Origin of the sequence: Gardnerella sp. 2492, assembly GCF_050320365.1 — a bacterium.
In the GTDB taxonomy this organism is placed as follows: domain Bacteria; phylum Actinomycetota; class Actinomycetes; order Actinomycetales; family Bifidobacteriaceae; genus Bifidobacterium.
This window is the reverse complement of record NZ_CP186952.1, coordinates 173014-403699: the sequence shown is the minus strand read 5'-3', so window position 1 is coordinate 403699 and position 230686 is coordinate 173014. Positions and strand designations below refer to the sequence as shown.

The following is a 230686-nucleotide window of genomic DNA, read 5'->3' as shown; positions in this document are numbered from 1 at the left end:
AGATACAGTTAAAGATGAATGTCCAACATTGCGTGACGTTTATGTTATTACGCAAGGCGCTCTTGATGCTTTTATTGAATTTGGAAAGTCAGTAACAGATGCTGAATTCTATGAGAGAGAGCACGCAATTCACGGTGATGATTTAGCAACTATCGTCTACACTTCTGGGTCTACCGGAGAGCCTAAAGGTATTGAACTTTCCCACGGAAATTTTGTGTTTATAGCAAAATCTGGAATTATTTCCATGCCAGATATTGCTATGAGAGAAAACGCAAGATTACTTCTTTTCCTACCTCTTGCGCATGTTTTTGCTAGATTCATGCAGTTCTTCTGTTTTGCTGGTAATGTAACGCTTGGTTTGACAAGCAATTTGAAAACAATTCTTAGCGATTTTCAAACTTTTAAACCAACATTTATTCTTGCTGTTCCTCGTATTTTTGAGAAAATTTACAATGCTGCTTCCCAAAAAGCGGGTAAGGGTTTGAAAGGTTTTATTTTCGCTCGTTCTGTTAAGGTTGCGCGAGAATGGTCAAAAGCTCAGCAGTCTGGTGGCATGATTTCGCCAATGCTTGCTATTAGCCATGCTTTCTACAAGAAGCTTGTTTACAATTCTCTTATGCATGTTTTTGGCGGTTCTGTAGAATATGCTGTCTCTGGTGGTGCTCCTTTAGATTTGTCGATTGCGCACTTCTTTAATGGCGTAGGTTTGCCTCTTCTTGAAGGTTACGGCATGACTGAAACTTGCGCTCCGTCTATGGTGAATCCTACTAAAGGATACAAGATTGGCACAGTTGGTTTGCCTGTTCAAGGTGTTTCTGTTGCTATAGACGATGAGGGTGAGCTTTGTATTAAAAGCCCTGCTGTGTGTAAAGGCTACCATAATCATCCTGAGATTACTGAAAAGCAAATCGTAAACGGCTGGCTGCATACTGGAGATTACGGTTCCCTTGATGATGACGGTTTTGTGCGCATTACTGGTCGTAAAAAAGATCTTATTATTACAGCAGGCGGTAAGAATCTTTCACCAAGCATACTCGAAGCTTCTATGATGACTTCTCCTGTAATATCTCAGTGCGTTGTTATAGGAGATAGGAAGCCGTTTATTGCTGCAATTATTGCCTTAGACTTGCATGATATTAACTCTTGGCTTATAGCTCAAGGTGCGCGTCCTGTGCGCTCGCTTGAAGAAGCTTCTAAGAATTCTATTGTTCGTGCGGAAGTTGAAAGGGCTGTTACTAAAGCCAATTCACTTGTGTCTAGAGCCGAATCTATTCGTAAATTTGAGATTGTTCCTGACGAATTTACTCAAGATAATGGTCTTATTACGCCTAGTATGAAGGCGCGTAGGCAAAATGTTGTTGAGCGTTATCATGATCTTATTGAGCATGTTATTTACGCTCCTAGAAAGCGCAAATAATTAAATAAATATTAATAAGTATTTGAAAGTAATTTAAGTAAGTTAATTAATTTAAGTAATTTAAATGTAGAACTAAAAATTAAGCTTCTTAACATTAAGCTAAATATTATGCTTAGCGTTAAGAAGCTTAAATTTATTTATTTAGTTTATTTATTTAGTTTAATTACTTTTTATAGACCAGCGTCTGCCATTGATATGAAACCAGGGTCTATAAGCAGAGCCTTCAAATTAGTTGCGCTAACTGCCATAATCGGCTCAACAATTGTAGGAATTTTCTTGCCCTTTGTAGTGTTCGAAGGAGTATCGATTGTTTTTATACTAGAGCTTAATTTGCGAGTTTTATTCAACGATGCGCAAGTAGTTGCAATATCTTTAGCAATTGATTGATAATCTTCTATAGTTGTCATCCACTGCTTTCCGTTTACAATATTTGGCATAGTTTCCTTATAAGCTCCGTAACCAGTCATAACAGGCCAGCGTTTTGCTTGTTCTGGATCATTCTGTTGATGCACACTACTTTTTTCGTCACTATTTTGTGACTTTTCAGAATTGTTTGCATCTTTTTTAGGAGCTGGAACTGGACGTTTTACTATATCTTTTTTACCAATAAAGTTGCCGATTACATCTGGAAGCGTTATTGAAGGATTAATATCTGCAGCGCTTCCCTGATATCCTAAGTTCTCCAAAGCTGAAGTAGCTTGCATTGCTACTTGATCGTTAAGAGTAATTAATCCATCAATATGCTTAGGTAAATTATTAGAGTTACGAGCGTGATTCTTAAGACGTTTTGTAAGCTCATCTTTTACTGCGTTAGGATTATCAGCGTCGAAAGCTACTTTAGCCCAATCTTCTTCTTCTGTTTGAGAATCTAAATATCCTGAAGGTGAAAGAAGAGTTCCAGAAGCAAAATAAGGTCTTAATACCTTCCAAATTCCTTTGAATGCTTCTTTTGCAAACTCATCGTTAAAATCATTATTAGACGAGTAATCGTCATCATCATAATCACTATTGCTTGTATCACTGTTTTTATTAGAAGAATTATTAGGCTTATGGCGATTATGGCAAGGGAGCAAAACTTCTATGTACTTAGGATCGTCTGAAGTTGCTCTATCTAAAGCAAGTTTTTGTACTAAAGTTTTTGCCTGAAGTTCACCAATTCTGCTAGCAGTAGATAAGTTAAAAATAACATCTGGGTCGAAACCATTAATTGATTTCGATAGCATAACAACATGCATTCCAGATTCGCGAGCTAGACGCAATGCTGAAGCAAAACGCGTTTCCGCAGTAGTTTCTTTAGAATTATTGTTATAAGAATTATCCTCTGCTTCCGGACGCGTTGCGAAGTCGCCGTAATCGTTGCTTCCTTTTTTATTAGTCCAAGGAGCCACGAGTAAAGTAGTGTGTGAAATTTTCTTTTTTATATCTTGTAAAGTTTTACTAGAGTTTTTACCCGACTGTTTCTTTTGAAGAGGAGCAATCTGGTTTACTACATAATCTTGTATTGCTTGACTTTGCTCCGAAAGACTTGAGGAAGATTTTTGAGTAATAGTATTATCTTGGAAACCCTTTGATTTTAAGGATTTTATTATTTCTGGAACTAGTATGTTCCATGTACTTAATGGTGTTTTTCTAGTTAAATCAATACCGTCATCTGGAGTAAAAATAGCAACAGTTCCTATGCTCATTTGAGCTTTTGATGGTGAAGATGATTGAGATGTGCCTGAACATCCACTCATAAGTATCAGTATGCTACTTGCGGCTGCGCATGCAGTAAATAGTTTGCTTTTTGCACGCTTGCACAAACGAATCATAGTAGTGACCTCTCGTTTCGTGGTCTATCTGTTGCTTTTAGTATGTGTTCTACTCGTAACTATCTTTTAACATTGTATATAGTTGTGTGCTAAATACTTAAGTTACGTTTTTAATAAGCTAAATTTTAGTAATCTAAATTATTAAATTATCTTAGAAGACTTTCGCACATGTTACGGTATTCGCTCACATAGCCTCCACCAAAGAATACGCAATGTCCTGCAATAGGGTAGAGCTGCCATAAAGTTAGACGATCTTCAAAACCGGATTTTAGCGGGTGTACAGACTGATATCCGTCAATAATCTGGCTGTAGTAGCTTATACCAAATAGTTGAAGCATTGCTAAATCTTCTTCACGGTGTCCGCCGTGCGCTGCAGGATCAATTAGCACAGCTTCAGTGTGATCTCCGTCATCACTTTTAGTCCATAATACGTTTCCGCTCCATAAGTCTCCGTGAACTAGCGCAGGCTTATCTTCTGCGGACTTTCCTAACAAATCAGGAAGTGCTGCAATAACGTGGTTTGTGAGAGCTAAATCGTTTTTAGTAAGTTCTCCACGAGCTATACCAAGTTCTACCATTGGGCGCAATCGTCCCTCTGAAAGGTAATCGATAACGTTATTCCATGTGCCGGTTGGCATTTCAACAGGGTCACTTAAAGGACCAAAATAGCATGTGCCATCGTAGTCAGCTGGAGCTTCTCCAAAATATTTTGCTCCATAATCGTGCATATGAGCGAGTGCTGCACCAAATTCAAAAGCTGCTAATGGTGTTGGTGAAGTTGTGCTAATTTTTTCAATATTTAAATAATCTTTACCCCAGTCGAAAACTTTTACTACTCTAGGCCCACCGTATTTTCTAGCTTCGCTCATCCATTGCAAGCCTTTTCCTTCACACTCGAAAAAACGGTTAGGTGCGTATGATCTACTTTTTTTATACACGTTATTATTCATAGCAGCCTTCTTAGCGTAGTAGAATGTGCGTCTTATGCGTTAAATATTTAATAAAATATTTCACGAATAAGCTAGATTACTTCTAATCTCACCATTTTACTGAAGTATTAGCACAATCAGATACGTTGTGTTTAAGCGTGTGACAGAATGTTTTTTACAAACTGATATCCAAAAAGTAATCCTGCTAAAAATAGTGCGGCACCTAAACCGGTGTAGAACACTGCAATAAAGCGTTCTGGAGCTACATTAGTTGCGCGTAAAGCGATTCCGCCAGTCATCATAAAAGCCATGATTATGAAAGATTTTATGTCAAAGAATTTGAGGAAGAACTGTTTTTCTTTACCATAGCTGTTAATTCTTTTAGTATGTTTTTTAACAAGTTTGCCAAAAATAAAGAATTGGAATATGAGGAAAACAAGCAGAGACAAAGCGTAGTTTACAGGTTGTAAGTATTTTTGGTATACAGACAAACCAATATTAAGAATATTAAAACCTGCAGCGCCCCAAACTAAGAAAGCAATTAATAGTAGAGTATTTTTTGATACTTTCAATTCCTAACCTCTTCAATATTTATAGTTTTGCTGAATTTTATCTAATTTTCTAATCTTTTCTTACTAAAAAACTTTATTTCCTATTGTAGTGTTTTGTTTTTAAAAATAAGCGCAATAGTCCAATTTTGTGCACGTAATAGGAAAACTTACGTTAAAAGCGGATATTTACTTAATAAAATCTATATAAAACTTGTAAAAAGTGTTGCGTAATGACGATGTGAGACGCTATAGTCCTAGGGTATGAACGACAACGATCAACAGTATGCAACAGCTGACAATAAAGCTACTATTGCTGAGCCAGCTTTTCGTTATAATGCGCAGCTAGCGCAAGATATTGAGCAGCGCTGGCAAAAAACCTGGGACGAGCAGGGCACGTTCTGGGCTGCTAATGTTAAGGGCGATTTGAAGGATGGCGAAGGCAGGAATGCTGACGGTCGTCCTTCTTTCTTTGCAATGGATATGTTCCCTTATCCTTCTGGCAAGGGCTTGCACGTTGGACATCCTCTTGGATATTTGGCAACGGATGTTGTAAGCCGCTACCATCGCATGAAGGGCGAGAATGTTCTTCACGCAATGGGCTACGATGCTTTTGGACTTCCTGCAGAACAGTATGCTGTTCAAACTGGTCAGCATCCTCGTATAACTACTGAGGCAAATATTGCTAACATGCGCAGGCAGTTGCACCGCATGGGCTTGAGTTTTGATGATCGTAGATCTTTTGCGACGATTGATACGAATTATGTGCGTTGGACTCAATGGATTTTCTCAAAGCTTTATGATGCTTGGTACGACCCTGATTTTGTGAGAAAAGATGGCGGTAAAGGTTCTGCTCGACCAATTTGCGAGCTTGTTGATGAGTTTAAGAGTGCTAAGCGCGAAATTCCTGGTTTTGCTGGCAAAAAGTGGGAAGAGCTTAATAAAGTAGAGCAGGCGGATGTATTAAACGACTTCCGAATTGCTTACATTTCTAAATCTCCTGTGAATTGGTGCCCAGGCTTGGGAACTGTGCTTGCAAATGAGGAAGTTACTGCAGAAGGTAAGTCTGAACGAGGAAACTTCCCAGTGTTCCAGCGCAATCTTCGTCAATGGTCAATGCGAATTACTGCTTACGCACACCGTTTGGTTGAAGATTTGAATACTATTGATTGGCCAGAAAAAGTTAAGCTTATGCAGCGAAACTGGATTGGCGAATCTCACGGCGCTTCCGTGCATTTTGAAGTGCCATGTGCAGATGGTGAAACACGCGATTTGGAAGTGTACACGACTCGTCCAGACACGCTTTTTGGTACTACTTTTGCGGTTGTTTCTGTGGATCATCCAATTCTTGAGCATGTTCCAGAAGCTTGGGGTGCTAACGTTCCAGAAAGCTGGAAGGGCGGTTACGCAAATCTTAAAGAAGGTTTAGCAGAGTACCAGGCTCAAGCTCGCGCGAAGACTGCAAAAGATCGCACGGAAGATGCTGGAGCAAAAACCGGCCTGTTTACGGGTCTTTACGCAATTAATCCTGTAACTGGAGCTAAACTTCCGCTGTTTACTGCTGACTACGTGCTTATGGGCTACGGTACGGGCGCAATTATGGCAGTTCCTGGCGGCGATCAGCGTGATTACGATTTCGCTAAAGCATTCGGTTTGCCAGTAATTTATACTGCTCAGCCACTTGCAGATTCTGAAGAAAAGTTGGCAGATTATGAGGGTAAAGCTCCATTCGTTTCTCACGACGGAGTTGTTATTAACTCTTCTGTAGAGCATACTCATAAGCTTGGCGATGCTTTATCTATTAACGGTTTGCGCGTGGATGAAGCTGTTAAAAAGATGACGACTTGGCTTGAAGCAGCAGGAGTAGGTAAAGGTAGAGTTTCTTACCGACTTCGCGACTGGCTGTTCTCTAGGCAGCGCTACTGGGGTGAGCCTTTCCCAATCGTTTACGACGAGGATGGTGTTGCTCACTTAGTTCCAGATTCTGAGCTTCCTATTGCTTTGCCTGATGTTCCGGACTATCAGCCGAAAACTTACGCTCCGGACGACGCAAATTCTGAGCCAGAAGCTCCTTTGAGTCGAAACGAGGATTGGGTAAAAGTTCAGCTCGATCTTGGCGACGGCGTAAAAACCTACTATCGTGACACCAACACTATGCCAAACTGGGCTGGTTCCTGCTGGTATTACATGCGTTACTTGGATCCAAACGATGCCGAGAATATGGTAGATACCGACGAATACGACTACTGGATGGGTACAAATCGTCCTGGTAAAGAACACGTTTCTGGAGGCGTTGACCTTTATGTTGGTGGCGTAGAGCATGCAGTTTTGCACTTGCTTTACTCGCGCTTCTGGCATAAGGCGCTTTACGATTTGGGTTATGTGGATTCTGCTGAGCCATTCCATCGCCTGTTTAACCAGGGCATGATTCAGGCTTACGCATACACGGATGAGCGCGGACAGTACGTTCCTGCCGACGAGGTTGAAGAAGGCGCTTCAAACGGCGCTGGCGAACCAACATTTACGTGGCATGGCGAAAATGTGAACCGTGAGTTCGGTAAAATGGGCAAGAGCTTGAAGAATATTGTGACACCAGACTATATGTACGAAAACTATGGTGCAGATACATTCCGCTTGTACGAAATGAGCATGGGTCCACTTTCTGAGTCTCGTCCGTGGAATACTCGCAATGTTGTTGGTGGCATGAGATTCTTGCAGCGCTTGTGGCGTAACGTTGTTAACGAGGAAACTGGCGCTTGTGTTGTAACAGACGACGCACTCGATGAAAAGACGCTTAAGATTCTTAACAACACAATTGCAGAAGTGACTGTGGAAATGGAAGCAATGCGTCCAAATACTGCAATTGCTAAGCTGATTGTGTTGAATAATCACTTAACTTCTCTTCCTCACGTGCCGCGCGCAGCAGTTGAACCGCTTGTTCTTATGCTGGCTCCAATTGCGCCGCATATTTGCGAAGAAATGTGGAGCAAGCTTGGGCATAACAAGTCTATTGCTCACGCAGATTGGCCTGTTGCGGATTCTCGCTACGTTGGTGCAGATACTGTTACTGCCGTTGTGCAAATCAAGGGCAAGGTTCGAGCAAAGCTTGAAGTTGATCCAAATATTGACGCTTCTGAGCTTGAAAAGCTCGCTTTGGAAGCTGTAGCTGATCGCTTGGGTGGTAAGGCTCCGCGCAAGGTGATTGTAAAGGCTCCTAAGATAGTGTCAATTGTTCCTGACGAAAGCTGAACGATTTATAAGTTTTGCTAGTAATCTGATACGGCTTTTATAAATATCAAATAGGCTGTATCCACAATTGAAAATTTATCTTGCAAAGCACCTGCTTTCTACGAATAGTAGAAGGTAGGTGCTTTTTGTTTGTAAACATGCGTAAGTGTGCATAAGTTGTAAGGGGGAAATTTTGGGAGAATTTAAGCAAAATTATGAAAAATTTACGAATAATAGATTTAGTAAAGTTGGTTTCGAAAATAAGAAAGCTGAGTCTCTTTCTCAACTATCTAGAGGAGTGCTTTCTATACGCAATCCGCAAACTAAAGCTTACTTTGGAGAAAATTCTGTTGATAATACGCAAACTAAAGCGTTTTTGCCAAAGCATGCAATCGTAGAAAATAATGATAATTTGTATGCAAAAAAATCTCGTTTTAGTGTAAAACCAGCTCATATGCTTGCTATCATGCTTATTTTGATTACTGCGCTAAGCGCGAGTCTTACCATGCTTTTTAGTCAGGCAGTAACTTATAACAAAATAATTTATGCGCAAAATGATTCGAATAACTATAAAAGCAAGGGTTTTAGTAAATCTAATAAATTTTATGAAGAGAAGACTGAAGAAAAGACTGAAGAGAAGACTGAAGAGAAGACTGAAGAGAAGACTGAAGAAAAGACTGAAGAAAAGACTGAAGATAGTGCAAAAACAGAGAGAAAAAAGAGTATAGAAAGCGAAAATAGCGCGAAAAATAGCAGTGTAGAAAATCAATCTGCAAAATCATCTACAGAATCATCATTAGATGAGTCTGGGAGAGTAAATATAAACAGCGCAACTTTAGAAGAATTGCAAACGATTAAAGGTATAGGTCCGGCAATGGCAAAACGCATTATAAGTCAGAGAAATTCGGTTGGTAAATTTAGAAGAATTGAAGATCTGCTAAAAATTCGCGGAATAGGTCCTAAAATTTTGAAAAAAATTCGCAGTATGGCTTTTGTTGGCTAAAAATTTCGTTAATAGCGTATTAGGGGGAGATATGCTAAATGAAGAAAATGGTAACAAGGATTTTCGTATGTTTCCTGTTGCTTTAGCAATGTGGGTGGGTTGCTTGCTGGGAAAATATTTTGCAAAAAATCAGCAGAATTGCGTTTATTCAGTAGTTTTGTATATTTCATTATCTTTATTGCTGGTTTTTGTTCTTAGTGTTTTAGACGTAAAATTCTTCGAAGTTTTTAAGTTTATAAAACGGTATAATCTGCTTATAATACTAACTTCGTACGCTATGATTGCGGCTATTTTATTGGGTTTTGTGCATCAAATTATGTTACAAAATGATCCTGTATTTCGTTACGCTAACAAAAATTCGAATAAGATTGCGTTAGTAGAAGCGAGTGTTGTAACTCCGATTCGTTCAGCTGCGCCATTTTTAGGTGATTGTAAGGCGAAAGTAGAAGTACGATATTTAAAAAATGTAGGTAAAGATAACGCAATTGACAGTAGTCAGATTTTAAAAAGTGGTATTAGTGCGCAACTTTACGCGTATAAGCCTGTGTGCAATAAGATCTTGTATGGTTCCACAATTAAAGGATTAGCTCGCCTTAAAATTTCTCGTTTTAATAGCGATATTCCGGAAATAACTCTTTTAAAAACGGGTAGTAAGTTTAATATTTCTAAAAATGCAGATTTTGTTCATTATTTTGCAAACTATATGTGGAATGCGTTTTACAAAGTGACTCAAGAATTAGATGAGCAAGGTAGGATGCTTGTGCCTGGAATTACAGTTGGAATGTTAGGCCAAGAGTTTGTTCAAACTGATGCAGATTTTAATTCACAAGACGAATCTGAAAAATCTGAAAATGCTATTGATAAAACTTATGCAGAAATCACAAAACAGCATTTTCAGCACGTGGGAATTATGCATATTATGGCTGTTTCAGGAGGGCATTTTCTGCTGCTAGCTTTAATTGTGCGTCGCGTTTGCGCGTATTTTCTTGTTCCTAGATTTTTTACTGCTTTTGTGCAACTTATTTCGCAATTACTTTTAGCTATTCTGGTTTATCCTTCTGCTTCTGTGCTTAGAGCAGCTTTTATGGGAGCAGTTTCGGCAGTAGCGTTCGCTGCGAAGAGACCGTATCAATCAGCAAGCGCACTTAGTTGGACTGTGATATTAGTTTTACTTGTTAAACCAAATTATTCCTGGGATTATGCTTTTGCTTTTTCCTGTGCTGCAACTTTCGGAATTATTACAGTTGGCGCGAGAATAAGAAAAACTTTTGTTGTTTTTATGCCAGATTGGCTTGCTTCGATTCTGTCGATGACTTTTTCTGCGCAAATATTTACTTTGCCAATTCAAATGATGATTCAGCCTGAAGTTTCTCTTATGTCTGTTCCTGCAAATATTGTTGCTTCTCCTCTTATGGATATTGCTACTTTATGTGGGCTTATTTCTTTAATTTTAGCTTGTTTTTCGGGAGGAATTTCGCTTATTTTTGCGCATTTTGCGGCATCTGCAACTTCGATTATAGAAAAGTGTGCTAGTTATTTAGATGATTCTTCCGTCGGCGTTTTTGCGTGGAGTAAGGGAGTAAGTGGAGCGTTTTTAATGATTATTACGGAACTCACTTTAGCAGTAATTTTTATTGTTATTATGCGTTTTCTTAGTAAATCTTATTTATTTAATAATATTCAGTATGCTAGTCGAATTATGGCAGGCTCTTTCAAACGAAAGTATAGTGAAGCGCTGGAAATATTTGATTATGATAAGAAGTAAATTTCGCATAAAAAGATACTATTAATATGAAGTCTTTAAAAAGTCTTTAAGAGTTGCAGCAAAATTAGTAAGGAGCAACATGGTTGCCAATAGCAGAAGCTCAGCAAAAGTAGCGTCCGTAACGCTAGTTGTTGGCGGTGACGCATACTTAAATGAGCTTAATTCTCGAGACGTGCGAGAAAAAATATTAAGTAGCTATCCTGAAGCTGATGTTGTTTATCTTGATGCTGCTAACAGCGATCAGTACGAATTTAATGAAGCAGTAGGTCCATCGCTTTTTTCGCAAGGAAATATCGTAGTAATTTCGGATTTGCAGAATTCTGAAGAAAGTTTTGTTGCTGCAGTAGAAAATTTTTGTAAAGAATCTTCTGGAAATGCTGGAAATGCTGGAAATTCTGATTTAGAAACGAACGCAAGTTGGGTAATCGCAAGGCATGAAGGCGGCGTAAAAGGAAAATCAATAATCACGCGCTTACAAAAAGCTGGAGCGCAGATTATTACGGTTCCTGATCTTAAAAAAGATGATGCGAAATTGAATTTCGTACTAAGCATGTTTGAAAGACGAAACCGCACAATAGAGCCTCAAGCAGCGCAAAAAATAGTTGCAGTATTAGGTGGCAAAACCGAAGAGCTATCTGCATTGTGTTCGCAGCTTTGTTTCGATTATGATGACAGCACAATTACCCTTTCGCTAGTAGACCGCTATCTTCTTGCAGATCCGCAAGTAACTGGCTTTTTTGTAGCAGATAAAGCTGCAGTGGGGAATTACGGAGAAGCTCTTCTTGCTGCTAGAACGGCAGTATCTCAAGGAATTGATCATATAGCTTTAATTGGTGCTCTTGCAGCTAAAATAAGGCTTTTAGCTAAAGCAATTGCGGTTCGTGACGGAAGTATTTCACAGGCTGAATCTAAAGCAAATCCTTGGGCTATTAAAATGGCAATGCGCCAGCTTGCAGGGTGGAATAATGCTGGTATAGCCGAATGTATTAAATGTTTAGCTTGGGCAGATGAGCAGTGTAAAAGTGGAAAAAGTGACGCTGATTATGCACTTGAGTATGCTATTATGCTGGTTGCTTCTAGAGGACATAAGAAAGAATAAATTATGATAAGTGAGCAAAAATCGAGCGACATGACTTTGCGTAAAGTTATTGCCACTTGTGAGGATATGAAAGAACTTGGTTGCGCTGTTGCAAAAGTTGTAAAAGAAGGAGATGTGATTTTACTTTCAGGTCCTCTTGGGGCTGGTAAAACCACGTTTGCTCAAGGTTTTGGCGCAGGTCTTTCAATTAGCGAGCCGATTGTGTCTCCAACTTTTACTATTGCGCGCGAATTGCGAGGCGCTTTTGCGGATGGCAAGCCGGCTACGCTAATTCACGTTGATGCTTACCGTTTGGGTGGTGAGAATTTTGCTCCAGGGCAAGATACTGTTTCGCGTTTGCTTGACGAGCTTGAATCTTTGGGACTTGACGAAGCTTTGGAAGAGCCAGGAGATGGCACTGTCGTGCTTATGGAGTGGGGCGAGCAAATGGCTGGAGTGCTTGCGTCTGAGCGCTTAGAGGTTCATATTGAAAGACCTGTTGACTCTTCGCAAGTAGATGATTTTACTAGCGACGGTGAGCGAATCGTAACTTTGAAAGCTGTTGGTAATGATTGGCTTAATCGAATTGCAAAATTGTAATTAGAAATACGTGAGTAAATATCGCAAGTAAATATCGCAAGTAAATATCGCAATAAATAAAGCAAGTTGTGGTAAGCGAGTAAGCTAGTTGGGTACGTGACTTTGAGGAATTAACATGAGTAATACGCTGATTATTGATACTTCATTTGGTTCTACTGTTGGAATTGTGGGTTATGAGCCGATTGTTGAAACAGATTCTCGCACTCACGTGGAGCGCTTGCAGGTAAATATTGCGAAAGTTGTGGAGTCTGCTGGACTTAAGCCTTCCGATATTGATCGTGTGGTTGTGGGAGTAGGGCCTGCTCCTTTTACGGGACTTCGCGCGGGATTGGTTGCTGCGAAAGCAATCGCGTTCGCTAATAATGCTCAAATTTTGGGGTGCGATAGTCTTCTTCCTCAAAGTTTGATGATGCGTTCTGGTGCCTTTGAAGAAGCGCGCAAAAATGGCGTTATTTGCAAGGATTTATTGCTAAATATTCCGGATTCTGCTGATTCTTGCGATTCTACAGTTCATCATTATGTGCTTTCGTTAAACGATGCTCGTCGTCGCCAAGTGTACATGTCTTTGTACGATGATGAAGGAAATGCGCTAGTCAATATGGATATTGACTATCCGCAGAACGTAGTTGCGCGTGTGAACGAGTATTTAGCAAGCAAAAACGATGAAAATTATTGCGTAGATGTGCTCGGACACGGTGCTAAAAAGTACGTTGAAGATTGGCGAAATATTGCGCATATTGGCGTTATTGCTGAAGTTTGCGCACTTGACTTGGGTGTACAAGGCTTGCAAATTTTCGAACAGTGCTCTTTGGAATGTGCAAATAAAGATGAGCATGTAAAAGCTGTTGAACCGCTGTATTTGCGCCGTCCTGACGTGTCTGTACCAAATCCGCTTAAGCATGTGCTTGGATCTGGCGAGGCAACTAGAGCTAAAGAAAAATAGAAGCGTTTTAACGATTTGAGTAATTATGATTGTTGATATAACGCGTTCTAAATTTCCGGCAGTAGACGAGAGCTGCAATATAGTGCAGAAATGCGATTTTACGTGCGATGAGTTAGCGCAAAAAATAGCGCCTATTGAAGCCGACTTATTTGGTAAAGGCTCATGGAATAAGAGCATGATTTCGCAGGAATTGCAAGCTCCTATGCGCGCGTATTATGCAGAAATTGACGAAAATACGCATACGTTATGTGGGTATGCCGGATACTGGTTTGACGGCGACGATGCGCAAATAATGACAATCGGCGTTGCAAAACAATATCAACGAAAAGGCATAGCTTCTAAACTTTTATCAACCATGATTAAAACCGCAAAACAGATTGGTGCTAAACGCATGCTGTTAGAAGTGCGAGTCGATAATGTTCCTGCGCTCGCTCTGTATGAACGTTTTGGTTTTACGAAAATGGGTTTGCGAAAACGTTACTATCAGCCAGAAGGCGTGGATGCGTACACGATGTGCGCTGATCTAATCGAAAAAAATAACGCAAACGAGGAATAACGAGAAATAACGAGGAATAACGAGGAATAGCAATGAGCGAAGCAATCGTATTGGGAATTGAATCAACTTGTGACGAAACTGCCGCAGCAATTGTGCGCGGACGTACGCTGGTGTCAAATGTGGTGGCATCTTCAATGCAAGAGCACGCGCGTTACGGTGGCGTAATTCCAGAAATTGCTTCTCGTGCGCACGCTGAAGCTTTTGTGCCGGTTGTTTCTAAAGCTTTAGCAGATGCAAATATGGATTTAAGCGATATTGACGCGATTGCAGTAAGCGCAGGTCCTGGTCTTGCAGGCTGCTTAGCTGTGGGAGTTTCGGGAGCTAAAGCGCTGGCTTGGGCTGCAAATAAGCCAATTTATGGTATTAATCACGTAATTGGGCATATTGCAGTAACGCAATTGCAATTCGGCGACGTGCCGGAAGATGTGCTTGCTTTGATTGTTTCCGGCGGTCACACTTCGCTACTTCACGTAAACGATATTGCTAGAAGCATTGACGTTGTTGGTACAACTTTGGACGATGCTGCAGGCGAGTGCTTCGACAAAGTTGCGCGCCTTCTTGGATTCCCATACCCGGGTGGCCCTCATATTGATAGGCATGGCAGGCTTGGAAATCCGGATACTTTGAAAGTGCCGCAAGGCTTAACGCAAGGTCGTTCTGGCAAGGAGCATCCTTACGATTTCAGCTTCTCGGGTGTAAAAACTGCTGTTGCGCGCTGGGTGGAGGCACGTGAGGCTCAGGGTCTTGAAATTCCAGTCGACGACGTGTGTGCTTCTTTGGCTAATTCTGTGGCGGAAGTGCTTTCGCGCAAAGCTATGATGGGCTGCGAGCAGTACGGTTCTAAAACGCTTATGATTGGCGGCGGATTCTCTGCTAACTCGCAGCTTCGTGAACATTTGTTGGCTTGCGGCAAGGAGCATGGAATTGAAGTACGTTTGCCAGAGCTTAAGCTTTGCACAGATAACGGCGCTATGGTTGCAATGCTAGGCGTGAATTTGGTGGAAGCTGGGGTTCGTCCTTCTGCTCCAGATTTTGCAATAGATTCTGCTATGCCGCTTACGACGGTGAGTTTATAATAGTAGAAATAATAAAATTTGCGCTAAAAAGTAGTGATAAAAGAGTAGCTATAAAAAGTTTTTCGAAAAATAAGTGAGGTGTTTTGTGCAGTCAGTTAATTCGCGTAGTGGAATGTTGCGAGTAGGTGAGAAGATTCAGTTCACTGATCGTAAAGGTAAGCGAATTACTGCACAACTTGTTGTGGGCGGTGTTACGCAAACTGAGCACGGTCTTATACGTCACGACGATGTGATTGGCCAAAGTGAAGGCATTGTAATTACTACCGTTAGCGCGAAACGTGAAGCTCAGCAAACTATTGTTGATCCTTCTAAATCTTCCAATAAGCCTTGGAAGGCAGCACGCGCTATTGGTGGCTGGGATTATGTAGTTATGCGACCTCGCATGGTTGACTACGTGCTTTCTATGCCTAGAGGTGCGCAAATTATGTATCCGAAAGATATTGCGCAAGTAATTTCTCTTGGCGATATTCGTTCCGGTATGTGCGTTTTAGAGTCAGGTGCTGGCTCTGGAGCTATGAGCTTAAGTCTTTTAGATGCAGTTGGGGAGAGTGGAAATCTTACTACGATTGAGCTTCGCCCGGATTTTGCGCGCATTGCTGAATCTAACGCAACTTTGTACTACGGTAAGCGCCCAGAATGGTGGAATCTGCTTACTGGCGATTTTGATTCCGTTGCAAAAACCCTAGAAGCTCATAGTGTTGATCGCATTATGCTAGACATGCTTGACCCTTGGAATCGTCTTGAACAAGCGCATCGCGTTATTGTGCCGGGAGGCGTGCTTGTTGCGTACGTGACGACTACTACGCAAATGTCTAGAATGGCTGAAGCTTTGCGAGAAAGCGGCATGTGGACAGAGCCGGAAATTCAAGAAACCTTGGAGCGCACTTGGAAAGCGCAAGGTTTAGCGGTTCGCCCAGATCACGCGATGATTGGCCACACTGGATTTTTGATTGTTTCGCGCGCAATGGCAGAAGGTTTTAGCGCTTTGAAGAAGCGTGAGCATGGAACTAAAGATACTGTTAGCGATATTGACGATATGACAGAAGAAGAGCGCGCTGAACAGTTGGAAGACTTGTCTTTGCGCGATATTTCGGATCGTAAACTTCGTAAAGTATTGCGCGATTTAGATATACAGCTTGCGCAATTGCCGCAAAGTTCGCAGCCGCGAGAGTCGCAATCGCAAGAGTCGCAATCTGCGCAACAATCTGCGCAACAGTCAGCGCATAATCAAGCTAAGTAGGAGATCATTATGGCATCACCAATGAAAAAGCTTATGAAAAAAGCACATCATAGTAAGTACGTTTTGTTGCTGATGCGTCATGCGAAGGCTGAAGCTCCTGAAATGGGCGACGACTGGGGTCGTAACCTTACTGAAAAGGGCTTAAAGCAGGCGAAAATTATGGCAAAAGGCTTGGAATCTTTAAAACTTGTGCCAGATTATATTGTGTGTTCTAGCGCGAATCGCACTGAGCAAACTTTGAAGCGTATGCTTAAGCGTTTCGGTGATACTCCTGTGGTTGAGTCTCGCAAAAGTCTTTACGACGGCGGAATGCAGTCTGTTATGGACGAGTTGCATGATATTCGAAACGATGTTCATACGACGATGATTGTGGGCCATGAGCCAACGATGTCTATGGCTGCGCAATGGCTTTCTTCACCCGATTCAGACCCTGATGTGCTTGGAACAATGCGCTTAGGACTTTCTAACGCCTCTGTTGTGGTTCTTGTGTCGGACCGCCCATTTTCCACTTGCGGCTTGCGTGGCGCAACGGCGCTCGCAGTACTCACACCTAAATCCTTTGAGTAGTGTTTACATATGTATTCACATGTTGAATGAGTCGTGAGCAATGGGAATTGCTTGGTCGAGCAATATAAAAGCGGAGCGATAGTAATAATCTTGCTGATGAATACTATTTTTGAAAGAAAGTAACTAAAAACTAAACTTAACTATGCAACCGCTAAGTCCAAATAAGGTATAAGAGCGTAGCGCTGCGAGACAAGCAATTCACATTGCTCACATTTCTCCAAGTAAACGAAACATATACGCAATTGAGCATATAAATTTAATTTATAACGACACCCAAAGTTCGTGAATGACCATTTTAAGCGAATTTTTGCTAAGCTAAAGCGAGTCACGAAGAATATTTTGGAGGATCGTATGTCTGTTTTAACTTCCGTATCTGGTTTCCCTCGTATTGGTGCTAATCGCGAGTTGAAAAAAATTATTGAACGCTACTGGAAGTCTGACGCAATCCTTGACGATGTTCGCGAAGAAGCGAAAGTTTTGAGAGCAAGGCATTGGCGTTTGCAAGCAGAAAACGGTATAGATCTTATACCTAGCAATGATTTCAGCTACTACGATCAGATGTTAGATACTGCGATACTTCTTGGTGCTGTTCCTGAGCGTTATACTGCTCTTAATTTTGAAAATAAAGAAGATACTCTTTTTGCATTGGCTCGCGGCTACCAGGGCGAACGCGGTGATGTTACAGCATTACCAATGAAGAAGTGGTTTACAACAAACTATCATTACATTGTGCCGGAAGTTGAGAATGCGCAAAACTTGCATTTGGCTGGCACTAAGCCTTTTGATGAGTTTTTGGAGGCTCGTGCTCAAGGTTTGGAAACAAAACCTGTGCTCATTGGCCCATACACTTTTTTGAAGCTTGCTAGAACCCCAGAAGCGCAAGAGTTGAAGGTAACAGAGTCTGTGATTTCGGCGTTAAGTAACGCTTACGCGAATATTGTGAAGCGTTTCGGTGAGCTTAACGCGTCATGGATTCAGTTTGATGAACCGTATTTGACTTTAGATAAAGAAGATGGCGATTTAGAGCTTTTCGAGTCTCTTTATAAGCCGGCTCTTGAAGCGCGTTCCGATGAAGTTAAAATTTTGCTCAATACTTACTTTGGTCATATTGCTGATGCTTACGAAACAGTAAATAATCTCGGTTTTGATGGTATTGGCGTTGATTTGGTTGAAGGTAAGGAAGAAAATCTTGCCGCTATTGAGCGTTACGGCGTAAACGAAAAAACTACGCTTTTTGCAGGCGTTGTAAATGGTCGTAACATTTGGCGTAATGATTATGCTGTAAGTCTTGGTTTAGTTGATGCGATTCGTGAGAAGGTTACGAGTCGTGTGGCTGTTTCTACTGCTTGCTCACTTCTTCATGTGCCTTTTAGTACAGTTGGTGAGGACGCTTTGGGTGCGGAAGTATTGCAACATTTTGCTTTTGCTGCGGAAAAATTGCAGGAAATTCAAGATATTGCAAAACTTGCAGAATCTAGTGAAGAAGAGCGCAAAAACAGTGCTGTACTTGCTAAGAATCAGGCTTTATTTGATGGTTCTCGAGTGCAAACAGACGCGGATGTGGCAAATCGTTTAGCTAATCTTAAAGAATCTGATTTTGTAAGAGAGCCTGCACGAGCGGAGCGTCAACGTTTGCAGAAAGAAGCGCTTGGTTTGCCGGATCTGCCAACAACAACTATCGGCTCTTTCCCGCAAACTAAAGATATTCGTAACACTAGAGCCGCTCTTCGAAAAGGCGATATTACGCGCGAAGCTTATGACGAGTTTATGCGAGAGCGTATTGCTCAGTGCATTGAACATCAGGAACAAGTTGGTTTGGATGTGCTTGTTCACGGCGAGTTTGAGCGCAACGACATGGTTGAATATTTCGGCCAGCATTTGCGTGGCTTTAAGTTTACGAAGAACGCTTGGGTGCAGTCTTATGGTACTCGCTGCGTGAAGCCTCCAATCGTGTGGTCGGATGTGTCTCGCGAGTCTGCGATTACTGTTGAATGGAGTGCTTATGCTCAAAGCTGCACGAAGCATATTGTTAAGGGCATGCTTACTGGCCCTGTGACGATTCTTAACTGGTCTTGGCCTCGCGAGGATATTACTCACGAGCAGCAGACTCAGCAGTTGGCTCTTGCTATTCGCGATGAAGTGTTGGATTTGGAGCGCGCTGGTATTCGCGTGATTCAGATTGATGAGGCTGCTTTGCGCGAGAAGTTGCCGCTTCGTCGCTCTGATTGGCATAAGAAGTATTTGGATTGGGCTATTCCAGCTTTCCGCTTAGTACATTCTGCTGTGGCTGCTACTACGCAGATTCACACGCATATGTGCTATTCGGAGTTTAATGACATTATTCGCGATATTGACGCTATGGATGCGGACGTGATTTCTTTCGAAGCTTCTCGTGGCGACTTGGTTGTGCTCGATGCTATTCATGACGCGCATTTTGAGACGGAAGCTGGCCCTGGAGTTTACGACATTCATTCTCCGCGCGTGCCTGGCGAGGCGGAGCTTGTTGAGCGTATTCACGAGATTTTGCGTAAGATGCCTGCCGAGAAGCTGTGGATTAACCCGGATTGCGGTCTTAAAACTCGAGGCGACGCTGAAACTTGGCCGAGCTTGGAAAATCTTGTTGCTGCTGCTAAAGAAGTGCGTGCACAATTGCAAGCTAACAAGCTAAGCAATCAGCCGAGCAAGGGGTGAGTGATGCCTTATAAACCAAAGTTTTCGCTGGAAGTTTTTCCACCTAAGCGCACATCTCCTATTGGTACGATTTACGATACTTTAGATGGTTTGCAAGGCCTCGACCCGGATTTTATTTCGGTTACTTACGGCACTGGAAAGCTGCAGGATCGTACTGCTACTGCGCGAATAGCGAACACAATTCGTTCAGAGTATGGTATTAAGGCTGTGGCTCATTTGACGGCTCGCTACCTTGACTATGATGCTGTTGACGAAGCTTTAGAAATGTTTAGTAACGCTGGTGTTTCTGGAGTTTTGGCTTTGCGCGGTGATGTGATTGCAGGTCAAGAGGCTGCCGGCGTTTTTGAGCACGCTAGCGATTTGGTGTCGTATATTCGTTCCAAGCGCCCGGATTTGCCTATTCTTGGCGCTTGCTATCCGGAGAAGCATCCAGAAGCGGAAACTTTGCAAGCGGATATTGAGAATCTTAAACGCAAAGTTGATGCCGGTGTTACGCATTTAATTTCGCAACTGTTTTACGATAACGAAGATTTTTTGCGTTTCCGTGATTTAGTTCGCGCTGCCGGCATTGACGTGCCGATTGAGGCTGGTGTGATGCCTGTGGCGAATGCTTCGCAAGTGCAGCGCATGACGAGTCTTTGCTCTTCGCGTATTACTTCACAGGTTTCCGCAATGATGAGCCGTTGGGGTAGTAACTCTGAGTGCTTGCGCGAGGCTGGCAGTATTTTTGCGTCACAGCAGATTAACGATTTAATTGCTGAAGGCGTGGATGGTATTCACTTGTATACCATGAATCATCCGGGAATTGCGCGCAGGATTTGGGCGAATGTGAAGCCACTTTTTACGAAAATCGGGTAGGTGAGTGTCTACTAGCGCTTGCTTTTCTTATTTTCGTGAGCGTCGCTTGCGTGAGTGTTGTTTGCGTGAGCGACGTTTCTTCTTTCATCGTTTTTTGGTAGAAAAACGTTCGGGAATTTTTTAAGCAAAGCGCGGTGAACCGGTGAAATTTTGCCAATAATCATTCCTACGCAAATTGAGAAAATCATAATCCAAGACAGAAGCTGCATTCTGCAAAGGAAGGCTATAATAATCATTGCAAAACTCAGTACGCTAAGTGCTTGTTGAGTGACGTTTTGCTGTTTTGTCATTGCTTTAACTTGTAGTGGTATTCCTGCGAAGTATATGCCGATTGCTATGCAAATAAGTATGGCAAGTATTGATATTATGCTGCTGCTGGTACTGTTAAACACTTCTTGCCTTCCTTCTTAATTCTTTTTATTTTATTTTTATATTTTTTTATTTTCTATTTTTCGTGAAATCTTTAGTGCGCTTGAATGTGCGTTTCGTTGTTTTTATGCGCGTTCGTTGCGTTTTCTTTTATACTATAATATTTTTCTACTATAGTATAAAAATTTGATTTTGCGACGTGCGAATGTATAAAATTTAAAGAAATGTATAAAATAAATACATAAGCTGGTAATGATTTTTTAAGACAAATATGTGTGTAAAGTGTATTAATTTGGGTTGATTGTTCTAAACTTATGCTTATTCTTAATTAAGAAACTATGATTATGATCACACAATTGTGAAATTTTAAAAAATAAAAAAAGTGCGCGAAAACGTTGGAATAATGTGGCTCGGGGGGGGGGTAATGGCTATTAGTTGTTATAGAGAATCTTTCTTAAAATGCGTTTAACTGCTAGGATGAATCCTAGTTCTACATTATGAAAGATAATACGTTATAACGAAAGGAGTTATAAGTGAATTGTATATATTCATTATTTAATTTCTTAGTTTGTTTTGATCGTATTTAGTTTATTCAATTCTTTCATAATTTTTCAAAAAATTTTAACAGAGATATAGAGACTTAAAACACATAAACATATAAAAGGAAAAACGGAAGGATATATCATATGGCTAATTCAAATTCCGGAAAGCACGCTCGCAAGGTAACTCTGGATGCTGCAGTAAGTAATGCAATTGAAAAGGCTGTTGACGCTCGCAAGGTGGCGGCGTTTACGGTTGGTGCTGCAGGCGTGCTGGCTGGTGCGGCATTTGCTTTTGGTGCAACTCCTGCAATGGCGGCGGAGGCTGGTGCTGCGGCTGATACTAATACTGCTCCTGTGACTGCTGGTGAGAAGGTTGGTAAGAAGGCTGATGCTGGCAAGGCTGCGGATGGTAAGGCGGATGTTAAGTCTGAAGTTAAGGAAGATGAAGCTAAGGAAGCTGATAAGGAGAATCAGACTGGCGAGAAGGATCAGACTGACACTAATAAAGAGGCTGGGGATAAGGCTGAGAATACCAATAAGCAGACTGAGAAGAAATCCGAGAATACTGTAAATACTGATGGTACTGAAGATAAATCGACTGTTGTAAGGAGTCGTGGTAAGCGCTCGCTAGGAAGTAATCAGACTGAGCCTACTAAGGATGCTAAGGCTGAAAATCAGGATCGCGCTTCTAGTGGTACAACAAATCAAGATCCTAATAAAATTAAGCCAGCTGCTCAAGCAGATGGAAGTACCAAGATTGATATTAACGAGAATAACGCTGACACTGTACCAAATGCGTATGCTTGGGGAAGCTCAGACAATACGTATAGCAAAGCTGGCGAAACACACACCGTAACCTTCCACTTTGATAAGCCAAAAGATGGTAGCAAGATTACCAGTATTGCTATTTTCCCTTCTAAGACAAATGGTTTCAATAATGACAAAAGTGAGAGAGGTATTGATTTTTACTCGAAAAATTCAGGCAAACACCAAGCTTATTCTGGCGAATATACATTTACTCCTAATGCCGATGGATCTGCTGATCTTAAGATGACAACTCTTTTCAGGGATGGTAACCTTAATGGCGGTGCTGAGAAGTATACAGCCAGTCGCTCTATTTTCGTGTACGTAACTAAAGATGATAAAGAAGATATTGCTTATAAAACAAACGTATTCCGTGCTGTAACGCTTGTGCCGCCAAAAACTTCCGGATCAGTGGTGCTTAAGTATAACCAAGAGCTTACTCCTGAAAAGGTTCAAGCAGCAATTACTGAAGCTGGCAATGTTGAAACCGCGCGTAGTGATAAAAAGTCGGTAAATGATCAGCTTTCTGGAGCGTTTACGCAAAATATTAACGTAAAGTCTTCGGATGCTTACGACAAGACTATGTTTGCTGCCATTAATGCTAAAAAAGCTGGCGATGATAATACTTACGTAGTTGGCGCGAAGACTCTTAACACTTATATGGTTACGGATTTGGGCTTTAAGTCCGGGGCTATTCCGCTTACAGTTGCGCGCTACGATGATCGCATCGATAAGCCGATTGTTGAAGATCCAGATAGCGTGTCCGATGATGTAAAAACCGAGATTAAGAAGAAGCTTGCGCGCCTTAATAACGTAAGCCTAGATCAGGTGACCATTAACGACCAGGGTGAATTCACTATCAACTTTGCTGGCGTGGATCCAAAGGACGCTCCTAAGATTAAGCTCAGCGACCTTGTGTTGAAGCAGCTTGAAGAAAAGGACGTTACCGTTCCAAGCGATGCTGAAAACTCAACGGTTAAGGCTGTAATTGTTGTTAATCCTCTGGGCTATTCGAACGCCGAGTTGAAGCAAATCAAGAAGGCTATTTACGAAGCTAATAAAGATAATCCAGAACTTGGTTTAAGCGCTACCGACTACGAGAAGCAGATTACGCTTTCGTATCTTACTGGCAATCTTACTGCGACTGGTCATGCTAATCAGGGCATCTCGAATGGTCAGGCGGAAAACACGATTACCGTTAAGATCAAGACCGATAAGGCTGTTGCCGAGTTTACTTCTGACGTAAAGGCGCACAAGCTCACGCGTTTGGCGGATATTCGCAAGGACTACACCGTTTCGTGGACTAAAGACAAGATTGATAAGCGCGACACCGACGAAGGTTTCTCATGGAGCGAAGATAAGAAGACTATTATCTACCGCTACGATTCAACGGCCGCGAAGGAGTTTGATACAAATAAGATTCTTGATTTGTTGAGAGCTACGGCAAAGGATAAGAATTCTGGTTTGCGTGACCTCACGGGCAACGAGAAGCTCGACCACGAAGGCGTGGATGGTAAAGACACGAAGTCGCATGTAGGCTACGTGATTGACAAGAACGGCCAGCCTACAACTGAGTTGTCGCTTGGCAACATGAGCGGTGCTTATTGGCAATATAGTCAGAAGGTTGATAATTCTGGTGTGGACCTCGGCGATAATTTATCGGAAGCTGGTTCGTATTCCTGGGATGAAGACGCTAAGCCGGTATTTGTTGCTGCCAAAAAAGGCAAGGTATATAAGGCGCGCCTGTTTGTTTTGCCGTATGGATTGACGATGTATAGAAATGTTTACATGGAAAACCGCAATCAACCTTGGAACACGCCTAAGGCAATTAACGTTATCTTTGTGCCGCAGACGAATCACAAGACGAGTGATTTGAAGAAGTCGGTTCTCGAGCACAAGACCACTAATATTGAAGGCAATGAAGTTCCTACTGATTCTGCGTACTACAACGCGTCTGACAAAGTGAAGAAAGACTACGAAGATGCATTGAAGGTTGCTCAGGATACGCTTAAAAAAGTTGGAACTACCACAGATGATAAGTTATCTGAACAGCTTAAAGCTGAGGTTGATAATGCAACCATTAAGTTGGATAAAGCTCGCAAAGCTCTTGATGGTGCTAAGACCGATAAAAACGGACTGAACGCCTCAATTGAAGCTGATGGTAAAGCTGCGGAGGGTGCTAATCCTGCGTCTGGTACGCAAGCAACGAATCAGTTCAAGAACGTAAGCGATCCTGACTTTAAGACAGACGATGGCAAGCCTGATACTACCAAGAACGAGAAAGCTAAGGCTGCTAAAAAAGCTTATGATGAAGCTCTCAAGCACGCTAAAGAACTAAATGACGACGAAAACGCCACGCAAAAGGCTGTTGACGACGCCAAGGCGAAACTCGACGCTGCACGCGCAAAGCTTAACGACTTCACCACCAACAAGGATGAGTTGAATAATGCCATCGCTCAGCATGGTCATGTGAACACGGGCGATGCAAAGCTAACTGACCCAAATAAGAAATTAGCTTCCGCCGACCCAACCTACCAAAACTCTACTCCTGAGCAGCGCGACGCTTACGACAAGGCCGTTGCTGAAGCTCAAAAAGTAGTTGCTGATCCAAACGCTTCCCAGAAGGAAGTAAATGCTGCGATTGAAGCACTTAAGAAAGCTAAAGAGGCTCTTGACGCTAAAGCAACAGATAAGTCGCAACTGATAGCTGCCGAAAAGCTCAGCTTCGATAATCCTGTTACTAATGACCCAAGCAAGCAGAGCACCTTCTATAAGAATGCTAAGGCCAAGGCTGAAAGCACTGATACAAGTGTTACTGCAGAGCAGAAGGCAGCTGCTAAGAAAGCATACGAGGCCTATGACACTGCGTTATATAATGCGCGTAAGGTTATTGCAAATAAGGATGCAACGCAAGCACAGGTTAATGCTGCTAAAGAAGCGTTAACTAATGCCGAAAAAGTATTGCATGAAAAATATGCAAGTAACGCTGATGAACTTACGAAAGTTCTTGCGGATAACTTTAGCGGTTACCTGATGCCTGCGTACTTCAATGCTTTTGATAAGGCGCATGCTGGCGATAAGGATGCTGCTGCTGCATTCAAGAATTACAACGATGCCTATCAAAAAGCTAAGGAGCTTAAGAAAAATCTAGAAGATGCTAAGACTGCTGGAACTGCTCCAAATCAAAAATTGATTGATGAAGCTAAGACAGCTCTTGAAAACGCACGTAAAGTCATCGACAAGTATGCAACTAATACCAGCAGACTTTCGGCAGCTGTGTTTAATCACCTTGCCATAAAAAACAGCCCAGCGTATACGAACGTATCTGAAACTGATGCAAGTGCAGAGGCAAAGGCTGCTAAGGATAGGTATGACAAAGCCGTAGAGAAATTAGACCAGGCGCTTAATAAACAGATGCCTAAGGATAAGCAAGGTGATACAGAAATCCCAACTTCTAATCCTCCTGATGCGAATATTGATGTTAATAATGCGAATGCATTGGATAATATTCAGGCACATGCAAACGGTGAGCCACTGGATAGGGATATTACCTCAATCCTTAAGGAAATGAACGATGCTATTGCTGAGTTGAACAAGTTTGCAACCAAGACTGACGAGCTTCTTAAGTCTGTTAACGAGCATGACAATACTCAGCAGACGCCTGCGTATAAGAATGCTTCGCACCCTGATTACAAGAATGAGGACGGAACTAAGAATACTGATAAGAACGGTAAAGCTTCTAAGGCTGTAGACGATTATGGCAAAGCTCTTAATGAAGCTAAGGAATTGCTCAAGAATCCTGCTGCAACTCAGAAGGAAGTCAATGATGCTAAGGATAAGCTTGACAATGCCCGCAAAGAGCTTGACAAGTACAACACCGACATCACCAAGCTCGAAAAGAGTGTTGCTGCACACGGTACTGAGACTGTTGAGGGCACAAAGGATTCCGACGCATACCGCAACGCCTCCGACCCTCACTTTGTAGATGGAAACGGTAATCCTGACGAATATAAGAACCAGCAAGCAAGAGATGCAAAAACCGCCTATGATAAGGCGCTCGCTGAGGCCCAGGCCTTGCTTGCAAAGCATAACGACGATAAAACGCCGCAAGATGCAAAGCCAACGCAAGCCGAAATTGATGCTGCTTTAGCAAAACTCGATGATGCTCGTAAGACGCTGGTTGGTGACGACTCTGCTCTAGATAAGCCAGGTTTCGGCACAAAGACTACTGATTTGGACGTGGAGATAGTTAAGTCTTCAGCTGCTGATGCAACCACTCCAACCCCTGGCACCGTTGAAGATACCACCGCATACAAGAACGCGTTAGCTAAGAAGGGCGAAAAAGGTGAAGAGAATCCTGATATAACAAGATATAAGGAAGCTCTTAATAAAGCGCGCGAGCTCGCTAAAAAGCAAGAGTCTAATAAAGCCAGCGAGCGTCCGTTGCAAAAGGATGTTGACGAAGCATACCGTGCACTTTTGGATGCCAAGAAGATTATTGCTGATGGCTACAAGACCGATGCAACAGCCCTTCAAGACGAAGCAGCGCTTGGTGCAAATGACGGTAACTTTACCAAGAGCCCGGAGTACAAGAACGCCGAAGCTAAGAAAGCTGAAGACGGCGGTGACAATGCTGAGCTTAAGGCGTACAAGGCTGCTCTTGATGAAGTTAAGACCATGCTCAACAACTTTGGTAAAGATGGCAAGCCGAGTGCGGGAGTAGACGACAAAGACCTACCAACGCAAGCTCAAGTTGACGCGGCGCTTAAGAAGCTCAGTGACGCTCGCAAGGCAGTGGAAGCAACGTACAATACTAAGGCCGACAAGCTTGAGAACGAAGTAGGCGATAAGGACGAAACCGGCCAGGATGTAATACCTCCGTTTGAAGCGTCTGTGCCATACAAGAACGCGCTTGAAAAGGCAAATGCTGAATCTGAAGAGGATGCCAAGAAGGATACTTCCGCAACTAAGAAGCTCAAGGACTACGCCGACAATCTCAAAGCTGCGCAGGATCTTATAAACAAGGTAAATAACCCAGATCCAAACGCAAAGCCAGAAGATCGTCCAACTCAAGATGACGTTGACAAGGCTCTTGCAGCTTTGAAGCAAGCCAAGAAGGACATCGACGACAACTTCAAGACCAAAGTTGACGACCTCCAGAAGGAAGTTGACGATAAGGATGAGACTGGGAAGGAGCATGATCCGAAGTTTGAGAACACAACCGAGTTTGCAAATCTCAAGGCAAAGATTGATGGAGATAAGAAGCCTGATGACCTTGTAGCGTATGAGCAAGCTTTGGCAAAGGCTAGGGAACTCATCAAGAAGAACACGGGCAAGATGACCGATCCTCAGGATCCGAATAAGGAAGTTGACGTTCCAAAGGATCAGCTCCCATCTCAAAAGGAAGTTGACGAAGCTCTTAAGAATCTGAAGGAAATTAAGGAAAAGATTAAGAAGAACTACGTTACTAGCCCGCACGACTTGCAAGATGAGGTAGATAAGTCTAAGGACGGAGATAAAGACAAGCGTGATGACGTGTTCGAGAACACTCCTGCGTTCAAGAACGCGACTGCTAAGGGTGATGACGCTGCCAAGCAAGCTCTCAAGGATTACAACGACAAGCTTGCTGCTGCAAAGACTCTCCTTGACAAGTTCGACCGCACTACTGGCAAGCCAAAGACTAATCTAAAACCAGGCGAAAAGGCTCCAACCCAAAAAGAGCTCGACGACGCTCTAAAGGCCTTGCAAGAAGCCAAGAAGAAAATCGAAGACGACTACAGCACAATCAAGTATGATTTGCGCCAGGAAGCTGGTAAGGATTCCGATTTCACTAATTCTCCTGAGTATCAGAATGCTCAAGCTAAGGGTGACGACGCGTCTAAGCAGGCTCTTGAAGACTATAAGAAGGCGCTTGACGAAGCTAATTCTGTGCTTGCAGATCCTAACGCAACGCAGTCTGAGGTTGACGCGGCTTTGAAGAAGCTTAAGGCTGCTAAGGATAAGCTTAGGGATGAGAATGGCACGGATAAGTCTAAGCTTAAGACTGAGGCTGATGATGATGCTAACTTCCGTAAGTCTGTGTACTTCATCATTGGCAACAAGGATGATATTGAGGCTTACAACACTGCTTTAGCTGAGGCTAACAGTGTGCTTAAGGATCCTAATGCTACTCAGGCTCAGGTTGATGAGGCTTTGAGGAAGCTTAAGGCTGCTAAGTATAAGCTTAATCACCCGTTTGGTACTGGCAGTGGTAGTGGAATCGGTAGCGGCTATGACCCTAATGCTGGTGATGGTTTTGCTGTTGAGGCTAATGATTCTCAGAGTGCTTTGGTTGATAAGTCTGCTTTGCAAGTCGAAGTTAACAATGCTGTAGACACTAATGTAAACACTGCGGCAGCTAGAGCCTATAGGCAGGCTTTGGCTGAGGCTCGTCGTGTGCTTGCAGATTCTAATGCTACTCAGGCTCAGGTTGATGAGGCTTTGAGGAATCTTAAGGCTGCTAAGGCTGCGTTGCTTAATAGTTTGCGTGGTGCTTCTGGTGCTTCTGGTTTGAAGCTTGCTAAGACTGGTGCTGAGACTTCAATGTTTGCAAGTATTGCCGCGGCTTTCGCTGGTCTTGGTGTTGCAGGCGTAGCTTCTCGCCGTCGCAAGCACTCTAACGAGTAGTTTCGCTCATAACTAAGCAAATTCCCTCGCAGGTTATCCTTCGATAATCCGCGAGGGTTTTTTATATATACCAGGCATTAGTGAGGTGTGCGTGTTGCTTGTCTCGCAGCGCTGCGCTCTTATACTTTACTTGAACTTAACGGTTGCATAGTTAAGTTTAGTTTCTTACTTACTTTCCCTGCAAAAACAGTTATTAATCAGCGAGACTATTAATATCGCTCCGCTTTTATATTGCTCGACCAAGCAACACCCACTCCTCACACTCAACAGCCAAATCTACTCACAGTAGACTAATTGGTTTTAATCATAGGAATATTAGTGTGGTAGAGATTTGAGATTTTTCGCACTGAATGAGATGAACCTCAGCATCTTTGATGGTGATTCATCGAATGAAGAAGAAAAATATTAAATCTCTGTGATAAACCCGGTTGTTAACGAATTAGCACGCAGAAGTTTGGGGGGATTTCTCTACGAGCACTAAAAGAGGACTGAGCGAACGTAAGTACAACATAAGCAAAGTTACTTTACGTTAAAAGTGTTTTGCATGAATATGTAGCGAAGGCCGGGACGTGCGAGGAGAGAAATCCCCCCAAACTCGCGCCACGCCAAAAATCAACTCATCAACTACGCACATCGTTACGCGCGCAGAACGCACACTGCAGGAGAAACGAAAAAGAGGCAATGTTCGTTACGCGCGCAGAACGCGTACTGCAAGAAGAACGAAAAATCGTAATTATACGTTACGCGCGCAGAACGCGTACTGCAAGAAGAACGAAAAATCGTAATTATACGTTACGCGCGCAGAACGCGTACTGCGCTAGTAACACGGAGTCATACTATGCAGCCTTGTACAGCACCACAATGTAAAGTTGCGGTATGGAAAGTGCGAATAAAATGGATGATGCAGCTGCTGAAACTAATTTTAACGAAAGCAGTGCAAGCAAGTTCGCGCTTACATCAAACGCGCTTACATCAAACGCGCTCACATCAAGAAGTCTTATTAAATCAGGCTTTGCTCGACCAGATGCTGCACGTTGCGCAATGATAGCAATACGCAAAAACTGCAATAAAGTATCGTTTGAAACATTGCTAAAAAGCGCGCTTACTGTTGAAGACCCAGATTCTGCGGTACTTTCATTGCAAGATTTAAGTGAAGCATATACGGAAGTAATAAATAATATTTCAGATTCAAATTCGCAAGTATCAGACGCGTTAACAAGTTTAATGCAAGTGTTGGGAGCGTCTAACGCGTTGGCGATGCTTATGCGCACAAGACCTAATCTTATAAAAGCTGCTGCAAACGACCCTGAACATTTGTTTATAATGACTCGAGAAGAGCGCATAAAAGATTTACTTGATTCTATACAAGCGTATACTGCAACAGTTGTTTCTTCCGAAAGTAGTGATTCCAATTCGATTTACTTAACATCCCTTGGTTTTGTGCAAGCAGTTTCTGCGCTTCGTGCGCGCTACCGTGAGCATGTTGCTGTAATTATGGCGGCTGATTTAGCTAGCGCTGACCCTGTTGAAGTGCAGCCGGATATTAGCCGTAAGCTTTCTGATGCGGCGGATGCTGTTTTGGAGGCGGCTTTGACTATTGCGCGCGGCCAGGTTACTGGTTCTTCCGCGTGCAGGTTTGCGATTATTGCTATGGGTAAGCTTGGTGCGCAAGAAATTAACTACGTTTCCGACATTGATTTGATTTATGTTGTGGAACCGGCGGATTCTAGTAATAAGCAGAATCAGGATGCGGCTTTGCGTGTTGGTGCGTCTATTGCGATGGTTTTGCAAAAAGTGTGTCAGTCGGTTGTTATTGGCTCTGATGAGCCTCCGCTTTGGCAGATTGATACTGCGCTCAGGCCGGAAGGTAAGGATGGGCCTCTTGTTCGAAGCCTTGAATCTCACCGTGAATATTACGAAAAGTGGGCGAGCAGCTGGGAGTTTCAGGCGCTTTTGAAGTCGCGTCCTGCTGCGGGGGATGCGGATCTTGGAAAAGCCTACCGCGATATGGTTGAGCCTCTTATTTGGAAGGCTTCTGGCCGTGAGCATTTTGTGGCGGACTGTCAGCATATGCGTCAACGTGTTGAGTTGCTTATTCCTGCTTCGCAGCGCGATCTTGACATGAAGCTTGGCCGCGGTGGTTTGCGTGACGTTGAGTTTACTGTGCAAATGCTGCAACTTGTGCACGGAAGTGAGGATGAGTCGCTTCGAGTAAGGGATACTATTTCTGCTTTGCAGGCTTTGGCTCAAGGCGGTTACGTTTCTAGGTCTCAGGCGGCGATTTTGGCGGAACACTACCGTTTTGAGCGTGTGCTTGAGCATCGTCAGCAAATGTGGAGTATGCATCGCACGCATTTGTTCCCAGATTTGGGTGCGCAAGGAAACGGCGGTTTGGATCGTGCGCGCACAATTTCTACCGAGCAGCTTAATAATAATGAGCAGATTCGTCGTCTTTCTCGTGCTGTGCGGCTGCGCCCGGAAGAGTTGGTTGAGCGTTTTGATAAAGCTCGCCGTGAGATCCGCAATTTGCATAAGGATATTTACTATCGTCCTATGCTTCCGATTAATGCACAAACTGATGCGGATCCTATTGTACTTTCGCCGGAAGCTGCTCGCGCGCGTTTTGCTTCTATTGGTTTTGCGGATGCTGCCGCCGCGCAATTGCATGTTGAAGCGCTTACGGAAGGGCTTTCTAGGGCTGCTAAGATTCACAGGATTCTTCTTCCAGCTGTGTTGAAGTGGCTTGGCGACGGCCAGAATCCAGATATGGGTTTGCTTGCTTGGCGTCGTCTTGCGGAGCGTTTTGGCGGCAAGAACACGTATCTTGGTTTTTTGCGTGATTCTCCTTCTGCAGCTCAGCGTCTTTGCCACGTTTTGGCGGATTCGCGCTATCTTGGCGACGCTATGATGCAGTCAATGCAGTCTATTACTTGGCTTGGTGACGATGATGCGTTGGCTGCTCGCGATAGAGCAAGTCTTGATATGCAAACTAGCGCAATGGTTGCTCGTTACGCTAGTAATATTGCGGATTTTGCGCAGTCTTTGCGTGCGCTTCGCCGGCAGGAAATTGAGCGCGTAGCTTTATCTTGGATGTGTGGTCTTATTGACGACGATACTTCTATGCGCGCTATGAGTGACGTTTTTGACGCTGTTTTAGACGCGGCTTTATGCTGGTCTATGCGCGAGTCTGCTTTGCGCATGAGTTTTAGCTCTCCTCAAGCCGAAATTGCGATTATTGCGCTTGGACGTTACGGTGGTAGGGAAGTAAACTTCTGCTCGGACGCGGACATTATGGTAGTTTATAAGCCGGTTGGTGAAGATTGCGATTTAGATGCGGCTCACCGTTTTGCTCAAACAACTGTAGAGATTTTGCGCAATATTTTGCAAGGGTCTCTTACTCTTGAGCCGAAAATTATGGTTGATTTGGATTTGCGTCCGGAAGGGAAAGACGGCCCTCTTGTGCGCAGCTTGGAGTCTTGCGAAAAGTATTATCGTCAATGGGCGAGTACTTGGGAGCATCAGGCGTTGCTTCGAGCGCGTTTTGCTGCAGGTTCAAAAGAGTTGGCGGATGCTCTACTTGATGGCGTTGTGAACGATTTGCGTTACGCTGCAAATCCGCTTAGTGAGTCGCAGCTTGCTGAAATTCGTAAGCTTAAAGCGCGTATGGAAGCGGAGCGTTTGCCTAGGGGAGTTAGTAGGGATAGGCATTTGAAGCTTGGTCGCGGCGGTTTAAGTGACGTTGAGTGGACTGTTCAACTTTTGCAATTGCAATACGCTGGCACTTACGAATCTTTGCGCGTTGTTGGCACAATGCAAGCTTTGAAAGCCTTGCAATCTGAGCATTTAATTGAGAATGAGGATGCGCAAATTTTGGAGCGCTGCTGGCATATGTGTTCAGCGGTGCGCAACGCGAACTTCTTGTGGTCTGGATCAATGTCCCGCGCGGATGTGATTCCAACCGACTCGTATTCGCTCGGCGGAATCGCAACTTATCTTGGCTACGAGCCGAATCAGGGTCGCGTTTTTGAAAACGATCTTTTAGCAACCATGCGCCAGTGCCGTGAAACCATGTCTCGTCTTTTCTACGGTCGCTAATTTTGCTGTAGTTAATGCTAGTATGCCGCCACTCCGGGTGGGGGATTCGTCAAAGCTAATCAGTAATATTGCGTAGGTCGCGTGTGGTTGCGACCGTCTTGCCAACTGACGAAAGGTAAGCGATATTTATTATGACGAACGCAATGAACGCTTCTAATTCTTCTGTTTCTTCAGATCAAATTTTTTCTCGCAACACAATTGCAAATTCACTAGCAGGTAAAAGTGTTGTTACATTAGACGATATTTCAACGGCGCAAATACGAATGCTTTTAGACAAAGCGCGATACATTGATTCGCACCGTAAAGAAGTGGCTCACACTTGCGATGGCAGAGTGTTGGCCACTCTTTTTTATGAGCCGAGCACGCGCACACGCTTAAGCTTCGAAACGGCAATGTTGCGTTTAGGTGGCAAGGTAATCGGCTTTGCAGGCGCGCAACTTTCCAGCGCAAGCAAAGGTGAGACTGTAAACGACACTTTGAAAGTTGTGTCTAATTATGTTGATGTTGTTGCAATGCGTCACCCAAAGGAGGGTGCGGCTTTCGTTGCTACGCAAGCTGTGAACACACCTATTATTAACGCAGGTGACGGCGGTCACATGCATCCAACTCAAACTCTTGCAGATTTAGCAACGATTCTTGCACGTTTTGGCAGACTGAATAATTTAACTGTTGGCTTGTGTGGCGACTTAACTTACGGCCGTACAGTTCACTCGCTTATTGAAACTTTGTGCCGCTTTGGAAACGTTCATTTTGTGCTAATTAGCCCAGATGAGCTGAAAACTCCGCAGTACGTAATCGACCGAATTAACGACACTCCTTCCTGCACTTACGAGGAAACTCGCGACTTGATGGAAGTTATTGGCAATCTTGACGTGCTTTATATGACTCGCGTGCAAGAAGAGCGTTTTACGGATCGCGAACAATACTTGCGACTTCGCGACACGTACATTTTGACGGAAGAAAAGTTGCAGAAAGCAAAGTCGCATATGCCTGTGTTGCATCCTCTTCCGCGTATTAACGAGATTGCGGTTGATGTTGACGACGACCCTCGTGCAGCATACTTTGAGCAGGTTAAAAACGGTATGCTTATGCGCATGGCTTTGGAAAGTTCCGTTCTTGGCGACGAGCTTTGCGGCTACGAGCCGACAGATTTTGTGAACGTTCCAGAAGACGAATTGCAAGCGGTTGACGCACACGGAATTTCCTTAGCAGATCCTCGCGTACACACAACTGACGAGAATGCGCCTGAAAATCTTACATGCCCGAATCCTCGTTGCATAACAAACAGTGAGTTAACTCTTAAACGTAAGTTCTACAAAGCTGATTCCGTAAGGCACGAGTATCGCTGCATGTATTGCGACGAAGAAGCAGAAGCCAAGTAAAAAATCCGTAAAAGTCTTAATATAACTATAAAAATTACGCAAAACTAGGAGTGATATGAATAACGCAAACACCTTAACTTTGCGCAATATCTCCGTGTGGGATACTGGCGAACGAATCGATCTTATTGTTGATGGAGTTCGACAAGATGCCCTAATAGAGCCACATGCGCGTGTTGCTGGAGATATTGACGCAAGCGATTGGACTGTTGCTCCTGGTTTTGCAGACCCGCACGTACACTTTAGGGATCCTGGTCAAACAGACAAAGAAACCATGCTTACCGGAAGTGAAGCCGCTGCAGCAGGTGGATACACTCGTGTTCTTATTATGCCGAATACTATTCCTGCAGTAGACGGAGAGCCATGGGGAGCATCACCATTTGATGCAGAAAACGTTATAGATTACTTGCAGCGTTACGGTTGCTTTTATGGAGTAAAACTTCCAGTGCGATACGATTTAAGCGTGTGTGCTTCTCTTAGAAGAGCCGGCTTAAAACCAAGTCGTATAGAAAATTGGCGAAAATACGTTCCTGGAATTGACGACGACGAAAAAACTTCGCCAATGAAAAAGCATCCAGTGACGGCAATAAGTGACGACGGTGCTGCAGTTCCAGAACCGATTTTGCACGACGTGCTAGCTATGGCAAAACAAACTGGTTTGCCTTTTGTGGAACATTGCGAGCATCACGATACTGGAGCAGTAAACGACGGACCTGTAGCAAAAATTATGGGAGTTGGCGGAATACCAGCATCTACAGAACTAGCTATTGTGCAAAGAGATATTGACGCAGTGCGCGAAACTGGGGTACATGTACACTTCCAGCATGTGAGCACGGCCGCAGCTTTCAAAGCGATTCGCAAAGCAAAAAAAGAAGGTTTACCAATTACTTGCGAAACTGCTCCACACTACGTGGCTCTTTGCGATGAGGATGTTCTGCGATACGGATCAATGGCAAAAATGAATCCGCCTCTTCGTTCAAAAGCAGACAGGCAAGCAACGTTAGCTGCTATTGCCGACGGCACAATCGACATGATAGCAACAGATCATGCTCCTCACACAATGAAAGAAAAATCAGGCGATTTTGCGAGCACACCAAACGGAATTATTGGACTTGAGTGCGCGTACGGAGTGTGCAGAAAAGTACTGGTTGACGCAGGATACACAGACGACAAGCATTTAATAGAATTAATGGCAGTAAACCCGATGCAATTAATGAGTAAAAGACCAACTGATATTGCAGCTTTACTGAATGTTTCGTCGAGATGCGCAAATAAGAGAACGCTACGATTAAGCATTACAGAGCATCCAGAAAATGTTGATCTAGTGCTGATTAATATGCGTGAAAAATGGACGGTTGACGCAAATTTGTTCCATTCAAAAGCAAGAAATACGCCATTTAACGGCTGGCAGCTTACAGGCAGGCCGGTTGCTACGATTATTGGCTCCGAACTAGCATTCTCTAGAATGTAATTACAGTTAAGTGTGGGGAAATTATGGACGAACTGATAGAAGCAATAGATTCTAAACAAAATCCTAGTGTTGTAGGGCTTGATCCTAAACCTGAAATAGTTCCTGCTGAAATTATTAGCGCTCTTGCTGACGAAGTTTTACAAGAGGTTACAGGCGAAGAAGCGCTAGAAACTCTTCTTTCTACAGCATATTTTGAATTTAATCGCGCAATTATTGATGCGGTTGCTGACATTGTGCCGGCAGTAAAGCCACAAATCGCAATGTACGAGGCTTTGGGGCCTGCTGGAATGGACACGTATGCGATGACTTGCGATTACGCAAAATCGCGTGGGCTAATCGTAATAGGAGATGCTAAGCGAGGAGATATTGGCTCTACTGCAGGACAGTATGCAGCACACTTATCTGGTTTCGCTAACTTAAGCTCATACTTAAGTGAGGATACGAAAAAACTTCTTCAACCTTCTTTAGTAAATCTTCTTTCAGAATATACAAATAAAAACGTGTGGCATGAAGATTCTCTTACAGTAAACCCTTATATGGGTTCGGATGGTGTGGAACCTTTTATCTCGCAAGCAGAAGCGCATAATAAAAGCATTTTTGTGCTACTTCGCACATCAAATCCGTCTAGTAAAGAGCTTCAAGAGCTTATTTTGCAGGATGGAAAACCTGTGTATGAGCATATGGCTGATTTGATTGAAAACTGGGGCGCTGCACACGTTGGAAAGCATGGTTACTCCAGAGTTGGTGCTGTAGTTGGAGCCACACATCCGGAGGAGGGGAAGCGTTTGCGTGAGTTTATGCCGCATACTTTCTTCCTAGTTCCAGGCTACGGTGCTCAAGGAGGAACAGCTAAAGATGTTGCTGGAATGTTTGATAAAAACGCTGAAGGCGCTATAGTGAACTCTTCGCGAGGAATTATTGGAGCGTGGAGAAAGTCAGAAAATTACGCTAAAAATCAAGGAAATATGTCTCTTGATGATGTTCTTGATATTGTGCGTGATTCTGCTTATGATGCTGCTCGAAATATGCGAGATGACTTGCGCAATGCGGTATACCGATAAAATTTATAACTAAACTAAAAATATAATTAAAAATAAGACTAAAACTAAAACTAAAAATAAAAGTAAAAATAAAACGCAACGGTACAAAACACATACAAGGGTAGGGGAAACCACATGAGTGATGGCATGTTTATTCCAACGCGAAAAGCTTCGGGAAACGCCATAATTACGTTACGTGAAGACGCTTTTGACTCTTCAGGTTCAAGCGCATTAGATGAAAGTAACAGTGCAAAATATTCGCGTCTTTTAGGGCGCAGAACTATAGAAGTGCTTAATAACGAGAAGCTTGATGAAGGCGTTTACCGTTTGACTTTGCGAGATTGCGAAATTGCTAAACATGCCACTCCTGCGCAGTTTGTTAATTTGTATTCGCCGGATCCGACTGCAATGCTTCCACGTCCTTTTGGTGTGGCAAGTGTAAAAGACGACACTTTTACGCTGATTTTTGCTGTAATTGGCAAAGGTACAGCTGAGTTTTCTAAGCTTAAGCCAGGAGATAGTGTTGATGCTCTTGGACCTTTAGGATTAGGTTTTGATATTTCTAAATCTGCGCATTATTTGCTAGTAAGTGGCGGCTTAGGTGTGCCTCCTATTATGTGTGCGGCTCAAGCTTTAAGCGAGCGCAAGGATTCTAGCGTAACAGCAGTTCTCGGATATAGAGAGAAGCGTTTTGCAGACGATTTGATGAAAGAGTATATTGCAGACGTACAAAGTATTACAAACGCTGAAGGAACAGTTATTACGCTACTTGACGAGCTTGAGCAAAATGGTCATTTTAATTTCGTTGACGATTTGCCAACTGTGATTTTGTCTTGTGGACCTTTGCCAATGATGAAAGCTGTAGCTCACTGGGCGAATGAAAGAAATATTGAGTGCCAGCTTAGTTTAGAAGCGAGAATGGGCTGTGGGTACGGAACTTGCGTTGCTTGCGTAGTAGATACTCTAGAAGGACGATTGAAAGTTTGCAACGAAGGTCCTGTTTTTGATGCTAAGCGATTGGGTTGGGAGTAAGAAGTAAATATGAACGCTGCAAATAACGATACAAATAACGCTGCAAATTCTGCTGCAACTTTAGGTTTTGACACAAGCCACGTGTGGAAGCATCCAACTAAAGTTGCAGGAGTTGAATGGAAAAACATGGTTGGAACTGCTTCTGGAACCTTCCAGCTTGCAGCTTGCCGACGCTTTTACGACGTAAGTCAGCTTGGAGTAATCTGCACAAAAGGCGTTTCACCAGTTCCGTGGGAAGGAAATCCTGCTCCTAGAACTGCAGAATCTCCTTCCGGAATGGTGAATGCTGTAGGCTTGCAAAATCCTGGTGTTGACCATTATCTTATTGACGAGCTGCCAAAATTAAAGAAAATGGGAGCGCTTGTTATTACTAATGTTGCTGGTCACAGTGACGACGATTATGCTCAAGTTGTTGAAAAGCTTGCTGATTCTGCGGCCGACATGCTCGAAATTAACGTAAGCTGCCCAAACGTGACTCACGGCGGAATGAGCGTAGGCACGGATCCGGTGGCATTACACCGCTTAATTAAGCGTCTTCGCGCAATGACAAATAAGCCGATGATTGTAAAAATGACGCCAAACGTTACGGATATAGTCTCGATTTGCAAAGCTGCAGTTGATGCTGGTGCGGACGCTTTAAGCATGATTAATACGCTGGTTGGTTTGCGAATTGATATTAGAACCGGCGAGCCGATTATTGCAAACCGCACGGGCGGTGTTTCCGGTCCTGCTATTTTCCCGATTGGTCTTGGCTTCGTGTGGAGAGTGCGTCAAGCTATGCCAGATATTCCAATTATTGGTATTGGTGGCATTGATTCTGGTGAAAAAGCTTTGGAATACTTGTACGCTGGTGCGAATGCTGTAGAAGTTGGTGCTGCCGCTTTGGTAGATCCTACTGCTCCGATTCGTATTGCGCGCGAGCTTGACGATTTGCTTGATTCTCGTCCAAAGCTTGCGTCCTTGCTTGCTGAAGGAAAAACTTGGCGCTGAAATTAAGAAAGTAAGCGTATTTAGAAAGTATTTAAAAATATTTTAGGAAAGAGAGCTAATTATGGCAGAATTAGACGAACGTTTTACAAAGTTTTTGCTCGATTCAGGCGCGCTTAAATTTGGTGACTTTACGCTGAAATCTGGACGCAAATCACCTTATTTTATTAACGCTGGAGCTTTTGACGACGGCATGAAAATAGCGAGCTTAGGCGCATATTACGCTCAGCGAGTTGTTGCAGCAATCAAAGATGGCAAACTTCCGCAAGATATCGATACTGTTTTCGGTCCTGCTTATAAGGGTATTCCGTTGGCTGTTTCTACAGCTATGTCTTTGACGAATAATCATAATATGCCAGTCGGTTTTACTTTCGATCGCAAAGAACGAAAGGATCACGGCGACGGTGGAATTATGGTTGGAAAGCCGTTAAAAGACGGTATGAAAGTGCTGTTAGTTGACGACGTGATGACAGCTGGAACTGCAGTTCGTGAAACTTTGCCGAAGCTTAAAGCGGAAGCAAATGTTGAAGTTGTTGGCTTGATTTTGGCAGTAGATAGAATGGAACGCACGAAAGACAGTGAGCTTTCTGCAGTAAAGGCGGTAGAGCAGGAGTTTGGCTTCCCAGTACTTCCAATTGCTAACGTGCGTGAAATTTTCGCTGCAGCGCAAAAACTCACTAATAGTGACGGAAAGCCAGTTATGGATGAGAATTTAGCTGCGCGTGCTGAAAATTATTTGCGAGAATATGGTGCGTAAGTATTTTCTATAATTTTTAAATACAAACGGTTGCGATAACATTTTTGCACTTCGTTGTATGAAAAGTTTGTTGTAATACTGTTGTAGAATCAGCACGATTCGTTAATTTATTACTGCTAGTTAATTTACTTTAGTTTTGGGGGGAATGAATATGTTCTGTGCACAATGTGGCAGTAAAAATGCGGAAAATAGTAAATTCTGTGATACTTGCGGTGCTCCGTTAGAAAACCTGCAAGAAGAATCTGCTGCTGAACAAATTGAATCGCAAGCGGATTCAGCTCAGGCAATTGAATCGCAAAATGATTCGACTCAGGCATTTTCTTACGAGCAGCCAACTGAAGCAATGCCGCCATATAATGCAAATATTGCAGAACAGCCTAATTCTTATGCTGGATCTTACCCAAATTCTTATTCGACAGATCAGCCTTATTCAAATGACGCGTTTTACCCTCAAGCTGATTTTGCAAATCGCAATGCAAATGCGAATAAAAATAAGAAGCAAGTTATTATTACTGTAACTATTGCTATTGTCGTTTGTGTTTTAGCAATATGCGGTGGCGTATGGTGGTACGTATCTAATGGGAAATCTAATAAAGCGCATAATCAAACTAAAATAGAGCAAGTCAAAAATAAAAAAGATAAAAAGCAAGTTAAAAAAGATGATGGCATTGATGTAGACAACAAGGACGACGAGGACGACAAGAGTTACAACAGCAAAAATAAAAAAGATAATAAAAATGCTGTTTCCGAAAATAAAAAACTGAATATACAAAAAATTGATAATTTAATAAAAGATTTTTCACAAAATCATGTCGCGTCTGTTGCTATTGCAGACAAAAATAAGATTTTGTATGAGACTAGTAATTCGCACACTAAACTCCCGGCTGTTGGTTTTTATTTCCCTGTAATCTTGCACGCTGAGGAAGTGTCAGATTATAACTATGAGCAACAATACGAAAACGTTATTAAAACGATGAGTAATGAGTCCGCTAATGAGCTTATAGATGCTCAGGGTGGATTAGATGGATTAAATAGTTGGTTGTCTAATAACGGATATTCAGACACTTCGTTTGCTCGTAAATTTGGTGATGTTAATGCGTCGAAAGCCGGCAATGAGAATTACACTTCTTCGCATGATGCTGCACTTATGCTTTCAAAAGCAATGGGAAATTCGTTTATTACTAATCCAACAGGTTATAATGTCGCTGATGATGGCGTTAGAATCCCAAACGGTATAACAATTATGGCGCATCGAGGTCAGGGAATTCAGAACGCATATAACTATTTCATGATTATTAAGAGCGGCGATAAGATGCTTGGTATGTCGGTTTTGACAAGTTCTGCAGATAAATCTGAGGTTGCTGGATTAGTTTCAAATCTGTTGGATTTGTTGAAGAATAATCTATAAATCCATAATCTAAGTAGTAGGGCTGAAAATTATTTGCGAGAATATGGTGCGTAAATAGTTTAAATGATAGAATTTATAAAATTCATATTTTATAAGTAGATTTTAAACTAGCGTCTAATTCTGTCTGCTAATTAAAGTCTATTTTAGTTACTTTTTAGATGGTGGAATGACTGATTATGAGAGAGCAAAATAGTTCTGTTTCTAAGAATAGCAAAGTTGTTATTGCTGTAGTTGCTGTTTCGATTATAGTAGTTGCAATCGTAGTCGCAGCAGTATTCTTCTTAACTACCAATAAAAACAAGCCGAAAAGTAGTGTTTCTGCTCCTTCTAAAACTTGTATTCAAATGCGAGAAAAAGCAGTTAATGCTCAAAAAAATCTTATAAAATCTCTTTCAGATGATGACGTTATTCGCGCTATTGATATTAAAAAAGTTGAATTCAATTCGTATTCAGATGAAGCTAAAAGTGCGTTTGAAGATTTTGAATCATCATTAAATCACGCGAAATCTGATTCTAAAGAGAAAATACCTAACTGTCCTGCTGGAACTGATTCTGATAATTCTTCATCTGTTGAAAATAAGCTTTCAGATAAAGTCAACTCTTTTAATAAAAACGGAGACGCTCTTGTAAAATCTGCTAAAACAGCTTTAGAAACAGGTAGAAAAGAAATTTCTAATAAGCTATTAGAATTAGTTAAGCAAGGTCAAGAGCTTATAGATAAAACTAAGAATGTTCCTATTTTTGGTGCAGCTCAAGCCGATTTAGAAAAAGTTGTTGATACTGCAAGAAAAGCTCTTGCTAAAAGCAGTAACAACAGCGATGAATTAAATCAGTGTATTACAGATTTGCAAAATGCTCTTAAAGATTATTTGGCGAAAATTAAGAAGATAAGCGCAGATTTTACAAATCTTGATGGCAATGGGTATCCGTTAAATGCTCCACATCCTAAGGATGATCAAGGCGGTTATATTCCAATGGGTCGCAGCAATAATCCGGAATCTTCAAATCAAAGTGATAAACAATAATCAACTAATTGCGCTAGGAAAGTGTTGTTATTTTAATTAGTTGAGGCGTTGTGGCATAATTAGCAAGGTTTATTACATGGCCGCGTTAAACGGCCTACGTCGAAAGAACGGATAACTCGTGGCACAGACTACCAATGATATTAAAAATGGATCGGTTTTGAACCTTGAAGGTCAGCTTTGGACCGTCATCAAGTTCCAGCATGTGAAGCCAGGTAAAGGTCCTGCATTCGTGCGTACCACCATTAAGAACGTGCTCTCGGGCAAGATTGTCGACAAGACTTTTAACGCCGGCATGAAGATGGAGTTCGAGACCGTTGATAATCGTACTTTGCAATACTCTTATGAAGATGGAGATAACTTCGTTTTCATGGATATGAACACCTACGATCAGGTTTACATTCCTAAGGATTTAGTTGGTGAGCAGAGCAAGTACTTGCTTGAAGGCACTGACTGCATCGTGAGCTTCCACGACGGCACTCCTTTGAGCGTTGAATTGCCAGCTTCGGTGATTTTGACCATTACTCACACTGAGCCAGGCTTGCAGGGTAACCGCTCGAACGCTGGTACTAAGCCTGCAACCGTTGAAACCGGTGCCGAAATCCAGGTTCCACTCTTCGTGGGCGAGGGTGAAAAGGTGAAGGTCGATACTCGTGACGGCTCTTACCTTGGTCGCGAAAACTAAAGAATTAGCTAGTTAAATAATTAATTAAATAACTAACTAGTTTCAAAATAATTTTTATAGAGTGACCCGGTGGCGATTATTCGTTGCTGGGTCGCGTAATTTTTGATACAAAATTTATTAAGTAATTTTATTTTTACACAGAATTTTTACACAGAAGGGCGTTACAATGGCACGTTCCACAGCTCGAAAAAGAGCATTGAATACGCTTTATGAAGCTGACGAGAAGAATCAAAATATTCTTTCCCTACTTGAGGAACGCTTGAAAGAGCCTGGAGCGCAAACGCCGCTTCCTGATTATGCTGTTGAAATCGTTCGTGGAGTAGGAGAGCGACGAAACAGAATAGATAAAACTTTGAACCGCTATTCAACCGGCTGGAAAGTTGGCAGAATGGCTGTTATAGATCGCAATATTTTGCGAATGGCCGTTTGGGAAATATTACTCAATGATGAGATTCCAGATAAAGTTGCAATAGATGAAGCAATTGCTTTGGCAAAAATGTATAGCGAGGATGATGCTATTAGTTTCGTGCACGGTTTGTTGAGTGCGATAGTGTCCGATAAAGATGCTTGCTTGGCTAAGTTTAATGGCGAGGCTGCTGCGGAAGAATCTGCGGAAGAATCTACTGAGGAAGAAGCTGCGGAAGAAGCTGCTAGCGATACTGCAGAATCTTCCGAAGCTACGGAATAATTTTAAAAGCTTACAATTTGACTATTTTTGATACGTCAATAGATTTGTAACGATTATCCGCTTACTGCACGCAGTGGGCGGATTTTTTATATGCTGATTTTGTCGTTTTTACCAAATCAGCCGATGTTTTCGACAAAATTCAGGGTAATTCTGTCGAAAATACCAAATCATTTGGTGAAATAAACAGAATGTAGGCTGAAATTGTCGAAAATACCAAATCATTTGGTGAAATAAACAAAATGTAGGCTGAAACTGTCGAAAACACCAAATTTCCCGATGTTATCGACATTTCTTCGTTCTAAGGCTTGTACGCATCAATCACAAAGCAAAAACTGCAGTAACTTAATATCCGGCGCGTCGCCGTCCTACAATCTGAGTAGACTTACCACGAATAACCTAAAGCCATAAGGGGGTTAAGGTGGACTACAACGACACCTTTGCCGGATTCGGCAGTGACGATGCAGTATTGGTATTAGAGGACGGTCAGGTTTACGTCGGTAAGCCTTTTGGCGCTGAAGGTTCTACTTGCGCCGAAATTGTGTTCTCAACAGGTATGACCGGTTATCAAGAAACGTTAACCGATCCAAGTTATGATCGACAAATCGTGGTTCAAACATTCCCACATATAGGTAATACGGGAGTTAACGATGAAGATCCGGAATCTCAACAAATTTGGGTTGCAGGATACGTGGTTAAAGTCCCAAGTCCTATAGCAAGCAATTGGCGATCCAAAGGTTCCTTGGAGGATGATTTAAGAAAACAAGGTATCGTTGGTATTAGTGGTATTGATACTCGAAAGCTGGTACGACATTTGCGCTCGGTTGGCGTTATGCGTGCCGGCATTTTTTGTAATAAGGCTCTTATTGATGAGTCCACGGGTGCTTTGCGCACTGTTGCGTCCTTCGTTGACGAAATCAAGCGCACTCCACAAATGCAAGGCTTACGCTTAACAGATGAAGTAAGCACTGAAAAAACTTATACTATTGATCCTTGTGGTGAATTTGAAGGCAAAGACCCACTTTACAATGTTGTGGCAGTCGACTTTGGTATTAAATCCATGACTCCGCATCGTTTAGCAGAGCGTGGCTGCCGTGTTCACGTAGTAAGCTCCTCAATCAGTTTTGAATCATTAGAAGCTTTGAACGCTGACGGCGTGTTCTTCTCAAATGGTCCTGGAGACCCTGCTCAAGCAAACCGCGAAGTTGAGCTTTTGCGAAAAGTTTTGGACGCAGGATATCCGTTCTTCGGAATCTGCTTCGGAAACCAGCTTCTTGGACGCGCACTCGGCTTTGGTACATACAAACTGAAGTTTGGTCACCGCGGTATTAATCAGCCTGTAAAAGACGTAACAACAGGAAAAGTGGAAGTAACAGCTCACAATCACGGCTTCGCAGTGGACGCACCTCTTGACGGGCCGGTTCAATCTCCTTACGAAAACGGTCACTTTGGTCGCGTTCTAGTTTCTCACATTGATTTGAACGATAACGTCGTGGAAGGTTTGAAATGCCTTGATATTCCAGCCTTCTCTGTGCAGTATCATCCAGAAGCTGCAGCAGGACCTCACGATGCTTCGTATCTTTTTGACCGTTTTGTTGAATCTATGCATAATTCTTCACGCAAGAATTTAAAGGCTCAGAAGTAGGAACAGGAAAGAGAAGATTTACTATGCCAAAACGTACTGATATTAAGTCGGTTATGGTAATTGGTTCTGGCCCGATTGTTATCGGTCAGGCTGCAGAATTTGATTATTCGGGAACGCAGGCTTGCCGAGTGCTTCACGAAGAAGGAATTCGCGTAATTCTTGTGAACTCCAATCCTGCTACGATTATGACCGACCCGGAGCTTGCAGACGCAACATATATTGAGCCAATTGACACTTCGATTTTGGAGAGAATTATTGCTAAAGAGCGTCCAGATGCGCTGCTTCCAACACTCGGCGGCCAAACTGCTCTTAACGCGGCAATGGATTTAGGTCGTGCAGGAATACTCGAAAAATATAACGTTGAGCTTATTGGTGCTTCTTTGGAAGCAATCGACCGCGGTGAAGACCGTGAGCTTTTCAAAAAAGTCGTAGAAAAAGCCGGCGCTGAGTCAGCAAAATCTTTTATTGCTCACTCAATCGAAGAAGTAGACAAAATTGTTGAAACTTTAGGCTACCCGGTTGTTGTACGCCCAAGCTTTACTATGGGCGGCCTCGGCTCTGGTATTGCTCATAACGAAGAAGAGCTTCACCGCATTGCAGGAGCTGGCATTCACTATTCTCCAACAAACGAAGTGCTTATTGAAGAAGGCATTGAAGGCTGGAAGGAATTTGAGCTTGAGCTTATGCGCGACGCAAAAGACAACGTCGTAGTAGTTTGCCCAATCGAAAATGTTGACCCTGTAGGCGTGCACACTGGTGACTCTATTACAGTTGCTCCTTGCTTTACGCTTACAGACCGCGAGTATCAGAAGATGCGCGATATTGGTATCGCGATTATTCGAGGCGTTGGAGTTGACACCGGCGGATGCAATATTCAGTTTGCAATCAACCCTCAAACCGGCCGCATTATCGTAATCGAAATGAACCCGCGAGTTTCTCGCTCCTCAGCGCTCGCATCTAAAGCAACCGGCTTCCCAATCGCAAAAATCGCAACGAAACTTGCTCTCGGCTACACTTTGGACGAAATTCAAAACGATATTACTCGTTCAACTCCTGCAAGCTTCGAGCCAACAATCGACTACGTTGTAACGAAGATTCCGCGCTTTGCTTTCGAAAAGTTCCCAGGAGCAGACACTACGCTTACAACTTCTATGAAGTCAGTTGGTGAAGCAATGGCTTTGGCTGGAAACTTCCAGGAGTCCCTTGGAAAAGCAATGCGCTCAATCGATAAGCGTCACGCATGCTTTAGCTGGGATGGAGAGCGTCCAAGCAAGGAAGAAGTGATCAAGCTTCTTGAAGAAATGCATACTCCAACAGAGCACCGCTACTTGCAAATTCAGCGTGCGTTGTGGGGTGGAGCAACGCCAGAGCAGATTTTTGCAGCAACAAAAATCGACCCATGGTTTGTGGAACAGCTAGCGCAAATTAACGAAACGGCGCTCGCAGTTCGTGAAGCTGAAACCTTAACTCCTAAAGTTTTGAAGCGCGCTAAGCTTGCTGGCCTTTCAGACGTTCAAATTGCGCATTTGCGTAATCTTGGCGACGAAGGTGAAAACATGGTTCGTGAGCTTCGTTGGGCTTACGGTTTGCGTCCTGTTTACAAGACGGTTGACACTTGCGCAGCCGAGTTCGACGCAGCAACTCCGTATTACTATTCTTGCTACGCTGACGAAAGCGAGTTGAAGAAGCGCGATCGCGAAGCTGTGATTATCTTGGGTTCTGGTCCTAACAGAATTGGCCAGGGTATTGAGTTTGATTACACTTGCGTTCACGCTGTTCAGGAATTGGGTAAGGATTACGACACCATTATGGTTAATTGCAATCCTGAAACAGTTTCTACAGATTATGACATGTCTGACCGCCTTTACTTTGAGCCTCTTACTTTCGAAGATGTTCTTGAAATTTACGAAGCAGAAAAGAAGCTTGGTCCAGTTAAGGGCGTAATTGTGCAGCTTGGCGGTCAAACGCCACTTTCGCTTGCTGCTCGTCTTAAAGCTGCTGGAGTTCCAATTTTGGGAACTACTCCGGAGGCTATTGATTTGGCTGAAAACCGTGAGCTTTTCGGCGAGGTTCTTCGTCAAGAAGGCATGAATGCTCCTCGATACGGAACGGCTTTAAGTCTTGAGGAAGCAAAAGATGCAGCTCACGCAATCGGCTACCCGGTTCTTGTGCGCCCAAGTTACGTTCTCGGTGGTCGTGGCATGGAAATCGTGTACGATGACGCTCAGCTTGCAAAGTATGTTGATCGCGCTTTGGAAGAAGCTAGAGCAGACACGGTTGTTTCTGGCCGATTGCCTTCGCCGCTTTTGATCGATAAGTTCCTTCAGGATGCTATTGAAATCGACGTTGACGCGCTTTACGACGGCAACGAGCTTTATATTGGTGGCATTATGGAGCATGTCGAGGAAGCTGGCGTGCACTCGGGTGACGCTGCTTGTACTCTTCCTCCAAGCACTCTTTCGGACGATCAGATTCGTCGTCTTCGTGAAGGCACTCTTTCTATCGCCCGTGGCTGCTCGGTTCGCGGTCTTATTAACGTGCAGTACGCTTTTATGGCAAACACTTTGTACGTAATCGAGGCAAATCCTCGAGCATCTCGTACAGTTCCATTTGCTTCTAAAGCTACTGGAGTTGCTCTTGCTAAAGCTGCTGCAAGAATTATGGCCGGTGAAACAATCGCCCAGCAGAGAAAGCGCGGACTTCTTCTCCCACAAGGCGATGGTGGTGATATTCACCCAGGTCAGCAGGTTGCTATTAAAGCTTCTGTGCTTCCGTTCAAGCGTTTCCGCACTCCTGTTGGCCGTACGGTTGATATTTTGCTTGGACCAGAGATGCGCTCTACTGGCGAAGTTATGGGCTTCGACCGTGATTTCCCTCACGCTTTTGCTAAGAGCCAGCTTGCAGCATACAAGGGTGGCTTGCCTACCAGCGGAAACGTTTTTGTTTCCGTAAGTGATGCTGATAAGAGGCAATTGCCGCTTCTTGCAGTTCGTTTAGTAGAGCTTGGTTTTACTATTTGGGCTACTGAAGGTACTGCTTCTGTACTTCGGCGCTACGGCATTGATTCTGTGATTGTCGACAAGATTTCCAGCAAAGGCGACACTGCTAAAGATGTGCGTAGTACTGATGGCGGAGAAAGAATTGGTAAAAACGTCGTAGAGCTCATTGAGAATGGTAAGATTGATATGGTGCTTAACACACCAAACTCAAGAGGGTCTCGTACGGATGGTTACGCTATTCGTGCAGCTGCAGTAGCAGCAGATCTTCCGCAGTTCACCACCATTACTGAGTTTGCTCCAGTTTTGATGGCAATTGAAGCTGTAAAAAATAATGATTACCAGGTGATGAGCATTCAGGAGCATGCAAAGCAACTGTTTGCAATCGAACGGGCAGAAAGCCAAGAAAGTCGGGCGTGACACATGAGCGAGAGCATACGTGAACAGGAGTTGCAGGCACAACGTTCCGATTTTGGTTTGCGTTTGAAAAACGCTATGGCCAAATACGGTCCTCTTTGCGTTGGCATTGATCCTCATAGAAAAATGCTTCTTAATTGGGGATATAAGATGGATGCGTTGGGAGCTGAATTGTTCTCTATGCGTATGCTTCAAGCCATGAACGGCAGAGCTGCCGCAGTAAAGTTTCAATCAAGCATGTTCGAGCGCTACGGCTCTAAAGGTTTCGCAGCGCTCGAGCGTGTGCTTTATGCGGCTCGTCAAATGGATGTTATTACCATTGTTGACTGCGGTCACGGTGGTTTATCTACTACGATTTCTGCATTAGCTGACGCTTATTTTAAGCCGGGAGCTCCACTGCTTACCGATGCTATTACGCTTTTACCATACTATGGTGCTAGATCTATGGGCGGCCTTATTAACGATGCTTTAAATAATGGTAAAGGTGTATTTATAGCTTCCTTAACTTCAAATCTTGAAGGCGCTAGCTTGCAAACTGCTATCCGTCAAAGTGGAGACTATCGCGGAACTACTGTTGCTCACGGTATAGCACAGACTGCTCAAAAGTTTAATAATAAAACTAAGGGCATGGGGTCAGTCGGTTTGATTGTTGGTGCTACTGTTGGAGATTGGATGAATGGTGGCGGTATTGATTTAACAAGTTTTACCGGCCCTATTCTTTCTCCAGGTTACGGTTGGCAGGGTGCTGAAGCTAACGATTTGAAACGTGTTTTTGCTGGAACGCATGGTAACGTGCTTGTGACAGTTTCGCGCTCAATAGCATCGCACGGTCCAAATATTGGAGATCTTTCAGCTGCTACTGAACGTATCGCTTGGGACATACGTCAGGCGCTTATGGATTAAAATTTAGTCAAGAGCAGAAAGTTAATAATCATGAAAAAGCATACTGTTGGAGCAGAAACTACCACTTCAATGCCGGCAATTTCTGCTACCGAGCCTATTGACGGTAAAAAACGTCGACTCATAGTATTAACTGGTCCTACAGCGGCTGGTAAAGGTACTGTAGAAGGTATGCTACGCGAGAAACATCCTCGAATATGGCTTTCTGTTTCGGCTACAACTCGCGCGCCTCGTCCTGGAGAATTTAACGGAATCCACTACTGGTTCCTTGACGAAGAAGAGTTTGAGCGTCGCAAAAGAAACGGTGAGTTTTTAGAAACTGCTTTAGTGCATGGAATGGCACACTACGGTACTCTTTTGCAACCTGTTCTTGATCATCTTGCCCAAGACGTACCAACTTTACTTGAGATTGATCTTCAAGGCGCTAGAAGAGTAAAGCAGGAAGCGGCTCGTCTAGGTTTAGAAGTTGTATACGTTTTTATAGCACCTCCTAGCTTTGAAGAGCTGGAAAGAAGACTTATTAAACGTGGTACAGAAACTCCTGAACAGCAGACGAAACGTTTAGAAACTGCTAAAGTTGAGATGGATGCTGCTAATGAGTTCGACGTTGTTATTGTTAACGATAATGTTGAGCGCGCAGCTGACGAATTGTGGAATATTATTGCGAAAGAATACGATTTGTAAATTATCTGTCACGTAAATATCCAATATGTGGCATATAATAAGCTTTTCGGAACTATTGTGGCACCATAGAATATGGAGAACATTATGGCATTGGGCACTCAGCCAACACCTACGGGACTTGCGAATCCGCCAATTGATGATTTAATGCAGCATGCGGACTCCAAGTATGCGCTTGCCTTGTTTGCCGCAAAACGAGCACGGCAGATTAATTCTTATTTCACTCAACTTAATGAGGGAATGCTTCAAAACGTTGGTCCTCTTGTTGAGTACAAGAATCAAGAGAAGCCTCTTTCTATTGCTTTCCGCGAAATTAACGAAGGATTGCTAGAAGAGACTCTCGGCGAAGACGATATGAGCGAAGGAAATTAATTCCAGCTTAACTTGTCTTAAAATTTCATTCAGTCACACTTCTGCTTTAGGAGTGTGACTGTTTTTTTATTTTCCGATATTTAATCTTCCGATACTTGATTTTGTGCATAATCCAAGTATTTTGTAAAACAGTTTCGTGTTTGTTGCATAGTCGATAGTAGTATGTCAGTTACAACTGTTTTATTTACTTTTGAATATTACTTTAATTATTTTTGCAAATGGGGCAAGCATGGCGGAATGTGTGAAAAGTGAGATAAACGAAAATAGCGTAGAAACTGCAGCAGAGCATAATCGTATTGAGCCGAGACTGATTTCTGCAGAATCTGTTACAGAAGGTCATCCGGATAAGCTTTGTGATCAAATTGCGGACGCTATTTTAGACGATATGCTTCGTCAAGATTCACATTCTCATGTTGCTGTTGAAGTTTGCGCTTGCGTTGGCCAATTTGTTGTTTTTGGTGAGGTTCGAGGCGAAGTTTACACTGATATTCCAGGCATAGTTAGAAAAGTTGTTAACGAAGTTGGTTACAACAGTTCATCTGTAGGCCTTGACGCTAACTCTTGCGGAGTAATGGTATCTCTTACTGAGCAGAGTGCTGAGATTAATCAAGGTGTTTCAAGATTAGATGAGTCGCATGAAAGTGCTGCTTCTAGGCAAGAGCGTTACGCTTCGCAAGGTGCTGGAGATCAAGGTGTTATGTTCGGCTACGCTTGTAACGAAACTGACGCGTACATGCCTCTTCCAATTTACTTAGCTCACCGTTTAGCGCAGCAGCTTTCTTTAGTGCGTAAAAACGGTACAGTTTCGCACTTGCGTCCGGATGGCAAAACTCAAGTAACTATTGAATACGACGAGAATGGAAAACCTAAGCGATTAGATACTGTTCTTATTTCAACTCAGCATGATCCTCAAGTTAATCACGATTGGCTAGAAGATCAGCTTGTAAATAATGTTGTTGAGCCGGTATTGAAAGAAGTTTTAGGAGAGTCTGTAAAGCACAATAATTACAGGATGCTTGTAAACCCAACTGGTTCTTTTGTTTTAGGAGGTCCTGCAGCTGATTCTGGTCTTACTGGTAGGAAAATTATTGTTGATACTTACGGTGGTGCTGCTCATCATGGCGGCGGCGCTTTTTCTGGAAAAGATCCTAGCAAGGTTGACCGTTCTGCTGCTTATGCTGCACGTTGGGTTGCAAAAAACATTGTTGCAGCAGGATTAGCTAGTAAAGCTGAAGTGCAGGTTGCGTATGCTATTGGTGTTGCTGATCCTGTAAGCGTAAACGTTGAAACGTTTGGTACTGAGGCCTCTGGAGTTACTCGTTCAGATATTGCTGCGGTTGTTCGTAAAGTTTTTGATTTACGTCCTGCAGCTATTATTGACGAGCTTGATTTATTGCGACCAATATACGCAAAAACTGCAGCTTACGGTCATTTTGGTCGAAAGGATATTGAGTTTCCGTGGGAAAAGCTTAATCGAGTAGAAGAAGTAAAAGAAGCTTTAAAAAATTTGCATTCTAATTTGCGAAAATAGTTTATTGAAATAATTTTCTGAAATTATTTTCGTAAGTTTTGCGTAAGAATTGTTTGCTAGTAAGGATGTGTTAATGCTTGAGCAACCATCATTAGACGGTTTAGAAAGAAAAGCTAAACGCAGCAGAAAAACTGTGCAAACTTCTATTGCTGCTTCTAATCCTATTGCGCATATAATGCTTGACGTTCAAGCTTTACACTTGGGAAAAACTTTCGACTATCTAGTATCGCAATCGCAAGATGAGATTGCGCAACCTGGAAGTTTAGTTCGCGTAAAATTTGGTGCGAGTAGAGTTAACGGAATTATTTGGGGAAGATCTGATAAAACGAGTACTCCAAAATCTGCTCTAAAATTTATAGATCGCGTGCTTCCAGGCGGCTCAATTGTGTCTAATTCAATGCGTAATGATATTTGCGCTATTGCTGAAGCGTACGGTGGCACTCCTGCAAATATTATTCGCCTAGCAATACCGCCTAGAGTAGCTAGCGTAGATAAAGAGCAAATTTTAGATTCGATTCATGCTTTAAGAAGCAAATCATCGTTATCTTTGCTATCTAAAAAACTCAGAGAGTACAATTCAGAAACAGTTTTCGACGGCTCTGAAAAAGTTAAGTTCACAACCGACGCTCGAATGGAAGCATCATATAGTAACGTTAATGCGCTTAAAGAAGCGTTACAGAAAGTTTCTTATGAAAATAGAATAGGATCGTCGGAAAGTTTTCTGCAAAACGCGAGTACTTACGCAAAATCATTTGTAGTAGATGCTCTTCCTGGATCTTTTAGATGGGCTCAAGATTTAGCTTGGATTATTACAACAGCCATTAGTTCTGGGCGAAAAGCTTGCGTAGTTTTACCAACATTGCGCGAAGTAAATGATCTTATGCGTGCGCTTATGGAATTTGGTTTAAAACCGTATAAAAAGTCTCCTACTCAAGGAGTTTTCTCAGGAGATGTTGCGCGTCTTTGCGCAGCAGATTCTCCAGCAGACAGGTATAGATCTTGGAAAGCAGTTGCGCAAGGTCTAGTTTCCTGCGTTCTTGGTACTAGAGCAGCTATGTATGCTCCTGTAGAAGGCAACGCGCTATTCGTTATTGTTGAAGATTGCGCATACCAGTATGCGGATGGGATGGTTCCTTACGCTCAAGCTCGCGGTGTTATGAAGCTTAGAGCAAAAACACACAATGGTGTTTTTGTGTCAATGTCTTATATGAGAAGCGCTGTAAGTCAGTGGGAAATTCAAAGCGAGTTTTCGCCTTCTAAATTTAGTCAAGTAAGCGGTAAAAGTACTCTTATTGCTCCACTTAGTAGCATAAGAAAGCAATCTTCTTCTTGGGTTCGTGTACTTAATCGTGAGGCTCTTATAAGACTTGCAGACTCTAGCATTGGGTCTAGGGTTCCGCATACTGCTGTGCGGGTTATACGTAAATCTTTAGATGAAGGGTATCCTGTTCTTCTTTCCATACCGGCTGATGGAGTAACTCAGGCAGCATCTTGCGAACACTGTCACGCGCAGGCTCGCTGTAAACGCTGCACGGGGCCTTTGGATATAAGCGAAATTAATTCTCCACGATGCAAATGGTGTGGAGCTAGTGCATTAGATTGGACTTGTGCTAATTGCGGTTCTAATCGCATACGTGCGCTTAGAGTTGGTGCTGCTGGAACTGCCCAAGAATTAAGAGGATTATTTAGAAACGTTCCAGTTTTGCTATCTTCGCCTCACCAGCCAGGCGGTATTATCGAAGTTATTGAAGAAAAGCCGGTAATAGTTGTTGCAACTCCTGGAGCAGAGCCGAGAGTTAAATCTACAAATCAGAAAAATAGCGCTTCAAAAAGTTCATCTTCTGCAGAATCATATTGCTTTACCGGAGAATATAAAACTGTTGCAATACTAGACGCTTGGAATAGTCTTTATTCTACAGGACTCGATGCAAGAATAGATACTCTTAACGCTTGGATGCGCGCAGCAGCATTGTGTGCTCCAAAATCTCGTGACGGAAGTGTACTTCTTATCGGAGAAACATATTCGTCGTGTGCACAAACTCTTTCTACATGGAATCCTTCTTTACTTGCCTCTCGTGAAATTAATGAACGAGGTCAGGCAGGTCTTCCTCCTAGCGTTTGTGCTGCATGCGTGTGGGGAGCGCGTGACGCTGTAATGAAAGCACTACACAATATTGGTGCAATTCCTAGCGCAAAGGAAAATTCACATGGAAACGAAAATAAAAGCGTGAAAAGCAATGAAGAAGTGTCCTCGCAATTTTCAGCAATTTTGCCGATGATTTCTATAGACATTAGTGCTGATGATTCTGAGTCTTCCGTAAAAAATTCTCGCGCAGAATCAATTGTTATACCACCACTTTTAGGTGTTGTTCCTATGCATCCGCCTGTTACGGATAATTATCAGCATTTTGATGAACTTGACGATCGCGTAAAAGCAGTAGTAAGAGTTCCGCTTTCGTGGAGGCAGGAATTAGTGGATCGTTTGCTAAAAGAAGTAGCTCATCACATAGCAACACGAGCTGCTGGAGAATTACGTTTTTGTGTTGATCCAAAAGACTTACTAGCGTACTGAGGAGTGATTATGTCAAAAATATACAATTGCGCAGTTTTAGGAGATCCGATTGCGCATTCGTTGTCTCCCGTATTGCACAACGCGGCTTATAAAGCTCTAGGACTTACAAATTGGCAATATTGCAAGAAAAAAGTAAGCGAAACTGAGTTAGATAATTTTATTCGTAACTTAGATGAATCTTGGAAAGGCTTAAGTCTTACTATGCCGCTTAAAAAAACGGTAATGGAACTCGGAACATCTTGCGATTACTGGTCAAGCGCGCTTAACGTGGCAAATACGGCAGTTTTTATAAGCAACCCAGAAACTGCTTTAAAATCGCAAATCGAACTGTATAACACAGACGTAAGAGGCATAGTAGAAACGTTTAGGAGAGCATTACAGAAAAGCGTATGTGAAGTAAAAAAAGCTGTTATTATTGGCAGCGGAAATACTGCATCTTCTGCTATGGCAGCTTTGATTGAGATTGCGCAAATCTCAAAACTTGAAAAGGTGCAAGTTGTTGCGAGAGTAGCGAATAGTGGGACTATAAAAGGCGTTGAAATAAAAGGCGTTGAACGTTTTAATAATCTTGCTCAAAAATATTGCGATGATTTTCCCAATAAAAGACGCATAGAAAAACCGGTAAGCGGTATCGAATTTCCTACAATAAGCGAAGAAGTATTTTCAAAATTCGCTGAGCGCAGTGCAGAAAAATTATCAGAATGTGATAAATCTCTCATTTTGAAATCTCTAAGCTCAACAGACGCAATTTGCGCAATAGCAGAAGCGGATATAGTAATTAGCACTGTTCCAGCGCACGTAGCAGATGGGTTAGCAGTAGCGCTAAAAGCATACTGCCAAAATCAGGGATTAAAAAAATTAGGAACATTGCTTGACGTAGTTTACGATCCGCGTCCAAGTGCTTTGCTTAACGTATGGAGACAGTACGGATGCGGAATTGGCGGAGAAGAAATGCTTTTGTATCAAGCTTTAGAACAAGTAAAGCTTATGACGTTTGATTACAGGCATTCTGAAGATAATTCTGAAGATAATTCTGAAGATGATTCTGACAAGGCTACAGATTACGATTGCTTAAGTAGTTGCATGCGAAAGGCATTACAGGAGGCATTATGAACGCTAGTAAGCAGCATGATGTTAGCAAAAAGCCAAGTGAAAAATTAAAAGCAACTTTGAAAACAAACAAGACGAACGCAACAAGCGTAACAAATGCTGATTCAAGTAATTTAAGTAACTTAAAAGACTTAAATGACTTAAATCAAACAAGCGATTTCGAAGTAATGCTAATCACTGGAATGAGCGGAGCTGGGCGCTCGCATGCTGCCAACGCGTTAGAAGATATGGGCTGGTATGTAATTGATAATCTACCTCCAAAACTTCTTATTCCTCTTGTAGACATGATGACTTCTTCAGGCTCTAAAGTACATAAGTTAGCTGCCGTTATAGATGTGCGCTCAAGAGGATATTTTGATGATTTATTCGCAGTTTTAGGGCATATTGATGATCTTGGTGTGAAGACTCGCATACTTTTCTTAGATGCATCTGATTCTGTGCTCATAAAACGTTACGAGTCTGTTCGTAGGCCGCATCCATTGCAACGCGGTGGTAGACTTATCGACGGAATTCGAGAAGAGCGAGAGCTTCTTGGACATTTGAAAGATTGCGCAGATATTATCATAGATACTTCATCTCTTAGTATTCACCAGCTTTCAACTAAACTTTATGAGGCTCTTCTTGGGAAAGGATCATCAACAGTTTCAGTACACATTTTCAGTTTCGGATTCAAATATGGAATGCCAATTGATGCTGATTTTGTAGCTGATATGAGATTTTTGCCAAATCCGTACTGGGTTCCAGAGCTTAGAGAATTAACGGGAAGAGATAAAGCTGTAAGTGATTACGTGCTATCAAATCCTTCAGCTAAAGCTTTTCTTGACTCGTACGAAAAGGCTTTACTAACTGCTATAGATGGATTTGCAAAAGAAGATAAACATTATGTGACCATTGCTGTAGGATGTACAGGAGGTCAACATCGTTCTGTAGCGGCTAGTATAGAACTTGCAAGGCGGCTTAGATTACACGGTTTGCAAGTTACAGTATCCGCACGTGAACTACAATATAGGTCGTAAAAGTTTTGATAGCTATGTAAAATGTCCAGCGCATTCGGTATCACAGAAAGCCGAGCATGTCGATGTTTTGCGCATCAACTACGAATCCAACACGCATACTTGAAGAAGAACAAAAGTAGGAGGTTGTCCCTTGGCTCTTCTTGACGACGTCAAAAACGAACTCGTTTCGAACGATAATGAGCTCCCGACTGTCATTATGGCTCAAGCGGCAGCGATGATGCGTTTTGGAGGCGGTTTGCGTCCAGTAAATAATCAGGCCGTTATCCGCGCACAATTTGACTCACAGTCTGCTGCGGACTGGCTTGTTGCTGTTATACGCTCACACTTCCAGCGCGAAGCTACAGTATCTCAAATCTCGCGTCAAACGCCTACAGGAACTGTAGTTAGATATGATGTTCTAGTTGATAGAGGTGCAGCTGCTCTTGCGCTTCAAGCCGGCCTTCTTGACCGCAGAATGCGTATTGTTGCAGGACTCGCTCCTGAGATTGTCGGCGGAAGTATTGCGCAAGTTAAAGCCGCATGGCGTGGAGCATTTTTGGCACACGGTGCTATTTCCGATCCAGGCAAAGCTAGTTATTTGGAAGTCGTTTGCCCAACTCATGAAGCAGCTAACGCTTTGCAAGCTATGGCAGCGCGATTGGGTATTACTGCCAAAGTTCGACAGGTTAGAAGCTCTGAGCGAGTTACTTTGCGAGATTCAGATGCCATCGAGCGCATGCTTAATTTGATTGGTGCTCCTCGCTCTGCTCGTGAATGGACTGGTAAGCGTTCTGATGGAGAAGCTCGCGGAAAAGCTAATCGTCTAGCAAACTTTGATGATGCTAATATGCGTCGTAGTGCGAAGGCTGCTGCTGAAGCTTGCGAAAAAGTACGTCACGCTTTCGAAATTTTGGGTGATGACATTCCAGATAATCTGCTTATGGCAGGTCGTTTGCGTTTGGAACACAGTGACGCAAGCTTAGAGGAGCTTGGTCACTTAGCAGATCCTCCTATTACGAAGGATGCTATTGCCGGTCGAATTCGTAGACTTCTTCAGCTTTCTGCAAAAGTTGAAAAATCGCGAATGTAATTGCGGAAGTAGTTGCGAGCGTAATTACGGAAGTAGTTGCAAAAGTAATATAAATCTTTTATAAATCTTTTATAAATCTTTGGCGTTGAAGTGCTGACTTTTCTCAGCTTTCAGCGCCATTTTTAAAATTTATGAGATGTTATAGTTATGCGATACAATTGCGCGTGGCATGTATTGACATTCTAGGCTTGATTTAGCGATGTATGTCTAAAATTAGCCAGCATGTTTTGGAAAGGATACCAATGAAGACACTTAAAGATTTGGGAGATTTGAGCGGCAAGCGCGTTTTAGTTCGTGCAGATTTTAACGTTCCTCTTAAGGGAACGACTATCACTGATGATGGTCGTATTCGTGCTGCTTTACCAACCATTAAGGCTTTGCGTGAGCAAGGTGCTAAGGTGATTTTAATGGCTCATCTTGGTCGTCCAAAGGGTCAGGTTGTTCCAGAGCTTTCCTTAGCTCCAGTTGCTGCTCGTTTGGGTGAACTTCTTGGCGTTAATGTTGCTTTAGCTGCAGACACTTATGGAGAGGATGCTCAAGCTAAGGTTGCTGCCATGAACAATGGTGATGTTGTTTTGCTTGAAAACGTTCGTTTCAACGCTGAAGAAACCAGCAAGAATGAGGCTGAGCGTGCTGAATATGCCAAGAAGATTGCTTCTCTTGGTGACGTGTTTGTTTCCGACGGCTTCGGCGTTGTGCACCGCGCTCAGGGTTCAAATTACGATGTTGCTGCCGATCTTCCAGCTGCTGCAGGTTTGCTTGTTGAGAAGGAAGTTAAGGCACTTTCTCGCGCAACTGAAAACCCAGAGCGTCCTTTGACTGTCGTGCTTGGCGGTTCAAAGGTTTCCGACAAGCTCGGCGTTATCGAAAACTTGCTTTCTAAGGCTGATCGTCTTGTTATTGGCGGCGGTATGGTGTTCACATTCCTCAAGGCTTTGGGTCACGAAGTTGGTACTTCTTTGCTCGAGGAAGATCAGCTCGAGAAAGTTAAGGGATACATTGAAACCGCTAAGAAGAATGGCGTTGAGCTTGTTCTTCCAACTGATATTGTTGTGAACGCTGGCTTCCCAGCAGGAGACACTCCAGTTGCTCCAGAAGTAGTTCCAGCAGACGCTATTCCTGCAGACAAGATGGGCTTGGATATTGGCCCTGATTCTCAGAAGATTTTCCACGACAAGATTGTTGATTCTAAGACTGTTGTTTGGAATGGTCCTATGGGTGTGTTCGAGGTTCCAGAGTTTGCAGCTGGTACTCGCGCTGTAGCACAAGGCTTAGTTGATGCCACTAAGAACGGCACTTTCACTATCGTTGGCGGTGGTGATTCTGCTTCTGCAGTTCGCAACCTTGGCTTCTCAGAAGATGGTTTCTCGCACATTTCCACTGGCGGTGGCGCTTCCCTCGAATTCTTGGAGGGTAAGACTCTTCCAGGCTTGAGCGTACTTGAGTAAGTAGCAATTAGGCGAGTAGTCTAAATCTAAAAATTAGTTAATTAGTTAGTTAATTAAATTAATTAATATAATTTGCTATTTAAGATTGTGCCGGCTTATGGAGATTTGCGTAATGCTTATCGAAATGAGTCGGCACAATTTAAATTAAGCGCGCTGAAAGTAGCTCAAAGAAGTAGCTTAAAGAAATAGTATAAGTAAATATCATAAGGTAGAAGTTACGTACTTAGTTTAGTTTGAAGTAAGAAGGATGATCATGAGATCCAATCGAACTGCTTTAGTGGTCGGTAATTGGAAAATGAATTTCGACCATCGTGAAGCTACTTATTTTGTACAAAAATTCGCTTGGAAACTTCGCGAATCGCATTTCAACTATTCTAATTGTGACGTAGCTATTATGCCGCCTTTTACTTCAATTCGTAGCGTACAAGTCTTAATTGAATCAGATAAGCTTAGTATAAAATACGGTGCACAAACTGTTTCTGTAACAGCGCAGGGAGCTTTTACTGGAGACGTGTCTGCAGATATGCTTGCAAGTCTGGGCTGCTCAATGGTTATTGTTGGTCATTCTGAGCGCAGAAAATATCATCCTGAAGATGACGCAAATATTGTAGATGAGGTTCGTGCTGTGCTCGCAGCTGGAATGCAGCCTATTCTTTGTGTTGGTGAAAGCCTTAAGGAGCGTCAGCAGGGAATTGCTTTAGATTTTGCCGTAGGTCAAGTTCATGACGTAACGCGCGATTTAGACGCAAAGCAAGCAGAGCGTTTGATTATTGCATACGAGCCTGTTTGGGCTATCGGTACGGGTATGGTTGCAACTGCTCAATCCGCTCAAGAGGCAGCGTCAGCTATTCGTGAAGATTTACGTGATACTTTTGGAAATGCAGTATCAGATAAAATTCGTATTCTTTACGGTGGATCTGTTACTTCATCTAATGCAGCCAGCTTAATTGTTGAGCCTGATGTTGACGGATTTTTGGTCGGCGGTGCTTCACTTGATGCTGATGAGTTTGCTAATATTGTGCGTCTTGCTGCAGCCGCTCAGTAAATTAATGTTGATATGTGTCGGTAGTCAAAGGCTTTTACTAAGCTACTTAAAGTACTGTAAAACAGGAGGTTGGTTGTGTCCACTGTAAAAATTATTTTGCAGGTGCTGCTTGTGCTTACTAGCATTTTGCTCACTTTGTTGATTTTGATGCACAAGGGCAAGGGCGGCGGCCTTTCCGACATGTTCGGTGGCGGTTTAACCAAGAATGCCGGTAGCTCTGGTGTTGCAGAAAAGAATTTGAATCGATGGACTGTGATTATTGCACTCATCTGGGTTGCTGTGATTGTGGCTCTGAATTTGATGACTAAGTTCTCATTGATTTAAGATTGTTTTTAAATAGTGCGGTTTCGGCCGCGCTTTTTTGTAAAAAGTGGTGCGCTAATGTTGATGTTCAGTCCGTCTCTTATAGTAGCGGATTTGGATGGCACGATGCTGCATGATGCAGACGCTTTCGAGAATAGGTTTTTAACTCAGCAAACTATTGATGCTGTTTCTGAAGTTAAAAGAAAAACTCGAGTTCCTTTTGCTATTATTACTGCTCGTCCAGTTTGTGCTGCTCTTAACATAATAAAGTCTCTTAATGCTGACGTTTGCGCTTATTTGAATGGTGCGCTAATAGATTTTGATGCTAACAATTCAAGCGAATCTGTTTTGGCTTCTCAAAATCAGTCTGATTCAGTAGTTCGATTTGGTTTTTCTTCAAAGCGCGCTTGTGAAGTTTGCTTGAGTCTACTTTGCGCAATACCTACGTTACGCATAGGTATTGTTATGAATGATATTCGATACACTAATTTCGATTTACATACATTGTGGAAGTCAAGTAATTTTATTCGCACTGATTTTCGCGATATTCCAGATGGTATTGCAGACAAAATAATTATTGTTCCGCGAGATAGTGAAAAATTGCGTTTGCAGAGTGCTCTTCCAGACGATTTTTCCTTGCATATTAGCGAAGATGTTTTGTGGATGCTTACAAATCCTCTTGCAAACAAGGGACACGCGTTGAATGTTATTTGTGAGCGTTTGAGCGTAAAGCCTAGTAGAACTGTTGTTTTTGGCGACGATATTATCGATATTGACATGTTCCGTGCCGGAGGATACGGGGTAGCAGTGGTGAATAGTAATCCACGGCTTCTTGCTATTGCGGACGATGTTTGCGCTTCTAACAACGACGATGGCGTTGCTAGCTGGCTTCAAAACGAATTACTCTAGCGGTTTATTGAAATTATCAAAATCGTACGGATCTTTTTCACACGCTGTTACTGGGTGAAAGCAGGTTGTCGTGTGCGCTTACTCAGTTGATAGAAACTGTCGAAAACATCGGTCGATTTGGTGTTTTCGACAGTTTGGGCTTGCTTTTTGTTTATTTCATCAGATGATTTGGTGTTTTTGACAGTTTAGGCTTGCTTTTTGTTTATTTCACCAAATGGTTTGGTGTTTTCGACAATTTTAAGCAAGCGACAAAGAAATTGCGTTAGGCACGTTCTCATACTTCCGCATCTACAAAAGACAAACTGTGCCAGCAATGAATAAACTGCATCGAGTGTTATTTGTGCAGAAATCGTACTGCGCGCGTGTCTGTTTCTTTAGTTTTTAAGGCAAGTGCGCTATAGCTGTTACGGAGCTATTGGAGTATATTTGTAAGTGTTGAGAGAAAATTTTGCTTTGTGATGTTTTTAAATATTGCGAAATATTGCAAGGTAGCGTTAAGTAGTGTGAAGTGGCACCACTTAGCGTTAAGTAGTGATAAGGAGTGTGAAGGTGAAACGTAAGTATAGGATTGTTTCTAGCTGTTTGACTGTATTGCTCAGTTGCATGTGTGGTTTGAGCGCGTGTGGTGAGCCTTCTGCTAGTGATATGCCTGCTAACGGTGGTTTTGAATCTACTAATGCTTCGGATCCTGCAAGTGGCTCTTCCGTTTCTAATGACGCTGGTAGTAAGAATTCACCAGAAACTATATCTCTTAAAGAAGTAGCTAAAAAATGCAACTTTAAGCAATTGAACTCTGATGAAAATGACTATCTCTTTGATGCAGTTCTTATAGATGGAGACCAAGATGCTTCTGGAGAGAAATTTAAGAAAGATTATGCCTGTGCTATAAAAAATGTTAATCCTGGAGACCCAGTTGCAGAAAAATTTAGCGATAAACTAGAATCTTTAGATATCAGAACTCTTTCTGTTAATTTTGAAAACTATGACAAATATATGCCACCATATTTGGGTAACACTTATTACGTATATCCTACTTACGAGGGTATAAAAATAGTAAAACTTAAATAAGCATTTTTTTTATTAGCAAATCATCCGTTTGATGTCAGAAATATTATTGAGTTAGTTCGTATTTCATAATATCGGCATCAGACATTGATTATTAGATTTTATATGTATAAATAATGGAGTTGTTAGCAGTTATGAGTAGAGCAAAAAAATTTATATATTTTGCAGTATCTTTATCAATAGCCTTAACAGGTTTATCTGGCTGCGGTGAGAATAAGGATAAAATAAATTCTTCGAGTACGTCGGGGGATCCTATTAAGTCGTTAGCTGCAGAGTGTGGATTAAAGGTTGTAAAAGACCCTGTATTTTCTAAATATGACATGGCGATTATTAATGGTTTTAAAACGATTAATGATTTTAATAAAACTAAGTTGTGCTTGCTAAAATCTAATATTTCTACTGCAAATCAAGATAATATGTACACAACAGGGGCAGGTTCTTTTAGATATTTAAATTCGGATGTTGTTGCAATTGATCAATACAATGATGATCCTGAAGAGTACTACTACTGGTCATCTCCTTTAGTGAAGTGCAGTGGCAATTCCGATGAGGCACATTGTTATAATTATATTTTTATTATGAATAAAGAAGATTTTAACAAGTTAAATCTTGATCGATTGAATAGTCTGAAATAAATATTGAGAAATATTTTGAAATATTGCAAGGTAGCGTTAAGTAGTGCGAAGTGGCATCACTTAGCGTTAAGTAGTGCGAAGTGGCATCACTTAGCGTTAAGTAGTGCGAAGTGGCATCACTTAGCGTTAAGTAGTGATAAGGAGTATGAAGTGAAACGTAAGTATAGGATTGTTTCTAGCTGTTTGACTGTATTGCTCAGTTGCATGTGTGGTTTGAGTGCGTGTGGAGAGTCTGCTCAAACTGGTGGAACTGCTATGGGTTCTGTTAACAATGGCGCTAACCATTCTAAAAATGTAACTATTAGGGAGGCAGCTATTGCATGCAATATCCCTGAATGGCAAGTCTTACCTGGATATTTGGGACATTTTACACTTTCTACCCAAGAACATGTAGATGATACTAGTTACTCTGAATATTTGGAACATACTGCACTTCCTTCTACCAAAGAATACGTAGATGATCCTAGTTCATCTGAATATGGTGGTGAGTATACGTATTCTAGAGAAAATAGTAGTCGTATATTGCATTCTTTGACTAAAGTTATTCCTTGTGTTATTCGAGAATTAAATCCGGATGATCCTAAAGCTTTCGAATTAGCTTCTAAAGTAGAGAAAACATTCAGTAATTACAGTCCTGATAATCTTAATGAATACTTTAAGGAAAATGACATCTCGTTCATTAATTATGTTGGACGTTCGTATGTAATAATGACACATCCTTATAAAGGAATTAAGTTAAACGCTATTAGTGTTAACATGTTTAACATTTTATCTTCTAAGAGGAGTCTCTTATAAGAGGTAACTAGAAGTTGATTTTTATTTGTTGTAAAAGGAGTTATTTTAGCATGTTTAAGAGAATAGTTGCATCTGTTTCTGCAGTTGCTGCTGTAATGTGTTTGTGCAGCTGTGGCTCAGACAGTAATAGTGTTAAGAACAATGTAGCTAATAATATTAGTTTAGTTGCTAATAATTGTGGTATAACCGAGCTTTCTAAGGAGCCTTTATATAATAAGGAAGATATTTATATAAAGAATAATTTCTCGTCTTTTGATGACTTTGCTAATAAAGTAAGCTGTTTAGCTAATTCTATTGATCCGAATGATCCTGCTTTAAAAGATCAGTTAAAAGTATCTAAAGATTTTTATGATAAGAAGAAGGAATACGCAGGTTATTATTTTCATGGAGACTACGGAATATTCATGAGATATAGCCCTTCTGATAAGTGCGGTTGGGTATATAATCCAGGTGTGTTTGCAAACGTTAGTTCTAAAATCGATGGATCTAAATATTGTCGCGTTATACTTTTGATTAGCAGGGATAGCGTTAACGATATGATTCAATATGGTAACTCTCAAAAAAAGAATTAATTAAACATTACTAGGCTGTAGAGTGGCACTTATTTTTCGGACATTCGTGCCGTAAGTGTACTGCGCGAATGTCCGAAAATGGGTAAAATCAGATACTCGCGCAGTAACTGTACTGCGTGCGTGTCCGAAAAGTGCAAATCGGACGTAAATATCAGTAAATCGGATGCGTTCTACAAAATACGGACGTGTTCGCAAAATTTACGGACGTTTTCTTGTTTTTTTTTTGGACGCAAACCGCACAATAAGAACTGCACAATAACAAAAGCCGCACATGTGTGAATTAATCCACGAACATGTGCGGCTTCTGTTATTTATTTAATGATTTAATCAAATCAGGCGTTTACGCGATCGATGCCGGACTGCACGTCAGCAATCACGGAATCCCAAGACTTGATGAAGGCGGCAACACCGTCAGCCTCAAGCTTGTCGGTAACGTCCTTGATGTTGATGCCAAGCTCAGCAAGCTTGTTCATAACAGCGTGGCTCTCTTCGTAAGTACCCTTAACGGAAGGAGCACCGTTGCCGTGATCAGCAAGAGCGTTCAAAGTCTTCTCTGGCATGGTGTTAACAACATGCTCAGCAACCAACTCGTCAACATACTTGCAATCGGAGTAAGTTGCGTTCTTGGTGCCGGTAGAAGCCCAAAGAGGACGCTGCTTCTTTGCGCCCTTAGCTTCAAGAGCAGCCCAACGTGGGTCAGATGCGAACTTCTTCTCGAAGAGTTCGTAAGCCAAGCGAGCGTTAGCAACAGCAGCCTTGCCTTCAAGAGCCTTAGCTTCATCGGAGCCGTTAGCTTCGAGGAGCTTGTCAACAGCGCTATCAACGCGGGAGACGAAGAAGGAAGCTACGGAACCAATGTGCTTCAAGTCGTGGCCGTTAGCATCTGCCTGAGCGATACCTTCGATGAAGGCGTCAATAACCTGCTCGTAGCGCTCGAGGGAGAAGATCAAGGTTACATTCACGGAAATACCCTTAGCGAGGGTAGCGGTGATAGCTGGAAGACCTTCCAAAGTTGCAGGAATCTTGATCATAACGTTTGGACGATCAACCTTTGCCCAAAGCTCTTCAGCCTGCTTCTCAGTGTTAGCAGTATCGTGAGCCAAGCGTGGATCAACTTCGATGGAAACGCGGCCGTCAACGAAATCAGTCTTTTCAGCAATCTCGCGGAAGATATCGGTTGCGTTACGAACATCGGTGGTGGTCAACTCGCGGATAGCGGTTTCGACATCAACCTTGCCGAGTTCCTTAAGCTGTGCATCGTATGGGCCAACCTGGCTCAAAGCCTTCTGGAAGATGGATGGGTTGGTGGTAACGCCAACAACATTCTTATTAGCAATCAAATCCTGCAAAGAACCGGATTCAATGCGGGTACGGGACAAATCGTCCAACCAAATAGAAACGCCGGAATCGCTGGTGCGCTGCGTTGCTTCAGTCATGTTATCTCCTTAACACTGTGCTCCACCAATTGGGGCACGTCGGTATTTTGGCGTTTTTACAAGAAACAGCGGTTGATGCAGAACCAACGGTAGCTCGGCATCAACACGCCATCGCTGTTTCCTGTGAAGTAGCTAAATTAGCACTTCTAGTTTTGCGATGAATCAATTTTATTTTGATACATCAAGCTTTATTTTGCTTACTTTCTATCTTAAGCGCGAGCTTCTTCGATAGAAGCCTTAGCAGCTTCTACTACGTGCTCAGCAGTAATGCCCAAGTCGATCATGTTCTGACCGCCGTCACCCTGCAAGCCGTACTGTTCGATAGAAACAGCCTTGCCGCAATCGCCAAGATACTTGTACCAAGGCAATGCCAAGCCAGCTTCGATGGAAACGCGAGCCTTGACGGACTTTGGCAAGATTGCTTCCTTGTACTCTTCGTCCTGCTCTTCGAACCACTCGAGAGATGGCATGGAAAGAACGCGAGCCTTAACGCCTTCTGCAGCCAAAGTCTTGGCGCCGGCAACAGCCCACTGAACTTCGGAACCGGTTGCCATGATGATTACGTCTGGAGTGCCTTCGCAATCAACCAAAACGTAAGCGCCGTGCTTCACGCCTTCGCGAGCCTTTTCAGCAGTCTCAGCGAGAGTTGGAACACCCTGGCGAGTCAAAATCATGGCAGTTGGGTAGCTGTTCTTCTTCTCGAAGAAGTAGCGGTAAGCTTCAGCAGTCTCATACTCATCTGCAGGGCGCACAACCTCAAGCTGAGGAATAGCGCGGAAAGCAGCCAAGTGTTCGATTGGCTGGTGAGTTGGACCATCTTCGCCCAAGGCTACGGAATCGTGGGTCCAAACGTAGAGGTTTGGAATCTCCATCAAAGCAGCCAAGCGAACTGCTGGGCGCTCGTAGTCAGAGAACTGGAAGAAGGTGCCGTTGAATGGGCGAGTGTCAGAACCAAGCAAAATACCGTTGGTAATAGCACCCATTGCGAACTCACGCACACCGAAGTGAAGCTGACGACCGTACTCGGAAACGTTTGGCCAAGTGCGAGTTGCATCCTCGGATGGGCCGAAGGAGTCAGCACCCTTAATGTTGGTGTTGTTGGAGCCGCCCAAATCAGCGGAACCACCCCAAAGTTCTGGCATAACAGCAGCAATTGCGTTAAGAACTGCGCCGGAAGCCTTACGGGTAGCAACCTTAGAGCCAACTTCGAAGCCAGCAACCAAGTCGTCAATAGCCTTGTCGAAGCCTTCAGGAAGCTTGCCAGCCTTAATGCGCTCGTAGAGAGCAGCCTTATCTGGGTTGGCAGCAGCCCACTTTGCAAGAGCTTCATCCCAAGCCTTGTGAGCAGCCAATCCGCGCTCTGCAACCTTGCGAGCATGAGCCAAAGCTTCTTCGTCGATTGGGAAGGAAACTTCTGGGTCGAAACCGCAAAGTTCCTTCAAGCCCTTAACAGCTTCTTCACCAAGCTTAGAGCCGTGGGAAGCTTCGTTGTTGGTCTTGCCTGGGGTTGGCCAAGCAATCAAAGTATTAACCTTAATGAAGTGAGGCTTATCGGTAACTTCCTGAGCCTTTTCGATAGCAGCAGCCAAAGCCTGAACGTCTTCCTTGTAGGAGCCGTCTGGCTGGATGAAGCTAACTTCATCGGTGTACCAACCGTATGCACGGTAACGAGCAAGAATATCTTCAGAGAAGGTGAGCTTAGTGTCGCCTTCAATCTGAATGTGGTTTGCATCGAAGATTACGGTTAAATTGCCGAGCTTCTGGTTTCCAGCCAAGGAAGCAGCTTCAGAAGAAACACCTTCCTCAACGTCGCCTTCGCCGCAGATAACCCAAACCTTGTGATCGAATGGGGAAGTACCAGCTGGAGCTTCTGGGTCAAGAAGACCGCGCTCAAAACGCTGGCCGTAAGCGAAACCAACAGCAGAAGCAAGACCCTGGCCAAGAGGACCAGTTGTTATTTCGATGCCTGGGGTTAAGCCATACTCTGGATGGCCTGGAGTACGCGTGTCAGCGCCGCCACGGAAATACTTGAGATCGTCAAGAGTCAAGCCGTAACCAGAGAAGAACAACTGCACGTATTGCGTAAGCGAAGCGTGACCGCCAGAAAGAATAAAACGATCGCGGCCAGCCCACTTTGGGTCAGCAGGATCGTGCTTAATGAAGTGCTGGTACAGGGTGTACGCAATTGGTGCCAATGAAACAGGGGAGCCAGGATGTCCGTGTCCTGCTCGCTCAACAGCATCAGCCGAGAGAACCTTCGCCATTTTTACGGCGCGCTCGTCTAATGCAGACCAGTTGAAATCGGTCATGTGATCTACTTTCCTTCCAATAATCCGGGTTTTAAGCACAGCTTACGCTGGCTTTTTACCCTCTCATTGCCCTTCAATCCTATCTTTCATATGCGACGAATATGTTACAAAGTGTGTCAAAAGTTTGCGTTTATGTGCTGTTGAGTGATTGTGAAAAAGACTACAATAGAAAATGTTGTGTAACATGTAAGAAGCTTGTTTTTCTAAGCTCTACCGTACACGGAATTACATGAGAGGTGAATTGATGCAGTCAAGACGCATGATGGTACTCCGTGCAGTTGTTGAAGATTATATAAAATCTAAGGAGCCTGTAGGTTCTGCTTCGTTAGCAAAAAATCATAATCTTGGTGTAAGTTCTGCAACTATTCGTAATGACATGTCTGCTTTGGAAGAAGAAGGTTACTTAGTTCAACCTCACACTTCAGCCGGTAGGATTCCTACAGAAAAAGGTTACCGTTATTTTGTTGATGGTTTAGCTGCGGTTATTCCTCTTTCTGAAGCTCAAAGGCGTGCAATACGTAGTTTTTTGAGCGGTTCTGTTAGTTTACAAGATACATTACAGCGTTCTGCAAAACTTCTTGCAAGTATTACAGGACAGGTTGCGCTGGTTGCTTCTCCTGCTCTTTCTCGTGCAACTGTTCGGCATATTGAGATTGTACAAGTTTCTACTACTACGCTTCTTGTTGTTGTGATTACTGATACTGGCGGCGTTGCACAGCATATGTTGCAAGTTGGTTCTATTTGTGCAGAAGATCTTTATAAGGTTATTGCTCTTGTTAATGAGGTTTCCGTGGGTTGTTCCTTAAAGATTGCCGCCCGTAAGATTCGCGCTCTTTCTGCTACAGTTCATTCTGACTCATCTAAATATTGTGAATCATATTCTCTTTCTTACGTAAAGTCTTCTTGTGCTCCGTCTTCTTGCGTAACTAATTACGCTACTGCTGATTATGTTTCTAACCGTACTGTTGATGCGCTTATTTGTGGTTTGGCAGATGCGCTTGATGATATGCATAATGGTGAGCATGCGCACGACTTGTACGTTGCTGGTGCTTCTCAGCTTGCTCATAGGCAGACTATGACTGATTTTGCTTCGCTTTTTGATGCTCTTGAAGAGCAGGCTGTGATTATGCGCCTCATGACTTCTTTAAGTGAGGAGGCTAGTGATTGCGCAAATGGAGTAAGTGTTGCTATCGGTTCAGAAACGCATACTCCTGGCTTGCTTAACGCTTCGATTGTAACTAGCGGATATGGGTATGGTTCAGATATAAGCGGTTCAGATATAAGTGGTTCTGATGGTAATTCTGAAGTTAGTGAGATTAATGCGACTTGTGATGTGATTTCTGACTCGCATGCGTCTTCTCCAGTTGCTTTTATCGGTTCGATTGGTCCGCAGCATATGGATTATGTTGCTACAATGGGTGCTGTAAAAGCGGTTGCTAAGTATTTGAATGCTTTTATATCTAAGACTCGCTAGTTTTTGTATATTTATAAATACTTAAACTAGCGGCATTCTACTGACTGTGCCTTATGGCACAATAGTTGGAGTTTATTAATAAAATACAGGTTTTATGAGGGAATATTAAGTGACTGATTATTATAAGATTCTTGGTGTTGATCATGACGCAAGCGAAGATGATATTCGCAAGGCGTATCGAAAGATGAGTCGCAAGTATCATCCTGATATTGCAGGTCCTGAATTTGAAGATAAATTTAAAGAAGTGAATGCTGCGTACGATGTTCTTTCAAATCCAGAAAAGCGTCGTATGGTAGATATGGGTGTAGATCCTAATAATCCGTCTGCAGGTGCTGGAGCTGGTTCTAGTACGTTTTCGAACATGGGAATGGGTGATATTTTCAGCCAGTTCTTCGGTGGTTCGTTTGGCGAATCTCAAGGTCCTGTTTCTCGCGTACAGCCGGGTGCAGATGCGCTTACTGAGACTAATATAGATTTAAAAACCGCTATTTTTGGCGGAAATGCTCGCGTGCGTGTAACTACTTTTGGTGTGTGCAAGGATTGTAATGGTTCTGGTTCTTCCGACGGTAGTAAGCCTGTAACATGTAAGCAATGTAATGGTTCTGGTTTTTGCCAGAAAGTGGTTCGAACTATGCTCGGCCAAATGGTTTCGTCAATGCCTTGCGAACGTTGCGAAGGTCATGGCGATGTTATTGAGCATGTTTGCCAAAATTGCATGGGTCACGGCCGTGTGCGTACTGTACGCGAAGTTGGTGTTAATATTCCTGCTGGAATCCATGATGATTCAAGATTGCGTTTAGCTTCCCAGGGCGCTGTTGGAGAATGTGGTGGCCCAGCTGGCGACTTGTATGTGGATATTCATATTCGTAAAGATAAGCAGTTTACTCGAGAAGGCGATGATTTGCATTGTTGGATCGATGTGCCAATGACTTGGGCTGTTCTTGGTCATGAAACTGAGATTGATACTTTCGATGGTGTTAAAAAGATTATTATTCCTGCAGGTTGCCAAAGTGAGGATACTGTTACTATTAGTAATCTTGGCGTAACGAAATTGCGTTCTGATTCGCGAGGAAATATTGTTGCGCATATTATTGTGGAAACTCCTACGAAACTTAATGAAAATGAGCGTTCTCTTATGGAACAGTTTGCTAAATTACATGACGCTTCTGTTAAAGCTCCTAAACAGCGTCCTGTTCCTAAGCAGAGTGAAGATCGTAAGGGATTCTTCGGAAAATTGAAGGATGCTTTTTCTAATTAGTTGTGATCTTCTAATTAGTTGCGCTGAGTGATTAGTTGAGCTGAGTGATTAGTTGAGCTGAGTGACTGTTTCAATCTTTAAGATAGTTTATATGTGTAATTGGGGTAGTAAGTATGGTTTTGTCGTTACTTTTTGCTGGAACTCCTGAAGTTGCAGTGCCGTCTCTTAGAGCTTTGGCTGAAGATCATGAGCACTTCGATGTTAAAGCTGTACTTACTCGACCTGATGCTCCAACTGGTCGTGGTAGGAAGCTAATGCCGAGTGCTGTAAAGAAAGCTGCTCTTGAGCTGGGTTTGCCTGTACTTGAGTGCAATCCTAGTGATGAGGATTCTTGTATAGCATCTCTTAAAGCGACTGGTGCTGAAGCTGCCGCTGTTGTGGCTTATGGCAAGATTCTGCGCCAGAATGTTTTAGATGCTTTGCCGCTTGGCTGGTATAATCTTCATTTTTCGCTTCTTCCGCAGTGGCGTGGTGCTGCTCCTGTGCAGCGCGCAATTTGGGCAGGAGATGATATTACGGGCGCTACTGTTTTTCGCATAACGCGCGGCATGGATTGCGGTCCTATTCTTTCTCAAATGACTACGAGCATTGGTGAGCATGAAACTTCTGGTGATTTACTTACTAGACTTTCTCACGACGGTGCTTCTCTGCTAGCTGCTTCGCTTCAAGGAATGTACTCGGGTAGCATTGTTCCTGTTGAGCAGGATCAGTCTGCATTCGAGCTTGCTGATAAAATCACTGTTGAAGATGCGCATATTCGTTTTGATGCTCCTGCTTTTGCGGTTGACCGCCAGATTCGTGCTTGTACTCCTAATCCGGGTGCTTGGTGCATTATGCGCGAAGATTCTAAAAATGAGGAGAATTCCACTACTTTACATGTGTTGAAGTCTGCGATTGCTGATTCCAATAATGTTAATACTCCAAAATCTGGCCAGTTGTCGCCTGGTGAGCTTTTTGTTGGAAAACATAATGTTTGGGTTGGTACTGCAACTGAGGCTTTGGAGCTTATTGAGGTTAAAGCTCAAGGTAAAAAAGCTATGAAGGCGGCTGATTGGGCGCGTGGAGCTAGACTTTCTGCAGCAGCTTACTGCGCATAAAATTATGAGTATGAACTTTTCTTCGATGTTGCCAACTTTGTCTAAACCAGGGCTTTTGGTTATGGACGTTGATGCCACGCTTATTGAGGAAGAAGTTATCGATTTGCTCGGTGCAGAAGCTGGATGCGGCGATGAGCTTTCTGCGATTACAGCGCGCGCAATGCGTGGGGAAATTACTTTCGACACTTCCTTGCGTTTGCGAGTTAGTATGCTTAGAGATTTAAATATTGACGAGTGTAAAAAGCGTATTATTTCTAAAATTCACGTAACTAAAGGCGCGAATGTTTTAATTGACACTCTTCATGCGCACGGTTGGAAAGTTGGTGCAGTTTCTGGAGGTTTTCACGAGATATTGGATGACTTACTGCCGAATCTGAATATCGATTTTTGGGTTGCTCACCATTTAGAAACTTTAGAAGGAAAGTTAACTGGCAATGTTCTTGGAAATATTGTGAACGAATCCGCAAAAGTTGAGGCGCTAAAAACGTGGGCAAATCAGCTTGAAATTGCGCAATATCAAACTGTTGCAGTTGGTGATGGAGCAAACGATATTTCCATGATTAAATATGCTGGACTGGGCGTAGCTTTTTGCGCAAAACCGGCGGTAGAAGCTGCAACAGCCTACCATATTTGCACTCGCGATTTAAGTGCAGTACTGCGCTTTTTAAATGCTAAGTGATCTTAATTAAACGATTAAAATATAGTAAAGATTTTCGAAAAAGTATTAAATAAACTATAATATACCAGTAGAGATTTTACGGTAGAAGGTATGGGGTGTATGACTGAAGTGAATTTGCGTGAGGTTGCTCTTGAGGTTGCGCGCATTCTTGAGGATGTTGGTAAGCATGCTTATCAAGATCAGCTTAGTCCGCGCGATATGACTCGCTTGGCGTTGGGAGATCTTACTAAGTCTAATTCTGATTTAGGAGATAAGCTCGTTCGATTTATACAGAATCGTATAACTTACATTAATACTTTTCAGGGTTTTTGGCGCAATCGTCCAGAAAATTGTAATCCTGGAGACCGCTTCTGGTGTGTAGGAACTGTTGATGGTGCGATTAATTTCAATCGCGATATGGCAGAGTGGACTCTTACTGTTTCGCTTTTTGAATTCAATCATGAGGGTTCAGCTAGGCCAGTTCTTGGAGTGGTTCACGCTCCAGCATTAGGGGTTACATATTTGGCTGCAAAAGGTCAGGGTGCGATTCGTATTCGTAGAACTCCGCAAGGAGAGAAACGCGAGAAAATTACTCCTTCTACGACTTCAACTTTGCAAGGATCTGTGGTTTGCTACGGAATGTCTTACATACCGGGTGAATCAAAGCGCGCGCTTGACGTGGTTTCTTCAATTGAAGAGGTATGTCCTGCGGATATTAAGCGCATTGGGCCTGCGTCTCTTGACTTGTGCAAAGTGGCTGACGGTACTTATGATGCGTACTTTGAGCCGCATTTGCATCAGTGGGATATTCCGGCAGTTTCGGCTGGAGCTGTAGTGGTTGAAGAGGCACAGGGTCAAGTGTGTCAGTGGGATGGAAGTCCTATTCACTGGCGTAGAGAGAATGATGTTGTGGCTTCTAACGGTTTGCTTATTAAAGAGTTAAAACCGTATTTGAAGTAGCAAATAATCTACTTGTGTTTCGTGTTGTATTTGTGTGTTGTATTATATTTTTTTAACGAATATTATGACGTTATAACATACGATTTATGCGGAATTTATACGGTGTTTATGCGGAATTTATACGGTAATGAAATATAAATCACAAGAAATACAGCATAAAACTGCTTGAAATGTATGAATATTTGAGTAATATTCAACCTGTGTCACTGTCAGTTTGCAAATTATGTACGCTGAAACGTATTAAGAGAGTGTGAAGCGTTCTATAAATATCAAATTGATGTGAAAGAAGCGAATGCTAATTTATTGGCTGCCGCATGATTGCATATTACAAATTATGCATAAGCAGAAGTATAAAGAAGACAGATTGTTGAGGTGAGGAATAATGACGAAGAAGATCGTTAGTGCAAAACATCTTTCTGATTTGCAAAAATCTATGCAAAAATCTATGCAAAAATCTGGTAACAACGTTATTTATGCGCCACTATCCAAGAGCGTGTGCGCTGCGATGCTTGCAGGATCAATGTTGCTTGGGGGGGGGTATTCGTTTCTCCTGCGCCTGCTTATGCTGATGGGTATGTAGCACCTGACGGAAACATTTACTACGGTTATAAGTCAGACGCAAACTACAGTAAACAGCGAATTAAAATTGAAGTTCATTACTACAGCAGCAAAGAAGATGCTGATAAAGATGAGAACCGAGATCCTCTTGGCCAGTTTGTACGCGTAAAGTACGTTGCAAATCTTAATTCTGAAGATAATTCATTTGATAAGTGGGCATTCCGTCCAATGTGGTGGTATGGTGTTCCAGCAGGTTTAACTAACGTACACAATGTTATTTACAGCCGCTTTGAGAAGTATACGAAGGAAGGAAAACCTGATACTGTTCCAGGTACTACTAATCCAGGTCTTAAAAAAGATAGTGAAAATACAACTAAGCATTACAGAGACGCAAAGGATTGGAAGAGTATTTCCAGATTCTATATTACCGATCCAAGCACGCTTACTTCTAAGAACGGCTTGGCTATGCTACTTGGTGTCGATGGTGGTAAAAACAAGGGTTACGATCCTAACGGCACTAATGCAGGCAATTGGAAAGACTTCTATGATGCTTCTAAGGGCATGCAGGGAATGTTTATTGATTGGGAGTCTGCAGGTAAGCGCTTCTATGAGATGACTTACGTTGCAGAGTTGACGGATGACGCGTGGAAGAACCGTGACGAGCATCCACTTCGTTTTGCTGCTGGCGTTTACCGTTTTGCTGGTAACTGGCATATTGCTACTGGTCAGATTCACCGCGCTCCAAAGATTGCAGACAGCTTGAAGGTTCAGTATCCAGCTTTGACGCCTGTTGCTAAAGCCGATGGTCTTACGCCTGACGAGAAGACAAAGGTTACAGCTGCAATTAAGAAGGCTAATGAAAACACAAAGCATTTCACAGACCTTCTTGATAAGATTGAAGTTGATAAAGACGGTACTGCAACTCTTACTTTCCATGACAATACAACAATTAAAATGCCTGGAAAGTTGCTTGTAGTTGAAGATAAAAAAGATAACGTTAAGTTCCCACCTGTCTACCCTGCACCGATGGGCGTTGTCAATCCGCAGAAGTTAAGCACTGATGATCAAAACGCGATTATTGCTGCGTTTAAGAAAGAAAATGCAGGCAAAGACTTCCTTAATAAAGTTAAGGAACAAGACGCTGAGGCTTATACGTTTGATAACAATAAGCAGGAATTGACTATTAATTACAAGGACAATTCCAAGCTTACAATTCCTTATTCCTCTTTGGTATATCAGGGTGCAACAATCGCCGATTGGGCGCCGTACGTTGTGCCTGCTCCAATTGAGGTTACAGATCCTTCAAAATTAGATGCAGATGAACAAAAGAAGGTAACCGATGCCTTTGATACAGCAAACGCTGACTTGGATGTTTATACTGCAGCTAAGAAGAATGGTGCAACTCCTGTAAGCTTCGATAAGGACTTCAAGAACGCTATTATTACTTGGGCAGATGGCTCAACAACAGAGATTCCTTCTTGGCAATTCTTAAAGAAGAAGGCTGCTGGGCAAACTCCTACTCCAAAGCCGCCAACTCCAAAGCCAGCTGAAGAAAAGAAGACGTTCACGGTTGATTTGCCTGCTGATCCTACCCAAGTAGCATTTGATCCATTTGATAAGAATGCTAATGTTGCTACAGATTCAATTACATCACTTCAAAAGCAGTTAATGAAGCGTACTGCAAAAGATGCAAACGATCCTAGTAAGTCTGTGACTATAACATCTGCAACGATTAGTATTGCGGATGGTACCGTAACTTTCAAGGCTGAGGGCTATGAGGACAAGGTTTATCCAATCGGAATCTTCTATAAGAAGAGGGTAAATGGAGCCGGCACTCAGAATCCTGCGCAGCAGACGCCTACAAGCAAGACTGATACTGTCCCAGGGAATGAAAAGGATAAGTTTATATATAACGTTAGAAAAATTGAAACTGATAAAGATAATCCAACTGTTCAAGATGCCATTAAAGCATTAAAGCAGTTTGTAAGAGACAATTACGATAATGTATCTGAAGCTGATTTACCCGTTAGTGACAGCGTTACTGTTAATACGAAATGGACTCCAAAAGCTGGTACTAAGAATATGGGCGCCTATGGTGCTAAAGCACCTAATGATGGCCCGATGACTTCATTTAGTATAGATCCTACTAACGGTTTTGCTATTACAGTTCATGGTCACCCTTGGGATCCTGATGCTGACAATGGTGCCGATTGGAATGCTGAGTCGGAAATGCCGTTGTTTACCATCAATGCCAGCGATTTGTATGTTAAAAAGGGTACTCAGCAGACTCCTAAGGACAACACCATTGAAAAATTGAAAGAGCTTGCTAAGCAGCTTCGTGACCAGCGAAAGAAAGCAGGAGAGTTAACAGATGATGTTATAAATACTCTCGGAGCTACTGACGATAAAATTAATAGCATGAATGATGAGCAAAAACTTCGTGATCTTATCAAGAAGATTGCTGATTATCAGAAGCCAAAGCCAGTTGAGTATAAGTACAACTTTGAGAAGTTGACATTGACTCATGAGGGTGAGCCAAACGATGATGATTACAAGAAGATTGTTGTAGATCAGTTCTTGAAGAAGAACTATACGACGAATGATTGGTCAAAGCTTGAGAATGCTTATTCTAAGAGTGCTACTGTTCTTTCTGTCAACAATGCGAACACGTATGGCTTAACTCCTGCTACAAGTGGAACATCCGGCTTGAATATTTACACTGGGGATAGGCAAGCAGGTGGTGTGACGAGTGTAGTTGTTGATTCAAATACCGGAGATTTGGTTGTTCGTGGCTGGAAAGCAGGTACTACCAGCACTAATGCGGAAGAATTGATTCGTATTAAGAAAGCTGATTTGTATACTCCAAAGTCTAAGGAACAAAACCCAGCTCTAACTCCTGAGCAACTCCAGCAGATGAAGGAGGATGCGAAGAAGATTATCGACCGTAATCCAAATCTGACTCCTGAGCAGAAGAAGAAGTTCAAGGGTGATATTGATAATGCTAACGATCAGAAGGGTATTCAAGATGTCCTTGATCAGGCTAATACTCAGGCGAATAAGAACAAGACTGATCCTAACGTTCAGCAAACCATTAACGATAACAAGAATGGTGAAAAGGAAAAGAAGGATCAGGAGCTTAAAGCTGCTAAAGAAGCTGCTAAGAACGCAATCGAGAACCTTCCTAATTTGACTGAACAAGAGAAGAATACTCTTAAGGAGAAGGTTAGTAATGCAACTAGCATTGATGGCGAGAACGGCGTAAATAGCGTTCTTGACGAAGCCAAGAAACGCAATGAACTTGAGGGTGTTAAGAAAGAAGCTAAAGAGGAAGCTAAACAGCTTTACTTCCTTGACCACGGTACTGGTGCTGATGTAAATACTGCAGATACTCACGATGAGGACGCTGCTCTTAACAGCGTGCTGGGCTCTACTCCTGAAGAAGATTCTACTCTCAAAGCACTTGATGGTAAGTTGCAAGACTCTAATGCCACTGCAGATGATATTCGCAAAGCTTTAGAAGAAGCAAAGAAAGCTAATGTGAAAAACACGCAGAAAGCAAAAGATGCTGCAACAAAGAAACTTGAAGAGAAGAAAGATGCGCTTAAAAATGCTTATGACGCATTGACTCCTGAACAGCAAAATACTGCTAAAACTGCATATGAAGCTGCTATTCAAGCAATTGATAATGCTGAATCTTCTGTTAAGAAAGCAACTAAGCCTTCTCAAATCAAGACTGCTCTTGAAAGCGTGAAAGACGAAACCATAAACGCTGCAAATCAAGCAATCGAAGCTGCTAAGCCAAAGCGCGATGCTTCTGGTAACACAGATAACGATGCAGCTGCTCTCCAAGCAGAGAAAGATGCGCAAATTAAGCGAATCAGTGAAAGTGACTTGCCTGCAGATAAGAAGCAAGAAGCTATTGGCAAAATCCACAAGGCTGATAAGCTTGGTGACCCAACGGGTATTGCTAATCGTTATTTGAAAGCTAAGAAGATTGAAGCTGCTAAGCAAGCTATTGACAACTTCGAGCATTTAAACAATGCTCAGAAGGAAGCTTTTAAGGCAATTCTTAAAGACACTGATGCTTCTGATCACGAGAACGCTGACGGAACAACTTCTGACGACATTGACGATGTGCTCGCTAACGCTGCAAACACAGATAATGCTATGGCTCGTCTTGAAGAGTTGGAGAAGAAAGCTAACGACTTTAAGAATGAGAAATATGGCAAGTACTCTCAGCTCACTGGTTCTGAAGAAGATCAGAATAAGAAGAAAGCATTCGATGATTATCTCTCGGATGCAACAACTCTAACTAAAGCTGACAAGGGCGCTGATAAGAGCGCTGATGAAGTCAATACTTTGTATGACGATCTTCTTAAAGCAATGTGCGATATTGATCCTAATGCAAAGAGCGCTGGTCTTAAGACTGATGCTCTTAAAGCTGAGATTGACTCCGATAATACCTACAAGCCAGCTACTCCTGCAGATCCTGCAAAGCCGGGCAATCCTGTTTACAACACTTCTTCTAAAGAAAAGAAGGATGCGTTTGACAAGGCTTTGGGTGAAGCTCAAACAGTTTTGAAGGAAGCTGATACTGCTGATATTTCTACTGCAGATAAAGAATCGGCAGAGCAGAAGGAGATTGACGCTGCTCTTGAAAAGCTTGTTAAAGCTCGCTTAGCTCTTGACGGCGTTGACACAACTGATTTGCAAAATGAGATTGGTCAAGAATCTACAACTACTTCTTCCGATGCGTATAAGTATGATTCTCAAGAAAAGCAGAACGCTTATAATAACGCTCTTAATACTGCTAAGGAACTCATCAAACAGTTGACTAGCGATAATCATCAACAAGATCCATCTCAAGGCGGCACGCAGAAGCCAAAGACTCAAGCTGAAAAGCAAAAAGCTGTTAATGAAGCTCTTGCAAATCTTAAGGCAGCTGAAGAGGCTCTTAAAGGCAAGAAACCAATCGAGCCAACTCCAACTCCAACGCCTTCTGTTGATAAGTCTCACTTGCAGCAGGGCATTAACGATGGTAGCGATGTTCATAATTCGGATGAGTACAATAATGCTCCTTCGGATAAGAAGCAGGCTTATGATCACGCTTTGTATCATGCTAACGAAGTTAATAATGATCCAAATGCAACTCAAGATCAGGTGAATCAGGCTGCTGAGGATTTGAAGAAGGCTGAGAATGATTTGAAGCCAACTCCAACTCCGCTTCCAAGCCCAGTCCCTGGTGGCGCTGGCTTTGGTGTGAATGATAATGCGCCTACTACTGTGGATAAGGGCGAGTTGAACATTCAGATTGATAGTGCTGAAGCTGATTCTCAGCCTGGTAATGCCGGAGCTGGCAACAACAACGCTGGTAACACAAACGCTGGTAATGCTGCAAACTCTGGCGCAAACGCTGGTAATGCCGGTAACGCTGGTAATACTGCTAACAACAACGCTGGCTCCAACGCCAATGCTGCTAATGGCGCAAATTCTGCTGCTGTGGATGTTGCTGTTGAGAGTAACCAGGCTGTGAAGCAGGCGGATGCTCAAGTTGCTAAAGCTCAGGCGGCTTTGGACGCTGCTTTGGCTGAAGCTAAGAAGGTTGCTGCTGATCCTAATGCAACTCAGGCTCAGGTTGATGCTGCGGCTCAGAAGCTTTCTGCTGCTCGTAAGGCTTTGGCTGATGCTAAGGCTCATGCGGATGAGGTTCGTGCTTCTGTTCGTGCTTCTGTTCGCGCTCAGGTTTTGAAGCGTTCTAAGGGCATGAAGTTAAGCAAGACTGGTAGTAATGTGTCTGCATTTGGCGTGTTTGCTGCTGGTGTTGCTGCTGCTGGTGTTGCGCTCTTCGTTTCTAAGCGTCGTGGTATTTCTCGTCACAGCAGCAAGTAGTAAGTTATATTTAATTTAATTCGATTAAATTAAATAAACGGTTGAATAATTAAATAGTTGAATAACAATGAGCCTCACTTGCGATTGATTTCACAAGTGAGGCTTTTTGTTATTAATTAACTGAGAAAACAACGGTCACGCGTTACTGGTGCAGTACGTAATCTGCGCGCATAACGTATAACTCCGATTTTTCGTTACTGGTGCAGTGTGTGTTCTGCATGAGTAACGCACACTATAGCTTTTTCGTTCTTCTCGCAGTTGGCGCTCGCGCGGGTTACGCGCTCGCTTACGAAACTCGCGTTGGAAGTCCACTGGACTTCCAACGCGAGCGAGTTTCCGCTCCGAGTTGCCTTCGCGCGCTAAATCGCATCGCTCAGGCAGGTCGTCGCGCTGCACTAGTAACGCATATTGCCGATTTTTCGTTACTGGTGCAGTATGCGTTCTGCGCGCGTAACGTTTGACAATTTATTGTTCAATATTCAGCTAATAGATTCTTATAACGCCACCGCACATAAGTAAATAACCCACATTCGATATAGCATTGAACCTTACTGTCGTAAGGGTTATGAGCTTACTTTTCACACACTTTTTGTCCTAGTGGCGAATGTCAGAAAAGTATTCGATCACAACAAAACGTTTGTATTACTTACGCAAGTTTTGCGTCACAAAACTTCAATAGACATGATTCCAACTGGTTCGAGTGGAGCATCAGATCGGTCGGTTGCGAATGCATCGAGCTTATCTACCACAGCTTTTGAATCATCATCAGCTACTTCGCCAAAAATAGTGTGATGGCCATCCAACCAAGGAGTAGGAACTGTAGTAATAAAGAACTGTGAGCCGTTAGTACCATGCAAACGACCGTCGCGTCCACGACGCTTACCAGCATTCGCCATAGCAAGCAAATAAGGCTTATCGAACTTCAGTGACGGATCAATCTCATCATCGAACTCATATCCAGGACCGCCAGTTCCTGTACCAAGTGGGCAGCCACCCTGAATCATAAAATCTTTAATAATGCGGTGGAAAGTTAAACCATTATAGAAAGGTTCATGAGAGGATTCACCAGTGAACGGATCTTTCCATTCCTTCTCGCCAGTGGCAAGACCAATGAAATTCTTCACTGTTTCTGGAGTTTTACTGTCGAATAAATTGATTTTAATATCACCTTCAGAGGTGTGCATAATAACTGTAGTCATGAGTACAATTTTCACATAAGTTGAAGACTGCAAATTGTAATTGTGTTAAAAAGAATTATTAAGAAAATTATTAAAAACAAGAGAATTATTCATAATAAAAGCGGGCTCATAGTTAAGCAGTAAGCTCAACCACAAGCCCGCGTATTTGTTGTAACCTTCTTCTATTTATACATTACAAGATTTAATTATTTGCGAAAACTTGTAAGTATTTGTGTTTATCCACTTGCACTTACAAATTTTCGCAAATCAAATTTTCGCAAATCACACGCTTATGAAATCACAAGCGCTGGTACAAAGAAGATCCAGATTCTTGGAATTTCTTACTCATCTCTTTCATACCATCGCTAATTGCTTGGGTACGTGCTTCTTCGACAAGCTGTTCCTGTTGAGCAGCTCCGCCAAAACGCTTACGAATATTCTGCGAAATAGCCATTGAGCAGAACTTTGGTCCGCACATTGAGCAGAAGTGAGCCATTTTTGCTGGCTCTGCAGGAAGAGTATCGTCGTGGAAAGCAATAGCAGTATCTGGATCGTAGCTTAAATTGAACTGATCCAACCAGCGGAACTCAAAACGAGCCTTACTGATTGCGTTGTCGCGATCCATAGCATGCGGATGATGCTTAGCAAGATCTGCCGCATGGCAAGCAATCTTATACGCAATTACGCCCTGCTTTACATCGTCTTTGTTAGGCAATCCCAAATGCTCTTTAGGAGTCACATAGCAAAGCATTGCAGTACCGTAGCGTGCAATCTCTACGCCACCAATAGCGGAAGTAATGTGATCGTAGCCTGGGGCAGTATCAGTAGTCAAAGGACCAAGCGTATAGAATGGAGCATTCTGGCAAATCGCTTTCTCCATCTCAATATTCATACGCACAGTGTCGAATGGTACGTGGCCTGGGCCTTCAATCATAACTTGCACATCATGCTGCCAAGCAATCTTAGTAAGCTCACCAAGAGTCATAAGTTCGGAAAGCTGAGCCGCATCGTTCGCATCAGCCAAGCTACCTGGACGCAAGCCGTCACCCAAAGAGAACGCAACATCGTACTTCGCGAAAATCTCACACAATTCTTCAAAATGAGTGTAAAGGAAGCTTTCCTGATGATGCTGCAAGCACCACTCGGCCATAATGGAGCCGCCGCGGGAAACAATGCCGGTTACGCGGTTTGCAGTAAGTGGCACGTAGCGAAGGAGCACGCCTGCGTGAATTGTCATGTAGTCAACGCCCTGCTCGCACTGCTCAATAACAGTGTCGCGGAAAAGCTCCCAGCTTAGCTTAGAAGCATCATCCTCAACCTTTTCCAAAGCCTGATACATTGGCACAGTACCAATCGGAACAGGGGAGTTGCGCAAAATCCATTCGCGAGTCGTGTGAATATCGTTACCTGTGGAAAGATCCATAACGGTATCCGCGCCCCACTTAGTAGCCCACGTAAGTTTTTCTACTTCTTCGTCAATAGAAGACGTAACAGCAGAATTACCCATGTTTGCGTTGAGCTTAGTTAAGAAGCGAGAACCAATAATCATAGGTTCGGCTTCAGGATGGTTGATATTGCAAGGAATTACAGCACGTCCTGCTGCAAGTTCGGAGCGAACAAGTTCCACATCACAGTTTTCGCGAGTAGCAACATACTGCATTTCTGGAGTAGTAATTCCGTGACGTGCATACCACATTTGAGTAATAGGATGATCTACAGCCTTCATAGGCTTATGCATGCGTCCGCGCCATTCCTTTGAGGCTTTACCGCGCTTAATAGCACGCTTACCATCATCCTGGAGATTACGCCTACGACCCTCATACTCTTCTACGTCACCACGGTCTCGAATCCAATCGAGACGAAGAGGAGCTAAACCTTCCTTAGGATCGCACTTAGGACCTTCAGTATTGTAATCGTGGAAAGGAGGGTTAGGACCTACTCCAGGCGTGTCTGAAAGCTTAATTTCAGTGTAAGGAACTTCCAAATCGTAAGAACCATACTCGTATTCAAAATGAACTGGCGTAGTCTTACGGATATGAGCTTTGTCCCTCTGAGTGCATCCGCGTGCGGCAATATCAACACGCTGTTGCTTTTGAAGTTTTGCAGCTTCCTTCGCTTCCTTAGCGTTAATAAAAGCTGGTTTCTTTTCTTCAGTTTTTTCCTCAGATTTTTCGGAAACTTTTACTCGCTTAGCGTAACCGTGTTTTGCATCACCGCGTACCTTATTCCAATGCTCAACAAATTCGTGCATTGTAGATTCTGGCGTTTCTGAATCGTACAAAACTTGCGAAATAAAGAAGCCAGCAGCTTTAGTGCTAGCAATCATATCTACATCGTCAAGCTGAGTTTTTCCGCCAACAAGAACAGGGAAATCACTTGCTTTGCAAATCGTATTAATTTTTTCTTCATCAAGCGTTGTGTGATTAGCTTCTAAATCGTAAGCTGCAGTAGTGTTTTCGCAGCCTTCTTCAGGATTGTGCATTGCAGTTACGCAAATGTAATCAATGCAGCCATCTGGAAGCTCATTTATAACTTTTACTAAGCTTTCAGTTTCAACAGACAAACCAATTACGGCATCTTCGCCAAGCAGTGCGCGTGCTTCTCTAGGTTCCATATCGCTTTGAGCTAAGTGCACGCCGTCAACTTTAATGCTTTGATTACGAGCTTGCCAAGCAACATCAACACGCTCGTCAATAACAAACGTTACCGAATCGCACTTGTTGTTATCTTCGATTATTTGCGCGATATCACGAGCTATTGTTGTTATTTCTTTAGCATTTTCATTGTTGCAATGAAGACGTATAAAAGTTGCGCCAGCGCGTAATGCATCATCAACAACATCAGTAAGCGGTCGATTAGAGCAAACTTGCGGATCTGCTATAAAACAAGCGCTGAGATTAAATTGATCACGCATTGATGCGTATGGATAATTCGAGGTCATGCTATTTTTCATTGCTCCCTACGTTGTATTAACTAACAGGTTCGAAGGGTCAGGCTTGTTGGCCTATCTCAGCTTTCTTGCGGAAAGCACCCCTGCAAAAATGTCGAATTATTAGCCAGTTTACATGATTACGTGGCCTTTGTTTGACGGGTATGTTGCGAAAGTGTTGATTTTTATACAAAAACCCGCTCAGCTCCTTATGCTGGGCGGGTATAACGAACGGCACGCACACTTTAAAAGTGGTATGGCTTCATCTACCTAACTTCTTTCTCGCTCTCGCAATTATTCCCCTTCGCGAGTAACACGGTACAAATATATTGCAGAGATTCTTATTTTTCTACGGTTACATTATTTATATTACTTATAACGCGTTGAAAAAAGCTGCAAAAACAGGGTTAAAGGTTATAATGTTATAAAGAATTATTACAAATTTATGACGAATCTGCGTGTCGAGTACAAAAGATTCAACCAAAACACTTTTAAATATCTAGTTGCAGACCGTAGATTACACTGTTACGTATGACTTCATTGCGATTAGCTTTAGCGCAGATTGATACTTGCGTAGGAAATATAGAAAGTAACAGCAATAAAATAGTGCAATACTCGCGCAGGGCAGCGCAAGATGGCGCAAAAATAGTAGTTTTTCCAGAAATGACACTTACTGGATATCCTATTGAAGATTTAGCGTTACGAGCAACATTTAGAACAGCCGCTTCGAAAGCAGCAGAAGAATTAGCAGAAAATCTTAAAAAAGAAAACTTAGGTAACTTATACGTAGTAGTCGGAACTGTAGGAGTAGACGAAAATTCCGGAAAACCAAGAAACAGGCTTCTTGTACTTCACGACGGAGAAATAAAACTCAACTACGATAAGCATTTCTTACCAAATTACGGCGTATTTGACGAATTTCGTATTTTCTCTTCCGGCAACGAGTGCACGGTTATGAACGTTGACGGAAATCGCATAGGTTTTGCTATTTGTGAAGACATTTGGCAAGACGGAGGACCGGTTGAAAAACTAGCCAATATTGGCATCGATCTTCTTGTTACAATGAACGGATCTCCATATGAAGAGGGAAAAACTCACGTACGCTATCAGATTGCTGCAAAAAGAGCAAAACAAGTAAAAGCGCCAGTAGTATACGTAAATCAGGTTGGAGGACAGGATGATCTCGTATTCGACGGAGCAAGTTTTGTCGTAGACTCAGATGGTAGTTTACTTGAACGTTCGCCACTTTTTGATGAAGATTTATCATACTTTGATTTCGATAGAAATTTGTCTAAACAAAAAGAATCAACAATCGCAAAAAGCTTAAATTCTGATGAAGAAGTTTATTGTGCATGTGTTTTAGGCCTTAAAGATTACATGCGTAAGAACGGTTTTAAAGGAGTTTGTTTAGGACTTTCTGGAGGAATTGACTCGGCATTAGTAGCAACCATGGCAGCAGATGCTTGCGGCGGAGAAAACGTTTGGGGTATTTCAATGCCAAGTATGTATTCTTCCGATGGTTCTAAAGATGATGCTAAAGATTTAGCTACAAGACTTGGAGCACACTACGAAGTGCAGCCAATAGAGCCATTGTTTAAATCTTTCCAAACGCAACTTGAAGTGCAAGGAGTTGCTGCCGAAAACCTGCAGGCTAGAATTCGTGGCGTAATAGTAATGGCGTACTCTAATTCAAAAGGTCTTCTTGCGCTCGCAACCGGAAATAAATCTGAGCTTGCTTGTGGATATTCTACTATTTACGGCGATGCTGTTGGAGGATATGCTCCTATTAAAGATTTGTTTAAAACACGAGTTTGGGCTCTTGCTCGTTGGAGGAATAAAGCTGCGCAAAACGGAGTTGGTTTGGGAATGCTTCCAATAGTTGCAAGTACAGGTAACGTAAGTAAAGTTCCTGAAGATGGTGTGATTATTCCTGTTAATTCCATAATTAAGCCACCTAGCGCTGAGCTACGACCTGGGCAGAAAGATTCAGATTCACTTCCGGAATATGAGCTGCTTGATAGCGTTCTTGCGGCGCATATTGAGCATGCGCATGGACGTAGAGATCTTCTTGCAGACGGTTTTGACGCGAATACTGTAGATATTGTTATGAGATTGGTCGACCGAGCAGAGTGGAAGAGACGGCAATATCCGTTAGGGCCTAAAGTAAGTGGATTGGCTTTCGGAAGAGATAGAAGAATGCCAGTTACTACTGCTTTTAGAGAGTGAAAATGTGATGTAAGTCACTGCAAAATCTTTCGTTTATCGCGTGTAGCACTTTTTCATGCTCTAACATTTAAGTAAGACAGCGTGAAGGTGCGCTGCGGATACGAAAGGAGTCACATAATATGACCGCAACAGATGCATCCGTTCTCACCGATGAGGATCTTCGTACAAAAGCGTGGAATGGTTTTACGGGCGAAAATTGGAAGAAAGATATTGACGTTCGCGATTTCATTTTGAAGAACTATACGCCGTATGAAGGTGATGAGAGCTTCCTTGCAAATGCTACAGAAAAAACAAAGCATATGTGGAAGTACCTCGATGATAATTATTTGGCTGTTGAGCGTGAGCGTCGCGTATACGATGTTGAAACCCATATTCCAGCAGGCATTGATGCAATGCCAGCAGGCTACATTGAAAGCCCTGAAGTAGATAATGTTATCGTAGGTTTGCAAACTGATGAGCCTTGCAAGCGCGCTATGATGCCAAACGGTGGTTGGCGTATGGTTGAGCAGGCTATTAAAGAAGCTGGCAAGGAAGTAGACCCTCAAATTAAGAAAATCTTTACTGTCTACCGCAAGACTCACAACGATGGCGTGTTTGGTGTTTATACCAAGAATATTAAGATTGCTCGCCACAACAAGATTTTAACCGGTTTGCCAGATGCTTACGGCCGTGGTCGTATTATTGGCGATTATCGTCGAGTGGCTCTTTACGGCGTGAATATGCTTATTGAGTTCAAGAAGCGTGACAAGGATTCGATTCCATACCGCAACGACTTTACTGAGACTGAGATTGAGCATTGGATTCGCTTCCGCGAAGAGCATGATGAGCAGATTAAGGCTTTGAAGCAGCTTATTAACTTGGGCAACGAGTACGGTTTGGATTTGAGCCGCCCAGCTCAGACTGCTAAGGAAGCTGTTCAGTGGACTTATATGGGTTATCTTGCGTCTGTTAAAAGCCAGGATGGCGCTGCAATGAGCTTCGGTCGTGTTTCTGCATTCTTCGATTGCTACTTTGAGCGCGATTTGAAGGCTGGTTTAATTAACGAAACCGACGCTCAGGAGATCATTGACGCTCTTGTTATGAAGCTTCGTATTGTGCGCTTCTTGCGTACTAAGGATTATGACGCAATCTTCTCAGGTGATCCTTACTGGGCAACCTGGTCCGATGCAGGCTTCAGCGAGGATGGTCGTACTTTCGTAACCAAGACTTCGTTCCGTTTGCTCAACACTTTAACTCTTGAGCATTTGGGACCTGGTCCTGAGCCAAATATCACTATTTTCTGGGATCCAAAGCTTCCAGAAGCCTACAAGCGTTTCTGCGCACGAATCTCTATCGACACTTCTGCAATTCAGTACGAGTCTGATAAAGATATTCGTGAGCATTGGGGTGATGACGCTGCTATTGCTTGCTGCGTTTCACCAATGCGCGTCGGTAAGCAAATGCAGTTCTTTGCTGCTCGTGTGAACTCTGCTAAGGCTTTGCTTTACGCTATTAACGGCGGTCGTGATGAGATGACCGGCATGCAGGTTATCGATAAGGGTGTTGTTGAGCCAATTCGTCCAGAAGCTGACGGCACTCTCGACTATGAGAAAGTTAAGGCCAACTACGAGAAGGCTTTGGAATGGCTTTCGGAGACTTATATTGAGGCTTTGAATATCATTCACTACATGCACGATAAGTACGCTTACGAGTCCATTGAGATGGCTTTGCATGATAGGGAAGTCTATCGTACGCTTGGTTGCGGTATGTCCGGTTTGTCTATTGCTGCAGATTCTTTGGCTGCTTTGAAGTATGCGAAGGTTTACCCAATTTACAACAAGGATGCTAAGACTACTGAAGGCCACGAGTACGAGTACATCGAGGGCGGTGACGACGATTTAATCGTTGGTTACAAGACTGTTGGTGAGTTCCCTGTTTACGGTAATGATGACGATCGCGCAGACGACTTGGCTAAGTGGGTTGTAAGCACTGTTATGGGTCAGGTAAAGCGTTTGCCTGTTTATCGTAATGCTGTTCCAACTCAGTCTATTTTGACTATTACTTCTAACGTTGAGTATGGCAAGAATACTGGTTCCTTCCCATCCGGACATAAGAAGGGCACTCCGTACGCTCCGGGCGCAAACCCAGAGAACGGTATGGATTCGCACGGTATGCTTCCATCTATGTTCTCCGTTGGCAAGATTGATTACGATGATGCTCTCGATGGCATTTCGCTTACGAACACGATTACTCCTGACGGTTTGGGTCGTGACGAAGATGAGCGCATTAACAATCTTGTTGGTATTTTGGATGCCGGCAACGGTCACGGCTTGTACCACGCAAACATCAACGTTTTGCGTAAGGAACAGCTTGAGGATGCTGTTGAGCACCCAGAAAAGTATCCGCATTTGACGGTTCGAGTTTCTGGCTACGCAGTGAACTTCGTAAAGCTCACTAAGGAGCAGCAGCTTGACGTTATTTCTCGTACTTTCCACCAGGGTTCAGTTACTGACTGATTTGGTTAATTGTTGAACACTGCCGGGAGTGAGGTTGTTTCGCTCCCGGCTTTTGTTCATTGTTCATACATAGTTTGGAGGGCAGTTAGATGGCTGAAAATGCAGCATTCCGTACTACAACTCAACATATGTTGAAGGAGTCAAAAGAGTATGCTCGCCAAACTTTAATGGGTGGTCTTTCCGGCTTTGAATCTCCAATTGGGTTAGATCGTAAAGATCGCCTTGTTGCTCTTAAAACAGGCGATATTGGGTTCGTACACTCTTGGGATATTAACACTTCTGTTGATGGTCCTGGCACTCGTATGACTGTTTTTATGAGCGGTTGTCCGCTTCGCTGCCAGTACTGCCAAAATCCTGATACTTGGAAAATGCGCGACGGAAAGCCAGTCTACTTAGATGCGATGATTAAAAAAGTAGATCGTTATCAAAGTCTTTTTAAAGCAACGGGCGGCGGAATTACTTTTTCTGGCGGAGAATCAATGATGCAGCCGGCTTTTGTATCTAGAGTTTTTCGTGCTGCAAAAGAAATGGGCGTGCATACTTGCTTAGATACTTCGGGCTTTTTGAATCGCAATTACACTGACGAAATGATTGAAGACATTGATCTTTGCCTTCTTGACGTTAAATCAGGCACTGAAGAAACGTATAAAAAAGTTACCGGCGGCTTGCTTCAGCCAACTATTGACTTTGGTCAACGCTTAGCAAAAGCTGGTAAGAAGATTTGGGTGCGTTTTGTGCTCGTTCCAGGTTTGACATCCAGCGAAGAAAATGTTGAAAAAGTTGCCGAAATTTGCGATTCGTTTGGTGATGCTGTTGAGCATATTGACGTGCTTGGATTCCATCAACTAGGCCGCCCAAAGTGGCATGAGCTTCGAATTCCATACCCACTTGAGAATCAAAAAGGACCTTCTAGAGCACTTAAAGAGCGAGTTGTAAACCAGTTCAAAGACCACGGTTTTGTAGTGTATTAGACTGCGTTTAAATTGCGTCAAAAATGTAACTATAATTTAGGTAATTTTTGCGTATTGTATTGTTTTTTTTTTAAAAGGATTTTGTATAATTACACAAATACCCTTTTTAGAGAAAGGATACGCAATGAAGCGCAGAATAGGTTGTTGGATTGCATTAGCTTTTACGTTGGCACTGGCTATTTTTGTGCATTGTAACGATCGTTATGGATTCGATACAATGGTCATGATTATTTTTATTTTGCCAACGATTTTATTGATAGTAAATATTGTTGCTTCTTTTGACAAGAAGTTGCTTATTGAAGTGCCAATACTATCGATTGCGATAGTTGTTATTACAGAAATTGTTACTTTTTCAAAAACACACTTTTCGTTAGGTTTATATATTGGATACTGCATGCCAACATTTATAGTATCTGTAGTTGTGTTTTCTCTTACTCGATACCTTAAGACTAATCTTGTTACGCACTTAACTTACGAATTAGAAAACAATAAAACAGATTGATTATTTATTTTTTGATTAGTCGTAGTTGTGTGCGAAAGTTGAAGCCGTGTTAAAGCTTAAAAGCTTCTAACGCGGCTTAAATATTTTCTACAGAATATTCTGCAGAAAACTGTAGAATAATATGCAATAATTTGGCTAAAGCGTACAATCAGGAGGCATTCTTGAACGAGGAACCAAAGCTCTTAAAAGAGCCACGAGAAGGAGTTCCAGAAGTTATTGATACGCTTGAAGCATATAAAGATTATTGTAGTCTGTTGGCAGCCGGCTCCGGGCCTTTGGCTGCAGACGCTGAGAGAGCATCCGGTTTTAGATATGGTCACGAAGATTGGCTTATTCAATTCAAACGCAAAGGTGCAGGAATTGGATTGCTAGATCCAATAGCATTAGGAAAACTTGGCGTTGATTGGCATGAATTTAACGAAGCTGTAGGGGGTGCTCCTTGGATTATTCACGACTCTATACAAGATTTGCCAGGATTTTTCGATATTGGTTTACAGCCAAAAGCTTTATTTGATACTGAGATTGCAGCTAAATTACTTGGCAGAAAGCGCTTCGGTTTAAGTTCAGTAACAGAATATTATTTAGGATTGACTCTTGCAAAAGAACATTCTGCAGCAGACTGGTCTTACCGACCACTTCCTAGAGATTGGCGAAATTACGCTGCTTTAGACGTTGAATTGCTAATTGAATTAGAAGAAGCGATGCGTGCAGAATTACGCGCACAAGGAAAACTTTTATGGGCCGAAGAAGAATTTGCTCACTTATTGAAACAAGGAGCACAAAAGAAAGCTCCACACCCGCGACCATGGCTTAGAATATCGCATATTAGCGTACTTATGCACGATAGAGTTGGGTTAGTGATTGCAAAATCATTGTGGGAAGAAAGAGACAAATTAGCAAAAAAGTACGATATTGCGCCAACACTTTTGCTTTCAGATGCTGCAATTATAGAAGCAGGAAAACGTAAGCCTGGTAATGCAAAATCTTTCAGATCTATACGAATATTAAACGAAAGAGTACGCGTACATACAGGTGGGGAACAAGATAAAATGTTCGAACGTTACGCTCCAATTCAGCGCAAAATTCGACCGACAACTTGGAAACGTGTTATTGAAGATGCTATAGCAAAAGCAAAAAAAGGCGAAAATGCTATGGTAATCAAAGAAGATAACAGTTCAGACGAAGATAGTGATATTTCTCATACGTATTTTCATGATCAAAATGGCTATGAGCAAATTAGCTCTGACCAGAGTAATCAAGATCAAGATGTTTTAGATAAGCAGAGTGCTCCTAGATCTATGAAATATTGGAAAGAGCATCACCCTAAACGTTACGAATGCTTACAGAGAGTAAAAGACACACTAAATCAGATTTCTGAAGACACTCATACTCCTGCAGAAATCATCATAAAACCGCAGATTATTCGTAATCTTTGCTGGCATGATGATGTGCAACATATTGATGTTCAAACATTCTTAAGTGAGCAAGGCGCTCGCGAATGGCAAACTCGATTGATAACTGAGTCCGTAACTCGCGCTATCATGTAACGGTTGTGCCATATGGCAGAAGCTAGAAAACGTAATTTCAGGAGCATGAAGCGTGAAAATCAGCGTCAGGAATCTTGAGCCAACTAAAGTTAAGCTCACCATTACCGCAGATCTCGAAGATTTTGAGCCATTCTTAGACGAGGCTCGTAAAGAGATTGCGAAGCAGATTAATGTCCCAGGTTTCCGTAAGGGACATGTGCCAGCAAAAGTTGTAGATAGGCGAGTTGGCTTCGGTGCTGTTGCCGGAGAAGCTTTGAATTCTGCTGTACCAGAGCTTTATTCTAAGGCTTTGGAAGAGAAGAAGATTCGCCCAATGGATCAGCCAGAATTTGATGTTCAGGAAGTTCCAGAATCTGCAGAAGATGAAATTAAGCTCAAGTTTGTTGCAACTGTTGAGCGTCGTCCAGAGTTTAAGCTCAACAAGTTCAAGGGCGTTGAGATTGAGGTTGAGAAGCCAGAAGTAACCGATGCTGATGTTGATGCCAGACTTGAAGCTTTGCGTCAGCGTTTCAGCACGCTTGTTGGTGTTGATCGTCCTGCTAAGAATGGCGATTTTGCCAATATTGATTTGGAAGCTCGCATCGATGATGAAGTTGTCGACTCCCAGGAAGGTGTGAGCTACGAGCTTGGCTCTAACACCATGCTTGACGGTTTGGATGAGGCTTTGGATGGTCTTTCTGCCGGCGAAGAAACAACTTTCGAAGGAACTTTGGAAGCTGGAAAGCATAAGGGTGAGAAGGCTCAGGTTAAGGTAAAGGTTAATTCCGTAAAGGCTAAGGAATTGCCAGAGCTTAATGATGACTTCGCTCAGGAAGCTTCTGAGTTTGATACTTTGGATGAGCTTAAGGCTGATGTTCGTAAGATTTGCGAACAGTCCAATGAAGGTCGTCAGGCTACTATTGCTCGCGATGCTTTTATTGCAAAGATTCAGGAAGAAGTTGAAATTCCTGTACCAAAGGGCGTTATGGAGAAGGCTGTTGCCGAACACTTGAAGGGCATGACTCCAGATCCAGAAAAGGCCACTGACGAGCAGAAGGAAGAGGCTGCAAAAGCTGCTGAAAAGGAAATTCGTGACCAGATGGTTCTCGATGCTTTAGCTGAGCAGTTGGATGTTGAAGTGTCTCATTCCGACGTTTCTAACTTCCTTGTTTCTGTAGCACAGCAGTACGGCATGGATCCAAGCCAGTTTATTAACGCAATTGTGAACAATGGACAGCTTGGTTCTGCAGTTCAGGAAGTAGCTCGTTCTAAGGGCTTAATCGCTGGTATGCGTGCAGTAAAGTTTGTTGCTGGCGGCGAAACCATCGACTTGAGCGCTTTCTTAACTGAAGAAGATGATTCTGAAGAAGAAAGCGTAAAGGCTGCTACTAAGGCTGCTGAAGTCGCAGACGAACTTTCAAAGTAAGATAAGTTTTAATACTTTCTAATATTTGTTTGTAAGAAACCCAGGGCTTATGCTCTGGGTTTCTTGCGTTTTATTGTTATGCTTTAAGTAGAAATATAAAAGCAAATACAATAAGGAAGGCTGCTGCTAATGAAAAAGCACAATTTGCAAGTAGTAAGCGGTAAACAACCTAGTAAGTGTTTGTATTATTCTGTGCAATGTTTGCGATTAGGTTTTCTTGCTTTTCTTTCTGCAGTTGTCGCTGGTTTTTGTGCAGTAATATTAACGTTATTGCTGCATTTTATACAGAGTGTAGCTTTTGGAACTTATGAATCTGCTTCGAAGCCTTCGCCAGTTGGATTATCAATATTTCACTATGTCTCTATTCCACTAATAGCTATGATTATTGCTGCTAGTATATGGATGTGGTTATGGGGAAAATCTTCGAATCGTATTGTTGATATAGCTCATGCTGTTCGTGGTCGAATAATGTCATGGCATACAACAATTATCCATGTATTCTTGCAAATTCTTATTGTTTCTTCTGGGGCAAGTTTAGGTAGGGAAGTTGCTCCTCGCGAATTAGCAGCAATGCTTACTCAGAAATTGCTTCGTGTGTTTCGTATTAATGAATTTCAATCTTGCATTTTGGTAGCAAGTGCCGCTGGAGCTGGTTTAGCAGGAGTTTATCGCTCGCCAATTGCAGGTGCGATTATGGCATTAGGCTTGGTTCAAATTCCACGCTTTGCACATGAGTCACAATCATCATTGAAACGTTCGAAATGGTATTGGCTTATACAAAAATTTGGTATTTTTGTTATTGCATTATTTATGAGTGAAATTGCTTCCTTCACTAGCGTTTTGGCTCTTGGAAATGAATCATACTATTGTCTTCCATGTCTTGATGATATTGACGTTATAAATATGCCGGTAATGTTTCTTGCAATTATTGTTGGTTTTATTTGTGGCATTGTAGGAACTTTTTTTAATAAGTTAATTCGTTGGGCGCGTTCCAATAGTGCGCATAATTACAAAATTTTGTATCTTTTGCCAATAGTTGGTTTTATAACAGGATTAATAGCGGCGTGGAATTCAGCAATTATGGGTAACGGTCGCGCTTTAGCACAGTACGCTTATAATGCTGCGAGAAATAATATTTCGATTGACAAGAGTGTGCTTATAACTTTGACGCTGCTTGCTTTTGTAAAAATTCTTTTAACAAGTTGTACTCTACGAGCTGGAGCAAGTGGTGGTGTGCTTCAGCCTAGTATGTCATCGGGTGCTAGTTTTGGTTTGATTGTGGGCGTTTTTAGTATGAAATTTCCGATGATCGGTAGCATATTATCAAGTCAGCCTAAAATATTGGTAATTGCTGCTATTTTTGGTGCCGCTAGTTTACTGACTGCAAGTCGAAAATCTTTATGGTTTGCTCTTTTTTTGGTAGCGCAATTAGTGAATGTTCCGCTTATTATGATTATTCCGATGACTGTTTCTTGTGCTGTTTCGCGAAGTGTAACGATGCTGTCCACAATTTTTAGTCGCAAATAATATTTTCTTTAGTATAGAAATTTAGTAGAGAAATTTATCTGCTAATAATAATGCGCCTCTGCTTTGTTTTGAGTAAGCAAAGGCGCATTTACTATATGTTAGTCTGATCGTTAATTAATAGTGAAATCTTTACTTGCGATAATAGAACCATCATCGTTCATGAATGTGAAGTTTAAGTGTACTGGAGCAATTATTTTACTCTTAACGTCACTAACTGATGATTCTGACATGAAACCTAAGGAATTTGTACTTGCTTCTTGAAGTCCTATTCTCATTGCTGAAACTTGCATGTCAGATATGTGCTCTTTGAATTTTGCGTTTACATTGAGCTGATCACCTTTGGCATCAAATGTTACAATGAACGGTGTGTTGCTATTTTCTAGTCCATTTTTGAATTTTTCAATTTTTGCTGGGTGGCAATGCATGTACTCTTCAATGTTTGCACTTTTTTCTGCAGAGCAATTGTAATGTGGTGTAGAAGGTGTGGAATGATTAGTCATTACTTTGTAACCGCCGAAGGCCGCTACTGCAACAACTACCACCACTGAAATAATAATCCAAATATTTCTAGTAGTGTTAGTGACTACATTTGCAGCATTTGAAAAAGCGTTTGTAGGCTGCTGAGTATTCTGATATGAGCTTGGCTGGTATGAGCTTGGTTGATAACTGTTTGGCTGATAGGTATTGGCTGGCTGGTAACCGTTGTTTTGGTAACCGTTGCTAGGCTGATAGTTGTTGGTTGGCTGGTAACCGTTATTTTGATAGTTGGTTGGCTGATAGCCGCCATTGGTTGGCTGGTAGCTGTTATTTGGTTGATACCCGTTGTTTTGATACCCGTTGTTTTGGTAACCGTTGCCAGACTGATAGTTGTTGGTTGGCTGGTAATTGTTGTTTTGGTAGTCGTTTGTTGGTTGATAGTTATTGACTGGCTGATAGCCGTCATTTTGATAGTTGGTTGGCTGATAGCTTCCGTTGTTCTGTTGATATCCGTTATCTTGTTGATATCCGTTATCCTGCTGGTACCCATTGTTTTGGTAGCCGTTGCTAGGTTGGTAGTTATTGTCTGGCTGGTACCCATTATTTTGCGCATCGTCAGGCGAGTAATTGTTGTTTGGCAATTGATTAGAGTCCATGACCACTCCTCTACATGAATTTACATTCACTAAAAATATACTAAACATTGAATACTAGTGCAAAATATTAAGTAACAAAATATATGTGATTAAAATAAATCAGAATGTAGAAATTTGTTGTAAAACATTGCGCTTATTTAATACTTACGATATTTTCTATACAGTCACGCGCACACGATAGTCTTATAAATACTTGAGTTTATGGTAAGGAGATAATGTGACCGAACTGTTTACAGCTTCTCCTGTTATGCAACAGGATGAGGTAGCATCCCCGACGGATCCGATTTTTCACCAGCTGTTGAAGAGCCGAATCATATGGTTGGGTTCTGAGGTTAGAGATGAGAATGCAAATATTATTTGCGCTCAAATGCTAAAACTTGCTGCAGAAGATCCTAAGAAGGATATTTGGCTTTATATTAATTCGCCAGGTGGCTCTATTACTGCAGGAATGGCAATTTACGACACTATGCAGCTTATTGAGCCTGATGTTGCAACTATTGCTGTAGGTATGGCTGCTTCTATGGGTCAGTTCCTTCTTAGTTCTGGAACGCCAGGAAAGCGTTTTATTACTTCACATGCTCGCGTGCTTATGCATCAGCCTTCAGGTGGTGTTGGTGGAACTGCTACAGATGTTCGCATTAACGCCGAGTTGATCATGGACATGAAAAAGACTTTGGCAGAGCTTACTGCACAGCAAACTGGGCATACTGTGGAAGAGATTTACCGTGATAATGAATACGATCACTGGTTTACAGCTAAGCAGGCTTTGGAATATGGTTTTGTAGATAAAATCGTAACAACCCCTGCTTCTATGCGCGGCGAGGAGTGAGATTTATGGCAAGTGAAGAAGCAAAGTTTGTTAATCGTGCTGAGCGTCTCGCTGGTTTTGGTGGGGTTAGTGCAGCTCAGCGTATTACTAATCGTTACGTTTTGCCACAGTTTGGTGAACAAACTCCGTATGGTATGAAAACGCAAGATCCTTATACCAAACTTTTTGAAGATCGTATTATTTTCATGGGCGTGCAAGTTGACGACACTTCCGCTGATGACATTATGGCTCAGTTGCTTGTGTTAGAAAGCATGGATCCTAGCAGAGATGTAATGATGTACATTAATTCTCCTGGTGGTTCCATGACTGCTATGACTGCAATTTACGACACAATGCAGTATATTAAGCCTGATGTTCAAACCGTATGTCTTGGTCAAGCTGCTTCAGCTGCTGCAATTTTGTTGGCATCTGGTGCTGCTGGTAAGCGTATGATTCTTCCAAACGCTCGTGTTCTAATACATCAACCTGCTATGGGTCAAGATTTTGGTAAAGCAACAGAAATTGAGCTTCAAGCAAAAGAAATGCTTCGTTTGCGCGAATGGTTAGAAGCAACTCTTGCAAAGCACACAGGTCAAGATATTGAACGTATTCGTAAAGATATTGAAGTAGATACTATTTTGACTGCTACTCAAGCAAAAGATTACGGAATGGTAGATGAAGTTCTTGAGCATCGCTCATAGAAGTAATCAACTTTATTACAAAATATTTTTGTAAAATGCGTTAATATTAAGCAAACCCCGGTCGACACGCCGGGGTTTGTGTTTTACTTGATATGGTTGTATATTAGTCAAGTTGCCGAAAACAAGGACAAGTTCCTTGGAGTCGGAAAACATGCGCCAGTAGCCCAACGGATTAGAGCATCTGACTACGGATCAGAAGGTTGCAGGTTCGAATCCTGTCTGGCGCACAAATTAATCGCGGTGCGTTTGTGCCGCGATTTTTTTATTCTCATATTCCTAACTCGCTCAGTTTATACCTCTCAGCTATACTAAAAATATAAAGTTAGTTTTTCCAGGGTAGAGGGGAATAATTTCGAAATGATAAAACGCGGTTGGAGTATTGCGCGAAAAATTGCTAATAATGAGCGTGTATCTGGCCTTATAATGTTAGGTTTCGCGTTAACTGGTTTACTTCTCGCGAATATTCCTTTAACTGCGCCAATTTTCGAAGCAGTATCTCATACTCAACTAGGTATTCCTTGGACTAATATCCACATGTCGATTGGTCATTGGGTTCAAGATGGTGTTTTAACTGTTTTCTTCCTTTCAGTTGGCTTGGACTTAAAGCATGAGCTTATTGCTGGTTCTCTTTCCGATCCTCGCGCTGCTGCAATGCCAATGATTTGCGCAGTTGGTGGAATGATTGTTCCTCCTATTCTTTTTATTGCCACTGTTACCGTGTTTTCTGAGCTTCACGCAGGACAGGAGATTATGCGTCTTACTTCAGGAGCTCTTCCATCCTTAAGCATGGTTCGTGACGGTTGGGCTGTTCCTACAGCAACAGATATTGCTTTCTCTCTCGCTGTGCTTGCTTTGTTTGCTAAAACTTTGCCGCACGCTTTGCGAGCATTTTTGATGACTCTTGCTACCGTCGATGATTTGCTTGGAATTGCTCTTATAGCTGTTCTTTTCTCGTCACTAAACGCATGGTATTGGTTTGCTGGAGTAATTATTTGCGGACTTGTTTGGACTACTTTAGTTCGTTTGAAAAAAGTTCCGTGGTTGCTTGTTGCTTTAGTCGGAATTATGGCTTGGGTGATGATGTATGAGGCTGGTTTGCATCCGACTTTAGCTGGAGTGATGGTAGGTCTTCTTACGCCTGCTCATTTAGTGCATGGTGAGAAGAGTTTGCGCGCTGAACGATATCGTGAGAAAATTCAGCCTATTTCTGCTTTAGTGGCACTACCTATTTTTGCGTTATTTGCTACAGGAGTACATTTCGAAACGTTGACTTGGGAATTATTCCTGTCTCCAATTTTGATCGCAATTACAATAGCTTTAGTTATAGGTAAACCGCTTGGAATTATGATTACAGCATGGTTTTCTAAACGTATTCTTGGGCTTAAAGTTCCTGACGATCTGAGAGTTAGAGATCTTCTGCCAACTGCGTGCGCTTGCGGAATCGGCTTTACTGTATCTTTGCTAATCGCATCTCTTGCATATAGTGACGCGGATCTGTCTGCTGAAGCTCGTTTTGGAGTATTGGTAGCATCTATTGTTGCTGCTGGAGTTTCAGGTTTTATGCTTGCTCGTCAATCTCGACACATGGAAGAAGAGCTTGACGATGATGAGGATTAATAATACCTTGTAACTATTTTAGGTGAGGAAAATAATGTGCGAAAAAAGTAAACCGGAAGAATTTAATGAAGATTTTGTTAATAAATACGATGTTCTAAATTCTTCACAAATAAACGACGCATATTATACGAATGTTTATTATCAGGGGCCTGTAATGATGAGAGGCTCTATGATACCTAAGAAAAGTACTACAGAAAATCTACTTTCGCATGGTAAACACGATTTAGAAGATACTTCAGATAATCATTCTAAAGCATGTAATTGTGATGCGTGGCGCAGTTCTGACGCGTGGAGAACATTGCGTATTCAAGCAGAATTTGTTGACGGTTTTGATGCTCTTGCAAAATTAGGACCAGCAGTTAGCGTGTTTGGATCTGCGAGAATTAAAAGCGAAGATAAAGAGTATTCTGATGCACGAATTATGGGTTCAGAACTTGTTAAGCGTGGTTTTGCTGTTATTACAGGCGGAGGGCCTGGAATTATGGAAGCTGCTAACCGTGGTGCTGCTGAGTCTGGTGGAACTTCAGTTGGTCTTGGTATTGAGCTTCCTAAAGAGCAGGGATTAAATAAGTGGGTTAATCTCGGAATGCAGTTCCGCTATTTCTTCGTAAGAAAAACAATGTTCATGAAGTATTCTTGTGGAATTATTGTATGCCCAGGCGGTTTTGGAACAATGGACGAAATGTTTGAAGCGCTAACGCTTGTACAAACTCATAAAGTTTCGCGCATTCCTGTTGTTCTTTTCGGCACTGAATACTGGAAGGGTCTTGTTGATTGGTTGCAAAATACTGTAACTGTGCGAGGAATGATTTCTTCAATCGATCCTAATTTGTTTGCTATAACTGACGATCCTATAGAAGCAGTACGGATTGTGTCCGGAAGTTGAGTAGAGCATATTAATTTCTGCTTTTACGCTCGTTTATAAGCGTTGTGAGCTGCCAAATTTCCTCTCCAATGTCTATTCCTCGAGGACACTGTCTCGAACATGCTCTTACAGACTGGCAGGCACTAATGCCATCGCTGCTGTCTATTAAATCTAATCTATGATTTGTTGCAGTGTCGCGAGAGTCGTAAATAAAACGAGCAGCGTTAATCAAAGCAGCAGGACCAATAAAGGCTTCTCCGCCAGCGTAAATTGGACAAATAGCTTCACACGCTCCGCACATTATGCAGTTGCTTAAAAGCTCAAATTTTTGAAGCTGTTCAGGATTTTGCAAAAACTCAAGTAAAGTGAGTTTTCCATCAGAGTTTCGTGTAGTAATTTCAGCAGCTTTTAAGTACGGCTCTAAGCGTTTTATTTGCGAGATCATAGGAGAAATATCACATATAAGATCTCGCTGAACAACAAACCCAGAAAGTGGAGAAATTTCAATAATACCAAGATTATTGCCATCGTCTGAACAATCTTGCGAATCTTGCGAATCTTGCGAAATTTGCGAATTTACGTTCTGTAAAATTTTTCTTTCAGATAACGGCATTGAGCCAGTTTTTCTAAATCCTCTAGATTTAATACCAGACTCACTTTTGTGTCTTGCGTTCGCTCCAACAGTAGCACTACAAAGTAAAGTTGGCATTCCGTTAACATTAGCCGCATCTGAACCGCATACTCCGTGACCGCAAGAGTGTCGGAAAGCTAGAGTAGGATCGACTGTTCGTTTAATAGTAAGTAAGCAGTCTAAAATTGTGTCAGTTGTTTTAACAGAGATAGTGTAATCTTGTACCCAATGCTTTCCAGGCATTTTTTGGATTTTAAAATTAGAAGTGTCTGCTGTGTCAGTAGCTTGTGAATTTTTTTCGTTTTCCTCACTACTTTCTTCGCAACTATCCTCGTTTTTCTTATCTAACTTACCAAAAGGATTACTGCGAGATTTTCTGTCTCTAAAAGGGGAGGAAGATTTTTTAGCAAAAGGACTAGTGTGAGTACGTCTAATAAGCCCAGTGGTTGACTCTTCAGAATTGCAACTACTTGTGTTGTCTGTAGCGTCTGAAGTAGGAATATCTAAACTGTCTACGGGAGAAAATCGAGATATGCGCAATGTGACGATAGTATCCGCATCACTATTTTGATGCGAATTGCTGCCGTCTAAATTAAAACTCATACCATTATTCCTTCCGTATACACTTTTATAGTTTGCCACAAGAGTTGCACAGAGAGCTAATAAGCTTATTGGCGGCTCCTCAGGTTAGTCTAAATACTATGACTGATGCTTTATTCCTACTGAATACTGACTGTGATAATGCTCCAGTGCTTGCTGAAGGGATTGAAGAGGGTTGGACTTTAACTCTTCCACCTCATGTTAAGCGTCACGCTATTGGCGCGATGAGATTGCAAGAAGGCGACACTTTACAGCTTTCAGACGGAAATGGTTTGCGTATTCACGCAACTGTAACAGATACAGAAAATGGTTTAGTAAAAGTAGATGCTTTTACTCGACAAGCTCGCACAAAAACTAGAATTGCTTTAGTACAAGCTTTAGCAAAAACAGGTCACGACGAGCAAGCTATAGACATGGCTACGCAAATCGGTGTTGACGAAGTAATCCCATGGTGTGCAGACAGGTCAATAGCAAAGTGGAAAGCAGGTCGTACAGATAAACGTTGGAAGCAGGTTTTACATGCTGCTACGGAACAGTCTCGCCGAGCTTTTGTGCCAGAGCTACAAGATTGCATGTCTAGTAAGCAGATTGTTGCTATATGCAGAAGAGCATGCGTTTATGGAAATCTTGTTGTAGTTCTTCATCAAGATGCTACAGACACTTGGAATAGTATTGAGGAATCAGTAAATGCGCTTACTGAGCGTTGTCTTGATGACGGCAAAGAGCGTACAGTGTACGTTTTAGTTGGCCCTGAAGGAGGCATAAGCGAGGATGAAGTTTCTATGTTCTTAGACGCTGGTGCGCACAGTTGTGTACTTGGAAGTAATATTTTACGAGCCTCAACAGCAGGTCCTGTAGCTATTTCACTACTTTCTAGAGCGTTAGGACGTTACGAATAAAAGACGCAGTTTTGTGTAAAATAGTACAGGAAGTGCGATTTGTGTTAAACGAAGAGCATTTAAGTATGAACCGTGTTATAAGGGGAGAAAATGAGTAATACAACATACCATACGGAAGCTGATTGCATTTTTTGTAAGATTATCGCGGGCGAAATCCCAAGCAGCCGCGTGTATGAAGACGATACTGTAGTTGCGTTTAATGATATTAATCCTCAAGCTAAAGTGCATGTTCTTATCGTTCCAAGAAATCACTATAAGAACGTTGCAGAACTTGCTAGTAAAGCTCCTGAAACTTTGGCTCATATTACTCAAGTTGCGCAGCATATTGCTGACGATGCTTTTAACGGAGATTACCGCCTAGTTTTTAATACCGGTTTAGGAGCAGGTCAAACCGTTTTCCACGTTCATGCGCATGTTCTTACCGGTGAAAAACTCGTAGAAGGTAGTTTGTAAATCGTGACAAATAGTACAACGCGAATTGTTCAAATTCCTGATGAACTAAGCTCAGTTGCTGTACTTGGTGCTGCAGACGCTGGTTTGAGAGAAGTAGAACATGCTTTTCCAGAAGTAGACATAACTGTTCGCGGTAAAAGCGTAAAAATAGTGTCACGTTCAGCAAAAATCGAGGAAGATGCTGCAAAAGCAGAGCATGCAATACGTCGTATGGTTGATGCCGCATATGATAAACCTATGGACGCTTACGAAGTGAAAAGAATGATTGAGCGGGATGTGCTTCACAATTCTGAACACAACGTTAGAGCCGCAAGTATAGGTCACGGCGGTGGAATTTTCGACAGTTCGTTTGCATACAGTGAAAGTAATGAATTTTCTTACGCAAGTAAAGACGTGCTAGCTTCAGACGAAGAAACTAATAGAAAAGTACTTAATCGCAAAGCGCGCATGAGTAAAGGTGTTATTACTTTTGCTGGAGGCATGCCAGTAAAGCCAAAAACAGCTGGTCAAACTGAGTACGTTCACGAAATCGACTCTCATGTAGTGACTTTCGCAATAGGTCCTGCAGGCACTGGAAAAACATATTTAGCAGTGGCAAAAGCAGTAAGAGCATTGGAAGATGGAAGAGTTCGTAGAATAGTGCTCACTCGTCCTGCTGTAGAGGCGGGAGAAAACTTAGGATTCTTGCCAGGAACTTTAAACGATAAAGTAGATCCGTATTTGCGCCCACTTTATGATGCACTTTCTGACATGTTAGGATCGTCTCAGCTTAAGAGATATTTAGATGAAAACGTTGTTGAAGTTGCTCCGCTTGCATACATGCGAGGCAGAACGCTAAATGATGCTTTTGTGATTTTAGATGAAGCTCAGAATGCTACAGTTCAACAGTTAAAAATGTTTCTTACTCGACTAGGTTTTAACACAACGATGGTTATTACAGGAGACAGTACGCAGGTTGATTTAGCTGTGCCTCGTTCCGGTTTAGTTTCTATCGAAAAAATTCTTGGCGATGTAAAAGATATTGCTTTCGTGCATTTGCAAGCTCAAGATGTTGTTCGTCACGCTTTGGTTGGAAGAATTGTAGAAGCATATGAGCGTTACGATGCTTTGATCGAAAGCAAAAAAATTGAAAGAAAAAAGCAAGCAAAAGCAGAAAATACTTTTCTCGCTCAAAATATTTCTAAAGAAAGCGCTAATGAAGAAACTTCTTACGAGAGGAATAATGAATAATCATGAGCGTTGAAGTCATGAACGAAACCGTTTGGAACATAGACCCTAAAATCTTCTCAGATTTAAGCATGTGGGTTATGCAACAGATGAAGGTCAGTACTCAATCTGATTTGTCTATAACTTTCGTAGATCCAGAGCCTATAGCCTGCTTGCATGAGCGCTGGATGAATTTGGAAGGCCCAACAGACGTAATGAGTTTTCCAATGGACGAACTTAGTCCTGGAAGTGATGAAAAAGTTTCAGAAGGAATGCTTGGTGATTTAGTAATTTGCCCGTGGGTTGCTGAACAGCAGGCGCTCGCAGCTGGACACAGCACTATTGAAGAAATGATGCTGCTCACTATTCATGGCATATTGCATTTGCTTGGATATGATCACACTTCTCAAGATGAGGAAAAGCAAATGTTTGGTTTGCAAAGACAGTTGTTGCTCACTTTCTTTGCTGCAAGATCTGGCGAATTGTGTGACGCAACTCTTCCGCAAGATGCTGTTAACGAGCTTGAAAGATACGATGCTGAGCATAAGGATGAATCGTATAAGTCAGATAAATCAACTGGCAAAAACAAGTAAGTAAATATTGGAAGTAAAAATCTTAAGTAAAAATCTTAAGTAGAAATCTTAAGTAGAAATCTTAAGTAGAAATTTTAAGTAAAGGCAACACTGAAGAAGGCAAAATTACGGTGAATATGAATACTATGAGTGCGGCAATTGGATTAAATTTTCCAACATTATCTGCTCATGTATGGGTTGGATTAGCTTTTCTTGCTGTGATTGCTGTTCTACTAGTGTGGCTTTCGCTAGCAATGGCAGCTGCTGAAGGTGCAATACCTAGAGTTACTAGAGCTAGTCTTAATAATTTAATGATTGAAGCGCAAACTAACGAGGCTGAAAGTAGCGCAATTGTTAGAATGCGAAAAATCGCAAGAATTCACAGAGTAAAAAAATTAATATCAGATCGTTACGTAACTTACGGTGCGTGCGCTTTCGTAAGAATAGTGTGCAATGTACTTGATGGTGTTGCTGTTGCTGCTATTGCTGCAACTCTTGAATCACCATTGTGGTTAACTTTACTTGTTGGACTTTTAGTTTCTGTACTAGTAGCAGTTATATCCGTATGCGTGCGTCCACGTTCCGTAGGTGCAGCGCAGCCTGTTGCAAAACTTATGAGACTTTCTAGAATAGTAGTTTTTGCAATAAGAATTTGTCCGTTTGCGCGCATAGGAAGCAGTTTGGATGATTCAACGAAGCGTAAGCGTACTGAACCTTCAGACGATGAAGCTTTGGAAGATATTCAGTTAGATCAAGCAAAAGCTAGTATTGATCGTTTGGTTGAAGCGAACGATTTTGATCCTGAAGTTTCGGAAATGATGCGTAATGTGCTTACGCTTTCAGATACTTTGACGCGAGAAATAATGGTTCCTCGAACCGATATGATTTGCGTAAAAAGTGACGAAACGCTGGAAAACTTCCTGAAATTGTGTTCTCGCTCAGGATTTTCTCGAGTACCTGTAATAGGAGATTCTGTTGATGATCTTAAAGGCGTAGCTTATCTTAAAGATGCTGTTCGTGCTACAGTATTTAATCCTGCAGCTTCCAGCAGAGCAGTTTCTACTATTATTCGAGATCCAATGTTGGTTCCTGAGTCTAAGCCTGTAGATGATCTATTCCACGAAATGCAGCGAATTCGTCAGCATGTGGCTGTGGTTGTTGACGAATATGGTGGCATTGCAGGTTTGGTTACGATTGAGGATGCTATTGAGCAGATTGTAGGCGAGTTGGAAGATGAGCATGATCGAACTCAACATGCAGATCCTGAAGAGGTAAGTGATGGCGTGTGGAAGATGCCAGCTCGAACTCCTATTGCAGAGTTGGAAAATATTTTTGAAGTTCATATTGACGAGGACGATGTTGATACCGTTTTCGGCTTATTAACTAAGCTATTAGGAAATGTGCCAATAGTAGGATCTAGTGCGGTTACTAGAGGACTTAAACTTACTGCTGTTGATTCTGCTGGAAGACGCAAGAAAGTCTCAACAATTCTCGTTGAAAGAGACGAAGAAGTTAAGGGTTTGAAAGAAAAATCTGCTGAGACTTCTGCAATCAGTAGCGAGAAGTAGACTTAGTAGAAGAGCTACTTGAATGCTGCGTTTGTTGTAAACGCTTAAGTATTGATGTGAAAATTTACTACAGATTGGTAATAAAACTACAGTTATGAACGATAAAACTACAGATAATATCACGGATAACACTACAGATATGGATAATAATATGCCTAACGAGTTGGAAGATTCTGAAAATAATATTAGTGAAGACGATGCTTTTGAAGACGATGCTTTTGAAGGTTTGGATTCTTCGACTCGAGTTAAACTTGATACTCCTGATTTTCACGGATACCGTTCTGGTTTCGTAGCTGTAGTTGGTAGGCCGAACGTTGGTAAATCAACGCTTATGAATGCTCTTATTGGCACGCAGATTGCTATTGCGTCTTCTCGTCCGGAAACTACGCGTAAGGCAATTCGCGGAATTGTTACTACCGATAATGCGCAAATGGTGTTGGTTGATACGCCTGGTATTCACCGTCCGCGTACGCTTCTTGGCCAGCGTTTGAACGATATTGTTGACGAGTCGCTTGCAGATGTTGACGCGATTGCATTCTTGCTTCCAGCAGACCAGGAGATAGGACCTGGAGATAGGCGAATACTAAGCCGTCTTCGCGCCGATTTTGCTAAAAAAGACGAGAAGGGCAATTGGACTTGGAAAGTTCCGCTTATTGGTATTGTTACGAAAATCGATACGCTTAGCCGTAGTGAATTAGTTGAGCATTTGCTTCAAATTCAACAGTTTGCTGATTTTACGGATATTGTGCCGGTTAGTGCGTTGGAACGCGACAATGTTGACGAAGTTAAGAATGTTTTGATTCAAAACTTGCCTGAAGGTCCGCAAATGTATCCGGCGGATCAGCTTAGCGAGGAAAGCCCCGAAAGCATGATTTCGGAGCTTATTCGCGGCGCGTTTTTGGAAGAATTGGACGACGAGTTGCCTCATTCTTTAGCTGTTGTAGTTGACGATATTGTGTATCCTGGCGGTGGCGAGGATACTCAATATGAGGACAACAAAGCGCATGTGCTTGTGTCTGTTTATGTTGAGCGAGATTCGCAAAAGCCGATTATTATTGGTCATCGTGCGGAGCATTTAGTGCGCGTAAAGAAGCGTTTGCGCACGGCTGTAAATCGCATTACTGGCACGAAAGCCGTGCTTGAATTGCATGTGAAGGTTGCTAAGGGCTGGCAGAGCGACCCTAAGAAGCTTGAGCGTTTGGGGTTCTAGACTATTCGCTGTTAGATTGCAACTAGGATTCGTGCGGGCGAATATTGTTGTGCAGCGTATTTATGCTTTGGCTTGGATTTGTTATATATGTATCAGAGGTGAGGCATTTGTAACGCTTTTTGACCTAATTTCGTTATATATGTCTCACTCATGAGGCATTTGTAACGTTTTTTGGGTCAAATCCGTTAGATTTGCATTATTGATGAGACAAATATAACGTTCGTCGTAAGTCAGCTCAGTCTAGTCTCATTCTGTCTCAAATAGCCTTTATCCACATTGATCGAAATCTATTGCGCATTCATTGCTTATCTCATAATCTCAGGCTTATGAAAAAGTCTAATGTTAAAAGCATGCTCGAAAAAGCTGAGTTTGAGCATCGTTGTTTTCATCCAATCAGCAATTCGCAAAGGCAGTGTGCGTATAGGTACGCTAGGTCAGGATCGCTTGTGAGAGTATTTTCAGGTCTTTATGCAAGAACAGAGTATTGGCAAAATTTGTATACAGCTGAGCAAATTCGCCATATAGCGTTTTCTTTGATGGATATTCATCCAGACTGGAAATTTACAGGTGTTACTGCTGCTGCGATAATCGGATACGATGTTGTGAATGATTATGATCACATAACATATGATTATAAAACTGATAAAAATCGTGATTGCGCCAAAATGTTGCAGTCTCAATCAACTCCAATTTACGTTCGCACTATGACCAGAAAGTCTGCAAATGATAATCCGTTGCTACGTAGAATTAATGCAACAGGCAGAGAGATGGATGGCACTAGTGATGATGTTCGAATTGTGCGTGGAAGAGAGGGAAGTGGCGGTCGCTTAGTTGCCCTTCCGCATTTAAGCGACAATATAGATTACGAAGTTCGAAGTCATATTGTAGATAAGAGCACAATGCTTTTCGATGTTGCAAATAGCGTTAATTTTAGATTAGCATTGTCGATTTTTGATTCTGCGGCTCGCGATAATGTTGATTTTGCTAAAGTCATTTCTATTTGTGAAAGTCGATATTCGACTTTGGATGTTAATAATTATAAAAGTGTTGCTGCAACAACAACCTCTGATTTATTTGAAAGCACATTTTTTGGAAGGTGCTGTGAAACTAGAGTAGATAAGTTTCTTTCGCTTAGACGTCTCTGCTATTTTGCAAGTGGATTAAGCGAAAATGGCGGGGAATCGTTCGCGCGAGGAACGATGATTTCGCTCGGATTTATGGTGCCAGAATTGCAACGCGAGTTTATATTACCGCACTCAGGTGGCAAGTATAGGTGTGATTTTTTGTGGCGGCTTCCCAATTCTGAGTTGATTGTTGGCGAGCTTGATGGGCATTCAAAGTATTACGTTGATTCGGATAATTTTATGCATACTAACGTCGATTTTAATTCGTCTTTCGATAATCGAATGTTGCGTAAATCGTACAATCCTAGTGTTATTAATCGCAATATTGACAGGCAGGCTGAGCGTGAAGCGTTGCTTATGAAGGAGTGTGGAGTAAGCAGGATTGTGCGTTTTACCATTTCGGATATAGTTAATCCTAAAAGGATTGAGAGTAAGTTGATTAATGCAGGAATTCCTAGGATTATTAAGATTCTGTGATTTATGCGAGTGATAGTGGCTGTGCGCTGACCCTGTGGTGTTGGATTTGTCTCGCGCGCTGTAACGCGTTAACGACATTTTCTGTTTGCCTCAGATTTGTTATATATGTATCAGAGGTGAGGCATTTGTAACGCTTTTTGACCTAATTTCGTTAGATTTGCATCATTGATGAGACATTTGTAACGTTTTTTGGCTGATTTTCGTTAGATTTGTCTCAGAGGTGAGACAAATATAACGCATGAGCATGGGGTCGAGGTAAAACGCGGGAGTGTGGGGTAGATATAAAAAACCGCGGCAGACTAGTGAATCACAAAGTCAAGCCGCGGTTATCTATATTAGTTTTATTTAGTTCTATATAGTTAGTATTACTTCTTACGAATTGTATACATCTGCGTGTTTAGCAATGCAGAATACTTCTTAATAACGCGAGGACGAATAATCTTCATAGATGCCGTCATTAAGCCATTTTCTTGCGTAAACTCTTCAGGAAGAATAATGAACTTTCTTACAGACTCAGCTCGAGAAACACCCTCGTTAGCAAGATCTACAAACTTCTGAACTTCTGCACGCACTACAGCGTTATTAGTAGCTTCTTCCAAGCTCATAGAAGCATCGAGACCCTTAACTTTAAGCCAATTGCGCAAAGTCTCCTCGTCTAAAGTAATAAGAGCAGAAATAAACGGACGCTTATCTCCAAGAACTAAAGCTTGAGAAACGATTTCGCAACGTTTAATAATTTCCTCAATAGGACTTGGAGCAACGTTCTTGCCGCCTGCTGTAATAATCAAATCCTTCTTACGTCCAGTAATATAAAGGAAACCATTATTGTCAATGCGGCCAAGATCGCCTGTTGCATACCATCCATCTTTTGTAAACGATGTCTCGGTTGCTTCCTCATTCTTGTGATATTTCTTGAACACGCATGGGCCGTTAACCTGAACTTCTCCATCTGAAGCAATTCTCAAAGAGAAAGCTGGGAAAGCAATACCAACTGAACCTTCGCGGAACGGTACTCCAAGAGGAGTAAATGCACAAGGTGCTGTAGTTTCGGTAAGTCCATAGCCTTCAAAAACAGGTACTCCAGCTCCACGGAAGAATGATAGAAGCTCAGGGTCAAGAGGAGCGCCTCCAGCTACAACCCAGCGAGCGCGTCCGCCGAGAGCCTGTCGCAAAGGACGATACACAATAGGATCGTATGCTGCGCGACGAGTCTTAGTAAGTATCTTAGCTTCGCCGTACTTGCTTACTTCTTTCATATACTGTTGAGCTGTAACAACAGCACCTTGGAAAGCTAAGCCCTTAGCGCCATGTCCAGCTTTTTGGGAAGCAGCATTATAAACTTTCTCAAGAACTCGAGGAACTACAATCATCACAGTAGGTTTTGCAACCTGCAAATCAGAAATTAAAGTAGAAATTCCTTGAGCTATATAAATTCGCAAGGTGCTTGCTACAACAATATAGTTAATTGCGCGTGCGAAAGAGTGAGCTTGAGGAAGGAAAAGCAGTACGGAACCATCAGGATCAGATAGTAAGTCTGGCATATATTTCGGCAGATTAAGAGCGGTAGTGCAGTAATGCTCATGTGTCATTTCTACACCTTTAGGAGCAGCAGTAGATCCAGAAGTGTAAACGATAGAGCACAAATCTGTTTTCTTTACCGAATCGATTCGATTATTAAGCTCTTCATCACTAATTGAGTATCCGAAAGCTTGAAGTTCATCTAATCCGCCGGTTTCGATGCACATAATGCGTTCCAAAGTTGGGCAGTCTTCAATAGCGCCATCCGCTTTATCTCGCATTTCTGTTGTTTCTACAATTAAGAATCGTGCATCAGAGTTATTTACAATATTGCGAATCTGCTCAGCTGAGTCAGTATCGTAAATTGTAGCTAATACGCCTCCGCAAGCCATAACAGCAGCATCAATAACATCCCATTCGTATGAGGTTTTGCACATAAACGCTACGCCGTCGCCTTTATTTAAGCCGTAGTGCATAAAGCCTTTTGCTGCTGCGCGAACGTCTTCAAGGAACTCGTTTGCAGTTTTTGTTACCCATTTGTCTGCACTTCTGTAAGTGTAAAGTGGTTCGTCACCCATTCTTGCTGCACGATCTGCGTACAAATCGTAAATACTTGTACCCTCGTCTATTTGTGCGCTTCCTGGAGTGCTGGTAGTAAGAAGTCCAGTTTCTGGATCTAATAGAGTTGTAGTTGGAGTTGTGCCCCATTCAACAACGTGTGGAAGCAGTGGATTTACATTAGAATCCTGCGTTGGATTCGGGCTTGAATAATCTGGTTCCCCTGCTTGGTCGTCGCTGACTGGATGAGCAAAATTACTTCCGATACTCAACGCTTTTCTAGCAATGTTGAATGCTTGCTGTTGAAGTCTGTTAATTACGGACACGTCTGCTCCTTCATTGTGCCGAAAGGCTTGTTGTTTGCGTACAGTATCTGCACGTTATTTCTTTTGTTATCTATGATAATCGTTCCTGCTTAACAATTCATCTTCTGTGTCATATTTGTGCTTTAATATACTGATTTTTTATTTTGAAATTTCTATTTTGCTATTTATTTTTAGGTTTTGATTTAGTCGTCGCACTCTCGTATACTTAAGAGGTTGCTTTGGCGAGGGAATAACACTAGTGTGTAAGTTCCGTTATCGACTGGGCTGATAGCCACTTATGGTTTTCGGCGCGTCGGTGCGCCTGAAGCTGGAGTTAATACAAAATAATCCAGATAATAAGGAGACCGATATGGCTACTAAGATTGCTCTTGAAGGCAATGTTCGCAATGAGTTCGGTAAGGGCGTTGCTCGTCGTTTGCGTGTTGCTCAATTGATTCCTGCAAGCATTTATGCTGGCGGTGCTGAGCCTGTGCACGTTACGCTTCCAATGAAGGAAACTACTTTGGCATTGCGTCACGCTAACGCTTTGTTCACTATTAAGTTCGGCAATGAATCTCGTATTGCTGTTGTTAAGGATGTTCAGCGTAACCCTGTGAAGCGCATTGTTGAGCACATTGATTTCTATGAAGTTAAGGCTGGAGAAAAGATTGATGTTGAAGTTCCAGTCTTCGTTGAAGGTACTCCAAAGGGTGCTGCTGTTGCATTCGTTGACGTTCAGGAGCTTAAGGTTCGTGCTGACGTTGCTAACTTGCCAGAGCGTTTGGTTGTGAATGTTGATGGCCTTACCGACGGTACTAAGGTGTTTGCTAAGGATGTAAAGCTTCCTGAGGGTGCTGAGCTTGATATGGACGGCGAAGAATCTGTTGTAAGCGTTACTGTTCCTGAAGATGCTGCTGAAGCTCCTGCCGCTGAAGCTGCTCCTGCTGCTGAAGCTGCTCCTGCAGAAGAGAAGTAAGTTCAGTTAAGTATCAGTAAATTTTGATTTATTTAAGCCGCGTAAGCTTTTGCTTGTGCGGCTTTTTTATATTTAATTTTCCGATTATTAAATTTGCTTTGTTAATAAGTTGTTAATAAGTTTCGTTTTCGGCAATGCGAAATTCTGCTTGTAATAGTATTACCTGTAAGTTTTGCTAAAAACAAAAATCGTATTAATCTATACGATTAATTGCATAAAATGCAAGCAAAAATAATAAACACAGAAAAGAGATACAATGGCTGGTTTAGAAGTAGCTCCAGAGTTTAAGGATGCTTATGAATCCGACGATCATAGCGATCCTACTCTGTTAAACAAATTAGCTGATAACTTCACTGTTTTGCCAAACGATAATCCAGTTTCGGATGCAAAGCGCAATGAACTTATTGACAAGCCTGCTTTCGGTCAGATTTTCTCCGATAACATGGTTCATATGACATGGACTAAAGGTGAGGGATGGTCAGATCGTCGTGTTGAGCCTTATGGTCCATTAAAGATGGATCCAGGCGCATCCGTTTTGCATTATGCACAGGAATGCTTTGAAGGTTTAAAGGCATACAAGCGTACTGATGGTTCTATTTGGCTGTTCCGACCAGATATTAACGCTGCTCGTTTCCAAAATTCTGCTAAGCGCTTGTATTTGCCAGACCTTTCAATTGACGATTTTATTGGTTCTGTTGCGGCTTTAGTTAAGCGCGATAAGCAGTGGGTTCCAAGCCGTCGTGAGTACACTCTTTACATGCGTCCGTTCATGTTTGCTTCTGAACCGTTCCTTGGTGTGCGCGAAGCTCATGAGGTTGAGTATTGCGTGATTGCTTCTCCATCTGGCCCATACTTCAAGGGTGGTTTGAAGCCTGTTAGCATTTGGGTTGAAGATCAGTGGTTCCGCACTGGCCCTGGTGGTACCGGTTTTGCTAAGTGCGGTGGAAATTATGCTGCTTCTTTGCTTGGCGAGTACAAGGGCATTGAGCATGGTTGCGAGCAGGTTTGTTTCGTTGATGCTGCAACTAAGACTTATTTGGAAGAGCTTGGTGGCATGAACATGTTCGCGCTCCACAAGGATGGCCACTTGGAGACTCCATCTCTTACTGGCAGCATTCTTCCTGGCGTTACACGTCGTTCTTTGATTCAGCTTGCTGAGGAAGCAGGACATAAGGTTGTTGAAACCATGATTCCACTTCAAGGACTGCTCGACGACATTCGTTCTGGCGAGGTTACGGAAGTCTTCGCTTGCGGTACTGCTGCAATCATCACGCCAATTGGTCGCTTTAAGTCTGATGACTTCGATCTTAAGGTTTCCGATGGTGGTGTTGGTGAGTTGACTCAGGCTTTGCGCGACGAGTTGCTTGGCATTCAGCTTGGTGATGTTGAAGACAAGCACAACTGGATGTGGAAAGTCTGCGACTAATTTAAGCCGTAAGTAAGTCTTAAGCGATTGCTTTAAATAAGCGTGCCGTATATGTGAATTTATTTTGCTTTATGCGGCACGTTTTTATATACAAAAATCCCCAGCGCCGATTGGTACTGGGGATTTTTATATCACTTAAAGTGATGTGCAGTTATCTGCAAAACCTTACAGAGCGTTAATCGCTACAGCAAGACCGGACTTACGGTTTGCAGCCTGATTCTTGTGAATCACGCCACGACCTGCAGCCTTGTCAAGCTTGCGAGAGGCGACTGCGAAAGCAGCTTCTGCTGCAGTCTTATCGCCCGCGGCGATAGCTTCGCGAGTAGCACGGATAGCGGTTTTAAGAGCCGACTTAACGGACACGTTACGCTTATGCGCCTTCTCGTTGGTAAGTACGCGCTTTTTCTGCGACTTGATGTTTGCCACTGTTACTCCAAACGATGTTTGCTATATAAGGACATACAAATGAAAACTATACCAGGATTATTGGATAAAATGAGTTATTTTTATGTTTATATTACAGTTTATTTATTATTTAGTAATCACAAATAAACGCAAGTAATCACAAATAATCACATTTTAAAAGTAAACTATTTTATCTACTATAATCTTATTTTGATCTTGTTGTGAAAAATACCAATATCACAGTAGGTACCAATATTACAGTAGGGTAGTCGAGTTGGTAATATTATTTACTTGCAATGCTTTTCGCATATTTGATTGCTCGTTAGTCTTAAAAGGAGATATTTGCTTTGATTACACCGCATAACCAGCCAGGATTTACGGATCAATCGTTGATACGCAATTTCTGCATTATTGCGCATATAGATCATGGCAAGTCCACTGTGGCAGACCGTATTTTGCAGCTTTCAGGAATTGTGCCAGAGCGTGAAATGCGAGACCGTTTCTTGGATCGCATGGATATCGAGCAGGAACGCGGCATTACTATTAAATCTCAGGCTGTTCGTGTTCCTTGGACTTTTGAAGGCAAAGAGTATTCTCTCGGCATGATTGATACTCCTGGTCACGTCGATTTTACTTATGAAGTTTCGCGCGCGCTAGCAGCATGCGAGGGTGCTGTGCTGTTGGTAGATGCTACTCAAGGAATTGAAGCGCAAACTCTTTCTAATCTTTATATGGCAATTGACCACGATTTAACAATTATTCCTGTTCTTAACAAGATTGATTTGCCAAGTGCTGAACCAGATAAGCATGCTGAAGAAATAGCTGGTTTAATTGGCTGCAAGCCGGAGGACGTGTTGCGTGTTTCTGGTAAAACCGGCGAAGGTGTAAAAGATCTTCTTGACCAAATCGTATTGGAAGTTCCAGCTCCAACAGGAAACCCTGATTCTCCTGCTCGTGCTCTTATTTTTGATTCAGTATACGATTCGTATCGCGGAATCGTCACATATATTCGTATGGTTGACGGTGAGCTTAAGTCGCGTGAAAAATTGCATATGATGGGCATTGGTATGACGCACGATCCTATTGAAATCGGTGTTATTAGCCCAGATATGACTCCGACTAAGGCTCTTGGAGCTGGAGAAGTAGGATACGTAATTACAGGCGCAAAAGACGTGAGCCAATCTAAAGTTGGTGACACTATTACTAGCGCTGCGAACCCCGCATCTGAGCCTTTGGAAGGATATAGAGATCCGAAGCCTATGGTTTACGCAGGTCTTTTCCCAATTGATAACGCGCAATTCCCAGATCTTCGAGATGCTCTCGACAAGCTAAAACTTAACGATGCGGCTCTTATTTACGAACCAGAAACGTCTGTTGCGTTGGGATTTGGTTTCCGTTGCGGATTCTTAGGTCTTCTTCATATGGAGATTGTTTCCGAGCGCTTAAGCCGCGAGTTTGGTTTGGATCTTATTTCCACTGCTCCTAACGTAACTTACGACGTTACTAGCGAAGATGGTAAAGAGCATCACGTAACAAATCCTAGCGAGTTTCCAGAAGGTAAGATTAAGCGCATTATTGAGCCAATGGTTGCTGCCGATATTATTGCGCCAAAAGAGTTTATTGGTTCTGTAATGGATTTGTGCCAGGATCATCGCGGAGAAATGGGCACAATGGAGTACATTAGTGCCGACCGCGTGGAAATGCATTACAGAATTCCTCTTGCAGAAATTGTTTTTGACTTCTTCGATCAGCTTAAAAGTCGCACAAAAGGTTACGCTTCTCTCGACTACCACGAGGATGGTGAGCAGTCTGCAGATTTAGTGAAAGTTGATATTCTTATTCAGGGAGAAAAGGTTGACGCTTTTAGTGCAATCGTGCATCGCGATAAGGCTTATTCTTACGGCGTTATGATGACTAAGAAGCTTCGTGGACTTATTCCTCGTCAACAGTTTGAAATTCCAATTCAGGCTGCAATCGGCTCTAGAATTATTGCTCGCGAAACTATTAGTGCTCTTCGAAAAGACGTGCTCGCTAAATGCTACGGCGGCGATATTACGCGTAAACGCAAGCTTCTTGAAAAACAGAAGGCTGGTAAGAAGCGCATGAAGATGCTAGGCCATGTTGAAGTACCTCAAGAGGCATTCGTTGCGGCTTTGGCTACAGATGAGAGCGCAAACGACAGAGACACTAAAGATAAGATTCGTGCAGCGCAAAAGTCTGAAGGCTGAGGCTTATATTGAATTTTGAATCGAACAAGACCAGTGAAGATTCGCGTTCAATCATTCCTTTTGAAGTGTACGTTCACGTGCCATTTTGCTTGCGACGTTGCGGATATTGCGATTTTAATACGTATACTGCGCTCGATTTAGGAGAAGGCGCTAGTCGTGAAGGCTATGCTGATGTTGCGATTCGTGAAATGCAACTTGTAAAAAAATGGCAGGAATATCACGGGATTTTCGAGCCTAAAGCGCAATCTGTTTTCTTCGGCGGCGGAACTCCAACAGTTCTTAAAGCGAAAGATCTAGTGCGAATTTTGCAAGAAATACGTAACTTGTGGGGATTTAAAACTGGGGCGGAAATAACTACTGAAGCAAATCCAGACACTGCAGACGAAAAGTATATTGAGACGCTTGCAGAAGGCGGATTTACAAGAATATCTTTTGGAATGCAATCTGCTGTTACGCATGTTCTTAAAACTCTTGACCGTACTCATACTCCAGAAAACGTAACTCGCGGAGTAAATGCTGCGAATGCTTGCGGATTGCATTCAAGTGTTGACTTGATTTATGGCGCTCCAGGGGAGAGTTTAGACGATTGGCGAAAGTCAGTAGAAATGGCTTTAAGTCTGGGCGTTAACCATATTTCCGCGTACGCGCTAACGGTAGAGCCGCGTACAAAAATGGGTCGTCAAATCGCTAAAGGAATTATTAAATCTCCAGACGATGATGATGAAGCTCAAAAATACGAGATAGCAGACGAACTTTTTAATTCCGCTGGCTTAGAATGGTACGAAATTTCTAATTGGGCGCGCCAGGGTTTTGAGTCTCGTCATAATCTTGGATACTGGCAAAATATTGATTGGGCCGGAATTGGTCCTGGAGCGCATTCTCACTACAATGCTGTAAATCACATTAGTAAACAAAGTATGGAGATGGACGCTTCTTTAGCTAATCCAAACGAGTTTTATAATCTTCGATCATGGGATATTTTGCATCCAAAACATTGGGCTCATGCGATTAATTCTGGGAATGTTCCTTGGCAAAACTACGAGTGCATAAACGCAAAAGATGCTCTCATAGAAGAAGTAATGCTCGGGCTTCGTATTAAAGAAGGCCTTAATATTTCGCAATTGTGCGGAAAGATGCGCGGAACTAATAAGTTGTTCGATGATTTGCATTTGCAAAAAGTGTTACGTGAAGTATGTAAGGAAGATTTGGCAATGTTGCACGAAAATCGCATTATCGCAACGCGCAAGGGTAGGTTGCTCAACGATTTATTAATAGAAAAAATCGTAGACGCGTGTGAAGACGGTCTGACTGTGCGCTAAAATAGTGCTTATTGTGTCGTAAAAGCGTAATATTTGAAATTCAATGTGGAAAGGAATGATCATGGCAAATCGTAAAGAGCGTAGAGCAAAAGCCAGGCAAAATCGTAGGGGAATTCCTTCACAATACGATGATACAAAAGGTCGCGCTCGCGGCGGAATGATTGATGAATACGCTTTACAAGAGCGTTCGCGCAAGCTTGTTGAAAGAAAAAATGGTGAGTGGAAACCTTCATCTAGCGTAACTGAAGAAGAAGAAAGAGTTGCTACGAATACGCGTCGTACTGAATCTGGCGATGAAACCATGAATAAAGTGCGCAAAGTTATTGGCGTGTGCTCTTGGGCTGTGCTTTTACTTTCTGCGCTTGCATTCTTAGTGATTATGTGGTTGCCTAGCCAGCCGATTGCGCTTGTTATTACTGTTTCTGTTCTGTTTGCTTTGGGCGTATTTGGATTGTTCTTTAGCTTTAGCAATTCTAAAAGGAATCCGCGTCTCGACGAACATGGAACTGCGATTTAGTGCTTCGCTATCTATAAAACAGTAGCGTATAAAAGCGTATAAAGTAGTAGCGTATAAAACAGTATATAATGACGCGCGTTCTGTAATTGCTGTTATTGTAACGCTACTCGCAGTTCGTCCTCTATTTCACTATGTTTTATTGGACGATTCTGTTCATCCAGATTATTTCTGTCGATATCCCACTGTTTTTCTATAGCACCATTTTTAACCATAAGTATGCGATCTGAAAGTCGTACTGCTTCAGCAATATCGTGCGTAACCATTACGACTGTCCAATTGTGTTTGCTGCGAAGATCTGCGAGCATATTTTGCATATCTAATCTTGTTAAAGCATCGAGTGCGCCGAAAGGTTCGTCTAAAAGAAGTAGTTTGGGATTATGTACAAGAGCGCGAGCTAATGAAACTCGTTGAGCTTGTCCGCCAGAAAGTTGCGACGGCCATTTGCGCTCATAGCCGTCAAGCTGGACTATTGATAGTGCGTGAGAAGCGAGATCCTTAAGTTCTCGTTTTTTGCCGCTCATTCCCCAAATTACGTTGTTTCCAACTCTCATCCAGGGAATGAGTCTAGCATCTTGAAAACCGATTGCCTGCTGTGCTGTGGCTTTTATGCTACCGCTAGTAGGCGTAAGTAAGCCAGATATAATTTTGAGTAAAGTTGTTTTGCCGCAGCCAGAACGACCAATAAGGCTCACAAATTCACCCTTGTTTATTGTGAAATTAATGTTATGCAAAATCTGATTAGTGTTGTCAAAAACTACGCTAATATTTTTGAGATCCACAAGACAATCATCATCTAAAGAATTAAATTTAGATGGTTCTTGCTGTTTTTCTAATGATTTACGCTCTAACACTTCTATCTCGCTTACTTCTTACTTAAACTTTTAATTTATTTGCTGCAATCCATAACCGAATCAGCAAGATTCTTAGGAGCAGCTTTAATCAGACCGTACTTAACGTACTCTTTAGCCTGAGTTTGCATCATTTCTAAGCCTTTTGCGTCAATTGGTTTAATAGTTGGGTTATCAAACTTTTCGATTTGTTTAATAATTGCTTCTGATGCACCAAGTTTCTTATAAGCGTTGCCTATAACATTCTTTTCTTTATGAGATTTTTCTGCTTCTTTTACTAAAGCTTTGTACATCTTCTTAACTAGATCTGGATGCTGTTTTGCGAACTTACGAGAAACGATATGTATAGTTACGTTCATATTGCCATATTTTTTAGCATTAACAAGCAACTTTGAACCTGGTGTTGTCATTGCAGCAGCGAGATTTTGGTCGAATGAAGAAATAGCGTCGATTTGGCCGGAAGTAAAAGCAGCTTGGAAGTTTCGAGGATTCATTTCAACTTTTTGAACTTTAGAAACGTCAAGTCCACTCTTATCGAAAGCACGATGAAGCATGTAATCGCCGGTATCTCCGTTGTGAATAATAGCAACTTTCTTACCGTACAAGTCTTTCAGAGTTTTTACTCCGCTCTTTGGAGAAGCAACAATTCCTTGAGAATCTCCATTATAATATTCGAGTGCAAAAGCAACCCAAGGCTGACCTTCTGCAATAAGATCAATAAAACGACCAGTTCCGGTTGTTGTTGCGTCTGCACTTCCTCCCATAACAGCAGTTAAACCGTCAACAGGAGTGTAAGGGCCTGTATACACTACCTTATCTTTGCCGAATATTTCGTTTAAGAATTTCTCATCCTTAAGAGTTGTTAAATAGTTTGCTGTAGAAAGATACGCTACTCGCATAGTTCCAGCTCCACCTTTTGCAGAAGATGAAGATTTTTGCGAAGATCCGCAAGATGCTAGTGCTACTGTAGTTGCTAGTGCACACAGTGCTGCAGCTACTCTTCTTATAGTAAAAGTCTTAGTGAGCTTATTCATCTCATTACTCCTTCGTGTTTAATGTTCTGCTTGAGATTTTGCGACTATTCCTGCGATTTGGTATAAGAATATATTCGAAAATATTTGCTGTTATTTCGGAAGCTAAGCCAGCAAAAGCGTACAGAATTATGCAAGCCATCATTTGATCTGGTCTGAAGAATTCTTGAGCTCTCGAAAGAATATATCCAATTCCTATTGAGGAATTTACAGTTTCGCAAGTAGCTAAAGCAACCCACGCAACCGATATGCCAAAACGTAAGCCAGTCATAAAATTAGGAAGAGTACCTCGTAAAAGAATAGTTGTAAAAACTTTTAAACGTTTTACGTGATAGGCTTCAGCTAATTCAAGAAGACGAGGATCAATATTTCTAACCCCATCTCTTATATTTACGTACATAGGGCCAAATACGCCTATTGCTATAAGTACTATTTTCATAAGCTCATCTACTCCTAAAAAGATTATTAGGAGAGGTGCTAATGCTGGAAATGGTACTGAACGTATCATATGACTTGGTTTATTAAGAATAGTGTTGCCTAATTTTGTTCCGCCAGAAAGTATTCCAGCTGGAACGGCAATAACAATACCAAGTAACAAGCCTTCTGCGACTCTAGCAATGCTTATTGCTAACGATGGCAATAGTATGCCTTCGTTGTATAAATCTTGGAATGCTTGTATAACTTCCATTGGTGATGGCAATGCGCGATCATCTTTAGGAGTAAGGGTTATAACATACCAAGCAAAGATAATTGCAACTGTTGAAAGCCACGCTTTTACGCTAGCTAAGTGCTTAAAAATACAATGCTTATGCATGAGACATTCCCTTCGATAGTATTAGCTATATCAGGTTCGACGGGTATATTCTCAGCGCGTAACAGCGGTGAGAAAATTGTGTAGTTTTAATTGAAACTTTATTTATTCATCACAGTGTTAAGCGCACCCCGTGCCATGCTGTTATTATTGCCTTTGGGCGTGGACAAAATACTATATTTGGTAAATTTTGTTAATTTTTATATTTCATATTCAAAGTTAATGTATTAAAAAGCTCAGTGTGTGGAACGTCCATAAAACGCATTAATCTTAATACTGTTATCACAACCAATAAGCAATAAGGAGTAGTTGTGGCAGCTATTGAAAGCGTATATGCACGCGAAATTTTGGATTCCCGTGGAAATCCTACTGTTCAGGTTTATTTGGAGACTGAAGATGGCGCTCAGGGCATTGGTTTAGTGCCTTCTGGTGCTTCGACTGGTGAGGCTGAGGCTTGGGAGCGTCGTGATGGTGACAAGTCCCGCTATCAAGGCAAGGGCACCTTGGAAGCTGTAAAAGCAGTAAATGAAGTTATTGCTCCTAAGGTTATTGGCATGGATGCCACCGATCAGCGCGCTCTTGATGAGACCATGATTGAGCTTGATGGCACACCAAATAAGGGTAAGCTTGGCGCAAATGCTATTCTCGGTGTTTCCCTTGCTGCTCTCTACGCGGCTGCTGAGTCTGCTCAGCTTCCTTTGTACCGTTACATTGGCGGTACTAACGGTCATATTCTTCCAGTACCAAACATGAACATCATGAACGGTGGTGCTCACGCTGACTTCGCAACCGATATTCAGGAGTACATGATTTCTCCTTACGGTTTCGCAACTTACAGTGATGCTCTTCGCGCTGGCGTTGAGGTTTATCACACCTTGAAGAATGTTTTGAAGAAGGAAGGCTTGGCTACTGGTCTTGGTGATGAAGGTGGCTTCGCACCAAAGATGAAGTCCAACGAGGATTCTTTGAAGTACATCATGGATGCAATCGAAGCTGCAGGCTACGAGCCAGGCAAGCAGATTGGTATTTCTCTTGACGTTGCTTCTTCTGAGTTCTACAACAAGGAAACTGGTAAGTATCGTTTCGATGGCGAAGAGCGCGAATCTGCTTACATGCTTGATTACTACGAGAAGCTCATCAACGAGTATCCAATCGTTTCCATCGAAGACCCATTCCAGGAAGAAGGCTGGGATGATTGGGCAGAGATTACCAAGCGTCTTGGTGATCGTTTGCAGTTCGTTGGTGATGACTTGCTCGTCACCAATCCAAAGCGTTTGGCTAAGGGTATTGAGCTTGGAGCAGCTAACTCCTTGCTCGTGAAGTTGAACCAGATTGGTTCCGTTACTGAAACCCTCGACGCTATTGAGCTTGCAACCAAGAATGGCTTCACTTCCATGGTTTCTCACCGTTCTGGTGAAACCCCAGATACCACCATTTCTGATCTTGCTGTTGCTAAGAACACCGGCCAGATTAAGACTGGTGCTCCTGCTCGTGGCGAGCGTATTGCTAAGTACAACCGCTTGCTTGAGATTGAGGAAGAGCTTGGTTCTACCGCTCAGTATGCTGGTTACAGCGCATTCAAGGCTTGCAAGAAGTATATGAAGTAACTTTATACTTTTAGCTAGTTCTATTTAACGGTCAGTCGCGTTCGTGGCTGACCGTTTTTGTTTGTAATTATGTTTTGTGTTGAATGTCGTGTTATTCCGAGTTATGACGATTATGAGGTTGTAAATCAAAAAGCGTATAAGAGACACGCGCGTATTGGAAAAATATTTTTTGCTTTCAATAGCAGATATCAGTGGAATATTTACGCGTGTTTTAGCTAGTTTTATGCGAAAAGTTTAAGAAGTTTTCAAGAAAATTTTCGAAATTCAGTAAAAATTTTTGTGATTTTACTTTTATTCTCAGCTCTTTAGTGCTAATTTTGTGAAAAACCAAAACTAAGGAGAGTTTAATATGAGAAAAGTCGCAGTTATTGGTATGGGTAATGTTGGTGCTGCTGTAGCTCATCAGCTTATAATCGGCGGTCACGTTGATGATTTGTATCTTTACGACAATAACGAAGCTAAAGTTAAGGCTGATGCTATTGATTTTGAAGACTCAATGGATAATCTTCCTTTCAATGTGAACATTACTGTAAACGACTATGCAGCATTGAAGGATGTTGAAGTTATAGTCAGTGCGTTAGGTCATATTAAGCTCTTGGATGTTCCTCACCCAGACCGTTTTGCTGAACTTAAATATAATCGTAACGAAGTGGCTGAAGTTGGTGCAAAGATCAAGGAATCTGGATTCCATGGCGTTCTGATCGATATCACTAATCCTTGCGACGCTATTTGCCAGCTCTACAAGGAAGCTACTGGTCTTCCTTACGAAAGAGTTATTGGTACTGGCACTCTTCTTGATTCTGCTCGTTTGCATCGTGCTGTAGGAAAGTTCTTCGGAGTTCATCCTAAGGCTGTTAAGGGTTATAGCTTGGGCGAGCACGGTGATTCACAGTTCGTTGCATGGTCCACAGTGAAAGTGTTAGAGCAGCCAATTACTGAGCTTGCTAAAGAAAAGAACATCGACTTGGATGCTGTTGATGATGAAACTCGCGAAGGCGGTTTCACCGTGTTCTACGGAAAGAAATACACCAACTACGGTATTGCTGCTGCGGCAGTTCGCCTGGTTAATGCTGTTATGACTGATTCAAAGGAACAGATGCCAGTTTCTAACTATCGCGAGGAATATCATTCTTATCTTTCTTATCCTGCAATCGTTGGTCGTGAAGGTATTGTTGAACGCTGCCAGCTTGATCTCAATGAGGAAGAATTACAAAAATTGCAGCATTCAGCGGATACTATTTTGAGTAAAGCTAAATCGATGGCTAACTGATTGCAATTTTTAATTTTTAAATAATTTAATAGCAAAAGCCACTGTTTTCTAATTCGTTTAATTAAGCGAGTTAACAGACAGTGGCTTTTCGTATTTTTGTAACTTCTACTTATTTCTGTTTATTTGCTCGTGCGAGTCTATAATAAGCCTGATATATACTGTTTAACTACGTGAAAAAATTTCTACGATTGGGGGATAAATGAAAACTAGAGCATACATAAGCGCTGGAGGAAATATTGGGGATAGGCTTCTCAACTTGCAGAAAGCAGTAGCATTATTGCGAGAAAATGCTCATATTAGTAACATCGTAGTTTCGTCAGTTTATGAAACTGAACCAGTTGGTGGTGTTGTTCAAGACAGTTTTTACAACATAGGATTGCATTTAGATACTGATTTAACAGCTTTTGAATTATTAGATTTAATACACGACATTGAACAGCGTTTGCACAGAAAAAGAATAGTTCGATGGGGGCCTAGAACTATCGACCTAGATATTATTGATTTTGGTGGGCAGAATATTAGAAGCGAAAATCTTACTATTCCACATAAAGAAAGAGATAATCGCCGATTTGTGTTACTTCCTTTACTTGAAATTAGCGAAGACGATTCTACGTATCATGAGCTTATACAGAAAAAACTAGAAGAGACTAGCGATACCAATTGGGTTAAACCAGTTTATGGTAGCGAAGTATTTTGCGAGTAACAGAACTTAAGTAATTTTGAAACCGTTTAAATAAACATCGCTAATAAATCAAAAATAAGCAAAATAAGCAAAATAAACAAATTTTAAAAAGAAAGACAAGATAATGAAAATAACAGCTTGCAATCATATTGAGCGAAATTGTGGAAATATTTCAGAACTTGTTTTGCAGCAAAAGCTCGTTCAAGAGCAAGAATTGTTGTGCGAATGGGAAAATATTGCAGAAAGTGATATGCAAAAAGTTACTGATTTTCTTGATCATTTCGATACTTCAGTAGAGAAAAACGAGAAATCTGTAAAATTTATACTACCATTAATCGCTCTTAAAACTTTTATGAAAGAGTGTGAGAAAGAATGGCATGAAGATAATGAACTAATAGAGAGCGTAGGTGAGATAGTAAAACAAAATGCAATAGTGTGGAAAGCTGGTCGCTTCTGCTTTGATACTCTTGACAAGCCGATAGTTTATGCGATTTTAAATATCACGCCAGACTCATTCTATGACGGTGGAAAATATCAGACTGAAGAAGAAGTAAAAAATCATATCGAAGAAATAGTTGAAGCTGGAGCAGACGTTATTGAAGTAGGCGGGCAGACTACGAAACCTGGCGGTTATGTAGAAATTACTCCAGAAGAAGAAATTCAGCGCGTTATACCTGCTATTCGATACATTCACGAAAATTATCCTCAAGTTGCAGTAGCAGTAGATACTTATAAGCTGCCTGTGATGAAAGCTGCTATTGAAGCTGGAGTTGATATAGTAAACGATGTTCGTGCATTCGATAATCCAGAAAAAGTAAAACTCATGGCAGAATCTAAAGTTGGATTAGTAACAATGCACAGTAATAGAGAAACTGAATACGACAATCTTACGAAAGTAATGTGCAAATTCTTTGACGAAAATCTGCGCATGCTTACAGAAGGTGGAGTTGAGATTGACAGAATTATTCTCGACCAAGGAATCGGATATGCAAAAGTTGCGGATGGTAAGCAAGATTACACTATGATGCGTAATCTAAACCAGTTGCATCGTTTTAGAAGGCCAATACTTGTTGCTATATCTAGAAAAGGTTTTGGCAAAATATTATTTAATCTAAATAAAGAAGATCGTCTTCCGGTAACACTTGTAGCAGAAACAGCAATGTTTATGCGCGGAGGTCGTATTATTCGCGCACACGATATTGCAGAAACAAAGCAATTAGTTGAAATGGTTGATGTTATTAACCGAAGCTACTGGTTTAAATAATGAGCATAAGGCGTGATGTAAGCAAATCTTAGTTTGCATCACGTCGAATACACAAAGTAGGTTATAAGGTATGAGTTTAAGAAAGCGTCGTGTCGCACAAGCATCAGATGAAGATGATTCGCAGTCGCAGCGACGCCGATTTCTTTCTGGACCGATTATCTTGCTAGTAACAATAATTATTTTAGCTGCAGGATCTATAGAGATTGTTGCTACGATTCGCAACTATGCATTAAGCTTAGCTGAACTTCACGCATTGCAGAGAGATGAGCAAAGCTTAAAAGACAGAAAGAATTCACTACTAAATGATGTAGGTAGGTGGAAAGATAAAGCTTACGTTACTACGCAAGCGCGCGACCGTTTAGGTTTTGTTTTTCCAGACGAATTAGCTGTAAGAGTAGAACATCCTGAAGCTGTTACTGGAGTAGCTCCAAATAAGTATGCTCAAGGGAATGTGGAAGTCACTAATCACAAACCTTTACCTTGGTATAGTGATCTGATGTATAAAATGCACAAGATTGATAAGCCTAGCGATAATAGCTCTTCAGCTGCTGCTTTAGAAGAATCTATTATAGAAAGTCAAAATGCGTCACTATCTAATGTGTACAGTACGAAAAAACATTAAGTGCTTCAAAATAATTAGCCTATTGCAGCTAGATTAACTGTTCTTAAAATTTGTAGCCGAGTTCAAAAAGCGTAAGTCAGGAGTAGTAATGTTAGAAAATCGCAATGACGCAACTAAACAAAATTATGAGATCTCTAATTTTTCGCCTGAAGATATTGTAAAACGCATACTAAATGCTCCGGCTACTAAAGAAGAACGCGATATCGTAGAAAAACAATTAGGAAGATTTCCGCGCGGAATGGTAGCAGTTGGAGCAAGATGCGTATGCGGTAGGCCATTAGCCGTAATAACTCGCCCATGTTTAGAAGATGGAACACCATTTCCAACAACATGCTATTTAACAAGTCCTGAAGCAGTAAAAGCTATATCTCATATAGAAGCCGAAGGTCTTATGCGCAAGTATAACGAAATGCTAAAAAATGATGAGAGTTTAGCGAAACAGTATGAAAAAGCTCATCAATATTATTTATCTTTCAGACACGCGCTCGCAGTAGCTTTGGGAGATAGTGAAGAGCATATTAGTACTATGAGTGCCGGCGGTATGCCTGTTAGGGTTAAATGTTTGCACGCTTTGCTAGCTCAAACACTTGTTATGGGTAAAGGTATTAATCCTATTGGAGATCTTGCGTTAGAGTGTATAAGTGATGAGTTTGATCCTAAAGTTTGTCGCTGCTCAACACCGTGGAGTGACGATGCTGGTATGGAAAATTTGCATTTTAATAAAACTGAGAAGGTGCATGCTATGAAATCGGCTTGCGTTGCTGCAATCGATTGTGGAACAAATTCTATAAGACTAAAAGTAGCTTTAGTAGACGAGAATGGTATGAAAGATATTGTTCCTCGTATGCTAAGAGTTGTGAGATTGGGTCAAGGAATTGACGAAACTCACCGTTTTGCTGATGAAGCTTTGCAGAGAGTGAAGGCAGCTGCAAAGGAGTTTGCGAAAGTTTTGCGAGAAAATCCTGTCGATGCTATCAGATTTGTAGCAACTTCAGCAACGCGTGATGCAGAAAATCGTGAGATTTTTGAAGACATGATGCTTAAAGAGCTTGGAGTGAAACCTGAAGTTATAAGCGGCAATGAAGAAGCTGCTTTGAGTTTCTTAGGTGCTACAAGTGTTGTATCTCGTTGCGAGCTTCAAGCGCCTTACCTTGTTGTTGATTTAGGTGGTGGTTCCACTGAGATGGTTCTTGGTGGAGATGGCAAAAATGCTAGCGTTGATGAGGTGACTGCCGCTTACTCTATGAATATTGGTTCTGTTCGAATGACAGAGCGTCATTTGCACACTGATCCTCCTACACAGGAAGAAATAGATGAAGCTGTATCTGATGTAGATAAGAATATTGATGAAGCTTTGAAGGTTGTTCCTGTAGGTCGTGCTCGTACAATTATTGGAGTATCTGGAACAGTTACAACCATGGCTGCTTTAACAATGGGGTTGAAGCATTATGATCATAGCGCTGTAGATGGTGTAAAAATCGGCTTAGAACAAGCATATATGGTAAATGATCGTTTCTTGCGCATGCCTCGCGATTTGCGTAGAACTTACGCAACTATACATCCAGGACGAGTGGATGTTGTTGGTGGAGGCGCAATTGTGTGGAGTAGAGTACTTGAGCGCGTAGCAAAAGCTGCATACGAGGATCATGGTGGAGTAATTGATACTTTCGTTGCAAGCGAGCATGGTTTGCTTGATGGTATAACGCTTGATTTAGGTCGTAAAGTTCTCGCCACACGCTGAGGTTGTTCTTTAGTGAAATATATGGCATAATAAGTGTCTGTTGCCCCCGTGGCGGAATTGGCATACGCATCAGACTTAAAATCTGACGCCCTTACGGGCTTGTGGGTCCGAGTCCCACCGGAGGCACAAATAAAACGCTACACAGTTAAATAGCTGTGTGGCGTTTTTGTTTATTCGTATTTCTTGCGCACTTGCCGGGTTATAGGCCAAAAAGTGTGTAAAGCTAAGCTGATGAATATTCTGTGGGTATAATCCACAGCCTCAACACTGTTAAAAACTCAGTTAACGAACTGAGAAAGTAACGGTAAAACGCAAAATACTGTTAAAAATTCAGTTAACGAACTGAGAAAGTAACGGTAAAACGCAAAACACCGTTAAAAATTCAGTTAACGAACTGAGAAAGTAACGGTAAAACGCAAAATACTGTTAAAAATTCAGTTAACGAACTGAGAAAGTAACGGTAAAACGCAAAATACTGTTAAAAATTCAGTTAACGAACTGAGAAAGTAACACTCAAGCAGAATTGTTTTAAATATTCATACATTCTTGCTTCGATGCACAAGAGCCTAAAGAAATAGTCAACATTCGATATACTATTAGCCCTACTGTCGTAAGGGCTATGAGCTTATTACTTACACACTTTTTGGCCTATAACCCCATATATTCACAATGGAATGTTACTAATGTAGCATTCCCATTATGTTTCTTTACAATAAGTAAATTATTTACGCGTTATTTATGCGTTATCTACGCGCTACAATCACGCGCGTTTTGCGACTTACCAAAATGTGTGCGCTCAGCAGGGTCGAGCCACATCTCGTCGCCTTCTTTAACATCGAACGCATCGTAGAACAAATCCACATTTCTAGCAATGTCGTTAGTGCGGCATTCTTGTGATTAAGCTCATGCTATGTTATAGATATTTATTACGCGAAAATCTATAGATATTTATTTTATTTATATAAATAATTGATTATGATTTTATATATGGAAGGCAATATTTCTTATGCTATCGGCATTGACGTCGGTTTAAATTCAGTAGGTCTTGCTGCAATTCGCTTGGATGGTTACGGGGAACCTATAAGAATACTTAAAGCTATGAGTGTTATTCATGATGCTGGTATTGATCCAAATGGGGCAAAAGAATCTGATACTCGTAAAGCAATTTCTGGTGTTGCTCGGCGTGTGCGCAGATTATATCGTCAGCGCAGACGTCGTTTGCGGAAACTTGATTTTCTATTGCATTCATTGGGTTGGCCTGTTGTTGAAAACAAGGATTTAGATTTTTCTGATTCGTTTATTCCATGGATTTTTCGTGCAAAACTTGCTGATGAATATATTGCGGATGAAGAACAACGTAAACAAATGTTAAGTGTTGCAATTCGTCATATTGCTCGACATCGTGGTTGGCGCAATCCTTATCAGTCAATAAAGTCAATGATGCAAGAGACTGAGTATTCTGAATTTTACGATGAGTTGCTAAAAAATATTGAAAAGTTTGCGCCAGGAGTAGGTTGTGAAGGTTGTACCCCTGCGCAATTAGTACGCGATTATCTTTTATCACAACAAGGTAAACCCTCACGTCGTTTACGTATAACTACAGACGATAAAAAGGAAGATCATCCAAACTCATTAGATCCTGTTTTACCACGTAAGCTAATGCAAAGTGACAGCATGCTTGAGATTCTTAATATTTTCAATGTGCAACATATTGATGACAAGTATGTTAGAGAGCAGATTATTAATGCTGTTTTTTATGCGAAATCTCCGCGTGGTTCTGCAGAAAATCGTGTTGGCAAGGATGCTATAACAGGAAAGGGTAAGCGTGCACTAAAGGCATCGTTAGCGTTTCAGAAATATCGAATCATATCTACTATTTCTAATCTTCGCATAAGAGAAAATTCAAAAGAACGTTGTTTAACAATAGAAGAAAAGCAAAGTGTTTATAAATTATTAACAACTTCGACTTATGAGTCTTCAAAAGAGAAAGGCTCTGAAGCGCCATTATATACTTGGATTGATGTAGCTGATTGCCTAGGAATTGAACGCTATAAGTTGCGTGGAGTAGGATCACAAATAGGAGATGGAGAATCTGTTGGTAATCGTCCGCCAATGTTGAATAGTGAGTTATCTATTATTTATGCGAAGGATGAATCTTTAAAGAAATGGTGGTTATCTGCTAATCGTACGCAAGAAGATAAAGAAGCTCTTATTGAGATATTGAGCAACACTGTAGACATAGAATCAATTCATGATAATCCTGAATATCAAGATAAATACGGTTCAGCAATAGCGTTTATTGATTCAATGGATGAAACAGAAATTGCGGCATTGGAAAATATTTCATTACCTGATGGTCGTGCTGCTTATAGTTTGGAAACATTAGATAAGCTCAATAAACAAATGCTTGAAACTGATGATGATTTATTTGAAGCGCGTAAAAAGTTATTTAATTTACCAAATAATTGGCATCCAGCTGAAGCTCCTATTGCAGAACCAACAGGTAATCCTTCAGTTGATCGAGTATTGAAAATTGTGCATCGATTCCTTATAAGTGCTAAAAATCGTTGGGGTAATCCTGAACGTATTAATATTGAACATGTTCGTTCTGGATTCAAATCTAAAAAAATGGCGAATTCATATAAGGAATTATTAGATAAACGAACCAAAGGTAAAGAAAATCTTAAAGCAATGATGCGGAATTCTTTGCATTTGGGCACGAATGATTCCATTTCAGATGCAGATATACGCCGTTATGAGGCTGTTCAACGTCAGAATGGTCAATGTTTGTATTGTGGCTCGGAGATTACTTATCATACTTGTGAGCTAGACCATATTGTTCCGCGTAAGGGGCCAGGTTCTACGAATACTCGTGAGAATTTAGTTGCTACTTGCTCATCGTGTAACGCGCAAAAGTGTAATACTCCTTTTGCAACTTGGTGCGAGCAATCTACATATTGTAAGAATCATGATATTAGTGTAGATTCTGCTATTAATAGGGTTCGTGCTTTTATTTTCCCTCCTAACTCATACGACAAACGCGGTGCTAGCCAATTCAAAAAAGAAGTTATAGCTCGATTGAAGCAAAAGGTTGGTGATGAAGCGTTCGATAATCGTTCTATTGAATCGGTTGCATGGATGGCAAACGAATTGCATCGTAGAATTGATTGGTATTATAATTCGCAGAATTATCAAACAAACAATGGTATTTCCGATATAAGTAATAAAGCTCAAACAAATGTTGGAGTTTATGCTGGGTCTCTTACTGCTATAGCAAGAAAAATGTCTGGAATTGACGGAAAACTGGAGTTCTTTGATGGTAGAAGAAAAACTCGTTTTGATAGACGCCACCATGCAGTTGATGCATCAGTAATTGCAATGATGACTCCAGGAATAGCTCAAATACTTGCAATTAAATGCAATCTGCGTGAAACACAGTTATTGCAAGGCAATAAAGTGGTTCCTGGTGGTATTGATTGGAGAGAATATCCAACGGCTAATGATCAAGGATATCAGCAATATGCTAATTGGTCTGTTCATATGAATGTGTTATTGGAACTTCTTAATGAAGAAATGAGAGCTGATCGTATTGCTGTGGTTAATTCTATTCGTTTGAGATACAGTAATTCTTCTGTTCACCAATATGAGGTAAATGCATTATTGAAGTTGCATGTCGGTGATGAAATCGACAGTGAAACAATCCGACGTGCTTCTACTCCTGCACTTTATTGTGCTTTGACAAGGAATCCTGATTATGATGTAAAAAATGGTCTTCCTAAAAATCCAAATAGAACTATCCTGTTGCATAATAAGAAGCTAAATGCTGATGATTCGATTACTTTTTTCAAAGCACAAGCAGTGCAGCTTTTCGTACGAGAAGGTTCTGCAAAGATTGGTAATTCTACCCACCATCTACGTATTTATGAATGCTCTGAAAAGTTGAAAAGTGGGAAAATTAAAAAATCTTATGGAATGATTCGTGTATTTCAAAATGATTTGCACAGACATATTCATGAAGATTTATTCTCGTGTGATTTGCCTGAGCAATCTATCTCAATGAGATATGCTGATACGAAAGTCGCTCATGCTGTGCAAACAGATAATGCTAATTATCTCGGATATCTTGTGCCTGGCGATGAGATTATCGTTGATTTTAGTCATGCTAAATTATCAGAAAATATAGGTACATTTGTAGAATTCCTAAACAAGATAGGAGCAAATTGTGCAGCATATAACCATTGGGTGGTTGTGGGTACGGACGATAAAACAACTTTGATACTTAAACCATCGATGATTTCTTCTGAAGGAATTGACAAGTTGTATTCGAATTGCAAGCGCAATAACTTTGATTATTCTTCTTATGAAAAATCTATTAATGAGATTCTAGTTGGTAAAGGTTGGCGTGTTTCGGTTAATGTGTTGGCCAAGTATAACACAGCAACTATTCGACGTAATGCGTTAGGTGAAGTGCGTTGGACATCGCATTCGCATTTACCTATTTCTTGGCGTTGGGATACTGGAGAAAATAGAGAATAGAGAATAGAGGAATTATGCAGAATGCTTGGCGTGTGATTGATTGCACTAATTTACAAGGTGAATTACGGTATATTCGCGGTAGGATTTTAGTGTGTGATCACGCATTAGAGCAGAAAGTTGAAATTCCGCTAGCAGAAACGGCAATATTACTTATTGGTCTGCATTGTAATTGTTCTGCAGGTCTACTTCATCAGTGTGCTGAATATGGTACTTGCGTAATGACCTGTGATTGGCGGTGTGTTCCTATCAGTGCTATGCATTCGTGGACCAATGTTCCTACGAGAATTACAGTTCGTCAATTGTCTCAGGCAACAATGAGTGTTCCTCGAAGAAAAGCAGCGTGGGCTCAGATTGTTCGCGCGAAAATACGTGGACAAGCAGCTTGCCTCGATTTATTAAATAAAGAGGGAGGTGGATTATTACGAGGACTATCTAATACTGTTCGTTCTGGAGATATAACGAATAGGGAAGGCCAAGCTGCTCGTGAATATTGGAAACGTATTTTTCCAAAGGAAGAAGATTTTCATCGTAAACCAGGGTCTGGCCAAGATAGGAATGCTTTACTTGACTATGCTTACATGGTGTTGCGTGGTTTCTCCATTCGTGCAGTTCTATCTGCTGGCCTTAATCCAACAATGGGTATGAATCATCATAATGGTACCAATTATTTCTGCTTAGCAGATGACATAATTGAACCATTTAGACCAGCTGTTGATTATGCTGTTTCAAAATTATCGTTCTCAGATACTCCAAATGATAAAGCAGTTAAAAAGTATTTAATCGACAGTGTTAATCAACAGTTTAATGGTTCTGGACATACGATTCCTAGTGCCTTATCTGATTTAGCTCAATCATATGGTATTTATGTGGAAAAAGACGTGGAAGAATTTCAAGTACCACAATTCGTAAGGAGTGAATTATGAAAGTCGATGAGGACAGTGGTGGCATGTGGTGTTTAGTAATGTTTGATTTACCAGTGAAAACAAAAGTAGAGCGTCATGCTGCAACTGTATTTCGCAATATGCTGCTTGATATGGGATATGCAATGGTGCAATTTTCTGTATATGTTCGTTATAGTCCCACTCAAACAGGAAATAGAACTTCAGTAAAAATAATTAAGGATAATCTTCCGCCGCGTGGATCTATACGCATTTTACATGTCAGTGATCATCAATGGTCATCTGCGCAACGTTATTACAATGCCAGGCAAGAAAAGAAAGAAGAAACCCCAGATATCGCTATGCTTTTTTAATCGTAAAAAGTTTTATAATAGTTGAAATTCTACCATTCTTGACGATATACCAATTATATCAAGAATGGTAGAAGCTAATTTTCAACATAGGTTTCGCGTAACATACTGTTTAGACAATTATATCAAGAATGGTAGAAGCTAATTTTCAACATAGATAACTGTATTAAAGATAGTAAAACAATTATATCAAGAATGGTAGAAGCTAATTTTCAACATATCGTCGCAGTTATTTCGTAGCACCTCAATTATATCAAGAATGGTAGAAGCTAATTTTCAACAACGCGTACATTGGTGTACGATACCGTGCCAATTATATCAAGAATGGTAGAAGCTAATTTTCAACTTTCTTTTCTTCTAAAGCCTGCTTGTAACAATTATATCAAGAATGGTAGAAGCTAATTTTCAACAGGCGTGCGTGGATCCCAACGTATGCAACAATTATATCAAGAATGGTAGAAGCTAATTTTCAACTACGTCGACCATTAATGTTTCCGGGAATCAATTATATCAAGAATGGTAGAAGCTAATTTTCAACGTACTTGACTGATGCGCGCATGCATTATCAATTATATCAAGAATGGTAGAAGCTAATTTTCAACGCCTTTCTTAGCTCTAAAATCGTAGTCACAATTATATCAAGAATGGTAGAAGCTAATTTTCAACTCGATGGGTATAAGAAAAGGGACGGCGTCAATTATATCAAGAATGGTAGAAGCTAATTTTCAACAAAATGAGCAGTGAACTCACTATTAGCGCCAATTATATCAAGAATGGTAGAAGCTAATTTTCAACAGACTTACGCCTCTTAGGCAGCGTAAATCAATTATATCAAGAATGGTAGAAGCTAATTTTCAACAGACTTACGCCTCTTAGGCAGCGTAAATCAATTATATCAAGAATGGTAGAAGCTAATTTTCAACGCATCGTACTATTTGGGTGCCAGCGACACAATTATATCAAGAATGGTAGAAGCTAATTTTCAACGATGGCACAAGCTCACACAGAGCGAACACAATTATATCAAGAATGGTAGAAGCTAATTTTTTGTCTATAACCCTAATTTTCAACGAATAAATAAAAACGGGGAAGCTAGAAAGCTTCCCCTGCAGTGATAATCATCAAAACTGCTGAGCAATCAAACTGGATAACAAGTCCAGTCTTATTGAAAATTAGCACTTTTAATATATCATTTTTAAGAAATAAAAAACAAGTGAACTTTTTTAAGTTTTGCTAAAAAATTTAAAAAGTAACCTATTGATATAATCAATAGATAGTGTAGTTGAAAATATTTTTACTTTCCTCATGTGTGCGTTTTCTAAAAAGTGTCTTTTGCGAATGTATGTAGGGTTATAGGCCAAAAAGTGTGTAAAGCTAAGCTGATGAATATTCTGTGGGTATAATCCACAGCCTCAACACTGTTAAAAATTCAGTTAACGAACTGAGAAAGTAACGGTAAAACGTAAAACACCGTTAAAAACTCAGTTAACGAACTGAGAAAGTAACGGTAAAACGTAAAATACTGTTAAAAATTCAGTTAACGAACTGAGAAAATAACGGTCATGAGACACTAATGCAGCGCGCCATCTGCGCGAGGGTCTCTAAACAGTTAACTAGAGACCATAATGCAGTGAGCCATCTGCGCGAGGGTCTCTAGACAGATTCGATTACCGCAAAACGCTTGTAATGCAATGCATGAGGCATGATTTCTTACACACTTTTTGGCCTATAACCCCACTTGCCTATAAATTTTGGATTATGTTGATAGCGTGTGATTACATAGTTGTAGATGTGAGATGTGTAGCAATTTTAAACCCCGGCTTTGGCTGGGGTTTATTGCTTATAAGGAAAAATGCGAATGATATTGAGAAATAATATCGTTCTAATATTTTATGGAGGCTAGTAAGTGCATAATCAAAATGCTGAAAATCAACATAATAATTACGTTACGTACAACCCTAACGCAGCATCCCAAGAAGCAGCATCAAAAGCCAGTCATGCACATCAGCACAGGCTATCTTGGACTTTAGCTCTTACTTCCATAGTATTTATTGCTGAAGTTGTTGGATCTTTCTTAACAAATTCTCTCGCATTGTTAATTGATGCAGGACATATGCTTACAGATATTTCAGTTCTTATAGCATCCACTGTAACCGCAGTTTTGATGCGCAGAACTCCTAATAGTAAGCGCACATGGGGGTGGGCGCGACTTGAAGTTATTACTGCTGCCGCTGGAGCTGTAGTTTTATTAATAGTTGGTATTTATGCTTTTGTAGAAGCTGGGATGCGTCTTTTTGGAAATTCTCACGACGAAATTCATGATGTAAATCAGCTACTATTCTTTGGCATTCTTGGTTTAGCTGCTAATATTGGTTCCCTTATAATTCTTATTTCCCAATCTCAAGACAATATGAATATGCGTGCGGCATTTCTTGAAGTTATGAATGACGCATTGGGATCTGTGGCTGTAGTTATTTCTGCAATAGTTATGCTAAGTACCAATTGGGCTGGGTTTGATGCTGTAGCTGGTGGAATTATTGCCATTATGATGATTCCAAGAGCATTAAACTTGTTGCATAAAGCAATAAAAGTACTTTTGGAACAGACTCCTGAAGGTCTTGATCTTAATAAAGTTCGTGAACATTTAGAAAACGTGCAGCATGTTATTGCTGTTCATGATTTGCATGCAAGTACTGTTTCTACAGGAATGCCTATTTTTATGGCTCATGTAGTTGTGGAAAAAGATTTAACAATTGAGCAGTGCGCTACAATTCTTTCTCAGCTTCAAGATTGTCTTCGTGAACATTTCCCGGTTTCAATATCTCATACCACATTCCAATTGGAGCCAGAAGGATATACAACGCCTAGTACTTCTGAGCACCACGAGTAGAATGCAAAATTGTGTTTATTTTAGCTGTGTGTAAATCTTGTAGTTATACGTTTTAGCAACATATAAAGTAGAGTGAGTTGTATGCCTATAAAAGATGCAATGAATAATCCTCACAGTGATAGAGTGAAAAGAATTTTAGCATTACAAAAATCAAATACACGAGATGCGAGTCGTTTTCTTATTGAAGGACCACAAAACGTTCGAGAAGCAGTTAAATATGCAAGTGATGCAATAACTGATATATATGTTCTAGAAGACGCTGTTGGGTATGTTTCGGAAAGTTATGAGAGTAACGGAAGTTTAGCAAATCATACTCTTCAAACTTTGCGTAAAATTGTTGAAGATTCGCTTGAAAAACAGTGTTACGTTCATCCTGCTAGTGCAGAAGTAATGCGCAAAATTAGTCCTGATTCTCAGGGCATAGTTGCAGTTGCGAAATCTGATTTTATGGAAAATAGGTGGAACGCTTCTTTAGAAAAATTAAAAAATAGTAGCGAAAATAGTAGCGAAAATATTTTTGAAAATAAAAAATCACGTTTCGCTTTATGCTGGCAGGTAAGAGATCCGGGTAACGCTGGGGCAATTATTAGAGTCGCGGATGTAGCTGGGTGTGATGCAGTAATATTCTTGGACGATTGCGTAAGTAGGTGGAATACTAAGCTTATTAGATCTACTGCAGGATCTCTATTCCATATTCCTGTTTCTACTATGAGCGTAAATGAGTGGTTTGAGTTTGCAAATAAGCGCAAAGTTTACACCGTTGCAGCAGATGTGTACGGTACTGAATCAAAAAAACCTATTTACTTACCTGATCTTTTAGCACAAGCTGATTTAGATAAAAAGTCGATTGCTATACTTTTTGGCAATGAAGCTCGAGGATTAACTAAAGAAATTTTAAATAGAGTAGATGAAATTTCTATGATACCAATCTATGGAAAAGCTGAATCAATGAATTTAGCTACAAGCGCAGCGGTAATGTTAATGTGCGTAGCTATGTCGAGTCATAAGCGAAAAATGTAGGGGTGGGAAGTATTGAAAACAGGCGTTTTCTAACGCATAACACAGATAGGAAGGGTGCTGTGACTACCAACAAACCGTTCGATGCTGATGTGGTAACAAAGGCGGTAAAAGAAGGTATTACTGCTGTTAAAGCTGCCAAAAGCATGGATGATATAAAGGCAGTTAAAACTAAGTATGCTGGTGCGCAATCGGTTATGACCCTTGCAAGCAAGGCAATTGGTGACTTGCCGGCAGATAAGAAGAAGGAAGCTGGAAAGGTTCTTTCACAGTTACGCGCTGATTTTGGGCGTGCTTTCGCTGAAGCCTCTCAACGAGTAAAAGAAGCTGAGGAAGCTCGTATGCTTGCCGCCGAGACGGTAGATATGACTCTTCCAGTGAATCGTAAGCCTTTGGGTGCTCGCCATCCGATTGCTCGTATTATTGAAGATTTCGAAGATTTCTTCGTTTCTATGGGTTGGCAGATTTCTGCAGGTCCTGAAGTTGAAACTGAATGGTTTGATTTTGACGCTTTGAATTTTGGACCAGATCATCCTGCTCGTCAAATGCAAGATACTTTCTATGTTCAAGGTAATCAGGCAAAAGATGCTGCTGGCTTTGTTGGATCCAATATGGTTCTTCGCACACAAACTTCTTCAGATCAGGTGCGTGCGTTAATTGAACGTGGTGTTCCTCTTTATATTGCTTCTCCTGGGCGAGTATTCCGTACTGATGAGCTTGATGCAACGCATACCCCAGTTTTCCACCAGTGCGAAGCTTTAGCTGTTGATAAGCATTTAAGCATGGCTGATTTAAAGGGTGTTCTTGACCGTTTGGCTGTTGCAATGTTTGGTCCTGACGCAAAAAGTCGTTTGCGACCAAGTTACTTCCCATTCACTGAACCTAGTGCTGAGCTTGATCTGTGGTTCCCAGATAAAAAGGGTGGCCCAGGTTGGATCGAATGGGGCGGATGTGGAATGGTGAACCCTAATGTTCTTAAGTCTGCTGGACTTGATCCGGATGTTTACACTGGCTTTGCTTTCGGTGTAGGTCTTGAGCGTACTCTTCTGCTCCGTCACGATATTAATGATATGCATGATTTGGTTGAAGGCGATAAGCGCTTCAGTGAACAGTTTGTAATGGGGGAATAGCTCATGCCAATGGTAGATATTGACTGGCTCAAAGATCACGTAAATGTGCCAGAAGGTTTAACTTACGATCAGCTTGCTAAGGATTTGGTTCGAGTTGGTCTTGAAGAGGAAGAAATTCACACTTCACAAGTTGCAGGTCCTATTGTTGTTGGATATGTTGTTGATGCTACTCCTGAGCCGCAAAAGAATGGCAAAGTAATCAACTGGTGCCATGTTGATGTTGGCGAAAAGTACAATGATGTTGACGAAAAAGGCAATAAGGTTCCTCGTGGCATTATTTGTGGCGCTCCAAACATGGCTGCTGGTGAGAAAGTTGTTGTAACACTTCCTGGTGCTGTTCTTCCTGGAGATTTTAAAATAGAACCTCGTAAAACGTATGGTCACATTTCTAACGGAATGTGTGCTTCTGAGCGTGAGCTAGGTTTAGGAGATAGTCATGATGGCATTATTCTTCTTAGACATTATGGTTTTTCTCAAGCAGAATATGAAGAATTGCAGCCTGGTGATGACGCTATAAGCTTGCTTCACTTAGATAGACCAATTTTGGAGATTAACATTACTCCAGATCGTGGCTACGCTTTCTCGTATAGAGGTGTTGCTAGGGAATATCACAATTCTACCGGTGCTCGTTTTACTGATCCTGTAACAATACTTAATAAGCAGATTCCTGTTGTTACTGGTATTCCTGCAGGTGAGTCTTCCGATATTGATGTAAGCATTGAAGACGATAATCCAATTCATGGTGTTGTAGGATGCGATCGTTATTACGCTCGTGCAGTTCGTAATTTTAATCCTGCTGCGTGCTCCACTAATTGGATGCGTCGCCGTTTGGTTCGTGCTGGTATGAGAGGTATTTCTCTTGCAGTTGATATTACGAATTATGTAATGCTTGATTTAGGTCAGCCGCTTCACGCATACGATCTTGATAAGATTGAAGGTCCTATTGTAGTGCGTAGAGCGCGTGCAGGTGAGCATCTTACTACTTTAGATGGTAAGGATCGTGAACTTAACGTAGAAGATTTAGTTATTTGCGATTCTCCAAGTGGTAATCATGGTTCTCGAATACTTGGTTTGGCTGGCGTAATGGGAGGCATGTACGGCGAAGTCACTAGCGAAACTAAGAATGTTCTTATTGAAGCAGCTCATTTTGATCCGGTTTCTATAGCTCGTACTGCTCGTCGTCATAAGATTCCTTCTGAAGCTTCTCGTCGTTTTGAGCGTGGAGTAGATACAGCTCTTCAGCCTGCCGCAGCTCAAATGGCTGCTAATTTCCTCGCTGATTTTGGCTCAGGTGAGCCTTCTGAACATCCAAAAGATGTGAACAACATTTTGCCTCGCGATGTTATTGTTTTCAAAGCTGATGAGGTTAAGCGTGTTGCAGGTTTGGATGTTGATTTGAATCGCATCAGTGACATTTTGACTGATATTGGTTGCTCTGTTGCTGGCGGTGGCAACGGCGAGTTTTCGGTTACACCTCCTACTTGGAGGCCTGATTTGAATGCTCCATGTGATTTAGTTGAAGAAATTGCTCGACTTGTAGGTTATGATGAGATTCCTGTAAAAGTTCCTGCCGTTCCTGTAACTGGTCGTACTGGTTTAACTAAAGAACAGTCTACTAGACGAGCAGTTGCTTACGAATTGGCTGAAATGGGTTTGGTTGAATCCTTAAGCTATCCGTTTGTCGGAGAAGAAGATATCAAAGATTTCCGCGAGGATGTAAAAGTTATAGATCCTATTAGCGTTCGCATTGCAAATCCGCTTGCAGGTGATCGTCCTTGGCTTCGCAGATCTGTTTTGATGACTTTGGCAACTACAGTTCGTAGGAACTTGCGTCGCGGTCTCACTGACGTTTCCCTCTATGAGCTTGGTCATGTGTATTTTGCTGACCCTAATGCTCCTGCAATTCCAGCTTTGCCTGGGTCTGTACGCCCGTCTGACGCGCAGCTTAAGGCTTTGGATGATGGTCTTCCGGATCAGCCTCTTCATGTTGCAGCTCTTCTAACTGGTCATGCTGAAGAGTCTGGTTGGCTTGGAACTCATCGTGATGTTGATTGGAGCGATGCTGTTGAAGCTGTTAACCGTTTAGGTAAGCGAATTGGCGTTGAGTTTGTTCTTCGTCAGCCTGCTTCTAAAGACGTTCCTTCATCTTGGCATCCTGGCCGTACTGCAATGGTTTATGTACCGGTTGATAATGGCGAAGATGTGAATGTTGGTATTGTTGGAGAGTTGCATCCTCAAGTGAATGAGGCTCTTGATTTGCCACAACATTCTGCAGCTTTTGAGCTTGATTTAACTGCTATGTTTAAGTCTATTGATTTGAAACCAGTTCAAGCTAAACCAATTTCAACTTTCCCACCAGTAAAGCAAGATTTTGCGTTTATTGCTCCTTCTACTCTTGCTGCTCGTGATTTACGAGATGCTATTGTGAAGGCTTCTGGCGATCTTTGTGAATCTGTCGAACTTTTCGACGTTTATGAAGGCGATCAGCTTGATGAAGGTTTGCGTTCTCTTGCTTACTCTGTTACTTTCCGTGCTGCTGACAGAACTCTTTCTGGAGATGAAATGGATGCAGTAAGAGAGTCAATTACGAAAGCTGCTGCTGATTTGAACGCAACGTTACGCGTATAAACTATTTTAAGTTTTCTTAATTAGTTTTATGCAGATTGTTTAGCTATTTATGCGACTGTTATGTTTCGCTTTTTGCGAATTCTAGCAGTCGCATTATTTTTTATTTATTATTTTTTGTATAGTAACTTATTGGGTTTTGTATGAATATTTATATTTATACCCGCGGTAGGGTTCTTATTATTATGCAACACGCCGTATAATACTGAACGTACGACGGTTTGTGCAAAATATGTGAGGATTGTATATTCACAAGATGTTTATGCGTATATTTATATTCAGGTTATTGGGGTATGACATTGAAAGGTTTTGAATAATTATGATGAATTCTAATAAGAATGGAGATAATAGCATCAGTGAAGAGGATTCTGATAACTTTACTGCAAAACAACAGCGTCCTGTAACTAAAGCTGCTCGATTAAACGCTATTGAGCAAGCACTTATGAACGAAGTTATTACTTCTCAGTCACAGTTAGCTAGGGTATTGGCTCGGCATGGTTTTGATGTTACTCAAGCTACTTTGAGCCGAGATTTGGATGAAATAAATGCTGTCAAAATCCGTTTAACTGACGGAAGAATTGCGTATGTTTTAGGTGATGGTACAGGAAACCGTTTTGCTGTAGATACAGTGCGTATCGATCAGCAAGTAGCGCGTGTGCTTTCTGGTCTTATTACTGAAGTTGGGCATGCAAATAATATTGTAGTTATTCATACTCCTTCTGGAGCTGCGCAATATGTTGCTAGTGTTATAGATCGCCAGCCTTTAAGGGGAATTTTAGGATCTGTTGCTGGCGACGATACAGTAATTATGGTTTGTGTATCTAATGAGGAAGCAGAAAATAGAGCAGATTGGCTTCTTTCTGTAGTTTCGCGATAATTTGAAGATTTTAATATAAAATTTTACATATTTATTCAACGGTAGATTTTCGTTATTTCTTGCGTAAATCTACCGTTTTTATTTTTCAAAATATTATTTCTTAGTATTTTCAATGCTTTGTAATATTGATTTTTATTTTTTATATTTAATTATATTGATTTTATCCAGGTTGTATAATATGCTCTGTATTGTTTAATTATACATGCGTGGCTGGGAGGCTGCAATGAATACTAATAAGCGTATTGTTCTGGCGTACTCTGGCGGCTTGGACACATCTGTTGCTATCTCTTACTTGAAAGAGCAAACCGGTAAGGACGTTGTAGCTGTTTCTCTTAATGTTGGTCAAGGTGGAGAAGCGTTAGATGCTATTAAAAAGCGAGCTATAGCATGCGGAGCAGTTGAGTCTTATGTTGTTGATGCAAGAGAAGAGTTTGCGAACGACTATTGCATGCTCGCTTTAAAAGCAAATGCAATGTATGAAGATGTTTATCCTCTTGTATCTGCTCTATCTCGACCATTAATTACTCGCCATTTAGTTAGCGCAGCTCACAAATTTGATGCCGACACGATTGCTCACGGATGTACAGGAAAAGGAAACGATCAAGTTCGTTTCGAAGTAGCAATTCAATCTTTAGACCCAAATCTAAAAGCTATTAGCCCGATTCGAGATTTGTCTTTGACTAGAGACGTTGAAATAGCATTTGCTAACGAGCACAATCTGCCAATAGAGCAGACTAAGAAAAGTCCATATTCAATTGATCAAAACGTGTGGGGACGAGCAATAGAAACAGGATTTTTGGAAGACCCATGGAATGCTCCAACTGAAGAATGCTACTCATACACTGCAAATCCTCTAGAAGCTCAGGATCCTGATGAAGTAACTATTACGTTCGAAAAAGGAATACCAGTTGCTATAGATGGCCACAACGTAACTCCGTTACAAGCAATTGAAGAAATGAACGCAAGGGCTGGAGCACAAGGAATTGGTCGAATTGATATTATTGAGGATCGACTTGTTGGAATCAAATCTCGTGAGTTATACGAAGTGCCGGGTGCACAAGCTTTGATTACTGCACATCAGGAGCTTGAAAACTGCTGCTTGGAACGCGAACAGCATCGTTTGAAGCGTGCTCTTGATAAAAAGTGGGCAGAATTCGTATATGACGGCCAATGGTTCTCTCCAGTAGTGCGTTCACTTAACGCGTTTATTAATGAAACACAAGAGCATGTTTCAGGTGATATTCGCATGACATTGTACGCAGGAAAAGCTGTTGTTACCGGCAGGCGTTCTGACGAATCTTTGTACGATTTTAATTTAGCAACTTATGATTCTTCAGATACTTTTGATCAGAAAGCTTCTAATGGCTTTATTGAGATCTACGGATTGTCAAGTAAAGTTGCTGCAGCTCGAGATATGCGCGTTTCAAAAAACAATTAAAAAGAGGAAAGAATGACTATGCACGATGCAAATACCAACGCAAAAAAACCAATTGCTTTATGGGGTGGGCGTTTTAATTCTGGACCGTCAGCAGCACTTTCGGCGTTAAGTAAATCAACTCAATTTGATTGGCGATTAGCTGATGACGATATTGCAGGTTCTAGAGCTCACGCTCACGCATTGCATCGTGCAGGTCTTCTTAGCAAAGAAGAGTATGTTGATTTATCTAAAGCATTAGATGAACTGCAAAAACGTGTCGATTCTAAAGAATTCGTGCCAATTGAAGAAGATGAGGATGAAGCAACAGCATTAGAGAGGGGACTCCTTGAAATTGCTGGTAACAATTTAGGCGGAAAACTTCGTGCAGGAAGGTCACGAAACGATCAGATTGCAGCACTTATACGCATGTTCTTGCGTAGACACGCTAGAATTATTGCGAAATTGCTGATTTCTGTTTGTGAAGCGTTAATAAAACAGGCAAAGGACGCAAAAGATGCTGTAATGCCTGGACGAACCCATATGCAACATGCTCAACCAATTTTGCTTGCTCATCAGTTAATGGCACACGTTTGGCCAATACTTCGAGATATTAATAGGCTTACTGATTGGGATCTGCGAGCAAACGAAAGCCCTTACGGAGCTGGAGCACTTGCTGGAAATACGCTTGGACTTGATCCGAATACTGTAGCTAGTGAGCTTGGTTTTTCAAAAGTTTGCGCAAATTCTATTGATGCTACTTCAAGTAGGGATATTGTTGCTGAATTTTCGTTTATTGCTGCAATGATTGGCGTTGATATTTCGCGCTTGAGTGAAGAAATTATTATTTGGAATACTCAAGAATTTGCTTTTGTGCGATTAGATGATGCGTATTCAACTGGCTCTTCGATTATGCCTCAAAAGAAAAATCCAGATATTGCTGAACTCGCAAGAGGTAAATCTGGTAGATTAATTGGCGATTTAACAGGATTAATGGCAACTTTGAAAGGTCTTCCAACTGCTTATGCAAGAGATTTGCAAGAGGATAAGGAAGCTGTTTTTGATCAAGTTGACACTTTAGAAGTGCTGCTTCCAGCTTTTGCTGGAATGGTAGACACTATGAAATTTGATCTAAATAGACTTTATGAACAATCTGCTACTGGTTTCGCTCTTGCTACAGATATTGCGGAATGGCTTGTAAAGCAAGGTGTTCCATTCCGCAATGCTCATACGCTTTCAGGATTGTGCGTAAAGAAAGCAGAAGAAATTGGTGGAGATCTTGCAGATTTAAGCGATGCTGATTTTGCATCTATTTTAGACGGTTTTATTAGTAAAGATAAGATTGCAAACCTTCGTACAGTGCTTTCAAGTAACGGATCTGTTTCTGCACGATGCGCGCGAGGAGGAACAGCATTTCCTCGTGTAATTGAGCAAATAAACGAGGCTGAAGCGGAAGTAATTAAATATAACAAATTTGCTACTTCTGTAAGTGACGGATCTGCTTATTATTCATGTGCAAAATAATCTTTATAAGATTACAAATATTGTGTAGCAATTTTGACAACTTAAGTTAATAGTGTCTCCATGTACTGCAAAAATTGAAAGGCTTGCGGACGCGCATAGCGCCCGATATTTATCGGTAATTTTTAAAATAAGGAGATACGAATGGCTCAGGTCAGGAATTACAAGGAAGCTGGTTTTACTTCCTTGTTTGAAGAGCTGAAATGGCGTGGATTGATTTCGCAATCTACTGACGAGAAGCAGCTTGCTCAAGCACTTGACGGAGAACCATTAACGTATTATTGCGGCTACGATCCTACTGCTGCTTCATTGCATATTGGTAATCTTGTGCAGCTTATTAATATGCGCCACTTGCAGGCTGCGGGTCATCATCCTATTGCTTTGGTTGGCGGTGCTACCGGTTTGATTGGCGATCCTCGTCAAAGTGGTGAGCGTACGCTTAATTCTAAGGATATTGTGGCAGCGTGGGCTGAACGTTTGCGTAAGCAGATTGGCCGAATTTTGCCTCTTGAAGGTGAAAACCCTGTTCGTTTTGTCAGCAATTACGACTGGGTTTCTAAGATGTCTGCTATTGACTTCTTGCGCGACGTTGGTAAAAACTTCCGCGTTGGCACAATGCTTGCTAAAGATATTGTGGCTCGTAGATTAAATTCTGATGAAGGTATTTCTTTCGCCGAGTTTAGTTATCAAGTTTTGCAAGGAAACGACTTCTTGTACTTGTTTGATAATTACAACGTTACTTTGCAGCTTGGTGGATCTGATCAGTGGGGTAATCTCACTTCCGGAATGGATTTGATTCGTAAAGTTCGTGGAGCTTCAGTAAACGTATTTACTAGCCCGATTATTACAGATAATCAAGGTCGCAAGTTTGGCAAGTCTGAAGGCAACGCCATGTGGCTTGATCCTTCTATGCTTAGCCCTTATCGCTTCTACCAGTTCTGGTTTAATCAGCCAGACGATGAGGTTGTTAAATTACTTAAAGTGTTCACGTTCTTACCAAAAGATGAAATTGAGCGCTTAGCTCAGCAGATTCAGGAAGATCCTGGAAGCCGTGAAGCTCAGCGTGTTCTCGCTTGGGAAGTTACAAGTTTCGTTCACGGTGAGGATTTAACTAATCAGGCTATTGAAGCTTCTTCTGCTCTGTTTGGTCGTGGTGATATTCATAACATTGACGAAAAAACTCTTGAGGCTGCTTTAGATGGTGTAAAGATTAAGTCTGAAGATGGTAGCTTAGATTTTGCTAAGGCCAATGTAGGAGATCGTGTGGTTGAAGCTGCAGTTTCTGCAGGATTGTTCCGCACTATTTCCGAAGCTCGTCGAGCTGTTGAGGCTGGTGGCTTGTATATAAATAATGAGCGTGTTGAAAGTGTTGATGAAGCTCTTGCTGATGATTATTTCTTGCATAATCGTTTTGCTTTGCTTCGTCGTGGTAAGAAAGCTATTGGTGCTGTAGAACGCGCATAGTTTTAATTTAGTTTGTTCTATAAGTGTCTTGTAATCATTTTTGATGATTTATTAGACGCTATTAATTTTACGAATATAGTAAAAATGCGGTTTTAATATGAATCGCATATGGATGAGAGGTATGCCAGAATGGGCGAAGAACGCGAACACTCGCGGAGTGGTAAAAGGTCTTTTGGTGAACGTGGCGGTTTTGGTCATCGTAATGGTGGTAAAAGCGGAGATAGACGTGGTTCGTTCCATAAAGACGGTTTCCACAAGGGTGGTTTTAAGAAAGGTGGTTTCCACCGTCATGATGATGATCATGGTGAAGGTTTCCATTCTGGCGTAAAACGCGATGGTGATCGTCGTTTCAATAGGAGTGACGATCGTAGAGATAATCGTCGTGATGGTTTCAAGAAGGACGGTTTTAAGAAACAAGGTTTCCACAAAGATGGATTCCGTTCTGACAATCGCGATGGTGAGCGCCGCTTCGAACGTAAAGATGGCGAGCGTCGATTTGATCGAAATCGTCGTTTCGATCGTAAAGATAATCGCTATGAGGATCGCAAGGATTATCGTCGTCCAAGAGATTTTGAAGGTAGTGAAGAAGGCGGAAATCCACGTTACAAGAAGTTTGATGGTGAGCGTCGTTTCGAACGTCAAGGTAATAACAGAAACGGCGATTTCCGTAAAGACTTCCGTAAAGATTCTCATAAAGACTCTCGTAATGACTTCCGTAAGGACTCTCGTAAAGATTTCCGAAATGGAGATAAGCGAGAATTTCGTGAAGATGAACGTCGCGATCGTCGTGATCGTCGTGAAGATAGTCGCCGCAGTAATGCAAAATCTAACTTCAATTTTGAAAACGGTCCTCGCCGCAATTCCGACGGCACGATGTCTTATCCATCGCAAAATCCTTACACTGCACGTCGCCCAGGCGAGCCTAAAATGCCTAAAGGCCTAGAATGGGCAATGCTTTCCAAGGAAGATCGTGAACGTTTACGCGGACTTTCTAAAGAGCATGCAGAAAATATTGGTCTTCATATTCTTGCAGCGTTTGCTTTAGAAGAAGAAAATCCTGAGCTTGCTTTAGATCATGCAAAGTGGGCTGCTAAGCAAGCTTCTCGTATTGATTTTGCGCGTGAAACTTTAGCTTTTATTTCTTACCGTCAAGGCGATTACAAGTTAGCTTCGAAAGAGTTCCGCACAGCTATGCGAATGAACGGTTATCTTGATTATTTGCCGTTCATTGCTGACTGTGAGCGCGGTTTAGGTAACCTCAACAAAGCTCTTGAGATTTGCATGTCTGATGATGCGAAGTATCTTAAGGGTGAAGTTAAAGCAGAAATGTTCCTTGTATATGCTGGAGTTCTAGCAGATACCGGTCATTTTGATAAAGCTATTGATTTAGTTCACGCAATGGGTCGCTCTAAGGGATTGCCTGGTGAGTATCGTATGCGTGCAGTTCAAGCGGAACAGTATTTCCTTGAAGAAGCTGGTCGCAATGATGAAGCTATTAATTTGGAATCTTTGTTAGACAAGCTTGAGCAACAGTATGCTGATGCGGATGATGACGATATTAATCCTGAAGATATTGTTATCGATTACGATTTAGAGCATTTAAATGATGCGATAATGGATGAAATCGGTGTTAGTGAAGATGATGCACGATTTGCTCCTGAGGAAGATTCTGAAGAAAAATCATCAGATGAGACTGATGAAGAATCAGAAGAATCAGAAGAATCAGAAGAATCAGAAGAATCAGAAAATGATGATGCTGATAACACTGACACAATCGAAATGAATACTGTCAAGCCTAAAGAAAATTAAGTATTCAATACTTTTTACATGCGCCCGGCTGCTTTATAGTAAGCCGGGCACTTGTTACTTATTGTGTAAGTAAAAACGCAAGAAAAACTTATAAAATTTTAAACTCTCAAATTCTAAAATACGGTGATTAAAATGCAGTTTGAAGCAAGAACCAATTTTTCCTGCAGCACACTACCTCTTTCTAAATCTTTTAGCCTTGCACTTTTAGACTTAGACGGCGTAGTTTATAGAGGCGGAAATGCAGTTGAGTATGCTGCTGAATCAATTGAACTTGCTGAAAATAGTGGCATGAAAATCGAATACACAACCAACAATTCATCACGATTCCAGTCAGTCGTAGCAAAACAGTTAGAAAGCTTCGGGCTGAAAGTAGAACCGTGGCAAATTATCACATCAGCTGTTGTAGCCGCAAGAATGGTTGCGCGTCACGTTGAAAGCGGATCAAAAATTCTTGTACTCGGAGCTGAACATTTGCGCGAAGAAGTTAAACGAGCTGGACTTCAACCAGTAAACTCTTGCAAAGATAACCCTAAGGCTGTAATACAAGGCTGGTATCCGCAGATGAGTTGGCAGGAAATGGCGGAAGTTTCGTTTGCTGTAGAACACGGAGCAAAGTATTTCGTAACAAACACAGATTTAACAATTCCACGCGAACTTGGTATAGCGCCAGGGTGTGGCTCAATGATTCAAGCTGTTATAAACGCTACAGGAGTAAAACCAGTTGCTTCAGCAGGAAAACCAGAATCCGCAATGTATGATGAAGCGAGATTTTTGGTTGCTTCTAATGCTAAACAAGATGATGCTGAATATGCAGAATGTACAGAAAAAGACGAGTTTGGAAATCCTGTAATTAGTATTGAACGTTCGTTAGCAGTAGGAGACCGTTTAGATACTGATATTGAAGCTGGAACAAGAGGAGGATACGAATCCTTGCTTGTGCTTACAGGCGTTACGGATCCTAGAATGTTAATGCTTGCTCCAAAACATTTGCGACCAAGTTTTGTTTCTAAAGATTTGAGAGGACTTAACGAAGCTCACGAAGCAGCACATTTTATTGGAGAAAATATTTCAGTATGTGCAAATGCAAAAGCAGAGCTTGTTGATAATTCAACTATTAAAGTAAATAGTTTAACTGATTGCAACTCTTTAAGAGCTGCATGCGCTTTAGTGTGGAAGCTGCAAGATGAAGGAAAGCCGGTAGAAAAATATAATCTGCCTGAGTTTTCGCTCTAATAATTAAGTTTCAAATAAAAACTAGGTTTTTACTATGACTTTGAACGATTATGCAGCGACTTTGTCAAATGATTCTACGAACCAAAGATTGGACTGTGCTTTAGTAACACGTAGTTTGGCTGAGACTAGAAATACTGCTCAACATCTTATTCGCGCAGGAGTCGTAAACGTAAATAATAAAAGTATTACAAAACCATCATTTCTTGTAAAAAATACAGATAGTATAAGCATTAAAAAGTCTGAAAATACAGAAAATTTACTTCGTTACGTTTCAAGAGGAGCACTAAAATTAGAAGGTGCTTTCGAAAAGTTTTCAAAATTCGGCTTAAATACTTGCGAATCAACTAAAGCACTTGATATTGGAGCTTCAACAGGCGGTTTTTGTGACGTTCTTTTGCAAAGAGGAGTTGAGTCAGTAATAGCACTAGACGTAGGTCACGGCCAGCTAAACACAAAAATAGCAAATAATCCTCACGTAATTGAAATGAGCGGAGTAAATATTAGAGACGTTTACGAAAAAGATTTGCCGTATAAGCCGAATCTTATAGTATCCGACGTATCATTTATTTCTCTTACTCTTGTTATTCCAGTAATCGCGCGCATAGCTGAGAAAAATGCGGATGTTGTGCTACTGGTTAAGCCACAGTTTGAAGTGGGCAAAGGAAATCTTGGAAAAGGCGGTATTGTTACAGACGCAAAGCTTAGAATTAATGCTCTTGAAACTGTGAAAAATTGTGCTAAAAACAACGGTTTAGAGGTGATAGCAACTCAAGAATCACCTATTGAAGGCACTCACGGAAACGTGGAATATTTACTTTATGCGAAAGTTTAAGACGCAAATTGCGCAAATATTTCAGCATCTTGCCAAATAATAATTGCTTTATGCAATATGGCATGCAGCAATTACAATAGTTACTGTTATGTGCAAGTAGTACGAGGGGACTGTGTGATGAAGGAAGATTTTTCAAGTGATACTTCTTTAGAAGTTCGTCGCGCACTCGTTGTAACTCATGCAAGATTAGATAGTCACAGTGCGGTAGTTAACCAAGTTACAACTCAGCTTACTAAAGCAGGTTTTTGCGTTGACCTGTTTCAAAGCGCGTCTGTTTCTGATTTTGCGCAAAAACCTAACCATGTAGTTGATGAGCATACTGAAATTGTTGTAGTGCTTGGGGGAGATGGCACTATGCTTCAGGCTGCGGAATTAGCTCACTGCACTACTGTTCCTATTATTGGAATCAATCTTGGCCATGTTGGATTTTTAGCTGAATTTGAAAGTTTCCAAATTGATGAAGCAATTCGAAGAATTGCAAACAAAGATTATTTTATTGATAGGCGTATGGAAGCGCATGTGGACGTTTGGCTTCCAGGTGAAAGTGAACCGCTTCGTGACTGGGCTCTTAACGATATTACGCTTGATAGAGCAGACAGAGGACGAATGGTTGAGCTTTCAATAAGAGTTGATGACGTTGAAATGTCATCTTTTGGCTGCGATGGAGTAATAGTTTCCACTCCTACAGGTTCCACTGCTTACGCATTTTCAGCAGGAGGATCAATTATGTGGCCAAATGTAGAGGCGCTTCAGCTTGTACCGTTAGCTGCGCACGCACTTTTCGCTCGGCCTCTTATTATTGGCTCAGGCTCTACTTTCACAATTGATATTCTTGAAGATTCATCGTCAGGTGGTTGGATTTGTTGTGATGGACGACGTCAACGAGCACTTCCACAAGGCTCAAGGATTCAAGTACGTCAGTCAAAAGACGAGCTTTTACTAGCTAGACTTTCCGGAGCGCCTTTTACTAAACGTTTGGTAACAAAATTTGATTTGCCAGTAGTGGGTTGGCGAGAACACAACAATAATGCGATGAGCAAAAATAATAGATTCAACAAGTAATTTGGAAAAATTTTAACGATTTTAACGATTTTAACAACGTAAAATAAACGAGGTACAGCGTGCTTGAAGAACTAGAAATACGAAATCTTGGACCAATCGCGCATGCGCTTATTACTCCTTCAGCGCACATGACTGCTATTACTGGAGAAACAGGTGCCGGAAAATCAATGCTGCTTAGCGCCATAAAACTCATTTCTGGTTCCCGAACTGAAGTGGCACGTGTATCTCCTAACGCTAAAGAAGCATGGGTTCAAAGCGTATTTAGTTTGCCAAAAACAAGCGAAGTTGCAAACATAATTAGTCAAGCTGGCATAAATCTTGAAATTTCAGAATCAGACAGCACTCAGCTAGACATGTACGTCTCAAGAACAGTGCCTAAAGAAGGAAGATCGCGAGCAACTATTTCCGGATGTGCAGTTCCAAAAACTTTATTAGAAACTGTTTGCTCTCAAATGGTTACTATTCACGGCCAGAGTGATCAACTTCGCATTGCTACAAATGCTAAACAACGTGAAATTCTTGATTTAGTCGCGCAAAATAATGATATTTTTGAACAATATCAAAATGCTTATAAAGATTGGAAAGACTCTCAAAATCTGCTAAATAAACTAGAAAATCAAGAATCTTCTGCACGCCAGCGTGCGGATTATCTTCGTGAATCTTTAAACAGAATACACGATATTAATCCACGACCTCATGAAGATGAAGAATTAAAAAATAGAAGAGATAGAATTGAGAATTCTGCGCAAATTCTTCGTGCAGTGAGCACTGCAATCGCATCTCTTGATTCAAGTCAGATTGATTATACTGCTAGTGAATCTTCAGATGCTGGAATGCTAATTGATCAAGCATCTCAGGCATTGCGAACTTTGAAAGTAGATAAATCTTTTGAAAATATTGCCAATCAGCTTGATGATATTCACGCTCAGCTTGACGATATTGTGATGCAGTTGTCTCAAATGCTTGATGTTGATGCAAACGAAGAAGATTTAGACGCATTAAACGAACGCATTCACAGTCTCACAGAAATAACAAAACGGTGGGGGCCAACATTAGACGATGTACTAGATTGGGCAGAAAAAGCTCAGTTTGAACTTGAAGATTTGGATGATTCGCCTGAAGCTATTGCGCGTGCTCGTGAGGATTGCAACAAAAAATATAATAAAGCTCTTGAAATAGCTATTAGACTTACTGAAACTCGAAAGATTGCTGCTAAGAAACTTAATGATGCTGTAAGTGAAGAATTATCTTTTCTTGCAATGTCTGGTGCAAAATTAAACGTAAATGTTAATTCTCATAAGAAGAATGATTCTGGCATAATTCAGCTTGATTCTAATGGTGCTGATGATGTTGAATTTCTTTTTAAACCATTTCCAGCTTCTCCTGATCTTCCAATAAGCAAAAGCGCTTCAGGAGGTGAATTGAGTAGGCTTATGCTTGCACTGGAGCTTGTTATTGCAAAGTTTAGTGAGCATGATGAGAAAATAATGACTTTTATTTTTGATGAGATTGATGCCGGTGTTGGTGGAAAAACTGCGGTTGAACTTGGAAAAAGATTATCTCAACTTTCCAAACACGCTCAGGTTATTGTTGTTACGCATTTGGCACAAGTTGCTTCCTTTGCAGATGAACAATATGCTGTGCAAAAAAATATTGTTGATTCTTCCGATACTGATAGTCAGGTAGCAGATACTACTGTTATTAGGCTAGATAACGAGTCTCGCGAACAGGAAATTGCTAGAATGCTTTCCGGTAGTGAATCTCAAACTTCATTAGTTCATGCTCGTGAACTTCTTTTAAGCAGTGGAAAGATTGCAGATGGTATTGATAAATAATTCCTCTATTTTTGCGGCAATTTTTGATTTCGACGGTACTCTTATCGATTCTCTTGGAGTTTGGGACGATATAGATAGAAAAAGTTTTGCTAAGAGAGGAATTAGCGTTCCTGACATATTCGCAGATACTACTGCAACTATGAATCCTCGACAAATTGCGGAATATGTTATCGAAAATTATGGTTTTTCTGACTCTCCTGAAGATTTAATTAAAGAGTGGTCAGATATGGCTTTTGACGCTTATGCAAACCATCTTCCTCTTAGAAATGGTGCTTATGATTACGTCAAATATTTACGTTCTGAAAAAGTAAAGATGATTCTTATAACAACTCTTTCTAAGAGCTTATGTGAGCCTGCGTTAAAAAGATTTGGTATTTTAGATTGCTTTGATTTGCTGCAATTTGGGGAAGATCTTTCTGAAGAAGGTAAGCATAGTTATAAAACTTATCTTGATATTGCAAAAAAGTTTCACGTAAATGCTGCTAATTGCGCAGTATTTGAGGATTCTTCAACAGCTTTGCGTTCAGCTCAAAAAGCTGGAATGCAAACGTATGGTGTTGTTGATGACATTAATGTTGAAATCCCTGCTGATTCTCCTTTTAAAGATTGTTTAGCAGTTTTTTCAGACTTTAAACATGCGCCAAGAATCAGCAAATAATAATTGAAGTAAAATCTTATACTTACTTAATTAATTTAGTTGGTGAGGTTTCACATACCCCGGGTTTTGTCGTGCGCACTAATGTGCACGGATGGTCATCCATCTCGATTTAACGTTACCGTTAAACTCTAGCAGTCTACCCGAAGACTTGAGCGAGCAGCTCTTAAACGTCTTCTGCTTGACCTTGCTCCCAATGAGGCTTGCCATGCGACTTACTGTTACCAGAAGCCCGGTGGTCTCTTACACCGCCGTTTCACCCTTACCTAAATAAAAATATTTAGGCGGTCTATTCTCTGCTGCGCTATCTCTCAGGTTGCCCTGGGCGGACGTTATCCGCCATTGTGCTCTGCGGAGCCCGGAAGTTCCTCAGTCACTCCGAATGAACATTGTGACCGCGACCATCGTGAAACCTCAACCTTCCTGATTATAGCAGAAAATATCAGTTTCGTAAAAAATTCGCTATTTTGATAGAAATTCTGAAATAAATATGAATTTTTTTGATTTAATTTAAGAACTCGCTATGTTCTGCTCTAATAAACAGATATAATGAAGTTACCGATGGCATCGTGGCTGTCGGAGTGATTCACATCGAGCACATAAGTGTTCGGTTCTACATGAGGAGGTTTCGCATGGATATCGTCATTACCGGACGTCATACGCAGATTAGGCAAAGATTCCGTGACGTTGTTGAAAGTAAGATGAGTCGTGTAACTGCAATTGCTCCTGATGCTCAGAGAATTCAGATTGTTTTGAATTCTGAGGGAAATCCACGGCAAGCAGATACAGCGAAACGAGTAGAGATTACGGTTATTGCAGGAAGTACTGTAATTCGCGCTGAAGCGTCTAGTGCTGACGAATTTAGTGCCTTAGATATGGCGCTTGATAAGCTTACGCTTCGTCTTCGTCGCACACGCGATCGTCGTAAGGATCATCGTCGCGGATTTGCAGAGATTACGCCTGTTGATTTAGGTTCTGCAGAACCTGAGGTTGAGACAACGGTTGTTCAGTCTGAAGAAGCAGAAGTTGTAAACAGTGCTGATGCTGCAGTTGCTTCAGATCTAGGACCTGGCGAATCTGTTGAGGTTAGTGTTGGAAGCACTCCAATTGTTATTCGCCGTAAGTTGCATATTGCAGAGCCAATGAGCATCGATGAAGCTCTGTATGAGATGGAACTAATAGGTCACGACTTCTTCCTGTTTGTTAACAAAGAAACTATGCGACCATCTGTTGTATACCGTAGGCACGGATGGAGCTATGGCGTATTTGAAATCGACACGCCTGAGCATGTAAATAAGTAGAAGAATAGAAATAAGAAGGTTGCGAATGCCCGTCTAGTGTTCTAGGCGGGCATTCTTATGAAATTTCGCAATCTATAAAATAAAAAATATGCGCGTATAGACTCGCTAGTTGTTAAAAATCGCAACCGTCGCGTAATATAGGCACAGTTTACGTCTACGTTGGCTAGGCCGTCAGCGCAGACATGACCTTAAGGGAGCAAAACGTGGTAGATATCGTCGATAAAGCCTTGCGCATGGGTGAGGGACATCAGTTAAAGCGTCTTGAAAATGTGGCCAAGGCTGTGAACGCGTTGGAAGATGAGATTTCAGCGCTTTCCGATGAAGAGCTAAAGGGACAAACAGCAAAGTTTAAGCAGCGTTTAGACAACGGTGAATCTCTTGATAAGCTTATGCCAGAAGCCTTTGCTACTGTGCGAGAAGTTTCTAAGCGTACTCTCGGTCAGCGTCACTTTGACGTACAGCTTATGGGCGGCGCGGCATTGCACTGGGGCAATATCGCAGAAATGAAAACTGGTGAAGGTAAAACGCTTGTTGCAACATTGCCTAGCTATTTGAACGCTTTGGAAGGTAAAGGCGTTCACGTTGTTACAGTTAACGATTATCTTGCTAGCTATCAGAGTGAGCTGATGGGTCGTATTTATCGATTCCTTGGCATGAGCGTTGGCTGCATTATTACAGATCAACAGCCTCCTGAGCGTCGTAAACAGTACAACGCAGATATTACTTACGGTACAAACAACGAATTCGGCTTTGACTACCTGCGCGATAATATGGCCTGGGAAAAGAGTGAGCTTGTACAGCGTGGACATCATTACGCTATTGTCGATGAGGTTGATTCCATTCTTATTGATGAAGCTCGTACGCCTTTAATTATTTCTGGTCCTGCGGAAGGCGACGTAACTCGCTGGTATCACGAGTTTTCAAAGATTGTTTTGAAACTTACTCGTGATACTGATTATGAGATTGACGAGAAAAAGAAAACTGCGGGTATTCTTGATTCTGGTATTGCTAAGATTGAGGATTATCTTGGTATAGATAATCTTTATAAGCCAGAAAACACTGCTCTTATTGGATACTTAAATAATGCTTTGAAAGCAAAGGAATTATTCCTTCGCGATCGCGATTATGTTGTTACCAATGGCGAAGTTTTGATTGTTGATGAGCACACTGGTCGTGTTCTTCCTGGTCGACGTTACAGTGAAGGCTTACATCAGGCAATTGAAGCAAAGGAAAACGTAGAAGTTAAGGCTGAAAATCAGACTTTTGCTACAATCACTTTGCAGAATTACTTCCGTATGTACGACAAGCTTGCTGGTATGACTGGTACTGCTGAAACTGAAGCAGCGGAGTTCATGGGTACTTATAAGCTTGGCGTTCTTCCTATACCATCGAACCGTCCAGTAATTCGTATGGATAAGAACGATTTGATCTTCCGTACTAAGAAAGAAAAGTTGGCTGCTATTGTGCGCGATGTAGCTATGCGTCATGCAAAAGGTCAGCCTGTTTTGCTTGGTACAGCTTCGGTTGAATCTTCTGAAATCGTTTCATCTTTGCTTGATGTTGCTCGTATTCCTCACCAGGTGTTGAATGCAAAGCAGAATGCTAAGGAAGCTGCTGTTGTAGCTGTTGCAGGACGTAAGGGTGCTGTTACTGTTGCTACTAACATGGCAGGCCGTGGTACTGATATTATGCTTGGCGGCAACGTTGAGTTCTTGGCTGATGCAAAGTTGAAGGCTGACGGTTATTCTCCAGACGATACTCCTGAAGAGTACGAGAAGCGTTGGCCAGGCGTTTTAGCAGAAGTTAAGGAACAAGTTAAAGACGAGCATGAGGAAGTTAAGAAGCTCGGCGGCTTGTATGTTCTTGGTACTGAGCGTCACGAATCTCGTCGTATTGATAATCAGCTTCGTGGACGTTCTGGTCGTCAGGGTGATCCTGGTGAGTCACGCTTCTACTTGAGCTTGGAAGATGATTTGATGCGTTTGTTTAACACTCAGCTTGTTGCTCGTGTTATGGCAAAGGGCTTGCCTGAAGGCGAACCAATCGAATCTAAGTATGTTTCTAACGGTGTTCGTACCGCACAGAAAACTGTTGAAGCTCGTAACTTTGAAATGCGTAAGAACGTTTTGAAGTACGATGACGTTATGAACAAGCAGCGTACTGTTATTTACTCTGAGCGCCAGATGGTTCTTAAGGGTGAAGACATTCACGAAGATATCTTAAAGTTTATTAAAGATACGGTTGAAAGCTACGTTCGTGGTGCAAATAACGGTTCAGATAAGCCAAAAGATTGGGATTGGGATGGCCTTTCTAAGGCTGTTAGCTCAATTGCGCCTGTTGCATTGTTGTCTTTGGATGAGCTTCGTAAGGAAGTTTCAACTCTTAAGGGCGATAAGGCTGTAGAAAAAGTTTGTGACAGTATAGCAGATAACGTTATTAATCTTTACAGTCTTTTTGAAGATCGTCTTGGTGCTGACAATTTGCGTCAGATTGAGCGCCGCGTAGTTTTGGCTGTTCTTGATCGCAAGTGGCGTGAACATCTTTACGAGATGGATTACTTAAAGGACGGTATTGGTCTTCGCGGCATGGGTCAGCGAGATCCGTTGGTTGAGTATCAGCGTGAAGGCTATCAGATGTACAATTCCATGATTGAAGCAATTAAGGAAGAAAGCATTCAGCTTCTATTCCACATTGATATCAATCAGCTTGCTACTACAGAAGATGAAGAATCTGACTCTGAAGTAGATGAGGATGTTGCTGAAGCCTCTGCTGAAGTAGACGCACAAGATCGCCAGTCTGGAATAGTAGGACCTCAGCCGTTAAGCCATGCTGAAGGTGATGTTCCTGTAAGCAAGCGACCAAAGGCAGAAGAGTGGAAGACTCCTTGGGCTGATGGGCGCACATTCCCAGGTACTAACAAGAATGATGATTGCCCATGTGGTTCTGGAAGAAAATATAAGCTTTGCCACGGCCACAATGAAGAAAAGTAAATCTTCTTAAAGTACTAGATACGATTAAGCGCACGGAATTGAAATAATAATTTCGTGCGCTTTTCGTTTTAACTTTTAATATGTGAATTGTAACTATACGCGAGCACCATTCTCATATTCATCATAGTCTTGGTAATTTTTAGACTTTCTTCTATGCGATAAAAGACCAGCTCCACCAATAAGAACACAAAATGCGCTAAATATTCCAACATACGAAGCAATATGTGGCAAAAATGCGGCTAGAATCACTCCAGCAACACCGAGCAGTAATATTAGCCATAAAACTATTAAAGTGCCCTGAAGGCTAGAAAAATGCGGATCTGGAGGTATAAAATCATCACCGTACTCGTCCATCGTTTTATCAACATCAAGCCAACTAGATTGAATATTGTCACGAGGTCCGCGAGAATCGCGTAAATTAAAGAAAGATTTATGCTCGTGAGTTTTATTTGAAGAAATATCTTTAGGCATAACAGCTTTGCGCAAACGCTTCTCAAAATTTTTCGCACTACGGGAGTTTATTATATCTTTTAAATCATCCTCATGCTCAGAGAGAAAAGCAGACCAATCCTCATCATCATTTTTCTTACTATTCGAAAAACCATTTTGGTTTTTGTTACCAGACTGTTCTGCAGGGTGAGGGTCGTTGGTATTCTTAGAAGTTGTCATAACTACTACTGTAGCAAGTCTGCTTGATTCGTAGATTTTGCCGCTATATGCGGAAAGGATGTCGCATGCTGTATTGGTTCTTCGTGAAGGGACTTGGATTTATCGCTCGAATGAGAATACATCCAACAGCAAAAGGCGTACAAAATGTGCCGAAAAAGGGCGGTGCGATTATTGCAGCAAATCATCTTGCTGTTATTGATGATGCACTACTGCCGCTTACTTGTCCTAGAATGATCCATTTCATGGGCAAAGCTGAATACTTTGAAGGTAAAGGATTAAAAGGACGTTTCAAAAAGTGGTGGTTTACTTCTGTAGGCGTATTCCCAGTAGATCGATCTGGCGGAGCTAAATCTCTAGGAGCATTGAATCATGCTAAGGAGATTCTTGAAAAAGGTCAACTTTTTGGTATTCATATTGAAGGCACAAGAAGCCCAGATGGTCGCTTATATAAAGGACACACGGGAGCAGCTCGCTTAGCTTTAGAAACAGGGTGTCCTATAATTCCTGTAGCAATTATTGGCACTCGCGATTTGCAGCCAAAAGGGAAAGTAGTTCCTAATAAGGGCAAAACTCAGGCTATTTACGGAAAACCTATTACGGTGGAAAAAGTAAATAATGTTGAAGATATTACTCGAGAACGTTTGCGTGAAATCACTGATAAAATTACAAATTCTATTAGAGAAATGAGTGGGCAAGAATTTGTAAATGAGTATGCGCAGACTGTAAAACAACGCATGAAAGAAGAAGCAGGAACAAAACAGAAATAAAGCAGAAATAAAAAGCTGATATTTAAAAATATTTCATGCTGCAAATTAAAAATTCTGGCACTGTAAAAGAACGTTACTTTCGCAGTGCCAGAATTGTTTAAATCAGAAAACTAAGCTTAAATAACAGTTAAAGTTATTACAGTAGGGTTTCCATTACTATCTTTTACACGAACTTCAGTATCAACTCCAGGAGACTGGAATCTTACAACATGCATTAAATCACCAAGAGGAGCTTGAACTTTTACGCTAAGTCCTAAAGCTTCAAGAATTTTTCTCGCTTCATCAGTGTTCTTACCGCAAACGTTCGGCAATTTAACAGTTTGTGGACCTTTAGATACCACAATCTTAACTTCATCTCCCCAATGAAGCTGAGTTCCAGCAGATGGAGAAGTGCTTATAATTTTTCCTTTATCAACAGTGTCACTATTTTCTTCACTAGAAGTCACTTTGAGCTTAAGTTCCCGAAGCGCACTAGTAGCATCATCCTTAGTTTTATTAGCAATATCAGGCATTTGAACCGGCATAGGTCCTTTTGAAAGAACCAATTTTACTGGTTTATTATGATTCATACGAGTACCAGGTTCTGGACTTATAGCAAGAACAGCACCATCTGGAACATAAAGCGAATAATCATCAACCGACGAGCTATGAATAATATTCGTGAAACCGGCTTTTTTAAGAGCCTTAATAGGTTTTTTACCATCCTCAGTATTAGGATCCATGATATTTTGAGGAATAGTAGCCTGTCGAATTCCCTTAGAAACTACAACATGCAGAATACCGTTACTATGTTTGCTTAAATGAGAACCGACCAATTCTGGATCAGTTTTTACAATCTTACCGGCTGCAATATCATCATCAAATGCTTCAGTAATATCGTAAGGTATTCCAGAAACTTTAAGAGTGCGCTCATAATCTTTCCATAACACATTAGTTATCTTACAAACTTCAGGATTCTTGCATGATAAATCATCAGGTTTTGGCAAAGACCAGTAGCTTCCAGGACCAGCGAAATACCAGTAGCATCCTCCTGCAACCGATAACGCTGCAACAGAAGCAAAGCAAGCTAAAATAATAACTACTTTTTTATATGATTTTTTAGAACCTTTAGAAATTCTTTCAGTAGTTTTATTCTTACTTTCCGCAGAAAGCTGAGTGAGCTTTCTAAGTTCGTGAGAGTTTAAAGCAGTAGTAGGAAGATTATTATCATTAAACTGCTCTAATGGATCAGAGTAGGAATTGTTAGAAAAATCTTCTAAAGTATTTTGATTACTCGCATAAGCGTTTCTATTATTATTCCAAATATTTCTAGTAGAGTCAGAATCAGAATAGAATTCTCTTGCACCTACCGAATCGCTCGCTTTAGTAGAATCAGCATTATTGCTTGCTTCTAAAGTTGAGTCATTTGTAAATATTGGTTCCTGCTCATCACGGTTAATCTCATCCGTTATAGTTTGATAAGTCTTATAATCTGAGTCACTTTGAGCACTGTTATTATTATTAGAATCATCTTCAGACGATAAAACCATTGGGGTAGTAGGCGGTATTGGTGGCTCTTGGGAAGATTCTGCAGTGCGAGTTAATTTATTAACAGGAGATTCGTTAGAATCGATTTCTTCGTCAGCCTGATATTCTTTTTGAAGCCTATACTTCCAATCTTCAGGAGAAAGTTTAGAACTAATACTACGAAGCTTAGCTAAAGCCATAGTTGCGTCATCAGGTCGTTTATGCATGTCTCGCTGAGTCAAAGAAGAAATAAAATCAGCAACAATGGGGCTTATTCCTTCGCATACAGTGGAAAGAGACGGAGTGTCTTCATGAACATGCTTAAAAACGAGCGTAACAGGATTATCTGCGCTAAAAGGTACGCGCCCAGCAAGCATTTCCCAAGCCATCATTCCAGCAGAATACAGATCACCCTGAGTTGTGGCAAGATTGTTTTCAATCATTTCTGGAGCAAGATACGCAGCTGTTCCAAGCAGAAGACCTGTTGAAGAAAGTGTAGCTTGAGAAATTGCTCTAGCTAAACCAAAATCAGTAATCTGCACGTGACCGCGGTCGTTAATAAGAATGTTTTCAGGCTTTATATCCCTATGAACAACACCAGCTTGATGTGCAGAAGATAATCCGTCTAAAACTTCAGCAAGTAAGCGCAAAGTTTCTTTCACTGTGAAAGTACCATGAACGTTCATCTCATAACGCAAATTAACGCCATGAACGTATTCCATAACTAGATAATCAAGTCCATCATATTCGCCAGTATCATACACTTGCACTATATGTGGGTTTGCTATAGCTGCAGCAGAAGTAGCTTCTCTGCGGAATCTAGCAATGAACTGCTGCCGATGAAGTCCTTGAGCTAGTTGCGTATGCATTATTTTGATAGCAACTGGTCTACCGAGCCGTTCATCTTGTGCCTGATAAACCGTAGCCATACCGCCTTCTGCTATTTTTCGCACAATACGGTAACGGTTTTCGATGCACATGCCTGGTTGCGTATTTGTAGCTTCGTCCATATGTTGCAAATCCTTATGTGCTTACGATTGTTTCTACTTATGAGTGTACAAGCATAACAGTATGCAATGGTAGTTATATCGTGTTTTTTCTAATATTTATACGCTTTTTTACAAATTTGTGCCCTAAGTAACTTATAAAAACGCAACTTTCGCAAGATTCATCTAAGGACTTTTACGTAAAATCATGCATAAACTACACGTAAAACTATACGCAATAATCTACGTGACGCTATTTTGCGTTTATATACTTAGGTACTATATTCTCCAATCTGAAGGTATAAACTTTTCTGCCATACTTATAAGCTTATTCTTACCTTCTGCTTTAAGAGGAGAATCTTTTATAGCAGATAAAGTTTCCTGCCAAAGTTTGTAAATTCTGTGCTTAGACTTTTCAATAGCTCCGGTTGAATAGTATATTTCTATAATTTTTTTAACGTCATCATTATTTCTATATTCAGATTCGTATGCTTTTTTAAGTAGCAATTTTTCATTCTGATTTCCCAGAGAAAGAGCATCGGCGAGAAGTACAGCACGTTTTCCTTCACGAATATCACCGCCTATAGGCTTACCTGTACGTGAAGTATCAGAAACTATATCTAATAAATCATCAGCAAGCTGGAAAGCAATACCTAAAGGTTCGCCTACATTTTTAGCTGTTTTCTTAGCTGCAGCAGTATCAACTCCAGCAGCAAGTAATCCTAGTTCAATTGGAGCAATAGTCGTATAGCTTGCAGTTTTCCAACGAAAAACATTAATCGATGATTCAGCTAACTGGTTTGGGTCGTCCAAAGACATCAATTCAATAGACAAATCAAGAACTTGTCCTATGCCAACATTTTTTTGCATATCAGCAAATGAGGAAAGCAAATCTTGACTATTATAAAGTTTTTTTGACGCTTCTCTAGTAATATCAAAGCTTTCTGTTGCAAGTATGTCTCCAAGCATAAGACCTAATCCGGTACCAATATGCTTATTCTTACAAACTTCGCTTAAAGCACAGTATGCGCTAGGTTTGCCTCTTCTTAAAGAAGATTCGTCAATAATATCGTCATGAATAAGAGCAGCAGTTTGGAATACTTCTAAAGCGCAAGCAACGTCTATTACAGCTGTTTTTTTCGTAAGAAATTCGAGATTATTATAATTTTTGTCTATTAAAGAATCAGTTTTATCATCTAAATGTTGATTGTAAGCTGCGTCAAAAGCAGAAAGAAGAAGCAAAGCTCGTAATCTTTTTCCACCTTCACTCGAAGAAATTGCTTGAGTTATAACAGTTTTTAAAATTTCAGAACAACTTGCAGTAAGATTTTCGCAAGCTTCAGATTGGAATTGATTTGAAATAAGCTCGCTAATGCGCGTTTCTATAAGTGTCAGGTTTGAATCAACATCCATAATATGAAGTTATCCACATACCGGAGACAATGTAAACCTAGTGTTTTGTAGTGCTAAGCAAGCTTATAACCAAAATATAAAATTTTTCTTGCTTACTTTTAGTGATATTGAGAAACTTGCATTACCAAGTTGAAAATAACGAATTTGGTGAAAGAAAACTATCTTGCATGCGGGGAATGCAATACAAAGAAAAGAAGGGAATAAATCATGGTATCGGATGTTCTTAATCGCCCATTGTTTAATAGTGTAGACGACTTTGATATTAAAAATCTTGCAAATATTTATGCAAAAGGTAATCAAGATTTTCTAAAAAATCCAAACGAATTTGAAGAAGCACTATCAACTTTTGATGATTTAGAAATTTTCGCTGGAGAATCGGCAGAAAATTTTGATTACGAATCTTTAGATAACAGATACAGTATTTTGTTAAATTTTTCTAGAGAGTACGTTTCGCATAATAACAGTGAAAAAGATGAGTGGATTAATGGTTTGCGATTTTGGGTGCCAAAACTTTCGCAATATTTTCTGAGAAAAATTTCTAAAAGTGGCAAACAGTTTGCTACTTACTCAATTTCTTCTCAATCACTTACAAACTGGTTTAAAACTTTCTCTGATCCAGACGAAACGCTAGTTGGGCACGACTTTATTGCACTGCCTATTGCAATGTTTCATAACATTAACGTTCGAGATGCTATGCTTATGTGCATTTTGGATGAAAATAGAAAATGGTATAACGAAGAGTCTTTGCATGATTTGGCATGGATGACTCATACTCCGGATATTTCGAGAAATTTGCGTAATTGTTTAGAAGAAAAATTTACTCAAGAATGTACAGTTCCAAATATTTGTAAAGCTTTAGATGCAAAACATATGCTTGAATCAATGGCATATGTAGTGAAAGATATACCAGAGCTAACAGTACAAGTTTACGCTTTACTTTCTTATATCTGCTGGTGGTTCAGTATTGGAGAAGTAGATGCTTATGTTAATAAAGCTTTGGCAATTGATCCAGATTGTTCAATGGCAAAAATTGTAAGAGGAGCGCACGAGCATAATATTCAACCAGCGTGGTGCTCAAAATTCGCCACGCCGCGCAAAGAATCTTGGGAATAATCGTCCTTAGAAGATGGTTAACTGCTTAAGGTGAAAAATTGCCCTTGCTATAACTATATCCTTATGGTATAAGCAAGGAGTGCTGCAGGAGGAACAGTTTGACGAGCGAAGTTAAAACGTCTGCCGAAGAGCTTGAAAATGGTGAAGAAAATATTACGCACGATTCGCGTAAAAACAATAGTTCTAGTAAAGGCAAGACTAATTCTTCGTCATCAGCAGTTTCTCACAAAAGCCGCACTAAAACAGAAACGGACGCATACGATTTGAGTGATGAAATGACGCTTGACGATTCCGAAACCATGCAAGATCATTTAGATGATGTTGACGAAAGCCTTGATAACGAAGATCATATGACGCTGGATGATTTAGATGACATTCAGCCTGCTGACATTGATGACGTAGACGATCTTAGTGATGTTGATGATGTTGTAGATGATCTTGTTGATGAGCAAGAAGAGATTGACGACGTTGAGGATTCAGAGGAAACCAAGCCTGAGGTTCCACCAGTTCCGCAGGCTAAAGGCGCGTTTATTGTGCGCGATGATGATGACGATGATAATCTAACTCCTTCTGGAAATCCAAAGCGCAGAGTTGTAGCAACTGGTGCTACTGCAGACCCTGTTAAAGATTACTTGAAGCAGATTGGTCGCGTAAGCTTGCTTAACGCAGAGCAGGAAGTTGATTTGTCGGAACGTATTGAGGCTGGCTTGTATGCTCAGCATTTGCTTGATACTGAGATTGATCATATGGAATTTAAGCGCAAGCGCGAACTTAAGTGGGCTGCTGCTGACGGAAAGAAAGCAAAAGATCATCTTCTTGAAGCAAACTTGCGTCTTGTGGTTTCTCTTGCTAAACGCTATACGGGTAGGGGAATGCTTTTCCTTGATTTGATTCAGGAAGGTAACCTCGGTTTAATTCGTGCTGTAGAAAAGTTCGATTGGAAGAAGGGCTTTAAGTTCTCAACTTACGCAACCTGGTGGATTCGTCAGGCCATTACTCGTGCTATGGCAGACCAGGCTCGTACTATTCGAGTTCCAGTGCACATGGTTGAAGTTATTAATAAGCTTTCTAGGGTTCAGCGTCAGATGCTTCAAGATTTAGGTCGTGAACCTACGCCAGATGAGCTTGCACGCGAATTGGATATGCCTGTTGAAAAGGTGCAAGAAGTGCAAAAGTACGGTCGTGAACCTATATCTTTGCACACTCCTTTGGGTGAAGATGGTGATTCTGAGTTCGGTGATTTGATTGAAGATACCGATGCAATCGCACCATCAGATGCTGTTGCATTCTCACTTCTTCAGGAACAGTTTAGGCAAGTTTTGGAAACTTTGGCACCTAGGGAAGCCGGCGTTATTAAGATGCGCTACGGTTTGGAAGATGGTCAGCCAAAGACTTTGGACGATATTGGTCGAGTGTATGGTGTTACGCGTGAGCGCATTCGTCAAATCGAGTCGAAGACTATGTCTAAATTGCGTCATCCTTCGCGCTCGCAAACTTTGCGTGACTTCTTAGATCAGTGATTGGTTGAAAATATTTGTTGGAGTGTCGTATTTTTGCTGCAATAAAAGCAAGTGGAAATACGACACTTATTGCTTAATATCAGTAATTTGTGCAAGGGGTAAAAGTGGTCTCTAATAAAGATCGAGAACAGTATGATGCTGATAGCTTGACTGTGCTTGAAGGCTTGGACGCTGTGAGAAAACGTCCAGGTATGTATATTGGTACTACTGACAGCCAAGGTTTAATGCATTGCCTTTGGGAAATTATTGATAATGCTGTCGATGAGGCTTTGGCTGGCGCTTGCAATCATATTATTGTTACTCTTCACGATGATGGTTCTATTGAGGTTGCGGATAATGGACGTGGTATTCCAGTAGATGTTGAGCCTAAAACAAAACTTACAGGTGTTGAAGTTGTTTTAACTAAGCTTCACGCTGGAGCTAAGTTTGGTAATGCTTCTTACAATGCTGCAGGTGGATTGCACGGCGTTGGTTCTTCTGTTGTAAACGCTTTAAGTTTACGTTTGGATGTTGAAGTTGATAGAGATGGCAAAACGCATCACATGGCTTTTCATCAAGGACATCCTGGCGTTTATAATGATGCAGATCCAATGCATCCGTCTCCAGCTTCTCCGTTTAAGCGTACGCGTAAGAATAAACCTACTGAGCTTGAGATTATCGGCACTGTTTCTCCAAAAACTACAGGTACTCGAGTTCGATATTGGGCTGATCCTGAGATTTTTAACTCAACTGCACACTTTAGCTATGAGCAGCTTATTGCTCGCGTGCGCCAAACAAGTTTCTTAGTTCCAGGATTAAAAATTACTGTTATTGACGAACATGTTCCTGAAGGTGAATCGGCAAATATCGAAGAAATTGATTTGCCGGAAGATTCGGAAGACAATGTAGTAGAAGATAATCTTTTTGAAAATAAGCCTGATAATAGCGATGACACTGCGGCTGAATTTGAAGAATTAGAATCTGAATCAACGTTGGAAGACGAAGATGCGTCTGAGGATAGTGAGTCTGAATACGATAAATCTGAAGAGGCTGAATTTGAAGAATCAGCTGCGCAGTCTATTGCAAATTCTGAATCTGCTAACTCAATGCAAAATAAGCATCATCCTCGAGTAGTTGAATTTTTGCATAATGGTGGCGTTAAAGATTTCGTTGATTTTCTTTCAAAAGGTGAAGCAGTATCCGATATTTGGCGCATTTCTGGCGAAGATACGTATGTAGAAGAAACGCAAGCCGTTGATTCTGCAGGAGATTTACATGCCCAGCAAGTGACGCGTAAATGCGGCGTTGATATTGCAATGCGTTGGGTAAACGGTTACGATTCAACGATTATTAGTTTCGTAAACGTTGTTGAAACTCCTGGCGGAGGCATGCACGTAGACGGATTCTTGCAAGGATTGACTAAGCAAATTCGTAAAGCTGTGGAAGATAACGCGCGCAAGCTAAAAGTCAATCTTAAAGATTCGAATACAAAAATTGAACGCGATGATATTACAGCAGGACTGGTTGCTGTTATAACTGTTCGAATTGCTGAACCTCAATTCCAAGGTCAAACTAAGGATGTTCTTGGAACCGCTCAAGTTAAGCCAATCGTTACAAAAATGACCGATGCTCAATTTGGAGAAATGATTTCCGGATCTAAGCGAGGATTCAAAGAGCAGTCTGCCAGAGTTTTGGAAAAAATAGTTTCCGAAATGCATGCGCGCATTCAAGCGCGTAAAACTAAGGAAGTTACTCGCAGAAAGAATGCGCTTGAGTCAGCTTCAATGCCGCCAAAACTTTCTGATTGCCAGCCTGGAAATGACGATGTTGCAGAACTTTTCATCGTCGAGGGTGATTCTGCACTCGGTACTGCAAAAGCTGCTCGTAACTCTGCTTTCCAAGCGCTTCTTCCAATACGCGGTAAGATTTTGAACGTGCAAAAAGCAAGTCTTGCACAAATGCTTTCAAACAAGGAGTGTGCTGCAATTATTCAGGTTGTTGGAGCAGGATCGGGCGCAAGTTTTGATATTTCGCAAGCGCGTTATAACAAGATTGTTATGATGACCGATGCAGATGTTGACGGTGCGCATATTCGTATTCTGCTGCTAACGCTGTTCTACCGTTATATGCGTCCGCTGATTGAGCACGGTCACGTTTATGCTGCAGTGCCGCCGCTTCACAGAATTGCGCTCGCTGGAAAGCACAAGGGTGAGTATATTTACACTTACTCAGACGACGAATTGGCTGGAAAGCTTGATGATTTGCAAGCTAAGGGCATTGATTTTAACAGCGATATTCAGCGTTATAAGGGCTTGGGTGAGATGGATGCGGATCAGCTTGCAGACACAACCATGGACCCTAGAACCCGTATGCTTCGAAGGATTCGCATGGAAGATGCTCAGCAGGCGAGCGAAGTGTTCGATTTGCTGATGGGCGATGATGTTCCTCCGCGCAAACAGTTTATTGTTGATAACGCTGATGACTTCGATCGTTCCAAAATCGATACCTGATTTTGTTATATAAACGTTTTTGTTTATAAGTGAAATAAATTATATTGAACGTGAATTACTCACGAGTATTGATTGCGCGTAAATTACTTACACAAAAATCCTCCTGTCTAGTGAATTACTGCAGGAGGATTTATATGTAGATTAGTTATTTAAATAACTATTTACTGGCAAACATATCTTTCGCATATTGGCGAATGTCATCTGGATTTATCATATTGTACTTTTCTTTTATTTTCGCAAAGTATTCGCCAATTATCTTTTTGCTGATTATTTTATCTGATGAATCATCAGTTTTTAGATTGCCGCGAGTAAGTATCCAAGGCTCCTCATGATGAGTGAATCGTTCAAGTTCTTTACCGCTATAGCAGCAAAGATTTTCAATCACGCTATCGCATACTGCTTTTTCTGTAGCTGATAATGTAGTTGTTAGTTCCGCTGTAAGTCTCGTAATGTCGCTTTTTTGAGTATTTTTGTAATCAGCTAATTTTTCTGATGATTTAATACCTGATATTTCCGCAATTGGTGAATCTATTGGATCAAAAGTGTAGTTTTTATAGCGCAAATAGACGTCTTTATACACAGGTCCATGAACCCATGCTTGACAATCATCGGTAAATATAAACGATTTATAGAACGCAAAGTAAAAACCTTGTATGTAGTATAAGGATTTTTGCAGTGCTAAGGGAGTTATGTCCTCGCACTTTATAAGCAAGTATTGTATTATATCGTTTATTTTGTCACTCGACTTATTGCTATCAAAGTTATTGTTCGCAGAGTTATTTTGTGATTCGTCTATTAGTTTTTGAGTTGCCTTGTAGCTTTTTTCGTAGCTAAGCGCAGATTTCAGATTATTCTTATTACTGATTAATAATTGCAAGTAATATTCCGGGTCATTATAAATGCGTTGCAAAATGTCAGAATATTGTTTTGAGGGGATGTCTCCATCTGCAAATCTAGAAAATGTTTGCTCGCCCCAGCCAAGTAGCAACGAAAGTGGTCGTTTACCTATTGAGTATTTTGCAGGTATTTCGTTGATTTCATCAAGCGGAATGATGTTGTTTTCTTTGCGATACTCGTCATACAATGCTCGAAGATTCGCGTCGATAATTTCGGGTACGTATACGGCAGAACCGCATTCTTTACAGTGTGCTTCTGTGCCAGTGTCGGAATATTGTTTTCCTTTAATAGATGCAGTCGTTGGAACGGATTTTGTTGAGTACTCAACATTATTCCTGCACTCTTCGCAAAATGTTTTATCTGTATTCATTTATTGAAGCTCATTTCTAAAGTCTATTATTATAATCTACGATTTTTTTATGATACAAAAAATAGGTGCAGTTATCAAGAAAAATGCATCTATTGATGCATAAATAATTTCATAAGCATTCTAAAATAAAATTTATTAGTGTAATATTTTTGTTTGATTTGTTTTTATGCTTTAAGATGATATGCAATAAAATATAAATTGAAACTTTTATTTAGTCTAAATAAGGCGTTGAACTCATTTGGTTACTTACAGTATTGCTTATGTTTTTGAATATTGTATCATTTTTATTGTTGCTGATTTCGTCTTTTCCAGTAACGCATATTTTGCGGTAGGAGGGCTATATGACTGATTTAGATGCAATTTCTGATCTATCTACAACAGATTGTGCTCTTTGCAAGAAATATCATATTCCTAATGCTGATACGCTTGCTGCGTTTGAAGAAGCTGAGCAACTGAAATATGATCCTAATGCGAAAACATACAGTTCATTTGATGAGTTTTTGAAAGATCTTGAAGATGAATGACAATAAGCAAGAGGCCTTTGACAAAGATAAGCTTGATTTTGCAATATTTTGTATTGAAAATGTTGCTAAGAAGCTTAATCAAAACCCTCGCGATACGTATGATGCTTTGACTAAGAAAAGTAATATTCTTATGTCTTATATTGTTCCATCTTATGATGTTTTGCACACTCAAGGCAAAGAGTATATTACAAATGACATTATTTCCTTTATGCGTGAAAAAGGTGTGGCAAGTTTTTAGGGGAGTGATGGATTTTGAAGGTGAATCCTGTTTTGTTGCAAATGAAGTATGCGAGGGTTGTAAGTCTTTTAGCTGAGCGTGCTGGGTTGAGCTATGAGCAGGCTCTTGACGTGTTTTATCATTCGGTTACTTACGATTTAATGCGCAATGGCATTTCGGATATGCATTGCATGAGTGACGGATATTTGGTGGAAGATTTGCTTGATGAGATACATGAATCTAGTGAGAAAAACAATTCGTAAATGTTATATTGCTGGCGTTTTTAATCCTACCTAAATCATAATGTTAAAACTTATAACTCGTTTTATGAATTGATGAGTGAATATGATTAACCTTCTTCTTGCTGTTATCTATCTTGCTTTTATTAGTTTGGGTTTGCCGGATGCTCTTCTTGGAGCCGCGTGGCCGGCTATGAGCCACGATGTTGGCGCTCAAATTTCTTGGGCTGGCGGAATATCAATGGTTATTTCTGCAGGAACGATTGTTTCTGCGCTGCTATCTAATAGGCTTACGCATAAGTTTGGTCCTGGAAAAGTTACGCTTATTTCGGTAGCTTTAACAGCTTTAGCTTTACTAGGATTTTCTTTTGCACCAAATTATCTTGTGCTTATTTTTCTAGCTATACCATACGGTTTAGGTGCTGGAGGAGTGGACGCAGCTCTTAATAATTACGTTGCAGTGCACTATAAAAGCTGGCACATGAGCTGGCTTCACTGCATGTGGGGAATTGGAGCTTCTGCAGGCCCTTATGTTATGGGTTTTGCGCTTTCGCACGGTCAGCGCTGGTCTGCAGGGTATCAGTATATAGCTGTTATACAAATTGCACTAACTTTTGTGCTATTAATAAGTTTGCCGCTGTGGAAAAATAATACACGAAAAGAACCGAATAATCTTACTGAGTTAAAGCAACAATCTTCTGGGATGCTATCTTATGCGGAAGTTTTGCGCATTCCGGGAGCTAAGAATATTCTTATTATGTTCTTTTGCTATTGTGCGTTGGAGCAAACTGCAGGATTATGGGCTAGTAGTTACATGGTTTTGCATGGGGGAGTTAGCCGTATTATTGCGGCAGGTTGGGCAAGCTTGTTTTATGTTGGTATTACGTTTGGTCGTTTTGTAAGCGGATTCCTTACTATGCGTTTTAACGATGCAACTATGATTCGTATTGGTCAGTGCGTGATGCTTGTGGGAATTCTGGTATTGCTGTTGCCTTTGCCGAATCATATTGAGCTTATTGCAGGATTTGTAATTGTTGGACTAGGATGCGCTCCAGTTTATCCATGCATTATTCATTCAACGCCTCATTATTTTGGAGTAGATAAGTCTCAAGCTATTGTTGGCATGCAAATGGCAAGCGCATATATTGGATCTATGGTAATGCCTGCGATTTTTGGACTAATTGCACAAAATATTTCTATGATTCTACTTCCAGCTTATTTGCTTGTTCTTCTCGCTGTAATGACTTTTATGCACGTGCGTTTGCTTCGAACTTGCAAAAGTTGACTGTGAAAATTTAGCTTTGCAAAACTCTTTTCGCAACTACTTAACGCAGTAACGACTAAGCGCAGCAAATGTTAATTGCTGTGCTTAGTTGCTGTGCTAATTACTGTATTAATTATCGTGCGCTATTAACATACGATTACACCAATAGCATCAGTTAAGCACAATTAACCAATGTGAGCAATAAGCGACACAAGTTCAGTTCCAGAAGCATCCCTGCGCATATCTGGTTTAGGTAGCTCTACTACAGAACCGCTTTCACTAACGGCATGTAACGGATAATAGCCAACGTATGCATGAATAAGAGTATTTTGCCCTTTAAGGAATCTCTGCGAGCGCACGCCACCAGTGCCACGTCCTTTAGTAGGATACATTTCAAATGGCGTTAATTTTGCAGCACCATTTTCAGTCCCAGGAAGAGCTTCACTATCTCCAGCTACTGTGAATACGACTGTGCCAGTTGCGGAGAACAATCCGTTTTCTCCTTCCTCATAATGCCATTCAATAGCATCTTCTGGCACTACTGCAAATGTTGCTACGCGAGCTCCTTCAGCTAATCGTATTCCAGCCATGCCAGCTGCGGTTCTTCCTTGCGGACGAACATGCTTAGCGTCAAATGTTAGAAGCGAAGAATCTGTGCTAATGAACACTAAACGATCATTATCTTTTGCTGGTGCAGCTGATACAACCACATCATTGTCTTTCAAATCAATAATGCTCCAAGAGTCCATTGTTGTTGGAGCTTCGCAATTCCATCTTTTTACTACGCCGTTTCTTGTTCCTAACGCAAGTGGTGTTGGATTATTTGAAGAATCTAATGCGACTGCTGAAACAACAATTTCGCCTTTAATTGGTTCAGTACTTTCCGTTGATGTTAGTAATTCTTGCGCTTTTACTCCATGCGTAAGAGAAGCTGGCTTTCCTTCTTCAACAGTTAATTGCGGCAAATCTGCCACATGTGCAAGAACTAATCTTCCTGCAGAAGTAATAAGCGCATAAGTTGATCTAGTAGTTGTAGCAAAAATAGAGGAACATGGTGTATCAAAAACATTATTGCTGTGAGAATTCCAGCGTTCTAATACTTCCATGCTAGTGCGTGCAATAAGTCCAGAATTACTTAAAACTACTGCGCAAGGACTGTCGCTTAACTGTAAAGCAACAGCAGCGGCTTGTGAGTCTCCAGTTTTTCTAGCAGCGGTTGCAGCTGCATCTAAATCAGCTTGAGCAGAAGTAAGTTTATTAGCAGAATTAACCGCTTGTATTGCTAAATCTTCAGTATTTTTATTTCCTTTTATTTCAACTGGAGCAAAACTACCATCTTCTTGCTCGTCAAGAAGAATAGTTCTACGAGGAGTATCCCATTGTTTTACAGCATTATCCATGTCGGATATAACAACACGGTCAAGCTCAGTTTCAGAACTTAATATTTGATTCAATTCATCAATTTTTTTGAGTAAATCTTCACGCTCAGATTCAAGCTCAATACGACTCATTTTAGTAAGTCTGCGCAAACGCAAGTCGAGAATATATTGTGATTGAATTTCGTCTAAATCAAATACTTTCATTAACTTAGTTTTTGCGCTATCTGCATCTTCTGAAGATCTAATAACCTGAATAACCTCGTCAATATCAAGCAATGCAAGAAGCAAACCATCAACTAAATGTAAACGTTCCTGAGCTTTTTTACGCCTAAACTCACTTCTTCTACGAACAACAGTTCTGCGATGAGAAATCCAAACGTCTAATAGTTCGCGTAATCCCATGGTATGTGGTCTGCCGTCAACTAATGCAACATTGTTGATTGTAAAACTTTCTTGCAGTGGAGTGTGCTTAAAAAGTTGTGCAAGAACTGCGTTAGGATCAAAACCTGTTTTTATTTCTATAACAAGTCTGGTGCCATTGTGACGATCAGTTAAATCTATTGCTCCAGAAATACCATCTAGTTTTCTTGCTTTAACACCTTGCGAAATACGCTCCAAAACACGCTCAGGTCCAACCATAAACGGAAGTTCTGTAACAATAATCGCTTTTTTACGAGCAGTAATATTTTCAATATGAGTAGTAGATCTAGTAGTAAACGCGCCTCTACCTGTTTCGTAAGCCTCACGAATTCCACTTCGCCCGATAATAATACCGCCACCAGGCCAGTCTGGTCCTGGAACAAATTTCATAATATCGTCCAAAGTAGCATTAGGATGCTTCATAACATATTTTGCTGCAGCAACTACTTCACCCAAATTGTGCGTTGCCATGTTAGTTGCCATTCCAACAGCAATACCAGAAGCACCATTTACAAGCAGATTTGGTATAGCAGCAGGAAGAACAGTAGGCTCTTTCAATTTGTTGTCATAATTTGGCACAAAATCAACAGTGTCTTCGTTAATATCAGCATTCATACCTAATGCTGCAGGAGCAAGACGAGCTTCTGTGTAACGTGAAGCTGCAGGGCCGTCATCAAGCGAACCAAAGTTTCCGTGACCGTCAACTAAAGGAAGACGTAACGAAAATGGCTGAGCTAATCTAACCATAGCTTCGTAAATTGCAGAATCTCCATGAGGATGCAACTTACCCATAACTTCACCAACAACGCGCGCAGACTTCATATACGCATGATCCGGAGATAAGTTCATATTTCCCATTTGATACACAATGCGTCGCTGCACAGGTTTCATACCATCTCTAGCATCTGGAAGAGCACGCGCGTAAATTACAGAATAAGCGTATTCAAGAAAAGATTTGCTCATTTCCTCTTTCAGAGGAGTTTCAACAATATGCTCTTTTACCTTTCTAGGGTCGAAAGACTGTTTAGTTGCATGACGGTGCGAAGGCATAGTTAAGAACTCCTTGAATGAGATTACGGCTTTTAATATTATCAATTTCTATGCACAAATAAGCTTGTGTTCTTTACAAAAACGCTGGTTTTTATAAAAAATACTTATGTAAAACGATTATGTTTATAAAACAATTTTGTTAATTTAGTTCTCAGTGGTTCAATAGTTAGTATGAGCGTTGAAGTACATTCACAGAAGGAACTACTGAGTTTTGTAAATTATGAAGGTTATGGAGACTGGTTTAATAAAACTAGCGAATCAAATAGTGAAGAGCATAAAATTGGTGGCGCTTTTCACTTATCTTCAATTCTTCCTGCACTAACAGACGCTATTGATTTTCCTATTGCTACAGCAGTTCACTCAAATCCAGAATTTTTACGCAATTCTCTTGGAATTCCGAAAGCTAGAGCAGCTGTAGTTGTTCTTGTTGATGGTTTAGGGTACTGGAATATTGTTATGCGTCAGGGGCATGCTCCTTACTTGCGATCACTTTTAAATAACAGTATTAACCAGCGCGCACTCGCAACCTGTATTCCAAGTACTACTGTTGCTGCAATGGCAACATTCGGTACAGGAACATGTCCTGGTTTAACTTCTATGACAGGATATACGCAGAAGAATGCACAAACTGGTGAACTTGCTCAATTAATTCAATTTAAGAATGCTCCTAATCCTACTGATTTGCAGAAGGAACCGACTATTTTTGAGTCTCTTTCTGCGAATGATATTAGAGTAGATAATGTTGGTTTGCCAAAATTTGAGAATTCTCCGCTTACAAATGCTGCTTTTCGTGGAGCTTGCTACATAACGGGAGGTACTGCTCGCGCGCGTATTATGAATGCTGCTGAGACTACTAAGACTCCTGGATTAACGTACTTGTATTTACGAGATACTGATAAGGTTGGCCACAATTATGGTTGGGATTCTGAGCAATGGGTTGCAGCATTCGAACAGGTTGATGCACAGTTGCGTTTACTGCAGAAAAATTGTGCTCCAGGTACGGTTATTGTTATTACTGCAGATCATGGCATGATTCAATCAGATCCTAATAAATGTGTTGATATCGCTAAGAACGCTGATCTAATGAAAGATGTTGCTATGGTGGGCGGTGAGCCTCGTTCTGTAATGCTTTATGCAAGTTGTGATGTAAACCCTGATGATATTGCTTATCGATGGAGAAGTATTCTTGAGGATAAGGCTTTAGTTCGAACTAAAAATCAAGTTATTGATGATGGTGTTTTTGGTGAAGTTAGTTCACAAACCAGGGAAGTATTAGGAGATGTTTTAGTACAAGCTCGCGATGAGTGGACTATTGTAGATTCTCGTACGCAAACAGAAAAAGCTATGAGCTTGCCTAGCGTACATGGTTCTATGACTCGTATGGAAGTTGATATTCCTTGCCTTATTGATTTGGTTTAGTGCTGAATCTTGCTATGCTTCGATTAGCATAGCGAATAAGTAAGTGATAAGTGGATAATAGTGGCGAATAAAAAGTCCGCAAAAACTAAGAGCGTGGAATGAACTTTAACTTTATTCCACGCTCTTTTTAGAATTTATCTAATTTATCCCTCGCCGAATAATATTTCATCCCAGCTTGGTACTGCAGAACGACCAGTACGCTTTTTGTGACGTTCATTTATCGTTTTATCTACAGTATTAGCTTGTACGTCAACAACTTCAGTACGATCTCGTTGAGCATGCGCGTCGTCTGGAAGATTTTCTGCAGAAACGTTCGTAATGCTATTTAAATCGTTCTGGTTTTTTGCTTTATTGTTATCTATATTCTTGCTTGCAGATTTTGCAGGAGATTTTCTAGATAAAGCACTTATTCCAATAACAGTTGTTTCTTTACTATTATTCTTTTTATCTGAACTCTTATCTAATTCTTTATCTAAATTCTTATCTGAAGTTTTATCTGCTTCCGATTTAGAATTATTGACTTTGTTATTAGATGCAGCATTTTCATTATCACTTGTCACGTTTAAAGCATCTTGAGTAAAAGCATTAACATGATCAAGCTTACTGTTTTTAGTGTTTTCTTTAGATGAAACTGTGTTTAAAACAGATTTTTCTTTTGTTGCGTTGGATTTCAAATTTTGTCGGTTTGTAGAAGCCGCATTATTTGATAAAGAACCGTCAGCTGTTTTTGAAGAGGCAATTGTGTCTACAGGAACCGCATTATTATCAGCATTCTTAAGTTCCCACTGTGAAACGGCTCGTTCTATGCGAGCAGAACGTATAGAATTTCCAGGAAGTTCATCGTGAGAAAATGGGAAGTCAATACTTACAGTGTCTCTGTATGCTCCGCCGAATTGAACTTGTTTTGATGAATCAGATCGCACAGACTCTTCGCCAAGAAGCAGTCTTGAAGAAGGATTGGCGCATGTAACAGTGTTATCATGCATATTCCAAGTCCACTCAGCTTTTATAGTACGAGTAGCAGTTTTGAATTCTGCACTAATTCGCCAAGGTTCTAGTCCTCTTCGAGTAGCATGCCATTTAACTGTTTCCATACCAATATGCGCTTTTGCAAGAGTACGTTCAATAATCTCCGAAAGAGTACGCATATTACTTTGTTTAGGCGCAGGAACAAGTAGGAACTGTTCGATAGCGTACTGTTTTTCTGTTTCAACTCCAGCAGAAAATCTGCGTACTTGTGCTTCACTTACGTGATATCTTTGCGCTACATGAGTCGGATCAACACCGGCACGAATCAAAGCCTGAATTTGAGAAATAGGCAATGTTGCAGTATTTGTTTGTGCAACATCATTAGCGTCTTTATCATCGCTTTGCTTACGAGTTCTACGTTGAGCTTCAGCAATGGCGCGTTCCAGCGTGTCGTCAAAATGAACTACCAGCGGCGTGTTTTCACAAATGAAAATCAAATCACCGTCAGCATTCACATGATCGAAACTCGCCTCTTTTGGCGGATTTTCAAGCATTGTGCACCACTTTCTTCGCATATAACAATACTAAATACATACTTTAGTCCATAGTCTGCATTCTGACTATTTTATATTAAATATAAGAAATTAGTTACATGAGGGGGTAGGTTACTGTATGCTATGCGCGTAAGGGTAAGTAAAGTACTCTAGGAGACGAAAGGACCATAATGGCACAGGATTATGATTCTCCTCGTAGCAAAGATGAGGACGAGGAGTCATTGGAAGCTTTGAGCAAGGGTTCACAAAACTCTGCTAGCGACATTGACGATGATGAGAATGCCATTGCTGAGGATTACGAACTTCCTGGCGCTGATTTAAGTAATGAAGATGCGTCAGTTACTGTTATCCCTATGCAGGGTGATGAATTTATATGTTCAGAATGCTTCCTTGTGAAGCATCGTAGTCAGCTTGCGGAAACCACTGCTGACGGACAACCTATTTGTAAGGAGTGCGCTGCCTGATGTCATATGACGAGACCTATACTGGCCCCGAACAGGTAGAAGTGCTTATTAAATATCTTGATAGCAATACGACTTCTCCAATGAAACCGCTTTGCTACGCACATGCTGGAGATGCAGGAGCTGATCTACGAACTACTCAAGATTTTATTTTGCGACCTTTTGAGCGTGCTCTTGTGCCTACTGGAATTTCAATTGCGCTTCCATGCGGTTACGTAGCTTTAGTGCACCCACGTTCTGGTCTTGCTGTGAAGCAGGGCGTGACAGTTCTTAATGCTCCAGGAACCGTTGACGCAGGCTACAGAGGTGAAATTAAGGTTCCTCTTATTAATTTGGATTCAGAACATTCTGTAGAATTCCATCGTGGGGATCGTATTGCTCAGCTTGTTATTCAGAGATATGTAGAAGCACAATTTATACCTGCTGAAACACTTCCAGGATCTGACAGATCAGATAAAGGATTTGGATCAACAGGAATACAATAATCTAAATCGTGTAAAATCCGACCAGTTTTTACTGAGTCGGATTTTATTGTATTTTTGTGTAAGAAAAAACTTGTGCAATTATTTTTTATTTTCGTGTACACGAAGCGTTTCTGAACGCTAGGATAGTAATAAACACGGGAGGTGCGGCTACTATGGGCGAGAAAAATGACGATATTAAAAGTGCTAATAAGCTTGGATGCGAAATTAGCAACGACCCACGCAACCCATTATGTCCAATATTGCGAATGTGCCAATGGCATCATCCTCAAGCGAATATGGAAATTCTTCATCGCGCATACGATAGAGCAGTAAAACAGCATACAGGGCAAAGACGCAAATCCGGTGAACCGTATATTATTCATCCACTTGCAGTAGCGCAGATTCTCGCAGATTTGGGTATGAGCCCTATCGTTGTAGCTGCAGGACTACTCCATGACACAGTTGAAGACACTGATTATACGTTGGAAGAATGTAGAGCAGAATTTGGTGACACAGTTGCAGGATTAGTTGACGGCGTTACAAAAATTTCAAAAATGGAGTATGGCGACAGTGCTCAGGCAGAAACAATTCGCAAAATGATTGTTGCAATGAGCCGTGACGTCAGAGTTCTTGTAGTAAAACTAGCAGATCGTTTACATAACGGTCGCACATGGAGATACGTAAAATCAACAAGTTCACACAAAAAAGCGAGAGAAACTCTTGATGTTTACGCTCCTCTCGCAAACCGATTAGGCATGAACGCCATTAAAACAGAACTTGAAGAGTTAAGTTTCAAAGTACTTTATCCAAAAATTTATAATGAAATAGTTGTACTTGTAGCCCGACGAGCAGGACAGAGAGAAGTATACTTACGACAAATTCTTGAAGAAATCAACTCTGATTTATCCGAACAGCGTATTCAAGCTTCCGTAAAGGGACGTCCAAAAGATTACTTCTCCATCTACCAGAAGATGATTGTTCGAGGACACGATTTTGAAAATATTTACGATCTTGTAGGCGTACGAATCATAGTCGATTCCATACGCGACTGCTATGCTGCTCTTGGAGCTGTACATGCACGCTGGAGCCCTGTTCCTGGACGTTTTAAAGACTATATAGCCACTCCAAAACTAAACATGTATCAAAGTCTTCACACCACGGTTGTAGGCCCTGGAGGAAAGCCTGTAGAAATACAGATACGAACCTGGGATATGCATAGGCGAGCAGAATTTGGTATCGCAGCCCACTGGAAGTATAAAGCAAACGGACAAGCCGGAAGAGCTTTAAGCAAACCAGATAGCAACGACCGCAAACGCGAAGGTGAGCTTGAAGATAAGAAAGAATTAAGTGAAGCAGATAATCTTAAATGGATTCAGCAGCTTGCCGATTGGACCAGCGAAACACCTGATTCAGACGAATTCTTAGGATCTTTAAAACAAGATTTGGGTGCTTCTGAAGTATACGTATTTACTCCAAAAGGAAGCATAGTAGCTCTTCCTGCAGAAGCAACTCCTGTTGATTTTGCATATTCTGTGCACACTGAAGTAGGTCACAGAATGATGGGCGCTCGCGTAAACGGTAGGCTTGTTCCTCTTGATACGAAACTTGTTAATGGCGATACTGTAGAAGTTCTTACGTCAAAATCAGATACTGCTGGCCCTTCTAGGGATTGGCTTAGCTTTGTAAAAAGCCCTAGAGCAAGAAATAAGATTCGTCAATGGTTCAGTAAGGAACGCCGTTCTGAAGCGATTGAAGAAGGAAAAGATGAGCTTACTCGCGCAATGCGAAAGCGTAATCTTCCACTTGCTACTCTTATGACACCACAGGCTCTTATTGGTGTTGCCGATGAGCTTAATATTCCAGCTAATGTAGATTCTGTATATGCTGCTATTGGCGAAGGTCAGATTTCTACTCAGAATGTTATTTCACATCTAGTGAAAGATGCTGGAGCTGATGAAGTTGCAGAAGAAGTAGAGCAGGAAGCTTTACCTCTTAAGAAGGTGGAACGAAATCGCAAGTCACACGGCGCTCTAGGGGTATCTGTACGCGGAGTAGGAGACGTATGGGTAAAACTTGCAAGATGCTGCATGCCAGTTCCTGGTGACGACATTATTGGCTTTATAACACGCAATCAGGGCGTATCTGTGCACAGAACAGATTGTCAAAATATGATTGACTTGCAAAAGTCACAGTCTGAGCGCGTAATACCTGTTCAGTGGACCAGTGATAAAGGCCTATTCCTTGTTAAAGTACAAGTTGAAGCACTTGATAGACAACATCTCCTTTCAGATGTAACTAGAGTTCTTTCAGATCATGGTGTAAACATTCTTTCTGGAACTATTGCTACTGGAGATGACAGGGTTGCTACAAGCCAATTCACTTTTGAGATGGCTGATCCTCAGCATCTAGCAACTCTTCTTGCAGCTATACGAAAGATTGAAGGCGTATTTGACGTATATCGTATTACTGGTGCAAAAGATAGTGCTGAACCTCGTTTGAGAAAAATGGAACGAGAGTAATTAGTGTATAAAAAGCGCTATTCTTACATACTTAAAATCTTTAAAAGTTGTGAGAATAGCGCTAAATTTTTAAACAAAAAAATTAAGGACGTTCCAACAACGGAACGTCCTTAATTGTTCTCCACACACAAATGCGTGTATCACACATTCAGCCTCAGGCGGTAACAGCCTTCTTAAGCAGGGAACCAGCAGAGATACGTACGCCATAAGAAGCAGGAATCTTGATGGTTTCACCGGTACGCGGGTTGCGGCCAGTGCGCTCAGCGCGCTTTACGCGCTCTGCAGAGAACAGGCCAGTGAGCTTCAAACCTTCACCGGACTGCAAAGCCTCAACGAACACATCCTGGAATGCGTTGACGGCGGCTTCGGCCTGCGCCTTAGTCAGGTTGGACTTCTGAGCGATCTTCGAAACGAGATCAGACTTGTTGTATGCCATGCAGCATCCTTTGTGCTAGGGGCCTTCATTTCTTAAATTCGAAGACCACGTTCATACTCGATATTAGTACAATTTCCCTACAAATACCTCATTTTTAGCCGTTTTTATAAATATTTCTTATAAAAATTTATTAAAAAATAACATATTTTGTCCTACAAATAACAAAATAGGATACTAAGAGAGAAACATTTATACAATATATGCCAAAATGCAGCAAAATGAAGTTTTTTTATATCATTTCCTTGCTACTAAGCCAATGCATTGCCATAGCTCCAATAGGAATACGCAACCAGTAGAACATGAGACGGTACAAAAGAGTTGCAGAAAGAGCAATAGTTGGAGGAATTCCTACTGAAGTAAATGCAAATGTCAAAGATGCCTCGACTGCACCTAAACCGCCAGGAGTTGGAACTGCAGAGCCTGCAGCATTAGCTAACAGGAACAGTAGTATAGTTTCCAAAGGATTTGCATAATATCCGAATGCTAGAAGAGCAATCCAATAACCAATACCAATAGAAGTTACAAGAATTACAGCTCCAAATAATCCAGAAAAAAGCTGATAAGGATCGCTCACAATATCTTTAATCTGCTTACCGTAATCAGAAAGCAGTGGAAGATATCGCCTTCTAATAGCATTACGAATCTTAGGAACAGCCATGCAAACGCAAATCACTAAAGTAACAATTCCAATAACAGTTACCAGCATATGGGTTGGAATCATACCGGAAAGAACATTTCTTCCAGTAAAAATACCAATAACAAGAAGGAACATTGATGTTACTAAAGCCTGAATAAGCCAAACAGCGCTAGTAACAGCTGTAGCTTGAGCATTATCGTAACCGTTTTTACGCAAAAGTTGCATATTAACGAATGCAGGACCAACTCCAGCTGGCATAGAAACAGCAGTTAATCCAGACGCTGCTTGAGACATAAATAGGGTAGTAGCACCAGGCTTATCCTCATCCATAAAAGCGCCAAGAGTAATAGAAGATCCAACCCAAGCTGACATACTACACACAAAGCAAAGTAGAACCAGTACAGTATCGGCATTACGAAGAGCAATAGCAACTTCTTGAGCATGAAGTTGCGTAATCGTAACAACAACAGCAACAAGAGCTAAAACCAGGGTCACAAAGAATCTCAAATTGAAACGAGAAAGACGAACAGTATCGTAATCATCCTCGTCAGTGTGCAAAGCAACTTTTGCACTCAAACTAACGCGTAAACGTTCAAAAAGTTTCTTATTCCAAGAAGGAAGAGACCTGGTAGAAGCAGGAATAGCAGCTTTTTGCATAAACGGAAGTACAGCAGCTAACTTCTCAGCACCCCAGGCATCCATTGCGGCTTCTATAGCCTGATCAATCGTAGTGCAAGCAGCAATTAACGTAAGTAACTGCACTTTATCAAGCGCAATATTAGTTGTATCGCTAGCAACATCACCATTTTGCCAACCAGCAATAACAGGAGTGTTATCTTCTAATCTTGCCAAAGTTTCAGGAGTAATACGACCATGCGTAATTCCACGAGTATTAGCAGCATCAAGGTAGCGCATAAGCTTTGCAGAATCTTCAACGGTTAGCGTATTAAGATTACACGGCACAAGAGAGTTAGAAGCGTGAAAAACCATTATAGAAGACTTATCACTATCGCTTACACCGTAAACGTTAGCTGTTGGCAAGTGCAAATTACGTAGCACTAAAATCATTGATAAATGATGATGAACAGAGTGGCGAGCCGAACGATCAGTGCGCATAGAAATATCAATCAAACGCGCCCACTGCCACAACTGATTTAAGTATCCTGGCAAATGCACTTGATTATCTAGTACTGAAATTACATAACGCATTCCATGAATATCAGTAGCGTCATAAAGTCTAGAATTTTCAATTAAATCATCATCTAAACTAGAACGCAAAACTCCAGTATGATCAGCTTGCTGAGTGCGACGTGTAAGTTGCGTTAAATTATCAATACCAATATTTTGCAAAGCAAGAACAATATCGTCTCCCCAAGCTCCCTTACTTTGAGTACCTTTTGCAAAACGAATAAGTGTTCCAATTGCTCGTCCAACACAATAAGAAACAATTACTCCAGCGTACGAATGCCACGATGCAAAAAGAAAAATAGCTGTAGAAATAAACAGAGCATTCCAACCCCATTTAACATGCTTATATTCTATGTGCGGACCACTAACAGTTAAAAACGCAACTAAAACTGCATAAATATCTGGAAGAAGCTCAGTAGACGCTCCAGAAGACTGAGAGCGCATAGCATCTAAAAGTACGATATTATTCGTAGAAAATATTACATAAGAAAAAAGCCATATAGCGCCGTAGCTTATAAAAAGCGTAATAACAGATATAGCTGTATCAAGCCAACGTTTAGCATTTACCATATGAGCTATGACTTCAGCAACAACGATAAGAGTAACAGCCTGCTGTAAAAGAGAACATGGTAAACCGTTTACCATCAAACTAAGTAATTTACCAGCACTTTTAGCATCACGTTCAACGCCAGCAGTTGTTGCAGAAAGCCACAAAGTCGACATAATCATTGCAGCAGCAATAGCTATAGAAGTAATAGCATATAACAAATCAGCCCAGCTACGAACTAAGCTCGGCTGTGAGTCTTCTATAGTCAGATTTGGGTTAATTGCTGATTTCATACTCATTGTTGTTATCTAAATGTGGCCAGCAGAAGTTTACCACTGGCCACAACATTACAGAAAAACGATGTAATTTATGTAAAAGTTCTTCCGATTTTACTTTATGAAGTCTACGAGCTTTGAAGCAAGACCCGTATAAGTTCCAGGAGTTAATGCTTTTAGATGAGCAGCAGTGTTCTCGTCGAAATCATGCGAAGCAATAAAATCTTCCACATCTTTTTTAGAAATTTGGTGACCTCGCATAAGCTCTTTAACCTGCTCGTATGGTTTCTCCATGCCTTGCACTCCAGCAATTTCTTGAGCACGCATAGCAGTTTGAATAGGCTCGCCCAATACTTCCCAATTATCATCCAATTCTTGAGCCATTTTCTGCTCATTTGGATGTATAGAATTAAGTCCACCAAGCAAATTATTCAAAGCTAGTAGAGCGTAACCAAAAGCAGATCCAATGTTTCTCTGAGTTGTAGAATCCGTAAGATCCCTCTGCCAACGACTCTCTGTAAGAGTTGCAGATAACGTATCAAACATTGCACACGAAATCTCAAGATTAGCTTCAGCATTTTCGAAACGAATTGGATTTACCTTATGCGGCATTGTAGAAGATCCTGTAGCACCCTTTACAGGCACTTGTACGAAAACACCTCGAGAAATATACATCCAAACATCAACAGCAAGATTGTGAAGAATATGATTGATGTGACTTACTGTACCGTAAAGCTCAGCCTGCCAATCGTGACTTTCAATCTGAGTTGTAAGAGGATTAAAAGTAAGACCCATTCTGTTAGTAACAAACTCTTGAGCAATACCAAGCCAATCAGCTTCTGGGAAGGCAGCCAAGTGCGCTCCATAAGTTCCGGTAGCACCATTTAACTTACCTAAATACTCTTGAGCATCTAAACGCTTCTGCTGTCTAAGTAAACGGTACGCAAATACTGCAAGTTCTTTTCCTAAAGTAGTAGGGGTTGCAGGCTGACCGTGAGTTAAAGAAAGAAGTGGCATCTCACGATATTCCTGCGCTTTTTGCGTTAGGAAATCAACAATTTTATTCAAATTCGGCCTATAAACGTTTTCTACTGCATTTTTCACGCAACGAGCAATGGAAAGATTATTAATATCTTCGCTTGTGCAAGAAAAATGAACTAACGTTTTGAGATTAGATAACTGTGTTTCGTGACCTAATTTCTTTTCTGCCTCATCTAAAGCATCGTCAATGTAGTATTCAACTGCTTTAACATCATGGTGAGTAATAGCTTCATGAGCAGCATGGCGAGCAATACCATCCTTATCAAAAGTCTCAGGAATATTACGCAAATACTCACATTCTTCTTCACTAAGTGGCTTAACGCCATCAACGATAGGAGAGTAGCCATTTGCTTCGTAACCATTTGCAAGAAGAATCATCCATTCGACTTCTACTCGCATTCGTTCACGATTTAACGCTGGTTCACTAAGATATTCCACAAGATCAACAGTCTGATTATGGTAGCGTCCGTCAAGTGGAGTAAGAGCAATTGCAGGAGAAATATCAGTAAGCTTCATACTTGCAAGATTACAGCATCCCCGCGAATCATTGCTATTCTCAAAGTGTTGTTATTGCATAAGGCCCTGCCACAATGTAGTACTTTCCAACTCTCCGTTTATAGTATCTTTAAAATTTTTCTCTTGCGTACGTATAGCTTTAGATCCTAGCCGAGATGCATCATCATAAGCAGCCTCGTGATAATGCAAATCGTGAGTAAGAGTTTCTTCCTCCGGTACTGACTCTACTAAAGAACCGAAATTATATTTACCTTTTGGAAGTAAACTACCAGAGCAAATCACGCTACCATAATTCGGTTTTATAGAAGATTTATTTACGTAACTAGCATGACCTCTAACAGTAACCCAGTTTTTTCGTGAAGGATTTTCTTTTCCGTCAAGATTTGGTACAAGCTCATCATCCATTTCTATGCTCGTTACAGAAATATTTTTAGGAATAGGGTGATTAGCAATAGGAGAGCCTGCGGTAATAACATGCTTAATGTTGTACTGTTTAGAATAATCACTTGCAATACTTGCGGCTACAATTCCACCTTGAGAATGTCCAATAAGAACTACTGAATCGTTACTTTTTATACCAGATTTACGCATTGCTTCTACTACCATTCTTGTACTATCTGCCTGCTTTCTGGTATCACTTCTTATACTCATAACTTCAGCATTTTGCTCCCAGCCAAACGGTGAATGTGATTTACCGTCTGTTCCAGGAATAGTAACCAACCATGATACATTACCGTCTTTTTTCCTAAAACGTTGAATAGCAATTGTTGCAGCATCAGGATTTAATTTTGGAGGTTTTACTCCAAAATTCCCACTACCAAGTTCTGTAAGATTTCTCAAAGCTTGAGATATAGTCCTACCTTCTTCCGGAAATACATTTTTAGAAGAATTTACAGATTGAGGTATTTTAGTAACTTTCAAAGTATTTCCCTGCATTTTGTTTTTGATAGGCGCACTAATTCTACTTAAAGATTCAGAAGCAAATCCAACTGAATTTTCCCAATTATTTTTAATAGCATCAGAATTTTTAACTAATTTATTAAATTGCTTACCAGTAATAACATCAAATTGCATTCCTGTTATTGCATTTAGTATAAAATTTCTGGATAAGCCTTTCATAACACCTTGCTGCAATGGTGCTGTACTACGAGACCATTTAGAAAAATTCTTAAAACCACTATTATTTATGCGATCTTTTAATATAGCAACTCCAGCTCCAGCAAAAAACGGAATAGATAATATTGGCATTACGGAAACTGTATTTGACACAATATTGTCAAATTTTTCGCGAGAATTCTTCTCAGAATCAGAATACAGGTTATTTGCTCGAATAAGAAGTGAAGCTAAAATTTCTAACCTTTTAGATATTTCATTACAACTCCTTGCTCGTGAGCTACAAATAGCCGAAGTTAGTATGCTTCCAGTCATTGGAACAACGCATTGCTCATTTCTTCTTAGCTTACTTGTAATGCTATTGCCTAAATTCTGTCCACCGTAATTTGCTTGAGTGCTTTCCTTAATTTGCAAACTCGATGCAGCATTCATCCACAAAATACTTAACGAAGAAAGTTCTGAGGCTATATTCCTCAATCTACTAGCGCAATTATTGTATGCTTTTTCATCAGCTACAGAAAGTTTTTCCCCACCTGTAACACTTGAAAATACTTTCCAAGGCATAGTTTCCCCCTAATTTTCAAACATAGCTTGCGCTTGCGAAGCAACGTTTTCTAAATCGTTGCGAAAATATTGAGAAGCAGATCCCTGCCACTCACATAATTCATTCGAGCGCAATTCAGCTATAATCTTGTACACGCATTCTTTGGTGCGTGGCACTAACCATTCCCATTCGTAAAAATTTGTCATATGAGCATTACACACAATTTTGTGCTAAATGTCATTAAAAAAATACCATTGTGGATACAGCCTATTAAAAGCGCAAAAATGGCTATACTAAGCCATTTCTAACGCTATTTTGTTTGCATTTTTTGAAAAGTTAAAAAATTTTTTTACCAAGGCTTTGTACTATTACTGCTGTCTCTTGCAGTCCCAATAGTTTTTCCTTTCTGATTATTAGAATCAGCATCATCGCTACTGTCGTCATCAGAGTGTTCGGTATGATTATTATTTTTCAGCAAATTTTCAACTTGATTTCTCTGATTTTTACTTAATTCGGGATTAGATTTCTCGCTAGCCTGCGGATGATTACTTTGAGAAGACTTGCTTTTATCGTTATTATCCTTAGTAGATTTTTCTGAAGTATCTTCGCCATTTACTATTTTTTTACTATTTGAACGTTTTTCGTCTTCAACTTTTTTCTGCAATTCTTTAGTAAACTTTTTAGAAATTTCCGCATTAAGCCTAATGCTTTCCGACAATTCTGGCAAAAGAATAGCGTAACCTTTAGAAGATGCATCATAAAATTCAGCGTCCGTCTGTTGCTGCTGAATTCTAAGCATATCTTTGTCTACATCCAACTTTTTTGAAGCTTTAATATTAGCTATAAGACTTCTTGTGGCAGCGTTATACGCATTCTGCGCGCGAAAATTTGTAATAGCAAAGTAGGAGAGTAGTATCGATAAAATTGCGCATAATACTGAAATTACGCGAATAAAATTCCTCAATGTCACTTTATGATGCTTTTCTAATTTTGCCATCACACCAACCTCCTGGATGTAATTACCCACGATGCTAGTTCACATAGCACAAGCACAGACGCAATCATCGCACAAGGCCAAACTACCGGTTCAGGGCGCAAACGAGGTTTTGCAGTCTCATTATTTCTCCACTGTTTTGAAAGAATACTTTTTGCTTCAGAACCTAGATTATGCTGATATTGCGAATAAACATAAGTTCCACTTACTTCATCAGCAATATTTTTCAAATTATTCTCATCAAGCTTAGAAATTCCAGGATTGCCTGTAGCTGGATCAATAACCCACTTCTGGCTATTGGTATTTTTGCTATTACTACCAGAATTAATAGTTCCGTTTGCCATATCATCAACAGGCTCATCTGAAACAGGAATTTTCTCACCCTGCTTACTACCTACACCAACGATGTAAGAGTGAGTTAAATAAGCGCGAAGTGGAGAATACGAGCGACGCTTTCTACTAGTCGTCTCTTCACCATCACTTATTAAATACATTACAGTAACATCGTCTGGGTGAGCATCATGAATTGATTTAAGCACAAGTAAAGTTTTATTAAGTGGACAGTCAAGACTAGTTCCTGTAGAAATGCCAGTCGGCTCTGTTCTTAAAGCCGAAGCCCAATTATCAATAGCTTTAGTATCAGGAGTTAAAGGAACATCAACTGAAGTAGTAGATCCAAAACGTATAGCACTAAAACTTGCGTTTGCATAAGCTTTAGTTATGTCAGACACAATACTGCGCGCAGCTTCTAGACGCTGAATATTTTTATCTTTTGAGTAAGAAGCATCACGCACATTCATAGAACCAGTATTATCAATTACAATGATAACGTTTGTAGCACTTACTGCTCTTTGCCACGTAGTACGCATAATACTAGGTGTTAAAGCGCAAGTCATAAGAGTAAAGCAGATTGCTATTCGTCTTAATTTCATCCCTAAAGTTTCGTCAGAATTAGTTGAATTACTGCGTTTAAAAGAAAACAGCTCATACAAAATTCCAACAGTGAGAAGAAGAATAAGGATAATCGCAACTGGCCATCCTAAAGTTGGTGAAAACACTAATTTTCCAGCTCCAGGAATATTTCCACTATCTTTCAAGGAAATTGAAGTAAATCTCATCGCTTCATACTCCTTGCTGCAAATAGCCAAATCATAAAACTTAAAATAGTTAGAATAGTCCAAATCCCAGGATCATCACTTAAAGCAGATTGAGTGGATGTCTGATCGGATCCTGAGTGGCGTTTTTCAATTTCTTTTACTAAAGATTCTATAGAATTATCGCTTTTTAAGGTTAAGAAAGCGCCGCCATATTTTTCGATAAGACTTTTCATATTTAAACTTGCAGGATTATTTACGCTTTGTTGAGAACCTGAATATAATCCGTCTACTTTAATACGAGCAAGTTGCGTTAAAATTAGCGCTTTTTGCAAAGTGTAAGTTGGTTTTCCAGATACAACATTATCGGTCGCTAAAACTATGGAAGCAGTTCTGTTGAAACGATTCGCAGCTTTAGTTTCATTGTGAGCATTTCCGTAAATAAAACCAGGAAGCATAGCTGCGCAACTTACTAAACCGTCACCAATTAGCGATGTGGAGTTTTTTCTATTTTGTGTACCGTCTAACCAGTCTGAAATCTGCTGATACTGCTTTCTTTGCATATTATCAATACCATTTTGTGATTGCACGCCATCGAGCAAATCTGAAGCATACTTAAGCTGAGTTTTCACTAAATTATAATCATCAGTAAGAGGGAAAACTGTTCTAGAAGTAGAGTTAAAAATACTCAAACCGATACGTTCACCTTGAAAATGATCAACTAAATTCATATATGATCGCAAAACTTCACGATCGTAAGGAAGAGTAGAGCCAGAAACGTCTAAGCATAGCACAATATCTCTCGAACTTGCTTGCTCATTAGCGTTAAAAACTCTTGCAGGTCTAGCAGCTAAAGCTAGTGTAGAAAGTAAAGTCAAAGAAAGCATTATTGAAGCAAATCTTCTAAGAAGTCTCCATCTTCTCCAAGCTATACTTGCAAGAATTCCTTGAAGATTATCGTCAAGTGTAAACACATAGTTTTCTTCAGAGTGCACATGTTCTGTGAACTGTTTTGATTTTACGAGTGACTGCAACCAGCTAGAAGCTAACACTAATAACACAACAATTACAGAAATAACTATGCCGACGAGCAAAACGAGAGGCCAACACCATCTCCAAGGCCATAATGATTCAAACAAATTGCTCATTTTCGTTTACCTCTCGTTTGCCATCCTTCAAGCAAAGAAAGAACCCACTCTGCTGCCTGATCAACGCTTGCATTTTTGGCTTGAGTGTTGAAATTTTTATCTGCAAATTCAGGAGGATACAATGCTGCTATAGTTTGACGTAGCTTATCAACACCATTCTTATTCGACCACTTATTTCGCAAAGAACCAATCTCTAAAAGAGTATGAGACTCAATATTTTCGCCACTCATAATAGAAATATATTCTTTAGCAACAGCAGATAATTTTGCAAACGCCTCCTCTTTAGTAATAGTTTTATTATGGTATTTAGAAACAATATTATCTATTTTTTCTCTCCAAGCTTTTCTATCGGCATTGTGAGAGTGAGCAGCTTCATCAGCTATTTTTGAAGCCAAATTTTTAGAGGGTACGTGTTTGAATGATAAGTAAATTGCTACTACAGAAATAACAAAAATCAAAATACTTACGAAAACAATGCCTAAAAGAAGGTAATCGTAATGCGCTTCGTTTTGAATATTTTGTATTTTACTCATGCGACAACTCCACTTTTACCTTCAGTATTTTGTACCTCACTATTTAAGTATGAAGTTGATTTAGTAATAAGATGTACTGTTTTTTTGAGAATCTCTTCACTTGATTCAGCGCAAATGTATGTAGCTTTGATTGAAGAAAGAAGATCTTGCATATTGTTAAATCTTATTTCGTCACTATTTTCAACCTCTTGCATAATATTCTTGTCTCGCAAAAATGCTGGAACTTTACGCAAAGTGACTCCATCAATCAAATCTACTTGCTTTGAAGAATCGAAAGGGTTTAATGCATTAATGTTTATAACAATAAGTACATGAGTTTGCGCAATTTTTCGCAACTTATCATTATTTTTGCAAGATAAAGCGTAGTTGTCAGTAACAATAACAATAAGGTTATTATGATTTTTAATGCTTAAAGCAAACGACAGTAAATCATCAATATTTCTGCTATTATGCAAACTTCTAAGTAGAAGATTGTCTATTTCATGTTCAAAATCCGCAAGACTTTTTGAAGGTTTTAATTGCTCAACTTTCTTGCCATCTACTCCTACTAAAGAAACAGCGTCATTACGTTTAATGCTCAAGCTTGCAATAAGTAACGCAGCGTTTGATGCAGCTTCATAAAGAGACTCACCAGATACGCAAGCACCCCTCATTTGTGTGCTTGTATCTAAAAGTATCCACGTTTTAGACGCGCAGCTTCTTTCCCTAGAAGATACCATCGGCTGACCAGTACGAGCACTAGCAGACCAATTCATCATTCTCGCTTCATCGCCAGGCTGCCACGAATGTATATCGATAACGTCGCCTGTACCAAATCTTCTTCTGGAAGAGTGATCTCCTTCAAGCATTCCAATAGATTTTCTTGCAAGAGGCAAATCTGTACTTCTAGTAAGCAATTCAATTCTTCTGCGCACTAAACGAGCAGGCTCAGATAGTACAAGCTTTTTTGAAGAAATATTCTTTCGTAAAAAACTATTAACCGAGTTAATAGAATTAGAATAATTTCGTTCTAAATCTAAGCTCATACTATTAGCATTACTAGCGTTTTTTCGGATAGCACCGATCATGGGGTAGGAACCGTCTTTACTATTGCGTCTATAACTTGGTCACTACTCATACCATCTGCAAGAGCTTCAAATGTGAGCAGTATACGATGTCTTAAGACTTCGTGCGCGAAAAGCTTAATATCTTCTGGAATTACGTAATCTCGTCCTGAAAGCAGGGCGTGAGCTTGACCAATACGAACTAAAGATATAGAAGCACGAGGGCTTGCACCTACTCTAACTAGTGAAGAAAGTGTTGGAATTGGGTGACTTCCTTCACCTCTAGATGTAGCAACAATATCAACAGCATACTTCATAATTGCTTCAGATACGTGCACTTGCTTAGTAACAGCACGCAAAAAAGTAACATCTTGCAAACTAATTTGCTGAGTTTTTAAAGTAGAAGGATCAATTACATCAGATCCGCGCTTAGTAAGAAGCTGTAACATACGAACTTCCTCATCAGCAGTAGGATAAGTTAACATAGCTTTTACCATGAAACGATCCATCTGTGCTTCTGGAAGATTAAAAGTTCCTTCTTCTTCAATAGGATTTTGAGTAGCAATAACCATAAATGGTTGAGGCAGTGCTATACGCTCACCGCCAATGGTAGTTGCACCTTCTGCCATGGCCTCTAGCATAGCTGACTGGGTTTTTGCATTAGAACGATTAATCTCATCGAGAAGAATAATATTTGCGTGAATAGGTCCAATTTGTGTTGTGAAACGCTGCGAAGCGAAATCAAACACCTGAGTACCTATCAAATCTGCTGGCATCAAATCTGGAGTGCACTGTACTCGCTTAAAACTACCTGACATCGCGGTTGCAAGAGTTTGTGCTGCAGTTGTTTTAGCTAAACCTGGGACAGATTCTATAAGAACGTGGCCACCTGCTGCAAGAGTTAAAATCAGTAATTCACGAAGTGAATCTTGACCAACTAAAGTGTACGCAAATCTTGTACGAATTACTGTAACAATTTGCTTAACTCGCATAACATCTTCGTTAGTTATACCAACTGCACTTGGCTGGCTAGTATTGCTTACTTTAGATGAAGCAGAATGCGCCATAGGAAGATTTACGCGAGGTCTTGGAATTCTGGAAGATGATGCCAGAGTATTTGCAGTCGGTGCTGGTGCAGGAACCGGATTGTTTGCGCTACCAGAAGACTGTTTTTGCGGTTGAGGTGGAAATAATGCCATAGATACTATGGTAGCTGATATGTAGTACTGCTCATTTTTCGCCGTTTTGAACTGTTTTAATTACAAAATTTTACGAAAATATTCTTGCTTTCACTTGCAAATTGCATTTGTTAAATTATCGCCTGAAGGAAGTTCCCAATTAATAGCAGTTGCACCCATTTTTTTAAGAGCATCGTTCGCCCTAGAAAACGGATGAGATCCAAAAAATCCTCTAGAAGCAGAAAGTGGGCTTGGATGAGGTGATGTTATAAGTACGGCATTAGTTAAAAGCGGAGAAAGAGTTTGAGCATTACGCCCCCATAAAATAGCTACCAGCGGCAATGGTTTTCCATTCTTATCTACTCTTCTGTTCAAAGCACGAATAGCCTCATCAGTAACCTGTTCCCAACCTTTTCCTTGATGACTATTGGCCATACCAGCTTCAACAGTTAGACATCTGTTTAACAGCATTACTCCTTGCTTCGTCCATGGAGTTAAATCACCATTTGCAGGATAAGGCACGTGGACATCATTAACTAACTCTTTATAAATATTGATTAAACTTTTTGGCAATGGTTTAACATCAGGAGCCACGCAAAAGCTTAATCCAACAGGATGCCCTGGAGTAGGGTATGGGTCTTGACCAACTATAAGAACTTTAATCTCACTTATAGGCTGCGAAAACGCTCGTAAAATATTGCTACTTGCAGGAAGAATACGATGACCTTGAGCAATTCTATTGCGTAAAAATCTTCCCATGTATCGTATCTGTGGTTCCACTGTAGATAATGCTTCAGCCCAACTTGGATCCATAAGTTCATTCATAGGTTTTATATGATCAACACTCATGCTAGTAACTGTAAAACATAGGTGAGGCAAATATTTTCTGAATATTTTATGCTGTAAATTTTTCAAAATAATTGCAAAACATTTAGTATTTTTTGACGTGTTTGTGACCGGCATTCTGTACTATAGGTTGCATATTGCTTTGTTCTATACTTTGGAGGGATTCCTATTATGGCGCGAACAACAAGAAACGTGTCTGATACACCCGATGCATTCGACAATCCACCTGAAGGTCCGATTGGAGTGCACCGCGGCAACCGCGCTTGGTATTCCGTACTTTTGCCTTACCTTGTTGTGTTAATAGTTTCTGCTTTCTTAGGCTTTTTGGCTTGGGCTGTGCTTTCTGGAGAAATACAGCATTGGCATATGCCGTGGAGCCATAAGCAAGTTACTACTACTCAGACCGTTGCTAAGAAAGAAGTGAAGTCTGAAGATAAGAAGAATCAAGAAGACGCGGAAGATGACAAAGACTCTGAAAAGTCGAATACTAAAGATAGTAAATCTTCCGATAAAGATTCTTCAAATAAAGACTCTTCAAATGAGAACACTTCTGACAACAATAACAATGCTGGCACTGCTAATAAGTCTGTTGCTGTCAAAGTTATTAATGGCACTAAGACTCAAGGGTATGCTGCTAAAAATGCTGAAAAACTCAAGTCTGCAGGATTCACAAATGTTTCTGCCGGAAACCCTTCAGGTAAGGTTCCTAGCGATTCTGTAGTTTGGTATAAAGATGAAGCAAATAAAGCTACTGCAGAGGAAGTTGCTAAGACTTTGGGTATTAGCAATGTAGAAAAGGAACCTGGTATTCTTTCCCCAATTACAGTGGTTCTATGCAAGTAAGTTTTTATAAGTAAGTCAAAACACACTACTTACTAGAACACGATTTATCAAATAATTTAATATATTTAAGAAGCTGGCATAATTTGTTTTTGTCAGCTTCTTTTTTAATTATTTTTTAATTATTACTAATTGTTTTTCTTAAAAGCTGGCACTCGAGCGCAGAGAGTGCTAATCTACCAATTAGCACTCGAAGGTTGAGAGTGATAGCTGGCAGCTGACGGCTGGCTATAACTTATTGTTACCGTTTGAGTGAAAGTTCCATAGTTACGATATGTGGAGGAAAAATGGCAAAGATTATTGCCTATGAAGAGGACGCCCGTCAGGGTATGCTCGCAGGTCTTGACAAGCTCGCTAATACTGTAAAAGTTACGCTTGGTCCTAAAGGTCGCAACGTAGTGCTTGATAAGACTTATGGCGCTCCAACCATTACCAACGATGGTGTTTCCATCGCAAAGGAAATTGATCTTGAAGATCCATATGAGCGTATTGGCGCCGAGTTGGTTAAGGAAGTTGCTAAGAAGACTGATGACGTTGCAGGCGATGGTACTACAACAGCAACAGTTCTTGCACAGTCTCTTGTACATGAAGGTTTAAAGAACGTGGTTGCAGGAAGCAATCCAATTGCTCTTCGCCGCGGTATTGAAAAAGCTTCTGAAGCGATTGTTAAGGAACTTCTCGCTTCTGCTAAGGATGTTGAAACTAAGGATCAGATTGCTGCTACTGCAACTATTTCTGCAGCAGACCCTGAAGTTGGCGAAAAAATTGCTGAAGCTTTGGACAAGGTTGGCCAGGACGGTGTTGTTACCGTTGAAGACAACAACAAGTTCGGTCTTGATTTGGACTTCACTGAAGGTATGCGTTTCGATAAGGGTTATATTTCCCCTTACTTCGTCACTAACGCAGAAGATCAGACTGCTGTTCTTGAAGACCCATACATTTTGTTAACTTCTGGCAAAGTTTCAAGCCAGCAGGATATTGTTCATATTGCTGAGCTCGTTATGAAGTCCGGCAAGCCATTGCTTATTATTGCTGAAGATGTTGATGGCGAAGCATTGCCAACACTTGTTTTGAACAAGATTCGTGGCACTTTCAATACTGTTGCTGTTAAGGCTCCAGGCTTTGGAGATCGTCGTAAAGCTATGCTTCAGGATATGGCTATTTTGACCGGTGCACAGGTTGTTTCTGACGACCTTGGCTTGAAACTTGATTCAATCGATGCTTCTGTTTTCGGCCATGCAGCTAAGGTGATTGTTTCTAAGGATGAAACAACTATCGTTTCTGGTGCTGGTTCTAAGGAAGATGTTGACGCTCGCGTAGCTCAGATTCGCGCCGAAATTGAGAACACTGATTCTGATTACGATCGCGAAAAGCTTCAGGAGCGTCTTGCTAAACTCGCTGGCGGCGTTGCTGTTATTAAGGTTGGCGCTGCTACTGAAGTTGAAGCTAAGGAACGCAAGCATCGCATCGAAGATGCAGTTCGTAATGCTAAGGCTGCTATCGAGGAAGGTTTGCTTCCAGGCGGTGGCGTAGCTTTGGTTCAGGCTGCTGCAAAGGTTGAGAAGTCTCAGGCAATCACTGAGCTTAAGGGCGAAGAAGCTACAGGCGCTGCAATCGTGTTCCGCGCTGTAGAAGCTCCAATCAAGCAGATTGCTCAGAACTCTGGTGTTTCTGGAGATGTTGTACTTAACAAGGTGCGCGAACTTCCAGAAGGTCAAGGCTTCAATGCTGCAACTAACACTTACGAAGATTTGATGTCTGCTGGTGTTACTGACCCAGTTAAGGTGACTCGTTCTGCTCTACAGAATGCTGCATCTATTGCAGGTTTGTTCTTGACTACTGAAGCTGTTGTTGCAAACAAGCCTGAAAAGCCAGCTGCTGCACCACAGGCCGGCGCTGACATGGGCTACTAAATAAAAAGTAGTTTAAGTCCTCATAAATAAACTGCTAATAAAATAAGTAATGGCGACACGCTCATGATGAGTATGCCGCCATTACTTTTACTTTTGTAATTAAACTAATCAGCCCATTCCAAATAGGGAAGTAGCCTGAGTTTCAGCATCAAGATATACGCCTGAAGCATGTTGCATTGCCTGCTGAATTGCCTCTAAAGACAATTCCATCTGCTGTTGTGCCGCACGCCATTGCCCAGAGGTCGACGCAAACTGCGTTGCTGCAGCACCCGTCCAAACGCTTTGTAATTGCTGTAGGTTGGCATACATCCCGTTAACTGCTTCTCTAATTGCACTAACCGAGGTACCAACTGCAGCTGCTGCCTGCTGAATTTGTTCTGAATCAACTCGAAACTGTGCCATATTTTACCCCCATATGTTTTATGCACTGTTTTAGTAATCTGCTTTAGTTTTTTTACATTCACGTACGTGAATTTTTTTAAAGCAGAGTTTTTTATCGCGTTAATTACTGCCTAAATAAAATCAGATACTCATACAAACTAAAACTATCTGATAAAATCCAAGGCAATAAATTGCGATATTTAAGAATATAAAACAAATCTTCAGTACAGAAAAACATTTTTTGGCATTGTGGATACAGCCTTATTGGGTTGGTATTGCTGGGTTTTCTTTTAAAAAATATTTTTTTCAAAAAATTTTTTTTATTTTTTATATTAATGCACTTTCCCAGCATTTATTCAGGAAACTTTCAGCTTAATAAGTGATGCTAAACAATATGAGTAATAATCTTGAAGCATCTATTGTGGTAGTCGACGATGAACCTTCCATTCGTGAGCTTTTGGTCGCCTCATTGCATTTTGCCGGTTTTGAAGTAGAAACCGCAGCTTCCGGTTCAGAAGCAGTAGAAGTTATTGAACGCGTACGCCCAGATTTAATTGTTATGGACGTTATGCTCCCAGATATTGATGGGTTTACAGTAACGCGTCGAATTCGTCAAAACGGTATTACAGTTCCTGTTTTATTCCTAACTGCAAGAGATGATACTCAAGATAAAATTATGGGTCTTACTGTAGGCGGAGACGACTATGTAACTAAGCCTTTCAGTCTTGAAGAGGTTGTTGCTAGAATTCGCGCTATACTCAGAAGAACTCACGAACCGCTCGAAGCAACAAATATTATTAGAGTAGCTGATCTAGAGATTAATGAAGACTCTCATGATGTAACTCGTTCTGGAATACCTATCGAGTTAAGTCCTACAGAGTATAAATTACTTCAATATCTTATGGATAATGAGGGCAGAGTACTTTCTAAGAATCAAATCCTAAACCACGTATGGCAGTACGATTGGGGCGGAGACGCAGCAATCGTAGAATCATACATATCGTATCTTCGTCGCAAAGTCGATGGAATAGAAATTAAAGACGAAAATGGAGAGATTTGTAAAGTAGCACCACTAATTGAAACAAAACGTGGAATTGGCTACATGATTCGTGAACCAAAGGCAGGTCAAGCCTAATTATGCGGGGAATAACTCGTCTAATTTCTTCTATAACTTCACTATTTACTCGAAAAAATAAAAAAGAGAGTAAAAGTGAATCTGAAGAAAAGACTAACAGTAGGTTGTCTGTTTTGAAGATGAATCTATTTAATACTGTGCTTAAGTTGAAACGTAATTTTTTTAAAAAGTTACGTTTTAAAAATTTCGCACAGACTAATTCTAGTTCTAGCGGTAATTACAATAGCGAGAATAGAGTAACTGAAAATTCTATCTCAAATTTGCAAAATTCTAGTGTACAGGGAAAAGCAACTCAGCAGGGAAATTCTTCGTCACTAGTTGTAAAAGTCAACCCAAAAGAAGACTTAAATATTAAGAAGAAGTGGTCTGTAAAATCTCGTATTGACGCAATTCCTCTTAGCACTAGGCTAGTCGCATGTACTATTGCTGTTTTAACTGTAGCAGCATTCTGCATATCACTGTCAATTCGCCAATTGGTAGGAAACTATCTTCTTGACAAAACCGACTCTCAGCTATCAGATCAAGCTCAGCTAATCTGCGAAAATAATGTTGATTTGCTTCACAGTAAAGATGCAGATCGAACAGCTATTGGACCAAACGATTACTTCTTACAAATACGAGACACTAATAACAGAATTATCGCAACACCATTAATACCACCTTTAAAGGGAAATATTGTTTCAGAACCTGTTCTTCCTAAAAGCGGTGTAGTTGATAACGTAGTGCTCAATCGTAAACCTTTTACAGCTCCTGCAAAAATAAAAGGAAATACTGAAGGAATTGATGAAACAACTTCTAGAATAGCTAATTCACCGTGGCGAGTTAGTGTTTTAGCATGGGGTCCACGCGTTAACAACAAAATGAAAATCCGTGGCTATATTTATATTGCTCTTTCGCTGAACGATCAATTAGATACGCTTAATACTCTCACAAGATACTGCGTAATGGTAAGTATTGCGGTTATTCTTCTTGGCGCTGTTTTTGCAGCATTAATTATTCAATCAACTTTAGGACCGCTGAAACGTATAGAAAAAACTGCTTCAAAAATTGCTTCAGGTGACCTAAGTAGGCGAGTTCCTTCAGCTCCTATAAATACGGAAGTGGGCTCATTAGCAGCTTCTCTAAATTCCATGCTTACAAGAATCGAACGAGGATTTAATGAGCAGGAAGCAATGACTGAGAAAATGAAACGATTTGTTTCTGATGCAAGTCATGAGCTTAGAACACCTCTTGCAGCAATTCACGGTTATGCAGAATTGTATTACATGTGGAGAGGTATGCCAGATGAGCAAAAGCGAGCAGATGACTCTATTGCGCATATTAAAGCTTCAAGCGAACGAATGACTGAGCTAGTTGAAGATTTGCTCTCACTAGCGCGCTTGGATGAAGGACGCGGTATTAACACTTCTCAAACCGTAAGTATTGCTCCAATTATTTCTGATGCAGCGAACGACTTACATGCTCTTGATCCAGTTCGCTCTGTTCAACAGGGCGAAATAATAATTAGAGATTACGATTTGTCGTACGATGAGCAAGATTTTGAAAGAAAAATTGTTTTTACTCCTGGAAAACTTCCTAATGTAAGTTTGTTAGGAGATGGAGCAAGATTGCGACAGGTAATGACGAATATTGTTGGAAATATTCACCGATACACTCCTGTAGATTCACCTGTAGAAATAGGAATGGGAATAGTAAAAGCTTCTATAAGCCCAGAAATTCTTTCTAAAATGCAATCTACATCTGAATCGTTGAAGGATTTTATAAACACTATTGTCCAAGATGATTATGATGAACCGTATAACAATTACGCTATTATTCGCGTAATTGACCATGGTCCAGGTGTTCCAGAAGAGTCATTACCACACATTTTTGAAAGATTCTATATTGCTGATCCTTCCCGCGCTAGAGAAAAGGGTGGAACAGGATTAGGTATGGCTATTGCTCAATCTGTGGTAAAAGCTCACCATGGTTTTATATGCGCTACTTCTTCGAATATTGGTGCCATATACGAGCCAAGAAATATTGACGACACTATGAGCAGTTATTCAAACAAATCAAATTCAGGTACGCGGCACGGTCTTACTCTTACAGTAATACTACCTATACGTACTGTTATTGATACTGCTTCAACAACAAAATATGAACAAAAATAAGAGCAACACATAAAAATTTAAGCTTTCCTGACGTATAAACAGTTATGCGCTACAATGGAATAATAGTTGATGCAGAAAAGCTAATTATGCTGCAGTTGATGTGTATAAATCAGTGTTGTAGCGTTCTGTGTTTATGTGTATGTACAAGCGATATATTGTATGAGTGAGGTGTGTTATGCCCAACGGGCGTGTGCGTTGGTACGACGATCAGAAGGGGTTTGGTTTCATTACGAGTGAGGATGGTAAAGATGTTTTTCTTCCATCCTCAGCACTTCCATCTACCGTAAAGAAACTAAACAAGGGCACTCGTGTTGAGTTTTCTGTTATAGAAGGTAGACGCGGCCCACAAGCTATGGGTTTAACTATTGTGCACACAGCGCCATCCTTAGTTAAGGCAACACGCCCTAAAGCGGAAGACATGGCAGCTATTGTAGAAGATCTTATCAAACTATTAGATGCAGCAGGAAACGGCTTAAGACGCAGGCACTACCCTTCAACTAGCGAAAGCAAAAAACTTGCTACTTTGCTGCGTGCTGTAGCCGATAATTTTGATGTGCAAGACTAATTTTCAGGAATAGTTTTATGACAGATGAATTGATGGATCCAAAAAAGCTATCGTACGACATAGCTGTGGAGACTTCAGAGAACCCTGATTATGTTGGTGAATTTGTAACTTCGATAGAACTTGACGACAATGTCACTGATTTTCGTTTCGAGTGCAAAAAACCTGGTTATGAAGGGTGGCAGTGGTCTATAACACTGTATCATGATATAGAAGCTGAGCGTTGGACTGTAAACGAGTCTACTCTTGCGCCTACTGAGAACTCTTTATTACCACCAAAATGGATACCTTGGAAGGATCGTTTAAAGCCTTCTGATTTGTCTGTTATGGATTCAATCGGTACAGAAGAAGATGACAGTAGACTTGAAGACGGTTTTAGAGCTGTAAATTCACTTCATAAAACTAATACTGATAGTCCTTGCGACTCGGATGATGTAGAGAATGAAGAATCTAGTGAAAAAATAGATAAGGAAAACTCTACCGAAGAAACTTGCGAAACGGAGTCAGAGTCCAAGTCAGAGTCCAAGCCAGAAACAGAATCGGATATTAAACTATCTGAAAGTGACAATACTTTAGACGCAAACGAGACAGATAATACTGCAGAAGGTAGCAAAGATATACTTGCTGAAACTGCAAAAAATAGCAAGGATAGCGAAGAAGACGAAGATCTTGAGGAAGTAATCTCAAAACTACGTTTATCTCGTAAACACGTCATGACAGCAAAAGCTATCTCACAAACCGCAAAACGGTGGTACGCAGGTCAACACGGTCCGAAATCACTTTCAACAAAAGTTGCAGACGGGAACGCATGCTCATCTTGTGGATTCCTAATACCTCTTGCAGGAAGCTTAGGATCAATGTTTGGCGTATGCGCAAACATGTGGAGTCCAGATGATGGTAGAGTTGTCTCATTAGACCATGGTTGTGGAGAACATTCCGAAATAGAACCACCGGAGCCATCACAATTATGGATTCAGTCAGCACCAGCGTATGACGATTATCATATCGACATTCTTGAGCAAGCACCTCGCGAAGAACGTGCTGATGTAGAGCTCATTGAAGAAGCAATTGAAGATAGTAAGGAAAATCGTCTTATTAGACACAGAACAACAAATTCAGCACAGAAAGAAAATTAATACACTCGCCTGTATACTTATACAGTGCTCGCGTCATGGCAACTCGTTAACATGGAACGAAAGAAAAGAACGGAAGGCAATTTATGTTTGAACGCTTTACTGATCGTGCTCGACGTGTGATTGTGTTAGCTCAAGAAGAAGCACGCGCACTTCAGCATAATTACATTGGCACTGAGCATATACTGCTTGGCCTTATTCGCGAAGGCGAAGGAATTGCTGCAAAAGCACTAAGTTCAAAAGGGGTTGAACTTGATGGCACGCGCAAGCAAATAGAAGAAATGATAGGCAAGGGTACAGTATCTCCTAGCGGACACATTCCTTTTACCCCACATGCAAAGCAAGTGTTGGAACTAAGCTTACGTGAAGCATTACAGTTAGGCCACAGCTATATAGGCACTGAGCATATACTGCTTGGCCTTATTCGCGAAGGCGAAGGAATTGGCACTCAAGTCTTGATCAAAATGGAAGTTGATTTGGGAGACTTGCGTAGCACTACAATAGATTTAATTCGCGGAAACAGCGGATCTCCAGACGATTCTTCAAAGGGAGAGCTTGCGAATGCAGGCGGAGTTCAAGATAAACGTAACCAATCAGGTTCAGCGTTACTCGATCAGTTTGGGCGTAATTTAACTACAGAAGCAGAACAAGGAAAACTTGATCCTGTTATAGGTCGCTCTAGAGAAATTGAACGAGTAATGGTTGTTCTTTCTAGACGAACAAAAAACAATCCTGTACTTATTGGAGAACCTGGCGTTGGTAAAACTGCAGTAGTTGAGGGATTAGCCCAAAAAATTGTTGCAGGGGACGTACCTGAAACACTTAAAAATAAGCAAGTCTATTCTTTAGACTTAGGTTCCATGGTTGCAGGTTCACGATATCGCGGTGATTTCGAAGAGCGTCTTAAGAAAGTTCTTAAAGAAATCAAAACACGTGGAGATATCGTTCTGTTCATTGACGAAATACACACTATTGTGGGCGCAGGATCTGCAGATGGTGCTCTCGGAGCCTCCGATATGCTAAAACCTATGCTTGCACGTGGAGAGCTACAAACAATCGGCGCAACTACTACAGACGAGTATCGCAAGTATATTGAAAAAGATGCCGCACTTGAGCGTCGTTTCCAACCTATTCAGGTACCGGAACCTTCAATAGCTGAAACTATTGAAATCCTTAAGGGATTGCGTGAACGCTACGAAAACCACCATCACGTAACGATTACGGACAGCGCATTGCAAGCTGCTGCAGAAATGTCATCGCGATATATTCAAGATCGTAATTTGCCAGACAAGGCTATTGATCTTATTGATGAGGCTGGAGCTAGACTTCGCATTAAGCGTTTAACGGAACCACCTGAGCTTAAAGAACTTGACCACAAGATTTCTAAAGTTTCTGAACAAAAAGACGAAGCTATTAAGAATCAAGACTTTGAACAGGCTGCTGATTTGCGAGAATCTCAAGAAAAACTTGAGAATGAGCGCAAAGAAAAAGAGCAGGCTTGGCGAGAAGGCGAGTCCGATGTACGTATGGTAGTTGATGAGGATGTTATAGCATCTGTAGTATCAAATACCACTGGCATTCCTGTTGTTAAGCTCACGCAGGCAGAATCTAAGAAGCTGCTTGGTATGGAAGCTGAGCTGCATAAGCGTATAGTTGGCCAGGATGAGGCAGTATCTGCTTTGGCTCGTTCTATCAGACGCGCACGAGTTGGTTTGAAAGATCCAAAACGTCCTTCAGGCTCATTTATTTTTGCCGGCCCTACTGGCGTTGGTAAGACTGAGCTTGCAAAAACTTTGGCACAATTCTTATTCGATGACGATGATGCTTTGATTCGAGTAGATATGTCTGAGTTTGCCGAAAAGTATGCGGCTTCTCGTCTTTTCGGCGCTCCTCCTGGATATGTTGGATATGAGGAAGGCGGCGAACTTACTGAAAAAGTCCGCAGGAAGCCATTCTCTGTTGTTCTTTTCGATGAAATCGAAAAAGCACACCCTGATATTTTCAACACGCTTTTGCAAGTGTTGGATGACGGTCATCTAACAGACGGTCAGGGACGAAAAGTTGATTTCAAGAACACTATTATTATCTTGACAACTAATCTCGGTACGCGCGATATTGCTAAGGCTGCGACTACTGGCTTTACGCTTGGAAATAACTCCGATTCAACATACCAGCGTATGAAAGATCAGGTTAATTCTGAACTTAAGCGTCATTTCCGCCCTGAGTTCCTGAATCGCTTGGACGACACTATCGTGTTCCGTCAGCTTACAGAACCAGAGGTACGTCAGATCGTTGACATGGACGTTAAGCTTCTTAACGATCGTCTTTTTGAACGTCATATGTCTCTTGAGCTTACCGATTCAGCGAAAGATCTGTTGGCTCAGAAAGGCTTCGATCCTCTTCTTGGTGCTCGTCCATTACGTCGAGTTATCCAAAGAGATATTGAAGATGCTGTTTCTGAGAAGATTCTTCTTGGTGATTTAACTGATGGAGAGCGCATAATAGTAGACGCTGAAGGCGAAGGTTTGCTGGGAGAGTTTACTTTTAAGAGCGAAAAGTTCGATACTTATGACACTACTGCTGTTGTCACTGACGAAAGTAGTGAATCTGAAGATAGTAAATCTGAAGAAAATAGTACTGAAAGTAATAATACTGAAAGTAGTAATACTGAAGAAAATAAATCTGAAGATACCAAAACTAAAGAAGATAGCAGCGAAAATAAGTAAAGTTACGCAATAACTAAACTTGAATATACTAAAATTGAATATGCTAAAAGCCCGGAAGTTAACGCAACCGGGCTTTTTGCTTGAACATAAAAATTTTATAAAACGTATAAATTACTTAGCAGATGTGTCAGACGCATTGCAAATAACATTGGCGGCTGTGCCAGTTGCGCTCATTTGTCGGCAGAAATTGCGCTTTCAACGGAAATTGCCAATCGCACTTGCTACTACGCAACTGCTGTTTCAGATATAATTTCACCATGATCATGATGAATTCGAGTTTGAAATGGAGATGTTTTTATGATTTTAGCAGATAAAATATTGGAACTGCGTAAACAAAACGGTTGGTCGCAGGAAGAATTGGCGGACAAATTGGGCGTCAGTCGCCAAGCTGTTTCCAAATGGGAAGGCGCACAAAGTATCCCGGATATGGAACGGATAATTGCATTGAGCCGTTTGTTTGGTGTTAGTACAGATCTTCTTGTAAAAGATGAAATTGATGTTATGGGGAAGAACGTCAACGCAGATGAAAATGCCTGCCAGGAAGAAGCCGGCGTTCGCATGCGGGTAATTGAGCTGGAAGAAGCCTCCACTTATATTGCTCACAGAATATCATTTGCCGCCTATGTTGCTCTAGGCGTTCTTCTTTGTGTTCTGGCGGCAATCCCGTTGATTGGCAGTGATCTTTTGCTTTCTCACACAGTAAATGCGCAAGTCGGTAAAACTATGAGCTTAGCATTCAGCGTTGCGATTATCACTGTAGCTGTAGTTATTTTTATTATTCAGAGTTTCCACGAAAAGCGTTATCAATATTTGGAAAAAGAAGACTTTGAAACGGCTTACGGCGTTGACAGTGTGCTCAAAGAACGCTTGGAACGGTTCATGCCGTCGTATGTGCTGCGGACGGTCAGCGGTGTCGTTTTATGTATGGTTGCCTTTATTTTTCTTATAATTTCGGATACAATGCCGAAATTTTATCAACTTCCATCCGGCTTTTTTGTAATTATCGCTATTGTCCTGGTGGCAGCAGCTGTTTACTTATTCGTACAGGCAAATATTGTTCGCTCGTCCTATTACCGTTTGCTGCAACCGAAGAAAAAGATTGTCTATCCTGCAAAGATTAGGTTATTGCTCCAAGCTTACTGGCTTATAATTATCCTCATTTATTTAGCCTACAGTTTCATCACGTCCGATTGGGGAAAAAGTTGGATTGTTTGGCCGTTGGCCGCATTGACTTACGGAGTAATAGAAGTAGTGCTCAAAGCGTGGAGGCTCGGAAAGAAATAAGTGACTTTCGGAGCCGATTTTGTTCAGATGTTTGGCGGCATCAGTGAAGATGATTGGAAAGCGCGGTGTGCGAAATACATGTCATCAAGTCATAAAGGGCAAGATATTTAGTGCGCGGTGATAAGTTGCGTTTTCGTTCTGACATTTGTTTGTGTTCATAAAGGTGAGTGTAAGACTAAATAATCTTGTTAGAAAGAAAAAATTTGTGCTAGTTTGAAAGATTTAATAAAATACTCTCATTGGTGTAGCATACGTAAGTAACAGTACCCGACGCGCCTCTTAACAATGCGGACCAAGCTGTGTTTTTTGATTTTGGCCTATAACCCAGATATTTAACAAGGGAGTTGTTCAAGTGGTGAATAGTAGGAAGTTTGTAGCAAAAACTAAAGATGTTAGCTTAACGGTTAGAAGGGCTGATTCTTTTAGTATTAGTTATGTTAATTGTGAAAAAGACGTGTTTGGGATTGAAGAAAATCAAGATGGTATAAAGCTCGTTCAAACAGAAAAAGTGTCGTATTTTTACTGGCTTAAGTGGCTTGCTAAAGGCAGTCCTGAGGTCATTGTTACGTTGCCGGAGAATTTTGATTTTTGTGAGATTGAAGCTGAGTCGAATCAAGTATTAGTAACGGATATTAAAGCTGACAAGATTTATGCGGAAGTTCATAACGGCAGGGTGGAAGCAAGGAATGTTCAGGCGAACGATGTTTTTCTAAAGTGTCTTAATGGTTCTGCTGTGGCGCATAATGTTAAGGCTGTTGCTTCTTGCATGGTGGATACGTTAAATGGTACGAGTGTTTTAGAGGGAGAAATTACCAAGGGTGCATGTCTTGAAGTAGTTTGTGAGAATGGCGTGGCTGAAGTTTGTGATAAGCATAAAGCTAATCTTAGTTGTAATAATTTTGGGCGCAAAACAGGTGGATGTGCTCACTATGCTGTGCATTGTTTGAATGGAAAAGCTGTAGTGAAGTAATACTGTTGTGGTGCTTTATGTCCGCTACTTTGACCAATCGCACGAAGTAGAGTTTGGCATATTCTAAAAATGCTTCGGAATGTTGGAGCATTAGGCTTGGTGGTTTTTAATCCAAGTGTAAAGGTCATTTTCATTTGCCTTGCCTGATGCAACTTTGAGAATAAAAAAGTTCCTTATTGGGGATAAGGAGTTTACGCAAGTTGGTAAGTTGCGTGATAAGTAGTAAATGGGTGGGTGGGTCTGGTTTTAATATTTTTTCTCATAATATTTGTTGATAAAAAACATGATTAATGGAGAAAATGCGATCGAAATAGCTAGAAGAGCAGCTGGTAAATATGCTTTTGTGATAAATGCAATTATGGCAATTATTCCCATTAGGTGCATCAGTATGAATGCCATTGTTGCATTTACTTTATCTTTGATTTTCTCGTTTCTTTCATCGTTCACATTTATTTTGTAGTTGTGGTCTTTTTCCATCATCTTATAGTGCATGATTTTTACGTGTGAAAGTGAGATAGTTGCAACAAAAACAACTGACAGTACAATTTCTACGGATTCGTTCAGCTTAAGAGTCAGTGCAAGAATTAGTCCGCAAAATCCTATTACATATCCTATATACCAAAAATTTTGTGTTTTCTGTTTTTTCATTTTTTATCTTCCTCGTAGATAAATATTTCTTCGATTGTTAAATCAAAGTACTTGGCAATTTTGTATGCCAATATGATTGATGGGTTATATCTTCCATTTTCCAAAGAGCCGACTGTTTGTCTTGATACTTCAAGTGCGTCTGCAAGTTCTTCTTGTGTTATTCCTTTTTCTTTTCTAATTTGTTCAAGTCTATTTTTCACATTACATTCTCCTTCCTAATGGAAAGCTAGCTTTACATATAAGATAATTGTTTCGAGAGTAAATGTCAAGTCTGCTTTCCATTGGATTTAATTTCGATAATATTGTTTGCAAAGTTTCATAGTATTCAAGAGAGTAAGAAAAATAGAAGTATAATTTTCTTTCATATACTATTTCAGATAGTATTGTTCTCATGGGTAATAGTAGTGAGCTTTCGGCAAGTAACAGTGAAAATGCATTAGTAGATTTTACTGAAAAACTTCTTGTGGATGTTAAAGATTTTACTAAGAACAACAATAAAGTATTAAGTGTTCCAGTATCAGAATTATTGAATTTTGGATCTGGTTTATCGTCATTAATTCCTGCATGTAATACAGTTACTCAAACAATAACCATTCCTACGGATGGTCTTTATAAGATTGCTAATAAAGCTGCAGGTGATACTCTAAAATACGCAAAAAATGGGAATCTATGGGGATCGTTAAGAAAAGCTGACGGTGGTTCTAGAATGATGCAGATTTCAAAGATGGAGTCTTTGCAAGGTTCTATGAAAACAGCACTTCCGTTTAATCCTGCTCTTTTAATGATGGCTGTGGCTATTTATTCTATTGAAAAAGATATGAAAAAGATTAAAGAGACGCAGGAAAAGATACTTACCTTTATGGAAGTTGAGAATGAGTCACAGATTGAGGCAGATGTTGAGTCATTGATGGGGATTGCTTCTACTTATAAGTGCAGTTGGGATAATGAAATTTCTGTTACGAATAATCATAAGCTTGTTATCGATATTAAGAATCGTGCTAGAAAGAACATTATTGCTTATCAGAAAAAGATTACTGATATTCTTCTGTCAAAGAAGTTTATTGTGTCTAAAAGTAAAGTAAATTCGACGTTGTCTGATTTAGGGAAAAAGTTTAAGTATTACAAATTGTCGTTGTATATTTTCTCTCTATCATCTTTGATGGAAATAATGTTAAGTGGTAATTTTTCGGAAGAGTACATTAGTAATGCAGAAAATGAGATAAAGAAATTGTCTGATGACTACTGTGAGAAATTTGAAAAAAGCTCTTTATATTTAGAAAAACTTGGTAATTCGGAAGTGGAAGTCAACTTTGTGAAGGCTATAGGTACTGCTGGTACGGCTGTTGGTAAGTTAATTGGTGGTATTCCTTTAGTTAAAGATGGTTCTGTTGATGAGTTTTTGCAAGATAAAGGAAATGGATTACATGAAAATGCTAATGCAATGGGAGTAAAAGCAGTGAAAGAGTTTGCCGTTTTGAGTGATCCGGAAACAAAAGTGTTCGTGGAAAAAATGGAGGATATAACTCAAATCTACAATCGTAGTTCGCAAATATGTGTTGATAAAGAAAAAATATATTTGTTGTAGGTCATATATTATTTCATTTTGCTGGTTACGTCACGTTATGCTTTTGCGATTTGATTTTTAATCTTATTGGTAAGTGTAATTTTCTAATGTTAAAACTAATGTTTGGCGTCGTCAGTGAAGATGCCAAGCGCTGTTACTACTTTCTCAGCTGCTTGACTGAGAATTTAACGGTGTTTGAGCTGTGGATTGCAATACAGAATATCCAGGCGTAACGTTACACACTTTTTGGCCTATAACCCTTAATCTATAACACCACTTTTGGGGCTATAACACGCCATTCCTATTCAATGACTCAAAATAAAAGAGGGAGCCGAAACTATGTCAGCTCCCACAGGTGTGTGTCCGCAAACGCACACCGCAATTACATTTTCATTGTAACTTATAGTGCGTAAAAAGCTAATTATCAAATATAATTTTTTAACTTTGTCATCCTTTTCTTCCAATCTTTCTTAATAACCGCTTTTACAACGTTTACATTACTTTTGGAAACAGAATTTATATAATCTGAAGTTATTTTTTCATATTCATTAATAAAAGACTTTATTTCTCTTTTGGAAACATGAAGAATTTTTAGAAAATACGACACAAGCACAATGTAATCACCAATACTATTGAAATTAACATAAGGCAAATGAATCTCATTAATCAAGCACGCTGTCATAGGTCGCGACGGTTTCGCTTTTTTAAAACGCGTATCGAAAATGGCAGAATTATGTGCAATTGCATTCCTTAAATCTTTTAACAGATAAATATATTCATAAACAAGCTCGCGATTTGTATCAGATGACAAGTTCAATCCAATTTTCTTAGAAATATCTTCTCTAACCTCATATGTAAGGCATGACAAAATATTTCCAAAATCTCCAAGCATCGTTATTTCGAATAATGCCCATATTGGTACATCTGCATATTTATCATAAAAATGCGTAATTTTGGGATCTTTATTCTTATATGCACGCGCAAGATTACGTTGGATAGAATTTTGTAAATCTAATTTCTTTTGTTGAGCTTTTCTTTTTTGATCATTATTAAAATTTTTTGGAGAATTATTCGCACCACTAACTGATTTGGTCAGCATAGCTTGGATACTTTCCGAACGACTTTTCCTAAGTATGCATTCCATAGCTATATTTTTTACAGCTGTTTCTATGAACATAATTTTTCCATAGAAAAGTGACTTCAACTCTGAATCATATTTTATTGTTGCGTACACTTCGTTATATGAAGAAAATGGTATTTGATGTCTACTTTGTGTATCGCTAAAAAAACGATAACCTTTATATCCATGAAAATAGCCAGTATTTATTAGTTGTCTTTTTTGCGCAGTACCAGAAATCATTACTCCGCTATCTCTAAGATGTCGCATTAAAGAATCAACTGTTTTATAAGACATTACGTGCATTCCCCTTCTCTGCAATTTTTTACTTTAAAGTAAAATTTATTTTTACAATTTTACTACGTACGCTTGAAAGTTAGAAAGATGTGATTGGATATTCGGATTAAGCGGTTTTGCATACTTAGTGGAAGCTATCGTTAAAAGGTTTAATGCGCTGAGGTTTTAAGCTGGGTTCTCGCGGTTTTTGAGAGTGTTTTGGCTGTTTGAGGGAAGATATCAACGTTTCTAGGGTCGAGTGCACAGGATGTTAACGTACTTCGCTTGCGTTGAAAGCACACTGTGCTTTCAACTTTGAGCAAGCTCAGCGAATCGAAGTGCATTCGCGAATTATATTTAATCGCTCATGCAAGTCGATTCGCCACTTTGCACCCACCTGTTTATGTGCGGAAATGTTGATTTTAAGAATATTGCAGCGGGATTCTCTTTATTCACATGTTTGGCTTAAATTTGAAACCTTTATAGCTGCTTTTGGAAAGATTGAAGGTTCTACCTTGTTTTCTACGGGTAACTAATTCCGTTATTTGGTCAACATCAGCTAATTTCATGTTTAAGTGTAAACATTCTTGTCTGACTTCTTCGGAAGTGACTGCTTCCCACCTTTTTGAACATTCCATAAGGTCGGATTTCAGTTGATCAACTTCGTTCCATTTCATACCTTGATAATATCCATCAGCCCTACCAGCGAGATAAGATAAGATGTCACTAATTCCATTAGGTAATTTACCAAGTTCAAAATCATCGGTAGCTGTTGGTTCAACTATTTTGTTAGGTAGAAGAATGATAGGTTTAGCTATCGTCATCCAATCTTTATCTTCACCCCATTCAATTACTGCTAAGGCGTCTAACTGAGGGTGCCATAAATTACTTAGTCTTTCACGATTTGGCCAAGCATATAATACGCGACCAGTAAGGTATTGGCCGTCATTTTCTCGCCACGAGTAGTGCTTAACACCTTTAATCTGAATTAACTGTTTTATGGCATTATTTTCAAAATACTTTCTAGGCGTTATTACAGTAATACTGCCACCGGATTGTTTGCGTAGCCAAGTGATTGCTCTCTCAGCTTGTTTTTCTCTCGTATCATTTTCATCACCTAAGCGAGAAAGAGCAACTGGATAAGTATTTTCTATCACTACTATTACCTCACTATAATTTTGATACTAAATCGTTTAGTGCTTTGTCGAATTCAGACATTTTGTTCTCTTGATTAAAGAATGGAAGACCTATAATCTTGTATCCTCTTCCTAAAATATCGTTAACCTTGTAGTTGTTCTCAATCTGCCCTAAGAATTTTTCTTTCCACTCATCTTCAAATAAAAGTTGACTACCTTTAGGCTCAACATATGCTTGATATGTTTTAACATCCTCATGCTCTTTCTCGCGAATAAAGAGCAAGAAATCAGGCTCAAAACGTTCGCCTGAATCAAATGAATAAATGGCAAGCTCAGGGATTCTTTCATTCCTAATAAGATAGTATTCAAGTCCTTTTGCTTTAAGCTTTGGTTCAATAGTTGACTTAAAATATTTTACTAACAGTTTTTCTTCGCTCGTACCATAATTGTCCGTAAAAACGTACCAAGGTTCATCTACAAGATTCATGCGATAATCGGCGTTAGCGCAATTGTTTTGCGAGTCACCATGACCACCGTCTGCAGTAATTGAATTAAGCGATATCTTTTTGTCATGTAAAACATTTTTAAGCATATGCGGCTTAAACACAGTACTTCCAACAAACTCTTGTTTGATAGTCGCAATATATGATGCGATTTGCGAAAAAGCTTTCTTACAAGCCTCAAATAAATCTTTACCGCTTATACTATCTTGAGTTTGCGTAATCTCTAAAATAGAGTTTCCAAGATAACTATCCGAGGTTAAAAACTCTTTTAATGAAGTAACATTAGGATATTTATCTTTTATAACATTAAAACAGAGTTCTGGGTAGCAGGATGCTGCGCCAGATAAAATATTATAATCAATATCCTTAAAAGATTTCGATACTGGTTTTGCAGTTAAATTATTAACATTCTCAGTTTCACCAAAAAGGTTTACTACTTTTCCAGATACAGATTTTTGCGAGTAACGGTATATTTTTGTTTTCAAACTATCTTCAATAGTTGAAATATTCGCACGACCTCGAGGCAGTCGTTCATTAGAGTAGACGTATGATCTTTGGTAAAATTCAGAAGTCTTAAATTCTTCTTTAAGCGTATATTCACGAGTAATCGGGTTTTCTGCTTGCAAACCAGTAGCAACAAGCGCCTGTTTTAACTCGGTAATATAACGTGAATCGTTCAGACTATGGAAAAGCATTGTTTCCAGAATACGATAATCGTTCGTAAGATCACCATCAAACTTACGCTTATATTTAAGGTCTTTGTCGCCGCTAAAAACGAATGGACAGTAGCGTGCTCCACGACCAATCAGTTGAGCCTCTTTAATCGTATAGGAGCCAATCTGACCTGCTTTACCACTGCCTTGTCTACTATCATACAAGCGCACAATATCGAAGAGATTTAGAACATCCCAGCCTTCGTTGAGCATGTCAACAGCAAAGATAAGGCGGATGTGATTATCCTTGTCTTCCAACGAGTTTACTTTTATTTGATTCACATCATTGTTATCACTGCCACCATTCATAATAATGGTGTTTTCTTCAGCAAAAGAGTTCTTAAGACTATGCTCCAAGTTTTCGAGGGTTTTATCTTTTTCCTCAAAATAAGCTATAGCTTTTGAAAGAAGCGGAATATTAGCACTCTGTAAAGCCATGATTTTATAGCTCGTGAGCTGATTTAGCTTTTTGAAAAACTCGTCATGGAAAGCTTCAGACTCTTTAATCTTTTGTGACTTAAGCATAATAACTGGTTTAATATTCAGTTTTAAGTCCGCAAAAAGATAACGACGATATTCACTCAAGATAAGAGCTATAAGCGTACGATCCCAGAGATTCATATCAGTCGCAAAATTCTGGAAGTCTTTAGTGTAACCACTTTCACGGAATCGCTCCAGTGGATAATTGTATACGATTTTATCAGCATATTTTGCGAGTACGTTTTTATCTTTAAGATCAGCCGTAGCTGTAAATTCCAGTAGTATATTGTCTTTATTAGAAGTAAAAGCATTATTAACTGTGTATTCCCAGCTTTTCTCAGCATCTTCTTCAGTACTAGTCTTTTTCTTCGTATAAGAATTAATATGATGGCTTTCGTCCGAAATAAAAACGATTTTATCATTCTCAAAATCAGTATATGTTGGCGCGTTTTCTTTAGCAAACCACATGTCTGTATGTAACTTTTGAGTGGTAGTAAATAGCAGCTCAATATCATCATCTAGAACCGTGTCACTAAACCGGTCTACTTTTTTCACTTTAATCTTCATACCAAGATAGGAAAGATTATCAGCAAAAAGATACTTCGATGAAAGCGCGTTCAAAAAGTTTTCTTCCGTCTTTTTCAAAATATTCGTTTGGTTCACGAAGAAGAGGAACTTACGATAACCTTTTGTGTAAAGATAGAGGATAAGCCCTGCCATCATCACTGTTTTACCAGAGCCTGTTGCCATGTGAAAAAGAGTATGAATCTGCTTATTCTTACGCAAACCATCTTTTTCAAAATAGGTAACGAAATATTGGAAAGCCTCTTTTTGATACTCTCGCAAAACAATATTTTGAGATAAACTATGCTCAATAATATCTGGCATAGGCGCAAGCTCATTAATCTCTTTAAGCGTATCAAGTTTTTCGTATAAGAATGATTCAGCCATGGATCAAGCCTCCTCATAGAAAGACTTCGTAAAGGCTTTATCAGCATCACTAATTTTATATGCTACATCATCCATATCCGAGGCATTAACGTACAGCTTGTTCTTATCTACAAGCTTGATGAGCGCCTGCTTCTTTTCTTCTAATGTTAGATTCTCAAAGTCTTTATCCGCATCAGCGAGTTCCTGCTTAGTAAGATAAGGCACAATACGCTCATCTGCGTAAATGGAAGCTTTTACACTTTCAATAGTATCTTCAGTCGCATTTTGAATCGTGGTAATAAGCGTGTTAGCGTCTTCTTTAAGCTCGCAATAAACGAAAGAGCCACCACCATGCCAGTTTTGAGCTTTAGAAATACCGCCTTGTTCGCCTTCAAGAACTTTCTTCAAGCGCTCAACAGTTATGTCTTGAATGTAATCCATTTGTTCAACACCAATGTACCGGCGTCCCATTTTATGAGCAACTGCGGCAGTAGTGCCGGAGCCAAGATGGAAGTCAAGTACGAGGTCATTTTTATTTGTACCTAATAGTAGTATTCTCTGAAGTAATTGTTCGGGCTTTTGTCCATCAAAATTTAATGCTTCCTTAGCTTGAGAATTTATAACAAAAATATCAGTCCACAAGGCGTCTACAGGTTGCCCCTCATATTCTTTTAATAACTTTTTTTCCTGAATTCTTTGAGTTTTAGACTCTGGGAAATATAATCTTCCTTGTCGATCTAATTCCTCTAATTTGCTTTTTACCATTCGCCATCCTTTTGGAGGTGCAGAATAGCCTTTATACTCATAAATTAAATTTTCAGTGGGTTTACCTGGATTTGCTAGAGGATATGGCATCCATAATTCGCCTTTAAATGGACCGTCCTGGTCCATTCTTGTAAATCTATTTTTTATGTATTCCTTAACATGTTCAGAGTTTTTTCTTTTACATCGTTAATGTGAAAAGCATCAGATCGTTGATATAGGAAAATATAATCTACTGCGGTTCCTAGTCTCTGGTTTTCGTTTGCATTTCCAAACTTCCTTTTCCAAATAATTTGATTAATCAAATTATTTCTTCCGAAAATGTTATCTAGCAAAACAGCTAAATAAGCTTGTTCGTTATAATCGCACTGAACAAAAATAGAACCATCTTCCCTTAATAGCCTTCTTGCCAACTCCAGCCTATTTTTCATAAATGTGAGCCATGTGGAATGATTGAACGAGTCGTTATAGTTAAAACTATCATTCTGAGTGTTATAAGGTGGATCAATATATATGCACTTTACTTTGCCTTCGTAGTGTTTAAGCAGGCTCGCTAAGGCAATAAGGTTGTTGCCTTTTATAATTAAATTATCGTTATCGTTAAAAGTTATTCCCGTTTCTTCTTTAACGTGAATAGTGTCAGGATCTAGTTCTCCAGTTAAATCTTTTTCATCGACCGCTGTATAACGTTTAGCGTTTGTGAATACTTTAGGAGCAAGCATGCGAGAAATCTCGTCACTCGCTATCGTTTCGTTATAGAAAATCTCACTTCGTTTTTGATCATCTTTATCTTGGCCGCCTTCCAGCACGCAATCCTTGTAAGGGAAGTCAAGCACAACATCGTTTGTTTGCGAGATGAAACTGCCGTTATGGGTAAGCCCAATTTTGTTTGTGTAAGCAGTGTAAGAGTCAGGCAGAAATTCCTTTGATTCCATGAACCAAGCAAACTTTTGCTTATCAAAAACGAGCGTACCTTGAACGTCTTTGAAGAAGGTTTCTTTTACGTCTTCGTTTGAGAGGAGAAGGGTGAGCAAATCTTCACTCATTGCCATAACATCACTGTACACAACAGCTTTAAGAAGCTTACCATCCTCGGCTTTGTATTTATCGTTTGTAAGTAGTAAGTCTGCTACCGTATCAAAAATGTTCTTCATCATTTCACCTCATTGTTCTTTACCTGTTTTACTTCGCAAATGTCTTTGATGTCGCATTCCAAGTATTGACAGATGCGTAGTAGTGTCTCTGTATTCACGTTTTCACCTTTGCTAATTCTAGCTATGGAAGCTGATGATATTCCAGCATCTTAAGCATATAAGCAAAACACCATACGAACAGTTAGTGAGCGGAAGATTGTCGGAATATCTAACAGCTTGCTCAGCTGGAGTAACAGAATCACCTTGACGTTCTTCAGGCTTATCAAGATCAACATTCTTACTTTTTTGCTCTACAAGAAAAAGAGAATCAGGGCACAACATGTCAATGTACCCACGGTTAGCAGTACGATACTCAAACTCAGTATTGTTTATCGCGTCTGGAATACCCAAAACGTTTTGCATAAAATCAAGCCAAAACTTCTGCGTTTCCTGCTTTTCGTCGCCGCAACCTTGCCAGCGCTCAATAAACTCTGCTGCCTTTTTGTGATGATCTGCAATATTCATGAGTCTATTATCTAACTCGCTAGGGATTAGCTATGTGTTTATTGTTTTAACTTGCGCATAAAACCGCCTACATGCCCAATCGCACGTATCAAAACTGTTTCCTTAACGCAACAATTTTGATACACTTGCGTTATGTCTATTTTTGTGAATGATACTCTTCTTACACGTGAGGAAGCATCAGCCCAGCTAGCAGTTAGCACTCAGAGAGTTAGCGCATTATGCTCGAATCATTTACTAACAACGTACACATTTGGAAGTAGGAAGATTTTAATTTCACTAAATTCTGTAAATCGTTATAAGCAACAAAACTATAAAAGCGGTAGGGCATATGCTCCGTCACTAGCTTTTGCAGCATTGTTTATGCTTAGCAGTTGTGAAGTTTCGTGGATCAATAGGCAACAGAAGTATCGCATAGAAGCATATTTGCGTTCGATTACTCCACAAGAGCTGGTTAATAGATCTAAAAATCGCGCGAAAACAATGGAGTATTGGTGTAGAAAATCGCGTTTAGTAGAACTTTCAAAGCACTTAATACTTTCTGCAGCAACCGGAAATATGCGCTCACAATTCCAACTTACGCAAAGTGACAAAATAGAAGGATATGTAAGTAACAACAATCTAGGGGATTTAATAAATAAGTTTCATCTTAAAAATAAAGAAGACGGCGTAGATAGTTCAATAATTAATGTTAAACTTCGCGTTATTGAAGATTCTAAAGTTTTCGATTTCATTAGCCAAAATGTTTCTTCACGCATTACTGAAGACACACAAGTAACATCAGCAAAATCATTTATGCCAATCGCAGTGTGCGCTGCAGATTTGGCCGAATCTCTTGACGTTCGCGAGCGCCAAGCAGGATTAAATAAGCTCTCAGAACTACTTACTGAATACAATCTCGCAAAATAAAGTCTTGTATATATAAGTGCGTATAGAGAAAAGCTTGTGAATATTCAGGAATATAAGCCAAGTTCTAAACACCGTTACTAACTCAGTCAACAAACTGAGAAAATAACGGTGTTTGGCGATTGCTACGTACTACTTTATAAATCAGCCAGCTTAAAGCCGCAGCGCGCTAAACTTTTTAGCGATAGCTTCCACTAAGTATGCAAAACAGCCTAATACGAATATCTAATCACATCTTTCTAACTTTCAAGCGTGCGTAGTAAAATTGTAAAAATAAATTTTACTGTAAAGTAAAAATTTGCAGAGAAGGGGAATGCACGTAATGTCTTATAAAACAGTTGATTCTTTAATGCGACATCTTAGAGATAGTGGCGTAATGATTTCTGGTACTGCGCAAAAAAGACAACTAATAAATACTGGCTATTTTCATGGATATAAAGGTTATCGTTTCTTTAGCGATACACAAAGTAGACATCAAATACCATTTTCTTCATATAACGAAGTGTACGCAACAATAAAATATGATTCAGAGTTGAAGTCACTTTTCTACGGAAAAATTATGTTCATAGAAACAGCTGTAAAAAATATAGCTATGGAGTGCATACTTAGGAAAAGTCGTTCGGAAAGTATCCAAGCTATGCTGACCAAATCAGTTAGTGGTGCGAATAATTCTCCAAAAAATTTTAATAATGATCAAAAAAGAAAAGCTCAACAAAAGAAATTAGATTTACAAAATTCTATCCAACGTAATCTTGCGCGTGCATATAAGAATAAAGATCCCAAAATTACGCATTTTTATGATAAATATGCAGATGTCCCAATTTGGGCATTATTCGAAATAACGATGCTTGGAGATTTTGGAAATATTTTGTCGTGCCTTACATATGAGGTTAGAGAAGATATTTCTAAGAAAATTGGATTGAATTTGTCATCTGATACAAATCGCGAGCTTGTTTATGAATATATTTATCTGTTAAAAGATTTAAGGAATGCAATTGCACATAATTCTGCCATTTTCGATACGCGTTTTAAAAAAGCGAAACCGTCGCGACCTATGACAGCGTGCTTGATTAATGAGATTCATTTGCCTTATGTTAATTTCAATAGTATTGGTGATTACATTGTGCTTGTGTCGTATTTTCTAAAAATTCTTCATGTTTCCAAAAGAGAAATAAAGTCTTTTATTAGTGAATATGAAAAAATAACTTCAGATTATATAAATTCTGTTGCCAAAAGTAATGTAAACGTTGTAAAAGCGGTTATTAAGAAAGATTGGAAGAAAAGGATGACAAAGTTAAAAGATTATATTTGATAATTAGCTTTTTACGCACTATAAGTTACAATGAAAATGTAATTGCGGTGTGCGTTTGCGGACACACACCTGTGGGAGCTGACATAGTTTCGGCTCCCTCTTTTATTTTGAGTCGTTAGATACGAAATGGCGAATATTTAGAAATAGTTATAAACTCACTAGTAGCAGTCCACCTAAGCCTACTAACAGTGCTCAAATCTGGGGGTTCTTTTTTGGTAAGCGGTTCTGCAATTTAAACATTGAATGTGCTCTAAACTTTAGCAATCGTTAGAGTCTAAGAGTTTAAAGCATAGGATGTTAGCTAGGGAAGTGCAGTACGTTTAAGTCGATTTCATATGTCTGGTAGTTCAATAATTAATGTTAGACTCCGCGTTATTGAAGATTCTGAAGCTAAACGATTTCATAGTAAGAATGATTATAAAAGATTAAGATTTCTAAAATCAAAACTTACTAAAGATTCAATATATTGGGACACTCTGGATTCCGAGCATAAATTAAATGGTTTAGACGTGATTGATACGCTTGTGCCACATTGTATATGATATTTATATGAAAATTTAAACAATGATCTATAAAGGAGAATAAACTTATGAGAAGAAATATGGACTTAGTTCGCGAAATTTTAATTGAAGTTTCTAAAAGTGATAAAGAAGTTAGAGCAAGCGAAATTGCCGAGAAAAGTAGTAAATACTCTCTTGAAGAAATTATTTACAACATGAAAATAATGGGAGAAGGTAATTTAATTAATGTATGTATCGACGAACGAGAAGTTGGTGTTGTAGATGTTATCGTTCTAGATATAACTTGGTGCGGTAATGACTTTCTTGATTCTATAAGCTCTAACGAAATATGGGAAAAGATAAAAAATAATTTTTCGGATAAAATTATTAATATTCCTTTTGATATACTCGTTAGTTTGGCTAAATTGTACCTAAAAAGTAAATTAGGCTTATCTTAATTATTTTTTATTCTATTCATCATTTTATCTTGCATAAAATTAATATTTATGCAAGATAAAATGATTCAGTATGCGTGTTTTATATAGATGTTTAATTGTATTTAAATATGCTCGAATTAAGTCTTTTAAGCATTGTTGGTAACTCAACTCCAAGCTGCTTGCCAATCCACAATCTAATAATATTTATAGAGCAAATATTAATTGTATACATTTTCTCATAATCTTTTGGAGTTTTTTCCATATTTTTGTTAGCATCAGCATGTTTATTTTTCTTATAAATATAATTCGTTTCTTTTGCCCAATCAAAATCTTCGATATATATTGGAAAGCATTCGCCAAATTCATCTTTTATCGCGTGTAATGCGCACGTAAAACATGCCAATCCACCGTTTTTGTTCATTCTATCTTTTTGTCCTTTGCTTTTTATTATTCCCAACCCAATATCTTCTAGTGCAACACCTAGGCTTATATTCACAGATTCAACTGGAAGATCATTTTGTTCTTTTGCTATGTGCGATATTATTCCCATCGCTCTTCCATATCTTTGCAATAGTTCAAACCATTTTTCTATTCCACAAGTATTAATATCGTCAAAATCGAACAAGAATTGTTTATTATGCTTTTTATCAATGTTTTGCGCATAAGCATTTAAATGATGAAGAACATGGAACCATTTTACTGTTGAATCATTGCAAGTATTATTGTTTTCCACACCTACTTCCATTTTTGAAAATTCGCATCGCTCTAATTTAGATATAGAGATAAGATTTAAAATCCAATTATGAATTGAAATATGCTTTTCCCAATTCAATTCAGCTTCACTATGAGTCTCAATAAATGCTTCTTCTGTAAAGCTTACAATACTGCCATTTTTTGATATTTTTCTTACCTGCTGATCGATAGCAAGCGACAGACTGATGGGTGATTTATTGCTTTCATTTTGCATTGAATTTATTTTGCATAACTCTTTGCTACTAGATTTTTTAATATCAATTTTTATACTTTCACCATCATCAGAAAGCTTATTAACGCTAATTCCTCCCGATACGAACCAATCATATAGATTTGAACAACTCGTTCTCAAATTAGTTATTTTTTCAAATTGTTTTTCATCTGAACCAACGATTATGTAGTCGCATGTAATTGTCCCAATTCTAATTTGATTCATTCCATTCTTGGGTGATCCTGTATCTCTACATCCTACTAACGTATATGTTTTACTTGAGGATAAAACTTGCAAAATATTAGGTACAGGCAATCTGTTTATTGTTTTATATTTTGCATCAGAGTTTACATATATAACGCTATTTCCTAAAAACCACCTAAAAATTTGACCACTAAGTTCTTTAAATAACACAGACAGTTCAAATTTCAGAGAGTGTACAATATTTTGTGTAAACACAAAAAAGAGTATAAAAAAAGAAGCCACTAGTTGTATAATTAATCTACCAAAACAAATTAACAAAGGAGTGACTTCTAAATGGATTTTAACACAGAATTGACAAAAAGACTATTACAAGGTGACAATATTAATCACTTATTAAAAGAAGCGATTGAAAATGGGATTAATCAATTACTTCAAGTTGAATTAACAGAGCATTTAAACTACCCTAAACATTCTGTAGAGGGATATAACACCGGAAATTCAAGAAATGGTGGCTATAATCGTAAAATTTATTCAGAATATGGTATTTTAAATATCCATATTCCACGAGATCGTAACGGAGAATTCGAGCAAAAAATTATTAAAGCTTATAAAAGAAATTCCGAAAAATTAGAAGAGGTTATTATTAAACTTTATTCTAAAGGCTTTACTAACCGTGAAATTGCAGAGTGTATCGAAGATATTTACGGTCATCACTATAGCCCTACTACCGTAACAAATATTACAAAACAAGTTGAAGACTCTGTTAAAGAATTTCATCAAAGAAAAGTTCAATCTCGTTATGCAGTGATTTATGCTGATGCAACGTATGTTCATTTAAGAAGAGCTACTGTTCAAAAGGAAGCTGTTCACTTTTTAGTAGGAATTACTCCAGAAGGCAGTAAAGAAATTCTTGATTATGCAATCTATCCTACTGAATCTGCTGAACACTATAAAGAAATGTTGGAATCATTGAAACAAAGAGGATTACAAGAAGTTTTACTATTTATTACAGATGGACTTAGTGGGGTTAAGACTGCTCTTTTAAGCGTGTTTCCTAACGCAAAATATCAAACTTGTTGGGTTCATTTAATCCGACAATTACAAAAGAAGGTAAGAGTTGAAGATAAAAGAGAATTAGTAGATTCACTTAAGAAAGTTTATCAATCAAACAATAAAGAAGATGCAGAGAAAAAATTAAACGAATTTCTAGAAAACATACACAAACGTTATCCTAAAGTCTGTGCAAGTATTGATTCAGTTTATGACGATTTATTAGTCTTTTTTGACTTCCCTAAACAAATTCGTCAAAGTATTTATACGACTAATTTAATTGAAAGTCTCAATAAGCAACTAAAAAAACGATTAAAAGCAAAGGAACAGTTTCCAGCAGAGGATAGTTTAAATCGTTATCTAGGAGTATTTTGTATTGAACAAAATGAATTATCTAAAGAAAGAATTCATAGAGGATTTGGATTAGCGTCTTATGACCTGCACGAAAAATTCGAAATCCAATAATATTTGCTTTTCGTAGAAAAGCAAATATTATTGGATTGATAGCTTGATTGACAACTAGTGGAGTTTACACAAAATTCTTGACACTGCCAAATTTCATTCCGTTATCATGTAACATAACTACAGTTTCAGAAGAATCATTATTCTCTGTCTTCAAAAAACCAAGAATGGGTTTAGTTAAATCAAGGCTTTTATCTTCCATAATCTATTAATCTCCAACCAAGTTTCTACTTTTAATGAGAATATTCTAATATACAAATGTAAATGACAATAATTTATTGTTTGCAATTTTAGCACTATAAGCCAATGCAGCAATCAATAATTTCGCTTGAGAATATTACGCACCCACGTATCAAAACTGTTTCCTTAACGCAACAATTTTGATACGCTTGCTCGCAAATTCTATAAATTAGATTTGGTATACAAACAAAGTCAAAGTTGTAAATACAGCAATATTTTGTAGCATGAGTTATAGGAGTCTTCCTGCGTTGAAAGTCGGCTTCACGCCGTCGGTTGATTTACTCACCTTAGGCGTTGTGTGGGCTCCTTTATTTGTTGACTTTCAACCAGAAATCAATATTTAGAGGCTTGCGATTTGTATGGTAATTTTCAGAATTTTTATAATGCTCTGCATCATACAGGTCAAGCACAAGAGGAATTTTATTATTATTTACTATAAACTACGAAAATAGAGACAATGATCATTTTTCCTGCACAAGAAAAACAATCTTTAGAACTCATAGAAAAGTGGGAATCTGAAAGCAAGAGTAATTAAGAGTGTATACAGTTCTACCTGAAATTCCTTACAATGCTGTAATGGGAATTCAGACAGAACTACAAACTACCGTACTTTGCGCCAACGCAATCTATCGTCGTTCGCGCCTAGTTTACACATCATAAGAGTTCCTCGTATAGTCACTCCTTGTTGTCCGGAAGTAGAGCAGAAGCTTCCCGGGTGTACTAGGGGAAGTTGCTGTTGTTGAGACTGCTGCTGAGGAACGGGAGCTGGTTGTGGGGTAGGTGCTGGTGCCTGCTGCTGAACTGGTGCTTGGACAGGTTGTTGATTATCTTGCTGTTCTTCTGCGTTCCTATTTTCAGATTGCGTAGAATTTGAATTGGAATTATCTACAGATGATTTGTTTGTTGGATTCTTTTTTGTGCCTGTTTTGTTAGTGTTAGTTTGATTTTTATTGTCAGAATCCCCATTTGAAGACGACTCTGGTTTATTTTTATTATTGTCTTTGGAATCCTTGGATTTGTCATCTTTTTTATCTTTTTGGGCAAAAATTGAATCCTTTTCAATTTCGCAAGACAAGTCATTCTTTTTTACGGAACAGATTTCGTCAGAGTAATGATTTATGGCAAATTCTATTTCTGCTTCATCAAACTTAAAGTCTTCAAGTTTTGACTTTGCGTCTTCTTCAGTTAAATTATTATCATCTTCTACGAGTAGCCTTAATTTTCTTACTGCCACATTGTTGAAATCGTAAGTGTCGTCCAAATAATTTATAGCAGATTCGGAATCTTTCGCAGAGCATTCGGAAGTTGTCATCTTTTTCTTAATAGCGTTCAAGGACAAAAAGTCATCGACTACATAGTTTTTTGCTATATTTTTACATTCTGATGCACTTAACTTGGTTTTAGTATTGTTTGGTTTATTTTGCTGAATCGAGCCTATGACACCAGCTGCTAAAAAGATTATTAATATAGTTAGGAGTATATGTTTAAGTTTTTTAGATTTTGTATTTTTTGGATTTTTTGCATTATTTGGCTTGTGAGACATGTTGGTCTGGTTCTTATCATATGATGCAGTGCTGTTATTTATAATTTGAGTTTTTTGTACGTCACTATTTTTGTCAGAAACATCATTGTTATTCATAGAATATCTTTCTCTGCTGTAAATACTTGATATATCTTATTACCGTCTTTATGAGTACTGTTACAGTTTAACCGCATTTTGCTTATTTTGTGAATAGAATTTATGTTAAATATTTTCTATTCTTCAAATTAGAAAAATTGTAAGCTTATGAAGATTAAATGCGTATCAAAACTATTTCCTTAACGCAACAATTTTGATACATCTTCACACTAACTTTGTAAATTAGATTTGGTATACAAACAAAGTCAAAGTTGTGTAATAATGCAATATTTACTAATATCCTTTATAGGAGTCTTCCTGCGTTGAAAGTCGGCTTCATGCCGTTGGTTGATTTACTCACCTTAGGCGTTGTGTGGGCTCCTTTATTTGTTGACTTTCAACCAGCAATACTCTGTATGCCAGTTTGTATTTTATGCAATAGTATTTTCAAATTTTTGTGTTTATAACCTTATAACTCAATTTTTTAGAATACCTAATATTGTAAGGATTATCTAAAGAATAATTTGCATAAATTATTAGAATATAAATTATTATACGAAATACTGCAATTGCAAAAGTAGGGAGAAAGTATATGAGCTACGTTGCTGATAAACCTATTGAAAAAGCTGCTGAAGATTTGTTGGGAAGATCTGATTTTGCGAAACAATTTGGAAAATCGATTTGTGAATATGATAGCAAAGATGGTCTTGTAATCGGTTTGTATGGAAAGTGGGGTAGCGGCAAGACATCTATTATTAACATGGCAATATCTGAGATTCCAGTAGATGAAAACGAAGCCCAAAAAGTAGAAAAAGAAAAATGGTATTCAAGAGTATACAAAAGAATCAAAAAAATTTTTACTTCACAAAAAACTGAAGAAGAAGATCAATGTTATTATCCAATAATTATTAAATTCTCACCATGGAATTATTCCGACAAGAACAATTTAATCAGTTTGTTCTTTCATGAATTGAAGAATAAATTAGGCGTTACTAAAGGAGAAGAGAATAAAGGAAAAATCGGGAAGGCTATAAGTCAATATTCCGATATTATTGACGTTTTATCATTTATTCCAGTAGCTGGGCCTGCAATTGCTCTTATATTGAAAACTATTTCCAAATCAAAAGGAGCTAAATTGATGCAAGCTCCTAGTTTGTATGATGCTAAAGAAAAATTGTGCGAGGCGCTAAAAGATTTTAACCACAAAATAATTATTTTTATTGATGATATAGATAGATTGACTACTCCTCAGATTAAAGATATTTTCCAATTGGTTAAGCAAGTAGGCGATTTTCCAAACATAATTTATGTTCTTACAATGGATAGGGAAATTGTTTGCAATGCTTTGTCTGAATATCACAATATTGATGGAGATGAGTATTTAAAGAAAATTGTTCAAGTTTCTTTTGAAGTTCCTGAAATTGATAAATCGTTGTTACTTGAAATACTAAAAGGCAGGCTCAGCAAAATTATACACAAAAATAATTGCGAAGAAAAATTTGAAAATAACGAATATTTTGAAACAGTACTTGAAAATTGTGTGAATCCATATATCAAAAATATAAGAGATGTAAATAGATTGATTAACGCGTTCCAATTCAAATATGCCGCTTTATGGAAAGAAACATCATTTGTTGATTTATTAGCTATTACTACAATAGAAATCTTCGAGCCGAAGCTATACGAATGGATTATTGATAATGCAATCTATGTATGTGGACCACAATCATATGACGATTTAAGAAAATATGAAAAAAGAACTTATGAATACTATAAAAATGAATTCAAACAGCTTGGATTAAATTCAGAATCATCTATGCAAATGATTATATTGATGTTCCCTCCATTTGCTAGGTCGATTCATTACATTGGCGAATATTCTCATTCAGATGATTTGCAACTTTTAAGAGATAATCGCATCGCATCTGTTGAAAAATTTAGTTTATATTTTATGTTCGATATAGGTAGAATTAAGGTTTCAAGAGAGAAAATTTATGATTGCTTGTATAAATATGATAAAGATCTTTTAATTAGTACTGTTAAAAATATTAATTCACAAGGCAACCTTGACTATTTGTTAAGAAGCATGGAGTCATTGTTTGATAAAGAACATTATGAGCGTTTTAAGTTCGTTGTATTTACGCTTATAAATTTGTATGGAGAATTTGTAAATAAAGCAACAGAAATAAATAATATAAATAATATTTCTGATTCAGTATCTGAATTTGTACTCTATTTTATTCAAACATTAGACTCTGAATATGAACGTTATGAAATAATTTATTCTATTCTTAAAAATTCCAATAAATCTAATCTTGGACTTATTGCAGATATTCTTAATCAAGAAGAAATGGCATTTGGGAGATTTAATAATAAACCCGAGCGTAAAGATTTGCAATTAGTTAACTTAAAGCATTTAGAATCTCTCGAAAAAATTTATATAGACAAAATTGAACTCATTTCAAAATCTGAAAATATGCTAAATATAGGAAGATTTAGTAGAGCATTTTATTTGTGGGAATATCTTGATAAAGAAGGAGCTGAAAACTACATTAAAACACTATTTAACGATAATCTTAATAAAATTAAATTTATATTCATTCATTCATATCGAGCCAGAGGTTTGAATGGCTATAGTTGGAATATTGATTTAGAAAGTTACTCAAATTACATTTCTAGAAAAGATTTTTACAATGGAATTAAAGATTTCGCTAAAAATCATTTGTGTGAATTTAATAAAGAAGAACAAATAAAATTAGCGTCATTTGTATTGAATTATGAAAATAATAGTGATGACTTTAACCATGCGTCTGAGCGAGAAGCATTGCAACTCATAGAAAAGTGGAAATCTGAAAGCAACATATCAAAGCAATAAATCATATTGGGCACTAGCACACTGCAGTTAGTGCCCAATATTTTTGCCGCTTACCCTATTGGGTAGCCTAAAGTATAGGAGTCTTCCTGCGTCGAAAGTCGGCTTCATGTCGTCGGTTGATTTACTCACCTTAAGCGTTGTGTGGGCTCCTTTATTTGTCGACTTTCAATCCAGTCACAATGACACTATTAACGCTCAATCACTGCTATTCATTACTTGCACCGTTTGGTTTTTGTGTGAGAAGGAAGGCTAAGTACTAGAAACTGTCGAAAACACCAAACCATTTGGTGAAATAAACAAAATACCGGACGGAATTGTCGAAAACACCAAGCCATTTGGTGAAATAAACAAAACACAAACCAAAACTGTCGAAAACACCAAATCAGCCGATAAAATCGACATTTTCTATTGCTGCAAAAATTATTTAATGCATTCAGCGACACGCCAAATAGGCGAGGGCTTGCATTTGAGAATATTTAGGGTATAGTAGTTACTCGTGCTTCGGCGCTGACATTGTTAGCAAGAATGCATCGCGGACATAGCTTAGTTGGTAAAGCGCAACCTTGCCAAGGTTGAGACCGCGGGTTCGAGTCCCGTTGTCCGCTCTAGGTCCGATGAGTTATTCGACCTTACGGTGGGTTAGCCAAGCGGTTAGGCAGCGGCCTGCAAAGCCGTATAGATGAGTTCGACTCTCGTACCCACCTCGATTAAGCGGGTTAGCTTAATACACAACCGGGCGGTTGGCGCAGTGGTAGCGCACTTCCCTGACACGGAAGGGGTCACAAGTTCGAACCTTGTATCGCCCACTCGAAAGGATTGCCTTTCACGCATAATTAAAAAAATTTTGGGTGATTGGCGCAGCGGCTAGCGCACTTCCTTCACACGGAAGGGGTCATAGGTTCGATTCCTATATCACCCACAATATGTTCGCAGTGTAGAAGCACTGCGTTTTTTGTTATCTGGCTATTATTTATTCCATGTTGTCTACTGTTAGTCTTTAACTTGCAAATTGAAAATTTTAAAGCATTTCAATCATATAATAGCAAAATAAGTAATATCTCATATAAATTAGTTATTTCTTCACAAAAACACACATAATAATGTTCATTTTGCGTTCATTTAATATCGTGCTATACTCAGCATCGTACAAGTGAAAATTGCAGGGGTACTGGAAACAGTTGAGAAACACCCTTTGAACCTGTTTTGTTAAGACATGCGTAGGGAGCAATTACAGTAAGTGATTTCTTTCTATCACGATTTTCGTGATATCTTGCGTTGCCACAAAGTAGTAGCAATTACACGAGTATCAACTAAACAATTAAAGAAAAACTAATTAAAGAAAAACTAAAAACATCCTCTCTACATAACCTTTAGGGAGGGAAACTTGTACAACACAAGGAGAAAGACTGCAAAATGATTGATAGCAGCATAAATGCTGAAACTATAGAATCAGCCATAAGCTGGCTTGCAGGATTCACAGAAAAACCAGGCGAACAAGGAGTTACACGTCCTCTTTACACAAAATCCTGGAAACAGGCTCTTTTTGCTCTTCGCCAACGCTTCGAAAAACTCGGCATGACTGTTGAATTCGATTCGATTGGAAATCTAATCGCAACTGTCGAAGGAAGTGAAAAACCAGAAAGCGTAATAGCTTGCGGTTCTCACATTGACACTGTTTCAAGAGGAGGTCGTTTCGACGGCCAACTTGGAATAGTTGCAGCTTATTTGGCAGTTAAAAATTTGCTTACTAGATACGGAAAACCGAAAAAGAGTTTACGCATTATCTGCTTAGCAGAAGAGGAAGGCTCACGTTTCCCATACGTATTCTGGGGTTCAAAGAATTTCTTCGGACTAGCTAAAAAAGAGGATGTAGAAAATATTTGCGACAGCAACGGTGTTCCTTTCGAAACAGCAATGCGTGAAGCTGGGTTCAATTATCAAACAACTCAACCTAAGTTTGCAAATCTTGAAGCTTGGATTGAGTTACACATTGAGCAGGGACCAACGCTTTACAGTAATCATGAAGATTTAGGCATTATTACTAGCATCGCCGGTCAACATCGTTGGGATATCCATCTTAAAGGCGTACAAAATCACGCTGGCACAACCATGATGTCTTACAGGCACGATGCTGTAGATTGCATGTCTCATATAATCACAAAGAATCTTGATAAAGCCAAGCAAGCAGGAGACCCACTGGTACTTACTTTCGGTAGAATCAGCGTAGTTCCAAATCAAGTAAATATTGTTCCTGGAGAAGTTACTTTTTCAATGAACTGCCGTCACACAGACAAAGCTTTTCTTGATAAATTCTTGCAGGAACTCGACGAAGATATTCACAAAACTGCCGACGCTTACGGGATTACAGCGAAGATTGACAAATGGATGTCTGATGATCCTACACCTCTTAGCGATGACATTATAAATCTCTTGAAAGATCAGGCTGATCAGCAAGGTTACGCCTACAGAGTTATGCATTCAGGCGCTGGACAAGATACTCAGATTTTTGCTCCGTTTGTAAAGTCTGGAATGATTTTTGTTCCTTCAAAAGATGGTATTAGCCACGCTCCTGAAGAATACACAGATCCTCAAGATGCGGTTCATGGAGTAAAGCTTTTGCGAGACGCTTTGCATAGTTTAGCTTATGAAAACTAAATAAAAGAACTAACTAAGAACTAACTAAGAACTAACTAAAAACTAAAAATAGAAAT

General features: G+C 40.5%; 172 protein-coding genes, 6 tRNA genes, 1 other RNA gene, 2 pseudogenes, 1 CRISPR repeat array and 3 riboswitches (1 of these 185 cut by a window edge). Of the genes and pseudogenes, 132 read left to right on the top strand and 49 right to left on the bottom strand.

The features are described from left to right. Nucleotides 1-1417, top strand: the 3' portion of a protein-coding gene (locus ACPFYS_RS01520) for an AMP-dependent synthetase/ligase (RefSeq protein ID WP_427877206.1). The gene continues 398 nt to the left of window position 1, outside the view; only the last 1417 of its 1815 coding nucleotides appear in the window; its start codon lies beyond the left edge, outside the window; its stop codon occupies nucleotides 1415-1417. A 170-nt stretch (nucleotides 1418-1587) separates the two neighbouring features. On the opposite strand, the gene ACPFYS_RS01515 is transcribed toward ACPFYS_RS01520, so the two are convergent. The 3 genes from ACPFYS_RS01515 to ACPFYS_RS01505 all read right to left on the bottom strand — a co-directional run bounded on the left by ACPFYS_RS01515 (nucleotide 1588) and on the right by ACPFYS_RS01505 (nucleotide 4729). Continuing rightward, nucleotides 1588-3228, bottom strand: coding sequence for a hypothetical protein (locus ACPFYS_RS01515; RefSeq protein WP_427877205.1), 1641 nt, complete (start codon nucleotides 3226-3228; stop codon nucleotides 1588-1590). A gap of 146 nt (nucleotides 3229-3374) precedes the next feature. Further along, nucleotides 3375-4178 carry a fructosamine kinase family protein gene (locus tag ACPFYS_RS01510; RefSeq protein ID WP_427877203.1) on the bottom strand — a complete coding sequence of 268 codons (804 nt, stop codon included), beginning with the start codon at nucleotides 4176-4178 and terminating at the stop codon, nucleotides 3375-3377. Between the two features lie 131 nt (nucleotides 4179-4309). Then, a complete protein-coding gene (locus tag ACPFYS_RS01505; RefSeq protein ID WP_427877202.1) occupies nucleotides 4310-4729 on the bottom strand; it encodes a hypothetical protein in 420 nt (139 codons plus the stop codon). Between the two features lie 240 nt (nucleotides 4730-4969). Between ACPFYS_RS01505 and leuS the strand changes: the two genes are divergently transcribed. The 12 genes from leuS (at nucleotide 4970) to metF (ending at nucleotide 20310) form a co-directional block, all read left to right on the top strand. Then, on the top strand, nucleotides 4970-7954 hold the full coding sequence (leuS, locus tag ACPFYS_RS01500) for a leucine--tRNA ligase (protein WP_427877200.1): 2985 nt from the start codon (nucleotides 4970-4972) through the stop codon (nucleotides 7952-7954). 172 nt (nucleotides 7955-8126) lie between these two features. After that, complete coding sequence (locus ACPFYS_RS01495) at nucleotides 8127-8936, top strand: ComEA family DNA-binding protein (RefSeq protein WP_427877198.1); 810 nt, start codon at nucleotides 8127-8129, stop codon at nucleotides 8934-8936. A gap of 31 nt (nucleotides 8937-8967) precedes the next feature. After that, nucleotides 8968-10701, top strand: a complete 1734-nt coding sequence (locus ACPFYS_RS01490; RefSeq protein WP_427877196.1) for a ComEC/Rec2 family competence protein — start codon at nucleotides 8968-8970, stop codon at nucleotides 10699-10701. 79 nt (nucleotides 10702-10780) lie between these two features. After that, the gene (gene holA, locus ACPFYS_RS01485; protein WP_427877194.1) at nucleotides 10781-11800 is read left to right on the top strand and encodes a DNA polymerase III subunit delta; all 1020 of its coding nucleotides are present in this window, start codon (nucleotides 10781-10783) and stop codon (nucleotides 11798-11800) included. Between the two features lie 30 nt (nucleotides 11801-11830). Next, entirely contained in the window at nucleotides 11831-12379 is a 549-nt protein-coding gene (gene tsaE, locus ACPFYS_RS01480; RefSeq protein ID WP_427877564.1) for a tRNA (adenosine(37)-N6)-threonylcarbamoyltransferase complex ATPase subunit type 1 TsaE, read from the top strand. A gap of 115 nt (nucleotides 12380-12494) precedes the next feature. Beyond that, nucleotides 12495-13322, top strand: coding sequence for a tRNA (adenosine(37)-N6)-threonylcarbamoyltransferase complex dimerization subunit type 1 TsaB (tsaB, locus tag ACPFYS_RS01475; protein ID WP_427877192.1), 828 nt, complete (start codon nucleotides 12495-12497; stop codon nucleotides 13320-13322). Between the two features lie 25 nt (nucleotides 13323-13347). Next, on the top strand, nucleotides 13348-13878 hold the full coding sequence (rimI, locus tag ACPFYS_RS01470; protein ID WP_427877191.1) for a ribosomal protein S18-alanine N-acetyltransferase: 531 nt from the start codon (nucleotides 13348-13350) through the stop codon (nucleotides 13876-13878). A gap of 32 nt (nucleotides 13879-13910) precedes the next feature. Then, nucleotides 13911-14954 (top strand): tRNA (adenosine(37)-N6)-threonylcarbamoyltransferase complex transferase subunit TsaD, encoded by a 1044-nt coding sequence (tsaD, locus tag ACPFYS_RS01465; protein ID WP_427877189.1) that lies wholly within the window; start codon nucleotides 13911-13913, stop codon nucleotides 14952-14954. 112 nt (nucleotides 14955-15066) lie between these two features. Next, nucleotides 15067-16194 (top strand): tRNA (adenine-N1)-methyltransferase, encoded by a 1128-nt coding sequence (locus ACPFYS_RS01460; RefSeq protein WP_427877562.1) that lies wholly within the window; start codon nucleotides 15067-15069, stop codon nucleotides 16192-16194. A 9-nt stretch (nucleotides 16195-16203) separates the two neighbouring features. Next, nucleotides 16204-16761: a SixA phosphatase family protein gene (locus tag ACPFYS_RS01455; RefSeq protein ID WP_427877187.1), complete on the top strand. Its 558-nt coding sequence runs from the start codon at nucleotides 16204-16206 to the stop codon at nucleotides 16759-16761. A 351-nt stretch (nucleotides 16762-17112) separates the two neighbouring features. Continuing rightward, on the top strand, nucleotides 17113-19452 hold the full coding sequence (gene metE / locus ACPFYS_RS01450) for a 5-methyltetrahydropteroyltriglutamate--homocysteine S-methyltransferase (RefSeq protein ID WP_427877185.1): 2340 nt from the start codon (nucleotides 17113-17115) through the stop codon (nucleotides 19450-19452). 3 nt (nucleotides 19453-19455) lie between these two features. Beyond that, complete coding sequence (metF, locus tag ACPFYS_RS01445; RefSeq protein WP_427877183.1) at nucleotides 19456-20310, top strand: methylenetetrahydrofolate reductase [NAD(P)H]; 855 nt, start codon at nucleotides 19456-19458, stop codon at nucleotides 20308-20310. Between the two features lie 11 nt (nucleotides 20311-20321). Here the strand turns inward: metF and ACPFYS_RS01440 are convergent, their stop codons facing one another. After that, nucleotides 20322-20702: a hypothetical protein gene (locus ACPFYS_RS01440; RefSeq protein WP_427877181.1), complete on the bottom strand. Its 381-nt coding sequence runs from the start codon at nucleotides 20700-20702 to the stop codon at nucleotides 20322-20324. Nucleotides 20703-21365: 663 nt separating this feature from the next. On the opposite strand from ACPFYS_RS01440, the gene ACPFYS_RS01435 reads away from it, so the two are divergent. From ACPFYS_RS01435 to nusB, 12 genes are all read left to right on the top strand, one after another. After that, on the top strand, nucleotides 21366-28691 hold the full coding sequence (locus ACPFYS_RS01435; protein ID WP_427877179.1) for an LPXTG cell wall anchor domain-containing protein: 7326 nt from the start codon (nucleotides 21366-21368) through the stop codon (nucleotides 28689-28691). Between the two features lie 876 nt (nucleotides 28692-29567). After that, entirely contained in the window at nucleotides 29568-32786 is a 3219-nt protein-coding gene (locus ACPFYS_RS01430; protein WP_427877177.1) for a bifunctional [glutamine synthetase] adenylyltransferase/[glutamine synthetase]-adenylyl-L-tyrosine phosphorylase, read from the top strand. Nucleotides 32787-32917: 131 nt separating this feature from the next. Beyond that, a complete protein-coding gene (gene pyrB / locus ACPFYS_RS01425) occupies nucleotides 32918-34168 on the top strand; it encodes an aspartate carbamoyltransferase (protein WP_427877175.1) in 1251 nt (416 codons plus the stop codon). A gap of 55 nt (nucleotides 34169-34223) precedes the next feature. Then, complete coding sequence (locus ACPFYS_RS01420; RefSeq protein ID WP_427877173.1) at nucleotides 34224-35636, top strand: dihydroorotase; 1413 nt, start codon at nucleotides 34224-34226, stop codon at nucleotides 35634-35636. A gap of 23 nt (nucleotides 35637-35659) precedes the next feature. Continuing rightward, the gene (pyrF, locus tag ACPFYS_RS01415) at nucleotides 35660-36697 is read left to right on the top strand and encodes an orotidine-5'-phosphate decarboxylase (RefSeq protein WP_427877171.1); all 1038 of its coding nucleotides are present in this window, start codon (nucleotides 35660-35662) and stop codon (nucleotides 36695-36697) included. A gap of 114 nt (nucleotides 36698-36811) precedes the next feature. Continuing rightward, nucleotides 36812-37708 carry a dihydroorotate dehydrogenase electron transfer subunit gene (locus tag ACPFYS_RS01410; protein ID WP_427877169.1) on the top strand — a complete coding sequence of 299 codons (897 nt, stop codon included), beginning with the start codon at nucleotides 36812-36814 and terminating at the stop codon, nucleotides 37706-37708. Between the two features lie 9 nt (nucleotides 37709-37717). Further along, on the top strand, nucleotides 37718-38698 hold the full coding sequence (locus ACPFYS_RS01405; protein ID WP_427877167.1) for a dihydroorotate dehydrogenase: 981 nt from the start codon (nucleotides 37718-37720) through the stop codon (nucleotides 38696-38698). Nucleotides 38699-38759: 61 nt separating this feature from the next. Beyond that, the gene (gene pyrE, locus ACPFYS_RS01400) at nucleotides 38760-39452 is read left to right on the top strand and encodes an orotate phosphoribosyltransferase (RefSeq protein ID WP_427877165.1); all 693 of its coding nucleotides are present in this window, start codon (nucleotides 38760-38762) and stop codon (nucleotides 39450-39452) included. Between the two features lie 151 nt (nucleotides 39453-39603). Continuing rightward, nucleotides 39604-40860 (top strand): serine hydrolase, encoded by a 1257-nt coding sequence (locus tag ACPFYS_RS01395; protein ID WP_427877163.1) that lies wholly within the window; start codon nucleotides 39604-39606, stop codon nucleotides 40858-40860. A 176-nt stretch (nucleotides 40861-41036) separates the two neighbouring features. Further along, on the top strand, nucleotides 41037-41885 hold the full coding sequence (locus ACPFYS_RS01390) for a hypothetical protein (protein ID WP_427877161.1): 849 nt from the start codon (nucleotides 41037-41039) through the stop codon (nucleotides 41883-41885). A gap of 118 nt (nucleotides 41886-42003) precedes the next feature. Beyond that, nucleotides 42004-42567 carry an elongation factor P gene (efp, locus tag ACPFYS_RS01385; protein WP_004115197.1) on the top strand — a complete coding sequence of 188 codons (564 nt, stop codon included), beginning with the start codon at nucleotides 42004-42006 and terminating at the stop codon, nucleotides 42565-42567. A gap of 166 nt (nucleotides 42568-42733) precedes the next feature. After that, nucleotides 42734-43255, top strand: coding sequence for a transcription antitermination factor NusB (nusB, locus tag ACPFYS_RS01380; protein WP_427877158.1), 522 nt, complete (start codon nucleotides 42734-42736; stop codon nucleotides 43253-43255). Between the two features lie 139 nt (nucleotides 43256-43394). Here nusB and ACPFYS_RS01375 read toward each other — a convergent pair whose 3' ends face one another. After that, on the bottom strand, nucleotides 43395-43544 hold the full coding sequence (locus tag ACPFYS_RS01375; protein ID WP_427877157.1) for a hypothetical protein: 150 nt from the start codon (nucleotides 43542-43544) through the stop codon (nucleotides 43395-43397). A 129-nt stretch (nucleotides 43545-43673) separates the two neighbouring features. Here ACPFYS_RS01375 and carA point away from each other — a divergent pair, with 129 nt between their 5' ends. From carA to ACPFYS_RS01285, 18 genes and pseudogenes are all read left to right on the top strand, one after another. After that, the gene (gene carA / locus ACPFYS_RS01370) at nucleotides 43674-44897 is read left to right on the top strand and encodes a glutamine-hydrolyzing carbamoyl-phosphate synthase small subunit (protein ID WP_427877155.1); all 1224 of its coding nucleotides are present in this window, start codon (nucleotides 43674-43676) and stop codon (nucleotides 44895-44897) included. Nucleotides 44898-44920: 23 nt separating this feature from the next. After that, nucleotides 44921-48313 (top strand): carbamoyl-phosphate synthase large subunit, encoded by a 3393-nt coding sequence (gene carB, locus ACPFYS_RS01365; protein WP_427877154.1) that lies wholly within the window; start codon nucleotides 44921-44923, stop codon nucleotides 48311-48313. A 3-nt stretch (nucleotides 48314-48316) separates the two neighbouring features. Further along, nucleotides 48317-49213, top strand: a complete 897-nt coding sequence (gene pyrF, locus ACPFYS_RS01360; RefSeq protein WP_427877152.1) for an orotidine-5'-phosphate decarboxylase — start codon at nucleotides 48317-48319, stop codon at nucleotides 49211-49213. A 69-nt stretch (nucleotides 49214-49282) separates the two neighbouring features. Next, nucleotides 49283-49894: a guanylate kinase gene (gene gmk / locus ACPFYS_RS01355; RefSeq protein WP_427877561.1), complete on the top strand. Its 612-nt coding sequence runs from the start codon at nucleotides 49283-49285 to the stop codon at nucleotides 49892-49894. A gap of 84 nt (nucleotides 49895-49978) precedes the next feature. Beyond that, nucleotides 49979-50263 carry a DNA-directed RNA polymerase subunit omega gene (gene rpoZ, locus ACPFYS_RS01350; RefSeq protein ID WP_427877151.1) on the top strand — a complete coding sequence of 95 codons (285 nt, stop codon included), beginning with the start codon at nucleotides 49979-49981 and terminating at the stop codon, nucleotides 50261-50263. A 229-nt stretch (nucleotides 50264-50492) separates the two neighbouring features. Beyond that, a complete protein-coding gene (gene metK, locus ACPFYS_RS01345) occupies nucleotides 50493-51794 on the top strand; it encodes a methionine adenosyltransferase (RefSeq protein WP_427877149.1) in 1302 nt (433 codons plus the stop codon). Nucleotides 51795-51867: 73 nt separating this feature from the next. Beyond that, nucleotides 51868-54366 carry a primosomal protein N' gene (locus tag ACPFYS_RS01340; protein WP_427877147.1) on the top strand — a complete coding sequence of 833 codons (2499 nt, stop codon included), beginning with the start codon at nucleotides 51868-51870 and terminating at the stop codon, nucleotides 54364-54366. 9 nt (nucleotides 54367-54375) lie between these two features. Then, entirely contained in the window at nucleotides 54376-55479 is a 1104-nt protein-coding gene (locus ACPFYS_RS01335; protein WP_427877145.1) for a shikimate dehydrogenase family protein, read from the top strand. 152 nt (nucleotides 55480-55631) lie between these two features. Continuing rightward, a pseudogene (rapZ, locus tag ACPFYS_RS01330) lies at nucleotides 55632-56492 on the top strand (RNase adapter RapZ); the annotation flags it as partial. Nucleotides 56493-56622: 130 nt separating this feature from the next. Then, nucleotides 56623-57561: a DNA-binding protein WhiA gene (gene whiA / locus ACPFYS_RS01325; RefSeq protein ID WP_427877143.1), complete on the top strand. Its 939-nt coding sequence runs from the start codon at nucleotides 56623-56625 to the stop codon at nucleotides 57559-57561. A 242-nt stretch (nucleotides 57562-57803) separates the two neighbouring features. Further along, the gene (locus tag ACPFYS_RS01320) at nucleotides 57804-59009 is read left to right on the top strand and encodes a phosphoglycerate kinase (protein WP_427877141.1); all 1206 of its coding nucleotides are present in this window, start codon (nucleotides 57804-57806) and stop codon (nucleotides 59007-59009) included. A gap of 253 nt (nucleotides 59010-59262) precedes the next feature. Further along, nucleotides 59263-60054: a triose-phosphate isomerase gene (gene tpiA / locus ACPFYS_RS01315; RefSeq protein ID WP_427877139.1), complete on the top strand. Its 792-nt coding sequence runs from the start codon at nucleotides 59263-59265 to the stop codon at nucleotides 60052-60054. 75 nt (nucleotides 60055-60129) lie between these two features. After that, on the top strand, nucleotides 60130-60378 hold the full coding sequence (gene secG / locus ACPFYS_RS01310) for a preprotein translocase subunit SecG (protein WP_004119067.1): 249 nt from the start codon (nucleotides 60130-60132) through the stop codon (nucleotides 60376-60378). Nucleotides 60379-60435: 57 nt separating this feature from the next. Continuing rightward, a complete protein-coding gene (locus ACPFYS_RS01305; protein WP_427877137.1) occupies nucleotides 60436-61266 on the top strand; it encodes an HAD hydrolase family protein in 831 nt (276 codons plus the stop codon). Between the two features lie 549 nt (nucleotides 61267-61815). After that, nucleotides 61816-62334, top strand: coding sequence for a hypothetical protein (locus ACPFYS_RS01300; RefSeq protein ID WP_427877135.1), 519 nt, complete (start codon nucleotides 61816-61818; stop codon nucleotides 62332-62334). A 131-nt stretch (nucleotides 62335-62465) separates the two neighbouring features. After that, nucleotides 62466-62966, top strand: a complete 501-nt coding sequence (locus ACPFYS_RS01295) for a hypothetical protein (protein ID WP_427877133.1) — start codon at nucleotides 62466-62468, stop codon at nucleotides 62964-62966. Nucleotides 62967-62981: 15 nt separating this feature from the next. Further along, nucleotides 62982-63761, top strand: coding sequence for a hypothetical protein (locus tag ACPFYS_RS01290; protein WP_427877132.1), 780 nt, complete (start codon nucleotides 62982-62984; stop codon nucleotides 63759-63761). Nucleotides 63762-63811: 50 nt separating this feature from the next. After that, nucleotides 63812-64333 (top strand): hypothetical protein, encoded by a 522-nt coding sequence (locus ACPFYS_RS01285; protein ID WP_427877130.1) that lies wholly within the window; start codon nucleotides 63812-63814, stop codon nucleotides 64331-64333. 332 nt (nucleotides 64334-64665) lie between these two features. On the opposite strand, the gene tal is transcribed toward ACPFYS_RS01285, so the two are convergent. Both tal and tkt read right to left on the bottom strand, forming a co-directional pair. Then, entirely contained in the window at nucleotides 64666-65769 is a 1104-nt protein-coding gene (gene tal / locus ACPFYS_RS01280) for a transaldolase (RefSeq protein ID WP_427877128.1), read from the bottom strand. A 209-nt stretch (nucleotides 65770-65978) separates the two neighbouring features. Continuing rightward, complete coding sequence (gene tkt / locus ACPFYS_RS01275) at nucleotides 65979-68078, bottom strand: transketolase (RefSeq protein WP_427877126.1); 2100 nt, start codon at nucleotides 68076-68078, stop codon at nucleotides 65979-65981. A 259-nt stretch (nucleotides 68079-68337) separates the two neighbouring features. Here tkt and hrcA point away from each other — a divergent pair, with 259 nt between their 5' ends. From hrcA to ACPFYS_RS01240, 7 genes are all read left to right on the top strand, one after another. Further along, complete coding sequence (gene hrcA / locus ACPFYS_RS01270; protein WP_427877559.1) at nucleotides 68338-69552, top strand: heat-inducible transcriptional repressor HrcA; 1215 nt, start codon at nucleotides 68338-68340, stop codon at nucleotides 69550-69552. Between the two features lie 109 nt (nucleotides 69553-69661). Next, nucleotides 69662-70810, top strand: coding sequence for a molecular chaperone DnaJ (gene dnaJ, locus ACPFYS_RS01265; RefSeq protein ID WP_427877124.1), 1149 nt, complete (start codon nucleotides 69662-69664; stop codon nucleotides 70808-70810). Nucleotides 70811-70923: 113 nt separating this feature from the next. Next, nucleotides 70924-71907, top strand: coding sequence for a methionyl-tRNA formyltransferase (fmt, locus tag ACPFYS_RS01260; protein ID WP_427877122.1), 984 nt, complete (start codon nucleotides 70924-70926; stop codon nucleotides 71905-71907). A 25-nt stretch (nucleotides 71908-71932) separates the two neighbouring features. Then, nucleotides 71933-72586: a phosphoserine phosphatase SerB gene (gene serB, locus ACPFYS_RS01255; protein ID WP_427877558.1), complete on the top strand. Its 654-nt coding sequence runs from the start codon at nucleotides 71933-71935 to the stop codon at nucleotides 72584-72586. A 99-nt stretch (nucleotides 72587-72685) separates the two neighbouring features. Then, a complete protein-coding gene (locus ACPFYS_RS01250; RefSeq protein ID WP_427877120.1) occupies nucleotides 72686-73525 on the top strand; it encodes an inositol monophosphatase family protein in 840 nt (279 codons plus the stop codon). A 495-nt stretch (nucleotides 73526-74020) separates the two neighbouring features. Continuing rightward, nucleotides 74021-79972, top strand: a complete 5952-nt coding sequence (locus ACPFYS_RS01245; protein ID WP_427896789.1) for a sugar-binding protein — start codon at nucleotides 74021-74023, stop codon at nucleotides 79970-79972. Nucleotides 79973-80190: 218 nt separating this feature from the next. Continuing rightward, nucleotides 80191-80433: a hypothetical protein gene (locus ACPFYS_RS01240; protein WP_427877116.1), complete on the top strand. Its 243-nt coding sequence runs from the start codon at nucleotides 80191-80193 to the stop codon at nucleotides 80431-80433. Nucleotides 80434-80634: 201 nt separating this feature from the next. On the opposite strand, the gene ACPFYS_RS01235 is transcribed toward ACPFYS_RS01240, so the two are convergent. Both ACPFYS_RS01235 and thiC read right to left on the bottom strand, forming a co-directional pair. Continuing rightward, nucleotides 80635-81171 carry a peptidylprolyl isomerase gene (locus tag ACPFYS_RS01235; RefSeq protein WP_427877114.1) on the bottom strand — a complete coding sequence of 179 codons (537 nt, stop codon included), beginning with the start codon at nucleotides 81169-81171 and terminating at the stop codon, nucleotides 80635-80637. 277 nt (nucleotides 81172-81448) lie between these two features. After that, nucleotides 81449-84091: a phosphomethylpyrimidine synthase ThiC gene (gene thiC, locus ACPFYS_RS01230; RefSeq protein ID WP_427877112.1), complete on the bottom strand. Its 2643-nt coding sequence runs from the start codon at nucleotides 84089-84091 to the stop codon at nucleotides 81449-81451. Continuing rightward, nucleotides 84090-84195, bottom strand: a riboswitch (TPP riboswitch). Its footprint overlaps the gene before it by 2 nt. A gap of 415 nt (nucleotides 84196-84610) precedes the next feature. Here thiC and ACPFYS_RS01225 point away from each other — a divergent pair. The 7 genes from ACPFYS_RS01225 (at nucleotide 84611) to ACPFYS_RS01195 (ending at nucleotide 94752) form a co-directional block, all read left to right on the top strand. After that, entirely contained in the window at nucleotides 84611-86305 is a 1695-nt protein-coding gene (locus ACPFYS_RS01225; RefSeq protein WP_427877110.1) for an NAD+ synthase, read from the top strand. Nucleotides 86306-86424: 119 nt separating this feature from the next. Further along, the gene (pflB, locus tag ACPFYS_RS01220; RefSeq protein WP_427877109.1) at nucleotides 86425-88800 is read left to right on the top strand and encodes a formate C-acetyltransferase; all 2376 of its coding nucleotides are present in this window, start codon (nucleotides 86425-86427) and stop codon (nucleotides 88798-88800) included. A gap of 89 nt (nucleotides 88801-88889) precedes the next feature. Then, nucleotides 88890-89771 carry a pyruvate formate-lyase-activating protein gene (pflA, locus tag ACPFYS_RS01215; RefSeq protein WP_427877107.1) on the top strand — a complete coding sequence of 294 codons (882 nt, stop codon included), beginning with the start codon at nucleotides 88890-88892 and terminating at the stop codon, nucleotides 89769-89771. Nucleotides 89772-89895: 124 nt separating this feature from the next. Continuing rightward, nucleotides 89896-90273 carry a hypothetical protein gene (locus ACPFYS_RS01210; protein WP_427877105.1) on the top strand — a complete coding sequence of 126 codons (378 nt, stop codon included), beginning with the start codon at nucleotides 89896-89898 and terminating at the stop codon, nucleotides 90271-90273. A 161-nt stretch (nucleotides 90274-90434) separates the two neighbouring features. After that, entirely contained in the window at nucleotides 90435-91820 is a 1386-nt protein-coding gene (locus tag ACPFYS_RS01205) for an HRDC domain-containing protein (RefSeq protein WP_427877103.1), read from the top strand. A 52-nt stretch (nucleotides 91821-91872) separates the two neighbouring features. Continuing rightward, entirely contained in the window at nucleotides 91873-93225 is a 1353-nt protein-coding gene (gene tig / locus ACPFYS_RS01200) for a trigger factor (RefSeq protein ID WP_427877102.1), read from the top strand. Nucleotides 93226-93354: 129 nt separating this feature from the next. Next, nucleotides 93355-94752, top strand: a complete 1398-nt coding sequence (locus tag ACPFYS_RS01195; RefSeq protein ID WP_427877101.1) for a chloride channel protein — start codon at nucleotides 93355-93357, stop codon at nucleotides 94750-94752. A 110-nt stretch (nucleotides 94753-94862) separates the two neighbouring features. Here the strand turns inward: ACPFYS_RS01195 and ACPFYS_RS01190 are convergent, their stop codons facing one another. Then, entirely contained in the window at nucleotides 94863-95885 is a 1023-nt protein-coding gene (locus ACPFYS_RS01190; RefSeq protein ID WP_427877099.1) for a hypothetical protein, read from the bottom strand. Between the two features lie 217 nt (nucleotides 95886-96102). Here ACPFYS_RS01190 and ACPFYS_RS01185 point away from each other — a divergent pair, with 217 nt between their 5' ends. From ACPFYS_RS01185 to ACPFYS_RS01165, 5 genes are all read left to right on the top strand, one after another. After that, the gene (locus tag ACPFYS_RS01185) at nucleotides 96103-96714 is read left to right on the top strand and encodes an ATP-dependent Clp protease proteolytic subunit (RefSeq protein ID WP_427877097.1); all 612 of its coding nucleotides are present in this window, start codon (nucleotides 96103-96105) and stop codon (nucleotides 96712-96714) included. Nucleotides 96715-96719: 5 nt separating this feature from the next. After that, on the top strand, nucleotides 96720-97394 hold the full coding sequence (locus ACPFYS_RS01180) for an ATP-dependent Clp protease proteolytic subunit (RefSeq protein WP_427877096.1): 675 nt from the start codon (nucleotides 96720-96722) through the stop codon (nucleotides 97392-97394). A gap of 153 nt (nucleotides 97395-97547) precedes the next feature. Next, nucleotides 97548-97621, top strand: a tRNA-Arg gene (locus tag ACPFYS_RS01175). 130 nt (nucleotides 97622-97751) lie between these two features. After that, the gene (locus tag ACPFYS_RS01170; RefSeq protein ID WP_427877094.1) at nucleotides 97752-99011 is read left to right on the top strand and encodes a Na+/H+ antiporter NhaA; all 1260 of its coding nucleotides are present in this window, start codon (nucleotides 97752-97754) and stop codon (nucleotides 99009-99011) included. Between the two features lie 34 nt (nucleotides 99012-99045). Beyond that, on the top strand, nucleotides 99046-99897 hold the full coding sequence (locus ACPFYS_RS01165) for a TIGR00730 family Rossman fold protein (RefSeq protein WP_427877092.1): 852 nt from the start codon (nucleotides 99046-99048) through the stop codon (nucleotides 99895-99897). A 10-nt stretch (nucleotides 99898-99907) separates the two neighbouring features. Here ACPFYS_RS01165 and ACPFYS_RS01160 read toward each other — a convergent pair whose 3' ends face one another. Continuing rightward, on the bottom strand, nucleotides 99908-101110 hold the full coding sequence (locus tag ACPFYS_RS01160; RefSeq protein ID WP_427877090.1) for a succinate dehydrogenase/fumarate reductase iron-sulfur subunit: 1203 nt from the start codon (nucleotides 101108-101110) through the stop codon (nucleotides 99908-99910). Between the two features lie 98 nt (nucleotides 101111-101208). On the opposite strand from ACPFYS_RS01160, the gene ACPFYS_RS01155 reads away from it, so the two are divergent. From ACPFYS_RS01155 to ACPFYS_RS01125, 7 genes are all read left to right on the top strand, one after another. After that, nucleotides 101209-102006 carry a 16S rRNA (uracil(1498)-N(3))-methyltransferase gene (locus ACPFYS_RS01155; RefSeq protein WP_427877088.1) on the top strand — a complete coding sequence of 266 codons (798 nt, stop codon included), beginning with the start codon at nucleotides 101209-101211 and terminating at the stop codon, nucleotides 102004-102006. A 90-nt stretch (nucleotides 102007-102096) separates the two neighbouring features. Beyond that, nucleotides 102097-102459 carry a histidine triad nucleotide-binding protein gene (locus tag ACPFYS_RS01150; RefSeq protein WP_427877086.1) on the top strand — a complete coding sequence of 121 codons (363 nt, stop codon included), beginning with the start codon at nucleotides 102097-102099 and terminating at the stop codon, nucleotides 102457-102459. A 3-nt stretch (nucleotides 102460-102462) separates the two neighbouring features. Then, nucleotides 102463-103689 carry a PhoH family protein gene (locus tag ACPFYS_RS01145; protein WP_427877085.1) on the top strand — a complete coding sequence of 409 codons (1227 nt, stop codon included), beginning with the start codon at nucleotides 102463-102465 and terminating at the stop codon, nucleotides 103687-103689. 2 nt (nucleotides 103690-103691) lie between these two features. Then, a complete protein-coding gene (gene ybeY / locus ACPFYS_RS01140) occupies nucleotides 103692-104258 on the top strand; it encodes an rRNA maturation RNase YbeY (protein ID WP_427877083.1) in 567 nt (188 codons plus the stop codon). Between the two features lie 116 nt (nucleotides 104259-104374). Further along, nucleotides 104375-105805, top strand: coding sequence for a hemolysin family protein (locus ACPFYS_RS01135; protein WP_427896787.1), 1431 nt, complete (start codon nucleotides 104375-104377; stop codon nucleotides 105803-105805). Between the two features lie 94 nt (nucleotides 105806-105899). After that, a complete protein-coding gene (gene era / locus ACPFYS_RS01130; protein ID WP_427877079.1) occupies nucleotides 105900-107015 on the top strand; it encodes a GTPase Era in 1116 nt (371 codons plus the stop codon). A 326-nt stretch (nucleotides 107016-107341) separates the two neighbouring features. Continuing rightward, nucleotides 107342-108616, top strand: coding sequence for an AMP-dependent synthetase (locus tag ACPFYS_RS01125; protein ID WP_427877077.1), 1275 nt, complete (start codon nucleotides 107342-107344; stop codon nucleotides 108614-108616). Between the two features lie 365 nt (nucleotides 108617-108981). Here the strand turns inward: ACPFYS_RS01125 and ACPFYS_RS01120 are convergent, their stop codons facing one another. Next, nucleotides 108982-111018 carry an AMP-dependent synthetase/ligase gene (locus tag ACPFYS_RS01120; RefSeq protein WP_427877075.1) on the bottom strand — a complete coding sequence of 679 codons (2037 nt, stop codon included), beginning with the start codon at nucleotides 111016-111018 and terminating at the stop codon, nucleotides 108982-108984. A gap of 349 nt (nucleotides 111019-111367) precedes the next feature. On the opposite strand from ACPFYS_RS01120, the gene ACPFYS_RS01115 reads away from it, so the two are divergent. Together ACPFYS_RS01115 and ACPFYS_RS01110 are read left to right on the top strand one after the other, a co-directional pair. Beyond that, complete coding sequence (locus ACPFYS_RS01115) at nucleotides 111368-111973, top strand: 50S ribosomal protein L25/general stress protein Ctc (protein WP_427877074.1); 606 nt, start codon at nucleotides 111368-111370, stop codon at nucleotides 111971-111973. Nucleotides 111974-112229: 256 nt separating this feature from the next. Further along, on the top strand, nucleotides 112230-113399 hold the full coding sequence (locus tag ACPFYS_RS01110) for a branched-chain amino acid aminotransferase (protein ID WP_427877072.1): 1170 nt from the start codon (nucleotides 112230-112232) through the stop codon (nucleotides 113397-113399). A gap of 165 nt (nucleotides 113400-113564) precedes the next feature. Here ACPFYS_RS01110 and rpsT read toward each other — a convergent pair whose 3' ends face one another. Beyond that, complete coding sequence (rpsT, locus tag ACPFYS_RS01105) at nucleotides 113565-113825, bottom strand: 30S ribosomal protein S20 (RefSeq protein ID WP_427877070.1); 261 nt, start codon at nucleotides 113823-113825, stop codon at nucleotides 113565-113567. A 326-nt stretch (nucleotides 113826-114151) separates the two neighbouring features. On the opposite strand from rpsT, the gene lepA reads away from it, so the two are divergent. The 3 genes from lepA (at nucleotide 114152) to ACPFYS_RS01090 (ending at nucleotide 117868) form a co-directional block, all read left to right on the top strand. Next, nucleotides 114152-116032: a translation elongation factor 4 gene (gene lepA / locus ACPFYS_RS01100; protein ID WP_427877068.1), complete on the top strand. Its 1881-nt coding sequence runs from the start codon at nucleotides 114152-114154 to the stop codon at nucleotides 116030-116032. A gap of 8 nt (nucleotides 116033-116040) precedes the next feature. Beyond that, nucleotides 116041-117351: a radical SAM family heme chaperone HemW gene (hemW, locus tag ACPFYS_RS01095; protein ID WP_427877066.1), complete on the top strand. Its 1311-nt coding sequence runs from the start codon at nucleotides 116041-116043 to the stop codon at nucleotides 117349-117351. Between the two features lie 61 nt (nucleotides 117352-117412). Then, on the top strand, nucleotides 117413-117868 hold the full coding sequence (locus ACPFYS_RS01090; RefSeq protein WP_427877064.1) for a tripartite tricarboxylate transporter TctB family protein: 456 nt from the start codon (nucleotides 117413-117415) through the stop codon (nucleotides 117866-117868). 92 nt (nucleotides 117869-117960) lie between these two features. Here the strand turns inward: ACPFYS_RS01090 and ACPFYS_RS01085 are convergent, their stop codons facing one another. The 3 genes from ACPFYS_RS01085 to ACPFYS_RS01075 form a co-directional block, all read right to left on the bottom strand. After that, a complete protein-coding gene (locus ACPFYS_RS01085) occupies nucleotides 117961-118719 on the bottom strand; it encodes an ABC transporter ATP-binding protein (RefSeq protein ID WP_427877062.1) in 759 nt (252 codons plus the stop codon). A gap of 35 nt (nucleotides 118720-118754) precedes the next feature. Then, on the bottom strand, nucleotides 118755-119750 hold the full coding sequence (locus ACPFYS_RS01080) for an ABC transporter substrate-binding protein (RefSeq protein WP_427877060.1): 996 nt from the start codon (nucleotides 119748-119750) through the stop codon (nucleotides 118755-118757). Nucleotides 119751-119754: 4 nt separating this feature from the next. Continuing rightward, nucleotides 119755-120561 (bottom strand): ABC transporter permease, encoded by an 807-nt coding sequence (locus ACPFYS_RS01075; RefSeq protein ID WP_427877058.1) that lies wholly within the window; start codon nucleotides 120559-120561, stop codon nucleotides 119755-119757. Further along, nucleotides 120551-120702: riboswitch (TPP riboswitch) on the bottom strand. (Overlaps the previous gene by 11 nt.) Nucleotides 120703-120869: 167 nt before the next feature. On the opposite strand from ACPFYS_RS01075, the gene eno reads away from it, so the two are divergent. The 7 genes from eno (at nucleotide 120870) to ACPFYS_RS01040 (ending at nucleotide 127870) form a co-directional block, all read left to right on the top strand. Then, nucleotides 120870-122165 (top strand): phosphopyruvate hydratase, encoded by a 1296-nt coding sequence (gene eno, locus ACPFYS_RS01070; protein WP_004106847.1) that lies wholly within the window; start codon nucleotides 120870-120872, stop codon nucleotides 122163-122165. 349 nt (nucleotides 122166-122514) lie between these two features. Further along, on the top strand, nucleotides 122515-123435 hold the full coding sequence (locus tag ACPFYS_RS01065) for an L-lactate dehydrogenase (protein ID WP_427877055.1): 921 nt from the start codon (nucleotides 122515-122517) through the stop codon (nucleotides 123433-123435). A gap of 199 nt (nucleotides 123436-123634) precedes the next feature. Then, nucleotides 123635-124138, top strand: a complete 504-nt coding sequence (gene folK, locus ACPFYS_RS01060; protein ID WP_427877054.1) for a 2-amino-4-hydroxy-6-hydroxymethyldihydropteridine diphosphokinase — start codon at nucleotides 123635-123637, stop codon at nucleotides 124136-124138. Nucleotides 124139-124241: 103 nt separating this feature from the next. Beyond that, on the top strand, nucleotides 124242-125381 hold the full coding sequence (gene folP, locus ACPFYS_RS01055) for a dihydropteroate synthase (protein ID WP_427877052.1): 1140 nt from the start codon (nucleotides 124242-124244) through the stop codon (nucleotides 125379-125381). A gap of 70 nt (nucleotides 125382-125451) precedes the next feature. After that, the gene (locus ACPFYS_RS01050) at nucleotides 125452-126003 is read left to right on the top strand and encodes an FtsB family cell division protein (RefSeq protein ID WP_427877050.1); all 552 of its coding nucleotides are present in this window, start codon (nucleotides 125452-125454) and stop codon (nucleotides 126001-126003) included. A gap of 88 nt (nucleotides 126004-126091) precedes the next feature. Beyond that, complete coding sequence (locus ACPFYS_RS01045; protein WP_427877048.1) at nucleotides 126092-127744, top strand: DUF501 domain-containing protein; 1653 nt, start codon at nucleotides 126092-126094, stop codon at nucleotides 127742-127744. Nucleotides 127745-127786: 42 nt separating this feature from the next. After that, nucleotides 127787-127870 (top strand) — tRNA-Leu (locus ACPFYS_RS01040). A gap of 621 nt (nucleotides 127871-128491) precedes the next feature. On the opposite strand, the pseudogene ACPFYS_RS01035 reads toward ACPFYS_RS01040, so the two are convergent. Continuing rightward, nucleotides 128492-128635 (bottom strand): annotated as a pseudogene (locus ACPFYS_RS01035) (M13-type metalloendopeptidase); the annotation flags it as partial. 84 nt (nucleotides 128636-128719) lie between these two features. Here ACPFYS_RS01035 and cas9 point away from each other — a divergent pair. The 17 genes from cas9 (at nucleotide 128720) to ACPFYS_RS00950 (ending at nucleotide 153896) form a co-directional block, all read left to right on the top strand. Next, a complete protein-coding gene (cas9, locus tag ACPFYS_RS01030; protein WP_427877046.1) occupies nucleotides 128720-132280 on the top strand; it encodes a type II CRISPR RNA-guided endonuclease Cas9 in 3561 nt (1186 codons plus the stop codon). A gap of 14 nt (nucleotides 132281-132294) precedes the next feature. Further along, complete coding sequence (gene cas1 / locus ACPFYS_RS01025; protein WP_427877044.1) at nucleotides 132295-133203, top strand: type II CRISPR-associated endonuclease Cas1; 909 nt, start codon at nucleotides 132295-132297, stop codon at nucleotides 133201-133203. Next, on the top strand, nucleotides 133200-133532 hold the full coding sequence (gene cas2, locus ACPFYS_RS01020; protein ID WP_004108445.1) for a CRISPR-associated endonuclease Cas2: 333 nt from the start codon (nucleotides 133200-133202) through the stop codon (nucleotides 133530-133532). Before cas1 ends, cas2 begins: the two co-directional genes overlap by 4 nt. A gap of 50 nt (nucleotides 133533-133582) precedes the next feature. Further along, nucleotides 133583-134580: direct repeats of the CRISPR family, unit length 36 nt; unit sequence CAATTATATCAAGAATGGTAGAAGCTAATTTTCAAC. An 855-nt stretch (nucleotides 134581-135435) separates the two neighbouring features. Next, on the top strand, nucleotides 135436-136419 hold the full coding sequence (locus tag ACPFYS_RS01015) for a cation diffusion facilitator family transporter (RefSeq protein WP_427877041.1): 984 nt from the start codon (nucleotides 135436-135438) through the stop codon (nucleotides 136417-136419). 81 nt (nucleotides 136420-136500) lie between these two features. After that, complete coding sequence (locus ACPFYS_RS01010) at nucleotides 136501-137439, top strand: TrmH family RNA methyltransferase (protein WP_427877039.1); 939 nt, start codon at nucleotides 136501-136503, stop codon at nucleotides 137437-137439. Between the two features lie 59 nt (nucleotides 137440-137498). Then, nucleotides 137499-138566, top strand: coding sequence for a phenylalanine--tRNA ligase subunit alpha (gene pheS / locus ACPFYS_RS01005; RefSeq protein ID WP_427877037.1), 1068 nt, complete (start codon nucleotides 137499-137501; stop codon nucleotides 138564-138566). 3 nt (nucleotides 138567-138569) lie between these two features. Next, complete coding sequence (gene pheT, locus ACPFYS_RS01000; protein ID WP_427877035.1) at nucleotides 138570-141194, top strand: phenylalanine--tRNA ligase subunit beta; 2625 nt, start codon at nucleotides 138570-138572, stop codon at nucleotides 141192-141194. 319 nt (nucleotides 141195-141513) lie between these two features. Further along, nucleotides 141514-142068, top strand: coding sequence for an arginine repressor (locus ACPFYS_RS00995; protein ID WP_427877556.1), 555 nt, complete (start codon nucleotides 141514-141516; stop codon nucleotides 142066-142068). Nucleotides 142069-142291: 223 nt separating this feature from the next. Beyond that, nucleotides 142292-143506, top strand: coding sequence for an argininosuccinate synthase (locus ACPFYS_RS00990; RefSeq protein ID WP_427877033.1), 1215 nt, complete (start codon nucleotides 142292-142294; stop codon nucleotides 143504-143506). 12 nt (nucleotides 143507-143518) lie between these two features. Further along, nucleotides 143519-145006: an argininosuccinate lyase gene (argH, locus tag ACPFYS_RS00985; protein WP_427877031.1), complete on the top strand. Its 1488-nt coding sequence runs from the start codon at nucleotides 143519-143521 to the stop codon at nucleotides 145004-145006. 141 nt (nucleotides 145007-145147) lie between these two features. Next, a complete protein-coding gene (gene tyrS, locus ACPFYS_RS00980; protein WP_427877029.1) occupies nucleotides 145148-146467 on the top strand; it encodes a tyrosine--tRNA ligase in 1320 nt (439 codons plus the stop codon). A 129-nt stretch (nucleotides 146468-146596) separates the two neighbouring features. Further along, nucleotides 146597-148276 (top strand): hypothetical protein, encoded by a 1680-nt coding sequence (locus ACPFYS_RS00975; protein WP_427877027.1) that lies wholly within the window; start codon nucleotides 146597-146599, stop codon nucleotides 148274-148276. A 132-nt stretch (nucleotides 148277-148408) separates the two neighbouring features. Next, nucleotides 148409-149509 carry an HAD-IIA family hydrolase gene (locus ACPFYS_RS00970; RefSeq protein WP_427877025.1) on the top strand — a complete coding sequence of 367 codons (1101 nt, stop codon included), beginning with the start codon at nucleotides 148409-148411 and terminating at the stop codon, nucleotides 149507-149509. Nucleotides 149510-149543: 34 nt separating this feature from the next. Continuing rightward, nucleotides 149544-150341 (top strand): TlyA family RNA methyltransferase, encoded by a 798-nt coding sequence (locus ACPFYS_RS00965; RefSeq protein WP_427877023.1) that lies wholly within the window; start codon nucleotides 149544-149546, stop codon nucleotides 150339-150341. Between the two features lie 117 nt (nucleotides 150342-150458). Then, entirely contained in the window at nucleotides 150459-151403 is a 945-nt protein-coding gene (locus tag ACPFYS_RS00960; RefSeq protein ID WP_427877554.1) for an NAD kinase, read from the top strand. Nucleotides 151404-151462: 59 nt separating this feature from the next. After that, complete coding sequence (gene recN, locus ACPFYS_RS00955) at nucleotides 151463-153238, top strand: DNA repair protein RecN (RefSeq protein WP_427877021.1); 1776 nt, start codon at nucleotides 151463-151465, stop codon at nucleotides 153236-153238. Further along, a complete protein-coding gene (locus ACPFYS_RS00950; RefSeq protein WP_427877019.1) occupies nucleotides 153222-153896 on the top strand; it encodes an HAD family hydrolase in 675 nt (224 codons plus the stop codon). The genes recN and ACPFYS_RS00950 overlap by 17 nt, the downstream gene beginning before the upstream one ends. Before the next feature lie 39 nt (nucleotides 153897-153935). Here the strand turns inward: ACPFYS_RS00950 and rnpB are convergent. Next, nucleotides 153936-154310: RNase P RNA component class A (gene rnpB, locus ACPFYS_RS00945), an RNA gene on the bottom strand. A gap of 215 nt (nucleotides 154311-154525) precedes the next feature. On the opposite strand from rnpB, the gene hpf reads away from it, so the two are divergent. Together hpf and secA are read left to right on the top strand one after the other, a co-directional pair. Next, the gene (gene hpf, locus ACPFYS_RS00940; protein WP_427877017.1) at nucleotides 154526-155194 is read left to right on the top strand and encodes a ribosome hibernation-promoting factor, HPF/YfiA family; all 669 of its coding nucleotides are present in this window, start codon (nucleotides 154526-154528) and stop codon (nucleotides 155192-155194) included. 203 nt (nucleotides 155195-155397) lie between these two features. After that, complete coding sequence (gene secA, locus ACPFYS_RS00935) at nucleotides 155398-158184, top strand: preprotein translocase subunit SecA (RefSeq protein WP_427877015.1); 2787 nt, start codon at nucleotides 155398-155400, stop codon at nucleotides 158182-158184. A gap of 93 nt (nucleotides 158185-158277) precedes the next feature. Here secA and ACPFYS_RS00930 read toward each other — a convergent pair whose 3' ends face one another. Continuing rightward, on the bottom strand, nucleotides 158278-158853 hold the full coding sequence (locus ACPFYS_RS00930; RefSeq protein WP_427877013.1) for a hypothetical protein: 576 nt from the start codon (nucleotides 158851-158853) through the stop codon (nucleotides 158278-158280). Nucleotides 158854-158918: 65 nt separating this feature from the next. On the opposite strand from ACPFYS_RS00930, the gene ACPFYS_RS00925 reads away from it, so the two are divergent. After that, complete coding sequence (locus tag ACPFYS_RS00925; RefSeq protein WP_427877011.1) at nucleotides 158919-159620, top strand: lysophospholipid acyltransferase family protein; 702 nt, start codon at nucleotides 158919-158921, stop codon at nucleotides 159618-159620. A gap of 116 nt (nucleotides 159621-159736) precedes the next feature. Here the strand turns inward: ACPFYS_RS00925 and ACPFYS_RS00920 are convergent, their stop codons facing one another. Further along, the gene (locus tag ACPFYS_RS00920) at nucleotides 159737-162136 is read right to left on the bottom strand and encodes a protein kinase domain-containing protein (protein ID WP_427877009.1); all 2400 of its coding nucleotides are present in this window, start codon (nucleotides 162134-162136) and stop codon (nucleotides 159737-159739) included. A gap of 255 nt (nucleotides 162137-162391) precedes the next feature. Next, nucleotides 162392-163525, bottom strand: a complete 1134-nt coding sequence (locus ACPFYS_RS00915; protein ID WP_427877007.1) for a polyprenyl synthetase family protein — start codon at nucleotides 163523-163525, stop codon at nucleotides 162392-162394. 207 nt (nucleotides 163526-163732) lie between these two features. On the opposite strand from ACPFYS_RS00915, the gene ACPFYS_RS00910 reads away from it, so the two are divergent. The 3 genes from ACPFYS_RS00910 to ACPFYS_RS00900 all read left to right on the top strand — a co-directional run bounded on the left by ACPFYS_RS00910 (nucleotide 163733) and on the right by ACPFYS_RS00900 (nucleotide 168647). Beyond that, nucleotides 163733-164638, top strand: a complete 906-nt coding sequence (locus ACPFYS_RS00910; protein ID WP_427877005.1) for a hypothetical protein — start codon at nucleotides 163733-163735, stop codon at nucleotides 164636-164638. Nucleotides 164639-164736: 98 nt separating this feature from the next. After that, nucleotides 164737-166158, top strand: coding sequence for an RNA polymerase sigma factor (locus tag ACPFYS_RS00905; protein WP_427877003.1), 1422 nt, complete (start codon nucleotides 164737-164739; stop codon nucleotides 166156-166158). Between the two features lie 104 nt (nucleotides 166159-166262). Continuing rightward, on the top strand, nucleotides 166263-168647 hold the full coding sequence (locus ACPFYS_RS00900) for a DNA gyrase/topoisomerase IV subunit B (protein ID WP_427877001.1): 2385 nt from the start codon (nucleotides 166263-166265) through the stop codon (nucleotides 168645-168647). A 157-nt stretch (nucleotides 168648-168804) separates the two neighbouring features. Here the strand turns inward: ACPFYS_RS00900 and ACPFYS_RS00895 are convergent, their stop codons facing one another. After that, on the bottom strand, nucleotides 168805-169914 hold the full coding sequence (locus ACPFYS_RS00895; RefSeq protein ID WP_427877000.1) for a type II TA system antitoxin MqsA family protein: 1110 nt from the start codon (nucleotides 169912-169914) through the stop codon (nucleotides 168805-168807). 341 nt (nucleotides 169915-170255) lie between these two features. On the opposite strand from ACPFYS_RS00895, the gene ACPFYS_RS00890 reads away from it, so the two are divergent. From ACPFYS_RS00890 to ACPFYS_RS00875, 4 genes are all read left to right on the top strand, one after another. After that, the gene (locus tag ACPFYS_RS00890; protein WP_427876998.1) at nucleotides 170256-170438 is read left to right on the top strand and encodes a hypothetical protein; all 183 of its coding nucleotides are present in this window, start codon (nucleotides 170256-170258) and stop codon (nucleotides 170436-170438) included. Then, a complete protein-coding gene (locus ACPFYS_RS00885) occupies nucleotides 170431-170676 on the top strand; it encodes a DUF3791 domain-containing protein (RefSeq protein ID WP_427876996.1) in 246 nt (81 codons plus the stop codon). The genes ACPFYS_RS00890 and ACPFYS_RS00885 overlap by 8 nt, the downstream gene beginning before the upstream one ends. Nucleotides 170677-170717: 41 nt before the next feature. Continuing rightward, entirely contained in the window at nucleotides 170718-170918 is a 201-nt protein-coding gene (locus tag ACPFYS_RS00880; protein ID WP_427877552.1) for a DUF3791 domain-containing protein, read from the top strand. A gap of 82 nt (nucleotides 170919-171000) precedes the next feature. Then, entirely contained in the window at nucleotides 171001-172179 is a 1179-nt protein-coding gene (locus ACPFYS_RS00875; RefSeq protein WP_427876994.1) for an MFS transporter, read from the top strand. Between the two features lie 164 nt (nucleotides 172180-172343). On the opposite strand, the gene ACPFYS_RS00870 is transcribed toward ACPFYS_RS00875, so the two are convergent. After that, nucleotides 172344-175007, bottom strand: coding sequence for a DNA gyrase/topoisomerase IV subunit A (locus ACPFYS_RS00870; protein WP_427876992.1), 2664 nt, complete (start codon nucleotides 175005-175007; stop codon nucleotides 172344-172346). Between the two features lie 171 nt (nucleotides 175008-175178). Between ACPFYS_RS00870 and ACPFYS_RS00865 the strand changes: the two genes are divergently transcribed. Then, nucleotides 175179-176426 (top strand): alkaline phosphatase family protein, encoded by a 1248-nt coding sequence (locus ACPFYS_RS00865; RefSeq protein WP_427876990.1) that lies wholly within the window; start codon nucleotides 175179-175181, stop codon nucleotides 176424-176426. Between the two features lie 143 nt (nucleotides 176427-176569). Here the strand turns inward: ACPFYS_RS00865 and sepH are convergent, their stop codons facing one another. After that, nucleotides 176570-177949, bottom strand: coding sequence for a septation protein SepH (sepH, locus tag ACPFYS_RS00860; protein ID WP_427876988.1), 1380 nt, complete (start codon nucleotides 177947-177949; stop codon nucleotides 176570-176572). Nucleotides 177950-178119: 170 nt separating this feature from the next. Here sepH and ACPFYS_RS00855 point away from each other — a divergent pair, with 170 nt between their 5' ends. The 3 genes from ACPFYS_RS00855 to ACPFYS_RS00845 all read left to right on the top strand — a co-directional run bounded on the left by ACPFYS_RS00855 (nucleotide 178120) and on the right by ACPFYS_RS00845 (nucleotide 181393). Next, the gene (locus ACPFYS_RS00855) at nucleotides 178120-178413 is read left to right on the top strand and encodes a DUF4193 domain-containing protein (RefSeq protein WP_427876986.1); all 294 of its coding nucleotides are present in this window, start codon (nucleotides 178120-178122) and stop codon (nucleotides 178411-178413) included. Next, a complete protein-coding gene (gene dut, locus ACPFYS_RS00850) occupies nucleotides 178413-178895 on the top strand; it encodes a dUTP diphosphatase (protein ID WP_427876984.1) in 483 nt (160 codons plus the stop codon). The genes ACPFYS_RS00855 and dut overlap by 1 nt, the downstream gene beginning before the upstream one ends. A 152-nt stretch (nucleotides 178896-179047) precedes the next feature. Beyond that, the gene (locus tag ACPFYS_RS00845) at nucleotides 179048-181393 is read left to right on the top strand and encodes a RelA/SpoT family protein (protein ID WP_427876982.1); all 2346 of its coding nucleotides are present in this window, start codon (nucleotides 179048-179050) and stop codon (nucleotides 181391-181393) included. Nucleotides 181394-181547: 154 nt separating this feature from the next. Here the strand turns inward: ACPFYS_RS00845 and ACPFYS_RS00840 are convergent, their stop codons facing one another. The 12 genes from ACPFYS_RS00840 to ACPFYS_RS00785 all read right to left on the bottom strand — a co-directional run bounded on the left by ACPFYS_RS00840 (nucleotide 181548) and on the right by ACPFYS_RS00785 (nucleotide 194529). Next, the gene (locus ACPFYS_RS00840; protein WP_004119480.1) at nucleotides 181548-181829 is read right to left on the bottom strand and encodes an HU family DNA-binding protein; all 282 of its coding nucleotides are present in this window, start codon (nucleotides 181827-181829) and stop codon (nucleotides 181548-181550) included. Nucleotides 181830-182058: 229 nt separating this feature from the next. Then, entirely contained in the window at nucleotides 182059-184494 is a 2436-nt protein-coding gene (locus ACPFYS_RS00835) for a lysylphosphatidylglycerol synthase transmembrane domain-containing protein (protein WP_427877550.1), read from the bottom strand. Between the two features lie 96 nt (nucleotides 184495-184590). Continuing rightward, nucleotides 184591-186033 (bottom strand): adenylosuccinate lyase, encoded by a 1443-nt coding sequence (gene purB / locus ACPFYS_RS00830; protein WP_427876979.1) that lies wholly within the window; start codon nucleotides 186031-186033, stop codon nucleotides 184591-184593. A 51-nt stretch (nucleotides 186034-186084) separates the two neighbouring features. After that, nucleotides 186085-187710, bottom strand: coding sequence for an esterase/lipase family protein (locus tag ACPFYS_RS00825; RefSeq protein WP_427876977.1), 1626 nt, complete (start codon nucleotides 187708-187710; stop codon nucleotides 186085-186087). Between the two features lie 9 nt (nucleotides 187711-187719). After that, nucleotides 187720-187845: a hypothetical protein gene (locus ACPFYS_RS00820; RefSeq protein WP_427876975.1), complete on the bottom strand. Its 126-nt coding sequence runs from the start codon at nucleotides 187843-187845 to the stop codon at nucleotides 187720-187722. 194 nt (nucleotides 187846-188039) lie between these two features. After that, nucleotides 188040-188687: a DUF6466 family protein gene (locus ACPFYS_RS00815; protein WP_427876973.1), complete on the bottom strand. Its 648-nt coding sequence runs from the start codon at nucleotides 188685-188687 to the stop codon at nucleotides 188040-188042. Continuing rightward, nucleotides 188687-189802, bottom strand: a complete 1116-nt coding sequence (locus ACPFYS_RS00810) for a vWA domain-containing protein (protein WP_427876971.1) — start codon at nucleotides 189800-189802, stop codon at nucleotides 188687-188689. Before ACPFYS_RS00810 ends, ACPFYS_RS00815 begins: the two co-directional genes overlap by 1 nt. Further along, nucleotides 189799-190926: a vWA domain-containing protein gene (locus ACPFYS_RS00805; RefSeq protein WP_427876969.1), complete on the bottom strand. Its 1128-nt coding sequence runs from the start codon at nucleotides 190924-190926 to the stop codon at nucleotides 189799-189801. Before ACPFYS_RS00805 ends, ACPFYS_RS00810 begins: the two co-directional genes overlap by 4 nt. Further along, nucleotides 190923-191459 carry a hypothetical protein gene (locus ACPFYS_RS00800; RefSeq protein ID WP_427876967.1) on the bottom strand — a complete coding sequence of 179 codons (537 nt, stop codon included), beginning with the start codon at nucleotides 191457-191459 and terminating at the stop codon, nucleotides 190923-190925. The genes ACPFYS_RS00805 and ACPFYS_RS00800 overlap by 4 nt, the downstream gene beginning before the upstream one ends. Further along, the gene (locus ACPFYS_RS00795) at nucleotides 191456-192484 is read right to left on the bottom strand and encodes a DUF58 domain-containing protein (protein ID WP_427876966.1); all 1029 of its coding nucleotides are present in this window, start codon (nucleotides 192482-192484) and stop codon (nucleotides 191456-191458) included. Before ACPFYS_RS00795 ends, ACPFYS_RS00800 begins: the two co-directional genes overlap by 4 nt. Before the next feature lie 38 nt (nucleotides 192485-192522). Continuing rightward, nucleotides 192523-193710: an AAA family ATPase gene (locus tag ACPFYS_RS00790; RefSeq protein ID WP_427877548.1), complete on the bottom strand. Its 1188-nt coding sequence runs from the start codon at nucleotides 193708-193710 to the stop codon at nucleotides 192523-192525. An 81-nt stretch (nucleotides 193711-193791) separates the two neighbouring features. Continuing rightward, nucleotides 193792-194529: a uracil-DNA glycosylase gene (locus tag ACPFYS_RS00785; protein ID WP_427876964.1), complete on the bottom strand. Its 738-nt coding sequence runs from the start codon at nucleotides 194527-194529 to the stop codon at nucleotides 193792-193794. A 168-nt stretch (nucleotides 194530-194697) separates the two neighbouring features. On the opposite strand from ACPFYS_RS00785, the gene ACPFYS_RS00780 reads away from it, so the two are divergent. Both ACPFYS_RS00780 and groL read left to right on the top strand, forming a co-directional pair. Further along, nucleotides 194698-195369 (top strand): LytR C-terminal domain-containing protein, encoded by a 672-nt coding sequence (locus ACPFYS_RS00780; protein WP_427876963.1) that lies wholly within the window; start codon nucleotides 194698-194700, stop codon nucleotides 195367-195369. Between the two features lie 284 nt (nucleotides 195370-195653). Further along, nucleotides 195654-197279, top strand: a complete 1626-nt coding sequence (gene groL / locus ACPFYS_RS00775) for a chaperonin GroEL (protein ID WP_427876961.1) — start codon at nucleotides 195654-195656, stop codon at nucleotides 197277-197279. A gap of 108 nt (nucleotides 197280-197387) precedes the next feature. Here the strand turns inward: groL and ACPFYS_RS00770 are convergent, their stop codons facing one another. Further along, nucleotides 197388-197681 (bottom strand): WXG100 family type VII secretion target, encoded by a 294-nt coding sequence (locus ACPFYS_RS00770; protein ID WP_427876959.1) that lies wholly within the window; start codon nucleotides 197679-197681, stop codon nucleotides 197388-197390. Between the two features lie 373 nt (nucleotides 197682-198054). Between ACPFYS_RS00770 and ACPFYS_RS00765 the strand changes: the two genes are divergently transcribed. The 7 genes from ACPFYS_RS00765 (at nucleotide 198055) to ACPFYS_RS00735 (ending at nucleotide 207623) form a co-directional block, all read left to right on the top strand. After that, nucleotides 198055-198795, top strand: a complete 741-nt coding sequence (locus ACPFYS_RS00765; protein WP_427876957.1) for a response regulator transcription factor — start codon at nucleotides 198055-198057, stop codon at nucleotides 198793-198795. Between the two features lie 251 nt (nucleotides 198796-199046). Then, the gene (locus tag ACPFYS_RS00760) at nucleotides 199047-200948 is read left to right on the top strand and encodes a sensor histidine kinase (RefSeq protein WP_427877546.1); all 1902 of its coding nucleotides are present in this window, start codon (nucleotides 199047-199049) and stop codon (nucleotides 200946-200948) included. 175 nt (nucleotides 200949-201123) lie between these two features. After that, entirely contained in the window at nucleotides 201124-201513 is a 390-nt protein-coding gene (locus tag ACPFYS_RS00755; protein WP_427876955.1) for a cold-shock protein, read from the top strand. A 17-nt stretch (nucleotides 201514-201530) separates the two neighbouring features. Next, nucleotides 201531-202646, top strand: coding sequence for a DUF3027 domain-containing protein (locus tag ACPFYS_RS00750; RefSeq protein WP_427876953.1), 1116 nt, complete (start codon nucleotides 201531-201533; stop codon nucleotides 202644-202646). 83 nt (nucleotides 202647-202729) lie between these two features. Further along, entirely contained in the window at nucleotides 202730-205369 is a 2640-nt protein-coding gene (locus ACPFYS_RS00745; RefSeq protein WP_427876951.1) for an ATP-dependent Clp protease ATP-binding subunit, read from the top strand. 297 nt (nucleotides 205370-205666) lie between these two features. Beyond that, nucleotides 205667-206653, top strand: a complete 987-nt coding sequence (locus ACPFYS_RS00740) for a helix-turn-helix domain-containing protein (protein WP_427876949.1) — start codon at nucleotides 205667-205669, stop codon at nucleotides 206651-206653. 352 nt (nucleotides 206654-207005) lie between these two features. Beyond that, nucleotides 207006-207623 carry a DUF4097 family beta strand repeat-containing protein gene (locus tag ACPFYS_RS00735; protein ID WP_427876947.1) on the top strand — a complete coding sequence of 206 codons (618 nt, stop codon included), beginning with the start codon at nucleotides 207006-207008 and terminating at the stop codon, nucleotides 207621-207623. A 246-nt stretch (nucleotides 207624-207869) separates the two neighbouring features. On the opposite strand, the gene ACPFYS_RS00730 is transcribed toward ACPFYS_RS00735, so the two are convergent. Next, nucleotides 207870-208271 carry a DUF2178 domain-containing protein gene (locus ACPFYS_RS00730; protein ID WP_427876945.1) on the bottom strand — a complete coding sequence of 134 codons (402 nt, stop codon included), beginning with the start codon at nucleotides 208269-208271 and terminating at the stop codon, nucleotides 207870-207872. Further along, entirely contained in the window at nucleotides 208268-208471 is a 204-nt protein-coding gene (locus ACPFYS_RS00725) for a helix-turn-helix transcriptional regulator (RefSeq protein WP_004134772.1), read from the bottom strand. The genes ACPFYS_RS00730 and ACPFYS_RS00725 overlap by 4 nt, the downstream gene beginning before the upstream one ends. A 191-nt stretch (nucleotides 208472-208662) precedes the next feature. Here ACPFYS_RS00725 and ACPFYS_RS00720 point away from each other — a divergent pair, with 191 nt between their 5' ends. After that, the gene (locus tag ACPFYS_RS00720; RefSeq protein WP_427876943.1) at nucleotides 208663-209856 is read left to right on the top strand and encodes a hypothetical protein; all 1194 of its coding nucleotides are present in this window, start codon (nucleotides 208663-208665) and stop codon (nucleotides 209854-209856) included. Between the two features lie 403 nt (nucleotides 209857-210259). Here the strand turns inward: ACPFYS_RS00720 and ACPFYS_RS00715 are convergent, their stop codons facing one another. The 7 genes from ACPFYS_RS00715 to ACPFYS_RS00685 form a co-directional block, all read right to left on the bottom strand. Next, nucleotides 210260-211249: an Abi family protein gene (locus ACPFYS_RS00715; RefSeq protein ID WP_427876941.1), complete on the bottom strand. Its 990-nt coding sequence runs from the start codon at nucleotides 211247-211249 to the stop codon at nucleotides 210260-210262. Nucleotides 211250-211680: 431 nt separating this feature from the next. Continuing rightward, the gene (locus tag ACPFYS_RS00710; RefSeq protein ID WP_427876939.1) at nucleotides 211681-212385 is read right to left on the bottom strand and encodes a hypothetical protein; all 705 of its coding nucleotides are present in this window, start codon (nucleotides 212383-212385) and stop codon (nucleotides 211681-211683) included. Nucleotides 212386-212398: 13 nt separating this feature from the next. Continuing rightward, nucleotides 212399-215011 carry a DEAD/DEAH box helicase family protein gene (locus tag ACPFYS_RS00705; RefSeq protein WP_427876937.1) on the bottom strand — a complete coding sequence of 871 codons (2613 nt, stop codon included), beginning with the start codon at nucleotides 215009-215011 and terminating at the stop codon, nucleotides 212399-212401. A 3-nt stretch (nucleotides 215012-215014) separates the two neighbouring features. Next, on the bottom strand, nucleotides 215015-215881 hold the full coding sequence (locus ACPFYS_RS00700) for a DNA methyltransferase (RefSeq protein WP_427876935.1): 867 nt from the start codon (nucleotides 215879-215881) through the stop codon (nucleotides 215015-215017). 17 nt (nucleotides 215882-215898) lie between these two features. After that, on the bottom strand, nucleotides 215899-216909 hold the full coding sequence (locus ACPFYS_RS00695; RefSeq protein ID WP_427876933.1) for a site-specific DNA-methyltransferase: 1011 nt from the start codon (nucleotides 216907-216909) through the stop codon (nucleotides 215899-215901). Further along, nucleotides 216906-217004, bottom strand: a complete 99-nt coding sequence (locus ACPFYS_RS00690; protein ID WP_427876931.1) for a helix-turn-helix domain-containing protein — start codon at nucleotides 217002-217004, stop codon at nucleotides 216906-216908. The genes ACPFYS_RS00695 and ACPFYS_RS00690 overlap by 4 nt, the downstream gene beginning before the upstream one ends. Before the next feature lie 19 nt (nucleotides 217005-217023). Further along, nucleotides 217024-217410: a type IIL restriction-modification enzyme MmeI gene (locus ACPFYS_RS00685; protein WP_427876929.1), complete on the bottom strand. Its 387-nt coding sequence runs from the start codon at nucleotides 217408-217410 to the stop codon at nucleotides 217024-217026. Between the two features lie 132 nt (nucleotides 217411-217542). Between ACPFYS_RS00685 and ACPFYS_RS00680 the strand changes: the two genes are divergently transcribed. From ACPFYS_RS00680 to ACPFYS_RS00670, 3 genes are all read left to right on the top strand, one after another. After that, entirely contained in the window at nucleotides 217543-218316 is a 774-nt protein-coding gene (locus ACPFYS_RS00680) for a helix-turn-helix domain-containing protein (protein ID WP_427876928.1), read from the top strand. A 319-nt stretch (nucleotides 218317-218635) separates the two neighbouring features. Further along, nucleotides 218636-219625 (top strand): Abi family protein, encoded by a 990-nt coding sequence (locus ACPFYS_RS00675; protein WP_427876926.1) that lies wholly within the window; start codon nucleotides 218636-218638, stop codon nucleotides 219623-219625. 589 nt (nucleotides 219626-220214) lie between these two features. Continuing rightward, nucleotides 220215-220583 (top strand): DUF2513 domain-containing protein, encoded by a 369-nt coding sequence (locus ACPFYS_RS00670; protein WP_427876924.1) that lies wholly within the window; start codon nucleotides 220215-220217, stop codon nucleotides 220581-220583. Between the two features lie 91 nt (nucleotides 220584-220674). Here the strand turns inward: ACPFYS_RS00670 and ACPFYS_RS00665 are convergent, their stop codons facing one another. Further along, nucleotides 220675-221940, bottom strand: coding sequence for a hypothetical protein (locus ACPFYS_RS00665; protein ID WP_427876922.1), 1266 nt, complete (start codon nucleotides 221938-221940; stop codon nucleotides 220675-220677). 123 nt (nucleotides 221941-222063) lie between these two features. Here ACPFYS_RS00665 and ACPFYS_RS00660 point away from each other — a divergent pair, with 123 nt between their 5' ends. Beyond that, nucleotides 222064-223245 (top strand): IS256 family transposase, encoded by a 1182-nt coding sequence (locus ACPFYS_RS00660; RefSeq protein WP_004126753.1) that lies wholly within the window; start codon nucleotides 222064-222066, stop codon nucleotides 223243-223245. An 838-nt stretch (nucleotides 223246-224083) separates the two neighbouring features. Here ACPFYS_RS00660 and ACPFYS_RS00655 read toward each other — a convergent pair. Beyond that, nucleotides 224084-225121 (bottom strand): hypothetical protein, encoded by a 1038-nt coding sequence (locus tag ACPFYS_RS00655; protein WP_427876920.1) that lies wholly within the window; start codon nucleotides 225119-225121, stop codon nucleotides 224084-224086. Nucleotides 225122-225692: 571 nt separating this feature from the next. Here ACPFYS_RS00655 and ACPFYS_RS00650 point away from each other — a divergent pair. Further along, entirely contained in the window at nucleotides 225693-227975 is a 2283-nt protein-coding gene (locus ACPFYS_RS00650; protein ID WP_427876919.1) for a KAP family P-loop NTPase fold protein, read from the top strand. A gap of 249 nt (nucleotides 227976-228224) precedes the next feature. On the opposite strand, the gene ACPFYS_RS00645 is transcribed toward ACPFYS_RS00650, so the two are convergent. After that, nucleotides 228225-228377, bottom strand: coding sequence for a hypothetical protein (locus ACPFYS_RS00645; RefSeq protein ID WP_427876917.1), 153 nt, complete (start codon nucleotides 228375-228377; stop codon nucleotides 228225-228227). Nucleotides 228378-228507: 130 nt separating this feature from the next. On the opposite strand from ACPFYS_RS00645, the gene ACPFYS_RS00640 reads away from it, so the two are divergent. The 5 genes from ACPFYS_RS00640 to ACPFYS_RS00620 all read left to right on the top strand — a co-directional run bounded on the left by ACPFYS_RS00640 (nucleotide 228508) and on the right by ACPFYS_RS00620 (nucleotide 230630). Next, nucleotides 228508-228580 (top strand) — tRNA-Gly (locus tag ACPFYS_RS00640). 28 nt (nucleotides 228581-228608) lie between these two features. Further along, a tRNA-Cys gene (locus tag ACPFYS_RS00635) sits at nucleotides 228609-228679 on the top strand. 30 nt (nucleotides 228680-228709) lie between these two features. After that, nucleotides 228710-228781 (top strand) — tRNA-Val (locus ACPFYS_RS00630). A gap of 40 nt (nucleotides 228782-228821) precedes the next feature. Beyond that, nucleotides 228822-228894 (top strand) — tRNA-Val (locus tag ACPFYS_RS00625). Nucleotides 228895-229126: 232 nt separating this feature from the next. After that, nucleotides 229127-229216, top strand: a riboswitch (TPP riboswitch). Nucleotides 229217-229388: 172 nt separating this feature from the next. Further along, complete coding sequence (locus ACPFYS_RS00620; protein WP_427876915.1) at nucleotides 229389-230630, top strand: hydantoinase/carbamoylase family amidase; 1242 nt, start codon at nucleotides 229389-229391, stop codon at nucleotides 230628-230630. The last annotated feature ends 56 nt before the right edge of the window (nucleotides 230631-230686 follow it).

Bases quoted from the DNA above. Each gene is read 5' to 3' on its own strand.
- ACPFYS_RS00825 (WP_427876977.1), bottom strand. From the start codon at position 187,710: ATGCCTTGGAAAGTATTTTCAAGTGTTACAGGTGGGGAAAAACTTTCT.
- ACPFYS_RS00645 (WP_427876917.1), bottom strand. From the start codon at position 228,377: ATGTCGATTTTATCGGCTGATTTGGTGTTTTCGACAGTTTTGGTTTGT.
- ACPFYS_RS01170 (WP_427877094.1), top strand. From the start codon at position 97,752: ATGATAAAACGCGGTTGGAGTATTGCGCGAAAAATTGCTAATAATGAG.
- ACPFYS_RS01460 (WP_427877562.1), top strand. From the start codon at position 15,067: ATGTTGCGAGTAGGTGAGAAGATTCAGTTCACTGATCGTAAAGGTAAG.
- ACPFYS_RS01050 (WP_427877050.1), top strand. From the start codon at position 125,452: ATGAGTTTAAGAAAGCGTCGTGTCGCACAAGCATCAGATGAAGATGAT.
- ACPFYS_RS00770 (WP_427876959.1), bottom strand. From the start codon at position 197,681: ATGGCACAGTTTCGAGTTGATTCAGAACAAATTCAGCAGGCAGCAGCT.
- ACPFYS_RS00785 (WP_427876964.1), bottom strand. From the start codon at position 194,529: ATGAGTGTTGATCATATAAAACCTATGAATGAACTTATGGATCCAAGT.
- era (WP_427877079.1), top strand. From the start codon at position 105,900: ATGAACGATAAAACTACAGATAATATCACGGATAACACTACAGATATG.
- ACPFYS_RS01160 (WP_427877090.1), bottom strand. From the start codon at position 101,110: ATGAGTTTTAATTTAGACGGCAGCAATTCGCATCAAAATAGTGATGCG.
- hrcA (WP_427877559.1), top strand. From the start codon at position 68,338: ATGATGGTACTCCGTGCAGTTGTTGAAGATTATATAAAATCTAAGGAG.
- ACPFYS_RS00915 (WP_427877007.1), bottom strand. From the start codon at position 163,525: ATGGATGTTGATTCAAACCTGACACTTATAGAAACGCGCATTAGCGAG.
- metF (WP_427877183.1), top strand. From the start codon at position 19,456: ATGCCTTATAAACCAAAGTTTTCGCTGGAAGTTTTTCCACCTAAGCGC.
- pyrF (WP_427877152.1), top strand. From the start codon at position 48,317: ATGAGCGAGAGCATACGTGAACAGGAGTTGCAGGCACAACGTTCCGAT.
- pheT (WP_427877035.1), top strand. From the start codon at position 138,570: ATGCCAATGGTAGATATTGACTGGCTCAAAGATCACGTAAATGTGCCA.
- ACPFYS_RS00895 (WP_427877000.1), bottom strand. From the start codon at position 169,914: ATGAATACAGATAAAACATTTTGCGAAGAGTGCAGGAATAATGTTGAG.
- rimI (WP_427877191.1), top strand. From the start codon at position 13,348: ATGATTGTTGATATAACGCGTTCTAAATTTCCGGCAGTAGACGAGAGC.
- ACPFYS_RS00740 (WP_427876949.1), top strand. From the start codon at position 205,667: ATGATTTTAGCAGATAAAATATTGGAACTGCGTAAACAAAACGGTTGG.
- ACPFYS_RS01115 (WP_427877074.1), top strand. From the start codon at position 111,368: ATGGCTACTAAGATTGCTCTTGAAGGCAATGTTCGCAATGAGTTCGGT.
- ACPFYS_RS01135 (WP_427896787.1), top strand. From the start codon at position 104,375: ATGAATACTATGAGTGCGGCAATTGGATTAAATTTTCCAACATTATCT.
- ACPFYS_RS01320 (WP_427877141.1), top strand. From the start codon at position 57,804: ATGAAGACACTTAAAGATTTGGGAGATTTGAGCGGCAAGCGCGTTTTA.
- ACPFYS_RS00880 (WP_427877552.1), top strand. From the start codon at position 170,718: ATGAAGTATGCGAGGGTTGTAAGTCTTTTAGCTGAGCGTGCTGGGTTG.
- ACPFYS_RS00815 (WP_427876973.1), bottom strand. From the start codon at position 188,687: ATGGCAAAATTAGAAAAGCATCATAAAGTGACATTGAGGAATTTTATT.
- ACPFYS_RS01420 (WP_427877173.1), top strand. From the start codon at position 34,224: ATGAATAACGCAAACACCTTAACTTTGCGCAATATCTCCGTGTGGGAT.
- ACPFYS_RS00745 (WP_427876951.1), top strand. From the start codon at position 202,730: ATGTTTGAACGCTTTACTGATCGTGCTCGACGTGTGATTGTGTTAGCT.
- ACPFYS_RS01065 (WP_427877055.1), top strand. From the start codon at position 122,515: ATGAGAAAAGTCGCAGTTATTGGTATGGGTAATGTTGGTGCTGCTGTA.
- ACPFYS_RS01455 (WP_427877187.1), top strand. From the start codon at position 16,204: ATGGCATCACCAATGAAAAAGCTTATGAAAAAAGCACATCATAGTAAG.
- ACPFYS_RS01490 (WP_427877196.1), top strand. From the start codon at position 8,968: ATGCTAAATGAAGAAAATGGTAACAAGGATTTTCGTATGTTTCCTGTT.
- cas2 (WP_004108445.1), top strand. From the start codon at position 133,200: ATGAAAGTCGATGAGGACAGTGGTGGCATGTGGTGTTTAGTAATGTTT.
- metK (WP_427877149.1), top strand. From the start codon at position 50,493: ATGGCGGAATGTGTGAAAAGTGAGATAAACGAAAATAGCGTAGAAACT.
- ACPFYS_RS00800 (WP_427876967.1), bottom strand. From the start codon at position 191,459: ATGAGTAAAATACAAAATATTCAAAACGAAGCGCATTACGATTACCTT.
- ACPFYS_RS00965 (WP_427877023.1), top strand. From the start codon at position 149,544: ATGACTTTGAACGATTATGCAGCGACTTTGTCAAATGATTCTACGAAC.
- sepH (WP_427876988.1), bottom strand. From the start codon at position 177,949: ATGCTTGAAAATCCGCCAAAAGAGGCGAGTTTCGATCATGTGAATGCT.
- ACPFYS_RS00885 (WP_427876996.1), top strand. From the start codon at position 170,431: ATGAATGACAATAAGCAAGAGGCCTTTGACAAAGATAAGCTTGATTTT.
- tal (WP_427877128.1), bottom strand. From the start codon at position 65,769: ATGACTGAAGCAACGCAGCGCACCAGCGATTCCGGCGTTTCTATTTGG.
- ACPFYS_RS00780 (WP_427876963.1), top strand. From the start codon at position 194,698: ATGGCGCGAACAACAAGAAACGTGTCTGATACACCCGATGCATTCGAC.
- ACPFYS_RS01125 (WP_427877077.1), top strand. From the start codon at position 107,342: ATGAAAAAGTCTAATGTTAAAAGCATGCTCGAAAAAGCTGAGTTTGAG.
- ACPFYS_RS00685 (WP_427876929.1), bottom strand. From the start codon at position 217,410: ATGAATATTGCAGATCATCACAAAAAGGCAGCAGAGTTTATTGAGCGC.
- ACPFYS_RS00805 (WP_427876969.1), bottom strand. From the start codon at position 190,926: ATGAGCAATTTGTTTGAATCATTATGGCCTTGGAGATGGTGTTGGCCT.
- pyrF (WP_427877171.1), top strand. From the start codon at position 35,660: ATGGACGAACTGATAGAAGCAATAGATTCTAAACAAAATCCTAGTGTT.
- folK (WP_427877054.1), top strand. From the start codon at position 123,635: ATGAAAACTAGAGCATACATAAGCGCTGGAGGAAATATTGGGGATAGG.
- ACPFYS_RS00870 (WP_427876992.1), bottom strand. From the start codon at position 175,007: ATGCCTTCGCACCGTCATGCAACTAAACAGTCTTTCGACCCTAGAAAG.
- ACPFYS_RS01235 (WP_427877114.1), bottom strand. From the start codon at position 81,171: ATGACTACAGTTATTATGCACACCTCTGAAGGTGATATTAAAATCAAT.
- ACPFYS_RS00810 (WP_427876971.1), bottom strand. From the start codon at position 189,802: ATGAGATTTACTTCAATTTCCTTGAAAGATAGTGGAAATATTCCTGGA.
- ACPFYS_RS01195 (WP_427877101.1), top strand. From the start codon at position 93,355: ATGAAAAAGCACAATTTGCAAGTAGTAAGCGGTAAACAACCTAGTAAG.
- ACPFYS_RS00795 (WP_427876966.1), bottom strand. From the start codon at position 192,484: ATGAGCTTAGATTTAGAACGAAATTATTCTAATTCTATTAACTCGGTT.
- tsaB (WP_427877192.1), top strand. From the start codon at position 12,495: ATGAGTAATACGCTGATTATTGATACTTCATTTGGTTCTACTGTTGGA.
- holA (WP_427877194.1), top strand. From the start codon at position 10,781: ATGGTTGCCAATAGCAGAAGCTCAGCAAAAGTAGCGTCCGTAACGCTA.
- ACPFYS_RS00705 (WP_427876937.1), bottom strand. From the start codon at position 215,011: ATGGCTGAATCATTCTTATACGAAAAACTTGATACGCTTAAAGAGATT.
- ACPFYS_RS00950 (WP_427877019.1), top strand. From the start codon at position 153,222: ATGGTATTGATAAATAATTCCTCTATTTTTGCGGCAATTTTTGATTTC.
- ACPFYS_RS00655 (WP_427876920.1), bottom strand. From the start codon at position 225,121: ATGAATAACAATGATGTTTCTGACAAAAATAGTGACGTACAAAAAACT.
- ACPFYS_RS00990 (WP_427877033.1), top strand. From the start codon at position 142,292: ATGAATACTAATAAGCGTATTGTTCTGGCGTACTCTGGCGGCTTGGAC.
- ACPFYS_RS00620 (WP_427876915.1), top strand. From the start codon at position 229,389: ATGATTGATAGCAGCATAAATGCTGAAACTATAGAATCAGCCATAAGC.
- tsaE (WP_427877564.1), top strand. From the start codon at position 11,831: ATGACTTTGCGTAAAGTTATTGCCACTTGTGAGGATATGAAAGAACTT.
- ACPFYS_RS01090 (WP_427877064.1), top strand. From the start codon at position 117,413: ATGGCAAATCGTAAAGAGCGTAGAGCAAAAGCCAGGCAAAATCGTAGG.
- ACPFYS_RS00960 (WP_427877554.1), top strand. From the start codon at position 150,459: ATGAAGGAAGATTTTTCAAGTGATACTTCTTTAGAAGTTCGTCGCGCA.
- groL (WP_427876961.1), top strand. From the start codon at position 195,654: ATGGCAAAGATTATTGCCTATGAAGAGGACGCCCGTCAGGGTATGCTC.
- ACPFYS_RS01080 (WP_427877060.1), bottom strand. From the start codon at position 119,750: ATGAATAAGCTCACTAAGACTTTTACTATAAGAAGAGTAGCTGCAGCA.
- fmt (WP_427877122.1), top strand. From the start codon at position 70,924: ATGGTTTTGTCGTTACTTTTTGCTGGAACTCCTGAAGTTGCAGTGCCG.
- ACPFYS_RS01335 (WP_427877145.1), top strand. From the start codon at position 54,376: ATGTCAAAAATATACAATTGCGCAGTTTTAGGAGATCCGATTGCGCAT.
- ACPFYS_RS01210 (WP_427877105.1), top strand. From the start codon at position 89,896: ATGAAGCGCAGAATAGGTTGTTGGATTGCATTAGCTTTTACGTTGGCA.
- ACPFYS_RS00650 (WP_427876919.1), top strand. From the start codon at position 225,693: ATGAGCTACGTTGCTGATAAACCTATTGAAAAAGCTGCTGAAGATTTG.
- tyrS (WP_427877029.1), top strand. From the start codon at position 145,148: ATGGCTCAGGTCAGGAATTACAAGGAAGCTGGTTTTACTTCCTTGTTT.
- ACPFYS_RS00840 (WP_004119480.1), bottom strand. From the start codon at position 181,829: ATGGCATACAACAAGTCTGATCTCGTTTCGAAGATCGCTCAGAAGTCC.
- ACPFYS_RS00925 (WP_427877011.1), top strand. From the start codon at position 158,919: ATGCTGTATTGGTTCTTCGTGAAGGGACTTGGATTTATCGCTCGAATG.
- ACPFYS_RS01010 (WP_427877039.1), top strand. From the start codon at position 136,501: ATGCCTATAAAAGATGCAATGAATAATCCTCACAGTGATAGAGTGAAA.
- ACPFYS_RS01250 (WP_427877120.1), top strand. From the start codon at position 72,686: ATGACTGAAGTGAATTTGCGTGAGGTTGCTCTTGAGGTTGCGCGCATT.
- argH (WP_427877031.1), top strand. From the start codon at position 143,519: ATGACTATGCACGATGCAAATACCAACGCAAAAAAACCAATTGCTTTA.
- cas1 (WP_427877044.1), top strand. From the start codon at position 132,295: ATGCAGAATGCTTGGCGTGTGATTGATTGCACTAATTTACAAGGTGAA.
- ACPFYS_RS01285 (WP_427877130.1), top strand. From the start codon at position 63,812: ATGTTTAAGAGAATAGTTGCATCTGTTTCTGCAGTTGCTGCTGTAATG.
- ACPFYS_RS01295 (WP_427877133.1), top strand. From the start codon at position 62,466: ATGAGTAGAGCAAAAAAATTTATATATTTTGCAGTATCTTTATCAATA.
- dut (WP_427876984.1), top strand. From the start codon at position 178,413: ATGTCATATGACGAGACCTATACTGGCCCCGAACAGGTAGAAGTGCTT.
- ACPFYS_RS00875 (WP_427876994.1), top strand. From the start codon at position 171,001: ATGATTAACCTTCTTCTTGCTGTTATCTATCTTGCTTTTATTAGTTTG.
- ACPFYS_RS01375 (WP_427877157.1), bottom strand. From the start codon at position 43,544: ATGTCGATAACATCGGGAAATTTGGTGTTTTCGACAGTTTCAGCCTAC.
- ACPFYS_RS00715 (WP_427876941.1), bottom strand. From the start codon at position 211,249: ATGTCTTATAAAACAGTTGATTCTTTAATGCGACATCTTAGAGATAGC.
- ACPFYS_RS01395 (WP_427877163.1), top strand. From the start codon at position 39,604: ATGTTCTGTGCACAATGTGGCAGTAAAAATGCGGAAAATAGTAAATTC.
- ACPFYS_RS01430 (WP_427877177.1), top strand. From the start codon at position 29,568: ATGGAAAGTGCGAATAAAATGGATGATGCAGCTGCTGAAACTAATTTT.
- ACPFYS_RS00865 (WP_427876990.1), top strand. From the start codon at position 175,179: ATGAGCGTTGAAGTACATTCACAGAAGGAACTACTGAGTTTTGTAAAT.
- ACPFYS_RS00975 (WP_427877027.1), top strand. From the start codon at position 146,597: ATGGGCGAAGAACGCGAACACTCGCGGAGTGGTAAAAGGTCTTTTGGT.
- purB (WP_427876979.1), bottom strand. From the start codon at position 186,033: ATGAAGCTTACTGATATTTCTCCTGCAATTGCTCTTACTCCACTTGAC.
- ACPFYS_RS01515 (WP_427877205.1), bottom strand. From the start codon at position 3,228: ATGATTCGTTTGTGCAAGCGTGCAAAAAGCAAACTATTTACTGCATGC.
- ACPFYS_RS01435 (WP_427877179.1), top strand. From the start codon at position 21,366: ATGGCTAATTCAAATTCCGGAAAGCACGCTCGCAAGGTAACTCTGGAT.
- pyrB (WP_427877175.1), top strand. From the start codon at position 32,918: ATGACGAACGCAATGAACGCTTCTAATTCTTCTGTTTCTTCAGATCAA.
- tsaD (WP_427877189.1), top strand. From the start codon at position 13,911: ATGAGCGAAGCAATCGTATTGGGAATTGAATCAACTTGTGACGAAACT.
- leuS (WP_427877200.1), top strand. From the start codon at position 4,970: ATGAACGACAACGATCAACAGTATGCAACAGCTGACAATAAAGCTACT.
- serB (WP_427877558.1), top strand. From the start codon at position 71,933: ATGTTGCCAACTTTGTCTAAACCAGGGCTTTTGGTTATGGACGTTGAT.
- metE (WP_427877185.1), top strand. From the start codon at position 17,113: ATGTCTGTTTTAACTTCCGTATCTGGTTTCCCTCGTATTGGTGCTAAT.
- ACPFYS_RS01155 (WP_427877088.1), top strand. From the start codon at position 101,209: ATGACTGATGCTTTATTCCTACTGAATACTGACTGTGATAATGCTCCA.
- ACPFYS_RS00890 (WP_427876998.1), top strand. From the start codon at position 170,256: ATGACTGATTTAGATGCAATTTCTGATCTATCTACAACAGATTGTGCT.
- ACPFYS_RS00835 (WP_427877550.1), bottom strand. From the start codon at position 184,494: ATGAAATCAGCAATTAACCCAAATCTGACTATAGAAGACTCACAGCCG.
- tkt (WP_427877126.1), bottom strand. From the start codon at position 68,078: ATGACCGATTTCAACTGGTCTGCATTAGACGAGCGCGCCGTAAAAATG.
- ACPFYS_RS00930 (WP_427877013.1), bottom strand. From the start codon at position 158,853: ATGACAACTTCTAAGAATACCAACGACCCTCACCCTGCAGAACAGTCT.
- ybeY (WP_427877083.1), top strand. From the start codon at position 103,692: ATGAGCGTTGAAGTCATGAACGAAACCGTTTGGAACATAGACCCTAAA.
- pflA (WP_427877107.1), top strand. From the start codon at position 88,890: ATGGCTGAAAATGCAGCATTCCGTACTACAACTCAACATATGTTGAAG.
- ACPFYS_RS01180 (WP_427877096.1), top strand. From the start codon at position 96,720: ATGGCAAGTGAAGAAGCAAAGTTTGTTAATCGTGCTGAGCGTCTCGCT.
- ACPFYS_RS00970 (WP_427877025.1), top strand. From the start codon at position 148,409: ATGCAGTTTGAAGCAAGAACCAATTTTTCCTGCAGCACACTACCTCTT.
- ACPFYS_RS00660 (WP_004126753.1), top strand. From the start codon at position 222,064: ATGGATTTTAACACAGAATTGACAAAAAGACTATTACAAGGTGACAAT.
- ACPFYS_RS01240 (WP_427877116.1), top strand. From the start codon at position 80,191: ATGAGTAACGCACACTATAGCTTTTTCGTTCTTCTCGCAGTTGGCGCT.
- nusB (WP_427877158.1), top strand. From the start codon at position 42,734: ATGGCACGTTCCACAGCTCGAAAAAGAGCATTGAATACGCTTTATGAA.
- folP (WP_427877052.1), top strand. From the start codon at position 124,242: ATGAAAATAACAGCTTGCAATCATATTGAGCGAAATTGTGGAAATATT.
- gmk (WP_427877561.1), top strand. From the start codon at position 49,283: ATGCCGGCAATTTCTGCTACCGAGCCTATTGACGGTAAAAAACGTCGA.
- ACPFYS_RS00920 (WP_427877009.1), bottom strand. From the start codon at position 162,136: ATGGACGAAGCTACAAATACGCAACCAGGCATGTGCATCGAAAACCGT.
- ACPFYS_RS00995 (WP_427877556.1), top strand. From the start codon at position 141,514: ATGAATTCTAATAAGAATGGAGATAATAGCATCAGTGAAGAGGATTCT.
- ACPFYS_RS00675 (WP_427876926.1), top strand. From the start codon at position 218,636: ATGTCTTATAAAACAGTTGATTCTTTAATGCGACATCTTAGAGATAGT.
- thiC (WP_427877112.1), bottom strand. From the start codon at position 84,091: ATGACCTCGAATTATCCATACGCATCAATGCGTGATCAATTTAATCTC.
- ACPFYS_RS00855 (WP_427876986.1), top strand. From the start codon at position 178,120: ATGGCACAGGATTATGATTCTCCTCGTAGCAAAGATGAGGACGAGGAG.
- ACPFYS_RS00680 (WP_427876928.1), top strand. From the start codon at position 217,543: ATGTCTATTTTTGTGAATGATACTCTTCTTACACGTGAGGAAGCATCA.
- ACPFYS_RS00700 (WP_427876935.1), bottom strand. From the start codon at position 215,881: ATGGACCAGGACGGTCCATTTAAAGGCGAATTATGGATGCCATATCCT.
- ACPFYS_RS00730 (WP_427876945.1), bottom strand. From the start codon at position 208,271: ATGAAAAAACAGAAAACACAAAATTTTTGGTATATAGGATATGTAATA.
- ACPFYS_RS01045 (WP_427877048.1), top strand. From the start codon at position 126,092: ATGTTAGAAAATCGCAATGACGCAACTAAACAAAATTATGAGATCTCT.
- ACPFYS_RS01190 (WP_427877099.1), bottom strand. From the start codon at position 95,885: ATGGACTCTAATCAATTGCCAAACAACAATTACTCGCCTGACGATGCG.
- ACPFYS_RS00755 (WP_427876955.1), top strand. From the start codon at position 201,124: ATGCCCAACGGGCGTGTGCGTTGGTACGACGATCAGAAGGGGTTTGGT.
- ACPFYS_RS01410 (WP_427877169.1), top strand. From the start codon at position 36,812: ATGAGTGATGGCATGTTTATTCCAACGCGAAAAGCTTCGGGAAACGCC.
- ACPFYS_RS01305 (WP_427877137.1), top strand. From the start codon at position 60,436: ATGTTGATGTTCAGTCCGTCTCTTATAGTAGCGGATTTGGATGGCACG.
- ACPFYS_RS01110 (WP_427877072.1), top strand. From the start codon at position 112,230: ATGGCTGGTTTAGAAGTAGCTCCAGAGTTTAAGGATGCTTATGAATCC.
- ACPFYS_RS00750 (WP_427876953.1), top strand. From the start codon at position 201,531: ATGACAGATGAATTGATGGATCCAAAAAAGCTATCGTACGACATAGCT.
- carB (WP_427877154.1), top strand. From the start codon at position 44,921: ATGCCAAAACGTACTGATATTAAGTCGGTTATGGTAATTGGTTCTGGC.
- ACPFYS_RS00720 (WP_427876943.1), top strand. From the start codon at position 208,663: ATGGGTAATAGTAGTGAGCTTTCGGCAAGTAACAGTGAAAATGCATTA.
- ACPFYS_RS01405 (WP_427877167.1), top strand. From the start codon at position 37,718: ATGAACGCTGCAAATAACGATACAAATAACGCTGCAAATTCTGCTGCA.
- pyrE (WP_427877165.1), top strand. From the start codon at position 38,760: ATGGCAGAATTAGACGAACGTTTTACAAAGTTTTTGCTCGATTCAGGC.
- cas9 (WP_427877046.1), top strand. From the start codon at position 128,720: ATGATTTTATATATGGAAGGCAATATTTCTTATGCTATCGGCATTGAC.
- ACPFYS_RS01340 (WP_427877147.1), top strand. From the start codon at position 51,868: ATGCTTGAGCAACCATCATTAGACGGTTTAGAAAGAAAAGCTAAACGC.
- ACPFYS_RS00845 (WP_427876982.1), top strand. From the start codon at position 179,048: ATGGGCGAGAAAAATGACGATATTAAAAGTGCTAATAAGCTTGGATGC.
- ACPFYS_RS00910 (WP_427877005.1), top strand. From the start codon at position 163,733: ATGGTATCGGATGTTCTTAATCGCCCATTGTTTAATAGTGTAGACGAC.
- ACPFYS_RS01510 (WP_427877203.1), bottom strand. From the start codon at position 4,178: ATGAATAATAACGTGTATAAAAAAAGTAGATCATACGCACCTAACCGT.
- ACPFYS_RS01225 (WP_427877110.1), top strand. From the start codon at position 84,611: ATGACTTCATTGCGATTAGCTTTAGCGCAGATTGATACTTGCGTAGGA.
- ACPFYS_RS01150 (WP_427877086.1), top strand. From the start codon at position 102,097: ATGAGTAATACAACATACCATACGGAAGCTGATTGCATTTTTTGTAAG.
- ACPFYS_RS01165 (WP_427877092.1), top strand. From the start codon at position 99,046: ATGTGCGAAAAAAGTAAACCGGAAGAATTTAATGAAGATTTTGTTAAT.
- ACPFYS_RS01075 (WP_427877058.1), bottom strand. From the start codon at position 120,561: ATGCATAAGCATTGTATTTTTAAGCACTTAGCTAGCGTAAAAGCGTGG.
- pflB (WP_427877109.1), top strand. From the start codon at position 86,425: ATGACCGCAACAGATGCATCCGTTCTCACCGATGAGGATCTTCGTACA.
- ACPFYS_RS00670 (WP_427876924.1), top strand. From the start codon at position 220,215: ATGAGAAGAAATATGGACTTAGTTCGCGAAATTTTAATTGAAGTTTCT.
- ACPFYS_RS00695 (WP_427876933.1), bottom strand. From the start codon at position 216,909: ATGATGAAGAACATTTTTGATACGGTAGCAGACTTACTACTTACAAAC.
- ACPFYS_RS00765 (WP_427876957.1), top strand. From the start codon at position 198,055: ATGAGTAATAATCTTGAAGCATCTATTGTGGTAGTCGACGATGAACCT.
- ACPFYS_RS01390 (WP_427877161.1), top strand. From the start codon at position 41,037: ATGAGAGAGCAAAATAGTTCTGTTTCTAAGAATAGCAAAGTTGTTATT.
- rpoZ (WP_427877151.1), top strand. From the start codon at position 49,979: ATGGCATTGGGCACTCAGCCAACACCTACGGGACTTGCGAATCCGCCA.
- tpiA (WP_427877139.1), top strand. From the start codon at position 59,263: ATGAGATCCAATCGAACTGCTTTAGTGGTCGGTAATTGGAAAATGAAT.
- hpf (WP_427877017.1), top strand. From the start codon at position 154,526: ATGGATATCGTCATTACCGGACGTCATACGCAGATTAGGCAAAGATTC.